Source organism: Pseudomonas sp. B21-054 (genome assembly GCF_026016345.1).
GTDB lineage: Bacteria > Pseudomonadota > Gammaproteobacteria > Pseudomonadales > Pseudomonadaceae > Aquipseudomonas.
In genome coordinates this window covers 4,975,950-5,204,931 of sequence record NZ_CP087204.1, presented here as the reverse complement: position 1 = coordinate 5,204,931, position 228,982 = coordinate 4,975,950, and the positions used below count along the sequence as shown (strand labels likewise).

The window sequence follows — 228,982 nt, the reverse complement described above, 5'->3', positions numbered from 1 at the left end:
TCTACCTGGGTGACAACCAGTTCATTCATTCCAGCAGCCGCCGCAGCGGTGGCGTGCGAATCGACAGCCTGGGCGACAGCTACTGGAACAAGACTTTCATCGAAGCCAAGCGCGCCCTCGCCATGGCACCGACTGTGGTCACTGCCCGCAAGTAAGCACACAGTTTGTAAGGCAAACTTAAAGTCTTACTTGAAGTTTGCCACATAGCCGCTAGAATCCTTGATCATTGATTGATGGCAATCCGCCTGCGTATTACGCAGGCGGATTTGTTTTCATGCCCACGGCAGAAAAGCCGCATCCAGATCAGGATTGTTCTGCATATGTCGACGTCGGCCCGCCTCGCTCTCATGTTCCTTGCCGCGCTGCTCAGCGCCTGCGCCAGCCGTACCCCGCCGCCAGCACCTGTGGTTCGGGCCCCGGTGGTCTTTGCCCCTTCGCAACCCTTTTCCCCGGCCGCCGAAGACGTCCTGTTCCGGGCGCTGGGCCTGGTGGGGACGCCATATCGCTGGGGCGGCAACACGCCGGATTCAGGTTTCGATTGCAGTGGCCTGATTGGCTATGTCTACCGCGATGCCGCCGGCATATCCCTGCCGCGTTCTACCCGCGAGATGATCGGCATGCGCGCCCCGGATGTCGGTAAGGAAGCCTTGCAGAGCGGTGACTTGATTTTCTTCGCCACTAACGGCGGCTCCCAAGTTAGCCATGCCGGGATCTATGTAGGCGAGGGCCGTTTCGTCCATGCGCCGGCCACCGGTGGCACGGTCAAGCTCGACAGCCTGTCCAAGGCCTATTGGCAGAAGGCTTACCTGGGCGCCAAGCGGGTGCTGCAGCCGGAACATCTGGCGCGTAATCCCTGATGCGAAGGTTCAGGCCCGCGCAAATCTGTGGCGAGGGGATTTATCCCCGTTGGGCTGCGCAGCAGCCCTAAAGCCTGAAATCCCTAGTTTTCAGGCCGATCGCATCCAAACCGCTATCTTAGGGGCTGCTTCGCAGCCCAGCGGGGATAAATCCCCTCGCCACAAGAGAGTGTGACCAGCACTATCTGGCAGACACCCGCCAAATCTTGTTCCCCACATCATCAGCCACCAACAACCCACCCTGTTTATCGATCACCACGCCCACCGGCCGGCCCAGGGCTTTTTCGTCGGCGTTCAGGAAGCCGGTGAGCACATCCACGGGTTGTCCCACCGGTTTGCCGCCGGTGAACGGTACAAAAATTACCTTATAACCACTGTGGGGCTTACGGTTCCAGGAGCCGTGCTGCCCGACGAAAGCTCCTTCGGTAAACGGCGCGGGCAAGCGGCTGCCTTCGGCGAAGGTCAGGCCCAGCGAGGCGGTGTGAGGGCCGACAGCGTAGTCCGGGGCGATGGCCTTGGCCACCAGGGCCGGGTTCTGCGGCTCGACCCGGACATCGACGTGCTGCCCGTAGTAGCTGTAGGGCCAGCCATAGAACGCGCCGTCCTTGACCGAAGTAATGTAGTCCGGCACCAGGTCGCTGCCGATCTCATCCCGTTCGTTCACTGCCGTCCATAGGGCGCCGCTGCGGGGTTCCCAGGCCAGGCCGTTGGGGTTGCGCAGGCCCGAGGCAAAGATACGGTGGCTACCGCTGGCGCGGTCCACTTCCCAGATGGCGGCGCGGCCCTCTTCGGCCTCCATGCCGTTTTCCGCGACGTTGCTGTTCGAGCCAGTGGTGACGTACAGCTTGCTGCCGTCGCGGCTGGCAATCACGTTCTTGGTCCAGTGATGGTTGAGCGTGCCGCCCGGCAAGTTGACGACCTTGGTTGGCTGCGCCTTGATCTGCGTGTCACCGTCCTTGTACGGGAAGCGGATCAGTCGGTCGGTGTCGGCCACATACAGGTCATTGCCCACCAAAGTCATGCCGAACGGTGAATTGAGATTTTCCAGGAACACCGTACGGGTTTCGGCGATGCCGTCGTGATTGGCGTCGCGCAACAGCGTGATGCGATTGGGGCTGGGCACGCCGGCACCGGCGCGGCCCATGACCTTTTTCATCACCCAGCCACGAATGCCCTTGCCATCGTCCGGCTTGGGCGGGGCGTTGGTTTCGGCCACCAGCACATCGCCGTTGGGCAACACGTAGAGCCAGCGCGGGTGATCCAGCCCTTCGGCGAACGCGCCCACCTGCAGGCCCTGGGCCGGGGTGGGCTTGGTGCCGTCCGGCCAGCCGATTGCTTCGGCGATGTTGACGGTAGGGACCAGGGTCTTGTTCGGTTCAGGCAGTTTCGGTGCAGGTCCGGTGCCGTCGGACACTTGCAGCGTGGAAGACTCGCCACAAGCGACAAGCCCGGCGGCAAGGGCGACGATCAGAAGGTGTGGTGGCTTGAGCATGCTGGCTTCCCTATGAGTGCATGTAGTTACTCATAGAGAAGCGTAGACGCGCGATGGTTCAACTGCGGGTAGGCCAGTCTGCCAGGCAAAACCTTGTGGGAGCGAGCTTGCTCGCGATGGCGGCGTGACAGTCAAGATTGATGTTGCCAGGTGCACCGCTCTCGCGAGCAAGCTCGCTCCCACAGTTCTTGAATGAGTCAGCCGTGGGTCTGTTTGAACAGCACGGCGATGCCGGGGTGATAGAAGCCGGCTTCATTACGCAACTTGCGGTAGGCGTAAGGAAAATACCAGGCCACGGCGCAGGTATTTTCCTTCTGCAGGTCGTCGATCATGTCCTGCAGTTCTTCGGGCGTAGCGCTCTGCTGGGCTTTTTGCGGCGAGACGAACAGGCAGCCCAGCTTCAGGTCGCTGGCGTAGCTGATGCGCTTGGCATCGCTGGTGGCTTCCGACAGCGGTTGGGTCAGGTTCAGGTTGTTGACCTTGGGCCAGCGTTGGGTGGCCTGGATGAAGGCGCGCTCCTCGGTACTGGCGATAAGCAGATCGGCGCAGACGTTGCGTTCGCCTTCTTCGTTCTGCTTGCGGGTCGGCGCGTTCTGCAGCGTGACCATCTCGGCCATCCAGGCGGCCGCCGACAGCAAGCTGAGGTTGGCTCGTTCATCGAACCAGTAAGGCGTGTCGTTATCTCCGCGCACGGCGTTGTAGCGGTCGATACAGTCAAACCAACGTTCCAGCACCGGGCGCAGGAACTCCAGTTTTGGATTGCTGATGATCATGCCTTGCATGTCTTGCCCTCTTGTTCTTGTGATATCGGGGTGTAATGTCGCTTTGATATCACTTCCCGTAGCGTGACACAAGATTGACGTCATTCCATTGATCCCGGCCAATAACCAGTGCTGGGCCCGTGGCGGCTTTAATTGACGCTCCACCCCCAACCCTCTAACCTTCGCCGCTTGTTTCAGGTGCTCTGTGACTTGAGTTCGACAGAGTGAAACAGGGAAGCCGGTGAGTGCACACGAACCCGGCGCTGCCCCCGCAACGGTAAATGAGTCAAGGTTGCCTACAGGCCACTGTGTCCATGGACATGGGAAGGCGCGCAACCCGGCATCGCGCCGCTCATGAGCCCGGAGACCGGCCTGATTCAACCAACGGCATCACGGTGGGCGATGCCAGGCTTGCTGCCGTCTTTTTTTGTGCCCCGCCCGCCGTTATCCAATCCCAACGGAGAGCTCCCCATGACCGACACCCCTGATCGCGACGAACGCCACTTGGCGCGCATGCTGCGCAAGAAAGCCGTGATCGACGAGCGCATCGCCAACTCGCCGAACGAGTGTGGCTTGCTGCTGGTGCTGACCGGCAACGGCAAGGGCAAGAGCAGCTCGGCGTTCGGTATGCTCGCCCGGGCCATGGGGCATGGCATGCAATGCGGCGTGGTGCAATTCATCAAGGGCCGCAACAGCACCGGCGAAGAATTGTTTTTCCGCCGCTTTCCGGAACAGGTGCGCTTTCACGTCATGGGCGAAGGCTTCACCTGGGAAACCCAGGACCGCCAGCGCGACATCGCCGCCGCCGAAGCCGCCTGGGCGGTATCGCGCCAATTACTCAGCGATCCCTCCATTGGCCTGGTGGTGCTCGATGAACTCAACATCGCCCTCAAGCACGGCTATCTCGACCTCGATCAGGTCCTCAGCGATCTGCAAGCACGCCCGCCGATGCAACACGTGGTGGTGACCGGTCGCGGCGCCAAGCCGGAAATGATCGAGCTGGCCGACACCGTCACCGAGATGGGCATGATCAAGCACGCGTTCCAGGCCGGTATCAAGGCGCAGAAAGGCGTCGAACTGTGAGCGACGCCGTCATGTCGTGCCGCCACTGCCCAGCGGTGTTGATCGCCGCCCCGGCCTCGGGGCAAGGCAAGACCACCGTTACCGCCGCCCTGGCCCGCTTGCATCGCAACCAGGGGCGCAAGGTGCGCGTCTTCAAGTGCGGCCCGGACTTCCTCGATCCGATGATCCTCGAGCGTGCCAGCGGCGCGCCGGTCTATCAGTTGGACATGTGGATGGTTGGCGAGCAGGAAAGTCGTCGGTTGTTGTGGGAAGCCGCCGCCGAAGCGGACCTGATCCTGATCGAAGGAGTGATGGGGTTGTTCGACGGCACTCCGTCCAGCGCTGACCTGGCCCGGCATTTTGGCGTGCCAGTGCTGGCGGTGATCGATGGCACGGCCATGGCCCAGACCTTCGGCGCCCTGGCCCTGGGCTTGGCGCGTTATCAGCCGGACTTGCCGTTCGCTGGCGTATTGGCTAACCGGGTAGGCACCTTGCGCCACGCGCAGTTGCTCGAAGGCAGCCTGACCGAAGGCCTGCGTTGGTATGGCGCGCTGTCCCGGGAAACCGGCATTGAATTACCCAGTCGCCACCTCGGGCTGGTCCAGGCCAGCGAGTTGAACGACCTCGACCTGCGCCTCGATGCGGCGGCCGAGGCCCTGGCTGGCAGTTGCGAAGTGGCACTGCCGCCAGCGGTCGAATTCGCCGCGCCCGAGGTGATCAATCCGCCGCCATGGCTCGACGGTGTGCGCATCGCCGTGGCTCGGGACGAAGCGTTTGCCTTCACCTATGGCGCGAGCCTGGATCTGCTGCGGGCCATGGGCGCGCAGTTGAGCTTTTTTTCGCCAATCCATGACACTGCGCTGCCCGAAGCGGACAGTCTTTACCTGCCCGGCGGTTATCCGGAGCTGCACCACGTAGCGCTGGCCCGGAACGCGCCGATGCTGGCGGCGATCCGAGCTCACCATGCAGCCGGTAAACCGTTGCTGGCCGAATGCGGTGGCATGCTGTATCTGCTGGATTCGTTGACCGACGTCGAGGGCACCCGCGCCGAACTGCTGGGCTTGCTGGCCGGTGAGGCGCAGATGCAAAAGCGCTTGGCGGCCCTGGCCCTGCAAGCGGTGGATTTGCCGGAAGGCACCCTGCGTGGGCACACCTATCATCATTCGCTGACCAGCACCGAGGTTGAGCCGATTGCCCGTGGCCATAGCCCTAATGGCGGACGCGGTGCGGAGGCGGTTTTCCGGCAAGGGCGAATGACGGCTTCTTATGTGCACTTTTATTTTCCGTCTAATCCCAGGGCGATTGCCGCGCTGTTTGCGCCTGATCTTGAGGCCGCCTTCGCGAGCAGGCTCGCTCCCACATTTGATCACCTAAACCCTGTGGGAGCGGGCTTGCTCGCGAAAAGACCATGACCGACAACGCCTTCCCCCAGGCCGAACGCGATGCGGTCTACCGCGCCATCGCCGAGCGCCGTGACATGCGCCACTTCAGCGGCGGCACGGTGGAACCGGCCTTGCTGCGCCGGCTGCTGGAAGCCGCGCACCAGGCACCCAGCGTGGGCCTGATGCAACCCTGGCGGTTTATCCGCATCAGCGATCGCGCCTTGCGCGGGAATATCCAGCAGTTGGTGGAAGAAGAACGCATCCGCACCGCCGAGGCCCTTGGCGAGCGCAGCGATGAATTCATGACGCTCAAGGTCGAAGGCATCAATGACTGCGCCGAAGTGCTGGTGGCGGCGTTGATGGAGGATCGCGAGCGGCACATCTTCGGCCGTCGGACCTTGCCGGAAATGGACCTGGCCTCACTGTCCTGCGCGATCCAGAACCTGTGGCTGGCCGCTCGCGTTGAAGGGCTGGGGATGGGCTGGGTGTCATTGTTCGAGCCCCAGGCCCTGGCCGATCTGCTGGGTCTACCCGCCAGTGCCAAGCCGCTGGCGATACTCTGCCTGGGCCCGGTCGAGGGGTTTTACCCGGCGCCGATGCTCGCCCTGGAAGGTTGGGCGCAGCCGCGTTCGCTGAATGAATTGCTCTATGAAAATCATTGGGGAGTGAGTCCATGAGCGTGGCGTTGCTCAGTGTCGCCGCAGTGGCACTGGATGCGCTGCTGGGCGAGCCCCGGCGCTGGCATCCGCTGGTGGCGTTCGGCGGTTTTGCCGAGCGGATCGAACAACGCTTCAACTCCGGTGGGCGCGGCTGGCGCAGCCATGGGGTGACGGCGTGGATCATCGTTGTACTGCCGCTGACCCTGCTGGCCACGGCCCTGTCTTGGGCGCCCATGGTTGGCTGGCTGGTGGATATCCTCGCGCTGTACTGCGCCCTCGGCCTGCGCAGCCTCGGGGAACATGTCGAGCCGGTGGCGCGGGCGCTGCGCAGTGGCGATCTGGACGAAGCGCGCCTGCGTGTCGGCTACCTGGTCAGCCGCGAGACTCGGGAACTCGACGAAACCGCCGTGGCCCGCGCCGCCACCGAGTCGGTGCTGGAGAACGGCAGCGATGCGGTGTTCGCCGCGCTGTTCTGGTTCGCCGTGGCCGGTGCGCCCGGTGTGGTGTTGTACCGCCTGAGCAATACCCTCGACGCCATGTGGGGCTATCGCAACGAGCGCTTCGAGCGCTTCGGCTGGGCGGCGGCAAGGATCGATGATGTGCTCAACTACATTCCCGCGCGCCTGGTGGCGTTGACCTACGCACTGCTCGGCAAGACCCGCCTGGCGCTCAAATGCTGGCGCACCCAGGGTCCGACCTGGGACAGCCCCAATGCCGGACCGGTCATGGCCGCCGGTGCCGGTGCGCTGGGCGTCGAGTTGGGCGGGGCGGCGGTTTATCACGGCGAATTGCACCAGCGTCCAGCCCTGGGCGAAGGCGTGCCAGCGAGCGCGGACTCCATTGATCGCGGCTGGCAATTGGTCCAGCGCGGCGTATGGTTATGGCTGCTGATTCTCTGCCTGGGAGCTGAGTTTTATGCTTGAGCACGGTGGACGCCTGCGTAACGCGGCCCGGCAATACGGGATCGCCGAGGGTGACTGGCTCGATTTGTCCAGCGGCCTCGCGCCCTGGCCGTTCGACGTCCCAGCGATTCCACTGCGGGCCTGGGCACGCCTGCCGGAAACCGATGACGGTTTGGAACAGGCCGCCTGCGACTATTACGGTGCGTTGGATGTGCTGCCGGTGGCCGGTTCGCAAATGGCCATCCAACTGTTGCCGCGCCTGCGTCGGGTCGGCAAGGTCGGCGTCTTGTCGCCGTGTTACGCCGAGCACGCCGAAGCCTGGCGCCGCGCCGGCTACATCGTGCGTGAAGTGCTGGAAGCGGAAGTGGATTTCTTCCTCGACAGCCTTGATGTGCTGGTGGTGGTCAACCCGAACAACCCCACGGGCCTGAGCCTGGATCCCGAGTGCTTGCTGGATTGGCACGCGCGCCTGGCTCAGCGCGGTGGCTGGCTGGTGGTGGATGAGGCGTTCATGGACATCACGCCGCACCTGAGCCTGGCGGCGCACGCCCATCAGGTCGGGCTGATCGTGCTGCGTTCGTTCGGCAAGTTCTTTGGCCTGGCCGGGGTGCGCCTGGGGTTTGTCTTGGCCGAGCGCCACCTGCTCAAGTTGCTTGCAGAGCAGGTCGGGCCATGGGCCGTCAGCGGACCGACCCGGGTGGTGGGCGAGGCGTGCCTGTTGGACACCGCTGCCCATGTCCGCCAGCGACAACGCTGCGAAGCCACCAGCCAACGCCTCGCGCTGATGCTCGAACGCCATGGCTTCACGCCCCAGGGTGGCTGCGGCTTGTTCCAATGGTTGGTCACCGAGCATGCCGTGGGCCTTCACGATTTCATGGCCCATCGCGGCATTCTCTTGCGGCTGTTCGTGAACACCAGCAGCCTGCGCTTCGGACTTCCGGCCGATGACGCCGAGTTCTTGCGTCTTGAACAGGCTTTCGAGGCCTACACCAAGGACATTCAATGACCACAGTGATGGTGCAGGGCACCACGTCCGATGCCGGCAAAAGTACCCTGGTCACCGCGTTGTGCCGCTGGGTCCGACGCCAGGGTGTCAGCGTGGCGCCGTTCAAGCCGCAGAACATGGCGCTCAACAGCGCCGTGACCGCTGACGGCGGCGAAATCGGCCGCGCCCAGGCGGTGCAGGCCCAGGCCGCCGGCCTCGAACCGCATACCGACATGAACCCGGTGCTGCTCAAGCCCAACAGCGACACGGGCGCCCAGGTGATCATCCAGGGGCGCGCCGTCACCACCATGAACGCCGTGGCCTATCACGATTACAAAGCCATCGCGATGCAAGCGGTGCTGGCTTCCCATGCCCGCTTGAGTGCGGCGTATCCGGTGGTGATGGTGGAGGGCGCGGGCTCGCCGGCGGAGATCAATCTGCGTGCCGGTGACATCGCCAACATGGGCTTTGCCGAGGCGGTGGACTGCCCGGTGCTGCTGATCGCCGATATCAATCGCGGCGGGGTCTTTGCCCATCTCGTCGGCACCCTGGAGCTGCTTTCGCCCAGCGAGCAGGCGCGGGTCAAGGGTTTCATCATCAATCGTTTTCGCGGCGACATCGCCTTGCTGCAACCGGGCCTGGATTGGCTGGAGGCGCGCACCGGCAAACCGGTGGTGGGCGTGTTGCCCTACGTGATGGACCTGCACCTGGAAGCCGAGGATGGCCTCGACCAGCGCCAGGCTGCCAAGGCCGAACAGGTGCTCAAGGTAGTGGTGCCGGTGTTGCCGCGCATCAGCAACCACACCGATTTCGATCCGCTGCGCCTGCATCCGCAGGTCGACCTGCAATTCATCGGCCCTGGCCAAGCCATCCCGCCGGCCGACCTGATCATCCTGCCCGGTTCGAAAAGCGTGCGCAGCGACCTGGCCTACCTGCGCACCAACGGCTGGGAAAGCGCCCTCCAACGGCACCTGCGCTACGGTGGCAAGCTGCTGGGCATCTGCGGCGGTTTGCAGATGCTCGGCCAGCACGTCCACGACCCGCTGGGGCTGGAAGGCGCGGCGGGCTCCAGCGCCGGGTTGGGCCTGCTGGCCTTTGAAACGACGCTGGAACACGAGAAACAACTGCGCAATGTCCGTGGGCGATTGGCTTTGGAAGAGGCTGAAGTCAGCGGTTATGAGATTCATGCGGGCGTGACCTCCGGCCCGGCCCTGGAACACGCGGCGGTGTACCTGGAAGACGGCCGTTGCGACGGTGCGCAAAGTCTTGATGGACAGATATTCGGCACCTATCTGCACGGGCTGTTCGAGTCTCCACAAGCCAGCAGTGCGTTGTTGCGTTGGGCCGGGTTGCAGGATGTGCAGGCGGTGGATTACCACGGCTTGCGCGAGCGGGACATCGAGCGGTTGGCGGATCTGGTGGAGCGGCATTTGGATACTGGGGTGTTGCGTGAACTCTGTGGGATTTGAGTGGCTATACCGGCCTCATCGCGAGCAAGCTCGCTCCCACAGTTGATCGACTGTGTACATAAATCCCCCTGTGGGAGCGAGCTTGCTCGCGATGGCGCCAGTCGCCACACCGCCAAATAAAGGTAATGACTCATGCTACAACTGATCCTCGGCGGCGCCCGCTCCGGCAAAAGCCGCCTGGCGGAAAAGCTCGCGGTCGAAACAGGCTTGCCAGTGACCTACATCGCCACCAGCCAATCCCTGGACGGTGAGATGAACGCACGAATCGCCCAGCACCGCGCCCGTCGTCCAGACGAATGGGCGCTGGTGGAAGAACCCTTGGCCCTGGCCCGGGTGCTGCGGGAAAACGCTGCCCCCGGACAATGCCTGCTGGTGGATTGCCTGACCCTGTGGCTGACCAACCTGCTGATGCTCGACGACTCCGAGCGGTTGAACGCAGAACGCGATGCACTGCTGGACTGCCTCGCCGCGCTGCCCGGGGAGATCATTTTTGTCAGCAACGAGACCGGAATGGGTGTCGTGCCGCTGGGCGAGTTGACTCGCCGTTATGTCGATGAAGCCGGTTGGCTGCATCAAGCCTTGGCCGAACGGTGTCAGCGCGTCGTGCTGACCGTCGCCGGCCTGCCCCTGACTCTCAAAGGTACTGCGTTATGAATCACCGTTGGTGGCTGGACCCGTGCAAGCCCCTCGATACCCAGGCCCTGGAACAGGCCGCGGCCCGTCAGCAACAACTGACCAAGCCGGCCGGCTCCCTGGGGCGGCTGGAGTCGGTGGCGGTGCAACTGGCGGGGCTGCAAGGGCAGGTCAAGCCGAGCCTGGATCACGTATGGATCGCGATTTTCGCTGGCGATCATGGCGTGGTGGCGGAGGGCGTATCGGCCTTTCCCCAGGAAGTGACCGGGCAGATGCTGCTCAACTTCGTCAGCGGCGGCGCGGCCATCAGCGTCCTGGCGCGGCAACTGGGTGCATCTCTGGAAGTGGTGGACCTGGGCACTGTGACGCCTGCGCTGGACCTGCCTGGCGTGCGGCATCTGCGCATCGGCCCCGGCACGGCGAATTTCGTTCACGGCCCGGCGATGACCGTGGCCCAGGGCGAGCAGGCCCTGCAAGCCGGCCGCGAGAGCATGCTGCGTGCTGTCGCGGCCGGGACGCACTTGTTCATCGGCGGCGAGATGGGCATCGGCAACACCACGGCGGCCAGCGCCCTGGCCTGTGCCTTGCTCGAATGCCCGGTGGCGCATCTGGTTGGCCCGGGCACCGGCCTGGACGCAGCGGGTGTCAGCCACAAGGCCCAAGTGATCGAACGGGCCCTGGCGCTGCACGCAGCCCAACGCAACGACCCGTTGCAGGCCCTGTTCAACCTCGGCGGTTTTGAAATCGCCGCGTTGGCCGGCGCTTACCTGGCCTGTGCCCAGCAGGGCGTCGCCGTGCTGGTGGACGGATTTATCTGCAGCGTTGCGGCCCTGGTGGCGGTGCGCCTCAATCCTGAATGCCGGCCATGGTTGCTGTTCGGCCATCGCGGCGCCGAGCCGGGCCATCGCCACGTGCTCGAAACCCTCGGCGCCGAACCGCTGCTGGAGCTCGGCCTGCGCCTGGGCGAGGGCAGTGGCGCGGCGCTGGCGGTGCCGCTGTTGCGCCTGGCCTGTGACCTTCACGGGCAAATGGCGACGTTTGCCGAAGCCGCCGTGGCGGATCGCCCGGCATGACCTTGCGCCTGGACCTGCTGCGTCACGGCGAAACCGAGCTGGGCGGCGGATTGCGCGGCAGCCTCGACGACGCCTTGACCGCCAAGGGCTGGGAACAGATGCACGCGGCTGTCATGAAGGGCGGGCCCTGGGATCGTCTGGTGAGTTCGCCGTTGCAGCGTTGTGCGCGTTTCGCCGAGCAACTTGGCGCCCGACTCGGCGTGCCGGTGCATTTGGACAAGGATCTGCAAGAGCTGCATTTCGGCGCTTGGGAAGGCCGCAGCGCGGCGGCGTTGATGGAGACTGACGCTGAAGCGCTGGGGCGGTTCTGGGCCGATCCTTACCGCTTTACCCCACCCGATGGCGAGCCGGTGCTGGAATTTTCCGGACGCGTTCTGACGGCGGTCGAGCGCCTGCATACTGCTTATGCAGGCCAGCGCGTGTTACTGGTCAGCCATGGCGGTGTGATGCGCTTGTTGCTGGCCCAGGCCCGGGGGCTGCCGCGGGAGCAGTTGCTCAATGTCGAAGTCGGCCATGGCGCGTTGTTTTCCCTGCGCGTGGCGTCCGGTCCAGTGCTGGAAGAGGCGGTTTGACCATGTTGCCGTTCTGGATCGCCCTGCAATTTCTCAGCAGCCTGCCGGTTCGCCTCCCGGGCATGCCCGAGCCTGAGCAACTGGGTCGTTCGCTGTTGTTCTATCCAATGGTGGGACTGCTGTTCGGTGGCTTGCTGTGGCTGCTCAATGCCGTGCTGCTCGGCGCGCCGCCGCTGCTGCACGCCGCGCTGTTGCTGACGGCGTGGGTGTTGCTCAGTGGCGGTCTGCACCTCGATGGCCTGGCCGACAGCGCCGATGCCTGGTTGGGTGGATTCGGCGACCGCGACCGCACACTGTTGATCATGAAGGATCCACGCAGCGGGCCAATCGCCGTGATCACCTTGGTGTTGGTGCTGTTGCTCAAATTCGCCGCGCTGCTGGCACTGATCGAGCAAGGGCAGACCTTGGTGTTGCTCATCGTCCCAGTGTTGGGGCGCGGCGCGTTGCTTGGGCTGTTCCTGACCACGCCTTACGTGCGTGCGGGTGGCTTGGGTCAGGCCCTCGCTGATCACTTGCCTCGGCGGGCGGGTTGGCAGGTGCTGCTGGCCTGTGCGTTGGGCTGTGTGCTGGTGGCGGGTTGGGCGGGGGTATGGATGCTGGTGGTGACAGCCTCGGTATTTATTTGGCTGCGACAGATGATGCTGCGTCGGCTGGGGGGCTGCACCGGGGATACGGCTGGGGCTTTGCTGGAGCTGCTGGAAATGGTGGTGTTGGTGGCGGTATTGATCTGAAATTGAACGCCTGCCTTGTGTTAGTTTTTTATATAAATTTGCATTCCCTTAATCGCGGGTATATACACGCACCATGCTTCCTTCCCAATGCTTGTGCATCAACCTGCGTCGTGCCGCGCGTGGCGTCAGCAGGTATTACGACGGCGCCCTCGACGGCTTCGGGATCAACGTTGCCCAGTATTCTTTGTTGAGCAATCTGGCGCGCCTGGACCAGCCGAGTATTTCTTCCCTGGCCGAGGCCATGGGCCTGGACCGCAGCACCCTGGGACGCAACCTGCGGGTGCTGGAAGGCGAGGGTCTGGTGGCATTGGCCGAGGGTGAAGACCTGCGCAACCGTATCGTTGTCCTGACCGACGCCGGGCATGCCCGGTTGGCGGCGGCGTTGCCGGCCTGGGAAGCGGCGCAACAACGATTGATCGAAAAACTGGGCGCCGAGAAGCGCACAGCGTTGCTAGCCTTGCTGGATGAACTGGCGTGAAGCCGGTTCGTCCGATGATAAGCGGGTATATACCCGCGAGCGGAGAATAAGAATGACATCGATGTGGCGTACTTGTGGTTGGGTCCTGGTGGGCAGCGCGCTGATCCTGGCGTTGTCCCTGGGCGTGCGGCATGGCTTCGGCCTGTTCCTGGCGCCCATGAGTGCCGAGTTCGGCTGGGGCCGTGAGGTGTTCGCCTTCGCCATCGCCTTGCAGAACCTGATCTGGGGCCTGGCGCAGCCGTTTACCGGCGCGCTGGCCGACCGCTTCGGTGCGGCGAAAGTGGTGCTGATCGGCGGTGTCCTCTACGCCATTGGCCTGGTGTTCATGGGCATGGCCGACTCGCCATGGTCGCTGTCGTTGAGCGCTGGTCTGTTGATTGGCATCGGCCTGTCGGGGACGTCGTTCTCGGTGATCCTCGGTGTGGTCGGGCGAGCCGTGCCGCCGGAAAAACGCAGCATGGGCATGGGCATCGCCAGTGCCGCCGGCTCCTTCGGCCAGTTCGCCATGTTGCCCGGCACGCTGGGGCTGATCGGCTGGCTCGGTTGGTCGGCGGCCTTGTTGGCGCTAGGACTGCTGGTAGCGTTGATCGTGCCGTTGGTGAGCATGCTCAAGGACGTGCCGGCGCCGCTGCTGGGCCATGAGCAAACCTTGTCCGAGGCGTTGCGCGAGGCGTGCAGCCATTCGGGGTTCTGGCTGCTGGCGATTGGTTTTTTTGTCTGCGGTTTCCAGGTGGTGTTCATCGGCGTGCATTTGCCGGCCTACCTGGTGGACCAACATCTGCCGGCCAGCGTCGGGACCACCGTGCTGGCCTTGGTCGGGCTCTTCAATATCTTCGGAACCTACACCGCCGGCTGGCTGGGCGGACGCATGTCCAAGCCTCGGCTGCTGACGGGGCTGTACCTGGTGCGAGCGGTGGTGATCGGCTTGTTCCTGTGGCTGCCGGTGACCACGACCACAGCCTATGCGTTCGGGATGGCCATGGGCTTCTTGTGGTTGTCCACTGTGCCCTTGACCAACGGCACCGTCGCGACCTTGTTCGGTGTGCGAAATCTCTCGATGCTCGGTGGGATCGTGTTCCTGTTCCATCAGTTGGGCTCGTTCCTGGGCGGTTGGCTGGGCGGGGTGGTGTATGACCGCACCGGCAGCTACGACCTGATCTGGCAGGTGTCGATCCTGCTCAGCTTGTTGGCCGCGGCATTGAACTGGCCGGTGCGGGAGCGTCCGGTGGCGCGCCTGCAAGCCCAGGCTGGTGCGGCATGAGTCGCGTCGGCCCGTGGTTGATTGCCGCCGGCGCCGGCCTGCTGCTGGCGTTCGCCTGGTGGGGCTGGCATCAGGGCGGGTTGGCCTTGATGCAACTAGGCATGGGCAACTGTTGAACGAATGGACGGCGTCGGGCCCTGCGGAGTAACGTCGTGGTCTGAGCTGCTTTCAAGGAGATTGCGACATGCTGATGCGCTGGTTTGCTGTTCCCGCTCTGTTGCTGGCCGTGGCCGGGCACGTATGGGCGGCCGATTGCCCGCCGTTGCTGGAAGGTTCGTTGCCCAAGCTGCGGGCCAAAGAGACCATCGACCTGTGCCAACGCTTCGCCGGCAAGCCGCTGGTGGTGGTCAACACCGCCAGCTTCTGTGGTTTCGCCCCGCAATTCAAAGGCCTCGAGGCGCTTAACCAGCGCTACAAGGAGCAAGGTCTGCAAGTGCTGGGCGTGCCCTCCAACGATTTCAAGCAGGAATCCAAGGACGGCGCGGAAACGGCCAAGGTCTGCTACGTCAATTACGGCGTGACCTTCACCATGACCGAACCGCAACCGGTGCGCGGGGCGGATGCCATTCCGTTGTTCAAGCACCTGGCCGAACAATCCGGCGCGCCGAAGTGGAATTTCTATAAATACGTCGTGGACCGCCAGGGCAAGGTGATTGCCAGTTTTTCCAGCCGGATCAAGCCCGATGATCCGGAGTTCATCAAGGCCGTAGAGGCGGCCATCGCTTCGAAACCCTGACCGCCAGCCACGAAAAAGCCCCGGCTCTTTGCAGAGTGCGGGGCTTTTTTCGTTACACGTTACATCAGAAGCGGTAGGTCGCACCGACGCCGAAACCGTTGGCGCTGTTTTCGTATTCGGCGTTGTAGGCCTGGCCCAGCGCATTGCGGCGGTTGACGTTGACTTTCTCTTCCTTGAGGTAGGAGTAAGCCACATCGATGGTCAGGTCGTCGGTCGGGCTCCAGCCGGCACCCAGGCTGAAAATGGTCCGGTCGCCGGTCGGGATGCGTGGCGAACGGTCGGTGTTGTTGGCTGGCGATTGGTCAAAGGACAGGCCGGTACGCAGCACCCACTGTTTGTTCAACTTGTAGGACGTGCCGATGGCGTAGGCCCAGGTGTCGTGCCAGTTCTGTTCTTCGGTGATGGTGCCGAAAAGGGTTGGGTTCAGGGCGCCACCGCCCGTTACGTCGTTATCCACGGTGATGTCTTTCAGGCGGCTCCAGCGGGTCCAGGTGCTGCCGGCGTAGACGGTCCAGGCATCATTGATTTGCTGGGTGACCGAGAAATCCACCGACTCAGGCGTCGTGATGTCCAGCGAAGCGTCGTAGCGTCCGCTACCCAACAGGAAGCCTGGGGTACCAGCACCCGGGCTCACCTCGGTGTGGCCTTCAAGCTTGTACTTGACCTTGGAGTGATAGGTCAGGCCGACGCGGGTGGTGTCGGTCGCCTGGACCAAAAGACCGACGTTATAGCCGTAGCCAATGTCGTCGCCCTTGATCTTCACGTTACCGTCGTTAGGCGAGAACGGTGTGGTCAGCGACGATTCCAGCGAACCAGAAATCCGGTTGATCGTCGGGCCAAAACCAATCGACACCTTGTCATTGAAGGCATAGCTGACGGTTGGCTGGAAGGTCACGACCTTCACTTCACTCTTGCTGCCGAAGTTACGGCCTTGGAAGCGGTTTTCGTAGTCGGTGATCAGGCCGAACGGTGCGTAGACACCCAGGCCGAAAGCCCATTGATCATCGATAGGCTTGACGTAGTAGCCCATCGGCACGCCCGTGAGCGGCACCATGTCGCCCTTGTTGGTACCGGATTGGGTGCCGCTGGCATCGTTGATATCGGTGGAGGCATCAATGGCGGCGAAACCACCGGTGACTTGCTGGCGCTTGAGGCGCGACATGCCGGCAGGGTTGCCAAATACAGTGCTTGCGTCGTCGGCAGAAGAAGAGCGACCCGCAAAACCAGTCCCCATGCCACTGATGCTTTGTTCATTCAAAGCAAAGCCACTGGCGAAAAGCTGAGTGGACGCCAAGGTCACGGCGAGTCCAAGGGTGGTTTTGAGTATTTTTTTCATTGTTAGAACTCCTGATGATCACCGGGGCGAAAATTACCAACATTTTCGTTCAAGCGCCATAGCCTGTTTTGCTTGATTTAGAGAGGTTTTGTAGGACAATCCGACCAAATTCGCGGCCGTTGTAGGAAGTTTCCAAATTTCCCGTCAGCAAGCAACCTGATTCAACGGTGAAACACAGTTTTGCCACGCGTAGGTAAAATCTCGCAAACGTCCTTGGGGGTGAAAGGTCTGGCGCCAGATCCGGGCCATGCCCAGCAGATCATCGGCTTCGGGAAGCGGGGTGTTCTGCTCTTCCACCAGCAGCCAGGCAATGGCCGTGGCGTAGCGCAGGTTGACGGTCAATTCCAGGTGCGGGCCGCTGAGAAAGGCGTGCTGGCTGGCCAGGCCTCGCACCAGGCTGGCACGCTCCGGGTCCAGCGCCAGGTAATGGTCCCAAAGTGCTTGGTGGCGCTGCTCGGGAATGCGATAGAGGCCATGCCCGCGACGGTCATGCAGGGCTGAACCCAGGGCCGATTGGCTGGCGGCAATGCCCAGCAGCAGGGATTCCGCCGTTGCACTGTGGCGCCCCAGGTAAAGGAGCGTCGGGCGGATCACATATCGACACAGTTCGCTGGCAGCGATACCCATAAAACCCTCGAAGTGTGAAAGGGCGGGACCTGAAGGGTGTGGGTTTGGCAGCAGTGGATCGGTTCAGGCCCGCCGGAAGCGGCTCATGCCACCTGACTTGAAGTGTAGTGTCATATTCCTGCTGTAAAGGACTGTTTTTAAAACATCTTCGGCGAACGGTTATAACCCTTATATCCCTCAGTGCTTAAGCCGTTTCGCTTTTTTGAGAAATTCCAGGCAATAAAAAGCCCCGCTTTTTGGGCGGGGCCTATGGGTTCTCAGCCTTTTCTGGCGTCTCAGGCAACCAGTGCCTGACGGGTACGCTCGATCACGGCCTGCAGCGGTTCGGCGCTGGAGTATTGATCGGGGTACAGGCGTTCGCTGTGACGTGCGATGCCGTGTTCGTTGACCAGGGTGAAGCTGAAGCAGCCTTTGCGAGCAGCCATGATCAGGCAGTTCATTGGGGCAAAAGCGTTGGTCAGGGTGCGGATAGCGTCCTGGGTATGGATTTGAGTCGACATGTTATGGGTGTTCCTACAAATGACACGGTTAAGAACCGTGCAACGTTAAAACGTTCCAGTAACGTCGACCACCATTGGTCGAACGAAGAACCCGACTGGAACAAAGCAGCCAGTTTGAGCGCTATAAAAAGTGCGCGCTTGGGCTGGCAGGTAGGTACTTAGGAGGGCAGGCAACACATCAAGGGCAAAGGTTCTGGGCCCGGGGTGAAGATCCTGATCAATTTGCAGGTTGGTTCGGTCAGAGTAATGAGCTTGGCAACACCCTTTGTATTGGATCAAAGGCTGTGTCGACGCAAGGGTTACCTGGAAACCATCGAGGGGGTCGGTCTCTTTTTATCGGTGAGGCTTCTCTTGAGGGAAGGCTGACCGCGGAGATGTGTTCGACCCGGAATTGACTTTCAGCTTGGTACTAACGCTGCGGATACTAACGGAACGAATGGCATAAGGGAAGGGCGTTGGTTAAAAAATATTCAAGCGGGCCACAAAAGATCCGAGTCATTGATCGTTCCCACGCTCTGCGTGGTAATGCATCCCGTGACGCTCTGCCTCACCTTGCGGAAGTGGAACGCGGAGCGTCCCTGGCAGCGTTCCCACGCAGGAGCGTGGGAACGCTCAGTCCGCGCTCGCCGGGCAGCCCACCAGGGTTATCCCCAGGTTCTGCTGCCAAACACACCAAAAAATCGCAGCCTTATAACCCGTTCGGGTGTTACTTGTGCACACTCAACACGAGCTTTGTCACCGAACTGTCATGTGCGAACAATCCGAGGTGGGTGCCTGTATCCAAAATTTAAGTCAATGAAAAACATCGCTTTTTTTTACTGGTGAAAAAATCGTCAGTTTGAGCGCAGGCCCCGTTCCACAGGGGTTGCGGCGAGTTCAGGGTGGGTTGTCCACTGAGTTATCCACAGCTTCTGTGGATTGTCCCAAGCGCTTGCTCTAGAACGGGCGTGCTGGTTTTTTTCGACTTTACCCGTGCGAAAAAAGGAGTAGAGTGGCGCGCCTTCCGATCTAGCCCACAGTGCGTTATGAAGTTTCGCTCAGTATCAAATCCTGTTACTTCCACACCCTCTGGTGTTACCCCACCCAAGCGCATGTCGATGCGTGTGGCCGAGTGGCTGCTCGACAGCCCGCGCCTGGGAGAAAGCGCCAGTGTCAAACATCTGGCCGGCCGTCTGCTCAAGCAACCGGCCCGTGAAGGCGTGGTGGCTGCGCAGAGTCGTCTCGGGCAGCTGATGTGCCGTGAATGCGGGAACGCGCGGGACCGGCGCATTGGCCACGACCTGCTGCGCCAAGCCGCCCGGGCTGGGGATCACCGCGCCCGCCTGGCACTGGGTGAAATCGAAGACTGAGCTGGGCAACCCCCGGCCGCTTGGTTAACCTTCGGGCTTTATTTCATCGGCAGGAATTGTCATGGCTATGGATTTGACCAGCCTGTTGTTGGGCTTGGCGGGCGCTGCGCTGCCGTTGCTCGCGCTGGCCTGGCACCTGCAACGCCAGGCCAGTGCCGCACAGACCGCACAGGCCCTGCTGGAAGAACGCTTGGCCACTGCCCACATGGCCCACGACGGTCTCAACGCCCAGCTCGATGCCTGTCGCGACGAAATCAGCGACTTGAGCCAGGCCAACGCCGCCAAGCAAGCCGAGCTTGCCGCCGCCTGTCGCGAAGTCGAGTTGTTGCAGATCGAGCGCGACAATGCCCGGGACGCGGCCCACGCCTGGAATCTGGAGCGTGCCGGCAAAGAAGCGGAGCTGCGGCGGCTCGATGCCCAGGCGGCTTCATTGCATGCCGAATTGCGCGAGCAACAGGAAAGCCATCAGCAACGGCTGGATGATCTGCAAGGTTCGCGCGATGAGCTGCGGGCACAATTCGCCGAGCTTGCAGGAAAAATCTTCGACGAGCGTGAGCAACGTTTCGCCGAGACCAGCCAGCAGCGCCTGGGCCAGTTGCTCGATCCGCTGAAGGAGCGCATCCAGTCCTTCGAAAAACGCGTCGAAGAAAGCTATCAGGCCGAGGCTCGGGAGCGCTTCTCCTTGGGCAAGGAGCTGGAACGGCTGCAGCAACTGAACCTGCGCCTGAGCGATGAGGCCACCAACCTCACCCGTGCCCTCAAAGGCCAGAAGACCCAAGGGAATTGGGGCGAGCTGATTCTGGAGCGGGTGCTCGAACACGCCGGCCTGGAGAAGGGCCGTGAGTATCAGACCCAGGTCAGCCTCAAGGGCCCGGACGGCGAGCGTTTCCAACCTGATGTGTTGATTTACCTGCCTGGCGACAAGCAAGTGGTGGTCGATTCCAAGGTCAGTCTCACGGCCTATCAGCAGTATGTAGCCGCCGAGGACGACGCCATTGGCCAGCACGCCCTCAAGCAACATGTGGCGTCGTTGAGAGCCCATGTCAAAGGCTTGGCCGGCAAGGATTACAAGCGCCTGGACGGTCTGCACAGCCTGGATTTCGTGTTGTTGTTCGTGCCGATCGAAGCGGCGTTTTCCGCCGCCCTCCAAGCCGAGCCGAACCTGTTCCAGGAGGCGTTTGACCGCAATATCGTGATTGTCAGTCCAACCACATTGCTGGCGACATTGCGGGTGATCGACAGCTTGTGGAAACAGGAGCGCCAAAGCCAGAACGCCCGGGAAATCGCCGAGCGGGCGGGGTGGCTGTATGACAAGTTCGTGCTGTTCATCCAGGACCTGGACGAGATCGGCGGTCGCCTGCAGCAATTGGACAAAGCCTACAGCGCAGCGCGGAACAAACTGACAGAAGGGCGCGGCAACCTGATCAGCCGCAGCGAACAGCTCAAGCTGCTCGGTGCCCGGGCGAGCAAGAGTTTGCCCGCCGATTTACTCGAACGCGCGATGACGGATGCGGATGGACTGCCTGAATTGCCTGAAGACACCGCAAAAACCCAGGACTGAAGCAGAACCCAAGCCTGAAGCAAAACCCTGTGGCGAGGGGATTTATCCCCGCTGGGTTGCGCAGCAACCCCAAGACCAAACACCACGGTGTGCCAGATGAACCGTGCTAGCCGGTTTGCGACTGCTGCGCAGCCGAACGGGGATAAATCCCCTCGCCACAGGTTCAGTGCCCGGCTGGGGAATTCCTGCGCCTACAACGGCAAATGCCGACTCAACAACGCCCGCAACGCCGCCGGCTTCACCGGTTTAGCCAGATAGTCCAGGCCCGCCGCATGCACCTGCGCCACCACCTCAGGCCGGCCGTCGGCGCTGATCACCACGCCCGGGATCGGTTCACCTATGTGCGTGCGCAGCCAGGCCATCAGTTCGGTGCCGGTCTCGCCATCGTCCAGATGAAAGTCCACCAAGGCCAGTTGTGGTCGCCCGCCCTGGGCGAGCCAACGCTCGCATTCTTCGCGGTTGCGCGCGGTCCATACCTGGCAACCCCAGCGTGTCAGCAGGCTGCTCATGCCGATCAGAATGCTCTCTTCGTTATCGACACACAGCACTTGCGCGCCGCTGGGTAAATGGCCATTGAGTTCGGCCACCGGGCCAGGCACCACTGCTTGTGTGCCGGCCAGCGGTACGCTGACGCTGAACACACTGCCGCGCCCCGGCCAGGAACGCACGCGCAAGGTATGGCCCAGCACTCGGCACAGCCCGTCGGCAATCGCCAGGCCCAGGCCGAGGCCTTTTTCCGCGCGGGTCTGGTGGCTGTCCAGGCGTTTGAATTCTTCGAAGATGACCTGCTGTTTGTCTTCGGCGATGCCCGGCCCGCGATCCCAGACTTCCAGGCACAACTCGCCGTTGCGGCGCCGTACACCCAGCAGCACCGGGCCTTTGGCATAGCGGAAGGCGTTAGTGAGGAAATTCTGCAGCACCCGCCGCAGCAACTTGATGTCGCTGTCGACCCGCAGTCGCGAGCTTCGTACCCGGAATTTCAGGCCTTGTTCCTGGGCCAACGCGGTGAACTCGGCGCCGAGGGTGCCAAACAGTTCGTTGAGGGCGAACGGCTTGCGATCGGGGTTGATCTTGCCGTTTTCCAGGCGGGAAATGTCCAGCAAATCAGTGATCAAGTCTTCGGCCGAACGCAGCGAGCTGTCCAGATGATGCACCAGTTGTCGGGCTTCTTCCGGCAAGCCTTCGTGTTGGTGGGACAGCGCGGCGGAGAACAGGCGCGCGGCGTTGAGCGGCTGCATCAGGTCATGGCTGACGGCCGTCAGGAAGCGTGTCTTGGATTGATAGGCCGCTTCGGCGGTGCTTTTGGCGTCGGTCAGCGCCAGGTTCAATTGCGACAATTCCCGGGTACGTTCGGCCACCCGTTGTTCCAGCCCTTCGTTGGCTTCGGTCAAGGCCTGTTCGGCCTCGCGGAAGGCGGTGATGTCGGTGAAGCTCATGACGAAACCGCCGCCGGGCATCGGGTTGCCGATCAGCTCGATGACCCGGCCGTTGGGGAACAGGCGTTCTGAGGTATGGGCGCGCCCCTGGCGCATCCAGTGCAGGCGCCGGGCGACATGCACTTCCGCCTCGCCCGGGCCGCAGAGGCCGCGTTCGGCGTTGTAGCGGATGATGTCGGCAATGGGTCGGCCGACGCTGATCAAGCCGTCCGGATACTTGAACAACTCCAGGTAACGACGGTTCCACGCCACCAGCCTGAGGGACTGGTCGACCACGCTGATGCCTTGGGTGATGTTCTCGATGGCGCCTTGCAGCAGGGCGCGGTTGAACTGCAATACTTCCGACGCTTCATCGGCGATCCGCACCACGTCTTCGAGCTGCATCTCCCGACCTTCAATCGCGGCTTTCACCACCGCCCGTGTCGAAGAGGCTCCCAATACACCGGCCAGCAGGCGTTCGGTGTGGGCGATCCATTCGCTATCGGCATTCTGGCTGGGATTGAAGCCTTTGCCCTGGCGGTAGGCAAAGCGGATAAAACTCTGGCGCGCCCGTTCCTCGCCGACGAAACGTGCGGCCAGTTGCAGCAGGTCTTCGATGTGCACCGCCAGCATCGAACGGGCACTGGGGCGGGCGCTGATTTCCTGGCCGATGAAGCGTCCGGCCTGCCAGTGTTCCGACACGCGGGTGCGCGACAGCATGGACACCCAGGCAAATAGAATGAAGTTACCGGCCAGGGACAGCACGACCCCTTGGGTCAGTGGGGTAATCGGCAGGTTCAAGGGGTTGCCGTGCAACCAGGCCAAGCCCGGGAAGCTGCTGAGCGACAAGCCCAGGCTGTGGGCGGCGATGGGCAGCACCAGGGTGTAGAACCACAGGAAAATGCCCGTGGCGAGACCGGCGAACACACCACGGCGGTTGGCCTGTTTCCAGTACAGCGCGCCCAACATGGCCGGCGCCAGCTGGGTCACGGCGGCGAAGGCGATCTGGCCGATGGTCGCCAGACTCGCCGTCGACCCCAACAGCCGGTAGCTGACATAGGCCAGCAGCAGGATCACCACGATGCTCACCCGCCGCACTGACAGCATCCACTGGCGGAACACTTCGAACGGCCGCTCGGCGTTGTTGCGGCGCAACAGCCAAGGCAACAACATGTCGTTGGAAACCATGGTGGACAGCGCCACGCTCGCCACGATCACCATCCCGGTGGCCGCTGAGGCACCGCCAATGAAGGCCAGCACCGCCAGGGCCGGGTGGGCCTGGGCCAGTGGCAGGCTGATGACGAACGAGTCCGGCAGCACAGAGCTTGGCAGCAGCATTTGCCCGGCGAGGGCGATGGGCACCACGAACAGCGCGGCCAGGGCCAGGTAGGCGGGGAACACCCATTTGGCCAGGCGCAAATCCTGGGGTTCGATGTTCTCCACCACGGTCACGTGAAACTGTCGCGGCAAACAGATGATCGCCATCATCGCCACCCCGGTCTGCACCACCATGGACGGCCAGTTGATGGTTTCTTTCCAGTATTGCTCCAGGCGCGGCGCGAGCATCGCCTGGTTGAACAGGTCGTCGAAGCCGTCATAGAGGCCGTACGTCACGAACGCGCCGACCGCGAGGAAGGCGAACAGCTTGACCAGGGATTCGAAGGCAATCGCCAGCACCATGCCCCGGTGGTGCTCGGTGGCGTCCAGGTTGCGCGTACCGAAGACGATGGTAAACAGCGCCAGGATCAGCGAGACGATCAGCGCGGTGTCCTGGGCACGGGTGCCCATGGCATCGGCGCCGGCGCCGATCAACAGGTTCACCCCGAGCACGATGCCCTTGAGCTGCAAGGCAATGTACGGCAGCACGCCCACCAAACAGATCAGCGCGACCACCACCGCCAGGGACTGGGACTTGCCGTAGCGGGCGGCGATGAAGTCGGCGATGGAGGTGATGTTCTCCTGCTTGCTGATCATCACCATTTTCTGCAGGACCCACGGCGCCAGCACCAGCAACAGGATCGGCCCGAGGTAGATCGGCAGGAACGACCAGAGTTGTTCGGCGGCCTGGCCCACGGCGCCAAAGAACGTCCAGCTGGTGCAGTACACCGCCAGCGACAGGCTGTAGACCCAGGCCCGCACCCGTGGCGGCAGCGGCGTGCTGCGCCGGTCGCCGTAGAAGGCGATGGCGAACATGATGGCCATATAGGCCAGGGCAACAACGGCGATCAGCCCGCTGGACAGCGACATGGAAACTCCCGAACAAAGACACCGGGGCGTGGGCCCGACAGGACAGTCTGGCATGCCCGCTCGGGTTCGTCAGTGTCGACCAAGGTCGAGGCACTGTCAGTTCCTACAGTTGTTGGGCAAAAAAAGCTGTGTTCTATTTGTTTCACTGTCTCCATTGCTTCCAATCAAATGGATGACAACTCAACCGTTGGACTCTAAGCGCGAGTCCGGAGCAGTGTTCGCAGGTTTGGCCCATCGTAGATGGGTAATCGCCGATAAGGCGGCGTTACTCATCATGGGGTGGGCCTGAGTTTTACTGGGTAGTTTCGCGCGCAGGCTGTGGGTCTAGAAGTCTTTCTTCGGAGAACTTTCGATGCCGCCGGATCTTCGCTCGTCTTCAGCTTCCCGGGCTCCGTGGGCGACAACCCTGATGTCGCAATTGAATCCCTCCGCAAGCGAAACAATCAATGCCATTGTTGCTCAGGCAGGCTCAATCCTGGAGCTCGCGCGTGAGCATCCCGAGCGTTGGATTGAGCAGGGCTTGCGCATCGGGCCGGCCCAGGAACTGCACGAGCGCGCAGTGAGCGCGGCGATATGGATGGCCCGCCAGTATCGCGAGCGCGAGCTTCGAGGGGCGGATCGCCAGACCTACGATGTGCGCCGCGGTTTTGCCTCGCTGACGGATGGGCCGCGTTATGACCGGGAGTTTGACGAAGACTGGTCGAACATGGCCCGTCCGAATGCCATCGAGGTAAGAACCTCACCGGTGGCCTACCTGGTCAGCCTTTACAGGAAGGCGCTCTCCTTGGAGGACTTTGGAGATGAGGGCAGCTTGTTTCGTCTGCAGGACAGGCGGCCGGATATTGCCGCCGCACTGATTGATTCCGCGGCGATGACACAGGAATGTTCGGTGCTATCGCTGTCGACGAAAATTCTGGAAGCGTCGCTTCTCAACGCTGGACGGCTATCGGATCCCGATACTGTCGAGGCGGACAGGGTCCTTGCGAGCGCGCGTTATCCGCTGACCATGCCGTACGAGCATTGGGTTGAGCAGCTTGGCGTGATCTTGTCGCTTTTTGACTCGTCCGTTTCAGTTTTTGGTGAACTGGCGCGCGCAACTGACCCCGAGTTTCATTATTTTGCCTTTTCGGGCATGCAGACCGATCGCGGCGACGATACGTTCCTTCTGAGCTTGCCAATCGGCCCGGCGCGCCGGGAACTTCTCTTGGAAGCGCTTTTCAACGGCGCCCGGCCAGGAAACGAAGAGGAGCTGGCGAATTTTTACTGGACGACCTATCGGGTCTATACCAGGGCGGCTTTAGAGGACAGCGCGGAATTTTGCACGCGCACTGGGATAAAGCGAGACGCGCTTCCCGGGTTGTTTGCCGTTAGGGAAGACGCACCGGTTTTGTCCAGGTATGCCTCTGCGGCGGCGGTTTCCCTTCAAGAGCCCGGTCCCCATGAGTTTGGCGCGGTTTACATCAATGGGGCGCAGCACCCCGCTATTGACCTGCTGGCAATGCATGACCCGCACACCTTTCGACAGGCCAGGGACACGGAAGCCGTCCCGGTCGATCCACCCGTCCAGTTGGCCAATCTGACCGATGAACGTGCGGACCGGATCCATCGGCTTATCCGGCTCAGCCGATGGCTCGGGACCTCTTTTCGAGAGATGGATCAACTGGTTGTCGCCGCCCATCACGCCGAGAAAAAAAATGGAGCGCCGCAAATTACGCGCAATACGCTGAAAGCCCTAGGGGTTTTCTGCGAGATGCGGCAGCGTTATGCGGTGACCGCAGAGGATTTTGCTGCCTGGCTCGATAAGGTATCGGTTGTTGGCGCTGGAGAGACGGCTGCCCAATACGACCGCATTTTTGTCAAGCATGGGCTTTTGGGGGAGCCCCTGGTCCTGGACGACTCGCCATTCAGCGCACGGATCGAAGACAACACGGATGAACACGGGCGGGAAACTGTCCAGGCGATTTGTGCGAGCCTTGGCCTGGATACGTCCGAGTTCACCTACATGGCGCGTGTTGTCGCCAATAGCTATGACCCGCCGGAACTCAAACGCAACCTGGAAATTTTGTCTTCCTTCTATCGCATTGTCAGTATCGCCCGCTATTTGGAAGTTCCGCCGACGGTGCTGATCGGGCTTGTGCAGACGCTCGGTCAATCGGGGCCGGTCTTGAAGCAAATTGCTGGCGTCCCTTCGGTGGATGCGCTGCCCACGCTGGGGGCAACGGATTTTTCCGCGGCGTTGATGGCGGTTGTCGATTGCGTGCGCTGGTGCCGGGACAAAGGCATCGATCTGGCGTGGTTTGTGCGGGCCATGCGCTCGAACACGACCGTTCCCGTGGCCAGTGACAGTGAACGGCAATTGGTCGCCAGTTTACATACCATGCTGGGGAGTCTGCGCATCACCCATGAAGTCCTGGAGCAAGCCGGTGTTCCCCCAGCGTTGAATACCGTGGCGACAGCCGTCGGCATTGATTGGGTGGCATTGCTGACGGACGTTATCGATGCCCAGGGCATTGTACTTGACGGCGTTTCGGGCTCGGACACGGATTACGCGGTGAGCGTTCGTAACATCGTTGCCGATGTGGTGGAGAGGATCGCCCAAGGGGAGGATTTAATCCACGTGGACGACCAGGGTGAGGCGGACACGCTTAAAAATACGGTTGTGGAATCCGTGACCGCGGTCATTCTCCGGATGCGGGCTTCGCAGCGGGCCCTGGTCGAAGAGCATCTGGCCACCTACCTGGCTATTTCGTCCGACCTTGTCCTGCCTCTTATCGAGTGGGCTGATCAGAGCGTCTACGATATTTTGCGTTGGGTGTGGGAGACAGAGGGCGTGGTGACCCCCGCTGAGTCATTGCGCTCGATGGCCTTGCAGTTCTTGAGCCCCTCCGATCCGGTTGCACGGCATTTTCGAGCCGCCGCCGGGCATCCGGTCGCGTTCCTCGTGGATGAGGACGACGACTTTGAAGATTGGAGCAATGTCGACGTCATGCTCCAGAAGTTGGGGAGCTTGCATCGCTTGGCCGATGTGGTTCGTCAGTTCGAGTTGGATGGCGAAATGCTGAGCCGCCATGCGGCCAGCAAGCGGCAATTGGAAGGTCGGCCCGACGCCCCCGATTCATTCGGATTTGCGCCAGGTCTGGATGCAACCGGCGCGATTGCGCTGACCACGCTGTATCACCTGCAAACCTATCGCGATGTCACGTCGCGAATGCAAGCTTCACCATCGGCATTGATGGACTACTTGTCCCTGGTCAACGATACCCAGGCCTTTGATCCTGATCTTATCGCCGAGAGCGAGGACTATGCCCGCCTGATGCAGGATGCGGCCGCCGTCAAGGTCGCGGAGATGTTGGGCGTCAGCGCGCGCGAAGTGCTGGAGGCCGCACGTTTTATTGCACCGACGGGGGTGATTACCCAGCTGAGCCAATTCAATGGCTTTATCCGAATGCTGGAAATGGCCCGTACGAGCCAACTCAGCATTCTGGCCTTGCATGAACTGGGCGGATTGCCGGTGTCCGCCAATACGGAAGACTATCGCAGCGCCGTGCAATACGCCCTCGGCAGTCTCTACGCCGGTCGGCTGCAACAGGGTGGTTCCGGCAGTGTTCCCGAGGTCGGCCAGGCGGCAACGAGCGAGGCTTCCGTCGACCAGACGCGCCTGGTGGCCAACGCGCTGAGCTTGGCCCCGGAAAAGGCGCAGGCGGTGTATCGCCTGCTGGTGCGGGATTTGAGCGGAAAACCGCTGGTCAATATCCGCGTGCGTTGGTCGCTGGCAGGCCCCGGGACCCTGGACACGGATATCTCGCACACGGATATCGACGGGGTGGTCGAGGTCACCTTGACATCAAGCGCCGAGATGGGCATCGCAACGGTTTTTGCAACCATCGGGCTCGATCAGCGCATTGCCATGCCCACGGTGACCATTGACTGCGACGAAGAAACGCTGAGCCTGCGTCAGCCGAAACCGGATGAGGACGTTGCGCCTAAATTGGCCGGTCGTCGTGAGTCTTTTGAATTGTCCGTCGTCTTGCGGGACGGTTATGGAAACTGGGGGCGCAGCAGGCGTGTGCGTTGGAGCGTGATCGAGGGGCCAGGCCAGTTCAAGAAGGATACGACGGTTGCCGATGAAAACGGGGTTGCCCGTGCCCAGTTGTTCAGTAACGAGGAGGGGGTGACGAAGGTCCGGGCAAGCCTTGGCGAAGGTCTGGAGCTTGAAGGTTTTGCGGCGTTTCGCTTCATCGATGCGCCCTTTATCGATAACAGCAGCTACAGGCTGCGCTTCAAGGGCCCGAATGTACTGGGGCTGGACGTCACAATCGCTTGCCGCGTTCTCTCACTGAGCGGCGCGGGCAAGCCAGGAGAGCAAATCGACTGGAGCGTGCAATTCGCTGATGAGTCGAACTATGCACCGGGCGAGCCGGTTGCTTCTGGTGTTGACGGATACGCGGTTCTCGAGCTGCCTTCGTCCGTGCTGAAGGAGGGCGCCATGACGGTCCGCGCGACGCTGTTGCCCTCAGAGGCAGGGGATGAGAGAGCAGAGTTTTTCGAACAGGTCATGATCATTCTGCCCGTGCCGAGGCTCGCCGCGGCGTCACCGGCCAACGTGTCGGTGATTGCGTTGGCCGGTGAGGTGGTGCATGTGCGGGTGCGGGTGGAAGCCGAGGTGGGGGCAGACTCCACGACGGTATTTCAGGGGGTTGGTGAGTACCCCGTGCAATGGGACATGGACGGTGGCGGGGACGGGAAAGGGACGCGGACCGATGCCGAAGGCATGACGGCTTTTGCCGTGCCGATTGATCGGGCTGGAGAATATACCCTGTCGGCCACGCTGGATGCCCCCTCGGGGCAGGCCGTGACCTTCACGGTGAATGTCCTGGCAGAGCCGGATTGGCGGTTCTTCCTGGCGCCGCTCGGGCAGGCGGCGAGCGAGGATGAGCAGGACTCGCTGACATTCATCGTTGGCAAGAAATACACATTGACCCTAGAGGATAAGTCCGACTCCAGTGATACGACGGGACGCGAGATTGCCCTGACCTGGAGTGGCGTCAACCCGGTCGGCCAGGGGCTGGTGGCCAATCCGAGTTTCTTGCAGATGCGTCGGCTTCCCGAGGGCGGACGCTTGAGCTGGCAGATCGAGTGCAGGCAACTGCCGGATCCCCGGGCGGTATTTTCGATTGGCGCGACACTGCAAGGCACCCGGTACAGCCAGATCCTGCGAACGAAAATCCAATCGGACGAGCCATTGTCCCGACGACCGCGACGTTGAGCCTCGCTGTCAGCGCAACCGTTTTTTACGTATTTCAGACGCACATCGATTCCTCAGCGCCGATGTCGGGGCCGCATAAAGGGATCTGCCATCAGGAATGAACTTCCAAGAGGCGTGGTCATGACCGATCTTACGACGAAGCTCGAAGTCTTGAGCAAGCAGCGCCAGGAAGCGCTGCTTGAATGTTATTTGGGCGCCGTGGCGGCCCGGGACGGCGATACGAACGTGCTGGCAAGTGCCGCTGATCTTGATGCCTATCACCTGTTCGATCACCATGTTGGCACGGCGCCGAAAACATCCGCCGTGGGCGAGATGATCGCCAGCTTGCAGCGCTATATCCACGGCATCTACTCCGGTGACGAGCCAGGTTTCGGGCAGGATTTCGATGAACGGGAAGTCGAGACCTGGCGCCAGTGGGAAAGCCGTTATGCGATCTGGGCTGGCGCGGAGAAACTGCAAAGTTATCCGGAAAACTATATCGATCCAGAACTGCGTATTGTCAAAACACAGTTTTATGAACAACTGGAAGGGGATCTTGCGCAAGGGCGCCTCAATACTGAACGTGCACAATCCTCCGTCCTCTCTTATCTCGAGAAATTCGAAGATGTGGCCGATATCGATGTGCTCAACGGTTATATCGACGGGCCTTTCGTTCTGTCCGATTCAACTGTTTATCAGGCTGACTATTATCTTCTCGGGCGCAAGCGCGCCGGTAACAAATATTATTGGCGCAAGGCCGCCATCGTTCTCGGCGAGGGGCAAACGCGCGTTTCCCCCAGTGCGTGGAGTGAATGGGAACCCATCGAGGCAGGGATTGGCGATGCAACGAATGTGCGCCTGACTTTCTTTGGCAACCGGCTTTATGTGTTCTGGGTGAGCAGGTCGTCCCTCAATGAAATCGGCGGGAGTGAGGGACTTAACTGGGACCTGTTTGATATTCGCTTCTCCTACCGCAGTTTGGGGGGCACCTGGTTCCCGCCCTTTACCGTTGACACGGTCATGCTCGAGCGCGAAAGCGTGGCCCCCAGCAAGCACTATCGGCGCGCACGCGCCGAAGATGGGCGCAATCGTCTTCTGGCGGTTGTTAGCGATAGTGGGATTACCAAAGAAGCGAAGCAGATGGTGCTTGGCGTTATCCTGTCGCCCACCGTTGGCGAAAGCACAACGTGCTATTACGCGTGGGATGAACTGCTGAACCGCATTGATCTCGTGGACAAAGAGCTTGCCCATATCGATCGCCTGCTTGAGCAATACTCGAAGGAGGAGCCGGATAAAGGTCCGTCTTACCTTCAACGCCGCTTACCGCTGTTGGGCGAAGACGGCGATTACAAGGGATGGGCAGTCGAGTCCATTCGAGTTAAAAGCAACGAACATCCGTCTGGACTCACGCGCTACCTACATCTAGGGGCGATGAATATCGCTGGAAAACAGCTCTTTATCACAGTGGGAAGCGTGCAGAAACTGCATGGGAAATGGATATCTCATTCACGCGCGCGCGTTCACTCATTTCTTGTTCCAAACTATCCCTTTATTGATATCGACATTAGTCTCCATGACCCGTCCCCTGTCGACGCCGGTCATTCCGCCTACTACACCATAGTGATTGATTTTTCGTCGGGTAAATATACATCCCCCGCACGGATCGAATTTTTAAACGAGCAGGGTGCGGCGGGCCACGTTGTGACGTTTGATGGGGGGCAGGCGATTGTCGCCACGACCATTCCAGCATTAAACAGTGACGGGAGTTACAGAGACATATTTCGGCAGATGGTCAATCTGTCGGATGACGACTACAGCATTCATGGAACTTGGCTGAAAATCACGAACAACAGCAATTCCAACTTTAAAATAAACAAGAAATTTTCTCGTCGTGGCACCCTGGCGGTGGTTCCATTCGCCATGCCCATTTGGGTGGGCGAAGACAAGGCGCCTGCCGGAGAGTTGCGGCAGTTTCAATTCAATGGCGCGGCGTTGCACTTGAACTTGATCCCCTTGACGGGCAATCCGCAAATCGTTGCTATCGGGTTGGGGGAGTATACAGACGGTACATGGAGCCAGGGCTATCAAGAGTACGAGGTCAGGTTGAAGGCGCCGCTGCTCAACGGACCGAGGCTCGTTTGGGGACCCGAAAGCGCTCAAGCCCAAGCCGGTCAGTTTCTCGATTTTGGGGTTGAGTTCGGTGCGGACAAAACCGTCGAAGCCATCCGCCTGAACACGACATTCGGTCGCGAACTGGTGGAGCGGGCGGCGCTCTCCATCGAAAACTTGCTCTCCTGGGACAGTCAGCACACCGAAGAACCGCCGCGCCCAGGGTCGGATAAGCCGGAATTTCTCGATTTCCATGGGGCGAACGGGCGCTACTTCTGGGAAATATTCTTCCATCTTCCGCATCTGATCGCGGTACGGTTGCGCCGCGAAATGAGCTACGAGGATGCGTTGGGGTGGTTGCACTATCTCTTCGACCCGTCTGCCAGGATCAATCCGGGACGGGTAGAAACCACCGCCTATTGGCGCTCGCGCCCGTTGTTGATGGAGGGCGACCCAAGCTTTGAAGTGGCCTCGCCCGCCGATCCGGATGCCATCGCCTACAGCAGCCCGATCCATTATCGCAAACGGATTTTTCGCGATTATGTCGAAACCCTGATCGAGTGGGGGGACTGGCTCTATAGACAACTCACGCGCGACAGCCTGACCGAAGCCAAAATGCTTTACCTGAGGGCGGCGCGCATGATGGGGCCGGCCCCTGACGTGCGCGGGGCCTCCAACTGGACACCAAAAACACTCAGTGAACTGGAAAGTGCTCGAAGTCTCGAGTGTTTCGATGCGCTCGCCCCATTGCTATCGGTCGATACACTGATCAATCTGCCGCTGAAATCCGGCCATGCACTGTTGGCGCCCTTGCTGGACCATCCAGACTTTCGGCCGGAAATCAACCGGGACCTACTGGATCTCTGGGAGACTTTGGAAGCACGCCTGCATAACCTGCGCCACTATCTGACCCTCGACGGCAAGCCCATCGACCTGCCGCTGTACGACACGCCCATCAACCCGAAGGACCTGATGCGGGCCCAGGCAGGTGGTGGCGGCTTCAACCTGCGGGACATCCTGACACCGCCGATCGTTCCGCCTTATCGCTTCATGGCCATCTTGCCCCGGGCGCAACAAGCGGTGCAGACCCTCTGCAGGTTTGGCGATCAACTCCGGCAATACATCGAACAGGCGGATCGCTGCGAACAGGAAACCCTGCAACAAGAACATCTGATCGAAATGGGGGACTTCAGCCGCGAGCTGCAAATCGAACTGATGCGTCATGCCGAAGCCATTTGGGTAGCCCTCGAAGCTTCCCGACAGGCGATCGTCCAGCGAGAAACCTATTACGAGGGGTTGATCCTGAATGATCTCAACAAGGACGAAATCGAGGTGGCCAAGAATATGAACCGTGCAAAAACAGGCGCCTTGACCTCGGGAATCGCCACCACTTTCGGGCACGCGGCGGAAACTTTTGCCAATATTGTCGGCGTGGCCACGGGGGGCATGAAATACGGCGGTCCGCACCATTCCATCGCAGCAGCAGCCAGTACCTACAGTCAAAGTGAATCGCTCTACAGCGGCCTGCATGATCGCTACGGTTCGCAACAGCGCTTGCGTCAAGAGTGGAACTTCCAGCACAAGGCAGCGACCGCCGAGCGAGGGGCGCTGGATCAGCAACTGCAAGCCCAGGCCATCCAGATCGGAGCGTCGGTGGTTTCGCTCAACCAGCAGGTTCGAGCCATTGAGCAAGCCAGGGAGATGTATGCGTTTCTCACCCAGACCCGCACCTCCCGGGCCTCGCTCTATCGCTGGATGCAAAGCAAGATGGCAACGCTTTATTTCCAGACCTACGATGCGGTAACTGCCCTGTGTTTGTCGGTACAAGCCTGTTGGCAATATGAAATCGGCGATTATGAAACCCACTTTATCCTGCCGGGGGCGTGGATCGACAGCCATCACGGCTTCACCGCCGGCGAGACCCTGACGCTGGGTCTGCTGCGCATGGAGTCGGCCTTTGTCCATCGCTATGAGCGGCGCCTGACCATCAGGAAACTGGTATCGCTGCGCAATTATTTCGAGCCAGAGGAGTGGTCCGATAAACTTCGGGCGCTCCAGAGTAGTGGAAAGCTGGACTTCAGCCTCGACAGCCGCTTCTACGACAGCGACTACCCCGGCCATTATCTGCGCCAGATCCGGCGTGTATCGGTCACGCTGCCGGCGCTGCTCGGCCCTTATCAAACGGTCAGCATGACGCTCACGCAGATCTCCAGCAAGCTGCTGATCAAACCCGATCTTGGTGGCGCTCGTCATCTCTACGACCCACGACACGCCGATGCCGATACCACTTACGTGCGCTACAACCTGCGGGCCCAGCCGCAAATCGCTGTGTCCGACGGACTCGACGATGACGGCACCGGCTCGCGTTTTACCTTCGACGAAGACCGCTACGCGTCTTTTGAACGAACCGGCGCGATCTCCTCATGGCAGATAGCTATTCCACGGACTCGCCCTGGCATGCAAGAGGAGCTTCTGGCATCACTGACCGACATCATCATTGATGTGGAATACACCGCTTTGGACGGCGGTAGGGACTTCGCCGAAAAGGTCGAAGGGCTTTTGAATGAGACAGGGTTTCGCCAGTAGGACGAGATATCGAGCAAGCCTCGTGAATACTGGACGCAGTCGCCCGGACCGACGTAGACACAACCTGTTCAGGGAGTGTGGACATGAACGTGCAAAGACGAATCAAACGGAACCTGTTGGGCGCGGCAGCCGACTTGCCTACGAGTACTTGGCCTCCTGAGTGGAAGAGACGCATGGGCAGCGGTTTCAGCGGTGCCGATCTCATTTATGTATCGAGCAACGACACCCAGCGCCGATATGTCTATCTCTATGGCGAAGCGGAAGCCGCCATCGAATTCGACCTGCCCATCGACCTGCGTCTGACGGCAGAGCCTGGGTATCAAGTCAGGTTCCTGTATCAGCCGACGCAGCAAGCGAGCGAAAATCCCAGGGTGGTAGCGTATTTCAACGCCGGGGCGCATTTCTGGACCCGTGAGTTGCAGACCAGCACTGTGAGCGCGGCTGCGGAGCCGCCGCGAGACTGGCTGATCTGCGATGACAAAATTGATCTGCGCGACGAAATCACGCAGCCCAGGGCGGCCTTGGCCTTTCAGTCCGGATTGTTCGATCCCGCTGCCGCTGCTGGCGATGCAACGAGCGAGCCCGAGCGTGATCAGCCCATCGCCCAAGAGCCGGCCTGGCCAGCCGGCCCGGGTGAGCTGCATTTTTCCGGCAAGGCCCTGGGCACGGAGATTTCTCCCGAGCTGGCCGAAGGCGTGTCGGTGTTCGTGCATCTCAAGCCGCTGGAGCTGAGCACCCATGAGCCCGCACCCGAATTTGATGGAGGCAGCGCCCGCTATTGGGTGGAAAAGGATGGCCGCACTTATATGCCGATCTGTCGCGGAGGTGGGGCGCATCATCTCACCCTGCCGGTGGCCGAAGACTGCGGATGGGCCGGCGGCGGGGTTTATACCGGCACTAGCGCCTATGCTTCCTTTACCGATCAGAACGAGGCCGGCCAGGCTGGGCTGCAAGTGTCACCGACGGACCCCGACGCGAATGACGACGCCCAGCCTATCGCCAAGACTTGGGAAATTCGCAGCGATGCCGATGACCTCAGCGTCAATGGCAGGACGGCCACCCTGCGCTTTGAAAGTGTCTATCATGCCGAGCCCCATGAGGCGTTGGCTTGCATCGTCGGGCCCTACAAGCTCGACATTACCGGCCATGGGCAACCCGACTATTGGCCAAGCGTCGAGGAAGAGGAAACCATCGATCTTCAGGTGACCGTTCATTACGCGGTCTCCGGCAATCCGGAAGCCGGTGTCGCCGTCGACTGGCGCCAGGAGGGCGACCTCCTGGAAACCCTGTTTACCGGCGGGGAGGGTTTGGCAGTGTTTGGCTACCAGCCAACCACCGATGCCACGGTCATTGCGGTGGTCGACAGCCCTTACAAGCTTGAAGCCGATACGCAAGCCTTTGCGGTCAAGACCATCCCGACCCGTAAATGGGCGCAGTTCGAACTCAGCGTTGGCGGAACGGAAATTTCACCTGAAGATAATTGGCGGATTCTACCCGGCCAGTCCTACCAATTGACCCTCAAACCACGCTCCGACAGCGTGCTGATCGGTCAGGATCTGGCGTTCAGCGTCGATCCCGCGCAAAAGCTTCAGCTCGAGCCGACGGGAGATCGTCCGCTGCCGTCGAACGGCCTCACCTGGAACATCACGACGGCGGAAGAGGACAATGGCGACTTTACACTGCGCCTCGACTGCATTCGTTTCAAACAGCCGTTGACATTGAATGGTAGTGTCAGCGAACTGCCCGCCTTGACCATCGACGAGGCCCCCGATGCCCAGCTCGATCCGCTTGCGGCGCTGGAAACGCTGACGGCGGTGGTCCCGCAATATGACGGCATGCACGGCACCGACAAGATTCGCGTCACCTGGACCGCGGCGACCGGCAGTCCGGCGGAGGGTTCGCATACCACGTCGCCGATTGAGGTGGGAACGATAGGGCGCAAGCCAATTGCGTTGCCGGTGTCGCTGGTCGCCTACAGTCTGGGCAAGTCGGTGACGGTCAGATACACCGTGACCCCTGGCGGTGGCAATGAATCGCCGCCATCGGCTTCGCTCAACCTGGCGGTGAAGACCCTCGCTCCCGGCGATCTACAGGCCGCCAAGCCGAAGATCAAGCAAGCCGAAAACGGCGGTGAAGGCAGCGAGCTGGATCTCAATGGCATTAGCGCCAATCTCACCTGCCGGATCGGCATCTGGCCGCTGATTGTGCCAGGCCAGGATCTATGGCTGCGCCTCAAGGGCACTAAAGCCGACGGGACGTCCCCCTACAACCTGAATATCTGGGCACCGCCGCCACGAGGGCCGTTCACCAGTCCGACTTGGACAGACCGAGGTTACTATGACGTCTCTGTCGCCTACAGCTATCTGAAAGAGCTGAAGGATGGCAGCACCCTGACGCTAGAGTTCAAGGTGGATTTCAGCAAGACCACCGACGAGGCCAATGCGCAGACCTTTCCGTTGCGCACTTATAGGGTCCGCGCGGCTATGGACCTGTCCGCCCCGAGGGTCAAGCAGGCCACCGGCACCGCGCCCAGCCAACAGTTGAATCCGGTGGCGGCCAAGGATGCCTTGACCGTGGTGATTCCGGAGTACGGCTTCCAACCCGGCGATCAGGTCCGCGTGACCTGGACCGGCACCGGGGGAGATGGCTCGCACACTACCCCGGCACAAGCGTTACCCACCAGCCGAGAGATTCCTGTTCCGGTGGAGGTGCTCGCCTACAACCTGGGCAAACCGGTTACGGTCACCTATACCGTGATTCGCAACGGTGAAAACCATGGTCCCTCAGCCGTACTCAACCTGGCGGTGCAAACCATCGCTTCCGGCGATCTACAGGCCGCCAGGCCGAAAATCAGGCAAGCCGAGAACGGCGGTGAAGGCACTGAGCTGGACCTCAATGGCGTTAGCGCCAATCTCATCTGCCGGATCGGCATCTGGCCGCTGATTGCGCCAGGCCAGGATCTATGGCTGCGCCTCAAGGGCACTAAAGCCGACGGGACGTCCCCCTATAACCTGAATATCTGGGCACCGCCGCCATGGGGGCCGGTCGCCAGTCCGGCTTGGACAGACCGAGGTTACTATGACGTCTCTGTCGCCTACAGCTATCTGAAAGAGCTGAAGGATGGCAGTACCCTGACGATAGAGTTCAAGGTGGATTTCAGCAAGACCACCAACGAGTCCAATGCGCAGACCTTTCCGTTGCGCACTTATAGGGTCCGCGCGGCTATGGACCTATCCGCCCCGAGGGTCAAGCAGGCCACCGGCACCGCGCCCAGCCAGCAATTGAATCCGGTGGCGGCCAAGGATGCCCTGACCGTAGTGATTCCGGAGTACGGCTTCCAACCCGGCGATCAGGTCCGCGTGACTTGGGCGGGCACCGCGGGAGATGGCTCGCACACGACCCCGGCACAAGCGCTACCCCCCAGCCGCGAGATTCCTGTTCCGGTCGAGGTGCTCGCCTACAACCTGGGCAAACCGGTCACGGTCACCTACACCGTGACTCGCAACGGCGAAACCTCTGATCCCTCAGCCGCACTCAACCTGGCGGTGCAAACCATCGCTTCCGGCGATCTACAGGCCGCCAGGCCGAAGATCAGGCAAGCCGAGAACGGCGGTGAAGGCAGCGAGCTGGACCTCAATAGCATTAGCGCCAATGTCACCTGCAGGGCGGGTGTCTGGCCGCTGATTGCGCCAGACCAGGACGTATGGCTGCGGCTAAAGGGTACGAAATTCGACGGGACTTCCCCCTATAGCCTGGATATCTGGGCGCCACCACCCCGGGGCCCGAGGACTAGTGAGGCCTGGATAAACCAAGGCTACTATGACGTCTCCGCCGCCTACAGTTATCTGAGAGAACTGAAGGATGGCAGTACCCTGACAATGGAGTTCAAGGCCGACTTCAGCAAGACTACCAATGAAGCCAATGCGCAGACCTTTCCGTTGCGTACCTATACCGTCAAACTGGAGCAGGTCATACCGACCCTTGAGAGCGTATCGGACGGTAATAAAGAGATTCTGGAGGGGGGCTTCGCCCTTAGCACGACGCTGCAACTGGCAGGGCGGGCGAACAAGGGGCAGAAAGTCGAGATCTTCGATGGCAGTGGAAGCGGTGCTGTTTCCAAGGGGGAGGTTACCGCCGATCGTCTGCTCGGTCTTTGGGCGCACGTTATAACCGTCGAAGAGGGACCCCGCCGCCTATACGCCAAGGCGCTCTATCCCGTCAGCCCGGTATTTTCAAATGTACGCAATTTCGTGGTCGTGACCCTGCCGACCATTGCCAGTCTCAAGGATGCCAACGATAAAGAAGTCCCGGCGGGCATGTTAGAACGCTTCACTGCCAGCACCCAGTTGAAACTGTCGGGTCAGGCGAGCAAGGGCCGGAACGTCGCGATTGTCGATGACTGGTACGAAAACGAAGTTCCCAAGGGCCAGGCGACAGCCAATCCACTAACCGGTACATGGGAATGCAATTTAACCGTCGCGGTTGGACAATACGCTTTTTTCGCCAAGGCGCTCTATCCCTTGGACGGCTATCCATCTCCATACTCAGGCGTGCGCCATGTCCATGTTGTGCCGCTGATAACCCCCACCCTTGACCATGTCAGAGACACTGATAATAAAGAGGTCCAAGATGGGGATAGCACCCTTAGCACGGAGCTGAGATTGTCCGGTAAAGCGAGCCGGGGACAGACAGTCGAGATATTCGACGGCAGCGGCGCCAGCGCGGTTTCCAAGGGGGAGGTTAAAAGTGAAATTCTCTTCGGCGCTTGGACACTTGTTATAACCGTCCCACTAGGCGACCGCCGCCTCTATGCCAAGTCGCTCTATCACAGTGGCGCTCCGGTATACTCAAACGTACGCAGGCTCACCGTCAGGCTTTGATGGACGCGACCAATGGACTGTTCACGCGAGACTGCCAGGTACGCAGCGACCTATAGAGCTATCGCGAGCACGCTCGCGATAGCGGCCTTACTGCCCCAACGCGATATCCACCAACCGATACAACTCCTCAACCTCCAGCGGCGCGGTGGCAAAGAGAATACGAAACACCGTCGGCGCCACCACGACATTGATCAGCCGCTCGATACCCGGGTTTGGCGCCTCGGGATAGCGATCCAGGATGATCTGCAACTGGGCGCTGAGGATGCCCACGCAATGCCCCGGCGTCGCGCAGGCCTGGATGTCGCGCATCATGTTGCGACCAGGCTCGGAACTCATTTCGTCCAGGTACTGTTCGGCCCAGGCCAGCAGGTCGCCGCGCAGGCTGCCGGTGTTGGCCGGTTCGCTGTCGGGGCGCATGCGGGCAATGGCGACGTCGGCCAGCAGCGCCGGCAAATCGCCCCAGCGCCGGTAGATCGTCGACGGGGTGACGCCCGCGCGCGCAGCAATTTGTGGCACGGTCAGGGTGGCGCGGTCCTGCTCCTGGAGCAGGGCGCGGACCGCCGAATGGATCGACTCTTGGACCCGGGCGCTTCGACCGCCCGGGCGTAAACCTTCTTTAATAGCCATGCATCGGACCTTAACACAAAGAATTTGCTTTAAGCACACATCGGTAGCACACTCCGCAAAAGCAAAAAATTAGCTTTTGCGTAGGCCTTCGTGGAGCGTGCCCATGTCTCGTCCAGCTTCGACCGGTGCCAGCCTGATATTCCTGGCGATCACCTTGCTCGGTTTTCTCGCCGCGTCCAGCGCGCCGACGCCGTTGTATCACCTCTATCAGGAACAATTGCAATTTTCCCCGGCGATTCTGACGCTGATTTTCGGGGTGTACGCCTTCAGTCTGTTGGCGGCTTTGCTGACCGTGGGTTCGCTGTCGGATTACCTGGGCCGCAAACCAGTGATCTTCGTCGCGCTGTTGCTCAATATGCTGGCGATGCTGCTGTTCATCAACGCCGACAGTGTCGCCTGGCTGGTCGGCGCCCGCTTGATTCAAGGTTTCGCCACGGGCATGGCCACCAGCGTGCTGGGCGCTGCGTTGCTGGATTTCGACCGTCGCCAAGGCCCGCTGATTACCAGTGTCGCGCCCTTGCTGGGCATGGCTGCTGGGGCGCTGGGTTGCGGCCTGCTGGCGGAGTTCGCGCCGCGGCCCTTGCAACTGACGTATTGGATTCTGCTGGGGTTGTTCCTGCTCCAGGCGCTTTATATCTGGCGCCTGGCGGAGAGCGTCAGCCCGCAACCCGGTGCCTGGCAGTCGTTGCGTCCGACCTTGCATGTCCCGGTCCAGGCGCGGCGCGCCTTGTGGTTGATCCTGCCCCTGAACCTGGCGGCCTGGGCGGTGGGCGGCTTTTATCTGTCCCTGGCGCCTTCGCTGGTGCGGGCCGCAACCGGATCGACGTCCAACCTGATTGGCGGCGCGCTGGTGGCGGTGTTGACGCTCACCGGCGCGCTGTCCATCTATACGCTGCGCAACCAGGGGGCAGACAAGATGCTGCGCCTGGCCGCCAGCCTATTGGTGATCGGCCTGGCGTTGGTGTTGCTCGCGGTACACGGCGGCAGCTTGCCGTTGTTTTTCGTCGGCACGCTGGTCACCGGCAGCGGCTTTGGCGCCGGGTTCCTCGGCGCATTGCGCAGCATCATGCCGCTGGCCTTGCCCCATGAACGGGCCGGTTTGATGTCGGCGTTCTATGTCCTCAGTTACCTGGCCTTCAGCCTGCCCTCGCTGTTGGCCGGGAACCTGACGCGGGTGTTCGGTTTGATTCCAACCACCGATGGCTATGGCGCGGTGCTGATCGTGTTGTCGGCTACTGCGTTGCTGGGTTTGTTGCGCCAGCCTGCAAAACCCCTAGGCGATGGACTTCGACCTTGAAAACGTTTGCATACTGACGCCGCTGTCGACTGATTTGCGCTAGCCTTGGCGCCTCAGCCTTCTTTCGGTCGATTGCTTTTGAAAATTATCCGCAGCAAATCCTTCACCGGCGACCGCGCCTGGGCGGCGCTGGACATCGCCAACATGAACGGCATCACCACGCGCCTGCACTGGACCGACCAGCCGTACAAATGGCACATCAATGACGGCCAGGAAGTCTTCGTGGTGCTCGATGGGCAAGTGCAGATGTGCTACCGGGAGGAGGGCGTCGAAAAATCAGCCCTGCTAGGTGTAGGGGATATTTTCTACGCATCGGTGGGCACCGAGCATGTGGCCAAACCGTTGGGCGAAGCGAGAATCCTGGTGATCGAGACCGAGGGCAGCGTCTGATCGTTATCTGCATAATCGATAACATATAGAGAGATTACCCGTTATATAGATATTCGATCCGGCTCTAGCATGGCTCCACCTCATCCGAGGACAGGAGTTCGCCATGACATGCTGCGCCGCCAAGACCCGCTTACGTCCACTGAGCCATTTGCCCAGGCCGTTGGAAGCCATTCGCCAATTCACGCCCAACTGGTTTGCCGTCGTCATGGGCACTGGTGTGCTGGCGCTGGCTTTGGCGCAATGGCCTGGGGAGGTGCCGGGCCTGCGCCTGCTGGGTGAAGGGTTATGGTTGTTCAACATGCTGTTGTTCGTGGTGTTCGCCGGCTTGTACACGGCCCGTTGGCTATTGTTCTTTGACGAGGCGCGGCGGATCTTCGGCCATTCAACGGTTTCGATGTTTTTCGGCACTATTCCCATGGGACTGGCGACGGTCATCAATGGCTTTCTGGTATTTGGGCTGCCGCGCTGGGGAAGTGGTGTGGTGCCGCTGGCCGAAGCCTTATGGTGGATCGACGTGGCCATGTCGCTGGCCTGCGGCGTGCTGATTCCGTTCCTGATGTTCACCCGTCAGGAACACCGGATCGACCAGATGACCGCTGTGTGGTTGCTGCCGGTGGTGGCTGCAGAAGTGGCAGCCGCCAGCGGTGGGCTGTTGGCACCGCATCTGGCGGACGTTCATTCGCAAATGATCATGCTGGTCACCAGCTACGTGCTCTGGGCCTTTTCCCTACCGGTCGCATTCAGCATCCTGACGATCCTGCTGTTGCGCATGGCCTTGCACAAATTACCCCACGAAAACATGGCCGCCTCGAGCTGGCTGGCCCTCGGCCCCATCGGCACCGGCGCCCTGGGCATGTTGTTGCTGGGCAGTGATGCGCCGCTGATTTTTGCTGCCAACGGCCTGCCGGGTGTAGGCGAAATCGCCGCTGGGTTGGGCCTGGTGGCCGGCATCACGCTGTGGGGGTTCGGGTTCTGGTGGATGCTGACGGCGCTGCTGATCACTGCGCGTTATTTACGCGCGGGCATCCCGTTCAATCTGGGCTGGTGGGGCTTCACCTTCCCCTTGGGCGTGTATGCGTTGACGACGCTGAAGCTGGCGGACCTGCTGAACCTGGATTTTTTCAGCGTGTTCGGGGGCGTGCTGGTGGCGCTGCTGGTGGTGATGTGGCTGATCGTCGGGCGGCGTACCCTCGCGGGGGCCTGGCACGGTGAGTTGTTTGTGTCGCCGTGCATTGCGGGGCTGGCGAAATAATCGTTAAAGACAGGTAATGTGTGGCCTGGATCGAAAAGCGTTCATTCCAATAAGCGTCCACGCCACTCAGGAACATGGAAGATGAGTCACCCTTCGCAGTTCACTTTGCTTCGCACGCGGCGTTTCCTGCCGTTCTTCATCACGCAGTCCCTTGGCGCGTTCAACGACAACATTTTCAAGCAGTCGCTGATCCTGGCCATCCTCTACAAGTTGACCATCGACGGTGATCGCTCGATCTGGGTCAACCTCTGCGCACTGTTGTTTATCCTGCCGTTCTTCCTGTTCTCGGCGTTGGCGGGGCAGTTCGGGGAAAAATTCGCCAAGGATGCGTTGATTCGCCTGATCAAGCTCGGCGAAATCGTCATCATGGCGGTCGGCGCGGTGGGCTTTGTGTTCGATCATTTATCGCTGATGCTGGTGGCGCTGTTTGCCATGGGCACCCATTCGGCGCTGTTCGGCCCGGTGAAGTATTCGATCCTGCCGCAGGCCTTGCGCGAGGATGAACTGGTCGGCGGCAACGGCCTGGTGGAGATGGGCACGTTCCTGGCGATTCTCGCCGGCACCATCGGCGCCGGGATCATGATGTCCTCGGCGCATTACGCCCCCGTGGTGTCGACTGCGATCATCGGCGTGGCCGTGCTCGGCTACCTGGCCAGCCGCAGCATCCCGCGCGCGGCGGCGGCCTCGCCGCAAATGCGCCTGAACTGGAACATCTTCAGCCAATCCTGGGCCACCCTGAAACTGGGCTTGGGGCAAACCCCGGCGGTGTCTCGCTCGATTGTCGGCAACTCTTGGTTCTGGTTCGTCGGAGCAATTTACCTGACGCAAATCCCGGCCTACGCCAAGGAGTGGATGCACGGCGACGAAACCGTGGTGACCCTGATCCTGACCGTATTCTCGGTGGGGATCGCCCTGGGCTCGATGCTCTGCGAGCGGCTTTCCGGGCGCAAAGTCGAGATCGGCCTGGTGCCGTTCGGCTCGTTCGGGTTGACGGTGTTCGGGCTGCTGTTGTGGTGGCATTCCGGTGGGATCCCCGACAGCGTCGAGGGTCACGGTTGGCTGGAAGTGCTCGGTTTCGGCCACGCCTGGCTGGTGCTGATCGACATCCTCGGCCTCGGCATCTTTGGCGGTTTCTACATCGTGCCGCTGTACGCCTTGATCCAGTCGCGCACCGTCGAAAACGAACGGGCACGGGTGATCGCCGCCAACAACATTCTCAACGCCTTGTTCATGGTGGTCTCGGCGCTGGTCTCCATCGTCTTGCTGAGCCTGGCCAAACTGTCGATCCCGCAACTGTTCCTGGTGGTGTCGCTGCTGAACATCGGCGTCAACGCCTACATCTTCAAAATCGTCCCCGAGTTCAGCATGCGTTTCATGATCTGGTTGCTGAGCCATTCCATGTACCGCGTGGAGCATCGCAACCTCGAGGCGATTCCCGATGAAGGCGCCGCGCTGTTGGTCTGCAATCACGTGTCCTTCGTCGATGCCTTGCTGATTGGCGGCGCGGTGCGTCGGCCGATTCGCTTCGTGATGTACTACAAGATCTACAACCTGCCGGTGCTGAACTTCATCTTCCGTACCGCCGGGACGATTCCGATTGCCGGGCGTCAGGAAGACATTCACATCTACGAAAAGGCCTTCACGCGAATCGCGCAATACCTGAAGGACGGTGAGCTGGTGTGCATCTTCCCGGAAGGAAAACTGACGGCTGACGGTGAGATCAATGAGTTCAAGAGCGGGCTGACGCGCATCCTCCAGGAAACCCCGGTGCCGGTGATTCCCCTGGCGTTGCAGGGCCTGTGGGGCAGTTTCTTCAGTCGCGATCCAAGCAAGGGGTTGTTCCGTCGGTTTTGGTCGCGGGTGACGTTGGTGGCGGGTTCGGCGGTGGCGGTAGAGGCGGCAACGCCTTCGAGTTTGCAGGCGTTGGTGGGAGATTTGCGCGGCACTGTCCGCTAGGACCGAAAAACTGTGGGAGCGAGCTTGCTCGCGAATGCAATCTGTCTGCTGGCGTTGATGTCACAGGCTGACCGCTATCGCGAGCAGGGTCGCTCCCACAGGTCGATCAGGCGCTGACCTTGAGTCCGATCAACCCCGTAACGATCAACGCCACACTGGCCAACCGAATCAGCGCCATCGACTCGCCAAACAAAATGATCCCGGCAATCACCGTGCCCACGGCACCGACCCCGGTCCAGATCGTATAGGCAGTGCCCAGGGGCAACTCCTTCATGGCAAGGCCGAGCAGGCCGAGGCTGATCGCCATGGCGGCAATTGTCAGTGCCGTGGGGAGAGGGCGGCTGAACCCGTCGGTGTACTTCAGGCCGACCGCCCAGCCAACTTCGAACAGGCCAGCAAAAAACAGAATGATCCAGGACATCAGGCACCTCATCGATGGATGGGGTCGTCCCCGGATTCAAGACTCAATCGAGTGGCGGGGTCGTCCCCGCAGTGGATGGATAGAGTGCCCATGATCGGGCACTCGATCAAGTCTGCCTCAGTCGGCGGTTTGCCGGGCGGCGAGAGTTTCGCGGTCCTGTTTTTCGCTCATGCGCCGGAAGTAGGTCGAGAGCAAAGCCCCGGAAATGTTGTGCCAGACGCTGAACAGCGCGCTGGGGACTGCCGCCAGCGGTGAGAAATGCGCGCTGGCCAGGGCCGCGCCCAAGCCGGAGTTCTGCATGCCGACTTCCAGGGCCAGGGATTTACGCTGGGCCAGCGGCAGCTTGAACAGGTGCCCGGTGAAGTAACCCAGCAAAAAGCCGAAGCTGTTGTGCAACATCACTACGGCCATGATCAGCAGGCCCGATTCGGCAATTTTCGCCTGGCTGGCGGCTACCACAGCGGTGACGATGATGACGATGCTCACCACCGACACCAACGGCAACACCTCCACGGCATGACGCACCTTGTCCCCCAGCAGCCGTTGCGCCACCACGCCCAGCACGATAGGCAGCAGCACCACTTGCAGAATCGACCAGAACAGCTCCATGAACGATACCGACAGCCACGCCGAGGCCAGCAGCCAGATCAGCGCCGGGGTCAACAGCGGCGCAAGCAGAGTGGTGACGGCGGCGATGGCCACCGACAGGGCCAGGTCGCCACGGGCCAGCCAGGTCATGACATTCGACGACGTGCCGCTCGGGCAGCAGCCCACCAGGATCACGCCGACGGCGATTTCCGGCGGCAGGTGGAACACCTGGCAGAGCAACCACGCCACCCCGGGCATGATCACGAAATGGGCAACCACGCCCAAGGCCACGCGCCAGGGATGGCGCGCGACTTCGGCGAAGTCATCGAGTTTTAGGGTCAGGCCCATGCCGAACATCACCAGGCCCAGCAGCGGCACGATGGCGCTTTTCAGGCCGATGAACCAGGTCGGTTGCACAAATGCCACGACAGCGAAAATCAGTACCCAGTAAGCGAAGGTATTGCCGACAAAGCGGCTCAATGCAGCCAATGCGCGCATGACCTGATCCTTATTTTTGAAAACACCATAAAAACCAATGTGGGAGCGGGCTTGCTCGCGATAGCGGTGGGTCAGGCACCGAAGTGTTGACTGGTATTGCGCCATCGCGAGCAAGCTCGCTCCCACAAGGTAAGCCGTTGCTTTTTAGATCCCCTGCGGCATCTCTTCCCCGCCCAACGCTTCAACCAACGCCGGCAGGAATTCGCCGAACGTCAGCATCATCAGGGTGAAGCTGGCGTCCAGTTGGCCGAGGGCCTCGTCGCCACCGTCCTGTTCCGCCTGGTCCTGCAGCAGGTCTTCGAACTTCAGGCGCTTGACCACCATCTTGTCGTCGAGCACGAAGGACAGCTTGTCCTGCCAGGCCAGCGACAGTTGCGTCACCACCTTGCCGGTGTTCAGGTGCAGCTGGATTTCGTCGCTGGTCAGGTCCTGGCGCTTGCAACGCACGATGCCGCCGTCTTCGTGGGTGTCGCGCAGTTCGCATTCGTCCAGCACGAAGAAATCGTCCGCGGCTTTCTGGGTCTTGACCCAGTCGGTCATGGTGGCGGTCGGGGCCATTTTCACCGTCAGAGGGCGCACCGGCAGCGTGCCGATGACTTCGCGCAGGGTCGACAGCAGGTCTTCGGCGCGTTTCGGGCTGGCGGAATTCACCAGGATCAGGCCCTGCTTCGGCGCGATGGCGGCGAAGGTGGACGAGCGACGAATGAAGGCCCGTGGCAGGAACGCCTGGATGATTTCATCCTTGAGCTGGTCCCGTTCCTTTTTATAGACCTTGCGCATTTGCTCGGCTTCGATCTCTTCGACCTTTTCCTTCAGGGCGTCGCGCACGACGCTGCCCGGCAGGATGCGTTCTTCCTTGCGAGCGGCAATCAGCAGGAAATCCTGGCTGACATGCACCAATGGCGCGTCTTCGCCTTTGCCAAACGGCGCGACGAAACCGTAAGTGGTCAACTCCTGGCTTGCACATGGACGCGCCAGTTTGGTGGCCAGTGCAGTTTCCAACGCCTCGGCATCAAAAGGCAGATCTTGGGTCAGGCGATAGATAAGCAGGTTTTTGAACCACATGGGGTGAGTCTCTCCTTTATACAAAGGGGGGCATTATTCTCTTCGCGGCGCCATAGGCCAACCCTTCGCTAAGCCTTTGGAAGGCCTGAAAAAATTAATTTAAAAAGTGCTTGCCAGCTTAGGGAGCGCTCCGTAGAATGCGCGCCACACCGAAAGCGAAGGGTGATTAGCTCAGCTGGGAGAGCGTCTGCCTTACAAGCAGAATGTCGGCGGTTCGATCCCGTCATCACCCACCATTCGTTTCAAGTGTTACGCGCAGCGGTAGTTCAGTCGGTTAGAATACCGGCCTGTCACGCCGGGGGTCGCGGGTTCGAGTCCCGTCCGCTGCGCCATATTCGGTTATCTGGAACACTGAACGCCAGGTGACCACGGAAAGCCCGCTAACGCGGGCTTTTTGCTGTTTGCAGTTAATGCGATGTGCGTCACTCAGGTTTTTTGCTGATTTTTTCCATTTAAATCAGCACGTTACGAAAAATTGTGAGAGAATGCGCCCCGCATCGAAAGTGAAGGGTGATTAGCTCAGCTGGGAGAGCGTCTGCCTTACAAGCAGAATGTCGGCGGTTCGATCCCGTCATCACCCACCAAACTTTCAATGTTACGCGCAGCGGTAGTTCAGTCGGTTAGAATACCGGCCTGTCACGCCGGGGGTCGCGGGTTCGAGTCCCGTCCGCTGCGCCATATTCGGTTTCCTGGTCCACTGAACGCCAGGTCACCTACAAAAAGCCCGCTCAATCGAGCGGGCTTTTTGCTGTCTGGGATTTGCCGGCTATCTACTGCTCGGCATTCCGGCTGTGACGGTAATCGCTGACCGCCTCATACACCGCTTTGCGCAAGCGATTGATGCCGCCGATGGGGCGATGGGCCTCGATGCCGAACCATGGGTTGAAGGACTGGTTGTCGCAAGCCAGGTTCAGCTTGGGCGTGTCGAAATCCTGGGCCGGTACCTTGATTTTCGCCACCGTCTCGAACGGAGCATCACTTTCTCGCCATTCAATGCTGGTGTCTTCGATTGGCATGTACTTGCTCGGATCCTGGCGCTGGATCTGCAGGACAAAACACGCTGGTACCCGGTCTGTGGATAACTGCTGATTCAGGGCACTGCGCAGGAAATTCGGCAAGTCCTGGTTTTGCGCCGGTAGGGTATAGGCCGGGCAGCTGTCCGGGTCCGGCGCCACGCGAAACTTGGCGTTGGCTTCACCGAACTTGTAGGGCGATACGGAAAAGTACGTGGTCTGGGTCGGACTGGCCGGTGGCGGTGAGAGGGTGGCCAGGGCGATGAACAAATGACGGATCTGCCAGCTGCGCGGGTCCAAGCTCGGAAAGAACGCCAGGGCTTTTTTGCCATCGGCCTGGGCCGCCACATTCTGACGGTACTCGGCGACATCACTGACAAAGAAGTTCGAGTGATTGAACATCACGAAATCCTGTTCGCCCTGTGATTGCCGATCAGCGAGCAGTTGCTTGCCCGGTACGTTCAGCAGCTTGATCGCCATCCCCCGTGCATCGCGCAGGCTGTCGAATTGCGGATAAGCGTTGCCGTTGGACAGGCGGATCGTTGCCTGCCAAGTCTTGCCCGGTTCGGCAAACACGCCTTGGCGCAACGGCGTCGGCAGGTCGCTTGGCACCTGGACCTCGGCCATGACGCAACCGTGGGCCTTGGCATGGGCGTCGCGCAGATAGCGCGTGCCTTCACGGTGCTGATCAACGATGCGGATCGCGGTCTGGATGATGTCCTGGGTCATGGCGGATTCACCGGGCGGTATCTGCTCTTTGTCCGACACCGCCCCGCTGTGTTGCCAGGCGAACCAGGCCGTGGCCAGCGCCCAGCCGAGCAGGCCGATGCCCAGCAGCCACAGGAGCGTCTTGCCCAAAAAGGCGCCGAGGCGCAGCCAGAGCGTGATCAGCATGGGAAAATCCTTTTGCCTGAGAAGGTCATCATTACAGTTGCGACTCCAGCGGCCCGCCAAGCACCTTGAGGTACTCCAGCAACGCCCAGCGTTCCTGCGGTTGCAGCAGGCGGCCAATCACACCGTTCCCCCGCTCACCGGCGCGGAATTCATGACCACTGTTGTGGTTGCCGGTGATTCGGGTATCGAAGAGGAAACCGTTGGTGAAGGCTTCGGTGCGATAACCCAGGTGGCGTGGGTCGTATTCGAAGCTGCCTTTATAGAAGGTGGTCGCCCGCTCGTCCTGGGGCGACAGCAGTTGATAGATCGTCGGCACCGAGCCGTTGTGCAGGAACGGTGGCGTGGCCCAGATGCCCGCCAGCGGCCGGGCCTTGTAGGCGCGCAGTTCACGTACGCCGATGGGCAAGCCGAAGCCGTCCAGGGCCGGGCGCTCGACCGGCGTGACCCCGGCGTCGCGGTAAGCGCGGTTTTCGACAAACGCGGTGACGTAGGCCAGGCCTTTGGCGACCGAGAGCTGGCTCATGTCCAGCGGCGCCGTCGGCGTTGGGTGCAGTTGCACGTCCAGTTTCGCCAGCTCGGCCGGATCCCACTGCAGGCTGGTCAGGTCGAAGCGGTGGTCGGCAATATTATTGGCGGTGCCCGGGTCGGTGCCTATCGCTTTCACTGGCAGCATGTGCAGTTGCTGGACCGGTCTGTCGGGCCCCTGAACCACTTTAGGCACATGACAACCGGCGCAGTTTTCCACGAACAGCGCCCGGCCCTTGGCAGCCATGGGCTTATCGATCGCGCCAAGCAGTGCCTCCGGCCACACGGGGGGCTTGAGCAGTTGCAGGGTCTCTTCGATCTTGTTCAGGTCGCGCACGCGCACGCTGGATGGGTATCGCGCATCGCCCTGCAACGGCTTGCCCTGGGCATCGAAGAAATTCAGCGTGGCACCCACGCCCAGCGCTTCGCCCACGTTGCGAGCCATGGGTTGCTGGGCCGAGCCGTTCCACTGCACCCAGTCGAACATCCATATGTCCCACAGCTGCGGGTAATCCACCGGTGCGTTGGCAACCCGGTAGTTTTCCGCCGAAATGGCATCGCCGAAGCTGGCATTGGCAATGCGGCCAAAGGCGTCGGTGCGGCCGGGGCCTTCTTCGGTGGGGTAGAGGCCGCGATGGGTGTCGTTCCAGGCCACCTGTATGAAGGTGTACAGGGAGGCCTTGAATTGCTCGCGCAATTCTTCATGACGGGCATCGTAATCCTTGCCCAGAACCTGGCGGGCAAAGCGTTCGAATTTCCAGGGGTTGTAGTAGGTGGAAGCCAGACTGGCGACCAGTGCTTGTCCGAAACTGCCACCGCGCAGTGTCGGAACACTGGAAGGCAGGACGTGCTGCGCCGAGCCGCCATCGATCCGTATGGCTTGGCCCTTGAAGCGCAATTCGCCGGTGTGACAGGCGGCGCAAGTAATATCCAGAAACTCATCGCTACTGCCCGAATTCTGATGCCGTGCGAACCCCACCGGTAAGTTACCGGGATTGTTCGGCGAGGCCTTTTGCGCGGGGTCGACCAGGAAGCCGAACCGCGCCAGATAGTCCGGCGAAGCAAAGCGTTGTTGCGAAAACGGTAATTCGAGTGCCGTGAACCAGTCGTAGCGCAGGCCTTTGACCTGGGTGCCTTGGGGCGTGAAGTAATACGTCTGGCGCTCGGCGGCGCTCCATTGATCCAGGTAATGCACCTGCTGGGCCGGTGTATAGAACGGCAGGCGGGGGTTGGCGACGTAATAAAGCACCACGGCCACGGCGACAACAAGCAGCGCGAGGAGCAGCAAGAGGATGCGAGAGAGAAGGCGCACGGTAACGTCCTTGTTTTTTTTGATATGTCCTTATGCCTCAGCGTCGCGCCACCGGCAAGTGGCCATTACCTGCGGGACGGTGGTCAGCGGCAATTTGTCTCTGTGCGTAACGGATGACAGAGGCTTCATCGGCCTAGGATTAAAAAGCGTTTGCGGGCGTGAACTTATCATCACTTTGCTGCTCACATGCCGGTAGCCATTGGTCGTGGCCGCCTGATAAGCTCGCGGCTTTATTCGATTGCCCTTTAGGCGCATGAACAAGGAAATAGCATGAAACAGCATCGGTTGGCGGCGGCGGTGGCCCTGGTTGGCCTGGTACTCGCGGGTTGCGACTCGCAGACCAGCGTGGAGCTGAAAACCCCGGCGCAGAAAGCTTCCTACGGTATTGGCCTGAACATGGGCAAGAGCCTGGCTCAGGAAGGCATGGATGACCTGGACTCCAAAGCAGTCGCCCAGGGCATCGAAGATGCCGTCGGCAAGAAAGAACAGAAGCTGAAAGACGAAGAGTTGGTCGAAGCCTTTGCCGCACTGCAAAAGCGTGCCGAAGAGCGCATGGCCAAGATGAGCGAAGAGTCGGCAGCCGCCGGCAAGAAATTCCTCGAAGAAAACGGCAAGAAAACCGGTGTGACCACCACCGCTTCCGGCCTGCAGTACGAAGTGGTCAAGAAAGCCGATGGCCCACAGCCTAAGCCGACCGACGTCGTGACTGTCCACTACACCGGCAAGCTGACCAACGGCACCGTGTTCGACAGCTCCGTTGAACGTGGCAGCCCGATCGATCTGCCGGTCAGCGGCGTGATCCCGGGTTGGGTCGAAGGCCTGCAACTGATGCACGTCGGCGAGAAGTACAAGCTGTACATCCCGAGCGACCTGGCCTACGGCGCCCAGAGCCCGAGCCCGGCCATCCCGGCCAACTCGGTCCTGGTGTTCGACCTGGAACTGCTGGCGATCAAGGATCCGGCGAAAGCAGACGCAGCCAAGTAACGGCATCTGCTATAACAACAACGCCTCGCTTATGCGGGGCGTTGTTGCATCCGGGGTTCGGTGAATAGCAAAAAAACCGAACGCCCAACGCAGGTGACAGTCATAGGCATAACAGGCGCTGTCCTAGACGCAGTCAGCCGGTCAAGTCAATGAAATATTGGGTTTTTTTATGTGAGTAAAAAACGCCCGATCTGAGTTGGGCCCTTATGAAACGAGGGCTTCAGCGCTGAAATGCAGCTCTGTTCACAAGGTTATCCACAATTTGTGTGGATAACATTTCAGTGGGAGAAAAAATGAAGGCCCCGTGGAATTTTGCGCGATTTCTGCCCTTGGCAGGGCGCTTGCTGGCCCGCGGACGATTGCCGACGTTGCTGTTTGCCGTCGCCAGCAAAAGTGCCCGGGAAGGTGGGCGGCTGGGTAAGCTCAAGGAAGACCTGCGCTTGCTGCAGGCGCTGTGCCTGGCTTACTGGCGTGGCGAATACCGGGCGGTCAGTGCCAAGTCGCTGCTTTCGATTGTGGCGGGGCTCATGTATTTCCTCAGCCCCCTGGATGCGATTCCCGATTTTCTGCCGATGTTCGGCATGTTCGACGATATCGCCGTCCTGGCCTGGGTCATGAAAAACCTCGACGGCGAACTCGAAGCCTTCCGTGCCTGGCGTTATCGGCAATCGCCCGAGCAGCTTGCCCGAGCCGAAAGACTTCCCGATACCCCGGAACAACTCCAACTCCAGGGTCAGAAAAAAACCTGATCCTGTGCCATTCCCCAGCAGAGATTCATAGCCCCGCGACCTTAGCTGCTATTAGGATTACACTTCTAAAGAAAAAAGCTGACTCGCTAAGTGTTGTTGTCCTACGGGGTAGACATGGATATCCAAATAATCACACGCGACGGTGAGCCCGAATACGCGGTTTTACCGTGGGATCAGTACCAGTCGTTGTTGAAGGCAGCAGGCATCGAACAAGCACCGTCGCGCGAGGCCACAGTCCGTCACGCGGCGGCACCCGGCCAGGTTCTTCCTGGCCTGGATCAATTACGCAGTTTGCGCGAAGGGAAGGGTATCGCCATCGAGGCGCTGGCCCGCACGGTAGGTATCAGTCCGTCTTATCTGGCCTTGATCGAAAGTGGCGAGCGTCAGCCCGACGCCGCGATTCGGCGCAGTCTGGCCTGGGAATTGACGGTTCCGGGTTGGAGGGATGAATCGTGAGCGTACGCATCAGTCGGCAGCATTGGGATGGGTTGTTGGGTGAATTGGACCAGGCGCGCCGCCAGCGCCATTTGTTGACTTATCGCGCTTTGCTGGAGCGCCTGCAGCTCCCCAGCCCGGCTATGCAAACCTTGACGGCGGCCCTTGAGCATTTGGCTGCGCTGGACGCCCGGGCTGAACAGCCGCTACGCAGTTCGTTGGTCATCAGCCAGGGCGCCAGTCGGTTGCCGCGCACCGGTTTCTTCGAATGCGTTGAACGCCTTGGCCGTTTTTCCGGGCCTTCCGATGGCGTGGCCGCCGCTTCCTGGCATGCCTCGGAAGTGGTCCGGGTATTCGAATACGAGTACCCCGAATCGGCGGAGGCCTGAGTGCTCTGGCGTATCAAGGCACGGGCCGGCTACTGGCTGGCGCGGCGGTTGTTCCATTGGTCATGGTTTGTCCGTCAGCCGCGTGGCTGGGCCTGGCTCGAGGGGCAGTTCTCACGGATGGCGAACCTGGGTGACGTTGGTGCGCAAAGTTTCTACGGGCATATCCTGACGTTTCGCGGCCATGGGCTGGGGGCTCGGGAAGAGGGGATTCGCCTGTTGCGGCTGGCGGCATTGGCCGGTGACGGCAAGGCGGCCTATCAGATCGGCGTGATCAGCCTCGCCGGTACGGCCAGCAAGGCGCCGGATCCGGTCGAAGCGGCACGCTGGTGGAGCTTGGCGGCGAAAGCCGGGCATCCTTTGGCCGAGATCAAGCTCAAAACCCTCGAGGACCCTCAGCCGTAACGTTATCCACAGGCTGTTTGGAAAACTGCCTTCCTCCCTAGCCAGTTGATTGTTTTTCATGCTGGGCGAATTTAGCGAATCGCCCTACATGCACCGTCTCCTTCTCTGACTTATTTCCCCTGTCATCCCCGGCAAAGTCTCGCGCTTCCTAAGCGCTGCGAGACGTCTGCCCATGTTCGACCGTTTTTTCCTGCCGGTCCTTGATCGAGCCAGGCCCTGATGGATCAGGTGAGCCGTATCGAGCAGGAACTCGATAGCTTAAAAGACACCCTTTGGCTTTACCGCGAGCAACTCGATCGCTGGTACAGCCGGGCGGCGGATCGGGCCAGCCAGGCGGCCGACCTGCCCGCGCTGATGGGCATGGAGCGCGTGATCCGCTTCGGTGATAGCAGCACCGCCGTCAGCACCGGCGATGATGACTTTCTCTCCACCGTCGTCCAGTGCCCCCAGGGTGGGGAGATGACGATCGAGAGCAAGTTCGAGTCGGTGTACGACATCCCGTTGGGCGACATCGTGGTGGATGTGGTGGCGGTGGGCAGCGGCGAGGTCACGCCGGTTACCCTGGATGCCCAGGGCCTGGGAACCTTCAAGGGCGAGGCAGGCAAGTCCTATCGGGTCCATGTCCAGGGCGAAGTATCCCCCAAACAAATCGCGACTCTGTTTTCTTCCTACGATGGCTTGAGCAACGAGCTGACAGACTGGTTGCGCGGCGAGTGGCAGGGCTTCAAGCCGCAGTGGTCACAGCAATCGTTGGCGACTTCGGCGGCCGCGGTCGGCAACGGCCTGCTGGCCGGCAGTTGGGCGGCGATCGAGGGCGTGTGGGACAGCATCAGCCTGCTTTCGGACATCCTCAAGGACCCCAATCAGTTTGTTGAGCGGTTGGGCGAGAGCGCTAAACAACTAGCGGAGCTGGCGGAGAAAACGCCATTGCTCATGGCCAAGCTGCAACTGCTGGCCAGCGACGAAGCGGCGTTGTGCTTGCTGGTGCGCACCGCCAGCCTCTGGCTGGAGATGCTGCCGCCCAGCGAGGTCGCTGGCGAAACCGCCGAAGCCTTATCGAGGGTGACGGTGCAGCTGTTGATCGACCTGTTGATCGGTGTAGTCCTGACCTTCGCCGGGGCGGGGGCCGGGATTGCTTATCTGTCGATGCGCCTGGCTAAGGTGGGTGCGCAACTGCTGGAGGCCGCGCAGCGTTTTATCCGTGGGATTTTCGCGGTGGTCAACGGCTTCATGACCTACGTGGACCGCTACAAGACCGTGGCGGCGCGGGGGATCGCGGCCGGGGTGAAAAAGGGTCGCATGCAGCTGCGCTGGGATGCGCAGCGCAACACCACGCTGAAAAAATACGAACCCCACGACGACGCCCCATCCCAATCAAAGAACCCCAACGGCGACAGCGCCGACACCGCGGCCCAGACCCAAACCAGCGGCTGCCCGGTGTCGATGGTCACCGGCGAGGAACTGCTGACCCTCGACGACGGCACCCTCGACGGACGCCTGCCATTCGTCTTCACCCGCCTGTACCGCACCAGTGCGGTGGACCTGGACGTCGGCCTCGGGCGCGGCTGGAGCCATGCCCTAGCGCAGCGCTTGCTGCTTGAAGGCGAGCAGGTCATTTGGATCGACCAGGAAAACCGCCGTACGACCTTTCCGCTGCCCAATGCCCAGCGCCCGGCAATCCACAACAGCCTGGCCCGCGCAGCGATTTACCTGGGGGCCGAGCCGGACGAACTGATCATCGCCCAGCCCGGCGAAAACGCACCTTTCCTACACTTTCGCGACGGTCATCTGACCGCCCTCAGCGACCGCTACGACAACCGCCTGACCCTGCAGCGCAACATCCACGGCGACATCTGCCGGCTGGACAACGGCGCCGGGCGTGCCCTGCGCTTGCGTTACGAGCAGCGCCACCTGATCGCCATCGACTACCAGAGCTTCCACCCGGCCCTGACCCTGGACGACGCCTGGCGCACCGAGCAAACGCTGGTTGCCTACCGCTATGACGCACGTTTCCGACTGATCGAAGCGACCAACGCCGCCGGGGAAAGCGAACGCTACGACTACGACGACCAGCACGTCATCCTCCAGCGGCAATTGGCCGGCGGCGCGAGTTTTTTCTGGGAGTGGCAAGGGGCCGGGCGGGTGGCTCGCTGCGTCCGGCATTGGGCTTCGTTTGCGCAGATGGACAGCCATTACAGCTGGGACGAGGACGGTAGCGTCACGGTCCAGCACCTCGATGGCAGCCAGGAGGTGTATGTCCACGACGACCGGGCGCGACTGGTGTGCCAGGTCGAGCCCGATGGCGGCGAGCACCTCAAGGCCTATGACGCCCAAGGCCGGCTGATCGCCGAGCAGGACCCGCTGGGGGCCGTCACCGAATACCGCTACGACGAAGCCGGCCGGCTGGTGGCGCTGATTCCACCCCTGGATGAGCCCACCTCCTACGAATACCGCAACGGTTTCCTACATACCCGTTGTCGCGGCAAAGCCGTCTGGACCTACCGGCGCAACGCCCAGGGTGACGTGACCGAGCGCATCGATCCGGATGGCCAGCGTACGGAATATGCCTACGACGACCAGGGGCAACTGCTGTCGGTGGATTACCCGGACGGCAGCGCACATCGCTTTACCTGGAATCGCCTGGGCCAGTTGACGGAAGAAACCCTGCCCGACGGCGGCCGCCGGTGTTTTTCCTACGACGCCCTGGGGCGTCTACTGACCCGCCAGGACGAATACGGCGCCCTCACGCATTACCAATGGGATGCCGTCGGCCGTCTGCTCCAGACCACCTTGCCGAGCGGGGCGACCCGGGCCTGGACCTACAACGCCTACGGCAAGGTCACCCGCGAGCGCGACGAGCAGGGCCGCGTCACCCGCTACGAATACGCCGACGACCTGCACCTGGTCAGCCGTCGCCTCAACCCCGACGGCACCGAGCTGAAGTACCGCTACGACTCGGCGCGGCTGTTGCTGACCGAGATCGAAAACGAATCCGGCGAAAAATATCAGCTGGACTACACCCCCAATGGATTGATCCGACAGCAGATCGGCTTCGACGGCCAACGCACCGCCTACGTCTACGACCTTAACGGCCACCTGCTGGAGAAAACCGAACACGGCGACGACGGCAGCCCACTCGTCACCGCCTACCAGCGCGACGCGGCCGGGCGACTGCTGCTCAAGACCTTGCCCGACGGCCAGGCGATCGAGTACCGCTACGACCGGCTCGGTCGGCTGGTCCACGTCAACGACGGCAGCGATCATCCGCTGGCCTTCGAGTACGACGCCCAGGACCGGCTGATCACCGAGCACCAGGGCTGGGGCACCCTGCGCTATGGCTACGACGCCTGCGGCCGGCTCAACCACCTGCGCCTGCCGGACCACAGCTCGCTCGACTACCACCACGCCCGGGGCGGCGTGCTGAGCGCGATTGACCTGAACGGCACACGCCTCACCGAGCATCAGTTTGACGGCGGTCGCGAACGACAGCGACAACAGGGCCTGCTGCGCAGCCACTACGACTACGACGAACAGGGCCGCCTCAAGGCCCAGACAGTGTGGCAGCACCAGCAACAACTGTTCTGGCGCGACTATGCCTACAGCGCCAAGGGCAACCTTGAGGCCCTTTCCGACAACCGCAACCGCCGCAGCTACCAATACGACCCGCTGGATCGCCTGGTCCGCATCGACTTTTCCCACAGCGAACCACCAGAACACTTCGCCCACGACCCGGCCGGCAACCTGCTGATGCTGGACCGCCCCGGCCCGACCACCGTCAAAGGCAACCGCCTGCTGATGCAGGGCGACCGCCACTACGACTACGACGCCTTCGGCAACCTGATCCGCGAACGCCGCGGCAAGGCCCACAGCCTCGTCAGCGAATACCGCTACGACAGCCAACACCGCCTGATCGGCGTCACCCAGCCGGACGGCCGCGAAGCGTCCTACCGCTACGACGCCTTCGGCCGACGCATCAGCAAGACCGTAGATGGCCTGACCACGAAATTTTTCTGGCAAGGCGACCAACTCGTCGCCGAAAGCAGCCCGCGTCACCACCGCAGCTACCTCTACGAACCGGGCACCTTCCGCCCACTGGCGATGCTCGACGGCAAAGGCCTGAACGCCTGCCCGTTCTACTACCACCTCGACCACCTGGGCACCCCCCAGGAACTGACCAACTACGGCGGCCAGATCGTCTGGTCGGCGCGCTACACCGGCTACGGCAAAACCACCGAACTGGTCCACGGCGGCGGCGAACAGCTGGAACAACCGCTGCGCTTCCAGGGCCAATACTTCGACCCGGAAAGCGGCCTGCACTACAACCGCCACCGCTACTACAATCCCGAAACCGGCCGCTATCTGACGCCTGACCCGAGCAAGCTGGCGGGTGGGCTCAATGGGTATCGCTACACCGTGAACCCGACGGGGTGGGTGGATCCGTTGGGGTTGGTGGATTGCCCGGGGAAGGGTGGGTGTCGGCCGGCGGTTGGGGAGCAGGATCCGGCGGGTAAGGTTGGGGTGGATGAGGGGACTCCGCCACCTCCGGCCCCACCAAAACCAGACAAATGGAGTCGGGAGCCTAAAAGTATCCAGGACCAAATGACATTACAGTCCGCAAAAGAACACAACGGAAATAGGATTATGAAAGGGCTTAAAGATCCGAACTTCAAAGGAATGGAGAAATGGGAACTAAAAACGAAGTCCAATAACGGAAACGACTCCGTAGTGCATTACGTTCGAGACCCAAGCACAAAAGAGTTAATGGATTTTAAATTCAAAAAGCATAGCTACGACAACATAAGGCCTTGGGGTAATGATCCATCGGTACCACCCGGAGACATTAAAAAATGAAAGTTAAATGCATAGTAAATAACTTAAGCAGCGACAAGCTCTCAGCACAAACACTCATACGCCTAAAACCTTACATCTCTCGCTCCGATGGCGAACTGAATTTGGAAATAGGCAAAGAGTATGTCGTCTACGGCATAGAATTCTGGGATAACTGCCCCTGGTTCTATCTCTGCCCCGACGACTACGATGAATACCCAATCCCCGTTGCCGCCGATTTTTTTGAGATCACTGACAAGCGCCTTTCAGCCCATTGGGAGCTTAATTTTAAAGAAACCAGTAATGGCGAAAATCAAACTCAACTGGTTTTTTTTGAATGGGCCACTGATGAGGTTTTTTATGAAAACCTAATCTCCGGCGACGATCAAGCTGAAGCTATTTTTGAAAAATATAGAAAAATCATGGAGGTAGAGTGACAGGTGTAGGTTGCAGATAGAAATCCAAGGCCCGCGTGGCAGCATCATCAAGTTTTGTATTACGAGCAGCCCTAAAGCAGCGAACTCAATCTTCCTGACACTCCGGGTTGTCTGGTTGGGGGCCGCTTCGCAGCCCAGCGGGGATAAATCCCCTCGCCACAGGGGTATCGCCAGGCGTTCGGGCCGTGGCGTGGATGCGAGCGGGGTAATCCACTCACATCAACAAACCCAACTCCACCACCGGCCCGCGCTCAACCAATCCATCAACCAGATACACACTCCCCCCAACAATCTCCTTCGCATGATGTTTCGCCTGCGAAGCCAGTTCCGCCAACTGGCTCGCATCCAATTCCCCACACGCCTCCGAGCGCAGATGCACCACCCCGATCGACAACGACAGCAACGCGAACTCCTGACGAACCCCTTGCCGATTCAGCGCGGTAAAACACCCCGCTTCCAGATGTTCAGGCCGGTAGAAGCGTCGGCAATGGGTCTGGAAGTCGCTCAGCAGTTGGTTCAGGCGCTTGCGCCAGTCGTCCGGGCCGAGGACCAGGAGGAAGTCGTCGCCGCCGATGTGGCCGACGAAGTCGCGGCTGGGGTCGATGCGTTCGTTCAGGCATTGGGCCAGGCACAGCAGGACTTCGTCGCCGCGGCCGTAGCCGTAGATGTCGTTGAAGGGTTTGAAGCTGTCGATGTCCACGTAGCAGATCATCGACTCCTGCCGCTGCTGCAGCAGGCGCGTGAGGCACTGCTGGATCGGTACGTTACCCGGTAGCAGCGTCAGTGGGTTAGCGTAGCGGGCCTGTTGGATTTTCAGTTCGGTGATGAGCTTGAGCACGTCGATCACCCGGCCCAGGCCCAGGTAGTTGCCGTTGAGAGTGATGATGAAGTCTTCTTCGATACGTTGCCGGGCGCGGCTGGTGATCAGGCGGCTGACTTGTTGCAGCGACTGGCTCAGTTCCACCGCGAGGAAGTCATCGCTCATCAGGCGGCTGATGGGTTTGCGGGCGAACAGGTCGGTGGCGAAGGGCTTGAGCAGGGCGTCCGAGAGTGAATGGCGATGGACGATGCCGCAGGGTTGCTCCTGATCGTCTAGCACTGCCAGGGAGTTGAGGTTGGCCTGGCGCCGAAACGCTTCCAGCACGGTGGCCGTCGGTGTGTTGTGGGCCACGGCCGGTTGTTCGTTGAGCAGCGCCCCGAGATCATTGACCTCCTCGGTCAGCGACACCGCGCCGCTGTCCTGCCGGGGCATCAGCGCCCTGGCGTCCCTGGACGGTTGCTCCTGGGGACGGGCGAGCAGGTAACCCTGGACCAGATCGACGCCCATTTCGATCAGCACCGTCAGCTCCTCCGGCAGTTCTATGCCTTCTGCGATGACCTGGGCCCGGGACGCCCGGGCGATTTTCAGGATCGAGCCGACGAATTCGCGCTTGAGCGCGTCCTGATGAATGCCGTCGATGAAATGTCGGTCGATCTTCACATAATCGGGCCGCAGCTCGGACCACAATCGCAGGCTCGAATAGCCGGCGCCAAGGTCATCCAGGGCAATGGAAAAACCCATGGCCCGATAGTGATGCAAAGCGGTTTGCAGGAGCTGGAAGTCATCGATGGGGGTTTGTTCGGTCAGTTCGATCACCACCTGGCTGGGCGGGATGCCGAAGTCCTGCAGCAGTTGCAGCGTGCGCCCGGTCTGGTGCGCCGACTCCAGCAGGGACTCGGGCGAGACGTTGAGAAACAGCTTGCCGGGCAGTTTTTGCTCGTTGAAGCGTTGGCAGGCACTGCGGCGGCAGGCCAGTTCCAGCTCACTGAGGCGTCCGGCCTGGCGGGCCACGGAGAGCAGGGCGATGGGGGAGTGCAGCGGGCTGTTGGACGGGCCGCGGGTCAAGGCCTCGTAGCCAACGATGCGCCGTTCAGAGAGGCAGATGATCGGCTGGAACAGACTGTGTAAACCGCTTTGAGCCAGGATCGAACTCAAGGCACTCAGCTGTTCTGTCGTCGTCATGGCAATCTCTGGCGATAAAAAAAGGACGGGGCGCGATCCCTTCAAGGGGGCGCCCGGTCCTGTATTTCACGACAGACTGATGTCAGTTTGATGACACTCCGGCGAGCATCACCATTAAATGGCCATCATCTCAGTGTTTGGCGACGGCCGTGTTGAGTTTCAGGTAATCCAGCAGGATCCGCCCGGTCTCGCTCAGGTAGGCATCGTCTTCCGGCTTGGTTTTTTCCGGCTCGGTGATCAGGTCTTCGTCTTCTTTCTTCAGCTCTTTGAGCGGCTCTTCGCCCTTGGCCTTGCGTCGCAGGTTTTCCATGGCCAGTTGCTTGCCTTCAATGTCGGCATGCTGGGCGCGGCGCTCGGCTTCGTTGAGCGTGACGGTTTTCTCCAGCATCAGCTTCTGCGCCAGGGCCAGTTTGTCACGGATGAAGACAAATTCCGCGTCCTGGGCTGTGCGCACATCATGCTCGGACTTGAGTTGGGCCAGGAAGGGCTTGAACGGATCCACGGCCGGTTTGATTGCCGGGCGGATGGTGTCCCACGGCATCGCTTCGGGCAGGGCGCTTTCGCCGATTTCCTTGGTGTCGATGATCGACGGGTAATCGATGTCAGGCAATACGCCTTGATGCTGGGTGCTCTGGCCGGAAACCCGGTAGAACTTCGCCAGGGTCAGCTTCAGTTCGCCATGGTTGAGCGGCTGGATGGTCTGCACGGTGCCTTTGCCGAAGGTCTGGCCGCCGATGATCAGTGCCCGGTGGTAGTCCTGCATGGCGCCGGCGAAAATCTCCGAGGCCGAAGCGGACAGGCGATTGACCAGCAAGGCCATCGGCCCCTTGTAGAACGCGCCCGGGTTTTCGTCTTCCAGCACGTCCACCCGGCCATCGGCGTTACGCACGAGCACGGTCGGGCCCTTGTCGATGAACAGACTGGTCAACTCGGTGGCTTCCTGCAGGGAGCCGCCGCCGTTGTTGCGCAAGTCGATGACGACGCCGTCGACTTTTTCCTTCTGTAACTCGGTCAGCAGTTTCTTGACGTCGCGGGTGGTGCTCTTGTAGTCCGGATCCCCGGCGCGGAACGCCTTGAAGTCCAGGTAGAAGGCCGGGATTTCGATGATGCCGAGCTTGTAGTCCTTGCCGTCCTGCTTGAGCTTGAGGACCGATTTCTTCGCCGCCTGCTCTTCCAGCTTCACCGCTTCACGGGTGATGGACACGACCTTGGTGGTCTGGTCGTTCGGCGCATTGCTGGCCGGGATGACCTCCAGGCGCACCACCGAGCCTTTCGGGCCACGGATCAGCTTGACCACTTCGTCCAGGCGCCAGCCGACCACATCGACCATTTCCTTGTCACCTTGGGCCACGCCGATGATCTTGTCCGCCGGACTGACCTGTTTGGTCTTGTCGGCAGGTCCTGCGGGCACCAGGCGCACGATTTTCACCTGGTCGTTGTCGCTCTGCAGCACCGCACCGATGCCTTCGAGGGACAGGCTCATGTTGATGTCGAAGTTTTCCGCGTTATCCGGCGACAGATAGTTGGTGTGCGGGTCATAGGACATGGCGAAGGTATTGATGTACGCCTGGAAGACGTCTTCGGCACGGGTCTGGTCCAGGCGGGCCAATTGGTTCTTGTAACGCTTGGTCAGGGTTTCCTGGATCTGCTTGGGTTCTTTGCCGGCGATCTTCATGCGCAGCACCTCGTCCTTGACGCGTTTGCGCCACAGGTCATCGAGTTCGGCCGTGCTTTTGAGCCAAGGAGCGTCCTTGCGATCGACCTGCAAGGTTTCCTTGGTATTGAAATCGATTTTGTCGACGCCCTTGTTCAGCTCGGCAAGGGCGTAATCCAGACGCGCTTTCACGCGGTCCAGGTAGCGCTTGTAGATGATGAACCCGGCGTTCAGGTCGCCGCTCTTGAGAAAATCGTCGAACTGGGTTTTCCATTTGTCGAATTCGGCGATGTCGCTGGCCAGGAAATAGCTGCGCGACGGATCAAGCAGCTTCAAGTAGCTGTCATAGATGATGACCGAACGCGCGTCATCGAGCGGCGGCTTGCTGTAGTGATGGCGCTTGAGCAACTCAACGACGTTAAGGCTGGCAATCACCTCGTCACGATCGGGCTGAAGCTTGTCCCAGCTGTTGGCTGCGAACGTATCGTTCGACAGCGGCAACAGACCGAGTCCAATGACAAGCGCGAGGGCGGTGCTGGGGAACAGGTGCTTCATGCTGATTCGACGCAGGGACAATTGATAACGCATATTAGGCCGTCTTTGAAGTCGCCGGTTCCATGTGGCCCGGGCGCATAATGCAAGAAAGCCCGGCGTTACAGCAGCGGGCCCAGTCGAGACTCACTATGGAGGCACCGTGAAAGCATTGCAAGGCGTTGAAGGCCAAGTGGTATGGGCTGATGAGCCAAGTCCGGCGTGTGATGTGGGGCAAGTTCGCATTCGTGTGGCGGCCGCCGGCCTGAATCGGGCCGATTTGTTACAAAAGGCCGGGCATTATCCGCCGCCGCCCGGTGCCAGTCAGGTGCTGGGTTTGGAGTGTTCCGGGGTGATCAGCGAAGTCGGGCCGGGCTCGTCCTGGCAGATGGGCGACCGCGTGTGCGCCTTGCTGGCCGGCGGCGGGATGGCCGAAGAAGTGGTGGTCGATGGCCGGCATGTCTTGCCGGTGCCCGAGGGGCTGTCGTTGGCCGAAGCGGCCGCGCTGCCGGAGGTCTACAGCACCGCATGGCTGAATTTGTTCCAACTTGCCGGGCTCAAGCCGGGTGAAAAAGTGTTGTTGCACGCCGGCGCCAGTGGCGTCGGCTCGGCCGCGATCCAGCTGTGCAAGGCGTTTGGCAACCCGTGCTGGGTCAGCGTTGGCTCGGCTGAACGGCTGTCCTATTGCGAGGCGTTGGGCGCCCAGGGCGGCGTGGTGCGCACCGACGATATGGAAAGCCTGAACGACCTAGGCCCCTTCGACGTGATCCTCGATCCGGTGGGCGCCAACTACGCCAAGCTCAACGTGAAACTTTTGTCAGTTGACGGGCGGTGGGTGTTGATCGGCCTGATGGGCGGGCGTTCGACCGACCTCGATCTGGCGCAGGTGCTGGGCAAGCGTATCCAATTGCTTGGCTCGACTTTGCGCAGCCGCGACGATCAGTTCAAGGCCGACCTGATCAGTGGGCTGGGGCAAGAGGTATGGCCGCTGTTTGCCGACAAACGCCTGAGCCCGCAGCTGGCCAAGACCTTTGCGATCAAGGATGCCGAAGCGGCGTTCGCGGAACTGGCGACTAATAAGGTATCAGGCAAGTTGGTGCTGGTGATTGATGAAAGCCTGAGCTGATTTTGCGCAGACCTGTGGGAGCGAGCTTGCTCGCGATAGCGGTATGACAGTCAATAAAGTTGTTGAGTGTGCGACCGCCATCGCGAGCAAGCTCGCTCCCACAGGCGTCTTTATTTGCAGGAACATTTGCGCACCGACATGACTGGCACCTCTGTCCGGCCACCATGGGCCAGCCGACCTTTGGTCGGCAGCGGGTATCCCATGTGCGCGCCCTGCTAGCGTTAATTAATGGAGGGATTGGGGTAACCGCAGCTTTCATTTCACCCGCCAGGTGAAGAGGTTGATCATGGCCATCGCCGAATGGCGCATGCAGGGCGTCGAATTCGTTGCCTGCAACTGTAATTGGGGCTGCCCCTGTCAATTCGATGCGCCACCGACCCGTGGCCACTGCCAGGCAGTAGCGTCGATGCGAGTGGAGCACGGGTATTTCAATCAGGTGGCGCTGGGAGGCTTGTGCTGGGCTGCCACCTTCGCTTGGCCGGGCGCCATCCATGAGGGCAACGGCAGTTGTCAGGTGTTCATCGATGAGCGCGCCGACGAGGCGCAACGCCAGGCCCTGTTGACCATCCTCTCTGGCCTGGAGAGCGACCCCGGGGCCAACGTGTTCCAGGTGTTCAGCAGCACCATGAGTGAAGCGTTCGAACCGCTGTTCGTGCCCATCACCCTGTCCATTGATGTCGATCAGCGCTTGGCGCACCTGGACATTCCAGGCGTGTTGCAGGCCAGCGGCGAGCCGATCCGCAGCCCCATCGACGGCTCACCTCATCGAGTCCGCCTGTCCCTGCCCAACGGCTTCGAGTTCCTTGAAGCCGAAGTCGCCAGCGGCAGCTACCAGACGCATTCAGCCCTCAAGCTGCAATCCCAGGGCAGTCATAGCCATCTCGCCCACGTGCACTTCACCGGCCATGGCATAGAGCCGTAATGGCAGAGCCTCAGGCGGCGATGCCGAGCAAGCGACTGACAGGCGAGCAGTTGCTGTTCCTGCTCTGCCTGCTCGCGCTGACGGTCCTGGCCTGGCTGATGCTGCTGCGCATGGCCCGCGACATGAGTGCGCCGGGTGGCATGGCCGATGCGGCAATGGCCGGTATGGTCATGCCCTGGAGCCTGGCCGATGCTCTGCTGATGTTCGTCATGTGGGTGGTGATGATGATCGGCATGATGCTGCCCAGCGCCGTGCCCATGCTGCTGATCTACCAGCAGATGCTGCGCAAGCGCATGCCGGCACCGCAGCGACACCTGGCCCTGCTGCTGTTTTGCAGCGCCTATGGCCTGGTCTGGGCCGGCTTCGCCCTGGGCGCCACGGCGCTGCAATGGGCGCTCGAGCGGCTCGCCCTGCTCAGTCCGGGGATGCACAGCAGCAGTACCGCGCTGGGTGCCGGCTTGCTGCTGGTCGCAGGCATCTATCAGTGGTCGCCCAGCAAGGCGGTCTGCCTTGAGCATTGTCGCGGGCCGCTGCATTTTCTTCTCAGCTACTGGCGCCCCGACGTGCTCGGCGGCTGGCGCATGGGCCTGGCCCATGGCGCTTACTGCCTGGGCTGCTGCTGGGCCCTGATGGGCCTGCTGTTCGTGGTCGGCGTGATGAACCTGCTCTGGGTGGCAGTGATCGGTGCCTTCATCCTGCTGGAGAAAAACCTGCCGCAGGGACTCTGGCTCAGTCGTACCTGCGGTGTGTTGTTGCTTGGCTGGAGCCTGTGGCTGCTGCTGGGCTAGCTGAACCCCGTTTCAGTCTGGCGAACGGGTACTGCTGGACTCATGATATTCTCGCGAGTTGAGATTGACCTTTCAGGGGCTGAGCAGTAGAGCCACTGAGGAGGGCGGTGAGCCTGGAAGGTTCACCGCAACCCTTGGATCAGCGTGTACCGTTGTCTGCTCTGCCAAGTGGAGGCAGCTACAAATCTTCACGATCAATATTTACTCTGAGTACCTGCGAGAACATCCGCTGCTCACTGCTGCCCGTGCGGACAACCGAGTAATTGATCAGCACCGTTTTTCCTTGATTTTCGGTTATCCAGGCGCTGGGGATATCAAATACATTGGCCTGGCCGGTGGTCACATCCTGTGTTTCAGTGTCGCGCGTTGTCACACCGACCCATCGAGCCCTGACGGTGTAACCCGTCTGACCACCATAGTCCACGGTCACTTTGGAGGCTGAATAACTCGGGGCGGGTAATGGATGAACGGCTTGCGGATCGATATGCAGTGTCAGCTTGTCTGACTCGATCGCCTCACCAATCCCTTTTTCCTTGACGGAATAGCCGACTTCGACAGAACGACCGATATTGTCGATGACTTCCAGGCGAGGTATAGGGATCAGTTTTTTTCCGGGGGGATCACCCACTTCGATAATGGGGCTGTTGTAGTTGACCCGACCCTGCCAGTGCACACTGATGGTATCGGTGGCATGCATGCCCGCGTAGTGAGGTACTTCAACATCCACATGAGAGTCGGTGTAGATGTCACTCATTTTCAGATGGTCGCCTGCTGCATTGTAGGTCTTGGGAACCTTGGGTTCGGTTTTGTCCGGTATTTCGGGAAGGACAGCTTGATCAACGTCTCGATATTCAAATGTGGCTAACTCTTGAAAGGAGTTCGGTAACGTGATTCTGATAATGGGTAAAGCAATACCCGTCAACTCATGAAAACGTCTCTGGTCATGTTGTACTGAGCTGATGCCTGTATCTTTCGTGTACATGAATGCCTGGATGGGGAGCTTGTCTGCACTGCCAGGGAGCCACGTCTCCAGCTTGGTATCGTTAGGCACCTCGAAAGCAATAGGAAAGACCAAGGGGCCGGTTAATAGAGCTTGGTGAAAAACGGCGGCGGTGGGGACCGTGGATGATTTGCTGACATCAAAACCACACCGTTTCGTGCCTTGGGGGTATCTCACGTAATGATCGCGCCATTGTTCGGCGGTATTTATGTTTTGCAAACCGCATGGCTCACTGACTGAAGGTGCATCTTTATGTGGCCCACAGCCTTTATTGGTACGGTGGTCCGATTGACCGTCGACAGGAAAAAAACACAAGATTTCTATCTTTAATTTATCGGGCGGGGTCTCCATGTAGGGGAAAAAGATATAACCCTTGTCATAGTCGAACGCCAGGCGTTTCATATTGAAGTCCGAGCGAATATACGAGAAGGAAGTTCCCCCTACGCGTATCGCCGTGTCGCTGGGGTCCCAGGCATCATAGGGTTTGTCTTCTGAATGGCTCGTGCCCCGCAGCAAAATACCCGAACATAAGAACGCCGGTCTCCTGGCCGAGCCGCAATCGGTACGGGTATCTTGATATCGTCGTTGCAGCTCAGCCGCTAATTCGGGGCCTTGAAGTTCCTGAACAGTGGCTGCTGTAGTGTTTTCAGGCGGCTCAGGATTATACAATCTGGTTGACTGAGCGTTATGTTCGGTGCAGCCCTGGAACAGAAGAATCAACACAAAAACACTGATTAGTTTGTTCACTTGCTCGTCCTCGATGTTGGTTTCAGAGCACGGATTTATTTATGGATTCTTATGGTCTGCGTAAAATATTCGTCGCTTGCTGCTGTTCTTGCGGATAATCGAATATTTTGGGTGTGCGCAGTTGCAGCAGTGTTTTGATAGACCGCCGTCAGGTCTCTGGCTGTTTTTCACCCTACGTCGAAGGTAGCGTTATTAACCAACTGATCATGACCTGACGTCTACTGTCAGAAATAACAGGTGTCATTGGTCGGATAAGGTATATGACCTGTCAACTCTGACAGTAGACGCCACGATGGGAGCCTCCCTAAATTTGGAGGCCTGGGTAGAAGGTTGTCACTCTGCTCATTCTCCACCCAACAGAAGAGGTGTCGTGATGGCTACTAGAGAGCTCCGCCTGTCCATGGCTGAAGTGGATACCAGCAATAAATCGCCCGAAGTTGTCGTCGAGTTCTACTTGGATGACGTGCACCAGTTCGCTACTTTTGTTTCTTCATCGGTTAAGAATGGCGCCTACGATACGGTTAACGTCAAGACCGATGCTGATGACGATGGCGACATGGACAAGCAGGACGAAACGATCCTTCTGGAACTTGCCAACGCTTTTTCCAGGTTCAAATGACGACAGCGTTGTCTGTTGATCTGCCCACACCGACCTGTGGGGAACGACATAGAGGTGAGGACTGTTTACAGGCAAGCCTTCTTCATTGAGCCAAAACAATGAAAAAACTGTCGATTCTCGCCTTTTTCATCGCGTTTTTGTTGGGATGTCATGCGCCTTCACGACTGTTGCATACGAACGATGCCGATGCATTGGGGGCGCAAACAGCAATCAACCTGACCACCCGTTATCATAAAAAAGTGATCGATTGCGGCCCTGCACGGCCGGCTTATTTATGCTCGGGCATCATGCTCAGAGGAACGGTTGCATCGGAATCTTTTTTCTTCTGGAACCCCAGTCCGCTGTCGGTCAGCAGTGGCGGCGTGTCCTTTTCGTTTCTACGAGAGGATGCGAAATACATTCGCCTGAGCTACGGCTATACAAGTGGTTTTATCTTCCAGCCCTATCTTGAGTCCGTACGGGCTGCCGTCCAGCCAGAAGTACTGTGTTCCTTTCCCGTGGACAGCTGGACGCTGGAGAGAGATGAGAAAGGTTGCGGGCAGTATCAGGCATTTCCTGGCAGTAGTCGGCAATGCCAGTCCCAGGGGATTACCACCGCTGCGCAATGGCTGGCGCACTATCAATCTGTTCCATCGGAACAACGCGCACGGCATCAATGTGGCTTCAATGTCAGCGAGGCGCTTGGTGGTACGGCGGCAAGCGCGTTCTATGCCAGTCTCCAAGCGCGAGCGCTGGGTAGCGATGATATGAGTATCGCTCCTGTTCAGAATGAACTGCGATTAGCCACCTGGGCTCAGGACATAGGTCGTGACTTGCCTGTCGAAGCACTTTTCTACACGCCCGGGGGACTAGCCGGTGCTCAGAATGACCAGCGAAACTTTTACCTGGAAACCGACAAGTGGGTTCCGATTATCGCCTTGACGCTGCCAGCGACCCCGACGGGGAACGCGACGTTCACCTATCGCAGTACCGATCAGGCGTTTTTCCCCGGGGGGCCGCTTTCAATCAGTCATACGCTGATGGCGCTGAATGGTTTCAGGATCTTCGCATCGTGGCCGCAGACAGGGGCCGATGCCATGGACAACGTGCTGACTCGCAGGGCTGTGGGGGGAGCACCGCCTTACCGCTATGTGTCCAGCAATCCCCAAGTTGCCTCGGTCACTCCCGGCGGTAAGGTGACAGGAATAAGGCGAGGCAACACGACTATTACCGTATCTGATTCCAGCACGCCGACACAGTCATTAACTTATTCAGCGCAGGTGAGTAATACCTGGCTGCTGGGCGTGGTGCAGCCAGGAACTTTCAGTGGCGTCGCGGACTTCCATCGCTGGTTGATCGCATCGGGAGGGTTCATTATCAACAGCAGCGGGCAGTTTCAGAACCTTGAGCGTCTGTATGCACAGCCTTTCCCACTTCCCCGTGGAAGATACTGGCTGGGCGAGCACGGCGGCGCCTGCCCGGCGGGTTATTACACTTACTACCATGCTGAACATACCAATGCGCTTGCTTGCGCCCTGCCTGGAGAGCCGAGCGTAACCGGTGCGCTGTATGTAATACCTCATTGATCTGTCGCTGTGTCTTTATGGCTGCCTATTTCCACTGGTGAATCGGCCATCCAGCTCGTTCCGCCTGTTCACGCAGCACCTGATCCGGGTTCACCACATGCGGATGATCCACCCGCAGCAACAACGGCAAATCATTGCGCGAATCGGAATAGAAACTCGCGCCTTCCAAATTCTCTTCCTCGGCATCCAACCAGTCCAGCAACCGCGCGATCTTGCCTTCGCGGTAGGTCAGGGTGCCGACGGTCTTGCCGCTGTACACCCCATGGGTCACTTCGAGTTCGATCGCCAGGATCTCATCGATGCCCAGGCGTTCGGCAATCGGTTTGACCAGGTGCGTGCCGGAGGCCGAGATCACCAGGATCCGGTCGCCGGCCTTGCGGTGTTCGGCGATGGTCTTGGTGGCGTCGCTGAAGATGATCGGTTCGATGAAGTCTTCCACCCATGGCGCCACCAGGTGTTCGATTTCTTCCGGGGTGCGGCCGATCATCGGCTCGAGGCTGAAGTCCATGTACTCCTCCATGCGTAGCTTGCCATGGCTGTAGGCGTCCATCAGCTCGTTGTTGCGCCGCATGAACGACTCGGGATCGACCCAGCCCAGGCGCCCCATCTGCTCGCTCCAGAGGGTGGCGCAATCGCCGTGGATCAGGGTTTCGTCCAGATCAAAAATTGCCAGGGCCATCAGCGCGTTTCCCTTTTCAATATCAGCTTCAAAATCAACAAAACCATCAGGCTACCTCACACAGCGCCGAAGGATCGATGGAAAGTGACAGGCGTGTGCCGTCGGGGTGCAGATCGGCCGCCGAGCGATTGAGCACATCCACCACCAACTCGACGCCGCGTGCCTCCACTCGGTAACGAATCACGTTGCCCAACAGGCTGTGGCTGCGGATCAGCGCATCGGCTTCGCCACCGCGACTCAGCTCGATGGCTTCCGGGCGAATGGCGATGCGGCCGTTCACCGGGCGTTGCAGCAGCCGGCTGGCACTGTCGGCGTCCAGCAGGTTGTAGTTGCCGATGAACCCGGCGGCAAAGACATCGACCGGTGCAGTGTAAAGGGTCTCGGCATCGCCGCTTTGTACGATCTTTCCTTGGTTCATCAGGAAAATCCGATCAGACATGGTCAGGGCTTCTTCCTGATCGTGTGTGACGAAGATCGTGGTCAGGCCCAGTTCGCGCTGGATCTGACGAATCTGTTCGCGCAGGTGCTTGCGAATCCGCGCATCCAGGGCCGAGAGCGGCTCGTCCAGCAACAGCAGGCGCGGCCGGGTCACCAGGGAGCGGGCGAGGGCCACGCGCTGGCATTGACCGCCAGAGAGTTGATGGGGGTAGCGAGCGGCAAAGTCATGCAGCTCCACTAGGCGCAAGATTTCCTGCACCCGCTTGCGGCTGTCCTCGGCCTCGATCTTTTGCATGCGCAGGCCGAAAGCAACGTTCTGCTCCACAGTCATGTTGGGGAACAGGGCATAGCTCTGGAAGACCATGCCGATCCCGCGCTTCTGCGGGCTCAGCGGGACGATGTCCTGGCCGTCCAGCAGGATCTGCCCGGCATCCACTGCGGTCAGGCCGGCAATGCAGCGCAGCAGCGTGGATTTGCCGCAACCGGAAGGGCCAAGCAGGGTGACGAATTCACCCTTGCGGATCTCGCAGTTGATGTCGCTGAACACCGGAGTGCCGGCGTAACTTTTTTGCAGGTGTTGGACGCTGACGTAGCTCATTGGCTTTTGTCCTTGTTCAAGATGTTGGCCGCCCAGGTCAGGACCAGTACGAAGAAGAAGTAGGAAATCACCAGCGCACTGGTGAAGTGGCCGCTGCTGTTGCGCATGTTGTTCAGGTAGACCTGTAGGGTTTCATAGCGCGTGCCGACGAGGATGTTGGCGAACACGAACTCGCCAAACAGGAACGAGAAGGACAGCAGCAGCGCCACCATCAAGCCCTTGCGCAGGTTCGGCAGCACCACCAGCACGGCGGCCTGGAAGGTGCTGGCGCCGAGCAGTTGGGCGGCGTCCATCAGGTCGCGCAGGTTGATGGCTTGCAGGTTGTTGGTGATCGCCCGGTACATGAACGGCAGGGCGACGGTGAAGTAGCAGCCGATCAGGATCCACGGCGTACCGACCATCGCCAGCGGGCCGGAGCCATAAAGTTGCAACAGCCCCACCGACGACACCACGGGCGGCACCGCGAACGGCAGGAGGATGAGGATGTTCATCAGTGCGTCGAGTTTGGGGAAGTGGTAGTGCACCACGAACAGCAGCGGCAGGATCAACACCACCGAGAGCACCAGCGCACCGACACAGACCAGCAACGATTGACCGAAGGCGTGGAGAAAGCGCGGATCGCTCCACAACTGCACATACCATTTGAAGGTGAAGCCGCTGGGTAGCACGGTGGCCGACCAACTGCTGGCGATGGAGTAGACCAGCGTGCCGGCCAGGGGCAGCAGCAGGATGGCGAACAGCAGGTACACCACCGCCCGATGATAGAGCCCGACGGAGCCCGGTTCAGCGCGAGACATGGTAGCTCCTCTTGAGCAGCAACTGATGGACGATGGTCACCACGGTCATCAACGCCACCAGCACCACGGCCAGGGCACTGGCCAGGTTCGGGTCGAGGGAAATGTCGCCGGAGACCATGGCGGCGATTCGGATCGGCAGCACGTTGAAGTTACCGGTGGTCAGCGCGTAGACCGTGGCATAGGCGCCGAGGGCGTTGGCCAGCAGGATCACGAAGGTGCCCAGCAGTGCCGGGGTCAGCACCGGCAAGCCGATGTGCCGCCAGAACTGCCAGCCGTTGGCGCCGAGCAACTCGGCGGATTCGCGCCAGTCTTCGCGCAGGGCGTCGAAGGCCGGGTAGAGCAGCAATACGCCGAGGGGAATCTGGAAGTAGGTGTAGAGAATGATCAGCCCGGTTTTCGAATACAGGTTGAAATCCTCGATGATCCCCGCCTGCTTGAGCATGATCGTGATGCTGCCGTTGAACCCCAGCAAGATGATGAAGGCGAAGGCCAGGGGCACGCCGGCGAAGTTGCTGGTCATGTTGGCGAAGGCGTTGACGAAGTTGCGCAGCCGCGAATCCACCCGGCGCAGGGAGTAGCTGCCGAGCACGGCGATGATGATGCCGAACACACTGGACCAGAAGCTGATCTCCAGGCTGTGCTGGATCGCTTGCAGGTAGAACTTGGAGCTGAAGATCTTGCTGAAGTTGGCCAGGCCCCAGCCGAACTCTTCTGATTCCAGGCTGTTGATCAACACCCAGAGCAGCGGGGCAATCTGGAACACGATGAAGAAAATCGCGAAGGGCACCAGGCACAACGCTGCCAGCCATTTGCCGCGCGTCATGGCGTTCACTTGAGTAACTCCTGGCAATAGGGTTTGTCGTGGTCGACGCCGAGCAATTGGCAAATCGTGCCGCACAGCTCGGTCTGCCTCGGTGCGGCAGCGGGATCGAAACTGAAGCTGTCACCCAGGACGAACAGCGGCACTTCCCGTTCTTCGGCCAGCAGGCCGTTGTGGGAGCGGTCGTTGTTCATGCCGTGGTCGGAGGTCACCAGCACCTGGTAACCGGCGTCGAGCCAGGCTTGCAGGTAGACCGCCAGGTTGATGTCGGCCGAGCGGGCACTGTTGCGGTATTGCGGGGTATCGAGGCCGTGCTTGTGGCCGGCGTCGTCGATATTCATCGGGTGCACCAGCAGGAAGTTCGGCAAGTAGCGTTGGCGCAGGTGTTCGGCGTCGGCGAACAGATGGGAATCGGGGTAATGGTCATTCCAGTAGAAATGCCCGTGCTGGATCGGCAGGTCGGGGTTGTCGGTATGACGGTCCCGGCCGGCGATGAACGGTGACACGTTGTAGAGCTCGCTGACCCAATGATACGCAGCGGCGGCGGTGCTCAAGCCGGCCTGGGTGGCGTAGTGGAAAATACTGCGCTGGTTCGACAGGCGCGTGACATTGTTGTGCACGATCCCGCTGTCGAGGGGCACGACGCCGGTGAGGATGCATTCATAGAGCGGACGGGACAGGGCCGGCAGTTCACATTCCAGTGTGTAGAGGGCTGCGCGTCCTGCGCCGACATAGGCCTGCAAATGTCCCATGGCATGCCGGGCGACTTCGTAGTTGAGGCCGTCGAGCACCACCAGGATGACGTTGTGCTTCATAGGGACCGGGACTCCGGGGTAGATACCAGAAAACTCGAATCAACGAAGGTCCCGTGTGGGAGCGGGCTTGCTCGCGAATGCGGTCTGTCAGCCAACATCAATGTTGAATGTCAGTCAGCATTCGCGAGCAAGCCCGCTCCCACAAGGGATTTGCATCGGATATTCGAACGGGCTAACTACCGCCTCACTGCATATTGATGATCACTTCTTCCTGCCATTTCTGCGGCAGTGCCTTGGAAGTCTTCTCCCACGCATCCGCATCCTTGATCGGAGTCACACCTTTGTACTGCTCGTTCGGCAGCAGCTTGGCCTTGACCTCTTCCGGCAGGGTCAGGTGCTCGGCGCGAATCGGCCGGGCGTTGCCCTTGGCCAGGTTGATCTGGCCGGCGTCGCTGAAGATGTACTCACGGGCCAGCTTGGCGGCGTTCGGGTGCTTGGCGTATTTGTTGATGATGGTGGTGTAGCCGGAGATCACCGAGCCGTCGGACGGAATCAACACGACGTAATCATCCGGGTTGGCCATCTTGGCCTTGTAGCTCAGGCCGTTGAAATCCCAGACCACGCCGACTTCGACTTCGCCTTTTTCCATGGTGGCGATGGTCGGGTTGGCCATGGAGATGCGCCCTTGCTTGGCAATTTCGGCGAACATCAACAGGGCCGGTTGCAGGTTCTTCTCGTCGCCACCGTTGGCCAGGGCGGCAGCCAGCACGCCGTTGGCGGCCTGGGCCGCGGTGCTCACGTCACCAATGGAGACTTTGTACTTACCGGTTTTCAGGTCAGCCCATTTGGTCGGTACTTCGGAGCCGTGCAGCAGCTTCTTGTTGACGATGAACGCGATGGTGCCGGTGTAGGCCAGCGCCCAGTTACCGTCCTTATCCTTGGCCCAGGCAGGCACTTGGTCCCAGGTGCTTGGCTTGTAGGGTTGCACCACGCCCTGCTTGACCGCGATCGGGCCGAAGGCCGCGCCGACGTCGCCGATGTCGGCGCTGGCGTTGTCTTTCTCGGCGGCGAACTTGGCGATTTCCTGGGCCGAGCTCATGTCGGTGTCCATGTGCTTCAAGCCGTAGAGCTTGGCCAGGTCGTCCCAGGTGCCTTTCCAGTTTGCCCAGTCATCGGGCATGCCGACGCTGTTGACGGCGCCTTCCGCTTTCGCAGCGGCTTCCAACGTTTTCAGATCGGTGTCAGCGGCCATGGCGGCTGTGCACATGGCAATGGTCGAGCCTAACAGTGATGCCAGGAAAAGCTGTTTCATCCGAAGCTCCTATGGGCGTTTTCAACGCTGCGATTGCGGTTGTGTTGGTCTAGGTCAGCAATACCTGAGCCAATGTAGGCGAGCCCTGTGACATTTTGATGTCGACGCCGGTGGGGGCGGAAAATGTCGGGCACGTACCGGTTGGCTGCGAATTAAGCGTAGACCATGGTTAAACGGCTGATCTGTAAGGACTTGGCCGTTAATTTGCAGGTCTGCCGGACAACCGTTCGGCGGGTCTGTCATCTGCCAGTCATGAGCAATGCCTAGGCTTGCAGGAACGAGAAGCGGATCGATGCGCCATCGATTTCGCCCTGAAACAGTGCTGGTCTAGTCCAGATAGGTAACGTTGATGCGCATCGAGACAACCAAGGCGGTGACAACCATCGGGCAAGTCCTGCAAGAGCAGCTCGACCATGGGCTGCTGGCGCCGGGCAGCAAGTTGCCAGCCGAGCGCAAGCTCAGTGAGCTGTTCGGCACCACTCGGATTACCGTGCGTGAGGCGTTGTTGCAGCTCGAAGCCCAGGGGCAGATCTATCGCGAGGAACGCCGGGGCTGGTTCGTTTCGCCGCCGCGCCTGGCCTATAACCTGATGCAGCGCAGCCATTTTCACGCCATGGTCGCGGCCCAGGGACGGGTACCTTCTACCCAAGTGATCTCGGCGCGCCTGCAACCGGCGTCGGCGGCGGTGTGTGCCTGGTTGCAACTGCCGGCGCTGTCCAGCGTGATCCAGATCTGTCGCGCGCGACGCATCGATGAGCGTCTGGTGCTGTACGTCGAGCACTACCTGAACCCGCAGTATTTTCCGGACATCCTCGAGTTCGACCTCAACCAGTCCATGACCGAACTGTATGCCCGCCACTACGACTTGCACTACGGTCGGGTGAAATTCGAGATCGTGCCCACGTCTCTCCAGCCGGAAGCCGCGGCGGCGCTGAAGGTCTCGGTGGGCAGCCCGGGGCTGAGGATTGCACGGGTCAACTATGACCAGCACCAGCGGCTGATCGACTGCGACCTGGAGTTCTGGCGACACGATGCGATTCACGTCGGGGTGGACGTGCCCGAGCAACCGCCCGCTGCGTGAGATGAACTCAGGCTGACTCGTTAAGCTTGGCCAGGATCTTGAGCAGCACCGTTGCGAGGATCAGCAGCATGCCGATCCACATGGCAAAGACCCCGACGTTCTTGTCACGGAAGTTGAAGCCAATGGCCAGCAGGATCATGCCAGCGATGATGGGTACCAGCATGGCGTTGAACGAAGACATGGAAATCATGGCGACAGCCTTGTCGGGGAGGATAAGGCCAGTCTAGTTGGGGTTTTGTCGGGTTGTGATGATGTGGGTCACATCACCCCCCCCAATCCAGAGGCGAACACTCTTGTGGCGAGGGGATTTATCCCCGCTGGGTTGCGCAGCAACCCCCTACGCCCTATCGGATAATCGCGCTGGTTGGTGGATTCTGGGACTGCTTCGCAGTCCAGCGGGGATAAATCCCCTCGCCACAAGTGTTCATCTGCCTTTGCTCCAAACCGGTCCAGCTGCGGCTAAGGCAACTCACGACAGGCATAGAACGCGCTCAACACCTTCACCAAATGCGCCAGGTCATGGCTGCCGCACAGCTCGCGGATCGAGTGCATGGCGAAGGTCGGCAGGCCGATGTCCACGGTGCGCACGCCCAGTTGGCTGGCGGTGATGGGGCCGATGGTCGAGCCGCAGCCCATGTCGCTGCGTACCACGAAGCTCTGCACTGGCACTTCTTCGGCCATGCACAGGTGACGGAAGAACCCGGCGGTCTCGCTGTTGGTGGCGTAGCGCTGGTTGCTGTTGACCTTGATCACCGGCCCGGCGTTGAGCTTGGGGCCGTGGTTGGCGTCATGTTTATCGGCATAGTTGGGGTGCACGCCGTGGGCGTTATCGGCAGAGACCAGCAGGGATTTCTGAATGGTCCGTACGAATTCTTCACCCTCCGGCAGCAGACGCCGCAAGGTCTGTTCAAGCATCGGGCCGTCGGCGCCGCAGGCCGAGCAGGAACCGACTTCTTCATGATCGTTGCACACGAGCACGCAGGTTTCCTCGGTGTCGGCGCTCAGCAAGGCTTGCAGGCCGGCGTAGCACGACAGCAGGTTGTCCAGGCGCGCGCCGGCAATGAAGTCGCCATGCAAGCCAATGATCGCGGCGCTTTGGGTGTCGTAGAAGCTCAGCTCATAGTCGAGCACCACGTCGGCGTTCAGGCCGTGTTCGCGGGCCAGTTGATCGGTGAGCACGGCGCGGAAGTCGACGCGTTCGTCACCGGCGAACTGGGCAAGGATCGGCGGCAGTTCATTCTGCGGGTTGATGGCCCAGCCCTGGTTGGCTTCGCGATTGAGGTGGATGGCCAGGTTCGGGATCGTGGCGATGGGGGCCTTGAAATCGATCAACTGGCTCTCGACCTTGCCGTCACGGCGGAAGGTCACGCGCCCGGCGAGGGACAGGTCGCGGTCGAACCACGGCGCCAGCAATGCGCCGCCGTAGACTTCCACGCCCAGTTGCCAGAAGCCGTGGCGTTGCAGTTCCGGCTGGGGCTTGACCCGCAGGCAGGGGCTGTCGGTGTGGGCGCCGACCAAGCGGATGCCATCGTGCAGCGGTGCGTTGCGGCCCAGCTTGAAGGCGATGATCGAGGAGTCGTTGCGCGTGACGTAATACCGGCCGTTGGCCTCGGTGGTCCAGGTCTCGCGTTCGTCAAGACGCTGATAACCCGCCGCTTCCAGGCGCTGGGCAAGGCTGGCGGTGGCATGAAAGGGGGTGGGGGAGGCCTTGAGGAAATCGATCAGGCCCTGGTTCAACTCTGCGCGCATAAATAGCTCCAGACAGCGATGGGCGGGAGTTTACCGTATTGGTGGTCGATGGGGAGGGTGGCCGGTGGTTGATATTGGCGTTGAATGCCCGCCGTTATCTTGAGCAGGCTGCATATTGGATCGCTGGCGTTCACAGGGCTTGTATTCACCCTGAGTCCTCCTGTGGGAGCGAGCAAGCTCGCTCCCACAGGAGTATCAGAACGGTGCAGGACACTCGAAGCGCAGGCGCTCGCCGCTTTGCGGGTGGGTGAAGCTGAGCATGCTGGCGTGCAGGCACAGGCGTGGCCAGGCGGCGAGGGCCTGCGGATGGGCGTAGAGCCCGTCGCCCAGCAGCGGGTGACCGATGGACAACATGTGTACGCGCAACTGGTGCGAGCGCCCGGTGATCGGTGTCAGTTCGACCCGGCACCAGTCGCCGCAACGCTCCAGCACACGCCAGAAGGTCAGGGCGTGTTTGCCGTGTTCATGGTCCACCACGTGGCGCGGTTTGGTCGGCGGGTCGTAGCGCAACGGCAGGTCGATGCTGCCGCTGTCCAGTGCCGGCTGGCCCCAGCACAACGCCGTGTAGGCCTTTTCGGTTTCTCGATCATGAAACTGCCGAGACAGTTCGCGATGCGTGTCCGGGTCACGGGCCAGCAGGATGATGCCGGAGGTTTCCCAGTCCAGTCGGTGCACGATTCGTGCTTCCGGATAGCCGTTTTCCTGCAGGCGGGTGATCAGGCAGTCTTTGTTGTCGTCGGCCCGGCCGGGCACGGACAGCAGCAGGGTCGGCTTGTCGACCACCAGGACGGCGGCGTCCTGATGGATGATGCGGATATTGGAGAGGGGCATTGAAACAGTCTCGTACAAACGCCAACGGCGGCTCGGGCGTTTCCCCCAGGTCCTCATGGGAGGAGGGGAAAGCGCCCGAGCCGCCGTGGCTCCCGCAGGATCTATCAGCGATCCGGCAGGGTGATATTGAGTTCCAGAATCGAGCAACTGCCCTGGCTTTCCAGTGCCACATGCACGTCATCGCTACCGATGTTGACGTACTTGCGGATCACTTCCACCAGTTCCTTCTGCAAGGCTGGCAGGTAGTCAGGGGTACTGCGTTGGCCGCGTTCGTGCGCCACGATGATCTGTAGACGCTCTTTCGCGACCGAGGCGGTACTGGGCTTTTTGTTGGCACGAAAGAAGTCAAAAAGGTTCATTACCTACCTCCAAACAGGCGCTCGAAGAAGCCTTTCTTCGTTACATCGAGGAAACGATGCTCCACGGTTTTGCCCAGCAGGCGATCGACCGCATCGCTGTACGCCTGGCCGGCGTCGCTCTGGTCGTCGAGGATCACCGGCACCCCGGAGTTGGAGGCCTTGAGTACCGCTTGGGATTCTGGAATCACACCCAGCAGGGTGACCGCGAGGATTTCCTTGACGTCTTCGACGCCGAGCATTTCGCCGTCGCTGACCCGTTGTGGGTTGTAGCGGGTCAGCAGCAGGTGTTCCTTGATCGGCTCTTCGCCTTGCTCGGCGCGACGGGATTTGCTCGCCAGCAGGCCCAGCATGCGGTCGGAGTCACGGACCGACGAGACTTCCGGGTTGGTCACGACAATCGCTTCATCGGCGAAGTACATGGCCAGGTGGGCACCCTTTTCGATACCGGCCGGGGAGTCGCAGACCACGAACTCGAAGTCCTCCTTGAGCTGCATCAGGACTTTTTCCACGCCTTCCTGGGTCAGCGCGTCTTTGTCGCGGGTCTGGCTGGCGGCCAGCACGTAGAGATTCTCAAGGCGCTTGTCCTTGATCAGGGCCTGCTGCAGGTTCGCTTCGCCGTTGACCACGTTGACGAAGTCATAGACCACGCGACGCTCGCAACCCATGATCAGGTCGAGGTTACGCAGGCCGACGTCGAAGTCGACGATGACTGTTTTGTGGCCGCGCAGAGCGAGGCCGGTACCGATAGCGGCGCTGGTGGTGGTCTTACCCACACCACCCTTGCCGGATGTAACCACGAGAATCTTGGCCAAGGTGTTTCACCCCTAAGGAAAAAGGACTTTGTCAGCCCCTGAAAAACATCTCTGGAAAACTGCTGCAATTGGACAGGCTTGGCTGGAATCGGATGTCGGGCGGGGTCTACCTCCGGTAAACACTGCCTGATCCTGTTTCCTACGTCGTTTAAGCCGTTTTCGCTACGTTTTAGAGATGCTTGGAAAATGCGGCAGTATCCGTTAAAGCCGAATGATGTTCAACACGTCGCCCGACAGGCTGACCTGGACGCCGGCCCCCCACAACGGGTCGCGCCGTAGATCCTCGGAGACCTTGTACTGCCCGGCGATGGAGACCAGTTCAGCGCTCAATTGCTGACAGAAGATCCTGGCTTTCGTATCACCCTTGACACCGGCCAGCGCACGACCGCGCATCGGACCGTATACATGGATGTTGCCATCGGCCAGAAGTTCCGCACCCGGGCTGACCGAGGACACGATGACCAAATCGCCACCCTGGGCATAAATCTGCTGCCCGCCGCGTACGGGCGAGGTGATGACGCGGGTGGGCTTGATGGTGGGCTCCGGTGGTTTTTCCGGGGCTTTCTTCGCTTCGACCGGGTTGAGTTCCAGCAGACGCTCCCGGGCACCGGACGGCGGCAGTACCGGAATGTCCACGGCGATGGCGGCGGCGATGTCTTCGATACGGTTGGCGCGGATCGCCAGGGTGCGCAGGCCATGCTGGCGGCAAACGCGCATCAGGCCCGGCAGGTCCACCGCGCCTTCGCCGGCCGGCAGCTTGTCCAGCGCCAGCACCAGCGGGGCATTGCTGAAGAAGTTCGGGGCCTGGGCGACTTTGGCCGCCAGCTGCCGGTCAAGGCTCTCCAGGTCGTTGCGGGCCAGTTCCAGCACCGTAATGGCGAGCATGCTGCCCTTCAGCTGGAACACGGGATCTTGGTCTAGCGGTTCGGTTTGGCTCATGGTCGGCGTACAACGGCTTGTCACTAAAAGTGCCGAGACTTATAACGAGAACGTCCGCCAGCCGCAACCCGGGTCGAACAATGTAGAATGCGCGGCCCATGCCTTTGTGGAAGCTTTAATGGATCGCCCGCGTTTACGAGCTGCTTTTTTTCATCCGCGTTTCTGGCTGCTGTGGTGCGGCCTGGGGCTGTTGTGGCTGATCGTTCAATTGCCTTATCCGCTGCTGCTGCGGGTAGGACGTGTACTGGGTGCGCTGATGTACCGGGTAGCAGGCGACCGACGGCGCATCGCCCGGCGCAACCTGGAACTGTGTTTTCCTGAAAAATCCCCTGCCGAGCGCAAGCGTTTGCTCAAGGAAAACTTTGCCTCCACCGGCATCGCCTTTTTCGAAATGGCCATGAGCTGGTGGTGGTCGCGGTCGCGCCTGGCGAAGCTGGCCCATGTCGAGGGATTGGAACATCTCAAGCAGGCCCAGCGCGAAGGCAAGGGCGTGATCTTGATGGCGTTGCATTTCACCACGCTGGAAATCGGCGCGGCGTTGCTTGGCCAGCAGCACACCATCGATGGCATGTACCGCGAGCACAAGAACCCGCTGTTCGACTTCATCCAGCGCCGCGGCCGCGAGCGGCACAACCTCGATTCCCTGGCGGTGGAGCGTGACGATGTGCGGGGCATGCTCAAGTTGCTGCGCGCCGGTCGGGCGATCTGGTATGCGCCGGATCAGGATTACGGCGCCAAGCAAAGCGTGTTTGTGCCATTGTTCGGTATCCAGGCTGCGACCGTTACCGCCACCAGCAAGTTCGCTCGCCTGGGCAAGGCGCTGGTCGTGCCCTTCGTCCAGGAGCGCCTGGCCGATGGCAGCGGCTATCGTCTGGTGATCCAGGCACCGCTGGAAGATTTCCCGGGCGAGACCGAGGAAGCCGATTGCATTCGTATCAATCAATGGGTAGAGCGGTCGGTGAGCGATTGCCCCGAGCAATACCTCTGGGCCCATCGGCGCTTCAAGAGCCGTCCACCGGGTGAGCCGAAGCTGTACGACAAACGCGGTTGAGTCCGTTTTTTTGAGACGCATCTTGAGCACGGAGTGTTGCGATGACCCCAGCTGAACCGGTTACAGGTTTGATTCTTTCCGGCGGCGGGGCTCGGGCGGCGTATCAAGTGGGGGTATTGGCGGCGATTGCCGAATTGCTGCCCGACGGGGCGCACAATCCATTTCCAGTGATCGTCGGCACTTCGGCCGGGGCGATCAACGCGGTCAGCCTGGCGAGCGGGGCGATGGACTTCAAGACCGCCATCGAACGCCTGACCGCCTTCTGGCAAGCGGTGCGCAGCCATCAAGTGATGCGCAGCGACTGGCGAGGCGTGCTGGCCCAGTCGACGCGCTTCATCACCCACAGCTTGCTGGGCCTGGGGGCCAAGTTGCCGGTGGCGCTGATCGACAGTTCGCCGTTGCGCGAACTGCTCGAAGCCCAGTTCCACGCCTCGGGTATCGAGCAGGCCATCGCTGAGCAGCAATTGCGGGCAGTGGCGGTGACGGCGTTCGGTTATGAATCCGGCCAGGCCGTGACGTTCTACCAGGGGCGCGGCACCATCGATGCCTGGCTGCGACACCGGCGTATTGGGGTGCCGACGCTGTTGTCGGTAGAGCATCTGTTGGCCAGCTCGGCGATTCCCTTGTTGTTCGCGCCGGTCAAGATCGGCCCGCAATACTTCGGTGATGGCGCCGTGCGTCAATCGGCGCCCATCAGCCCGGCCTTGCACCTGGGGGCCAATCGGGTGCTGGTCATTGGCGTCAGTGGCAACCCGCGCGGCGCGGGTGGCCAGGATCCGTTGGCGCGTATCTACACCGGACTGCAACCGACCCTGGCGCAGATCGGCGGCCATATGCTCAACAGCACGTTCATTGACAGCCTGGAAAGCGACATCGAGTTGCTTCAGCGCCTGAACGGCTTCAGTCACCTGTTGCCCGATGATGTACCGGCCCATGCCTTGGGGGCGGCGCCGGTGGAGGTGCTGGTGATTTCGCCCAGCCAGCCCATCGATGAAATCGCCGCTCGTCATCGCCAGGAATTGCCCCGCGCGCTGCGGGTATTTCTGCGTGGGCCGGGCGCGACCAAGACCAGCGGCGCCAGTGTGCTGAGTTACCTGCTGTTCGAGGCGGGGTATTGCAGCGAGCTGATCGAGTTGGGCCGCCAGGATGCGTTGGCACAGCGTGGGGAACTGAGTCGGTTCCTGGGGTTGTCCTGAGGGGTGAGTCCAACCCGAGCCCCTGTGGGAGCGGGCTTGCTCGCGAAGGCGGCTGCACATTCAATATCAGTGCAAGCTGATCCACCGCTTTCGCGAGCAAGCCCGCTCCCACAGGGGATTTGTGGCGGGCTCCAGGTTCGGGGTTAACCTGAGACTGAATCGGTCAGAAGTGATACTTGAGCAAGAAGCTGGTGTTGCTCTGGTTGGTCTTGAACCCTTCGCTGTCCTCGATCCCGTACTTGTTCTTCCAGTAGTCATACTCCACGCCCACATACAACTGCTTGGCGCCGAGTTTCAAGGCTTTGCCCAGGTCATATTTGATCTGCGGGTTGATGTGCAGGTTGGCGTGGTAGGTGCCCTTGGAATTGCTGTCGTTGTCCACTACCCAGTCGATGAAACCGTCGATCAGGAGGTCGGATGAACCCAGTGGAACGGTGTAGGCCCAGGCCGGGGTGATCTGCCAGACATTGTCGCCGGCGCGTGGGCCTTCGGTCTGGCGGTTGTAGAAGTTCAGCTGGAAGTAATCGAAGCCGGGAATGGCCAGGTCGAAGCCCGGGCCGATCAGGTAGGACTCGTTGTCGCCTTCGCCGAATTCATAGGTCATGGCCAGCAGCACGTCCTTGATCGGACCCAGTTCCAGCTTCTGGTCGAAGATCTTGCCGAACGACAGGCGCGGGCTGAACTCACCGTAGTAGGTGTTCGGGCCGGACTGGCTGTCGTCCTGGCCGTTGTAGAAGATCCGATCGAGGAAGAAGAAATTGTCCCCGTATTTCCAGGCGTCGGCGTGTTCGAAGGTCACAGTCTGCTGGATGCGTGGATTGACCTGGAAGTCCTTGCCATAGAGATAGGTCAGGCTGTTGTTCTGCCATTGGAACAGGTCATCTGCCATCGCCTGGCCCCCCGCCAGCAAGGATCCGGCGAGCATCAGGCTGGTGCGCGTACGTTTCATTCGGTTTGCTCCCAAAGGTAAGTGGTACCGCTTTTTTTTCAGATCAGCGCTCTGGTGCGGCGCTGTTTTCCGACGTAGAAAAACATCCGTTCGGTCAGCTTTTCGTTCGTGGCAGATGCTGATAGCAAGAGCTGCGCCAAGGCCGGAAAAAGCTCGTCCAGCTATTTGGAACAGTCGAAAATATTCCCCGTGATGCCGGGATAAGTTGGCGTGTCGGTCAGGATTCGATGGTTTTTACGATGCCTGGATGCGAACGGCCGCGCAGGATACGGGCTTGCCCTAACGGGCTAAAGTGCCCTGCAACGGCGCATTCGCGGCGAATTTGGGGCGCGGCTCAGTTGGTCCGCGCGCCTTGGTTGATCCATGCGCCGATCAGGTCACGTTCCTGCTGGGTCATCTGGGTGATGTTACCCAGGGGCATGATCTGGCTGGTCACGGCCTGGGCCTGGATGCGCGCGGCCTGTTGCTGGATCTGCTCTGGCGTATCGAACATCACCCCACCTGGCGCGGCGCTGAACAGCGGGCTGGTAGGCTTGGCCGAGTGGCAGACCGAGCAGCGTTCCTGGATCACGCTGTGGACCTTCTCGAACGACGGGCCTTGGGCGTTGGCGGCCTGGGTGGGCGCCGAAGCCGGTGCGGCAGGGGCCGTCGCCGGTTTTGCACCACCGCCCACTGCCGTTTCCGGCAACGGTTGGTACTCGATCACGCCGGGTGCCTTGGCCACGTCCGGTGCGCTGGGCATGGGTTTGGGACCCGTGACATAGGCCAGGCAGATCATCGCCAGGGCACCGACCGGCAGCGTCCAGGCAAACCGGTTGCTGTCATGGCGCGTGTTGAAGTAATGCCGCACCAACACCGCCGCCACGGCGATACCGGCCAGGATCAACCAGTTGTACGGGCTGCCGTAGGTGCTCGGGAAGTGGTTGCTGATCATGATGAACAGCACCGGCAGGGTGAAGTAGTTGTTGTGGCGCGAGCGCAGCAGGCCCTTGGCCGGCAACGCTGGATCGGGGGTGCGGTTCTCGGCGATGGCCGCGACCAGGGCACGTTGTGCCGGCATGATGATGCGGAACACGTTGCCGACCATGATCGTGCCGATGACCGCCCCGACATGCAGGTAGGCACCACGACCGCTGAACACCTTGCTGAACCCGTAGGCGGCGGCGATCAACAGTACGAACAGGATCAGGCCGAGCAGGGCAGGGTGCTTGCCCAAGGCCGAGTCGCACAGGAAGGAATAGACGAACCAGCCGACGAATAACGAGCCGATGCCCAGGGCGACGCCTTCGGGACCGCTCAGGCCGCTGCCAGGGGCCAACAGGTAGACGGTCGGGTTCCAATAGAACACTACGCACAGCAGGGCGATCCCCGACATCCAGGTGAAGTAGGCTTCCCACTTGAACCAGTGCAGGTTGTCCGGCATGGACGGTGGCGCGAGTTTGTATTTTTCCAGGTGGTAAATGCCGCCGCCGTGGATGGCCCACAGGTCACCGGCCAGACCGCTTCGGGGGTTGACGCGGTTGAGGTTGTTTTCCAGCCAGACGAAGTAAAACGACGCGCCGATCCAGGCCACGCCAGTGATCATATGAACCCAGCGCACGCTCAGGTTCAACCATTCCAGCATATGTGCTTCCACAGTCTTTACCTCTCGCCCGTCACGCTTGTCTGCGCGTGATCGGACCTTCTCTTATTGGTGGGGGGCGAGGATTAGAAATTCATCCTCTGGGAAAAAATGCTCATCGCAGTTGTTGCCTGTGCCACTGCGATCAACCACCAGGAAGTCATCCCGCTTTTCGATCGTCAGCACCGGGTGGTGCCAGACGCCGCGATGGTAATTAATGCCCTGCCTGCCGTTGGTGACGAAGGCGCGGACCAAGCCTGATACAGGTGCATCGCCAAGTGGCGCGACCACGATCAGAAAGGGGTTGCCGAGCAGCGGAATGAAGGCCTGGCTGCCCAGCGGATGGCGCTCCAGCATGCGTACGGTCAACGGCATGTCCAGCGCGTCGGCGCGGAAGATGCTGATGATCGCCTGGTCGTCCGGCGTAGCGGTTTGCACCGTCGCCAGGCGATGGAAGCGCATGGTCGAACCGTTGTTGATCATGAAGTGATCGCTGCCGTCGGTTTCGATCACGTCACCGAACGGGGCGAAGGCTTCTTTGGTCAACGGTTCGATCTTGAGTGTGCGCATGCTGGTCTTCTTATCCAAATTCTGTGTTGTTTGTTGTGCCGCCATCGCGAGCAAGCTCGCTCCCACAGGGGAATGCATTTCAAATGTGGGAGCGAGCTTGCTCGCGATTTGGGTTCACCCTTATTTCGATACCTTGCCCAACACCCGCAGACGACTCACGCCACCATCCGGGAATACATTCAGGCGGATATGGGTGATCGGCCCCAGGGCCTTGATCTGCTCGGCGAAGGTGTGTTCGGCGTGCATCTCCAGTTTCTGGCTCGGCAGCAGCTCGCGCCAGAACAGCGACTGGGTTTCGATCTGGCTGTCGGTGCCGCCCTTGACGAAGGCGCCCTGGATCGAGCAACTGTCCGGGTAGTTGCCCTTGAAGTGCAAGGTGTCGACGATGACTTGTTCAACGGAACCGGCATGGCCCAGGGCGACGATCACCCAGTCATTGCCCGGGGTACGCCGACGGGCGGTTTCCCAGCCATCGCCCATGTTCACGCCTCGGCCCGGGTTGAGGATGTTGCTCATGCGGCCAAAGTGCTCGTCGGAGCAGGCCAGGGCACGGCCTCCGTTGAGGGCGGCGGCCAGGTCGATCTGTTCGTTGTCGCCCACGGCCGACCAGTCGCGGTACGGAATGCCGTAGACCCGCAACCGGGCCACGCCGCCATCGGGGTAGATGTTGAAACGCAAGTGGCTGAAGGCCTGGTCGTTGCTGATTTCATGGTAGTGGTGGCTGTTGCCTTGCAACTCGACGGCCGAGAGCACTTCCGTCCACTGGGTGTTTTCGTCCGGCTCGCCTTCGCTCAGGAAGCAGGCCTCCAGAGAGGCCGATGGCGGGTAGTTACCGGTGAAGAATGAGGTGTCGATGTCCACGCCTTTGATCGAACCCGCCACACCCAGGCGGATCACCGCGCTGTCGTAGCCTTCGAAGCGCTTGCGCCGCGACTCCCAGCCGTCCATCCACTTGCCGTTGTCATCGAACACGCCCTCCTTCCACACGGCCGGGGTCGGCTGGAACAGACGGTTGGCGTCGGCGAACCAGTCATCGGTGACCGAGATGATCCGGGTGCCCAGGCGGGCGTCGGCCAGGTTGACGAATTTCTCGAAAGGTACGGCGTAAGCTTTCATTCTTCTTGTCTGCCTTTAAATAAGTTGGCTGGGGATGCTTGCAGGAGGCTGCTCGCTAAAGGGTCAGTAGTCGGAACAACGCGATCTTGTTGATCTCTGCCAGCGCGCATTTGAATTCGGTGTCTACCGAGTGATGGATGCGCGTTTCGAACGCCGCGAGGATCTGGTGCCGGTTGCTGCCTTTTACCGCCATGATGAAGGGAAACTTGAACTTGGCCTTGTAGGCGTCGTTCAGCTCGGTGAAGCGTTGAAACTCTTCGGCCGTGCATTGGTGAATACCGGCGCCGGCCTGTTCGTTCGTGCTGGCTTCGGTCAGTTGGCCCTGGACGGCGGCTTTGCCTGCCAGGTCCGGGTGAGCGTTGATCAGGGCCAGCTGGCTGGCGTGATCGGCGCTCAACAGGATATCGCTCATGCGCTGATGCAGGTTTTCGATCTGGTCGATCGACGGGTCCTGGCCCAGGTCGAAAGCCTTTTCGGCGACCCATGGCGAATGTTCGTAGATATCGGCGAAGGCGTTGACGAACGCTTCGCGGCCCAAGGCGGAAGGCTTGAGCGTCTGGAACGCAGTCATTTCGACGCTCCTGGTTTCACCGCTTCGGGGCAGGGGTGGGTCTGTTGCCAGTGGCGGGCGATGTCGACGCGACGGCTGAACCAGACGTGTTCATGGCCTTTGACGTATTCGAGGAAACGCTTGAGGGCGGCGAGACGGGCCGGGCGGCCGATCAGGCGGCAGTGCAAGCCGATGGACAGCATCTTCGGCGCCTCGGCACCTTCGGCGTACAGCACGTCGAATGCATCCTTGAGGTACTGGAAGAAGTCGTCGCCCTTGTTGAAACCCTGCACTTGGGTGAAGCGCATGTCGTTGGTGTCGAGGGTGTACGGGATCACCAAGTGCGGCTTGCCGTTGGGCGTGTTCGGTTCCCAGTAGGGCAGGTCGTCGTCGTAGGTGTCGCTGTCATAGAGAAAACCGCCTTCTTCCATCACCAGCCGACGGGTGTTGGGGCCGGTGCGGCCGGTGTACCAGCCCAGCGGGCGCTCGCCGGTGATTTCGGTCAGGATGCGGATCGCTTCGAGCATGTGCTCGTGCTCCTGGGCCTCATCCATGTATTGGTAGTCGATCCAGCGATAACCGTGGCTGCAGATTTCATGACCGGCGGCGACCATGGCACGGATCACGTCCGGATGGCGCTGGGCGGCCATGGCCACGGCGAAAATGGTCAGCGGAATATCGAATTCCTTGAACAACTTGAGGACCCGCCAGACACCGGCACGGCTGCCATACTCGTACAGCGATTCCATGCTCATGTTGCGCTCGCCCTGCAGCGGTTGCGCCGCGACCATTTCCGAGAGGAACGCTTCGGACTCCTTGTCACCGTGCAGGATGTTGCGCTCGCCGCCTTCCTCGTAATTGAGCACGAAGGACAGGGCGATGCGGGCATTGCCTGGCCACTGGGGATGGGGAGGGTTACTGCCGTAACCGATCAGGTCGCGTGGGTAGTCAGCGCTCACTGCAGTCTTCCTTCTTGTTCGAACCATGTAGGTGGCGCCCTGGCGATAAGTCACAGGCTGGCGTCACGACGATGGGATGATTGTATACAACTTTATGTGCGATTTGTAAGCCTGATTTTTTGCATTTTTCACTGCGACCTTGGGTTTGTCTACACTGCAAGAAACCTGCCCACCTGGTCAGTTAATCGCTGGAAGGATAGCGTATCTGCTGGTTTGCCTTCAGATTGGACAGGCACCCTGGTCGGAACAGGCGCGGGGCAAAATATCTGTTTTTTATTGTGTACAATTTTCTTTTAAAGTGTCTTAATTCGCTCATCGCCGTGGCGTTTCGTGCTCCGAAACAGTGCGGCCTGTCTTTCAACTGATTCAGGAGGCGTCGGGCCGGGCTGCCCAGCAGCGAGGCTCGCACAATCAATGGGACGTTTGACTACTCACGTTTTGGATGCCGCACACGGCTGCCCGGGCAGCTCGATCAAGATCGAGCTGTACCGCGTGGAAGGTTCGCAATTGCACCTGGTCGCCAACGCACAGACCAACAGCGATGGTCGTTGCGATGCGCCGTTGCTGCAAGGGGACGACTATCGGTCGGGGGTCTATCAACTGCAATTTCATGCCGGTGATTACTACCGCGCCCGTGGTGTGCAGCTGCCCGAGCCGGCGTTCCTGGATGTCGTGGTGCTGCGCTTCGGTATTTCGGCCGAGCAGGAGCATTACCACGTGCCCCTGCTGATTTCGCCCTACGCCTATTCAACCTATCGAGGCAGTTGATCCCCGGAGCAACTGCCTTGTCCTGGAAGCGACTGCGCATAGCGCTTCTTTGGTTTTCGCCCGCTCACACTGCGGGCTTTTTTTTGCGGCGTATTTACAGCCTGGAATAGTCATCCCGGATGATAAAGACGGTGTCTGGAATGCCTGGACGGATTTCGGTACCGCCTCTGAGCCAGATGATCTTGTTGGCAGCGTGGCCCTCCCTGACGACTTTCGCCGCGGCTTCGCCGATCTGGTTTTCCAAGAGCACGCCGGCTGTATTGGGATCCAGGTACGTTGGCAGGGAAATCTTTGGAATCCTGGTGCGATGCAGGCTTATGAAAAATACATAGTCATGCTCTGCTCGTTGGAATACCAACGCTGGAAAACTGTTGTAGGAGCTTGGCTCCATGACCGTGTAGCCATTACGAGTCAGAAGGGCGGTCATGAAGCGTTTGAACTCCACGGGTGTGTACGTCGTTTGGAAAAACAGCCACTGTCGCTGGAACCGCAGGGGATCAAAATCCAGCCGCTCCAACGTCCCCGTTGCGGATGGAATGGGCAGGGTTATCGAGCGGGCAGCCCCTCTGGAAGAGGACGTGGTAGGAAGCGTCGGCAACATCAAGAGCGGATCGGACCAGTGCGGATACGGCGCGAGGCCTGCGTTTTTCCAGCTGTTGAAAATCTGCCGCAGGGCAGTCAAACCCGCGGCATCGGCGAACGGTGAGTCATTGGCGAGTTCAAATTGCCTTCTTGCGATGTTTTCCAGGGTGGTTGTCGTGACATCTGGAAAACAATCCCTGACGTAAGCCGTCAGTGGTTTTTCAAAGGGAAGCCGGGTGTCAATTTCCCAATGGTTGTGCGGTGGGATTTGCACTGCGCCTCGGGGTTGCTCGTCTGGCGTATGCCTGAGGGTGGCTTCCAACAGATCAAAGTCATAGGTGGGATGGATGGGCGGTTGAATGTAAGTGATCGGGTGTTCGCGCGCGTCGCTGCGTGTCACCACCTTATAGTGAACGTTGTCCAGGGTGAGGAATCCGGACGCTATGAATCTTGGGTCAATCGCCCAGTTCTTATTGAATGCCGGGAGGCTTTGCCCAGGTGCTTCGCTTTGTGAAGTCGTGCGTGAGCGCTTGAGTGCAGTCACTTGCGATGCCTCATCATCCGACAGCCTGTGGGGCGTAGAAATAAGATCTGAATCACCCTCGTGCAACACCTCCGGGTGCGCAATCCGGCGCCATAGGTGGCTGCCTTCCACCTGCTCCAGGCGTGGTCCGGAGGCGACGAGTTCGATGCCTGATCGGGCCCTGTAGTTCTGTTCGGAATCGCGACCCAGCAGCACCGTTCCACCTTCTGAAAGATCGACGTAAGTGCGTGTCCTGAACGTCCGGATTCCAGAGGTTGGGTCTGGTTCCGATAGCATGGGCACCAGTTCGGGTGAAAGGTAATAGTTGTCCAGCGTTACCGAGAGGGGGGCATCACTGATGGAGGCCTGTGATGCCATATCGGATATCTGAATGGTCGGGCGCTGAGATTCCGGGGCTCCAGTGGGGCGTCCGGTTGGTGAGACGGCTGCCTGATCGGTCCCTTCTCCTCGCATGGGATTTCCGAGCATTGTTTCCAGTGGCGTATCGCGACTGGAGTGAGGTGTATCAGGGGACGACTTTGGAATATTGGGCCGGGTGTTTTGTCTTGGACTCATTGAAAATGCCTGTTCTTAAGTATTGATGCTTCATGTGGCCATGAAGCGGATGGCCTGTCGTATAGCTGACAGGCCTCGGGCTTAAGAATGTTCGTGGAAAACCAACAGGCAGGTGCACTACATATATATGGCGTCTGAAAAACCTTCGAAAAAGAGTTGTGAAGGCTATGTACGTTTGGAAGAGGCCTCACCCAATGAGAGCAACCAATTGAGTTGAGAAAGCCTTATGCCGAAGACCGCGCTCAGTGCTAGCGCTCGGGCAAACCTCACCGAGTGTTCCAATGTGAAGCTCTCCATTAATTCAGTGCACTTTGTGCGCAACAAACGAAGGGCGTCATCACTCATGGGTGGGGTCTGATTGAGGCCTTCGCGAGCCAGATCCTGATAGATCTTGAGAGCGTGCTCACACAGGTTTGTTTTTCTCAGGTTCGCCGCCTCTATGACTCGGGACTTATCTGTATCAAGGGTCCATTTGCGGGTTTTGAGGTGATAGCTCAAGGTGCCAGGGGACCCATCCTTGACGGCAAGGTGAAGCACCTTCAGTTCTTCGGATGCCAGGCTGGACAGTGCGCTGGGTAATGCTGCGCTGGGATCGGTGAGAGGGGCTAAATACCGGCCATCGAGCGCTTCTACATAAACTCGCTCAAACAGGCTGTCGACAGCATAAACAACACCTTGTGCCGTGATGACGCGTACCTGGTCGACAAGGTCTTCAGCTTCATAGACGGGAAGATGAATGATCGTTGCGCCGATCTGCAGCAGGTTGGAGGAAAGTTTTATCTCGACTTGACCGAGGTGCCTGGCGTCGAGCTCCCATATAGAGGCGTGGGGTAACTGGGGCTTGGCGCCGGCCAGCGCACCCGGCGTGGACAGGCGTAACGTCATGTCCGGGCTCAGGTGAACAAGGTAGGTGGAGCCTTCGCCAATCAGGACTTCGATGCCCGTCTGTTCCGTGGGTGATGTCAGCATGGCGCAGGTTGCCCTGTTACCCATGTAGTGGGGATTTTTGTCCAAGGGTTGTAGATAGGGGTAGTTCTTTTTCGTCGGCGTGAGTGACAGTGACGCTTCTGTTTTCCACTCCACCGGATCTTTGCCGATGAATGTTTCGTCCAGCAGCAGATCATAGTCGGGCGAGGGTTGGACCAGGCGGTAGCACGAGCCATCATTCATGATCAGAATAAAAGTATGGTGCGAACCCAACGCGGAAAATGCACGCCGTCCTGTCTTGGTGTTTTGCGCGCTGTAGCGTTCATCGGAACTTGCCAGGTTCTTCAAGACGACTCGGCGAACGCCAAAGTGTAAGGTCAGGCCACATTCGCCATATTTTATGGTGTCCCCTTCCTCTTCCTGAATGACGTGGGCGTTGTAATGAGCCTCGATACGTGTCAGTTCGGAATAGGTGTAGTCCAGGTGGAGAGTGGTGGAGAATTTGCTTTTTTGTTTGACCTTGAGTGTGGTGAGTTCATGAGTACGTGAAACATGAAAACTCGTGTCCTGGTCATGGGCGATTTGCTGCTCGCTTCGACCCTTCAGGATGGCCGGGTTTCGCGCTGTTCCTGGCTGTACCACCATTGCTTCAATGTCCAGTGGGCCGCTGTGCTCGATGGTGTCAGGCAAGTCGGGTACCAGATGGTAGCCATCCCGGGTGATGAACGTCAGCCTGTTGTTTTGTAAGCGCCTTGGATAATCAGTGTTTTCATAGACGTCCCTGATGGTGACTTTGCGCAACTCCCAGTCGCTTGCATCAAAGCATGACGTAATCACCAAATGATTTTCTTCAATTTGCCAGCACTCAATCAGGTCCGCTCTCCAGTCCAGTGCGATGACGCTGTTGCCTACGCCGTCTTCGCTGATGGAGACCGCGCCGGGTTTATGAGCGATGGCGTAGACATCATCGCCAGGCCCACCGTCTGCGTTGTGGTTGTTTCCATTCAGAAGAAAAATCCGGTCATTTCCCGCACCGGCCTCGATTGAATCATTGCCGCGGGACTTGATGATGTTTGGGCCGGCGGTACCCTTGATGACGTTGGCACCGCCCTCAGGGATTTCAACATTTTCAATGCCTTCAAGGACCGCATGGCGATAGTGTCCGCTCTCTGTGTCGTGACTGGCATGAGTGATGATGGACACTTGCCCGGCCTCCAGGTCGACCTGATAACCCAGGCGTGGCTCCTGACTATTGCGGGTGCGGCCCGATAAAACGAGCGTGTCATTGCCCAGGCCACCCACCAGGGTATTCGTCGAAAGGGTTTGGCTTCCACTGAGGGATTCTGCCGAGCCCTCGAAGATAAAAACGTCATCCTTCACGCCGCCGGTCAGTTTTTTAACACCCGCACCGTAGTGGAAGACATTTGGCTGGTTTTCAGCGCCTAGAACAGTGTCGTCGCCACCGCCGATATACCAATGGATGCCTTTATCTTGCGCCGACGTTTCAATGACTGCGCCGGGCGTCTGAGCAGTAACGCCATTACGCGCGTCGACCCGGTCGTCGCTGTCTTTGATCCTGGGACGCACTGTCGTCGCCTGGTATTTTTCTCCGGTCCACCAATTCCAAGTGGTGTACATCACCGGTTCGAGTTCTATGGTGAACGCACCGTTTACGATCGCCTCAGTGCTGTCTTTCAATGGGCCTTTGAGTAAGTACAAGGCGTTGGCCCGCAGCCGCTTGGTATGTTCGGCAGTCGCCTTGGCGATGGTGTAGCGATCCTGGATGTCTTTATCAGGGCTGATTGCCCAGAAGGCGAACCAACCGGTGCGCAGGCGCTCGTGTACGGTGAGTTCTATGTAGTCGTCGATTTCATCGACTTGACGAATCGCGCCCCAGATTTGTGATCCAACCACCAGGATAAGCCCCGCGGCAAGGCCCACCGGACCGGCCGAACTGAAACCTGCCAGTGCCGCTATACCGAGGGTCACGCTCATGGCCGCGCTGGTGACGCTCAAGGCGGCGCTGACGTAGTGATCGGTGGCTTCTTTGTCGGTGGCGCGGGCGGCGGCCTTGAAAGAGTCGACAGCGGCGATGATATCGAAAGGCAGTGTCAGTACGCTGGCAATCAGGCCGCTGCCACGGGCGAGCCTTATGGCGCAGCCTGTGTTGGCAAAATCCCTGAGGGAGCTCTGGCCGGCCTTGATCATCTGAGTGGCTTGTCGGGTCACCGCTGCCTCGACACCGATCGAGGCCATCTCGGCCGCCACGCCGGCCCCGTTGAAGACCGTCTGGTAAGCGTCCTTGTTCTGGATGGCGTCCTGCAGGCCTCGCAGACCGCTGTAGATGCCGAAGGCCTGGAGGCCGAGTCCGGTTGGGATGAGGAGGGTGCTTTTCCCTTGGCTCACCCAACTCATGGTTTGCGAGACCGCATGGAGGTTGAGTCTCTGGGCGGCGTTTAAAAGCTTTTCGAATGTGCTTCGATAACCGGTTGGTTCGGCCTGTGTATCAGGACTTCCCCTCAACAAGGGGCGCGCCGTGGGCGGACGTTGACTCGCTATTTCGAAAAGTAATGTGAGTAACCGATAGTCGTCCACGTCGGGGGTGAGCGTTATACGTGTTTCGATGGCAACCGCGCAGAACTGCAGGGAGTTCACAAAAAAACGATTGGGGATGCGGAAAAAAGTATTGTCCCCTGTCAGCGGTTGTCCATCGGTCGTTGCACCCAACGCATCCAGGGCTGAACGGGTCACCTTCACGGCGCCGATAGAGAGCGGGCCATAAAGTTTATCTACGATTTCGAGTTGGGCCTGCCGATGTTTGTGTTCCGCGCCGGGCAGCGTTTCATCGGCCGCCCGGAAGTCGAGTGTTTCGACCGTGTATTCATTGGCATGCAAGCCCAGGTCCGTAATGACTACGGCCTGGTCGTCAGAAACAGAGTCGGGATAAAAAACCTTGGCCATGGTGAACGTCCTTGTTCAACGATGATGTAAATGGCCCTCTATCTAAGGTGTTTTCCTGAAGGGTGTATATCGTTTGGTTGTTGCCGTGTTTTGCAAAAACCTGGCGTAACTAACGAAAGACTCAGTGACTGGACAGTAGAGAGGCTGCGCCCGCGCCGCCAAATAATCCGGCACTGATGCGGTTGAACCAACTCTGGCCTTTCCCCGTACGCAAATACCGCGCAGCACCGTGGGCACCGAGGCCGTAGGCCAGCTTGCACAGCAGGTCGAGCACGGTCCAGGTGGCGATCATGATCAACAGTTGCGGCAGGAACGCTTGCTCGGCGCTCAAGAACTGCGGCAGGAAAGCGGCAAAGAACAGGATGTCCTTCGGGTTGCTCGCGCCCAGCACGAACGCGCGGCCGAAGAGGGCGCGAAAGCGTGGGGTGGCAGCGGCCTGGGGCACTTCGGCGCCCTGGGAAGGTTGGCGCGACTGCTGCCAGCTCTGCCAGGCCAGGTAGAACAGGTACAACGCACCGATGATCTTCAGGGCGCTGAACAGCTGTTCCGAGGCCATCAACAACGCACCGAGTCCCAACGCCGACGCACTCAACAGGCAGATCGAGGCGATCACCCCGCCGAGGAACGCCGGGTACGAGCGACGCAGGCCATAGTTCAGGCTGTTGCCGATCATCAACAGCGACAGGGGCCCGGGGATGAGAATCACCACCAAGGCGGCGCCGCTGAACAACAGCCAGGTTTCCAGATTCATTGCGTTGCTCCTGATGTACAAAAGCCTCACCCAATGGATGAGGCGGGTGGATAGGTGTATCGCTTACAAGAAGATGAACTTGGCGATGAAGATCGCGCAGAGCACCCACAGGCTGACGGAGATTTCCTTGTGTTTACCGGTACCGGCCTTGAGCACCACATAGCTGATGAAACCCAGTGCGATACCGTCGGCGACCGAGAACGTCAGGGGCATCATGATGGCCGTGACGATGGCCGGGATGCTGTCGGTCGGTTCGTCCCACTCGATGTGGGCCATGCCGCCCATCATCAGCATGGCCACGTAGATCAACGCGCCGGCGGTGGCATAGGCCGGGATCATCCCGGCCAGCGGCGCGAAGAACATCGCGGCAATAAATAGCACACCGACGGTCACGGCGGTAAGCCCCGTCCGCCCGCCCGCCGCCACACCCGCGGCACTCTCCACGTAGCTGGTCACCGGTGGTACGCCGACCATGGCGCCGAACACGCTGGAGGCGCTGTCGGCTTTCAAGGCGCGGGACAGGTTCTCGATCTTGCCGTCGGCTTTCACCAGGCCGGCACGCTGGGCAACGCCCATCAGGGTGCCGGCGGTGTCGAACATGTGCACGAACAGGAAGGCCAACACCACGCTGATCATGCTGACGTTGAACACACCGGCCACGTCCATCGCCATCCAGGTCGGTGCCAGGCTCGGCGGTGTCGACATGACGCCGTTGTACTGCACCAACCCCAAGCCCCAACCGGCCAGGGTCACGACGATGATGCTGATCAGGATCGCGCCGAACACCCGATGATAACTGAGCACGGCGATCATCAGGAAGCACACCGCAGCCAGCAGCGGACCGGGCTCACGCAATGAGCCGAGCTTGATCAGGGTCGCGGGACTGTCCACGACGATCCCGGCGGTTTTCAGGCCGATCAGTCCAAGGAACAAACCGACCCCCGCGCCCATGGCGAACCGCAGGCTCACCGGAATGCTGTTGAGCAGCCACTCACGGACCCGCGACAGGGTCAGGAACATGAACAAGACGCCGGAAACGAACACCGCGCCCAACGCGGTTTCCCAGTTGTAGCCCATGGTGCCGACCACGGTGTAGGTGAAGAACGCGTTCAGGCCCATGCCTGGCGCCAGGCCCACCGGCCAGTTGGCGTACAGCCCCATCAACAGGCAACCCAGGGCGGCGGCGATGCAGGTGGCGACGAAGGCGGCGCCGTGGTCGATGCCGGCGTCGGCCATGATGTTGGGGTTGACGAAAATGATGTAGGCCATGGTGATGAAGGTCGTCAGGCCGGCAATCAGCTCGGTCTTCACCGTGGTGCCATGCACGCTGAGTTTGAACAGGCGTTCCAGCCAGCCACTGCGCAGTGGCGGCGAAAGGTCCAGCGTCTGGGCTTCGGGTTTGCGGCTTTCCACAGCGAGTACTCCTCAAGAGTTTTATTGTTATTTCCAGCTCCGCACCTTTCCTGAGGAGGGTGGCGAGGCTTTGAGGCGGTAAGGCTGGCGAAGTTTGTTGACTTGTTGGTCAGGAACTCGCACGAAGCGAATTATGCTTTTGTATACAAATAAAGCAAATAATGTTTTCTGTTTTGTCGACGAAATGTTTGGCAATAGGGATATATCGCCCTTGCGGGCGCTATCGCGAGCAAGCTCGCTCCCACAATGGGCTGTGGTGAAATGCAAGATGTGTGTCGGGCGACGTCCTCTGTGGGAGCGAGCTTGCTCGCGATAGCGTCGGACCAGACACCTTCAGTCGCCAGACTTGCCCAGCGCCAGATTCACCGCCAACCACCCACTCACCGCTTCCTCTCCAGCCTCGGCAAACACCCGCTCCAGCAACTTCACCTGCTCACGCCGCAACGCCTGCTCGAAGCGCTCGCCCTCGGCGGTCAGTTCCAGCAGCCGCTTACGCTTGTCCGTCTCGGACGCAACACTGTTCACCAGGTGCATTTCCATCAACTGCCGCAGAGGCATGTTCAGCGCTTGCTTGCTCACACCCAGAACCGCCAGCAACTCCTTCACGCTCAGGGACGGATAGCGGGCGATGAAAAAAACGATGCGCTGGTGCACCCGGCTCAAACCCCGGCGCTCGAGCATTTCATCGGCCTTGGCAGTGAACGCCTGGTAGCCGAAGAAGAACGCTTCCATGGCCATTTGTTGGGCGGTTGGGTTTTTAAGGTCAATCATATTGACGTATCCAGATGAGTCGGAGTAATTTCGGTCAACCAGTTTGACTCATTTTTCCAGCGACCCGCTACAGGTGACCCCATGGCTTTTTCCGAACGTGTCTCGCGCCTCAAAAGTTCTTTGATCCGAGAAATCCTCGCCGCGGCGCAGCGCCCGGAAGTGATGTCGTTCGCCGGCGGCCTGCCGGCCGAAGCCATGTTGCCGAAAGTGGACTGGGCGGCCATGCCGGTGTCCATGGGCCAATACGGCATGAGTGAAGGGGAGCCGGCCCTGCGCGAAGCCTTGGCGGCGCAGGCGCGCGCGTTGGGCCTGGCCTGTGAAGCGAGCCAAGTGCTGGTGGTCAGCGGCTCCCAGCAAACCCTCGACCTGGCGGCCAAGCTGCACATCGACGTCGGGACTGAAGTGATGCTGGAAGCGCCCACTTACCTGGCGGCGTTGCAGATTTTCCAGTTGTTTGGCGCCGATTGCATCACGGTGCCCCTGGAAGCCGATGGCCCGGACCTGAACCAGTTGCGAGCGCGGCTGGCGCGGCATCGGCCGGCGTTCATCTACCTGATTCCGACCTTCCAGAACCCCTCGGCGGTGCGCTACAGCGAGGCCAAGCGCGATGCGGTGGCGGCGCTGTTGGACGAGTTTGGCGTCACCCTGGTGGAAGACGAACCTTATCGTGAGCTGACCTTCGACGGCGGCAGCGCCACGCCGATTGTCAGTCGCTTGCGCAAGGCCAGTTGGATCTACACCGGCACGGTGTCGAAAACCCTGCTGCCAGGGCTGCGGGTGGGCTATTTGATCGCCAGTCCGGATCTGTTCCCGCATCTGCTGCGGCTCAAGCAGTCGGCGGACCTGCACACCAATCGCATTGGCCAATGGCAGGCCTTGCAATGGATCGGCACCGAGCAGTATCGCCATCATTTGAGTGAGTTGAGGGATTTCTACCGGGATCGCCGTGATCGCTTCCAGGCCGCGCTGGAGAAGCACTTTGCCGACCTCGCGGATTGGAACGTGCCTCAGGGCGGGCTGTTTTTCTGGCTGACCCTCAAGCAACCGCTGGACACCCGCACCTTGCTTGCCGCCGCACTGGCTGCCGACGTGGCGTTCATGCCGGGGGAGCCATTCTTCCCCGAGCCGGACATGCATCCGGGGCACCTGCGTTTGAATTTCAGCCACATCGACCCGGCGCGGCTGGATGAAGGGCTCAAGCGGTTGGCGGGGGTGGTGCGGGAGGCTCTGGCGGTAAAAGCGGCTTGATATCAGGAGGTTTGGCGGTGGTCTTGCGGGCCCTATCGCGAGCAAGCTCGCTCCCACAGGGGGCCGGTGTTGATTGAAAATCTGCAATCATCCACAAATCCACTGTGGGAGCGAGCTTGCTCGCGATGAGGCCAGTAGCCACAGTAGAAAATGGTCAGGCTGCAGAGAACCGCTTATCCAGATACTCAATGATCACCTTGGAGTCATACATCCAAGTGGTCTCACCATTTTCTTCAATACGCAGGCACGGTACTTTGATCTTGCCGCCTTGTTCCAGCAGCGTCTGGCGATCCTGCGCGTTGTTTTTCGCATCGCGCAGCGCCACCGGTACGTTGAGGCGACGCAAGGTGCGGCGGGTCTTCACGCAGAACGGGCAGGCATGGAACTGATAGAGCGTCAGGCTGCGGGCCGCTTGATCCACTTGCGATTGGGCTTCGGCCGGGCGCTGTTTCTTGCTTGGGCGAGTGATGAAGTCGATGAAGATGATGAGCTGGCCCAGGCCAACTCGAAGCGCTTTGACAATCACGGTATAAGCCTCGCAGCAGGGAAGAAGAGGGCGCGCAGCTTACCTGATTTTTCACGGGCGAAAAAAAACCGGCGATCAATGCCGGTTTTCTTCAAGCGACAGGTTACTTGATGAGGCTGAGGAATTCGCTGCGGGTGGCGGCGTTTTCCCGGAATTCGCCGAGCATCACCGAGGTGATCATCGAGGAGTTCTGCTTTTCCACACCGCGCATCATCATGCACATGTGCTTGGCCTCGATCACCACCGCCACGCCCAGGGCACCGGTCACTTGCTGGACCGCGTCGGCGATCTGGCGGCTGAGGTTTTCCTGGATCTGCAGGCGACGGGCGTACATGTCGACGATGCGGGCGACTTTCGACAGCCCCAGCACCTTGCCGCTCGGGATATAGGCCACATGGGCCTTGCCGATGAAAGGCAGCAAATGGTGCTCGCACAACGAGTACAACTCGATGTCCTTGACCAGCACCATCTCGCTGTTGTCGGAGCTGAACAAGGCACCGTTGGTGACTTCTTCCAGCGTCTGTTCATAACCACGGCAGAGGTACTGCATGGCCTTGGCAGCGCGCTTGGGCGTGTCGAGCAGGCCCTCGCGGGAAACGTCCTCGCCCAATTGGCCGAGAATCGCGGTGTAATTCTGTTCCAGAGACATGAAACTACCTGTGGGATTTTACGCAAAGGGCAAGGGTACGGTGGCGGACACGGCGCTGCAAGCTCGGCAATCAGGGCGTTACTCGTCGCGGCCTTCCATCATGGTGCGCTTGAGCATCACGTACACCGCCCCGGCTCCGCCGTGTTTCGCCTGGCAAGAGGTGAAGCCCAGCACTTGCGGGTGCTGGCGCAACCAGGTGTTGACGTGGCTCTTGATCATCGGGCGCTTGCCGTCCAGGCGCACGGCTTTGCCGTGGGTGACGCGCACGCAGCGGATTTCGAATTTCGTGGCCTCGGCCAGGAATGCCCAAAGGGTTTCCCGGGCCTTTTCGACGGTCATGCCGTGCAGGTCCAGGCTGCCTTCGAAGGGGATCTGGCCGACCTTCAGCTTGCGCATCTGGCTTTCCTGGACACCGTCGCGCGCCCACATCAACTCGTCTTCCGGTCCTACATCGATCACGAACTGATCGGACAGACCGTCGACGGTCGTGGCATCGGTACGCACGGTGGCGGCCTGGCGCAGCTTGGCGATCTGTGCGCGATCGGCCTTGGGTTTGCCGGTCTCGGCACGATCGTGTTTGATCGGTTTTACGCCCTGGGTCGCACTTTTGAACAGGGAAAAGTCGTCGTCTTGCATGTCAGCCTCCGCGAAGGCCGGCCAGTTTACCCAACTCCTGGCGGATCAGGCGCGACAAAACGTCGGATGGCGGGTCAGTCGTGCTTTTTCATCAGGTGCGGAGCCATGGCCAGCTCCAGGGATTGGCGGGCGCGACGGCGGCAACGGCGCCAGAGCCAGACGCCCAGCAGCAAGACGAGAAGACCTACCGCCAGGATCACCGCCGAACCGAGCGGGGTGGCGTTCAGGTCGCCCAGCGCGGGTGGGCGTCCCAGCAGGCTGGCGGCACCGGCCATCGCCAGCAATACACCGAGCGTTGCCAGGAGCGCAGCGATCGCCGCGCCGAAACGAAAACGCCAGTTGCTCGGGCCTTTGGGCCGCAAGCGACGTGCGTCAAAACCATCGGATAACTTCATTCCGACCTTCCTCAATGGGTATCGGCCCTTCGACCGGAAGATGTTCGGGTTGTTCCTGACCCTACGGCAAATGCGGCAAATGAGAGGCTTTTGCGGATGAGCGGCGCCGCGGCCGCTCATCCAGGGGATGTCAGGTGAAGTCGCGGGTCAGGGCCAAGGTGGCGAAGTTGTCCGCCATGATCGCCATTTCGGTCTGGTGCACGTGTTCGGCGCTGAGGACGCCGCCCTTGTGCGGCAGGTCGCGGGTGGCGCAGGCGTCTTCCACCAGGGTACAGCGAAAGCCCAGGTTCTTGGCGGCGCGCACGGTGGTGCTGACGCTGGAGTGGCTCATGAATCCACAGACGATCAGGTCCAGGGGGCCGAGGTCTTCCAGGCGTTTTTTCAACTCGGTGCCGTGGAATGCACTGGGCAGCAGCTTTTCGATCACGGTTTCGTCGCCCTGGGGCTCGAGGCCCGGAATGAATTCCCCGCGTTCGCCCTGTGGATCGAACAGCCCGCCATGGGTGCCCAGGTGGCGCACATGCACGATCGGCCGGTTGGCGGCACGGGCCGCGCCGAGCAATTGCTTGATGTTCGCGACGGCCGCATCCATGCCACTCAAGGCCAGGGGCCCGGCGAGGTATTCTTTCTGGGCATCGATGATGATCAACGTCGCTTGGCTCAGATTGGCCGCCGCGTAACCACGGCCGCTGAGTTGAAACATCGTTTTTGGAACGGACATTCTGGGGCTCCTTCGGGTGGGGCTTTTGCGACATTGTCCTCTGGCTGAGCGGTTCTGTGAATCGCTTCCATCACAAGGGCCGCCGTTGCTGGCCTACAGCCTTGTCAAGATGCTCATCTTGTTCAATGGTCTGCGTAAAAAACGGATAAATCCTACGCTTGGTCCGGCGTTTTTCTTTCGGTTTTGGGGCCTGTTTTGGTGGGGCGGCGTTTGGCTGGTAGACTCGCCAGTCGTTTTTTCTGGAGTTTGCCGCCGTGATCACTTCCCGCCTTCGTACCGTGCGCGACCATATCCGTTGGGCCGTCAGCCGTTTCCACGGGGAGGATCTGTTTTTCGGGCATGGCACCGACAATGCGTGGGACGAAGCTCGCCAGCTGGTGTTGGGTGCATTGCATTTGCCATGGGAAATTGCTGATAGCTACCTGGATTGCCGTCTCGAAGACGAAGAGCTGGTGCATGTACAGCGCTTGCTGCGCCGGCGCATCGCGGAACGCATTCCAGCGGCCTATCTGCTGGGTGAAGCCTGGTTTTGCGGGATGTCGTTCATTGTCGACGAGCGCGTGCTTATCCCGCGTTCGCCCATCGGTGAGCTGATCGAAAAGCGTTTTGAGCCTTGGCTGGGCCAGGAACCTGTACGGATTCTCGACCTCTGCACCGGCTCCGGCTGCATCGGCATCGCCTGCGCCTATGAATTCCCGGAGGCCGAAGTGGTGCTGGCCGACCTGTCGTTCGAGGCGCTGGAAGTGGCCAACCAGAACATCGAGCGTCACGGTGTCGACGAGCGTGTGTTCACCGTTCAGGGCGATGGTTTCGAGGGGTTGCCTGGGCAACGTTTCGACCTGATCGTGTCGAACCCGCCCTACGTCGATGCGGAAGATTTCGCCGACATGCCGCAGGAGTACCAGCATGAGCCAGAGCTGGGCCTGGCCTGTGGCGATGATGGCTTGAACCTGGTCCGTCGGATGCTGGCCGAGGCGGCCGATCATCTGACCGAGAAGGGTTTGTTGATCGTCGAGGTGGGCAACAGCCAGGTTCACGTCGAGGCGCTGTACCCGGAAGTCGATTTCGCCTGGCTGGATTTCGAGCGCGGCGGGCATGGGGTATTCATGCTCAGCGCCGAGCAGTGCCGCCAGCATCAGGGGGTGTTTGCTTCGCGGGTTTGATCCGAATGGGCTGATGGGCACACCTCAGCCTGGATACACAATCTGTGGGAGCGAGCTTGCTCGCGATAGCGTCAAATCAGCAGCATTGAAGTTGACTGACCCACCGCCATCGCGAGCAAGCTCGCTCCCACAGGGTTACTCACGCGCTATTGAGTTCAATGCCGCGTCGCAATCCAGATCAGCAACCCCGCCTGGAACATGGCGAAGGCCACCAGACACGTGATGGTGAAGCGCAGGCCGGCGTCTTCGCGCTTGAACTTGGTGACCTTTTCTTCCTGCTTCTTGAGTTTGACTTCCTGTTCCGCCAGGTTCTGCTCGGCTTGTTGCAGCATCTGCGCGGCTTCGAGGATTTCAACGAACTGCAGTTTTTCGGTGTTCCAGTCCCCCAGCAGATCGCCAACGTGGGTGGGCTTGACGCTGCCTTTGAGGTGCTGGGCGTCGGCGTAGACCACCTCGAAGCCGTGGGCCTTCATGAAATGGTCGCGGCGCAGGCGGGTGTCTTCGTTCAGCGCATCTTTATTGTTCAGATCGGCACCGTCCACCCGGTAACTGGACCAGCGCTTCTTGGCCCAGGTAATGCCTTGGGCGGCCAGGAAACGACCGATGCCACGGTTCATCGGCTCGACTTGCAGGCTGTCCGGAGAAAAATACAGGCGTTTTTCGACGTGATCGGCCCAGACGTCCAGGTGATTCTGTTCCTTGCGCACTCGCTGGCCCGGCAGATGAATGCTCATGCGCAGCAAACTGCGTTCTTTGCTGTGGCGCTCGGCATAGCTGAATTCGACAAACCGTAGCGGCCGCACACCCGTGGCACGGTCGGTCTTGAGCGGTGCCAGGCGAAGCATCTTGTGATGCTCGGCCTGCACATCCGCCCAAGGCTGCTCCACTGCTGGAGCGGTGGGCGTTTCGTCGGCGGTGACGGGTGAAGTTTCAGTTTCAGTCATAACGGCAAAATCCTGTCCAGGCCGGCCCTCGGCAGCCATTGCGCTGTCCGACACCGGGTTATCGGCCGTTTTTGCCGGGACTGGAGGGCCAGTTGCCACTAAAACCGCTTAATGGGCGGCTAACGCGCCAATAAAACTCAGGATATGCGCGCCGAGTTCGGCGGCCAGGGGCAGGTTGGGATCCTTGTAGGAGGCCAATTGCCGTTTCACGTCGTTGGGCACGATGCGCATGACGTGGTTCATGCCTTCGATCAGCGCCAGTTCGGCGTCGGGCTTGGCGGCTTTCAATTGCCTGGCGTCATCGACACTGACCTGGATGTCGTGGCTGCCCTGGATGATCAAGGCCGGCATACTCAGCGCCGCGAACGCCTGGGCCGGGTCCTGGCGGAACAGCGAGATCAGGTAAGGCTGCACGCTGGGGCGGAATATGACTTGCAGTGGCGCTGGCACGTTCTCGTCGAGCCGCCCGGCCTTGAGGCTGTCGAGCAGCTCATTGCTGCGCAACATCAGCGGCGGTGGCAAGCGGCTGCTCAACTGTTGGCGCAGGACCTGGTCGATTGGCCGGGCGCTGCCGGACACCGAAATCACTGCGACGGCGTTGGCCTGGGGGGCGGCCAGGCTGGCGATCAACGCGCCTTCGCTGTGCCCCAGGATGACCAGGGGCCCCAGCCGCGGGTCGGCGGCGAGCTTGTGGCTCCAGGCCACGGCATCCGCCACGTAGGCCTCGACGCTCAGGTTGCGTTCGTCCGGGGTCGCCGCGAGACTGGCGGCCACCCCGCGTTTGTCATAGCGCACGCTGGCGATGTTGTGCTTGGCCAGTACCCAGGCCAGGCGCTTGAGGCTGTCGTTGCGTCCGCCTTCGGGGTTGTTTCCGTCGCGATCCGTAGGACCAGACCCGGAAATGATCAGGACAACCGGCACCGGCGTGTCGGACTTGGGCAGCAACAGCGAGCCGAAAAGCTCACCGCTGCCCGTATCGAGGCTGATGGGGCGTTGCAAGACGGTGGCCTGGACCACGCCGGAAAGCAGGCCAGTAAACAGGGTAAGGCTCAAGGCAAGCACTCTTAACATCATCACGCCATTAGTTGCGAAGGTGCCGGTTGGACTGGCGGGCACCGATAAGGTTCGAGGATGAACTACTCGGGGAGCCTGCGTATACTGGCGCCCATTACGAATCCAAGGTTGAGTCTCTCAGCGATTTCACGGAGCACCCTGCATGTCCGGCAATACCTACGGCAAGCTGTTCAGCGTTACCACCGCAGGCGAAAGCCATGGCCCGGCGTTGGTCGCCATTGTCGACGGCTGCCCGCCCGGCCTGGAGATTTCCCTGGACGATCTGCAGCGTGACCTGGACCGCCGCAAGCCCGGCACCAGCCGCCACACCACCCAGCGCCAGGAAGCCGATGAAGTCGAAATCCTCTCCGGCGTGTTCGAAGGGCGCACCACTGGCTGCGCCATCGGCCTGCTGATCCGCAACACCGACCAGAAGTCCAAGGACTACTCGGCCATCAAGGACCTGTTCCGCCCGGCCCACGCCGACTACACCTACCACCACAAATACGGTGAGCGCGACTACCGTGGCGGCGGTCGCAGTTCGGCCCGGGAAACCGCCATGCGCGTGGCGGCCGGGGCGATTGCCAAGAAGTACCTGGCCAGCCAGGGCATCGTGATTCGTGGCTACATGAGTCAGTTGGGCCCCATCGAAATCCCGTTCAAGACCTGGGACTCGGTGGAGCAGAACGCCTTTTTCTGCCCCGATCCAGACAAGGTGCCGGAACTCGAGGCCTACATGGATCAACTGCGCCGTGACCAGGATTCGGTCGGCGCGAAGATCACCGTGGTGGCCGAAGGCGTGATGCCAGGCCTGGGCGAGCCGATCTTCGACCGCCTCGATGCCGAGCTGGCCCACGCGCTGATGAGCATCAACGCCGTGAAGGGCGTGGAGATCGGCGCCGGTTTTGCCTGTGTCGCCCAGCGTGGCACCGAACACCGTGATGAACTGACCCCGCAAGGTTTCCTGAGCAATAACGCCGGCGGCATCCTCGGCGGTATTTCTTCGGGCCAGCCTATTGTCGCGCACCTGGCCTTGAAGCCGACCTCCAGCATCACCACGCCGGGCCGTTCCATCGATGTCCATGGCAACCCGGTGGAAGTCATCACCAAGGGCCGTCACGATCCATGCGTGGGCATCCGGGCCACGCCCATCGCCGAGGCGATGATGGCGATCGTGCTGATGGATCATCTGTTGCGTCATCGCGGCCAGAACGCCGACGTGCGGGTCAGCACCCCGGTGCTGGGCCAGCTTTGATGGTTGGCCAGCCGACCGCCGTGGCCTGACGACCATGGCGGCATTGCCGTACTGGCGGCTCTCCAGTTTCTACCTGTTCTATTTCGCGCTGCTCGGTTCGACGGCGCCGTTCCTGGCGCTGTATTTCGATCACCTGGGGTTCAACGCGGCGCGCATCGGCGAGCTGGTGGCGATTCCCATGCTGATGCGCTGCGTGGCGCCGAACATCTGGGGCTGGCTGGGGGATTACACCGGCCAGCGCCTGGCGATCGTGCGGTTTGGTGCGATCTGCACGCTGCTGACCTTCTCGCTGATCTTCATCGATAAAAGCTACGCCTGGCTGGCGATGGTCATGGCGCTGCACGCGTTCTTCTGGCACGCGGTACTGCCGCAGTTCGAAGTCATCACCCTGGCCCACTTGAGCGGGCAAGCCTCGCGCTACAGCCAGGTTCGCTTGTGGGGTTCCATTGGCTTCATCATCACCGTGGTGTTGCTGGGCCGGCTGTTCGAGTGGCTGAGCCTGGACATTTATCCGTTGGCGTTGGTGCTGATCATGGCCGGGATCGTGTTCGCCAGTTTCTGGGTGCCCAACGCCCAGCCAGTGCAGGGGCCACGGGTGGCGGGGGACGGCTTTTTGCGGCAACTGCGCAACCCTGGCGTGCTGGCGTTCTACACGTGCGTGGGGCTGATGCAGGTGAGTCATGGCCCGTATTACACCTTCCTGACGTTGCACCTCGAGCACCTGGGCTACAGCCGCGGGTTGATCGGGCTGCTCTGGGCCGTCGGCGTGGTGGCCGAAGTGTTGATCTTCCTGCTGATGAGCCGGATCCTCGCGCGGTTTTCCGTGCGCCGGGTACTGCTGGTGAGTTTCCTCCTGGCGGCACTGCGCTGGCTGCTGCTGGGCTCATTGGCTGAGTTTCTCTGGGTGCTGCTGTTTGCCCAGGTGTTGCACGCGGCGACCTTCGGCAGCTTTCACGCCGCTGCCATTCATTTCGTGCAACGTAGCTTCGGTCCCCGCCAGCAAGGCCAGGGCCAGGCGATGTACGCGGCGCTGGCCGGCACGGGCGGGGCCTTGGGCGCGTTGTACTCCGGCTACAGTTGGAATGCCCTGGGCGCCACGTGGACGTTCAGCATCGCCAGCCTCGCAGCCTTCGCTGCAGCCGTTATCATTGCCACACGTATGCAAGAGGACAGGCCATGAGCCTTACCCGTGAACAGCTCGCCCGGGACATCATCGACGCCGGGCGTTTTTTGTATGGCCGCGGCTGGTCCCCGGCCACCAGCAGCAACTATTCGACCCGGCTTGCCCCTGACCAGGCCTTGCTGACCGTATCCGGCAAGCACAAGGGCCAACTGGGCCTGGACGATGTGCTGGCCACCGACCTGGACGGCAACAGCCTGGAACCGGGCAAGAAGCCGTCCGCCGAAACCCTGCTGCATACCCAGCTGTATCGCTGGCGGCCGCAGATCGGTGCCGTGCTGCACACCCATTCGGTGAATGCCACGGTGTTGTCGCGCCTGACCGTCGAAGCCTTCATCGACTTCGAAGACTACGAACTGCAAAAGGCCTTCAGCGGTATTTCGACTCACGAATCCCGGGTCCGCGTGCCGATTTTCGACAATGACCAGGACATCGCACGCTTGGCCGCCAAAGTGCAGCCCTGGCTCGAGGCACACCCCGATTGCGTCGGCTACCTTATTCGCGGTCACGGCCTGTATACCTGGGGGCCGGGCATGAACGATGCACTGCGCCAGATCGAAGCGTTCGAGTTCCTGTTCGAGTGTGAACTCAAGACCCGCGCACTCCTGAACCGTTAATTTGCTGGAGCCATAGCCATGAGCAGCCTGTCCGTCTACCACGTCTCAAGCCCTGACATCCCGAACAAGGTGCTGACCCATTTCGAAGACATCGCCTCGACCCTGGCCGAAAAAGGCGTGCATTTCGACCGTTGGGAGGCCGCGGCGAAAATCCAGCCCGGCGCCAGCCAGGACGAGGTCATCGCCGCCTACCAGAGCCAGATCGACCGCTTGATGACCGAGCGCGGCTATGTCACGGTCGATGTCATCAGCCTCAACAGCGATCACCCGCAAAAAGCCGAGCTGCGCGCCAAGTTCCTCGACGAGCATCGCCATGGCGAAGACGAAGTGCGATTTTTCGTCGCCGGTCGCGGCCTGTTTACCCTGCACCTCGACGATTACGTCTACGCCGTGCTGTGCGAAAAGAACGACCTGATCTCGGTACCCGCCGGCACGCCCCACTGGTTCGACATGGGCGAGCATCCGCATTTCGTGGCCATCCGCCTGTTCAACAACCCGGAAGGCTGGGTCGCGAAGTTCACCGGCGATGACATCGCCAGCCGCTTCCCGCGCCTGGAGGATTGAGCCCATGCCGATCAAAGCCATCCTCACCGACATCGAAGGCACCACCAGTGCGGTTAGTTTCGTGTTTGATGTGCTGTTTCCCTATGCCGCCAGGCATTTGCCGGATTTCGTCCTGCAGAACGCCGAACGCGCCGACGTGGCCGAGCAACTGGCCGCTGTGCGCCAGGACAGTGGAGAGCCGGACGCGGACGTCGAGCGTGTCATCGCGATCCTGTTGGGCTGGATCGCCGAGGACCGCAAGGCCACGCCGCTCAAGGCGTTGCAGGGGATGGTCTGGGAGCAGGGGTATCAGGCCGGGACGTTGAAAGGCCACGTTTACCCCGACGCGGTGCAGGCGCTCCAGCGCTGGCACCAGGAAGGTTTCCGGCTGTTCGTTTATTCCTCGGGCTCGATCCAGGCACAGAAGCTGATATTCGGTTGTTCCGAGGCCGGCGACCTGTCGCCGTTGTTCAGCGGGTACTTTGACACCACGTCGGGGCCCAAGCGGGACGTGCAGTCCTACCAGCGCATCAGCGAGGCGGTGGGCGTTGCAGCAGGGGAGATTCTGTTTCTGTCCGACATTGTCCAGGAGCTGGACGCGGCCCGCGACGCGGGCATGGCAACTTGCGGCTTGGCCCGGGAGGGCGGTGAGTTGGCGGGGCATGTCACCGTGGACAGTTTTGCGCGGATCGATCCTTCCAGTTTTTAATGCCCGCAGGCAACAAAAATGCAATGTGGGAGCGGGCTTGCTCGCGAATGCGGTGTGTCAGTCGACAAGCATGTAGCTGATACACCGCATTCGCGAGCAAGCCCGCTCCCACAGAAGGTTCAGGCGCTGTGATAGGTCGGCAGAGCAAAACGATGTTGGCTCTGCAGCAGCGTGATCTGTGGCAGTTCGCTGGCCTGTTCAGCCAGGTCGCGACGGATGGCGCTGATGACCCAGGACAATTGATCCCCGGCGTGCAACTGCGCATAGGAAATCGAGCGCTTCAACTGTTTGCCTTCGCTATTGCGCAATGTCAGCAGGATGCCGCCATCCGGGCGAGCCTGTGTGGTCACTTCGTAATTGGAAAACAGGGACGAAAATTTTTCTTGAATCATGTTCATATTTGACTGCTCCATGGTTTTGATGGCAAACCGTGGAGGGGTAGTTGCAGTGTCTGTGCCAGCCTTGGATAGCAATTAAAACCCTTAAAAAACAATAAGTTAGTAATTTACTGTTTTTTTGCTTTCGTGCATCTTGCATGAATGGCCATCGTGCATCCTGCATTTTGCGTGGTCTGGCGATTTTATTTGGAACCAATTGATCTTCTGGGGCTCACGTTTCGCCCGTCCTGGGCTGCGGATACAAAACATTGCAAAAACCGCGTGTACAGCGCCGGAATCGCTGGCGTACTTTCGCTCCACCATCACCTCCAACCCGATAACAAGAACCCAGGCCCACAAGGTCAAACGGGGAAGATCACCATGAGTCGTACACCCAGCGACGCCATTACCTGGGGCATGATGCTGCGCAAGCTGCCCACCCTTGCCAAAGCCGTTCCCCGGATCATCAAGGGCATGAAGCTCGCCAACGTCCAGGACCCGGCCCAGCCCTGCGGCCTGGGTTGGTGTTTCGAGCAGGCCACGTACCGCAATCCACGGGGCCCTGCCTTGCTGTGTGGCGATGCGGTATGGAGTTATGCACAGGTCAACGAGCAGGCCAATCGCATTGCCCACTGCTTGTTGGCGCAGGGCATCGGCAAAGGCGACTGCATCGCGATTTTCATCGAGAACCGTCCACAGTTGTTGATCACCGTGTTGGCGGTGGCGAAGGTCGGCGCGGTCAGCGCCATGCTCAACACCTCGCAGGTGGGCGATGCACTGGTGCACAGCCTGGCGCTGGTGGCGCCGGTCGCCGTGGTGGTGGGGGATGAACGGGTCGCGGCTTTTAACGACGTGCGCGGCCGCACCGCACTGCCGAGCGCTCGAACCTGGTGGGTAGCCGATCAGGACAGCGTCGATGCCCCACCCGGTTTCGTCGACCTGTTCAGTCGCAGCAACGATTACCCGGGCGATAACCCGGCCAGCAGCCAACAGGTCTTCTTCAACGATCCGTGCCTGTACCTCTACACCTCGGGCACCACCGGGCTGCCCAAGGCCGGGGTATTTCGCCATGGACGCTGGATGCGTACCTCCACCAGTTTTGGCCTGATCGCCCTGGACATGCAGCCCGATGACGTCGTGTATTGCACCTTGCCGCTGTACCACGCCACGGGCCTGTGCGTGTGCTGGGGCGCGGCGATCTGTGGCGCATCGGGGTTTGCGATCCGGCGCAAGTTCAGCGCCAGTCAGTTCTGGAGCGACGTGCGCCGTTACCGGGCGACCACCCTGGGTTATGTCGGTGAGTTGTGCCGTTATCTGGTCGACCAACCCGCCAGCACCGAAGACCGCCACCATGGCGTGAAGAAGATGATCGGCAACGGCCTGCGTCCGGGAGCCTGGTCGGCGTTCAAGACACGCTTCGGCATCGACCACATCTGCGAGCTGTACGCGGCCAGCGACGGCAATATCGGCTTCACCAACGTCCTGAATTTCGACAACACCGTCGGGTTTTCCCTGATGGGCTGGGAACTGGTGCAGTACGACCATGACAGCGGAGCGCCGCTGCGCAACCTGCAAGGGCGGATGCAAAAAGTGCCGAAGGGCGAACCGGGCCTGCTGTTGGCGCGGATCGACGACAAGGCGCCGTTGGACGGTTACACCGATCCGGCCAAGACCGAAAAAACCATCTATCGGGATGCCTTCGTCCTGGGCGATCGCTATTTCAACACCGGTGACCTGCTGCGCAATATTGGTTTTGGCCATGGGCAGTTCGTCGATCGCCTCGGCGACACTTACCGCTGGAAGGGCGAAAACGTCTCCACCACGGAAGTCGAGAACGTGCTGCTGCAACACCCGCAGGTGTCCGAGGCGGTGGCCTATGGTGTGGAGATCAATGGTACCAACGGCCGCGCCGGCATGGCGGCGATCACCCCGGCGGAATCCCTGGCGATGCTGGATTTCAGTGAGTTGTTGCAATTCCTGCAATGCAAACTGCCGGCCTATGCGGTGCCGTTGTTCCTGCGCATCAAAGTGAAAATGGACACCACCGGTACCTTCAAATATCAGAAAACCCGCCTCAAGGCCGAGGCTTTCGATCCTTGTGTCATGGGTGATGAGCCGGTCTTCGCCTGGCTACCGGGCACCCAAACCTACGTGCGGGTCGACCGGCAACTGGCGACGCAGATCCGGGGCGGGCAGTACCGCTATTGATTCTGGCTATGGGCAGTGCGGAGAAAAAAGGGATGACAGGCACCGAGTCCCTCGGGAAACTAGCCGCTTTGCAAAGACTTGAGTGGAGTTTCCCATGTCCGATACAAGCCGCCAGATGACCCCGGAAGAGGCTGCGGAGTTTGCCGAGCAGGTGTTCAACGTCGCGCGCCAGGGCGACGCCGCCATGATGGCCGCCTTGCTGAGCAAAGGCCTGCCACCGAACCTGCGTAATCACAAGGGCGACACCTTGCTGATGTTGGCCGCGTACCACGGGCATGTGGAGACCGTGAAAGTGCTGCTGGAACACAAGGCCGATCCGGAAGTGCGCAACGACAACGGCCAGAGCCCGATTGCCGGCGCGGCGTTCAAGGGCGACCTGGCGGTGGTCACGGCGTTGGTGGAGGGCGGTGCGCAGGTGGAAGGTTCCTCCTTCGATGGCCGCACCGCGCTGATGATGGCCGCGATGTTCAACCGGGTGGCAATCGTCGATTACCTGATCAGCCAAGGCGCCGACCCGAAAGCCAAGGATGCCAATGGCGTCTCGGCCCTGGATGCGGCCAAGACCATGGGGGCGGTGGATACCACGGCGCAGTTGGAGAAGTTGTTGGGTTGAGCGGTCAGGCAAGGTGCCTGACTCGGGCAATGTGAATGCGCTATCCTGCGCGCCCTCAAAACCCCATTCACCACAGGATCCACCCCATGAAAGCCGCTCTCGTCGAACTCATCAGCAAAATCAGCTCCGGCTGCCTGGGCGATGAGGACATTGCGAAAATCGCTGACGAAGCGGCCCAGGCCTACGCCGATCCGGCGGCCTTCCTGGCGGCCAACCCCGATATCAACTACGACGACACCTTCCCGATTCCACTGGGCGAATGGGTGGTGGTGGGTAGCCTGCCGGACACCGTGCTGTTCCAGGCGGACACCTACGTCGATCTGTTCGAACAGATCGTTGCCTCGTTCGGTCCTGGCGTGGCGTTCAATCTCAAGCCCAAGCAACTGGCGAAAACCGAAGCCCTCACGGCGCTCAACCGCATCCAGATCCAGATGGGCAGCCTGAACAAGGAAAACGGCGGCTACGTGCTGATGAACTTCAGCCAGTTGCTCGACGATGAATTGCAGATGGTGTTGGTGTACGGCAACGATGTGCCGCGGGTCCTGGCGCTGTGTGCTGAAGTCGATATTGCCGCCGCGCCGTCCCTGGAAGCCCTCAAGGTCGCCGTCCACGTCTGAAGCAATAAAACGGAACCCTCGCTGGCGGCCCGCTATCCTAAGAGTGCCTACCACCATTTGGGAGCGACACCATGGGTTCTACCTTCAACGGCCTGATCGGCCTGATCATCCTGGCGCTCGATATCTGGGCGATCATCAATGTGCTCAAGAGCGGCGCTGAAACCGGGATGAAAATCCTGTGGGTGCTGCTGATCATTCTGTTGCCAGTGTTGGGCCTGATCATCTGGGCGATTGCCGGGCCGCGAGGCAATGTGCGGATTTGACCGCTCCATGAAAATGCCCGATCGCCTTGAGCGACCGGGCATTTTTTATGCGTGGGGTTTCAGGCCGTGGCCAGGGACAGCTTGCGCGAGGCACTCAAGAAGCGCAGCAAGGCCAACAGTGGGAAGGCGCTGCCGATGATCACCACCCACAACCAGCCGCCGTGTTCGTACACTGCGCTGGCAATCGATGAGCCGAACGCTCCACCGACGAAGATGCTGGTCATGTACAGCGCGTTCAGCCGGCTGCGACTCTTGGCATCGAGGGCATAGATGGTGCGCTGGCCCAGGACCATGTTCATCTGCACACAGAAATCCAGGACCACGCCGGTCACAGCCAGGCCGATGACGCTGTAGAGCGGGTGAATGAAGGCCGGCAGGAAACTCAGGCTGGCAAACACCATGGCCAGCAGCGAGGCCATCCGGGTATGGCCGGCGTCCGCCAGGCGACCGGCGATGGGCGCGGCGATGGCACCGATGGCTCCGACCAGGGCGAACAGGGCGATTTCAGTCTGGGACAAACCATGGTTGCGTGACAGCTCCAGCGGCACGGCGGTCCAGAACAGGCTGAACGTGGCGAACATACAGGCCTGATAAAAGGCCCGTTGACGCAGTTGCGGTTGCTGACGCAGCAGGGTGCCGAGCGAGCCCAGCAGTTGGCCATAGGAGGCGCTGTGGTCGGGTTGGCGCTTGGGCACGGTCAGCGCCAGGACGATGCTGATCACGGCCATCAACGCAGCGGCGATCATGAACATCGCCCGCCAGCCGAAGTGGTCAGCCACGACGCTTGAGATCGGCCGAGCCAGCAGGATCCCCAACAGCAGGCCGCCCATGATCCCGCCGACGACCCGCCCGCGGGAGGCCTCCGGCGCCAGGTGCGCAGCCAGGGGAATCAGCACTTGCACCGACACCGAACTGAAACCCACCAGCAACGAAACCAGCAGGAACACGTTGGGTTGATCGGTGAACGCCGCCCCCAGCAAACTGGCAATCGCCACCACGGTAGTGAGGATCATCAGGCGGCGGTTTTCCAGCAAGTCACCCAGCGGTACCAGGAAAAACAGGCCCAGGGCATAACCGATCTGGGTCAACGAAACGATCAGGCTGGCCGTGGTGCTGCTGAGGCCGACGTCGGGGGCGATCAGTTCGATGATGGGTTGGGCGTAGTAGATGTTGGCGACGATGGCGCCGCAGCAGAAGGCGAACAGCAGGACCATGCCTCGGGTCAGGCTTGTGCCGGCGGACACGGCAGCGGGGTGGGCACTCATGGCAATCTCATCAGTAGCTGGAATGGATGGCGTGAGGCTAAAGAGTTGCGGGGCTCAGGAACAGGCTCTGTAGCTGATATTAGACATGCTTGTTGTTGATGATGGACTCATCGGGAGCGCGCTGGCGCTGTCTTTGTGGCGAGGGGATAAATCCCCTCGCCACAGGACCGCGCATGGCTCATTTCTTTCTTACTGCACGCTGTAGATCTGGTCGAAAATCCCACCATCATTGAAGTGAGTCTTCTGCACCGTGCGCCAGTCGCCAAAGGTCTTTTCCACTGAGAGGAAATCCACTTTCGGGAAGCGGTCGGTGTACTTGGCCAGTACGGCGGGGTCCCGTGGGCGCAGGTAGTTGGCGGCGGCGATTTCCTGGCCTTCGGGCGACCACAGGTATTTGAGGTACGCCTCGGCGGCTTCGCGGGAGCCTTTTTTCTCGACCACTTTGTCGACCACGCTCACCGGTGGCTCGGCTTCGGCGGAGACGCTCGGGTAGACCACTTCGAACTGATCGCGGCCAAACTCGCGGGCGATCATCTCGGCTTCGTTTTCAAAGGTCACCAGCACATCGCCGATCTGGTTGGTCATGAAGGTGGTCGTTGCGGCGCGGCCACCGGTATCCAGTACGGGGGCCTGCTTGAACAGCTTGCCGACGAAGTCCTTGGCCTTGGTTTCGTCACCGCCATTCTTCAGCACATAACCCCAGGCTGACAGGTAGGTGTAGCGGCCGTTGCCGGAGGTTTTCGGGTTGGGCACGATCACTTGCACGCCATCCTTGAGCAGGTCCGGCCAGTCTTTCAGCGCCTTGGGGTTGCCCTTGCGCACGATAAACACCGTGGCCGAGGTGAACGGTGCGCTGTTGTTCGGCAGGCGGGTGACCCAGTTCTCGGGTACCAGTTTGCCGTTGTCCGCCAGGGCGTTGATGTCGGTGGCCATGTTCATGGTGATGACATCCGCCGGCAGCCCGTCGATCACCGAGCGCGCCTGCTTGCTGGAACCGCCGAAGGACATCTGCACGACGATTTTTTCGTTGTGTTCGGCCTGCCAGTGCTTCTGGAAGGCCGCGTTGTAGTCTTTGTAGAAATCGCGCATCACGTCGTAGGAGACGTTGAGCAGGGTCGGGGCGGCCTGGGCCAGGCTACCGAAGGCCAGGCCTGCGGCGAGAAGTGAGGCGCCAAAGAAGTTCTTCACGGCGAATTCCTTTTTATTTGGACGGGGATACGGACAATTGGCTGGCACACTAATGGCAAGCTTATAGACCTTCAAGCATTAAAAAGTACTTTGCTTATTCCAATTTCTTAAACAACGCATTGCCGCAACGGGAGCAAAAAGCCGCCCCGTGTTCGTGGCTGTTTTTACTGCACACCGGGCAATCGTGCTTGAGTTGATCACCGCGCATCGCGGTGGCCAGTTCAGCGGTGAAAATACCCGTGGGCACGGCGATGATCGAGTAGCCCGTGATCATCACCAGCGACGAAACCACCTGGCCCAGTGGCGTCTTGGGCACGATATCGCCGAAGCCCACGGTGGTGAGTGTGACGATAGCCCAATAGATGCCCTTGGGAATGCTGGTGAAACCATTGCCCGGGCCTTCGATGACATACATCAACGTGCCGAACACCGTCACCAGGGTCGATACGCTGACCAGGAACACGATGATCTTTTGCTTGCTCCCCCGCAGCGCTGCCATCAGGTAGTTGGCCTGCTTGAGGTAAGGGCTGAGCTTGAGCACCCGGAAAATCCGCAGCATACGGATGATTCGGATGATCAGCAGGTACTGGGCGTCGCTGTAGTACAGCGCCAGGATGCCCGGCACGATCGCCAGCAGGTCCACCAGGCCGTAGAAGCTGAAGGCATAGCGCAACGGCTTGGGTGAGCAGTACAGGCGCAGGCCATATTCGACAATGAAAATGCCGGTGAAACCCCATTCGATGGCAGCCAGCAGGGTGGCGTAGTTTTTGTGCACGCTGTCGATGCTGTCGAGCATCACGATCACCAGGCTGGCGAGAATGATCAACAACAGGATGCTGTCAAAGCGCCGGCCGGCGGCGGTGTCGCTCTGGAAAATCAAGACGTAGAGACGTTCACGCCAGTTGTTGCTGCTGTCCATAATCTTCGCCTGAACCAGGAATCAGCGAAGCCTAGGGTGATTGTCCCGCCGAGCGCAAGGCGCAGCGTCGAGGCTGGCCTGGATAGGCCAGCAGGGCAGGGTGAACGAAGCGGTTAATGGTCGAGGCCCAGGGCGAGGGTGATCCTCGCCCGCACGTTGTGCCGGGAGGCATTCGCCCTGATGAAAAACCAGAGTGAATACTTACCGAAAGGCATCTAAAGGCTGGGAGGTATCAGTGATCGCGAATCGAAAAATTGGCCATGTGTTCCAGCCCCTTGATCAGCGCCGAATGGTCCCAGTTACTACCGCCAATGGCTGCGCAGGTGCTGAATACTTGTTGGGCGTTGGCGGTGTTGGGCAGGTTGATGTTCAGTTCCTTGGCGCCTTGCAGGGCCAGGTTCAGGTCCTTCTGGTGCAGGCTGATGCGAAAGCCCGGGTCGAAGGTGCCCTTGATCATGCGTTCGCCATGCACTTCGAGGATCTTCGACGATGCGAAACCGCCCATCAGTGCTTCACGAACCTTGGCCGGGTCGGCACCGTTTTTTGCGGCGAACAACAGGGCTTCGGCCACGGCCTGGATGTTCAGGGCGACGATGATCTGGTTGGCGACCTTGGCGGTCTGGCCATCGCCATTACCGCCCACCAGGGTGATGTTCTTGCCCATGGCCTGGAACAGCGGCAGGGCGCGCTCGAAGGCGGCGCTGTCGCCACCGACCATGATGCTCAGGGTCGCGGCCTTGGCGCCGACTTCACCGCCGGAGACCGGCGCGTCCAGGTACTGCGCGCCTGTTTCATTGATCTTCGCCGCGAACGCCTTGGTGGCGGTGGGGGAGATCGAACTCATGTCGATCACCACCTTGCCCGCGCCGACGCCGGTTGCCACGCCATCGGCGCGGAACAGCACGTCATCGACCTGCGGGGTGTCCGGGACCATGACGATGATGAACTCGGCCTCCTGGGCCACTTCCTTCGGGTTGGCCAACACCACCGCGCCACCGGCCAACAGGTCGGCCGGGGCGGCGTCGTGGTGCTGGGACAGGAACAGGCTGTGCCCGGCCTTTTGCAGGTTCAGTGCCATGGGGTGACCCATGATGCCGGTGCCGATGAATCCGATTTTAGCCATGGAAAAATCCTCTTGTTGTTATGACTGCTTCGAGCAAATGAGGGAGTGCTTTTCTGTGGGAGCGAGCTTGCTCGCGATGACGGTGTGTCAGCCAAAAAATGTGTGACCGGACTGACGCCATCGCGAGCAAGCTCGCTCCCACAGGGGAAATTGCGTCAGATCGCGTTATGGGTTTTCAACCACCCCAATCCCGCTTCGGTGCTGGTCAGCGGCTTGTATTCGCAGCCGACCCAACCCTGGTAGCCGATGCGGTCCAGGTGTTCGAACAGGAAGCGATAGTTGATCTCCCCCGTGCCCGGCTCGTTGCGCCCCGGGTTGTCCGCCAGTTGCACATGGTTGATCTCGCCCAGGTGCGCCGACAGGGTGCGGGCCAGGTCACCTTCCATGATTTGCATGTGGTAGATGTCGTATTGCAGGAACAGGTTGGCGCTGCCTACCTGCTCGCGAATCGACAGGGCCTGGGCGGTGTTGTTCAGGTAGAAGCCGGGAATGTCGCGGGTATTGATGGCTTCCATCACCAGCTTGATGCCTTTGCCTTGCAGCCTCTCGGCGGCGTACTTCAGGTTGGCGACGAAGGTTTTCTCCACCAGGGTTTCACTGCAGTTGCGCGGACGAATCCCGGACAGGCAGTTGACCTGGGTGTTGCCCAGCACCTGGGCGTAGGCGATGGCCAGGTCGACGCCGGCGCGGAACTCCTCGACCCGGTCCGGCAGGCAGGCGATGCCACGCTCGCCCTTGGCCCAGTCGCCGGCCGGCAGATTGAACAGCACCTGGGTCAGGCCGTTGGCGTCGAGCAAGGCCTTGAGTTCGGCTGAGTTGTAGTCGTAGGGGAACAGGTATTCGACACCCCCGAAACCGGCCTTGGCGGCCGCTTCGAAACGGGCGAGGAAATCCAGCTCGGTGAACAGCATGGACAGGTTGGCGGCGAAACGCGGCATGGTGGTTTCCTATCAATATTTGGAAGGCCCCTTGTGGGAGCGAGCTTGCTCGCGATGACGGCAGTACAGTCACCATCACCGGCACTGACCCATCGCTATCGCGAGCAAGCTCGCTCCCACAGGACGTCAGCAGTCAATCGAGCAACGAAATCGCGGTCGGCGCATCGTTGCCCACCAGCGCCAGATCCTCGAATTCGTTGACGGCGTTGATCTCGGTGCCCATGGAGATGTTGGTCACCCGCTCCAGGATGATCTCGACGATCACCGGCACCTTGAACTCCTCGATCATCGCCTGGGCCTGGCGCAACGCCGGCTGGATAGCGGACGGTTCGAACACCCGCAGTGCCTTGCAGCCCAGGCCCTCGGCCACGGCGATGTGGTCCACGCCGTAACCGTTGAGCTCCGGCGCGTTGAGGTTGTCGAAGGACAACTGCACGCAGTAATCCATGTCGAACCCGCGCTGGGCCTGGCGGATCAGCCCCAGGTAAGAGTTGTTCACCACCACATGGATGTATGGCAGCTTGAACTGCGCACCCACCGCCAGTTCTTCGATCATGAACTGGAAGTCATAGTCGCCCGACAACGCCACGACCTTGCGGCTCGGATCGGCCTTGACCACCCCCAGCGCCGCCGGGATGGTCCAGCCCAAGGGGCCGGCCTGGCCGCAGTTGATCCAGTGGCGCGGTTTGTAGACGTGCAGGAACTGCGCCCCGGCGATCTGCGACAGGCCGATGGTGCTGACATAGCAGGTGTCCTTGCCGAACACCTGGTTCATTTCTTCATACACGCGTTGCGGCTTGACCGGCACGTTGTCGAAGTGGGTCTTGCGCTGCAGACTGGCCTTGCGCTGCTGGCAGTCCTGCAACCAGGCGCTGCGGTTCTTCAGCTTACCGGCGGCTTGCCATTCACGGGCCACTTCGATGAACACGGTCAGGGCCGAAGCGGCGTCGGAAACGATGCCCAGGTCGGGGGTGAACACGCGGCCGATCTGGGTCGGTTCGATGTCCACATGAATGAACGTGCGGCCTTCGGTGTAGACCTCCACCGAACCGGTGTGCCGGTTGGCCCACCGGTTGCCGATACCCAGCACCACGTCCGACTTGAGCAGCGTGGCGTTGCCATAGCGGTGGGAGGTTTGCAGGCCGACCATGCCGACCATCAGCGGATGATCGTCCGGGATCGTGCCCCAGCCCATTAGTGTGGGGATCACCGGGATACCGGTGAGCTCGGCGAACTCCACCAGCAGATCGCTGGCGTCGGCGTTGATGATGCCGCCGCCGGCCACCAGCAAGGGACGTTCCGCCTGATTGAGCATGGCCAGGGCTTTCTCGATCTGCACGCGATTCGCCGCGGGTTTGGCCAGCGGCAATGGCTGGTAGGCCTCGATGTCGAACTCGATCTCGGCCATCTGCACATCGAAGGGTAGGTCGATCAGCACCGGGCCTGGCCGGCCGGAGCGCATCTCAAAGAACGCTTTCTGAAACGCGTAGGGCACCTGGCCCGGCTCCAGGACGGTGGTCGCCCATTTGGTCACCGGTTTGACGATGCTGGTGATATCCACCGCCTGGAAATCTTCCTTGTGCAGACGGGCGCGGGGCGCTTGGCCGGTGATGCACAGGATCGGGATCGAGTCGGCCGAGGCACTGTAGAGCCCGGTGACCATGTCGGTGCCGGCCGGTCCCGAGGTGCCAATACACACGCCGATGTTGCCAGCCTTGGTGCGGGTGTAGCCCTCGGCCATGTGCGAGGCACCTTCAACGTGGCGAGCGAGGACGTGATCGATGCCACCCACCTTCTGCAAAGCCGAGTACAGCGGGTTGATCGCAGCACCCGGGATGCCGAAGGCGGTGTCCACGCCTTCACGACGCATCACCAGGACGGCGGCTTCGATTGCTCTCATTTTGCTCATTGTTTTGTGCCTCTTGCGTTTTGTAATTGTATACAAGTTGCTTTGCGCAGAGTTTATTCACGGCTTAGGGCGCAGGTCAATCCCTTTCCTCAAGCGCCTGTTTCATTCGTCGGAAGGCCATGGATGCTAGGGATTTGTACAATTAAAGGTGATTTGTGAAAATTATTGTATACATAAAATATCGTATTTGTGTTCTATTTGTTGTGTTCGATTTCTGAAAAATAAAACCCGGAAGGCTCTCCCATCCACAAAAAAGGACAGCACCCTATGAGCGCTCTAACCTTGAATATCGCCGTCAACCTGGCGGGACACGCCCTTGCCACGGGCCGTGAACTCAACGCGGCACCGCTGACCGTCGCGGTTCTCGACAGCGGCGGACACCTGATTGCGCTGCAGCGCGAAGACGGCGCCAGCCTGCTGCGCCCACACATCGCCATTGGCAAAGCCTGGGGCGCCATCGCCCTGGGCAAAGGTTCACGCTTGCTTGCCCAGGATGCCCAGCAGCGCCCGGCCTTCTATGCGGCGTTGAATAGCTGGGGCCAAGGCAGCGTTGTACCGGTGCCGGGTGGGGTGTTGATCAGGGATCAAGACGGAAGGGTGCTGGGGGCGATCGGTGTCAGTGGTGATGTTTCGGATGTGGATGAGCAGGTGGCGGTCAGGGCGGTGGAGGCGCTGCAGTTGAGGGCAGATGTGGGGGTGGTTGCTTGATTTTGTGGTGAATGGACTGGCGCCATCGCGAGCAAGCTCGCTCCCACAGGGTGTGATGCTGGACACATAATGTCTTAACACCGTAAATCCAGTGTGGGAGCGAGCTTGCTCGCGATGACGATCTGTCAGACACATCCAGCCAAGAGTCAGCCCCGGCATTCGAGAATCAACTGGCCTAGCCTTTGATGACCTGATCATTGGAGAGGCGAAGGAATGCTTGATCTACCTGCTTCACATCGCCTGCGCATTGGCCGCTATGGCGAGTTGAACCGAATCTATTTACTGACCACCAACACAATTGACCGAATACCGGTTTTTCAGGATTTCGCCTTAGGCAGGTTGGTTGTTGATCAATTTCGATATGCCCAGGATATGAGGTGGGCAAAATCACTGGCCTGGGTGGTTATGCCCGATCATTTTCATTGGCTCATCGAACTGCAACAGAGCTCACTCAATAAGCTGATGCAAAAAACCAAATCCTTGAGCACTCGGGCAGTGAACTTATCCACAGGACGCCGAGGTAGTTTGTGGCAGCAAGGATACCATGACCGAGCGTTGCGACGGGAGGAGGGCTTGGTCAGGCTCGCTCGTTATGTTGTCGCCAACCCACTGCGGGCAGGTTTAGTGAAGCGACTTGGTGACTATCCGCTGTGGGATGCCATCTGGGTTCGATCTGAAGTCGAGGTGCATTCATCGCGAGCAAGCTCGCTCCCACACGGGATCTCGGCCGTTCGCGAAATCTAAGTACACTGCAGATCCTGTGGGAGCGAGCTTGCTCGCGATGAAGGCGATTCGGTCTTCAGTCCGGCTCACACCCCTTCAACACCAACCGAATAATCGTCTGTGCCGCCGCTTCATAGTCGGCTTCATCCAGCTTCGCCTTGCCGGTCACGGCGGAGATTTGCCAGTCGAAGTCGGCGTAGGTTTGTGTGGCGGCCCAGATGCTGAACATCAGGTGGTTGGGGTCGATGGGGGCGATTTGGCCGCGGTCGATCCAGGTCTGGATGCAGTCGATGTTGTGCCGGGCCTGGGCGTTGAGTTGTTCCACCAGGTCGGGGCTCAGGTGGGGGGCGCCGTGCATGATTTCGCTGGCGAAGACTTTCGAGGCGAAGGGCAGGTCGCGGGAGATGCGAATTTTGGAACGGATGTAGTGGCTCAACACTTCACCCGGCACCCCGTCGGCATTGAAGGGCGTCGAGGCCTGGAGGATGGGTTCGATGATGCTTTCCAGGACCTCTCGATAGAGGTTTTCCTTGGATTTGAAGTAGTAATAGACGTTGGGTTTGGGCAAGCCCGCCTTGGTCGCGATGTCGCTGGTTTTGGTCGCGGCGAAGCCCTTGTCGGCAAATTCTTCGCTGGCGGCACGCAGGATCAATGCTTTGTTGCGCTCGCGGATAGTGCTCATAAACCCAGGGGTTCCTTGCCTGTTCTGGCGGTGGCGCATGGTAGCACCGGCCTCGCGCGGCGCTCAAGAATGCCCCATGGCCGTGCTGCTCGCGGTATGCTGCACAGCATTATTTGTTCAAGGAGCCTTCCATGGCAGGAAGCAGTTTGCTGGTACTGATCGACGACATCGCCACCGTTCTCGACGATGTGGCGTTGATGACCAAGATGGCCGCCAAGAAAACCGCCGGCGTGCTCGGTGATGACCTGGCGCTCAACGCGCAGCAAGTCTCGGGTGTGCGTGCCGAACGGGAGCTGCCGGTGGTCTGGGCGGTGGCCAAGGGTTCGTTTATCAACAAGTTGATCCTGGTGCCGTCAGCGCTGGCCATCAGCGCCTTCGTGCCCTGGCTGGTGACGCCGCTGTTGATGGTGGGGGGCGCCTACCTGTGTTTCGAAGGCTTCGAAAAACTCGCCCACAAGTTCCTCCACAGTCCGGCCGAAGATCAGGCCGAACATGCGCAACTGGTCGAGGCTGTCGCCGATCCGGCGGTTGATCTGGTGGCCTTTGAAAAGGACAAGATCAAAGGTGCGGTACGCACCGACTTCATTCTGTCGGCCGAAATCATTGCCATCACCCTCGGCACCGTCGCCGATGCACCACTGACCCAACAGGTGATCGTGCTCTCGGGCATCGCGATTGTCATGACCGTTGGCGTCTATGGGCTGGTGGCGGGGATCGTCAAGCTCGATGACCTGGGACTCTGGCTGACACAAAAGCCAGGACGAGTCGCCAAAAGCATCGGCGGCGCGATCCTGCGTGCCGCACCCTACATGATGAAAAGCCTGTCGGTGATCGGCACCGCGGCCATGTTCCTGGTGGGCGGCGGCATCCTCACCCATGGCGTGCCGGTGGTGCATCACTGGATCGAAGGCGTGACGGCCAGTGCCGGTGGTGCCGGGTTTATCGTGCCAATGTTGCTTAACGCGGTGGCCGGGATCGTCGCGGGTGCCGTGGTGTTGGCGGGGGTGATGATTGTCGGCAAGGTCTGGAAAGCACTGAAAGGCTGAAGCTGACAACCGTTAACTGCTCCCGACCTCGGGTCGGGGCCAGCTAATAGATTTGGAACAAATCAATGATCGAAACCTTTCAATTGCTGGCGCTGTATGTGCTTTCCATCGGTGTGTTCTGCCTGGTTGCCGGGCGCTTCCCTTTGCTGGCCCCTGAAGCACAACACCGGGTCTCATCGTTGGACGGTCTGCGTGGAGTCCTTGCAACAGCGGTGATGGTTCACCACTTCGCCATCACCTTTGTGTGGCACAGCACCGGAACCTGGCAAGTCACTGAGAGCCGCGTCATCAACAATATGGGGGCCGTATCGGTGTCCTTGTTCTTTATGATCACGGGCTACCTTTTTACGCAAAAAGTGATCAGAGGACAGCCCAAGTGGGGCTCGCTGCTTTCCTCTCGGTTGCGCCGCATCTTCCCAATGTACATCGCGTCTGTTCTCTTGGTTGCCGCTATCAGTTTCTACCAGACAAGGGGCGAACTAAGCCCTGTGCTTGATAATTTTGCCGCGTTCGGTAGCTGGTTAATCTTCCTGGGAGGACCGATCAATGGGTTTCCAGACAGCAAACTGGTCAACGCTTCTGTGCAATGGACACTGATGTATGAGGCGCTTTTCTATCTCTCACTCCCGCTTATGTATGGCCTGTTCCGTCGCCGGCTGCCGATCCTCGCCTTGGTGATTTCCATCGGCGCAATTGCGATCTTATGGTCGGAGTATCACCACGTATTTCACAAGCGGTACGTCAAGCTGTTTCTGGTGGGGATGGCTGTTGCCTTTCTTGAGCCTCGACTGCGCAAGACGTCGATTAACTTTTCAAATCTCTGGTGCTGCCTCATTGCTGCCGGGGTCCTGCTCGCGAGTCTGAATATGCGCTCATACTCAACGGCGCAGATGTTGATTCTCGGTATCCCGTTTGGGCTATTCGTTCTAGGCAACAGCCTGCACGGGCTCCTGGAGAACAAGGGGTTAAAGGTCCTCGGGGAAGCGAGCTTCAGTATCTATCTGCTGCACGGTATCGTGATCTACAGCGCGTTCAGTCTGCTGAAGATATACAATTTTACAGATGGCGCGTTCGCAGACTATGCATGGTATTTGCCGCTGATCATTCTAACAGTGAGCACGGTGAGCGTTTTGACCTACTGGTCAATCGAGCGACCATTTATCATTGCGCCCCGCAGGCGGCTTGATAAGACAGTCGGAGAAATATGATTAGAAATGATTGCCAAAGGCTTTCTGAGCCATCTGATCAGTGTGGACTCTGCGTGGCTAACATCCGCCGTTCAGTTACAAGATTCTGAAAGGCACCGCTATCTTTAGCTCTTTTTACGAGAACGACATGGTCTATCTGTCTCCTGGCATCACATCGAAAAAGCTCCTGATCGTTTGTCGGGACGTCGGCGGTTATGTAAAGCGGCTTAGCGATTACTTAGCCAAAACCAATGAGGTCACTTTCGTTGATCTTTCCGCACAGCGTGACGAGTTCCAGTTTCTCCCTGGAAAGCTGCGGCGATGGCTGAAGAAATTCCTGACAGTTCGTGCAGCGCGTCACCAGATTCAAAAGGCCGGGAAAGTCGACTCTGTACTCATCATCAATCCCGCACAAATCGACATCACTCTTGTCGATCAGGCAATGATTGCGGCACAACAGAGCATCGCGTTCCTGTCTGACGGCGTTGCAAGACTTGCCATGCCGGTTGCTCAGTTGGCCCGTTTCGACAAGGTCTACACTTTCGACGATGCAGACGCTCGAGAATACGGATTTCGGAAGCTCAACAACTACATTTACGAGCTCAACACAGAGCTTGAAACCACGCGTGAGTACAAAGCGTTTGTGGTGATGGCGGGCAAGAATCGCATTGACGTGCTGGGCAAGATTGCAGCGGAGTTTGATCGTCTTGGCCACACGAATTATAAGTTCCTGGTACAAAGCAAGGTGGTCGAAAACGCCAGTCCCGCGATCACTTTTTTCAGGGAAAGAATGTCGCTCGATGAAGTTGGCGACCTGATTAGACGCTCGGAAATCCTGATCGATATCGTCCGGCCGGGTCATGCAGGCTTGAGCTTTCGCTTCTTCGACGCTTTGTTCTACCGGAAGAAGATCATCACCAACAATCCGTCGGTAATGAATTACGATTTTTATGATGCGCGAAACATCCTGGTCATTGACAGTGACTGCCCTGTTATCCCGCCGTCATTTCTCGTTGAGGAGTACATCGATCCGCCTGCGGATGTGGTCCAGAAGTACAGCATGAGTAGCTGGGCTAGCGAAGTGTTTGCTCCACTTGCCGATGATCCGCGATAGGGCCTGCTGCGCCAAAATGCATAGCCCTGTACTGTAAAAAGCCCTCCGTCATCGAACATGCCGGGGGGCTTTCTGTTTATGGGACGCCAGGCAGGTGGAGTCAGTTACTAAGCACATCCGCACAAGGCGCAACTGCACTCTTGCGTGGGATTACTCGGCTATCTGCAACTTGCGCGACTCGGTGTACACGTAGCGCACCTTTTCATACTCGAACGGCGTGTTCAGCTGGCCGTAGCGGAAACTGGTCTGGTAGCGCTTGTCCACGCCGCGCAGGAGCAGCAGTTCCGGGTGGTTGGCGCTGACTTCGGCGACGTTGAGGAAGTTGATCGCCGATTCAGCCGTGTAGTCCACCAGCAAGCCTGACGTATCGCGCAGGTTCGAGGGGCCGAAGATCGGCAGTACGAAGTACGCACCGCCGGGGACGCCGTAGAAGCCCAGGGTCTGGCCGAAATCTTCGCTCTGGCGCGGCAGGCCCATGGCTGTGGCCGGGTCCCACAGGCCGGCGATGCCGACGGTGGTGTTGAGCAACAGCCGCGCCGTGGTTTCCATCGAACGCTTGCCCTTGAATTGCAGCAGGCTGTTCATCAGGTTCGGCACATCCCCAAGGTTATTGAAGAAGTTGCTCACTCCGGTGCGCACGAAGCTTGGGGTGATGTATTGGTAGCCATCAACGACGGGCAGGAACACCCATTGGTCGAAGCGGTAGTTGAAGTGGTAGACGCGGCGGTTCCAGGACTCCAGCGGGTCATAGACGTTCAGGGCATTGAGGGTCGAGCGCTCGAACTCGCGCTGGTCCAGCCCCGGGTTGAACTTGAGCTTGCTCAACGGCTCCTTGAAGCCGTCGGAATCCACCACCACAGGCGCATTGGCCTTGCTGTTATCGGCATGGACCATGCCAGCACTCATTAACGCAGCGATAAGCAGGAGATATTTAGCCACGGAAGAACTCCAGCATGGCGTCGCTGTTGACGCGGTAATTGATGTTGCCGCAGTGACCGCCCAATGGATAAACCGTCAAGCGGTCGCCAAAGGTCTTGCGCAGGAAGCCCAGGTCGCCCGGGCCGAGGATGACGTCGTCGGCGTTGTGCATGACGGAGATTTTCGGGCTGTCGTGCAGGTAATCCTTGAGCGCATACAGGCTGACCTGGTCGACCAGTTGCAACAGACTGCCGCCGTCGGTGCGCGCACGCCACATCGGGATCACCTGCTCGGTGAGGTAGCAGTCGAAATCGCATTGCAGCGCACGCTTGAGAAACGGCGTCAGGCTGGTGCTTTCGGTGATCGGGAATTTGGGCGGGATGATCAGGCCGCGACGGTTGATCAGGTCCGAGGTGAACGCAATGTCGGCCGCCGAGAAACGGAACGAGGTGCCGATCAGCATGGCCATCTGCTCGTTGCTCAGGTGTTGCTTGGACTGCTGGAAGTCATAGAGCAGGGCATCGTTGAGGTCGATGTAGCCTTTTTGCTGGAAGTAACGGGTCAGCTTGTTCAGCACCAATTCGTAGAACGTGGTGGTGTTGTTGATGCCCTTGACCTCGGTCTGGACCAGTTTGTCCAGGTTGGTGATCGAGGTGTAGAGGTTCACCGGCGGATTCAGCAACAGCACTTTCTTGAAATTGAAGCTGCGCCGGGTCTCGTCCAGATGCGCGACGAAAGCCGCGTCCAGGGCGCCGAGGCTGTAGCCGGTGAGGTAATACTCGGTCACCGGCAGCTTGGGGTTCTGCGCGCGTACGGCCTGCATCACCCGGTACATGTCTTCGGCGTCTTCCTTGCTGATGCCCGGAGTGGCAAAGCGTGAGGCGGCGCTCATGAAGTCGAAGCTGGTGGGCGACGACAGCTGCACCACATGGTAGCCGGCCTTGTAATAGAGCCGCTTGAGGTATTCATTGATGCTACTGTCAAAGCGCGCCCCGGTGCCGGCGATCAGGAAAATCAGCGGCGCGGGTTTGTCCTGGGTCGCCATGCGGTAGGTGAGGCTCTTCACCGGCCAGAAGTTGTCCGGCAGGATGAACTCGCGTTCCGGGCGCAGGGTCAGGCTGTGATCCGACTGGTTGATGTCCTCGATCAGCGGCAGCTCCGGGCGCAGGTCCGGTGGCGTGGTGGCAATGGTCGCCTCGAAAGGGTTGGTCAAGGGATAGCCATAGCTGGCGGCATCAATATCTGCCGCCAGCGCGGACGCACTCAGGATAAGGCCACCGATGAGGGCAGCGAAGCGCAAGGAACGGAGCATGACGAGATCCCTAAGAGGAAGGTGCCGAATGAGGTTCGCAGGCTATGACCACTGGAGTGGAGCCAAGTGCCATGACGGACGCAAAACAGGCGCGGACGTGGCGCGATAGTAGCGGGACGATACACGGTCGTGGTGGGTTGCGCCTAGTTATCTGATGTCTTCCTTGATTCAGGCACACCAAGGGTTAGCCGGGATTTGTGGCGAAAACAGCCGAAATGGTCTACTGGCTTTCTGATGTCGTTTCTCGTTGCATCGGCGTCGCTGCCAGAGCAGGTTCCAGATCGGCGCAGGTTGATGATCGACGGGTCGGTACTCCACTGACGTTCGAGCCGGTTTGCAAGCGAGCGTGATGGGGGCGCTGTCCACCATAACAATACGTTGACGCCGCTCGGCATCCGCCGGGCGCAGCACTTTCGGGGAAGTAACGATGAAGATGCGACGACTCTTGGGCGCAGGTGCCGCACTGGTACTGGCCATCAGCTCTACACTGGCCAGCGCCGAAACCAAAACCCTGAGCATCGGTTACGTTGATGGTTGGTCCGACAGTGTCGCGACCACCCATGTGGCGGCCGAAGTGATCAAGCAAAAGCTGGGCTATGACGTGAAGCTGCAAGCGGTCGCGACCGGGATCATGTGGCAGGGCGTGGCCACCGGCAAGCTCGACGCGATGCTCTCGGCCTGGCTGCCGGTGACTCACGGTGACTATTGGACCAAGAACAAGGATCAGGTGGTCGATTACGGTCCGAACTTCAAAGATGCAAAAATCGGCCTGATTGTGCCGGAGTACGTCAAGGCCAAGTCGCTCGAGGATCTGAAGACCGACGACTCCTTCAAGAAACGCATCGTCGGCATTGACGCCGGTTCAGGCGTGATGCTCAAGACCGAACAGGCTATCAAGGATTACGACCTGACCGGCTATCAACTCAAGGCCAGTTCCGGCGCCGGCATGATTGCCGAGCTGACCCGTGCCGAGAAGAAAAACGAATCCATCGCGGTCACCGGTTGGGTGCCGCACTGGATGTTCGCCAAGTGGAAACTGCGCTTCCTGGAAGACCCGAAAGGCGTCTACGGCGCGGCTGAGACTGTAAACAGCATCGGCAGCAAGGAACTGGGCACCAAGGCCCCGGAAGTGGCCGAGTTCCTGAAGAAGTTCCAATGGGCTTCGAAAGACGAAATCGGCGAAGTCATGCTGGCGATCCAAGAGGGCGCCAAGCCAGACGCCGCTGCCAAGGACTGGGTTGCCAAGCACCCTGACCGCGTAAAAGAGTGGACCGGCAAGTAATCAACCTGGTTTAGCTGGCTCGCAAAACCGCATGACGTTGTGTCATGCGGTTTTTTTGTGCCTGTCATTTTTGGATTTGCGCCGGTCCCCTGTGGGAGCTTGCTCGCGATAGCGATGTGTCTGCTTGCATCCATGTTGAATGTGGCGCCGTCATCGCGAGCAAGCTCGCTCCCACCGGGGGCAACTGCTGGAATTTGGCTAGAAACTGGCAAAACCGTCATGTCGTTCTAATACTAAGGTCGTCTGGAACCTGGCCTTGAGCCGCATAGAGTAGAGTTGTTCCAACTTAAATCTGTGCTGCGAGGATAAAAACAATGAACGACAGCATTTACCTCTCGATTCAAAACAGCCCGCGCTTCAAGGAGCTGGTGAGAAAAAGGGAAAAGTTCGCCTGGATTCTCTCGGCGATCATGCTTGGGTTGTATTCCGGCTTCATTCTTCTGATCGCCTACGGGCCACATATTCTCGGGGCCAAGATCACGCCTGAGTCCACCATCACCTGGGGTATTCCCATCGGTGTCGGCCTGATTCTCTCGGCCTTCATCTTGACTGGCATCTACGTACAGCGCGCCAACGGCGAGTTTGACGACCTGAACAATGCGATTCTCAAGGAGGCTCAGCAATGATCCGGCGTCTACTGGCTCTATTGAGCATCGCAGCGTTCGCACCGGGCGCCTGGGCGGCTGAAGCGCTGGCCGGTGCCGTGCAGAAGCAACCTCTCAACGTCGCGGCTATCTTGATGTTCGTGGCCTTCGTTGGCGCGACCCTGTACATCACGTACTGGGCATCCAAGAAAAACAACTCGGCGGCTGACTACTATGCGGCCGGCGGCAAGATCACCGGCTTCCAGAACGGCTTGGCAATCGCTGGCGACTACATGTCGGCGGCGTCTTTCCTGGGCATTTCCGCGCTGGTGTTCACCTCCGGTTACGACGGTCTGATCTATTCCATCGGCTTCCTGGTGGGCTGGCCGATCATTCTGTTCCTGATCGCCGAGCGCCTGCGTAATTTGGGTAAATATACCTTTGCCGACGTGGCGTCCTATCGCCTCGGGCAAACCCAGATCCGCAGTCTGTCCGCCTGCGGTTCGCTGGTGGTGGTAGCGTTCTACCTGATCGCGCAAATGGTCGGTGCCGGCAAGCTGATCCAGCTGCTGTTCGGCCTGGACTACCACGTTGCGGTGATCCTGGTGGGTATCCTGATGTGCCTCTACGTGTTGTTCGGCGGCATGCTGGCCACCACTTGGGTGCAGATCATCAAGGCGGTGCTGTTGCTGTCGGGTGCGTCGTTCATGGCCCTGATGGTGATGAAGCACGTCAACTTCGACTTCAACATGCTGTTCGCCGAAGCGGTCAAGGTTCACCCTAAAGGCGAGGCGATCATGAGCCCCGGCGGTCTGGTGAAGGATCCGATCTCGGCCTTCTCCCTCGGCCTGGCGCTGATGTTCGGTACCGCTGGCCTGCCGCACATCCTGATGCGCTTCTTCACCGTGAGCGACGCCAAGGAAGCGCGCAAGAGCGTGCTGTATGCCACCGGCTTCATTGGTTACTTCTACATCCTGACCTTCATCATCGGCTTCGGCGCGATTCTGCTGGTCAGCACCAACCCGGCCTTCAAGGACGCGGCAGGTGCCTTGCTCGGCGGTAACAACATGGCGGCGGTGCACCTGGCCAACGCCGTGGGCGGCAGCATCTTCCTCGGCTTCATCTCGGCGGTAGCCTTTGCCACCATCCTGGCGGTAGTGGCGGGCCTGACCCTGGCCGGTGCCTCGGCGGTGTCCCACGACCTGTATGCCAGCGTGATCAGGAAAGGCAGGGTCAACGAGAAGGATGAGATCCGCGTCTCGAAAATCACCACCATCGCCCTGGCGGTGCTGGCGATCACCCTGGGGATCCTGTTCGAGAAGCAGAACATTGCGTTCATGGTGGGCCTGGCGTTCTCCATCGCGGCGAGCTGCAACTTCCCGGTACTGCTGCTTTCGATGTACTGGAAGAAGCTGACCACCCGTGGCGCCATGATCGGCGGCTGGCTGGGCCTGGTCAGTGCCGTGGGCCTGATGGTGCTCGGTCCGACCATCTGGGTGCAGATCATGGGTCACGAGAAGGCGATCTTCCCGTATGAATACCCAGCGCTGTTCTCGATGGCCATTGCCTTCGTCGGCATCTGGTTCTTCTCCATCACCGACAAATCGCCTGAAGGCGCCAACGAGCGGGCGCTGTTCTTCCCGCAGTTCGTGCGTTCGCAGACTGGCCTGGGGGCGAGCGGGGCGGTTAACCATTGATGTAGCGATAAGTGCTTGAAGAAATACCCCGGTCGAGAGGCCGGGGTATTTTTTTTGTGCCAGATTCAAGGTTGGCAGGTCTGCCGTCATCGCGAGCAAGCTCGCTCCCACAGGAGATTTGCGTCGTACACAGATCCAGTGTGGGAGCGGGCTTGCTCGCGAAAGCGTCAGGCCAGTCACTGCGGATATCAAAGAGGGCCCAAACAAAACAGCCCCCGCCCTTATATAAGAAGCGGGGGCTGTTTCGGTGCGGCTTGAGACCTTGTTACCAGGCAGGTCTTACTTGCGGTCTTCCAGCTTGGTGATGTCACGCGACTCGTAGCCGGTGTACAGCTGGCGTGGACGGCCAATCTTGTACGGGCTGGAGAGCATTTCTTTCCAGTGGGAGATCCAGCCCACGGTCCGCGCCAGGGCGAAGATCACGGTAAACATGCTGGTTGGAATGCCGATCGCCTTGAGGATGATCCCCGAGTAGAAGTCGACGTTCGGGTACAGCGAGCGCTCGATGAAGTACGGGTCGGTCAGGGCGATCTCTTCCAGGCGCATGGCCAGTTCGAGTTGCGGATCGTTCTTGATCCCCAGTTCCTTGAGCACTTCATCGCAGGTCTGCTTCATCACGGTGGCGCGCGGGTCGCGGTTCTTGTAGACCCGGTGACCGAAGCCCATCAGCTTGAACGGATCGTTCTTGTCCTTGGCCTTGGCGATGAACTTGTCGATGTTCGAGACATCGCCGATTTCATCGAGCATGGTCAGTACCGCTTCGTTGGCACCGCCGTGGGCCGGGCCCCAGAGCGCAGCGATACCGGCGGCGATACAGGCGAACGGGTTGGCACCCGAGGAACCTGCCAGGCGCACGGTGGACGTGGAGGCGTTCTGCTCGTGGTCGGCATGGAGGATGAAGATCCGGTCCATGGCCTTGGCGAGCACCGGGCTGATCGGTTTGATCTCGCACGGGGTGTTGAACATCATATGCAGGAAGTTCTCTGCATAGGTCAGGTCGTTGCGCGGGTACATCATGGGCTGGCCCATGGAGTACTTGTAGACCATGGCTGCCAGGGTTGGCATCTTCGCCACCAGGCGGATCGCGGAGATTTCGCGATGCTGGGGGTTATTGATGTCCAGGGAGTCGTGGTAGAAGGCCGAGAGAGCGCCGACAACGCCGCACATGACGGCCATCGGGTGGGCATCGCGACGGAAGCCGTTGAAGAAGGTCTTCAACTGTTCGTGAACCATGGTGTGGTTCTTCACGGTGCTGACGAACTGGGCCTTTTGTTCTGCGGTTGGCAGCTCGCCGTTGAGCAGCAGGTAGCAGGTTTCCAGGTAGTCCGATTTTTCAGCCAGTTGCTCGATCGGGTAGCCGCGGTGCAGCAGGATGCCGTTGTCGCCGTCGATATAGGTGATTTTCGACTCGCACGAAGCGGTCGACATGAAACCTGGGTCAAAGGTGAAACGGCCCGTGGCCGTCAGGCCCCGTACGTCGATTACATCGGGACCAACGGTGCCGGTTAAAATGGGCAGCTCGACGGGGGCTGCGCCCTCGATGATCAACTGCGCTTTTTTGTCAGCCATGTGGCCTCCTATTAATGCTTGGAATCATCAGACAGACCCCCCACGCAGGGCCCGCACCACTATAGTGAGATAAATCCGAATGTCAATTTGCCTAAAGTCTTGCTCCAGAAGGCTTTAACCGGACTTTTTCCGCGAAATTACCTGCCGTTTACGCCTTTTGCCGACTATGTGCAATGCGCTATTAGGGGAAGGTGAACGCGTTGTCATTAGTAGCCTAACTGTCTATACTCGGCCACCGACCGCCAGGGGCTTTTGGGCCTGCTTTCTTGGGGGTCGTCACTCCCTGGGTGGTGAGTACCTGACCAGTGCGCGCCCCAACAACTTTGCCCTGATTGTTAGGGGCTCTTCAGTGTGAAAAAAAGCCGTGAAAAGCCAACGACCTGTAAACCTAGACCTAAGGACCATCAAACTCCCAGTCACTGCTTACACGTCCATTCTTCACCGAATTTCCGGTGTCATTCTCTTCGTCAGCCTGGCCATCATGCTTTATGCATTGGACAAGTCGCTCGACTCGGAAGAAGGCTTCGGTCAGGTGAAAGCGTGTCTGACCAGTCCGCTAGCCAAGCTAGTGATTTGGGGCATCCTGTCCGCCTTGCTGTATCACTTGGTTGCCGGCGTGCGCCACTTGATCATGGACATGGGCATCGGTGAGACGCTGGAAGGCGGCAAGCTGGGCTCGAAAATCATTATCGCCGTGTCTGCGGTGTTGATCGTTCTGGCAGGAGTCTGGATATGGTAACCAACGTCACGAACCTCTCGCGTTCGGGCCTCTATGACTGGATGGCGCAGCGTGTGTCTGCAGTCGTTCTCGCGGCTTACTTCATTTTCCTGATCGGATATGTCGTGGCAAACCCCGGCCTTGGCTATGCCCAATGGCACGAACTGTTCGCAAACAACGGGATGCGTATCTTCAGTCTGCTGGCGCTTGTCGCACTGGGCGCTCACGCCTGGGTCGGCATGTGGACCATCGCGACCGACTACCTGACGCCAATGGCGTTCGGCAAATCGGCGACTGCCGTACGTTTCCTCTTCCAGGCCGTATGCGGTGTCGCGATGTTCGCGTACTTCGTCTGGGGTGTGCAGATTCTTTGGGGTATCTGATTCATGGCTAACATTCCTACGATTTCTTTCGACGCCATCATCATTGGTGGTGGCGGTGCCGGCATGCGCGCAGCGCTGCAACTGGCACAGGGCGGTCACAAGACTGCCGTGATCACCAAGGTTTTCCCGACCCGTTCGCACACGGTGTCCGCCCAGGGTGGCATCACCTGCGCCATCGCTTCGGCCGACCCGAACGATGACTGGCGCTGGCACATGTACGATACCGTCAAGGGTTCCGACTACATCGGTGACCAGGACGCTATCGAGTACATGTGTCAGGAAGGCCCGGCCGCCGTATTCGAGCTGGACCACATGGGCCTGCCGTTCTCGCGTACCGAAACCGGCCGTATCTATCAGCGTCCGTTCGGTGGCCAGTCCAAGGACTACGGCAAGGGCGGCCAGGCGGCGCGTACTTGCGCGGCGTCCGACCGTACCGGTCACGCCCTGCTGCACACCCTTTATCAGGGCAACCTGAAGGCTGGCACCACGTTCCTGAACGAGTACTACGCCGTTGACCTGGTGAAGAACCAGGACGGCGCCTTCGTCGGTGTGATCGCGATCTGCATCGAAACCGGCGAGACCACCTACATCCGCGCCAAGGCCACCGTGCTGGCGACCGGCGGTGCTGGCCGTATCTACGCCTCCACCACCAACGCCCTGATCAACACCGGTGACGGCGTTGGCATGGCCCTGCGTGCTGGCGTGCCGGTACAAGACATCGAAATGTGGCAGTTCCACCCGACCGGCATCGCCGGCGCCGGTGTACTGGTCACCGAAGGTTGCCGCGGTGAAGGCGGTTACCTGATCAACAAGCACGGCGAGCGTTTCATGGAACGTTATGCGCCGAACGCCAAGGACCTTGCCGGTCGTGACGTTGTGGCCCGTTCGATGGTCAAGGAAATCATCGCCGGTAACGGCTGTGGCCCGAATGGCGACCACGTGATGCTCAAGCTCGACCACCTCGGCGAGGAAGTGCTGCACAGCCGCCTGCCAGGCATCTGCGAGCTGTCGAAGACCTTCGCCCACGTTGACCCGGTCGTCGCGCCGGTTCCGGTCGTTCCAACCTGCCACTATATGATGGGCGGCGTTGCCACCAACATTCACGGTCAGGCGATCACCCAGAACGCCGAAGGCGTGGACGAAATCATCCCTGGTTTGTTCGCAGTGGGTGAAGTGGCGTGCGTATCGGTTCACGGTGCCAACCGCCTGGGCGGCAACTCGCTGCTCGACCTGGTGGTCTTCGGCCGCGCTGCCGGCCTGCACCTGGAGAAGGCGCTGAGCGACGGTATCGAATACGACGATGCCACCGATGCCAACATCGAAGCTGCCCTGGCGCGTCTGTCCGCTCTGAACGCGCGTACCGAAGGCGAAGACGTCGCTACCCTGCGTCGCGAGCTGCAAAACTGCATGCAGAACTACTTCGGTGTATTCCGTACTGGCGAATACATGCAGAAGGGTATCGCCCAGTTGGCTCAATTGCGTGAACGAATTGCCAACGTGAAGATCAACGATAAGTCGCAGGCGTTCAACACTGCACGTATCGAAGCGCTGGAACTGCAGAACCTGCTGGAAGTGGCCGAAGCCACCGCCATCGCGGCTGAAGTGCGTAAAGAGTCCCGTGGTGCCCATGCCCGCGAAGACTACGAAGACCGTGACGACGAAAACTGGTTGTGCCACACCTTGTTCTTCCCGGGTGAAAAACGCGTCGCCAAGCGTGCGGTGAACTTCTCGCCGAAGACCGTTCCGACGTTCGAACCCAAGATCCGGACTTACTAAGGGTGGCCGCCATGTTGCAAGTCAGTGTTTATCGCTACAACCCTGATCAGGACGCTGCGCCGTTCATGCAGGATTTCCAGGTCGATACCGGTGGTAAAGACTTGATGGTGCTGGACGTGCTGGCCCTGATCAAAGAACAGGACGAAGGTTTTTCCTACCGTCGCTCCTGCCGCGAGGGCGTTTGTGGCTCCGACGGCATGAACATCAACGGCAAGAACGGCCTGGCCTGCATCACGCCGCTGTCCGCCGTGGTCAAGGGCAACAAGCTGATCGTACGTCCGCTGCCAGGTTTGCCGGTTATCCGTGACCTGGTCGTCGATATGAGCATCTTCTACAAGCAATACGAGAAGGTGAAGCCATACCTGCAGAACGACACGCCGGCTCCGGCCATCGAGCGTCTGCAGTCCCCGGAAGAGCGTGAAAAGCTCGACGGTCTGTACGAGTGCATCCTGTGCGCCTGCTGCTCGACCTCGTGCCCATCCTTCTGGTGGAACCCGGACAAATTCCTGGGCCCGGCCGCCCTGCTGCAAGCGTATCGCTTCCTGGCAGACAGCCGTGACACCAAGACGTCCGAGCGTCTGGCGGCACTGGATGACCCGTTCAGCGTATTCCGCTGCCGCGGGATCATGAACTGCGTCAACGTCTGCCCGAAAGGCCTGAACCCGACTAAGGCCATCGGTCACGTGCGTAACATGCTGCTGCAGAGCGGCGTGTGATTCAGCTGCTGTACCCGTAGGACTGCTGTACCCGTAAAGGCCAGGGCGCGGGCTTCAACCCGCGTCGTGGCTATAACCAGAACAGCCGCTCACAAAGCGGCAGTTCTTACTTTGAAGAAATGAGACAAGCAGGGGCATCCGGGCTGGTACCCGGACTATCAGCGTGATCCTAAGTGGCTTGTTTTAGTCGCTGCACTCGGACTTCTGCAAGTTTGCTCGGTGTTTTCGCCGGTGGTGTTCCCCTAATCGAGGGTGACCAAGCATGCAAGAAAGCGTGATGCAGCGCATGTGGAACAGTGCCCACCTCTCCGGTGGTAACGCTGCCTATGTGGAAGAGCTCTACGAGCTCTACCTGCACGACCCTAACGCTGTGCCAGAAGAATGGCGCACCTACTTTCAGAAGTTGCCGGCTGACGGTAACTCTGCCACTGATGTTTCGCACTCGACAATTCGCGATCATTTCGTGCTGCTGGCAAAGAACCAGCGCCGCGCTCAACCGGTGTCTGCCGGCAGCGTGAGCAGCGAGCACGAGAAGAAGCAAGTTGAAGTGCTGCGATTGATCCAGGCCTACCGGATGCGCGGCCACCAGGCAGCCCAGCTTGACCCGCTGGGGCTGTGGCAGCGTCCTGCACCTGCAGACCTGTCGATCACTCACTACGGCTTGACCAATGCCGATCTTGATACGACCTTCCGTGCCGGCGACCTGTTCATCGGCAAAGAGGAAGCGAGCCTACGCGAAATTCACGAAGCGTTGCAGCAGACATATTGCCGCACCATTGGCGCTGAGTTCACGCATATCACCGATTCCGAGCAACGCCAGTGGTTCCAGCAGCGTCTGGAAAGCGTTCGTGGCCGTCCGACGTACTCCGCCGAGATCAAGAGCCACTTGCTCGAGCGCGTTACCGCCGGTGAAGGCCTGGAGAAATACCTGGGCACCAAATACCCAGGCACCAAGCGTTTCGGCCTGGAAGGCGGCGAAAGCCTGATTCCTATGCTCGACGAGTTGATCCAGCGTTCGGGTTCCTACGGCACCAAGGAAGTCGTCATCGGCATGGCCCACCGTGGTCGCCTGAACGTACTGGTCAACACCTTCGGCAAGAACCCGCGCGAGCTGTTCGACGAGTTCGAAGGCAAGAAGAAGGTCGAGCTGGGCTCCGGTGACGTGAAATACCACCAGGGTTTCTCGTCCAACGTGATGACCACAGGTGGCGAAGTCCACTTGGCCATGGCTTTCAACCCGTCCCACCTGGAAATCGTTTCCCCGGTGGTCGAGGGTTCGGTCCGTGCCCGCCAGGATCGCCGCAACGATCCGACCGGTGAGAAGGTGCTGCCGATCTCCATCCACGGTGACGCGGCGTTCGCCGGTCAAGGCGTGGTCATGGAAACCTTCCAGATGTCGCAGACCCGCGGTTTCAAGACCGGCGGCACCGTGCACATCGTGATCAACAACCAGGTCGGTTTCACCATCAGCAACCCGGAAGACTCGCGTTCCACCGAGTACGCGACCGACGTTGCGAAAATGATCCAGGCGCCGATTCTCCATGTGAATGGCGATGACCCGGAAGCCGTGCTGTTCGTGACCCAGTTGGCCATCGACTACCGCATGCAGTACAAGCGTGACGTGGTGATCGACCTGGTCTGCTACCGTCGTCGCGGCCACAACGAGGCCGACGAGCCAAGCGGCACCCAGCCCCTGATGTACCAGCAGATCGCCAAGCAGCGCACCACCCGTGAGCTGTATGCCGAGCGCCTGACCCAAGGCGGCGTACTGGATGCAGGGCGCGTACAGGAAAAAGTCGATGAATATCGCAATGCCCTGGACAACGGCCTGCACGTGGTAAAAAGCCTGGTCAAGGAGCCGAACAAAGAGCTGTTCGTGGACTGGCGTCCGTATCTGGGCCATGCCTGGACCGCGCGTCACGACACGCGTTTCGACCTCAAGACCTTGCAGGAACTGTCCGCCAAGCTGCTGGAAATCCCGGAAGGCTTCGTGGTCCAGCGCCAGGTCGCGAAGATCTACGAAGACCGCCAGAAGATGCAAGCCGGCGGCCTGCCGATCAACTGGGGCTACGCTGAAACCATGGCGTACGCGACCCTGGCGTTCGAAGGTCACCCGATCCGCATCACCGGCCAGGACGTGGGCCGCGGCACTTTCTCGCACCGCCATGCGGCGCTGCACAACCAGAAAGACGCCAGCACCTACATCCCGCTGCAACACCTGTACAAGGGCCAGCCACGTTTCGACCTGTACGATTCGCTGCTGTCCGAGGAAGCCGTCCTGGCGTTCGAATATGGCTACTCCACCACCGAGCCGAATGCGCTGGTGATCTGGGAAGCCCAGTTCGGCGACTTCGCCAACGGTGCCCAGGTGGTTGTCGACCAGTTCATCACCAGCGGCGAGCACAAGTGGGGCCGTCTCTGCGGTCTGACCATGCTGCTGCCACACGGTTATGAAGGGCAGGGGCCGGAGCACTCTTCGGCACGTCTGGAGCGCTACCTGCAATTGTGCGCCGAGCACAACGTCCAGGTGTGTGTACCAACGACCCCGGCACAGATCTACCACCTGCTGCGTCGTCAGGTCATCCGTCCGCTGCGCAAGCCGCTGATCGTGCTGACACCGAAGTCGCTGCTGCGTCACAAGCTGGCGATCTCCACGCTCGAGGATCTGGCCGAAGGCTCGTTCCAGACCGTTATTTCGGAAATCGACACGCTGGACGCGGCGAAGGTGACTCGCCTGATCCTGTGCAGCGGCAAGGTCTACTACGACCTGCTGGAAAAACGTCGTGCCGAAGGCCGCGAAGACATCGCCATCGTGCGTATCGAGCAGCTTTACCCGTTCCCGGAAGAAGACCTGATGGAGGCCATCGCGCCTTACACCAACCTCACTCACGTGGTGTGGTGTCAGGAAGAACCGATGAACCAGGGCGCGTGGTACAGCAGCCAGCATCACCTGCGTCGCAGCATCGGCAACCATAACAAGGCCCTGGGCCTTGAGTATGCTGGTCGTGATGCGTCCGCTGCACCTGCGTGTGGTTATGCGTCGATGCACGCCGAGCAGCAGGAAAAACTGCTGCAAGATGCTTTCACTGTTTAAGCCTTCGTGCTGACTGAAACCGAATTTTAAGGACCCACAGATAATGGCTATCGAAATCAAAGCCCCGTCATTCCCGGAATCGGTTGCCGATGGCACCGTTGCCACCTGGCACAAGAAACCAGGCGAAGCTGTAAAGCGTGACGACCTGATCGTCGACATCGAGACCGACAAAGTCGTTCTGGAAGTGTTGGCCGAAGCTGACGGCGTGCTCGGCGCAATCGTTGCCGAAGAGGGCGCTACCGTCCTGTCGAACCAGGTACTGGGCTCGATCGAAGAGGGCGGCGCTGCCGCCGCTCCGGCCGCCGCTGCTGCGCCTGCCGCTGGCCAGGCCGCAGCGCCTGCTGCCGATGGCGAAGACGATCCAGTCGCTGCCCCGGCCGCGCGCAAGATCGCCGAAGAGAACGGCATCAACATCGCCTCCGTTGCCGGCACCGGCAAGGGTGGTCGCGTAACCAAGGAAGACGTAGTTGCCGCCGTTGCCGCCAAGAAGGCCGCTCCAGCCGCTGCCCCGTCCAAGCCTGCCGCGCCTGCCGCTGCCGCGCCGGTGTTCGCTGCCGGTGATCGTGTTGAAAAACGCGTTCCGATGACCCGCCTGCGGGCCAAGGTTGCCGAGCGTCTGGTCGAAGCCCAGTCGAACATGGCGATGCTGACCACTTTCAACGAAGTCGACATGACCGAAGTCATGGCCCTGCGTTCGAAGTACAAGGATCTGTTCGAGAAGTCCCACAACGGCGTACGCCTGGGCTTCATGTCGTTCTTCGTCAAGGCAGCCACCGAAGCGCTGAAACGCTTCCCGGCCGTCAACGCGTCGATCGACGGTTCCGACATCGTCTACCACGGCTACGCCGACATCGGTGTCGCGGTGTCCAGCGACCGTGGCCTGGTGGTTCCGGTCCTGCGTAACGCCGAACTGATGAGCCTGGCCGAAATCGAAGGCGGCATCGCCACCTTCGGCAAGAAGGCCCGTGACGGCAAGCTGTCCATCGAAGAGATGACCGGCGGTACGTTCACCATCACCAACGGTGGTACATTCGGTTCGATGATGTCGACCCCGATCGTCAACCCGCCACAAGCGGCGATCCTGGGCATGCACAACATCCTGCAGCGTCCGATGGCGATCAACGGTCAAGTCGTTATCCGTCCGATGATGTACCTGGCGCTGTCCTACGATCACCGCCTGATCGACGGTAAGGAAGCCGTGACTTTCCTGGTCACCATCAAGAACCTGCTTGAAGATCCGGCTCGTCTGCTGCTGGATATCTGATTTTCGCCGCGAGGGCCGGTCTGTCGACCGGCCTCTTGCTGAAACAACCGGTTTCGTCCCTCGACGGTCATCACAAGTGATCGTCCGGTTTGATTCGAAAAGGAATGACTCATGACTCAGAAATTCGACGTGGTAGTGATTGGTGCGGGCCCTGGCGGCTACGTAGCGGCTATCAAGGCTGCGCAACTTGGCCTTAGCACTGCCTGCATCGAGAAATACACCGATGGCGAGGGCAAACTGGCCCTGGGCGGTACCTGCCTGAACGTCGGTTGCATTCCATCCAAGGCGCTGCTGGACAGCTCCTGGAAGTACAAGGAAGCGAAAGAAAGCTTCAACGTCCACGGTATCTCCACCGGCGAAGTCAAGATGGACGTCGCAGCGATGGTTGGCCGCAAGGCTGGCATCGTCAAGAACCTGACCAGCGGTGTTGCCACCCTGTTCAAGGCTAACGGTGTGACCTCGATCCAGGGCCACGGCAAGCTGCTGGCCGGCAAGAAAGTCGAAGTCACCAAGCCGGACGGTTCGGTTGAAGTGATCGAAGCCGAGAACGTGATCCTGGCTCCAGGCTCGCGTCCGATCGATATTCCACCGGCTCCGGTCGATCAGAACGTGATCGTCGATTCGACGGGCGCCCTGGAATTCCAGACCGTGCCAAAACGCCTGGGCGTGATCGGCGCTGGTGTGATCGGCCTCGAGCTGGGTTCGGTATGGTCGCGCCTGGGTGCGCAAGTGACCGTCCTGGAAGCCCTCGACACCTTCCTGATGGCCGCTGATACCGCGGTTTCCAAGGAAGCGCTGAAAACCCTGACCAAGCAAGGCCTGGACATCAAGCTGGGCGCTCGCGTGACCGGTTCCAAGGTCAATGGCGAAGAAGTCTTGGTGAACTACACCGACGCCAACGGCGAACAGACCATCACTTTCGACAAGCTGATCGTTGCGGTCGGCCGCCGTCCGGTGACCACCGACCTGCTGGCTGCCGACAGCGGCGTAGTGATCGACGAACGTGGTTTCATCCACGTCGATGACCAGTGCGCTACCGCCGTTCCGGGCGTCTTCGCCATCGGTGACGTGGTGCGCGGCATGATGCTGGCGCACAAGGCGTCCGAGGAAGGCATCATGGTCGTCGAGCGCATCAAGGGCCACAAAGCCCAGATGAACTATGACCTGATCCCATCGGTTATCTACACCCACCCGGAAATCGCATGGGTTGGCAAGACCGAACAGGCCTTGAAAGCCGAAGGCGTTGAAGTTAACGTCGGCACCTTCCCGTTCGCTGCCAGTGGCCGTGCCATGGCAGCCAACGATACCGGTGGTTTCGTGAAAGTCATCGCCGATGCCAAGACGGATCGCGTATTGGGCGTTCACGTGATTGGCCCAAGCGCTGCCGAGCTGGTACAGCAAGGCGCGATCGGCATGGAATTCGGCACCAGCGCTGAAGACCTGGGCATGATGGTCTTCTCCCATCCGACCCTGTCTGAAGCCTTGCACGAAGCGGCCCTGGCCGTAAATGGCGGCGCCATCCACGTGGCCAACCGCAAGAAGCGTTAATAGACAATAAGAAACCACGGCGGTATGGCCCGTCGTGAGCCTTGCGAGCAAGACTCACCGCGGAATATCCGCTGGACGCAGCCTTGCGTAGCTGCACCGGTTGACCGGAAAGCTACGCAAGCAGCAGTCACAGGTGGTGCGGCACCAAAACGGTGCAGCACCGAATGCGCAGTACCTAACGAAGACGGTAATAAGCATGAATCTTCACGAGTATCAGGGTAAGCAGCTGTTCGCTGAGTACGGCCTGCCAGTATCCACCGGCTACGCGGTAGACACCCCGGAAGCGGCAGCAGAAGCTTGCGACAAAATCGGCGGCAGCGAATGGGTTGTCAAAGCCCAGGTTCACGCCGGTGGTCGCGGTAAAGCGGGCGGCGTCAAGCTGGTTCGCAGCAAAGAAGACGCCAAAGCCTTCGCACAGCAGTGGCTGGGCAAGCGTCTGGTGACTTACCAGACTGACGCCAACGGTCAGCCAGTCACCAAGATCCTGGTTGAATCGTGCACTGATATCGCTAAAGAGCTGTACCTGGGCGCGGTCGTTGACCGTTCGAGCCGCCGTATCGTGTTCATGGCTTCCACCGAAGGTGGCGTGGACATCGAGAAAATCGCTCACGATACCCCTGAGAAAATCCTCAAGGCCACCATCGATCCACTGGTTGGCGCGCAGCCATTCCAGGGCCGCGAGCTGGCATTCCAGCTGGGCCTGGAAGGCAAGCAGGTCACTCAATTCGCCAAGATCTTCGTAGGTCTGGCCAAGCTTTTCCAGGACCACGACCTGGCACTGCTGGAAGTGAACCCGCTGGTGATCAAGGCCGACGGCGACCTGCACTGCCTCGATGCCAAAATCAACATCGACGCCAACGCCATGTACCGTCAGCCTAAGCTGAAGACTTTCCACGATCCGTCGCAAGACGATCCGCGCGAAGCGCACGCTGCCAAGTTCGAGCTGAACTACGTAGCCCTGGAAGGCAACATCGGCTGCATGGTCAACGGTGCCGGCCTGGCCATGGGTACCATGGACATCGTCAACCTGCATGGCGGCAAGCCAGCCAACTTCCTCGACGTGGGCGGCGGTGCTACCAAGGAACGCGTGACCGAAGCGTTCAAGATCATCCTGTCCGACACCAACGTCGCCGCAGTACTGGTCAACATCTTCGGCGGCATCGTTCGTTGCGACATGATTGCCGAAGGCATCATCGGCGCCGTGAAAGAAGTCGGCGTGAAAATCCCGGTTGTTGTTCGCCTTGAAGGCAACAACGCTGAGCTGGGCGCTAAAGTACTGGCAGAAAGCGGTTTGAACATCATCGCTGCTACCAGCCTGACCGACGCTGCTCAACAAGTCGTTAAAGCTGCGGAGGGCAAATAATGAGCGTCCTGATCAATAAAGACACCAAGGTTATCTGCCAGGGTATTACCGGTTCGCAAGGTAGCTTCCACACCCAGCAAGCCCTCGAATACGGCACCAAGATGGTTGGCGGCGTAACGCCAGGCAAAGGCGGCACCGAGCACCTGGGCCTGCCCGTGTTCAACACCGTGAAAGACGCTGTAGCTGCCACTGGCGCCACCGCCAGCGTGATCTACGTTCCGGCTCCTTTCTGCAAGGACTCCATCCTTGAAGCAGCGTTCGGCGGCATCAAGCTGATCGTCTGCATCACCGAAGGCATCCCGACCATCGACATGCTGGAAGCCAAGGTCAAGTGCGACGAGCTGGGTATCACCCTGATCGGCCCTAACTGCCCAGGCGTGATCACTCCAGGCGAATGCAAGATCGGCATCATGCCAGGTCACATTCACTTGCCAGGCAAGGTCGGTATCGTTTCCCGTTCCGGCACCCTGACTTATGAAGCCGTGAAGCAGACCACTGACGCCGGTTTCGGTCAGTCGACTTGCGTCGGCATCGGCGGTGACCCGATCCCGGGTTCGAACTTCATCGACATCCTGAAGCTGTTCCAGGAAGACCCGAAGACCGAAGCGATCGTGATGATCGGTGAGATCGGCGGTTCGGCTGAAGAAGAAGCGGCTGCCTACATCAAGGCCAACGTGACCAAGCCGGTTGTTTCCTACATCGCCGGTGTGACTGCTCCTCCGGGCAAGCGCATGGGCCATGCTGGCGCAATCATCTCTGGCGGCAAGGGCACTGCAGACGAGAAATTCGCTGCACTGCAAGACGCAGGCGTGAAAACCGTGCGTTCGCTGGCAGACATCGGCAAGGCCCTGGCCGAGCTGACTGGCTGGGAAATGAAGAAGTAAGCTTCGGCTGACCTTTTCGTTCCAGTAGCAAAGGCCACCTTCGGGTGGCCTTTGTCGTTTCTGGGGCTGTGGCGTCAGGGAGGGCCTCATCGCGAGCAAGCTCGCTCCCACAGTCGAGCGCATTTCATTGTGGGAGCGAGCTTGCTCGCGATGACGGAATGACAGTCCGCCAACCATTTACATGCAAAAACGCGACACGGGGACGTCGCGCATCGGATAGTTCGCCCCTTTACAGTGCGTTTTATCGCCAAATTCGTTAGGCTAGCAGCCATTTTTGCGACCGCTGCCCACAAGGAAGCGACGCGCTAAACGGGTCGGTCTGATACGGATCGGCAGCATTTCCCTCTACCCTCGGGGAAATCCCTCTCTAAATTCCGATTCAGTAGTGTGGTTTCCTTAATGAAAGTGTTGAAAGGCCAGGACATCCTGGCGCTTGGTTTCATGACATTTGCCCTGTTCGTCGGGGCCGGCAACATCATCTTCCCGCCTATCGTTGGTTTGCAGTCCGGGCCTCATGTCTGGATGGCGGCGCTTGGCTTCCTGATCACGGCGGTGGGCTTGCCGGTCATCACGGTCGTTGCGTTGGCCAAGGTCGGTGGCGCGATGGACGCCTTGAGCAGCCCCATCGGCAAGGTCGCCGGCGGGTTGCTGGCGGCGGTGTGCTACCTGGCCGTCGGCCCGTTGTTCGCCACGCCACGTACCGCCACCGTCTCGTTTGAAGTCGGCCTGGCGCCGTTGACCGGTGAAAGCCCGCTGGCGTTGTTTCTCTACAGCGCCGTGTATTTCCTGTTGGTGTTCTTCATCTCGCTCTATCCGGGCCGCCTGCTGGACACCGTCGGCCGCTTTCTCGCGCCGCTGAAAATCATCGCCCTGGCCGTGCTGGGTATCGCCGCGTTTGCCTTGCCCGCCGGCGATATCGGCGTAGCGACCCCCGAGTACGTTGCGGCGCCGTTTTCCCAAGGTTTCATCAATGGTTACCTGACCATGGATACCCTGGGTGCACTGGTGTTCGGCATCGTCATCGTCAACGCGATCCGTTCCCGAGGCGTCGAGTCGCCCGCCTTGATCACCCGCTACGCCATCATCGCCGGGCTGATCGCCGGAGTGGGCCTGGCGTTGGTCTACGTCAGTCTGTTCCGCCTCGGTTCCGGCAGCCATGAAGTGGCTGCGGGGGCGACCAACGGTGCCGCTGTGCTGCATGCCTACGTGCAACACACGTTCGGTAGCCTGGGCAGCGGTTTCCTCGCCGTATTGATCTCCCTGGCGTGCCTGGTCACCGCGGTCGGCCTGACCTGCGCCTGCGCCGAGTACTTCAGTCGTGTCCTGCCGCTGTCCTACAAGACCCTGGTGGTGATCCTGGCGGGTTTTTCGCTGTTGGTGTCCAACCTGGGCCTGACCAAGCTGATCGCGTTCTCGATTCCGGTCCTGACCGCGATCTATCCGCCGTGCATCGCCCTGGTGGCCCTGAGTTTCTGCAAGGACTTCTGGCATGAGCAGGGGCGCATTGTCGGCCCGGTGATGCTGGTGTCGTTCCTGTTTGGCCTGATCGATGCGCTCAAAGGCGCCGGGTTGGCGGACTGGATGCCGACGCAGCTGGCCCACCTGCCGCTGAGCGAGCAAGGCCTGGCCTGGCTGGTGCCTTCGGTGATGACCCTGGTGGTTGCCGTGGTGTGTGATCGTCTGCTGGGCAAGCGCAGCGAGGCATTGGCTTAAACAGCTTCAGGCAGACTCACCGGCCACAATCGAAATGCCCCGTATCAATCGATACGGGGCATTTTTTTTGAGTGCGGTGTCTTTTTTCGTGGGCTAACGTCGAAGCAGTGTCTTGAAAGGCGTACACAGCGCCTGTGGGAGCGAGCTTGCTCGCGATGGCGTCGGATCAGTCAGCATCAACGGGTCTGATGGACCGCCATCGCGAGCAAGCTCGCTCCCACAGGTCGGCATTTCAAGGCTCGTCTGGCTTTAGACGTCATGTTTTTAGACATACAGGAAATCGAATGTCATTCATCCAAGCCAACCTGATCCATCTGCTTGCCGCTGCCTGGTTCATCATCTGCTGGGGCGGATACACCCGTTATGCCACCTGGAAGGCCCGCGACACGGCCTGCCTGGCCAGCGTGATGCACCTGTACCGCGAGGACTGGATGCGTCGCATGCTGTTGCGTGAAAACCGCATCGCCGATGCCAGCGTGATCGGTAATCTGGAGCGCAACGCCTCATTCTTCGCCTCCAGCACGCTGATCATCCTGGCCGGTATCCTGACGGTGCTTGGGGCGTCTGATCGGGCGGTATCGTTGCTGGCCGACCTGCCGATGGTGCAGCAAGCCTCCCAAGGCATGGCGGAAGTCAAGTTGCTGTGCCTGGCGCTGGTGTTCGTGTATGCGTTCTTCACATTCAGCTGGTGCATGCGCCAATACAACTTCGCGGCGGTGCTGGTGGGATCAGCGCCGATGATCGGCGAGCGTCATGTCTCCGAGCAGGAGCGCAAGGCCTTTGCACTAAGGGCGGCGCGGGTGATCTCCATGGCCGCCAACCAGTTCAACTTCGGCCTGCGTTCTTATTATTTCGGCATGACCATGTTGGCGTGGTTCGTCAGTCCCTGGTTATTCATGTTGATGAGTGCCGGCGTGGTGTTTGTGTTGTACCAGCGGGAGTTTCATTCCGACGTGCTGGATGTCATGGTCTATACCCCTACGGAGGCACCATCGCCTGAAGTTGGCAAGGAAGCTGTTTGATCGATCGGCTAAATCGCAGGCAAAAGAAAACCCGCATCAGGCGGGTTTTCTTTTTTCGCTAAAACCGTATCAGTTGGTTTTAGCTGGGGTAGCGGGGGCTTCCTGCTTAGCGGCTTCGTTCGCTTCAGCCTGCTTTTTGGCGGCTTCGGCGTTTTCTTTCGCCGCGTCGTTCACTTTATCCTGTGCTTTGTTCATGTCTTGCTGAGCTTGCTCAGCGTGTTGGTTGGCATCTTGAGCTTTGTCCTCGGATTTTTTATCGCAGGCAGCGAGACCGAGGGAGGCGGCCAACATCAAGGCAATAGCAAAAGTCTTACGCATGGGGTGTTTCTCCTTATGGAAATAACTACTGGCCTTTTGAACGCCGCCCCTCAGATTAAGTTCCTGCTGCATTACAGATATATAACCTTGCACAGCGATGGAACTTTGTGAGAAGTGCCGGTTGTCAGGTTTCATCATTAACTGGAGTGTTAATCGAATGGCCGAAGACCCCGTTTTTGAGCGCGCGACACGCTTTTTGTCCGCACTGAGACATTGCCAGGTACTGGGCCTGAAGCTGCACAGCGCCAGTCGCGAAGGATTGACTGTGATTTTGCCTTACAGCCCCGGGATCGTCGGTAACCCCCTTACAGGGATTATCCACGGCGGGGCGCTGACCTCATTGATGGACACCGCGTGCGGCATGTCGACCTTGTGCGTGCTGCCGCAGTTCGAGGTCTGTCCGACCCTGGACTTGCGTATCGACTACATGCACGCCGCCGAGCCCCACAAGGACATCTACGGCTTCGCTCAATGCTACCGGGTCACCCCGGACGTGATCTTCAGCCGGGGTTTTGCCTGGCAGGACGACCCCGAGCAACCCATTGCCCATGTGGTGGGCACCTTCATGCGCCTGGGTGACCACGCCAGAGGGTTCAAGAGGGGCGGTCCAGCGGCCGCCGTAGACCAACCATGAGCGATGTCACCGAGGAACAACTGCGCCAGGCCTGCGCGCGGGGCGACTACACGCTGTTGCTGGCCTCGATCCCCTATGCGCAACTGATTGGCGTCGAGTGCTCGGGCCAAGGCGATGAATTGCTGTTCCGGCTTCCGGCCAACAAGGACAACATTGGTAACCCTTTACTGCCGGCGATCCACGGCGGGGTCATTGCCGGGTTCATGGAGCTGTCGGCTGCCGTTTATCTGCTGATCACCACCGGCGCGCCGGGCGTGCCAAAAATCATCGACTTCTCCCTGGATTACCTGCGCGCCGGGCAGTTTCGCGACACCTACGCCAAGTGCCAGGTCTGGCGTCAGGGGCGGCGAGTGGCCAACGTGGCGATCACCGCCTGGCAGGACACCGAAGCCGAGCCCATCGCCACCGCCCGGGCGCATTTCAAGATCCCGGAGCCCTCAAAACCCGATCGCCCTTGAAATCATCACCGTTGCCCCCACCTTGAGGACATCCCGCCGCCAATCTCAGCGAGGCGGACACCACCATCCACTTGGAGTTTGATGACCATGAGCGTGGAAACTCAAAAGGAAACCCTGGGCTTCCAGACCGAGGTGAAGCAACTGCTGCACCTGATGATTCACTCGCTGTATTCGAATAAGGAAATTTTCCTTCGCGAGCTGATTTCGAACGCCTCTGACGCTGTCGACAAGTTACGTTTCGAAGCCCTTTCCAAGCCTGAACTGCTGGAAGGCGGCGCTGAGCTGAAAATCCGTGTGAGCTTCGACAAGGACGCGAAAACCGTCACCCTCGAAGACAACGGTATCGGCATGAGCCGCGAAGAGGTGATCACGCACCTGGGCACCATCGCCAAGTCTGGCACCGCCGACTTCATGAAAAACCTGTCCGGCGACCAGAAGAAAGATTCCCACCTGATCGGTCAGTTCGGCGTCGGTTTCTATTCCGCGTTCATCGTGGCCGACCAGGTCGAAGTGTTCAGCCGCCGTGCCGGCCTCGCTGCGAGCGAAGGCGTGCACTGGTCGTCCAAGGGCGAAGGCGAGTTTGAAGTCGCCACCGTCGACAAGGCTGATCGCGGCACCCGCATCGTGCTGCACCTCAAGTCCGGCGAAGACGAGTTCGCCGATGGCTGGCGCCTGCGCAACATCATCAAGAAGTACTCCGACCACATCGCGCTGCCTATCGAGCTGCCGAAGGAAGTCACCGCTGCCGAAGGCGAAGAAAAGCCTGAAGTGGAATGGGAAACCGTCAACCGCGCCAGTGCCCTGTGGACCCGTCCGCGCACCGAAGTGAAAGACGAGGAATACCAGGAGTTCTACAAGCACATCGCCCACGACTACGAGAACCCGCTGAGCTGGAGCCATAACAAGGTCGAAGGCAAGCTGGAATACAACTCGCTGCTGTACGTGCCGGCCCGTGCGCCGTTCGACCTGTACCAGCGCGAAGCGCCACGCGGGCTGAAGCTGTATGTGCAGCGTGTGTTCGTGATGGACCAGGCCGAGTCGTTCCTGCCGCTGTACCTGCGTTTCATCAAGGGTGTGGTGGATTCCAACGATCTGTCGCTGAACGTGTCGCGGGAAATCCTGCAGAAAGATCCGATCATCGACTCCATGAAGTCGGCGCTGACCAAGCGTGTACTGGACATGCTGGAAAAACTGGCGAAGAACGAGCCCGAGCAGTACAAGAGCTTCTGGAAGAACTTCGGTCAGGTGATGAAAGAAGGTCCGGCCGAGGACTTCGCCAACAAAGAGAAGATCGCCGGCCTGTTGCGCTTTGCCTCGACCCAGGGTGACGATGGCGAGCAGATCGTTGGCCTGGCCGATTACCTGGCCCGTGCCAAGGAAGGTCAGGACAAGATTTACTACCTGACCGGTGAAACTTATGCACAGGTCAAGAACAGCCCGCACCTGGAAGTCTTCCGCAAGAAAGGCATCGAAGTGCTGCTGCTGACCGATCGCATCGACGAGTGGCTGATGAGCTACCTCAACGAGTTCGACGGCAAGAGCTTTGTCGACGTGGCCCGTGGTGACCTGGACCTTGGCAACCTGGATTCGGAAGAAGACAAGAAAGCTGCCGAGGAAGTCGCCAAGAGCAAGGAAGGTCTGGTCGAGCGGATCAAGACCGCCCTGGGCGATGCTGTCAGTGAAGTGCGCGTCTCGCACCGTCTGACCGACTCTCCGGCGATCCTGGCCATTGGCGAGCAGGACCTCGGTCTGCAGATGCGCCAGATCCTCGAGGCCAGTGGCCAGAAGGTCCCGGATTCCAAGCCGATCTTCGAGTTCAACCCGGCCCATCCGCTGGTGGAAAAGCTCGACAACGAGCAGAGCGAAGAGCGTTTCGGCGACCTGTCGCACATCCTGTTCGACCAGGCAGCCCTGGCGGCAGGCGACAGCCTGAAAGATCCAGCGGCCTACGTACGCCGCTTGAACAAGCTGCTGGTTGAACTGTCAGCTTAATCAAGTGAGAAAAAACCCGCTTCGGCGGGTTTTTTCATTTCTGGTGTTCCATTTAAAGAAGAGTCCGTCATGAGTCAGATTACGGTTCGTTCGCTGGTCTATCAGATTGAAGGTCAAACCTATGAAGGTCGCTTGGCGTTCGACGTTCACCAGCAGGGTCCACGCCCGGGTCTGTTGATGGCGCCGAATTGGATGGGCGTCGGGGCTGGTGCCGAGGATATTGCCAAGACGGTGGCGGCCAACGGCTACGTCGTATTGATTGCCGACCTGTACGGGCAGACGGTGCGTCCGACCAACGCCGACGAGGCGGGGGCGGCGATGATGCCTCTCAAGAACGACCGGGCCCTGTTGCGCAAGCGCATGCAGGCGGCGCTCGAGCAACTGCAAAACCAGGGTGAAGCGCAGGTCGATGCTTCCAGGCTGGCCACGTTCGGCTTTTGCTTCGGTGGCTGCTGCGCCCTGGAATTGGCCCGTGCCGGCGCACCGCTGAAGGCCGCGATTTCATTCCATGGCACCTTGGATACGCCGAACCCGGCGGATGCGCAGAACATCCAGGGTTCGGTGTTGGTGATGCACGGTGCCTCGGATCCGCTGGTGCCTAAGGAACAACTACCCGCCTTCGAAGACGAAATGAACGCCGCCGGGGTGGACTGGCAACTGCTCAGCTACGGTGGCGCGGTGCACTCGTTCACCGACCCGCAGGCCAATGTGCCGGGCAAGATGATGTACAACGCCAAGGTCGCCGGACGGGCGTTCAGGTCGATGCATAACTTGCTGGATGAAGTGTTCAAGGGCTGACGTCGGGTTCTGGATCTGGTGCTCTTGTTGTCCGACATAAAGCCAGCGCGAGCAAGCTCGCTCCCACAATGATCCGCTGTGAACGCACATTCTGTGATCACTCAAATCCAATGTGGGAGCGAGCTTGCTCGCGATGGCGGTCTGACAAGCAATCCTGAAATCAGGGCAACTCGATCCGCTCGCTTTCCCCCGGCACGGTCGGCCAGTCCCTAGCCGCCCAGCGTTGGCGGGCTTCATCTATCCGGGCCGGATCACTGGAGACGAAGTTCCAGTTCATCCGCCGCGGCCCATCCAGCGGTGCGCCGCCGAACAGCACGGCATGGCAGTCACTGTCCGCAAACAGCGCCATCTCTTTCCCGACCGGCAGTATCACCAGCGAATGAGGTTCCACCGGCTCGCCCTCCAGCAGCGCCTCGCCGCTCAAGACATACAGGGCCCGCTCTTCATGCTCGGTGGGAATCAGTAAGGTCGTCGCGGTTTGCAGGTTCAGTTCGGCATAAAGCGTAGGAGACAACACCGGTACCGGCGATTCCAGGCAAAAGCCTGACCCGGCGATCATCCGGATACTGACGCCCAGGTTGTCGCTGACGGGCAGGCTGTGTGCCGGATGATGGCTGTAGTGCCCTGGCCCTTCTTCGTGGGACTTGGGCGAGGCCAGCCAGACTTGCAAGCCGTGCATGACGAAATCGCTCCCCAGCAGTGATTCGGGGGTGCGCTCGACATGGGCAATGGCGCTGCCGGCGGTCATCCAGCTGACGTCCCCGGCATCCACCACCTGATCGGAACCCAGGCTGTCCTTGTGCTGGAGTTTTCCCTCGAACAGGTAGGTGAGGGTGGATAGCCCGATGTGGGGATGCTGACGGATGTTCATGCCTCTACCGGGCGCGTAGGAGGTTTGCAGCATGTGGTCGAAAAACACGAAAGGTCCGACACTGCGACACTTGGCGGACGGCAACGGGCGAAGAATCGGTTGGCCTTCAACATCTTCTGCGCGGGGGCGGACGATCAGGGGCGTGGTCATGGTGTCTTCCAGGTTGAACAATGGATGCAGAAAAGCATAACTCGCCGCCGCCAGTGCGGCACAGGCGGCTTGAACCCTGACGGGACGAGCAGGGTCTATGCTGCTCATGACCTCTGGAGGCTGCCTGTGCCCTTGTCCCGTCTGATCTTCGCCTGGCTGCTGGCTGTTTCGAGCAGCAGCGCCATGGCCCGCGAATACGCCTACAGCGATGCGCACTTGCATTACGTCGATTTCTTCCAGGAAACCGCCGGCATGCCGAAGCTGCTCCAGGCGATGACGGACAATCGCATCGAGCATGTGATGATTTCCGGCATTCCGGTGGCCAAGAAATGGCATGAGGACGAGCCCAAGCGTCCACGTTACTACGCCGGTGACGATGCGGACGCCTATTGGTACAGCGCCACCGATGTGATTGTCGCTGCCGCGGTGAGCAAGCTGACCGTCGAGCAACGCCAACGCTTCCATCCTTTCCTGTCGGGCTTCAATCCCAACGACAAGAACTCCGCCGCTCACATCCAGCGCATGCTCGATCTGTACCCGGGGCTGTGGCAAGGCATCGGCGAGGTATTCACCCGCCACGATGACCTCACGGCGTTGACCTCCGGTGATACCCCGAGGGCCAATAACGAAGCCATGACGCGGATCTATCACCTGGCGGCCGAGAACGATCTGCCGGTGATGTTGCATTCCAACATCACTTCCAAGCGTGAGAAAAATCCGCTGTACCTGGCAGAAATGGAGGAGCCCCTGCGTAATCATCCGCACACGCGGTTCATCTGGGCCCACGCCGGCACCAGCATGGAAATCCATCGCCACCAGACCCAGCTGGATTTTCTGTTGCCGACCCTGACCCGGATGCTCGAGTCCTACCCCAACCTTTATGTAGACCTGTCTTGGAGCCTGCTCACGCCGTACTTGCTGGACGAGGCGGGCAAGCCCCGGCCGGAGTGGGTGCGGCTGGTAGAGCGCTTTCCGGAGCGCTTCATGGTGGGATCGGATGTGGTAGGGCGTTTCAACAAGCTCGGTAAGGAATTGCACAGCTTCGATCCGTTCCTGGATGCCTTGCCGGAAGACGTGGCCAGGAAGGTGGCGCGGGATAACTTTTTGGCGGTGTTGCCGCGTTCAGTTCCTAGATAGAAAGTACCTTGTGGCGAGGGGATTTATCCCCGCTGGGCTGCGCAGCAGGTCCAAAACTTCGACGGTTATCGGTCTGACACACTGAGATATCAGATTTGGGCCCGCTTCGCGCGCCAACGGGGATAAATCCCCTCGCCACAGAGGATTCCTGGTGTGTGGGCGAATGCCTGTCTGTCATCAGTCTGTCACTACGGCGTCATACCCTCGCGCTCATCTCAATCAAGGAGCGCACTATGCACCTCACCCGTTCAAGCGCATTGGTCGCGCTGTTGTTGACCTGCGGTCTGGCACAGGCAGAAGTTCGTGTCGAAGGCCCGGTGGAATACGGCGTTTTTGACGGCCCGCAAGCCGAGCTGCAGTCGGGGGAGCGGGTCCTGCGTCGCAGCAACGAGCAGATCCGCCAGACCGAAAGCGTACCGGCGAAACTGGGCACCAAGTTCGGCATGCGCTACCAGTTGGCGGGCAAGGTCGCGGATGACCAGCCGTTGACCCTGTTGTACTTCACGCCTGGCATCCGCACTCCTGACGGCGTGCGCCACGATAAATTCGAAGTCATCCAGAAACTGGTGCCCGGCGCGCCCCAGGACGTCATGGCCTACGAGTTCACCGAAAGCCACGAAGTGGTGCCGGGGGAGTGGCGGTTCATGGTGTTCCAGGGCGATCGGCTGCTGACGCAGCAACGGTTTGTGGTGCGCTGAATTTCATCCCACTGTAGATCTCATGTGGGAGCGGGCTTGCTCGCGAATGCGCAGTGTCAGACGGTATATTCGTCTGCTGACACACCGCATTCGCGAGCAAGCCCGCTCCCACAGGACCCTGTAGTGGATTGGCAGGCAAAAAAAACGCCCCGAACCAGTCGGGGCGTTTTTGTGTGCGGCGTAGCGGTGGGGCTTACTTGCCCTGCCAGCGCTTCAATACCAGGGTGGCGTTGGTGCCACCGAAGCCGAAGCTGTTGCTCATCACGGTGTTGATGGTGGCGTCTTCGCGAGTCTTGGTCAGGATTGGCATGTCGGCCACTTCCGGATCCAGTTCGTCGATGTTGGCCGAACCTGCCATGAAGTTGCCTTCCATCATCAGCATGCAGTAGATCGCTTCGTGAACGCCGGCGGCGCCCAGGGAGTGACCCGACAAGCTCTTGGTGGAGCTGATGGCCGGGGCCTTGTCGCCGAAGACTTCACGCACACCTTTCATTTCCATCACGTCACCGACCGGGGTCGAGGTGCCGTGGGTGTTCAGGTAGTCGATCGGTGCATCAACGGTGGACATGGCCATCTGCATGCAGCGGATGGCACCTTCGCCGCTTGGGGCGACCATGTCATAGCCATCGGAAGTGGCGCCATAACCGACGATTTCCGCGTAGATTTTCGCGCCGCGGGCCAGAGCGTGCTCCAGCTCCTCGACCACCACCATGCCGCCGCCGCCGGCGATGACGAAACCGTCCCGTTTGGCGTCGTAGGCGCGGGAGGCCTTTTCCGGGGTTTCGTTGTATTGGCTGGACAGGGCGCCCATGGCGTCGAACAGGAACGACTGGCTCCAATGTTCTTCTTCACCGCCGCCGGCGAATACGATGTCCTGCTTGCCCATCTGGATCTGTTCCATGGCGTTGCCGATGCAGTGAGCACTGGTGGCGCAGGCGGAGGAGATCGAGTAGTTGATGCCCTTGATCTTGAATGGAGTAGCCAGGCAGGCCGAAACGGTGCTGCCCATGGTCCGCGTGACGCGGTACGGGCCAACGCGCTTGACGCCTTTTTCGCGCAGGGTGTCCAGCGCTTCCATCTGGTTCAGCGTCGAGGCGCCACCGGAACCGGCGATCAGGCCGGTACGCACATTGGACACTTGCTCTTCGGTCAGGCCGGAGTCAGCGATGGCGTCCTTCATGGCCAGGTAGGCGTAAGCCGCCGCGTGGCCGACGAAACGGTAGATCTTGCGATCGATCAGCTCTTCGAGGGGAAGGTCAATGGAGCCGGAAACCTGGCTACGCAGACCCATTTCAGCATATTCCGGGTTGAACCGGATGCCAGGGCGACTTGCACGCAGGTTAGCGGAGACGGTCTCTTTGTCATTGCCCAGGCACGAAACGATGCCCAGACCAGTGATAACGACGCGGCGCATGCGGATAACCCTTAGAAGTTGTCAGTGGAGGTGAAAACGCCGACCCGAAGGCCTTCGGCGGTATAGATCTCGCGACCGTCCACGGCCACCGAACCATCGGCAATGGCCATGTTCAGCTTGCCCTTGAGGACGCGTTTGATATGAATGTTATAGGTGATTTTCTTGGCGGTCGGCAGGACCTGACCAAAGAACTTCACTTCGCCTGAACCCAGGGCGCGACCGCGACCCGGCAGGCCCTGCCAGCCGAGGAAGAAACCGACCAGTTGCCACATGGCATCCAGGCCCAGGCAGCCCGGCATCACCGGATCACCCTCGAAGTGGCAGGCGAAGAACCACAGGTCCGGATTGATATCCAGCTCGGCGACCAATTCACCTTTGCCGTACTTGCCACCCTCTTCGCTGATATGGGTGATGCGATCCACCATCAGCATGTTCGGGGCGGGCAGTTGCGCGTTACCAGGGCCGAACAGCTCACCGCGACTGCAGCGCAGCAGGTCTTCCCGAGTAAAGGCGTTTTGTTTGGTCATGCGAGCTCCTCAATAGTCCCATGCGGCAGGGTGGGGCAAATCTTCCCGGCCGATCGAAGCGTTCATGCCTCGAATCGACAGCCTACTCATAGACTATTGCGTTGTAGTGAAAGTCACAGCACACGGGAAATGAATGTACACCTGTGCACTGAAATTTTTATTCAAGCCCCAATCGAGGCTTGTTCGGGTGCCTAAGACTGCCGCACTTTCGCCTTTCACGCCAGTCACACAGGCTACTAATGCACCCAACGCTGCAGAATTTGCTGCAGGTCAACGCGTTTGAACGGCTTGGCCAGGTAATCGTTCATACCCGCCGCCAGGCAGGCTTCGCGGTCGCCCTGCAAGGCATTGGCGGTGAGGGCGATGATCGGCACCTCGCTGCAGCCGGGTAACCGGCGGATCTGCCGCGTGGCTTCGTAGCCGTCGATAATGGGCAGTCGGCAATCCATGAGGATCGCTTCGAAAATCAGGCTTTCGGCGCTGCGTACGGCCTGGGCACCGTCGACCGCGACGCTGACCGTGAAGCCCAGACTGCGCAGCATGGCTTCGATCACCGTCTGGTTCACCGGGTTGTCTTCGACCAACAACACGTTACGGCCTTCGCCATCACCGCTGCCGCTCGACAGGCGCGGCGCCAGGGGCGGTGGGATCTGCCGCGAGCGGGCCAGCGGAATCTCAAGGGTGAACACCGAGCCCAGGCCTTCTTCACTCTGGGCTCGCAGCGTGCCGCCCATGCGTTCGGCCAGGGTGCGGGCGATTGGCAGGCCCAGGCCGGTGCCGCCGTAACGCCGGGAAATCGAGCTGTCGGCTTGCTGGAAGGCGTCGAACATGCGCTCCAGGCTCTCAGTCGGAATGCCTATGCCGCTGTCCCGCACCGTGCAGGTGAACCACAACAGTTCGTGATCCAGGGCCTGCCATTGGCACTGCACGGTGACCTGACCTTGCTCGGTGAATTTCAGCGCGTTGCCGATCAGGTTCACCAGGATCTGCCGGATTCGCGTCGGATCGCCTTGGACCTGCAAGGCTTGCATGTCGTCGGGGATCAACAGCTCCAGGCCCAGTTTGCGTTGCGCGGCGCTGTGCTGGAACGACTGGGCGCAACTGCCCACCAATTCCGCCAGATTGAACGAGATGTGTTCCAGCTCCAGGGCCGAGCGCTCGATGCGCGAAAAGTCGAGGATGTCGTTGATCACCTTCAGCAGGTGTTCGGTGGATTCGGACGCCAGCGCCGTGTACTCATGCTGCTCGTCGGTCATCCGGGTGGTTTCCAGCAGTTGCAGCATGCCCAGTACACCGTTCATGGGCGTGCGCAGTTCATGGCTCATCATCGCCAGGAACTCAGACTTGGCGCTGTTGGCCTTTTCCGCTTCCTCCCGGGTCTTGATCAGTTGCTCCATGGCCTGGTGTTGTTCGCGGCTGGCTTGCTCGAGCCCGTCGGCCAGGTTGTTGATGTGCCGCGATAACGCGCCCAGTTCACCGTCGTCAACGATGGGCAGCGGCGTGCTGTAGTCGCCTTGCTGGATCGCTTTGACCGCGTTGCCGATATCGCGGATCGGACGGGACAGGTTCGATGCCAGGCGGCGCGCCACGAGAAAGGTAAACAACAGGGCGAACAGCGCCAGGATGGCGGCCTTGAACAGGATTTCCTGCTGCCGCTGGCTGAAGGCGTCACTGGACATGCCAACGATCACGCGGCCCAGGTAATCTTCACCGGGGGCTTCAGTGGAAGCGCTGTCGCCTTGCAGAAAATCATTGTTCAGGGCAATGCGTTGCAGGCGAACCGGGGCCTGGAACACTTCGACCTGCTGAGAGTGGTCGTCGGTTGATTCGGATTGCTCGACGTACACCAGCACCCGGTTCGTGCTGTCCTGAATCTCCAGGAAGCGCACGTGGGGCGTCGCCAGGGTCGCGGTGAGCAGGCTTTCCAGCACCTCTTTGTTGCCAGAAATCACTCCGTATTCAGTGGCGGGAGCCAGTTGGTTGGCGATCAGCTGGCCGGTGTGATTGAGTTCCTGGCGCAAGTCCTGGATCCGCACGAAGGTGAAGAAGCTGATCAACAGCACGGTCAGCAACAACGCCGGGCCGAGGGCGATGAGCTGGGTGCGGGTATTGATGTCCCAACGGCGACGCAAGGTCATGGGCGGTGTTCTCCTTCGGCCAATGTCGCAGCGACGGATTCGGCGTCAATCGGTTCGATCCCCAGTGAGCGGGTGACTTGTCGGTTGCTCAGGACTTTGAAACGGGCCGGGTACAAAGTGCGCGGCCAGGTGGCGGCGGGGCGGTCGAGCAGTTCGTCGAGAATCGCCAGCCAGTCGTCCTGGTCGCTGTAGGTGCTGGCCAGGCTGCCGGCCTTGACGAATGCGGCGCTCGGCCCGATCAGCGCACGTTGCCGGGCGTAGCTGCTGAGCAAGAGGTTTTTCACGGTCTTGGGGTTGTACAGGTCGGGGTCGTCGAGGCCCAACAGCACATCGCTCTGGTCCAGCAGGTTTCGCAGCGGGCGGCTGTCGCTGGTGTCGTTCCAGCGTTCGGTGACGATTTCCAGATCCAGGGGGGCGGCGGCCTGGCGCAGGTCCCTGAGCAGGAACTCGCTGTGCTTGTCGAACAGCACGCCGACCCGTCGCGCTTGTGGCAGGACTGTGCGGATCAGCCGCAGTTGCCGCGCCATCGGCGGGTCGCTCCACAGCAGGCTCAGGTGATCCGGCGTTGCCTCGCCCAGGCGATCCCGGGCTTGCTGGCGGCTGATGCGCAGCACCAGCGTGGCCGGCCCACGGCTGTCTTGCAGGCGCCAGTCGAGGCTGGGCAGGTCAAGCAGGACCAGACGGACATTGCCCGGCAATTTGTCCGGCGTCGGCAGGCCCGCCAGCCGGGTGAACCGCACATTGTCCTCGGGACGCAGGGCCTTGAGGGCCTGGGTGAAGGACTGCACGCCGGGACTGTCCTCGACACCGGTCAACAGAATCTCGGCGGCGCGGGCCTCGATCGTCGTCAGCAAGCCGGCAAACATCAGGCATAGCGCCAGCGTCAGGCGGCCAAGAAATGGCGTCGTGCGTGGTTGGCCCCGGGCCATTTAGAAGGACAACTCCGCGCTGAAATACAGGACATGACGGGAGTCGTAGCGGTTGTCGACGAAGGTGGTGGGCTGATTGTCGAGGCGTTGTTGCAGGACGCCCGCCAGCTCCAGGCTGGCCTTGCCCAGCGGGATGCGCCGGGCGAGGCGGGTGTCGACCCGTTCGAAGCGATAACCGTTGAGCGCATCGGCGGCGTAATAGAAGACCGCGCTGTTCCAGCCCTGGCCCCAATCCCGCAGCCAACCGGCCGAGCCGCTGCTACGGGCGGTCAGTTGTTCATCGAGAGGATTGCTGGCCTGGGCATCGACGTAGGCGTAGGTCAGGCGCAGGCGGTCGGCGCTGGTCATTCGCCAGTCGACCTGGGTTTCGGCCCCGGAGAATTGTGATTCGTTGCTGTTGCTGGCGATGTACTGATTGTTGCGCAGCGGTTCGCTGATCATGCCGGTGATTTCGTCATGGAACAGCTTCACATCGACCGTCAGGCCCAGCTCCATGAAATAACCGTTGTAGCCCAGTTCCCTGGAGCGCATGTGCTCCTGTTCCAGGTTCCCCGGGCCACGGGTCTGGACAAAGTAACGGGCGCTGCTCTGGCCGAAGGCGGTGGGCTGCAGGTTGGTGACCTGGTAGCTCCAGTTGACATTGTTCTCGAACATGTCCGGGGAGCGCACGGCTTCGGAGTACACCGCCCGCAGGCCATGGCGCGGGGTGATCAGGTAGTTGACCGCCACCCGTGGGGTCAGCGAGCTTCCGGTCAGGCGGGTGTCTTCGAACATCGCGCCGCCCTGCAACAGCCAGTGCTCGGTGGCCCGCCATTCGAGCTGGCCGAACAGGCGCCAGGTGGTGTCGTCCAGGGTGCCGTTGAAGTACGTCTCCGAGTCGGCCCGGTCGTAGCGATAGTTGGCCCCGGTGACCAGGCGCAGGCTGTCGGACAGGCTCAGGGTGTCCTGGATCTCCAGGTCGTAGCGCGATTCCCGGGCGCTCTGGTCGATATCGCCACACAGGGTTTGCGAGGCGCCGTTGCGCCACTGGTCGAGCACCTGGTTGGCCAACGCCTGCTCCTGTGGCGTGCCGGGTGGCGCGCCGGTGCTGGTGTAGTTGGGAATGTTGCGCGCCAGCTTCTCGGCATAGTTGGGGTTGAGCTGCCACAGGTCGGTCAGTTGCGGGCTGAAGGACACCTCGGCATCACAGGCGCGCCAGGTTTGCTGGCGATCCCAGTGTTGGATCGAGCCTTGTACATAAAGGCTGTGATCGGGGTCCAGGTCCAGGTTCCAGCGCAGCGAACCGGCGTAGTCCTTGGCGATGACGTCGGAGTTATCCCCAGCGGCTGTAATCCCGGCAAACACCGGATGATAGGTATAGGGCCGCTGGTTGGTCCCGTCCTTGGCGTTCAATTGCCAGTCGATGCTCTGCTGCTCGTTCAGCGTCTGGCTGACGGACAGGTTGAAGCGGTTCAGGCGACGGCTGTCGCGGTAATCGGCGTCGTTGCGGTCGCTGTCAAAGCCATCGTCTTCCTGGCCAGACAGCGACAACCGCAGGTCGCCGCCCTCCCAACCGCTGCCCTGGCTGGCGTACCAGTCGCTGATGCCGCGCTGGCCCCGGGTGATTTTCAGCCGGGTGCCGTGGCTGTCGGCGGGGGCGCGGGTGATGATATTGACCACCGCCATCAGCGCATTGGCGCCGTAGCTGACGGTGTTGGGCCCACGGAAGACTTCGATCCGGTCGATGTCTTCCAGGGCCACCGGAATATCGCTCCAGTCCACCGTGGCCAGGCCGGCGCGGTATACCGAGCGGCCATCGATCAGTACCTGCATGCGTCGGGCTTCGCTGGCGTTGGTGCCGTGGTAGTTCACGGCGGCCTGGTTGCCGCTGATATTGCCGACCATCATGCCCGGCACCAGGCGCAGCAGTTCGCTGATGTCCCGGGCGCCGCTGGCCTTGATCAATTCGCTGTCGACCACGGTCATGCTGCCCGGCACCGCCGCCGGCGATTGCTTCAGGCGCGTGGCCGTCAGCACTTGGGGCAGGGGCTGGCTGTCCACGAACAAATCGTCAGCCAGCACTGGCGGGCTGATGATCAGCGCCAGTAGCAGTGACGAACCTGAACGGGAAGGGCCAACGAACACGGCACAGCCTTCGATAACGAAAGAATGGCGGGCATGTTAACTGAGCTGAACGACTTTTCCATTCACGTTGACAGCATTTTCCTAGGAATTAATGGTCAGCTTCCTACGGCTGGCGGTAATTGTTGCCGGGGCTGGTCGCCATCCGGCCGCTCCGTATAATGCCCCGCATTGCCACTTGGTATGGATGAACGGATTGCATATGACTGAACAGCGCCCGATTGCGGTCCTGGGAGGCGGGAGTTTCGGCACCGCCGTGGCCAACCTGCTGGCCGAGAATGGTCACCCGGTACGCCAATGGATGCGTGACCCTGAACAGGCCGAGGCCATCCGGGTCAACCGTGAGAACCCGCGCTACCTCAAGGGCATCAAGATCCGCCCGGAAGTGGAGCCGGTCACCGACTTGCAGGCGACCCTGCAGGGCAGCGATCTGTTTTTCGTCGCCTTGCCGTCCAGTGCCTTGCGCTCGGTATTGGCAGCCCATGCCGAATGTTTGAGCGGCAAGCTGCTGGTGAGCCTGACCAAGGGCATCGAAGCCCAGACCTTCAAACTGATGAGCGAGATTCTCGAAGAAATCGCCCCCAAGGCTCGAATCGGTGTGATTTCCGGTCCGAACCTGGCGCGGGAGATCGCCGAGCACGCCTTGACCGCCACGGTGGTCGCCAGTGAAGACGAAGAACTGTGCCAGCGGGTCCAGGCGGCGCTCCATGGCCGTACCTTTCGGGTCTATGCCAGTGCCGACCGTTTTGGTGTGGAGTTGGGCGGGGCGCTGAAGAATGTCTATGCAATCATTGCCGGTATGGCAGTGGCGCTGGGCATGGGGGAAAACACCAAGAGTATGCTGATCACCCGGGCACTGGCGGAAATGACTCGCTTTGCCGTCAGCCAGGGGGCCAATCCGATGACCTTCCTGGGGTTGGCCGGGGTGGGCGACCTGATCGTCACGTGTTCCTCGCCCAAGAGCCGCAACTACCAGGTCGGTTTTGCCCTCGGCCAGGGCCTGAGCCTGGACGAGGCGGTGTCGCGCCTGGGCGAAGTGGCCGAAGGGGTCAACACCCTCAAGGTGCTCAAGGCCAAGTCCCAGGAGGCCGGCGTGTACATGCCGCTGGTCGCCGGGCTGCATGCGATCCTGTTCGAGGGGCGCACGCTGGAACAGGTGATCGAACTGTTGATGCGTGGCGAACCGAAGACCGACGTCGATTTCATTTCCACCAGCGGTTTCAACTGAACCGCTATTGACCGCAAGCAGGAGCGAACCATGAACGATCCGAAAGGGCAGCCTCAATACGAATCCATCCTGCTGCGCGTGCTGTGGATGGTGATTTATCTGCTGGTCTGGCAGGTGGCGCAATTCATCCTGGGCGCCGTGGTGCTGGTGCAACTGATCTATCGGCTGATCTACGGCGCACCCAGTGCCAGCCTGATGAATTTCGGCGATAGCCTGAGCCAGTTCCTGGCCCAGATCGGCCGGTTCGGCACCTTCCACAGCGACCAGAAACCCTGGCCGTTCGCTGACTGGCCGGCCCCGCGCACGCCGGAAGGAGAAGCGCCTCACGTTGTGGCGCCCGCCCCACACCCTGTCCGGGACGAGGAACCGAAGCTATGAAATTGTGGATATTGCGTCATGGTGAAGCCGAGCCGCACGGCACTCGTCCAGACCCCGAGCGGGCACTGACCGTCCACGGTCGCGAAGAAGTGTTGCGCAGTGCCGCACAGCTGATCGGCCAGCCGCTGACCGCCATTTATGCCAGTCCTTACCTGCGCGCCCAGCAGACGGCACAGCTGGTGCGCGAAGCCCTGGGTTTCGAGCCGGAGTTGAAAACGGTCGATTGGCTGACGCCGGATACCCGGCCGCAAACCGTCCTGGACCATCTCGATGATCCGGACGATGTGCTGCTGGTCAGCCATAACCCGTTGGTGGGCAGCCTGCTGGGCTTGCTGCAACACGGTCATCTGCAACAACCCGAGCAAGTGCAGACGGCTGGCCTGGCTGAGCTGGACGGTGAGCTGCCATTGGCCGGGGCAATGACGCTCAAGGCTATCAAGCACCCATAGGCAGGCTGGCAGCCGGGTTGAGCCCAATAAAAACCGCAAAGGAACGACAACGATGAGTCTGTGGCGCACCACCCCCAACATCGAGCAATTGAATGCCTCCGGTAAAAACACCATCGCCGAAGTGCTGGACATTCGTTTCGAGTCGTTCGACGACGAGTCCCTGACCGCCAGCATGGTCGTCGACCACCGCACTCACCAGCCGTTCGGCCTGCTGCATGGCGGTGCGTCGGTGGTGTTGGCTGAAACGGTCGGGTCCATGGCCGCCTATCTGTGCGTGGACGCCAGCAAGTTCTATTGCGTGGGCCTGGAAATCAATGCCAACCACTTGCGCGGCGTGCGCAGTGGGCGGGTGACGGCCACGGCCCGAATGGTTCACCTGGGTCGCACCACTCAGGTCTGGGATATTCGCCTGACCAATGACGATGGCAAGGTCAACTGTGTGTCGCGCCTGACCATGGCGGTGGTGCCGCTGGGTGAGCAACCGCCGGGGCGGTGAAAGCCAAGGTGGATGCGATCTCCTGTGGCGAGGGGATTTATCCCCGTTGGGCTGCGAAGCAGCCCTGAAATCAGCCAACTCGGTGCATCAGACTGATCGAGTAGACCGGTTTGGGGGCGCTTCGCACCCCAGCGGGGATAAATCCCCTCGCCACAGAGGCCAGTGCTCACAGTTCCATAACCCCATAGCCCAAGCCCGACTGTCATCATTCCTGGCAGTTACGGTCATTGCCGCACCGTCGGGTTCTGCGGACAATCGCTCCCAGTTCCCCCAATGGATCGGCCGTCATGTCGCAACAGGTGTTTTTCGCCCACGCCAATGGTTTTCCCTCGGCCACCTACGGCAAGTTGTTCGCCGCGTTGGCGCCGCAGTACAAGGTCGCGCACTTGGAATTGCACGGGCATGACCCGCGTTTCCCGGTGGATGATAACTGGCACAACCTGGTGGACGAACTCATCCATCATCTGGAACAGCAGCCGGAACCGGTGTGGGGCGTCGGCCATTCCCTGGGCGGCGTCCTGCACTTGCACGCGGCGTTGCGTTGCCCACAGTTGTACCGGGGCGTGGTCATGCTCGACTCGCCGGTGCTGACCCGCGCCGACCGATGGGTGATCCTGGCCGCCAAGCGCCTGGGCTTCATCGACCGCCTGACGCCAGCCGGCCGGACGCTGGGGCGGCGCGAGGAGTTCGCCGACCTGGAGTCGGCCCGGCAGTATTTTGCTGGCAAGACCCTGTTCCGCGGTTTCGATCCGGAATGCTTCGATGCCTATCTGCAGCATGGCCTGCAGCAAGTCGGCGACCGCTTGCGGCTGCGCTTCGACCCGGCCACGGAAATCAGCATCTATCGCGGCGTGCCGCACACCAGTCCGGGGCGGGCCCGTACGCTCCAAGTGCCGCTGGCGGTGGTGCGTGGCCGGCAGAGTCGCGTGGTGATGCGTCATCACGCCCGTTCGGTGGGGCGCATGCCCCATGGCGAATCCCTGAGCATGCCCGGCGGCCATATGTTCCCCCTGGAACGTCCTCAAGACACGGCCAACCTGCTCAAGGACCTGTTCCGGCGCTGGGAAGGGCGCAGCGCATGAGTACAGTCGAAGAAGTCCGCCTGAGCCTGCCCCACATTGAACTGGCGGCCCATCTGTTCGGGCCGGAGGAGGGCCGTCCGGTGATCGCCTTGCACGGCTGGCTGGACAACGCCAACAGCTTCGCGCGACTGGCCCCTCGGTTGGAGGGGCTGCGGGTGATTGCCCTGGACATGGCCGGGCACGGTCATTCCGGGCATCGGCCGCCCGGCGCCGGCTACGCGCTGTGGGACTATGCCCATGATGTGCTGCAGGTCGCCGAACAATTGGGCCTGGAGCGTTTCGCCCTGTTGGGGCATTCCATGGGCGCCATCGTCTCGCTGGTGCTGGCCGGCGCCTTGCCGGAACGGGTGACGCACCTGGGGTTGATCGATGGGGTCATTCCTCCCACAGCCAAAGGCGATAACGCGGCCGAACGCATGGGCATGGCCTTGCAAGCCCAGTTGGACTTGCAGCAAAAACGCAAGCCCGTCTACAAAACCCTCGACCGCGCCATCGAAGCCCGCATGAAGGGCTTGGTGGCGGTCAGTCGCGAGGCCGCCGAGTTGCTGGCCCAGCGCGGCTTGATGCCGGTTCCCGGGGGCTATACCTGGCGCACCGACAACCGCCTGACCCTGCCGTCGCCGCTGCGCCTGACCGATGAACAGGCGATGGCGTTCGTGGCGCGGGTCGGTTGTCCTGCCCATCTGGTGGTGGCGGCCGACGGCATGCTCGCCCAACACCCTGAGTTGCTGGAGCGTCTACCCTTCAGCCATGAGCAGTTGCCCGGTGGGCATCATTTGCACCTGAACGACGAGGTCGGCGCCGCGCTTGTAGCAGACTGTTTCAATCGGTTCTTCACCGTTTCTTGACTTGCGCCGGGCAACTGTCGAGGCTGGGCGGGTTGAAAGGGAGACAACCATGACAGATCTCTGTTTACCCGCCTCGCGGCGCATCGACGACGCCCGTTTCGTCCAAGAAACCCAGGCCAAGCCGATCCGATGAAATTATCCGTTCATTCACTCGCCCTGCTGGCGCTGGCTTGCGTCAGCCCGGCGTCGTTCGCCGTCGATGTGCCCGGCAGTCATGATCTGGAGCGCGTGCCACGCATGCCCGATGCGCAGATCGTCGATTACCGCCAAACCAGCGACCTGGAACGCGTCTACCCCATGGGCTCGATCCGCAGGATCAGCGGCCAGTTACGCTTCGACGGCCAGGTCGATGCCCGTGGCAACGTTACATCGGTCACTTACGAACTGCCGCCAGAACATTCCGCTAACCAGGCCTTTACCTTGGCTCGCGAAGCACTGCAGAAACAGGGTGCCGAGCTGTTGTTCTGGTGCCAGGCCCGCGATTGCGGCGAGAGCAGCCTGTGGGCCAACGAAGTATTCGGCAATGCCAAGCTCTACGGTGCCGATAATGGACAGGCCTACTTGCTGCTACGGCTGGCGCCACCGGCGGATAACACCCTGATCGCGCTGTACGGCATCACGCGCGGCAACCGCAAGGCCTACCTGCATGTCGAGCAGTTCGAGTCGAGCGCGGCGCTGGGCGATGTGCTGCCGACTTCGGCCACGCTGCTGCGCCAGCTCAAGGACACCGGCGCGCTCGACTTGCCGCGTCTTGCCGGTGAGCCGGACGACACCTGGTTACGCCTGCTGTCCCGGGCGCTGAACCTGGATACCGGCCTTCGGGTCAGTATCGCCGGCCCCGAGGCCGAGGCCTGGCGTCAGGCCTTGATTGACCAGGGCGTCCGAGCGGCGCGGATGGAGGCGGCCAGTGGCGATGCGGCGGGCCTGCACCTTGAGTTGCTGCGATAAGCTGTTTCAGGTGGCGGCTCTGACGCCGTTGCCCTGGCTTTGTCCATTTTTCGAGACCCTACATGCTCAATAACGATCGGCTGTTGGTGCAGATCCTGCTCCTGGTGTTGTTCGGCGCAAGCCTCTGGGTGATGGCGCCGTTCTGGTCGGCGCTGTTCTGGGGCGCGGTGCTGGCGTTCGCCAGTTGGCCGCTGATGCGCCTGCTGACCCGCTGGGTCAATGGACGTGAATCCCTGGCCGCGGCGCTGCTGACGGTGGGCTGGATGCTGCTGGTGGCAGTGCCGCTGGTATGGCTCGGTTTCAACCTGGCCGACCATGTGCGCGATGCCACGGCGTTCATCAAGGACGCCCAGGTCGACGGTCTACCCGAAGCCCCGACCTGGCTGGCCGGCGTACCCTTGGTGGGTGGACGGCTGGTGGGCATCTGGAACAGCATTGACCAGCAGGGCGCCGCGATGATGGTGTCCGCCCGGCCTTACCTGGGGCAAATCGGCAACTGGCTGTTGGCCCGTAGCGCGCAGATCGGCGGCGGTATTCTCGAGCTGACCCTGAGTATCGTGTTCGTGTTCTTTTTCTATCGGGACGGTCCGCGATTGGCGGTGTTCGTCCACGGGTTGCTGGAGCGCCTGATCGGTGATCGTGCCGGTTACTACATCGAGTTGGTGGCCGGTACGGTGCAGCGAGTGGTCAACGGCGTGATCGGCACTGCGGCGGCCCAGGCCGTGCTGGCGTTGATCGGTTTCCTGATTGCCGGGGTGCCGGGTGCGCTGGTGCTGGGCATCGTCACTTTCCTGCTCAGCCTGATTCCCATGGGCCCGCCGCTGGTGTGGATCCCTGCCACAGCCTGGTTGGCGTGGAAGGGGGAATACGGGATGGCGGTGTTCCTGGGGATCTGGGGCACCTTCATCATCAGCGGCGTGGACAACGTGCTCAAACCCTACCTGATCAGCCGAGGTGGAAACCTGCCGTTGGTGATTGTGTTGCTGGGGGTGTTTGGCGGGTTGATCGCCTTCGGTTTCATCGGGCTGTTCATCGGCCCGACGTTGTTGGCGGTGGCGTATAGCTTGCTGACGGATTGGAGCAAGAGTCAGGCAAAGTAATCCCAGGCACAAGGGGGATCATCGACCCATCAGTCGCGAACCTGGCTCCCGAAGAGCCAGGTGTACGGGTGAGTCAGGTCGCTACGTTCAGGTGCTTGCCCACGGTGGCAACGTTATCCAGCGAATATTGCCGGCTGAGGTTGGCGATCATTCTGTTCAGCGCCTCGCTGACGTTGGCCTGATCGGTGGAACTGTCGCTGCTGCGACCGGCCTGCAGGGCGCTGGTCAGTTCGCTGGCGGTGACGGAGCCGTCGCCATCGGTATCGAGCTGGCTGAACAACTCTTCGCTGGAGGCTTGTTGGGGGGGAGTTGGCGGCGGGGCGAGGCTGGCGGCCAGTTCGTCGAGGCTGACGGTACTGTCTTCATTCTTGTCCAGGGCCGAGAACACTTGCTGGCTGTCGACACTGCTGCCGGCACTGGTCAGGCCACTGCTCAATTCGTCGCTGCTGACGGTGCCATCTTCGTCGGTGTCCAGGGCGCTGAGCAGTGCATCGGCCAGTTCGGTATCCGGCGCCTGGTCCCGTGGCAGTGGAGGTGGCGGGGCCATCGCGGCCATTTCCTCGCCGCTCAGGTCACCGCTGCCGTCACTGTCCAGATCGTCAAAATTGTCGCTCAGGCTAACTAGGATGCCGTCGTCGCTTTTCTGCGACAGGGCGGAGCTCAACTCGTCCTGATCGACCGAGCCGTCGGCGTTGCTGTCGAGCTTGCTGAGCAGCTCCTTCTGAAACTGCTGGATGCGGGCACTGTTGCTCGTGGTACTGCTGGTGCTGGTATAGGTCGGGTAACTGCTGACGCTACCGATCATGGGCGCTCTCCTTGGACTGGAATAGCCGGTGGGTCCACCGGCTTATGCAGCCTCAGCGGGGCAGTTGTCGTGGGTGTGTGGAGTTTGTACCTGCGGTTGTACAAGACCGCTAGGACACGCTGGCCCCTGTGGGAGGTGTGTTCTCAGGCGCGAGGCAGGCTGATCACCGCCGTCAATCCACCCCCGGGCGTTTCTTCCAGGCTCAACTGCCCGCCCAGGCGTTCGGTGGCTTCCCGGGCGATGGTCATGCCCAGGCCGACGCCGCCGGAGTTGCGATTGCGCGAGCCTTCCAGGCGGAAAAAGGGCTCGAACACCGCCTCGCGCTTGTCCGCCGCAATACCGGGGCCGTGGTCGATGACCCGGATCAATACCTGGTGTTGCTGGTCTTGCAGGGCAATCAAGGCATGGCCGGCGTAGCGCAGGGCGTTGTCGATGAGGTTGTTGAGGCACGAGCGCAGTGCCATGGGTTGCACCTGCAGTGGGGCGCAGGAGCCGCTGACCTGCACATCGGCGCCCTGGTCCTGGGCGTTTTCGCTCAATGATTCCACCAAGGCCTGCACGTCCATCCACTGCAACGCCTCGCTGGTGCGCTGTTCATGCAGGTAGGTAAGGGTGGCATCGAGCATGCCGATCATATCGTCCAGGTCCTGGCGCATCTGGCCTTGCAGCTTGATGTCATCGATCTGTTCCAGGCGCAACTTGAGCCGCGAAAGGGGCGTGCGCAGGTCATGGGACACCGCGCCGAGCATGCGTGAGCGTTGCTGCACCTGCTCGCGAATCCGTTGCTGCATCAGGTTGAACGTATGGGCCGCTTGTCGCGCCTCCCTAGGGCCGTTTTCATCCAGTGGCGGGCTGTCGAGGTTTTCGCTCAAGCGCTCGGCGGCGTCGCTCAGGCGCTGGATCGGTCGGGTCAGCAGTTTGGCGCCGTACCAGGCGGCGGCGATCAACAGCACGAACTGAAATGTCAGCGGCACTACCGGACCGCCGAACCAGGGGCGCGGAGGGCGGTTTGGGGGTGGGCCAAAGGGCGGCGGTGCTTCACCCTGCCGGGAAAATTCCGGCGGTGGCCCGGGAGGTGGTGGCTGGTCGTAGTGAAAAAACCAGGCAAAGGCCAACAGATGTGCCAGGACGATCGCCAACAACAGCACGCCAAACAGGCGGCCGAACAGGGAGTCGAGGCGCAGTTGCATCAGCCAATGTCCCGGGCATCGAACAGATAGCCTTCACCGCGTACGGTCTTGATCAGGTGCGGTGCCTTCGGGTCGTCACCCAGTTTCTGGCGCAGACGCGAGACCAGCAGATCGATGCTGCGGTCGAACGCCTCGATGGAGCGCCCCCGGGCGGCGTCCAGCAGTTGTTCGCGGCTGAGCACCCGGCGCGGTCGTTCGATGAAGACCCACAACAGGCGGAACTCGGCGTTGGACAGCGGCACCACCAATCCGTCGGCGGAGATCAGTTGGCGTAGTACGCTGTTGAGCCGCCAGTTGTCGAAGCGAACATTGGCCCGCTGCTCGGTACGGTCGTCACGCACCCGGCGCAGGATCGTCTGGATCCGCGCCACCAGTTCCCTGGGTTCGAAAGGCTTGGCCATGTAGTCGTCGGCCCCCAGCTCCAGGCCGATGATACGGTCGGTGGGTTCGCACCGGGCGGTGAGCATCAGGATCGGGATGTCCGATTCGGCGCGCAGCCAGCGACACAGTTGCAAGCCGTCTTCGCCCGGCAGCATCAGGTCGAGCACGACCACGTCGAAATGCTCGGCCTGCATCGCCTGGCGCATGGTCGCGCCATCGGTCACGCCGCTGGCGCGTATGCTGAAACGGGCCAGGTAATCGATCAGCAGCTCGCGGATCGGCACATCGTCGTCGACGATCAGTGCGCGGGTGGTCCAGCGCTTGTCATCATCGGGCGCTTTTCGATCGTCAGAATTGGCAACAGGGGTGTTCTGCATGGATGCATCATCTGCCAGGTAGGCTGCCAACCGCAAAGAAGGCGGCGAGGTTGAGGCTTCAGCATAGGCTTGGTGCCGCGAGGCGTGAAGCGCTGAAAGGACGGGTTGCGGCGGCGGACGGTAGCGTGCCCGCGTGTTGCCGGCATGTCATGAGTGTATCGGCTTCGACACAATGGACGGCATCGTCCATGCTGCCCTGGACGCGATGAGGATTTACCGATCATCGGGTCCCGCACGGGCGCTGGTTCCGCTACAATGCGCGCCGATTTCGACTTGCCTGAGAGCCCGCTCATGTCCGCCTGCCAGACGCCCATTATCGTCGCCCTGGATTTCCCTACCCGTGACGCCGCCTTGAAGCTGGCCGACCAGTTGGACCCCAAGCTCTGCCGGGTCAAAGTCGGCAAGGAACTGTTCACCAGCTGCGCTTCGGAGATCGTTAGTACCTTGCGAGACAAGGGTTTCGAGGTGTTCCTGGACCTGAAGTTCCATGATATCCCCAACACCACTGCCATGGCCGTCAAGGCTGCCGCGGAGATGGGCGTGTGGATGGTCAACGTGCATTGCTCCGGCGGCCTGCGCATGATGGCGGCCTGCCGTGAAGTGCTGGATCAGCGCAGTGGCCCGCAACCCTTGCTGATCGGCGTGACCGTGCTGACCAGCATGGAGCGCGAGGACCTGGCCGGGATCGGCCTGGACATCGAGCCCCAGGAGCAGGTGCTGCGGTTGGCGGCGCTGGCGCAGAAGGCCGGCCTGGACGGTCTGGTCTGTTCGGCCCTGGAGGCTAGCGCGCTGAAAGCGGCGCACCCGTCGCTGCAACTGGTGACCCCGGGCATTCGTCCAGCGGGCAGCGCCCAGGACGACCAGCGGCGCATCCTCACCCCGCGCCAGGCGCTGGACGCCGGTTCCGATTACCTGGTGATCGGCCGTCCGATCAGCCAGGCAGCTGATCCGGCCAAGGCGCTGGCGGCGGTCGTGGCTGAACTGGCCTGACCCAACCCTGAAGGGCCCTTGTGGGAGCGAGCTTGCTCGCGATAGCGGTATGTCGGTCGATAGCAATGTTGACTGACAGGGCCTCATCGCGAGCAAGCTCGCTCCCACAATTATTTTGGGGTCAGACCTTGAGCACGAGCTTCCCGAAGTTCTCCCCGCTGAACAATTTGGTCAGTGTCTCGGGGAACGTCTCCAGCCCTTCGACGATGTCTTCCTTGCTCTTGAGCTGCCCCTTGGCCATCCAGCCGGCCATTTCCTGCCCAGCGGCGGCGAACTGCGCGGCATAGTCCATGACCACGAAACCTTCCATGCGGGCCCGGTTGACCAGCAGCGACAAGTAGTTGGCGGGGCCTTTCACCGCTTCCTTGTTGTTGTATTGGCTGATGGCGCCGCAGATCACCACACGGGCCTTGAGGTTCAAGCGACTGAGCACGGCATCCAGGATGTCGCCGCCGACGTTATCGAAATACACATCCACGCCTTTGGGGCATTCGCGCTTGAGGCCGGCATGGACGTCTTCGCTCTTGTAGTCGATAGCGCCGTCGAAGCCCAATTCATCGATCAGGAACTTGCACTTGTCGGCGCCGCCGGCAATGCCCACCACGCGACAGCCTTTGATCTTGGCGATCTGCCCGGCAATACTGCCCACCGCGCCGGCGGCTCCCGACAGCACCACGGTCTCGCCGGCCTTGGGCGCGCCCACATCCAGCAGGGCGAAATAGGCGGTCATGCCGGTCATGCCCAGCGCGGACAAATAACGTGGTAGCGGCGCCAGCTTCGGATCGACCTTGTAGAAACCCCTTGGCTCGCCGAGGAAATAATCCTGCACGCCCAACGCACCGTTGACGTAGTCCCCCACCGCAAACCCTGGATTGTTCGAGGCGATCACCTGGCCGACACCCAGCGCTCGCATCACCTCGCCGAGGCCGACCGGCGGGATATAGGACTTGCCTTCGTTCATCCAGCCGCGCATGGCCGGGTCCAGGGACAGGTATTCGTTCTTTACCAGGATCTGACCGGCTGCCGGCTCGCCGACCGGTACTTGCTGATAGGTGAAGGTTTCGCGGGTCGCGGCGCCCACCGGGCGTTTGGCGAGCAGGAACTGGCGATTGGTCTGGGCAGTCATGGCTGGCACTCAAGATGAATGAAGCCTTGTTGATAGACCTTCGAAACGTTTGTCGCAAGGTTTGCTGATACAGCGAATGCACTTCGATCCAACACAGTGATAGTTCAGCTACGGGTCTTATCACTGGCGCCCATGAATGTTCAAACGGCAATTGGATAGTGCTGCCGCGCCATCGGGACCTGTGACTAGACTGGCGTCATCCCCCCGCATTCTTCGAGGAATTGACAATGAGCATGACGTTTTCCGGACAGGTCGCCGTGGTGACGGGCGCAGCCGCGGGCATAGGCCGCGCCACGGCCCAGGCATTCGCAGCGGAAGGCCTGCAAGTGGTGGTGGCCGACCTGGACGTGGCGGGCGGCGAGGGCACGGTGCGGTTGATTCGTGAGGCGGGTGGCGAGGCGGTGTTCGTGCGCTGCGACGTGACCCTGGAAAGCGACGTGCAGAATTTGATGAACGAGGTGGTCAAGACCTACGGTCGCCTCGATTATGCCTTCAACAACGCTGGGATCGAGATCGAGAAGGGCAAGCTGGCCGACGGGACCCTCGATGAGTTTGACGCGATCATGGGCGTCAATGTGAAGGGCGTCTGGCTGTGCATGAAATACCAACTGCCCTTGCTGCTGGCCCAGGGCGGTGGCGCTATCGTCAATACAGCTTCGGTGGCCGGCCTGGGGGCGGCGCCGAAGATGAGCATCTACGCAGCCTCCAAGCACGCCGTGATCGGCCTGACCAAGTCGGCGGCCATCGAATACGCCAAGAAAAAAATCCGTGTGAATGCGGTTTGTCCGGCGGTGATCGACACCGACATGTTCCGTCGGGCTTATGAGGCGGACCCGAAAAAAGGCGAGTTCGCCAACGCCATGCACCCGGTGGGGCGTATCGGCAAGGTCGAGGAAATCGCCAGCGCGGTGCTGTATTTGTGCAGCGATGGCGCGGCCTTCACCACGGGCCATTCCCTGGCGGTGGACGGTGGCGTCACGGCGTTCTGAGGACAGGTGGCTCAGCTTGCTTGTAGGAAAAAGCCCGCACTGGTTGCGGGCTTTTTCTTGGGCAGTGAGAACCGCCTTGGATCAGGCGATCAATGTGTTTCAAAGAGTGAGAATCAGCGGTTTTGACGATGATGTCGTACATCGTCTGGCAGTGGCCTGTGCTTAACTGTTTCCAGAAAGAAAACAAACGCTTAGGAGCTTGGTTACTCATGGAATTGAGAATCGACCGACAGGCCCTGGTGCCCGTCGTGCAGCAAATTGTCGACGCGCTGACGGGCTGGATCCGGCAGGATGCGGTGCAACCGGGAACCCGGCTGCCATCCATCCGGCAATTGGCACGGGAGAATCTGCTCAGTCAGTCCAGTGTCAATGAAGCGTGCGAACGCCTGGTGGCCCAAGGGCTATTGGCGTCCCGTCATGGCTCACGCTTTTTTGTCGCCCCTTCACCTTCGTCCAGGCACGAGTCCATCGACGAAAACCGCTCGCCAGACACGCTGCCCGTCCACGGGCATTTAATCGACAGCTCGCAATGGGCGTTGAAGTTGGGGTGTGGCGGGCTCCCCGAAAGCTGGCGTGAAAGCGATGATTTGGGTTACGCGATCCGTCAGGTCACCCGCACCGATATGGTGGGGCTGTTCAACTACAGTACGCCGTTGGGGTTGCCGGCCCTGCGTGAACAACTGTCCCGTCGCCTGAAGCGGTTCAATATCGACGCCGACAAGAATCTGATCCTGACCACGACCGGCGCCACCCATGGGCTGGATCTGATCGTACGGACATTGTTGCAGCCGGGATGCTGCGTCGTGGTGGAGAGCCCCGGTTATTCGAAGCTGTTCGACCTGCTCAGGTTGCATAAAATCGACATGCTCGAACTGCCCAGGACTCCGCGCGGCCCGGACCTCGATGCGCTGCAGCGTCTCCTGGCGACTCACCGGCCCAGTGCCTTGTTCGTCAACAGCGCCTGCCACAACCCCACCGGCAGCAGCCTGGCGCCGGCCGTGGCCCAGCAGTTGCTGCAACTGACGAAAACACACGCCATGCTGGTGATCGAAGACGATGTCTATGCCGATTTCCAGAGCTCGGCGCGGACCCGGCTGGCAGCGCTGGATGCCGACGTGGTCTACGTGGGCAGCTTCTCGAAAACCCTGAGCAGTTCGTTACGGGTGGGCTTTGTGACGGCCGGACCGTCTGTGGTTGCGCGCCTGAGCGAGGTCAAGGGCATTACCAGTATGGGCGGTTCGCGTTTCTGTGAGTCGGTGATTGCCAGCCTTCTGGCCAATGGTGCTTATCGCAAACTGGTGCAACGTCAGCGGCAACGCCTCAATGGTGATATGACAGCTGTGTTGCAGATGCTTGAAGATGCCGACTGGGAAGTCTTTGGAAAACCAGCGGGAGGACTGTTTATCTGGGCACGTCCACCCATATGTGACTACGCTGCATTACAACGCTTGGCCAAGCGGTTCGGCGTGCAGCTGTCTTCGCGTACAGCGTTCAGCCCTTCGGGCGCCAACAGTGAATGGTTGCGGATCAACGTGGCCTATGCCTTGGACCCCAGGGCGCAAGCTTTTTTCCGAGCCTCTGCTCTGGATCGACCTTGAGTGTCCTGAAAACGACGCGGCTGTAGCTTTTTGCCATTATTCCGACGCCGGCATCTTGTGCTGCGGGGCGTCTCGTTGCGAATCTGCATCAACACACACTGGCAGAGGACTGAGCGCAATGATTTCGGCCGTGCAAGGAAGTTTTGCCAACCTGGGTATGGCAAAGAAACTGGGTATCGGGTTCGTCCTGGTGTTGCTGCTCACCGCTGTGGTCGCGGCCATCGGCGTCTGGTCCCTGCAGACCATCAGCCACCGCTTTGAGGGACTCAAGCAAATGTCCTCCCTTAACAGCGAGCTGCTCAAGGTCCGGCTGCTCGAGCAGGAATACGCCTTGCGTTCCGACCCTAAAACGGCCGATGCCTTGCGCCAGGGCGTCGACGGGCTGGTTGCCCAGGCCAACGAGCTCAAGGCGCAGAAGGCGGCCAATGTCCCGGTGATGAACGACGTGGAGCAGGCGCTGGCGGCTTATCGCAAGGCGTTCGACGAGTTCGTCGGGTTGAGCCAGAGCAAGGATCTGGCGCTGGAAATGGCCAGTTGGTCGGTGTCCAGTGTCGCCAATAACCTGGATGTGCTGCAGTCAGGGCTGGCGGATGATGGTGCCTACAGCTTGAAAGAGTCCCAAGGCAAGGAGGGCGCCGAGTTCATCGAACAGGCCAACCAGATCAGCGAAGTATCACGGTTGATGCTACAGGCCATGAACGAAGCGCGGGTCCGTCTGGACCAGAGCCGCAAGGGCAGTGCAGACGCGGGGCAAGGCACTATTGAACAGGCCGAGCAGGCCATGACACAGGCCGAAGCGCTCAAGACCACCGTCAAGGACCCGGGTTACCAGACCGTGCTTAACGAAGTGGCTGGGCACATCGCCGGGTTCAATCAGCAACTGGCCGAATACACTGACCTCTTGGCCAAGGAAAAAGTCGTCTACCAACAACTGCACGAGCGTGCCGCCCAAGTGGTGGAGCGGGTTGACCAAGCCTATGTGGCCGAAGACGGTGCGATGCGGACCGAGTTGAAAAAGAACTCCCTGCTGATCATCGGTTCGTCGGCCCTGGCGCTGCTGGTGGGGCTGATTGCGGCCTGGGTCATTACCCGGCTGATCGTTGCACCGCTGCGCAGCGTGATTCGCGTCGCGCAACAGATCGCGTCGGGCGACCTGAGCGCAACGGTTGAAGTGACGCGCCGGGACGAAATTGGTCAGTTGATGTTGGCCATGCAACAGATGGGGGCAGGCCTGAGCGGTATTGTCAGCGGCTTGCAGGCAGGGATCGAACAGTTGGCCAATTCGGCCCAATCGCTCTCGGCCGTGACTGAGCAGACGAACCTGGAGGTCAGCAGCCAGAAAGAGGAAACCGAGCAGGTTGCCACGGCCATGAACCAGATGACCGCCACCGTGCACGACGTGGCACGCAATGCTGAAGAAGCGGCCCAAGCGGCCCAGACCGCCGACGATAAAGTCGAGAGTGGCCAGCAGGTGGTGCGTCAGAGCATGGTGCGCATCGAGCAACTGGCCGATTCGGCCACGTCCGCCAGTAACAGCATCGAAAGCCTCAGCGCCGAGATCCAGAACATCGGCACTGTGCTGAGTGTGATCAAGAGTGTGGCCGAGCAAACCAACTTGCTGGCGCTCAATGCCGCTATCGAGGCCGCTCGGGCCGGAGAGCAGGGCCGCGGCTTTGCGGTGGTGGCTGATGAAGTGCGGGCCTTGGCCAGGCGCACGCAGCAGTCCACCGAGGAAATCGAGCGGTTGGTCAGCGCCTTGCGCTCAGCGGCCCAGACCTCCGTGCAGCAGATCCAGAGCAGTGGCGAACTGGTGAAAATGGCGGTCAGCGATGCACTGCAGACCGAAAGCGCCCTGGGCAGCATTGCGGCGGCGGTGTCGTTGATTCAACAGATGAACCAGCAGATTGCGGCAGCAGCCGAGCAGCAAAGTTCGGTCGCCGAAGAGATCAACCGCAGCGTCACCAGCATTCGGGCCAGTGCCGACCAATCCTCCCTGGCAATGCGGGGTAACGCCGCGTCCAGCATAGAGCTGGCGCAGTTGGGCGTTAAGCTGAAGGGGATGGTGGGGCATTTCAGGTTGTGAGCGGACAATGGGGATAGCTGTGGCGAGGGGATTTATCCCCGCTGGGCTGCGCAGCAGCCCCCGGGCAATCTCCGATACATCGAGCTATCCGCTTCAGGGCCGCTGCGCGGCCCAGCGGGAATAACCCCCCTCGCCACAATCAGGTCAGGCTTGATATCCCGACCAGAATCTCAGTCGTAGACCTTCTTCTTCTTCCAGTCCGCGTCCGCTTCGACTTCCTTGAGCCCCTCGGTCAACTGGTTGACTTCGCCTTCCACGGGTTGGGTCTTGGCCAGGACCATGGAATTGGCGCGATCCAGGAGTTTCTCCAGGTAGGCCAGTTGTTCGGCGTAGACCTGCGGCTCCTGCTGTTTGCGCAGGTACTGCACGCCGCGTTCGAACGCCAGGCGGGCCTGCCCCGGTTGTTCTTGCTGCAAGGCTTGTTGGCCGAGGTTGTTGAAGAACTCGATGTGCAGCAGGACCAGGATATGCCGCACTTCGCGGATCCAGCGCTTGGCTTCATTGGCCGGCAGAAAACCGTCTTGAGCGGCGCGGGTGATCTGGCCGTGCAAGGCCTCGAGTAGAAACCGTACGTCCTTGGCCTTGGCTTCGGTCTGGATCGGTGCCGGCGGATTGTTCACCGGGATCGATTCGCCCTGGGCGGCCAATGCGTTCAGTTCATCAAGGCGCACCTTGACCGCGGTATTGGTTTTTTCCAGATTCAACAAACGCTGGCAAACGTTCAGCTCAAGGCGCGTCATCAGTAACTTCAGGGCCGGGGTCATCAACTGGCCGGGGAAAGTTTCGGTGATTTCGCCACAACGACGCAGGCGGTCGTTGAGTTCAACCTTGGTGCGGGCCTTTTCCAGCTTGTTGTTTTCCACCACATGGTTCATGTAGCCAATGGCGATCAACAGTGCGATCCCGGCTACGACGAGCAGGGTGATCATGAGTGGTGTCACCGGTAAGACCTCTTTAATGGGATGCGCATATGATGAGTGTAGTGGCTTGGCTTTTAAGCGCATAGGCCCGTGCGACGACATTAGACGGGCGTCGTGCTGCTTATATGAACCGCGACGGAGGTGGGTGCACATTGCCACTATTTGCTTGGCGCGACTATAACGTCTTGGCGGGCGGCAGAATATAGGCGTCAGGGATCGGACGGGCAAAATCTGCGAAAGGACCCGAAACCGGGCGAAGTCATTGATTTAAATAAATTTATATCTGGGGGTTGACGACCCCCCAATCCATCCATAGAATGCGCGCCACTTACAGCGTAAAGCACTCAGCTAAACGCCATTAAGTAGTGAATGTTGTACGTGTGTCCCCTTCGTCTAGTGGCCTAGGACACCGCCCTTTCACGGCGGTAACAGGGGTTCGAGTCCCCTAGGGGACGCCAATGCGGGAATAGCTCAGTTGGTAGAGCACGACCTTGCCAAGGTCGGGGTCGCGAGTTCGAGTCTCGTTTCCCGCTCCAATTTTAAACAGCGTTGCTTTCGGGCAAGGCTGAGTGAAACCAGAGCCGATATCTTCGGATACGGATCTGGGCACTGGAACACACACCATGTGTTCCGGGCAGCGTGTCCCCTTCGTCTAGTGGCCTAGGACACCGCCCTTTCACGGCGGTAACAGGGGTTCGAGTCCCCTAGGGGACGCCATTTGCGGGAATAGCTCAGTTGGTAGAGCACGACCTTGCCAAGGTCGGGGTCGCGAGTTCGAGTCTCGTTTCCCGCTCCAAATTCAAAAAAACGCCGCTCATTGAGCGGCGTTTTTTTATGCCTGTGAAAAAGCCTCTCAATTCTCGGGGCTGCGCCGACTCCCAGCGCCTTCAACGAATAATTTGCAGGGATCATTGTGGTCTGACGGGCAGGGGGGTGTTGCACCTTAATAATGAAGGAATAGTGGGGTTACTTCATGCAAAACAGCCGGAAAAACAGTTCGGAAGATTAATAATTAATTTCTAAAAAATTGCACTTCTCCTAACCTTCCAGTACCCATTTTGGAGAAGCATTTATGTTGATTTTCGTTAAATCGATGGTCATTGGGCTTTGCATTGCTGCCCCTGTGGGGCCTATTGGGCTGCTGTGTATACAGAGGAGTCTCATGCTTGGCTGGAGGGCCGGTTTCGCGACCGGGTTGGGGGCCGCTACCGCCGATTCGATCTATGGATTTGTAGGGGCCTTGGGTATCACCGCGATCATTGCGACGCTCATTAGCTTCAAACCCTGGCTGTGTATTTTTGGCGGAATGTTCCTCGCCTACATTGGTTATCAAACAATACGATTAAAGGGCAATACAACTGCCATGGCGGGTGAGCGCGCCAATATGTTCAAAGCCTACTCGACCACGCTGTTTTTGACCCTGTCGAACCCAATGACTATTTTGTCGTTTATAGCGATATTTGCCGCGCTGAGTGATGGGATGGTCAGTGATCAAAACAGTCAACACTCGGTGCTGCCGATGGTAACCGGTATATTTCTGGGCTCGGCTGTCTGGTGGCTGGGATTGAGCGGGTTTTCTTCCTTTTTCAAGGCCAGGATTGCCCAATCAAAGCTTAAATTGATCAACTACCTTTCTGGGGCAACCATTACCCTTCTAGGGGCCTACCAGGTAGCTACCGGCGTCATGCTGGCTACCGGGACCTGAGGGAGGGGCGCTTAAGGGTCTGTATCAGTCCCCTGCGGCACCGCGAGGGGACATCTGCCGTATTCTCGACTCAACATAGGCCCTGAAACGGCCTATTGCCTGCGTGATTTCTGCTGCTGCCGCATTACTGAACGACAACCTGACCTGAGTAACAGCTTCGTTCGTCAGTGAAAATAAGGAAGTTGGAAATACAATGACGTTGAAATGCTTCGCGCATTCGCACATCTCAGAGTGCCCAAAGACGAAAGGCAGGGACACATTGATGAAGAAACCGCCCGCCGGATGGTTCCAGGTGACTGTTCCAGGGGTGTCGACCCTGGACGGGAATTCACGCTCAAGGCATTCAATCATGTGGTCTCTTTTCTTTGCGTAAGACAACACCCTGGATCGGTTCAGGCCTTTCAATGAGTGATTGTTTTCGAGCAGTAACCCTCCTACAACCGCTTGGCACAGGGCCGGGGTATTGACCGTGATCAGACTTTTGGCCTTACACAACCTGGCGCTGAAGGGCATAACCCCTGTGCCTTCTGGAGCGACCACGTAGCCCATACGCAAGCCCGGAAAAATTGACTTTGAAAACGAACCAAGCAGGAACACCCGACTGCTGTCCATCGACTTCATCGACGCAATCTCGTCTCCCTCGTATCTGAAGTAGCGGTAGGCAGTGTCTTCCAGGATGAAAAAATTCATTTCGTGGGCTAAGGAAAGCATTGCCCTCCTGCTGTGATAGGAAAGGCTGTCAGCGGTAGGATTACTAAAATCAGGAATCGCATACAGTGCCCTTATTTTTTTCCCTCTGGATTCCAGATCTTCAGCGATTCTGCGCAGGGCGACGGGATCGAGAAAGGTCTCCATTGGAACGGGTAGCATTTTTATGCCCAGCAGTTTTGCAATACCCGTGATCCCGGAAAACACCGGATCTGGCACGAGTAAAATGCCGCCTCCTTCAAAAATGGCTAAGAGCGTCAAGGTACAAGCCTCCTGAAAGCCCATGCACACCACAATACTTTCAGGGTTGAAAACGTTTATTCCTTCATCCACCTGCAGATAATCAGCAATTATTTCGTTGATGATTCCGGAGGTTTTCCCATATTGGCATAGGCGTGTCGCGAGTGAATGTTCAGTGCTGGCAACGTGAACCCTGTAGCGGGCCAATCCCTTGTCAATAAGCGAGGGGTCGCACTGCTCATCATCAGGCCGTCCGGAAGCCAGGGATATCGCCGTCGGGTTCTCTTGGGCAATAGAATTCAGAAGATGGATAACGTTCAGAATAGGGTCTTCGAATACTGTGTTTTCGAATGCGCTGGACAATTTCACTTCTCCATAAAAAAGCAACGAGCCTTCGCAGGCTCGTTGCTCATGATTAACAGCCGCTATGCAGGATTGAGAGAACTTGTTTGACCCACCTTGTTTTCCATGGCTTCGAAGGCTTGCAGCAGATCCTCTTTTAGATCCTCGAGTTCCTCCAAGCCAAAGCACAATCGAACCAAACCTTTTCCAATGCCCATGTCCGCTTTTTCCTGATCCGTCATCGAGGCATGGCTGCCACTAAAAGGCTGTGCAACCATCGATGTAACGCAGGCCATTCCGGTGCCTGTGCCAAACCATTTGAGCGCGCTGGTGAACGTTTTGTAAAAGGGGACCAGGTCGGGCCGAATATCAACAAACACAATGCCGCCATAGCCGGTCAATTGTTTGCCATCGACACGTGGGTAATAGACATGTTGGATAAAAGGCAGTTCTCGCAGGTAGTTGAGCATGCTCAAGGTCGTATGGCTGTGCTTCTCCATGCGCAGGTTGAACGTCTGCATGCTTCTGCGAAGCAGCCATGCGCTATGGGGGGTTAATATCGAGCCGGAATAAAAGCGACCTTCGAGGAGACGGTTATAGATCAGCTCATTGTTGACAAGCACCAAGCCGCCCATGACATCGCTATGCCCGGAAAAGTATTTCGTTGCACTGTACAGTGAAATGTCGGCGCCAAAGTCCAGCGGCTTCTGATAGATCGGAGTGGCCCAGGTGTTATCGACGACCACCAGGGCCTGTGGGTTGTTTTGTTTAACGGCCTTGCTGACCGCATGAATATCGATGTCTTTCAGGAATGGATTGGTCGGTGTTTCGAAGATGACCATGTCCACGTTCGTCGGCAACGCTTTCAAGCCCTCTTCTGTGGTGAGGTCCAGGATCGTTAGCTGGGCACCGATACGTGCCGCATACCTCTGAAACAACTTATAGGAGCAGCCATAGATGAATGTGTTGATCACCAGTGAGCCGCCCGGTTTCAGCAGCTCTAAGACCATGTAGATGGCACTCATCCCGGTGCTGTAGGCCAAGGCGTATTGGCTGCCTTCCAGAGCCGCGACAACCTGTTCCAATTCCGTCACATTGGGATTGGCCTTCCTTGAGTAGAAGAACGCCGAGTCTGCACTGAAAGCACTGCACTGATAAATAGGTGTTACGGAGGGATGAGCCTCTCGATCATCGACCTTAATATGAAGTATTTCAGTAGACACATTCATGACTGGCTGACCATTTTGATGACCTGCTCATACATGTTCTGCTTGCCCTCATAACCAATGGTCGGGGTAATGTCATTCTGCGAGATACCAATTTCTTCAATCGACTCGGTTGGGAAGTGGGCCCTGTCGAATACTTCATGAAGGTTAGAGTTCACCCCCTTGGGAAGCCAGACCTCAGGGCCTGATTCATCGATGCGGGCCTTGGCGATAATGAATCGATAGCTTTCATGGGCTCGCAATGTCAGTGATTTCCAACCGCTGTTGTGCCCATCGGTATAATTGCGCCGCAGATAGACTGTCTGTTCGAAGTCTTCGGTATTCAACACTTGGGCGTGCAGCGATACGATATCCCCGTGCCACTCGAATTTTCTCTTTTCGTAATCAGTCAATGCCTCCTCCCGCAGCTCAACAGCGCTGTTCGCTGCGGGGTCACCCAGCAATTTGAAGTGCGCATCATGCCCGCACCGAGAGCAGCAACCTTTGTTGTCCAGCCCGATGATTTCAGCGTTCAAGCCGTAGCGAGTGACGAGCAGGGCGTTACAGTTGTTGCAGCTGGTATTGGTGCCCTCGACATCATTCACGTTACCCAAGTAGACGTGCTCGACGCCCATGCTCCGGGCAACATCTCGAGCCTTCAGGAGCCGGTCCACAGGGGTTCGGATGCTGTTGCTCATTTTGTAATCGGGGTGAAACCGTACGAAGTGCAGGGGGACGTTCGGACCCAGTTCATCCAGTACCCACTGGCTGATTTTCCTGGCGGTGTCTTCATCGTCACTGATGTCAGTCACCATCAAGGTACTGACTTCAACGTATTTGCCGGCGTCGTAGACCTTCTTGATGCCGGCCAGGACTGGCTCTACCCAGCCCGTTGTGACTTTTCGGTAGTATTCGGGGGAAATGGATTTGAGCGAAATCGAGAAAATATCAATGACCGGCAATAATTCATCAATGGCTTCTTCACTGATAAAAAAGGCTGATTTATAGAGGTTGATCAAGCCCGCTTCCTTGGCCAGCTTTGCCGTGTCGAGGATGAATTCATGCCAGACCACAGGATCGTTATACGTCCAGGAAATGACGCGTATTCCATGCTTGAGCGCGGTTTCCACAACCTGCTCGGGGGTATAGTAGTAAACGTCTTTATCGGTTACATACTTGGCCTGCGAGGTCTTCCAGTTGTGGCAATAGCCGCAGTTGAGCATGCAGCCGATGTTGCCCAGGGAAAGGATTCGTTCTCCAGGCGCAAAGTGGAAGACTGCCTCGGTTTCGATCGTCTCTTCGGTGCTGTGAACGCCTTTCCCGTAGTTCAATGTAACGAGTCGTCCCCCTCGGTTTCCGCGCACTTTGCAAAAGCCTACCTTGCCCTCCTGTATGACACAGTTTCGCGGGGAAAGATGGCACTTTACGACGCCCCCGGGGAGTATTTCTTCCAGTTTTGCGGGGCTGCTTTCCAAGGTCCAGTTTTTATTTTTTGTAGTGTCCATCTCTCACTCCTCATCACGGAAGTTGCTATCAGTATCATCGGTTAAAAAAGTCGAGGCGAAACAATTCCACCGCCACAAGTGACCGTCAGCCTGTTGTTTATTAGTAAGCAGACGAAGCGCGGATCAATCCGTAATTCTTAAGCGACAAGCGCCGGGTGTTGACAGTCATGAAGGGTTGGATAAGAGGGCCGATCACCAATAAGAATGCAATCGTGCCCACGCCGAAGGGACCGCCTAAAAGCCAGCCGGTCGAAAAAATGCCGATTTCAATGATCATCTTGGCTTTGGTGAATGACCAGCCCCATTTGGAGACCATGGTCAGTACCACCAAGTCCATGATCCTGATGCCGATGCCGCTCATGATAATCAAAGCGGATGAATAGGCGCATAATATTAGCCCTGTTGCCAATAATGTGTACTCATTCATTCTGAGGGTCAAATATTCTCCAAGCCCCAGGGCGGACCAGAGATCAATCAGCAGGCCTGTCAGCGTGGTTGTAATAAATGGACTGATCGGAGGGTATTTTTTGTTCCAGAGCATCCACCATGTTAGAAAAAACAGGGACACGATAGCCGAACACATGCCCATTCCGAGCATAAGTATTTTATCTATCGAGATGATCAGGACATCTAAAGGATCGGTTCCCAGTTGACTGATGATGAAGCATTTGGCACCCACCGAAAAACAGCAGACGCCCACCAGGTACATCAGCATCTGATCTCTCTTGAAGCTACGAAGATCTAGGACTTGCGTTCCAATATGCCGGGTTAATAAGTAATACTTTTTCCCACACTTTGTTTTTTCATCTTCCATGCGAACACCATCCCTGGAGAGAAATATTTTATTATGCAGTGCGTCATGCTAAAGAGGAGGGCTATTGATTGCCCGGATTCTTTTTAGGCTTTTCAGGCAGGAAATAGACTAGCACTCTGCTTTATTTTGGTGCATGCTTTTTTTAATGAAAAACACGAGCTTTTCATTAAATTTTATACTTTTTACCGGGGGAGACGCACATGGATCGTATAGACGTAAAAATCCTGGGAAAGGTACAGGACTGTGGCCGCATTTCGATCACCGAGCTTTCCAAGCACGCGGGTCTTTCTATTCCTGCCACTACGGACAGGTTGCGAAAGCTGGAGGACGCCGGGGTTATCAAGGGTTATAGCGCTCAGTTAGATCCAACCAAACTGGGGTACGGCATATCTGCCGTCGTCGGCATCACCACCCTCAAGCCGGCGAAGTCCAAACTAATAGCGACGCTCACCGACATCCCTGAAGTCGTCGAGTGCTTGCACATCACGGGTAACGACTCCTACCTGATCAGGATCTATGCGAAGTCGATGGCAGAGATCGAAAATATCATTGCGAACATCAACGCGTATGGTGAGACGCGTACCAGCATTGTTCTGTCAGTCCCTATCGAGAGAAGAAATCTCGCTCCGTGAGCGCGTGCGTTGCGCACCGACTACGTTCTTTCTGAAAAGAGTTTCAACCTTCCAGGCTGTGCACCAGGCTTTCCAGCGCGTCTACCGCCATGTCATCCAGCGTTCTCGTGGGGCTGGCGCTGCGCGTGGGGTATGCCGAGCGGTACTCACTGGGCGTGCAGCTGGCGTATTGCTTGAAGGCCCGGGCGAAGTAGGACGGGTCCTTGAAGCCGGCCTCATAACCGATACTGGTGATGGGCATCTGGCTGTTGTCGAGCAGTTCCTTGGCGAAACTCATGCGTTTGTTCAGTACGTAGTCGGTGAAGCCGAGCCCATTGGCTTCCTTGAACAGACGACTGAAACGAAACGTCGTCATGCCGCAACGCTTCGCCAGATCTCTCTGGTCAATGCTCTCGCGAAAATGCTGGTCGATGTACAGCATGATATGGCTCAAGGCCTGGTGTTTCTGGTGCCCGGAGGTCAGGCGGATGCTGTCTGGCAGGGTTGGGGCGTGGTCGATCTGCGGAGTCTTGCGCTGGCCGTTGGCATGACGGCGCAGTTCACACAATTGCACCACGGCGGTCAGGTAGCGTTTCCTTTCGGAGGCAGGCAGGGGCAGCACCATGTACTCCCAGACACTGGAGCGCATGGCCCAGACCGCCAGCTCTTCGGAATGCTGCACAGTGAACATGGTGATGGGAATGGCCGGGAGGGTGCGCTTGATGTCCAACAGTCGCCGTAGACCCGCAGTATCGGGGCGATCGAAATGGACGCAGATCATGTCGACCTGTTCCCCACTGGGTAACAGGGCATTTTTTGCCAGCGTGCAGTCGCAGGTGTCCTGAAACTGGCTAATGAGTTCCTGGGTGGAGCGATCATGGGTCAGATCGAACCACAATAACTTTGGCCTTCCAGTCAGATTCAGCACCATAGGACGACTACTCGGTGGTTCCTGCTGCCCTTTAGCTAAGCAGTATTGCCAATGTGCCACTATCTCGCCGAATAAATTCGTCTAAAAAAACGATTCGTTAGCGCCATCTCCTCATGGGGCCGGTTTGAGGCCCGGGAATAGCCACCCAGGCCCTGCGCAAAAAAATCCTAGCGATGTGCAAAATCCTCCTAACGGCTTTGCCCACCCCCTGACTAGGGTTGCATCAGGCAGTTCGCAATGCACTGCCCCTGAGAAAACAACCCCGATGAGGTGTGCGAAATGACTCTTCAAACAATCAAGGCTTCGGTACTGAAGTTCGCCAAAGATGAAGATGGCCTGACCATTGTGGAATACGCAGTGGCCGGCGGGTTGATTACGGTCTTGGTGGCCGCTGCGTTTGTACTTCTGGGCGGTGCCGTGAATACCAAGATCCGCGCGCTGTGCCAGGCCGTCAACGGCAACGTTGCTTGCTGATAGCGGCAACTTGCAGCGAAGGGGGCACGGTAACTTTCAAGGAATAACGCTTGCGACTCTTTTGCGGTGAGTACAACGAATAAATCAAATGGACTTTGCGCTGTCCCCTCCCATCAGGTTTCTAGCAGTACTTCTTATCAGCGTGAGGTTCATGAAATGACTTTCCAGACAATAAGAACTTCGATCCGCCAGTTCGCCAAAGATGAAGACGGCCTGACCATTGTGGAATACGCGGTGGCGGGTGGCTTGATCACGGTATTGGTGGCAGCGGCCTTCGTCCTTCTGGGCGGTGCTGTGAATACCCAGATCCGGGCACTGTGCCAGGCCGTGAACGGCAACGTCGCCTGCTAACGATAATCACCCTAGGGAGACGCATCATGTCCATGGAATTGCTGGTGTCGACGGTACTGCTGCTAGGACTGCTGGGTGTGGCGGTGGTGAGCGATCTGCTTCGCCACCGCATCCCCAACACGCTGGTCCTGTTGGGCCTTGCCCTGGGATTGGCCGGCCAGGTGTACGCTGGTGGGATCGGCGGCTTGGGCGACAGTCTGCTGGGCATGTTGATCTGTTTCGGGCTGTTCCTGCCCATGTACGCAGTCGGTGGCATGGCCGCCGGTGACGTCAAGTTGATGACCATGGTCGGCAGCTTCCTGCCTTTTCATTACGCACTGTGGGCGGCGCTGTTCAGCCTGATCGCCGGCGGTGTGTGCGGTTTCCTGATCGTCCTGGCCCGCGGCCAACTGCTCCAGACCCTGGCGCGCTACTGGCTGATTGTCCGAGCCCAGGCTTATCTGGCGCCCACTTCGGATGAAGTGGCCGGCAAGCCCTTTCCTTATTCGATTGCGATCCTGATCGGTACTTTGAACAGCGTTTACTGGCAACTGGTTGCCGGCGGCTGGGGAGTCTAGTCATGCACGTCATCAACGATAGCGATGCCTACCCCAGCGAACGGGAAGCGGTACAACGCCTGGCGCCTCAGCCGTGCACCATTGGCGACACCGGCCTGACTGACAGTTTCCTGGGTGAGCTGGTGTGCAAGCATCTGCACGACGCCGGGGTGCTGGACATGTCGCGGCTGGTGGAGCGCCTGGCTCTGACCGGCGCGGTACTGGAAGAAGTCCTGGCGTTCCTGCGCAAGGACGGTCGCGTCGAAGTGCTGGGCCAGTTGGGGCAAACGGGCGGGCAGACGCTGCGTTATGGCCTGACCGAACGCGGTCGCAGTTCGGCCCGCGATGCCCTGGCCCGCAGCGGCTATATCGGCGCGGCACCGTTTCCGGTGAGCACCTATCGCTCGCTGATCAAGATCCAGACCATTCACCACGGTCGTATCACCGCCAAGGACATGAACCAGGCCTTGGCCGGCCTGGTGCTGAGCCAAGGCATGCTCGACCAGCTGGGCGTCGCCTTGAACTCCGGTCGGGCGATCATGATCTACGGCCCGGCGGGCACGGGCAAAACCTATGTCAGCAGCCGATTGATCCGGCTGTTCGCCGAGGCCATCTGGGTGCCCCATGCCATCGTCATCAACGAGTCGGTGATCGAGATCTACGATCCGCAGGTGCACCAGCGCCTGGATGACAACGGTCAATCGAACAACCTGATGCTCAACGAAGGCATCGACCGCCGGCTGCTGTGCTGCAAACGCCCGATCGTGATTACCGGCGGCGAGCTGAGCATGGAACAGTTGGACGTGCGCTACGACCCGTTCACCCGGCAATACCAGGCGGCGTTGCAGCTCAAGGCCAGCAACGGCCTGTTCATCATCGATGACATGGGCCGCCAGCGCATGGCCCCGGCCGAATTGCTCAATCGCTGGATCGTGCCCATGGAGGAGAAGCGCGACTTCATCAACCTGGGCGGCGGCCGGCATTGCGAGTTGCCGTTCGACTTGGTGCTGGTGTTTTCCACCAACCTCAATCCCCTCGAACTGGCCGACGAGGCCTTCCTGCGGCGCATTGGCTACAAAGTGCAGTTCGGCTACCTCAAGCCCGAAGAGTACGAACGCATCTGGCGCCAGGAATGCGAACGCCTGGGGATTCCCTATGACCCGCTGCTGGTGCGCCATGTCCTGCAGCGGCTGTACGCAGGCGAAGGCATGCCGCTGGTGCCTTGCCATCCACGAGACCTGTTGAACATGGCGCTTGACCGCCAGCGTTACCTGGGTGGTTCCGGGCCCCTGTCGCCGCAAGAGCTGGAATGGGCCTGGCACAACTACTTCGTTCAGCTCGACTTCCTTTGATCTGGAGATACCGACATGAGCTCTCGTACGCTTCCCCTGATAGGCGTTTCCCTGGTAATGGGCCTTGGTGCCGCATGGATGGCTGACTCCTGGCTGAGCGCACGACTCAACGCGTCCCCCGATGATCATTTGCGAAGCGTGGTGGTCGCCACGGTGGAAATCCCCTTCGGGCAAATGGTCGAGGCCCAGCAGGTCACGACCGTGCGCATGCCGATGGACACGATCCCGGACGACGCCTTCGATTCCAGCGAGCAGGCTGTAGGCAAGATCGCCACCTTCGACATTCTGCGCGGCGATATCGTGCGTGGCGCGCGTTTGAGCGAGCATTTGGGCGGCAGTACCTTGGCCTCGCTGATCGCACCGGACAAACGGGCCATATCGGTGCGTGTGGATGACGTGGTCGGCGTGGGTGGCTTCCTCTTGCCGGGCAACCGGGTCGATGTATTGGCGACCAAGACCACCAGCGCCGGCAGCAACAGCGCGACCTCCCGGACGATCCTGGAAAACCTGCGAGTCCTGGCGGTGGACCAGACGGCGGGCACCGACAAGACCCAGCCGGTGGTGGTGCGGGCCGTGACCCTGGAAATGTCGGCCACCGAAGCCGAAGCGCTGGTCACTGCGCAAACCGAGGGCAAGCTGCAACTGGCGCTGCGCAACCCCTTGAACCTGGAAAAGAAGGCCGTGGCCGTTGCTCCGCCAGCCCCTGCACCGGTCATGGCGATGGCGGCCGCCCCAGTGCCAAAACCTGTGGTGCAGCGCAGTGCCAAGCCGCAAGGCGGGGCGATCACGCTGATCCGCGGAGTTGAAAGCAGTGTGATCAATGTCCGCTGAGTGACGCCCCCATGCCAGGCCCGCCCGGGCCGTGGCGATACCGATCCTCAAACGTTGTAATGAGGGCTCGATGATGAATGCCAATATCCGGCGCCAGGGAGGGGCGGTGAGTGTACTGATGGTGATCGCGCTGGTAGCGATTTCCATGATGGCGGCCTTGGCCCTGGATGGCGGGCACATGCTGCTGAACAAGACGCGCCTGCAAAATGCGGTGGATGCCGCGGCCCTGGGTGGCGCCAAGACCCTGAGCCAGGTGAGTGGCGGCATCAACATGGCCAGCACCACCCGCGCGGCGGCCCTGGACACGCTGAACAGAAATGCCAACGCCTTAGGCAACACCGAGCTGGCCACCGCGGTCGCCGGCAATCCGGGGGCGTTTGCCGTGGTGGAACTGTCCAGCAGCGTCTATGGCCCGTTCTCCTATCCCGGGCCTACCGATGCCAAATACGTACGGGTGTCGGTGGCCAGTTATCAATTGAACGGTTTTTTCTGGAGCTTCGTGCAAACGATGGGCAGTGCCGGGCTCGGCAACAAGCGTGTGGCGGCGATTGCCACCGCAGGGCCCAGCCCCACCTCGCCTTGTGACCTGGCGCCGTTGATGGTCTGTGGCGATCCCACTCAATACAACCCGGCCGCCGGCAACTTCTGGGGGTATCAGTTTGGCGATCTGGAAGTCTTGAAAACGGCGGCGGGGAACACATCGCCCATCGGCCCGGGCAACTTCCAATTGCTGGATTTCGGCTCGGGCGGCAGCGCTGTCCGGGAGGATCTGGCCGGTGGTGGCTCGGTTTGTCGCAGTGTCGGGGACAACGTCCAGACTGCGCCCGGTAATAAGGCCGGTCCTACTTCCCAAGGCTTGAACACGCGCTTCGGTATCTACAACGGCCCCGTCAGTTCTTCGGACTACCCGCCGGACCTGGTCACGGCCTCAGGCACCCCGGCGATCACCTACAACGATGCGCTCTCCCAGGCCCAATACAAAGGCCAGCCCATTACCTCGAGCAACGGCGATCTCTCGTCGAGTGGCGAGGCGATACAGGACTACAACGACTGGCGGGCCAAGGTCGCCGCCTGTGTGGCGGGGGGCGCCAGCGGTTGTGAAAGCAACGGGGTTTTCGAGCGCCGGATGTTGAAAATCGTGATCGGTGATTGCGCCGGGAAACTGAGCGGCTCGACCTCGATTCCAGTCTTGGGGTTCGGCTGCTATTTCGTCGTGCAGCCGGTGGACGGCGGTGGTTCGGAGTCCATTATCTTCGGCCAGTTCGTCCAGGAGTGCGAAGGCGACAACGTACCCGGTCCTACGCCATCCACCGATTCCGGCCCGCAGATCATCCAGCTCTACAAAACCTATCTCAACGACAGCGGCACGCCGAGCACCGACTCGTAGGAGGCGTCATGGGACTTTCTCATTTCAAACCAGCACAAGCCCAGCAAGGCGTGGCGCTGGTGGAGTTCACCCTGGTGCTGCCGTTGCTGCTGTTGTTGCTGCTGGCCTTCGGCGAGTTCGGCCGCATGCTCTACCAGTACAACGTGCTGTTGCAGGCCAGTCGCGATGCCGACCGTTTCGTCGCCAGCCAGGCGTGGAATACCACCCTGGGCGGCATCACGCTGAACAACACGTTGCTGACCCAGACAAAAAACGTCGCGGTGTATGGCGTGCCCAGTGCTACCGGCACCGCCGTGGTGTCAGGGTTGACCACGGCTCACGTTCAGGTCGCCGCCGAGGGCATCGATCATGTGCGCGTCACCATTACCTACCCCTTCTGTCCGGTGATCGGTGCGGGTAACTGCACAGGTTCGATTCCAGGGTTTTTCGGCAATGCCATTCCGCTGGGGATCCAGTTGGTCGCAACCACTGTCATGAGGGCGCTGTGATGAATCACAAACACATGCGCGGCACTTACATTGTGGAGTTTTCCTTCGTGGGCTTGCTGGTGTTCATCCTGCTGTTCGGCGTGGTGGAAATGGGCCGGTTGTACTTCACGGTCAACGCGCTGGATGAAGCGGCGCGCCGTGGAGTCCGGCTGGCGGCGGTGTGCAATATCAGCGACCCGGTGGTGTTGCGCCGGGCCATCTTCAACGCCGCGACGGACGCCGGCACCAGCCAACTGATCACCAACCTGGCGACCTCGAACCTGGCGCTGACCTACCTGGATGTCAACGGAGCCGTCGTGGCGAACCCCGCCGACACCTCCGGCGCCAACGGTTTCCGTGCCATTCGCTACGTTCGCTTGAGCGTGCAGAACTTCGTTTTCAACCTGTTCATTCCCGGCTTAGGCGTGCCCATTACCTTGCCCGCGTTCAGGGCAACCTTGCCACGCGAAAGCCTTGGGCGTCATTCCGATTCCGGGGAGATCACACCATGCTGAATACCAGGGAAACTCCGCTCTCGACCGCTACCGGCAAAGCCGGGCTGCGGATACTGATCAGCAGCCGCGACGCCACGTCCCTGCGCGACCTGCAATGCGTCTGCCAGCGCATGCCTGGCCTTGAGGTGAGCACGCGCCTGGTGAGCAACGGGCATGTCGATCCGCTCTACGGCCTGGACCGCATGCCCGACCTGCTGCTGTTGCGAGTCAGCCATCTGTGGCGCGAAGAGCTGTCGGCGTTGCTGCAACGCCCGGCCCATGAACGCCCGCCGATGCTGGTGTGCGGTCCCTTGGGTGAGCAGGAAGGCATGCGCCTGGCGATGCAGGCCGGCGCTCGGGACGTGTTGCCCGAACCCATCGCCGATACAGAATTGGTGGCCGCCCTGAATCGCCTGGTGACGGAAGTCCGTCTCGGCAACGGTAACGAAGGGAAGCTGATCGCGGTGATCAGCGCCAAGGGTGGTTCCGGCGGAACCCTGGTGGCGTGCAACCTGGCCCAGCAGCTCAGCGCCCGGGCAGGCAATACGTTGCTGCTGGACATGGACCTGCAATTTGGCAGCGTGACCCATTATCTGGACGTGGCGCAGTCCCACAGTCATCTGGAAGTGCTGCAACAGGTCGACGACATGGACAGCGTCGCGCTGCGGGGCTTTTGCAGCCACTTCAGCCCGACCCTGCATGTGCTCGGTGGCCGGGCCGGCGAGTTGTGCCTGCCCCAGGACGCCCAACCCGAACAGCTCGATGCCCTGTTGCAACTGGCCCGCACCAGTTATGACTGGGTGGTGGTGGACCTGCCGCGGCAGATCGACCACCTCACCGGCTCGGTGTTGGAACAAGTGGACCGGGTATACGTGGTGGTGCAACAGAGCGTCAGCCACTTGCGCGACGCCAGCGCCCTGGTGCGGATTCTTCGCGAGGACCTGGGCGTGCGCGGGGACCAATTGCAGATCGTGATCAATCGCTATGACAAAAACGCCGCCGTCAGCCTCAAGGACATCGGCGAGGCCCTGCGTTGCGCGAACCTGTCGAAATTGCCCAATGACTTCAACCTGGTCAGCCAGAGTCAGAACACTGGCGTGCCGTTGGGGCTGCATGCGCCGAAGGCGGCGATCACCGCCGCCCTGCGCGATTTGACCGAAGACCTCGTCGGTCACCAGATGGCCACAGACAAGGGCCTGCTTAAACGTGCCTTCAACCGTTTTTTCGGGGGATGACCCATGATCAGCGACTTTCGTAACCGCTTGCGCAAGCAGCCCGCCAAACCTGGCACTTCAGCAGGTGCCCAGCCCGGCGACGGCCTGCCGGACCCAACAGACGCGTTGATGGCCTGGGAGCAGGCCATCCCGGACGTGCTATACGAAACCCGCAGCCAGGTCACGCCGGTGGAGGCTGAGTGGCGGGAAAAAATCTACCAGCAACTGCTCAAGGTCATGGACCTGTCGTTGCTCGATACCCTGGAACAAGTCGAGGCCGCGCGACAGATACGCGAGATTTGCCAGCGTCTGCTCGAGGAACATTCGGCGCCAGTGAGTACCGTCAGCCGGCAACTGATCATCAAGCAGATCACCGATGAAGTGCTCGGCCTCGGGCCACTGGAACCGCTGCTGGCGGACCATAGCGTCTCCGACATCCTGGTCAACGGTTTTGCCTCGGTGTATGTCGAGCGTTTCGGCAAACTGCAAAGGACCGACGTGCGCTTTCGTGATGATCAGCATCTGCTGAACATCATCGACCGTATCGTCTCCAGCCTGGGGCGGCGTATCGACGAGTCCTCGCCGTTGGTGGATGCCCGGCTCAAGGATGGCTCGCGGGTCAACGCGATCATTCCGCCGTTGGCCATCGACGGCCCGAGCATGTCGATCCGGCGCTTCGCGGTGGACCTGCTCAACACTGACAGCCTGATTCAAGTGGGCACCATGACCCCGGCTATTGCCTTGTTGCTCAAGGCCATCGTCCGTGGCCGCCTGAACGTGCTGATCTCTGGCGGGACCGGTAGCGGCAAGACCACCATGCTCAACGTACTGTCCAGTTTCATCCCCCACAACGAACGCATCGTCACCATCGAGGATTCGGCCGAGCTGCAACTGCAGCAGCCCCATGTGGTACGCCTGGAAACCCGGCCGTCGAACATCGAGGGGCGCGGCGAGGTGAGCCAGCGGGAATTGGTGCGCAACAGCTTGCGGATGCGTCCGGACCGCATTGTCATCGGCGAGGTGCGTGGCGCCGAGGCGATGGACATGCTTACGGCGATGAACACCGGCCACGACGGTTCGCTGACCACCATTCACGCCAACACCGCACGGGACGCATTGGGTCGAATCGAGAACATGGTGTCGATGACCGGCGCGACTTTTCCCATCAAGGCCATGCGTCAACAAATTGCCTCGGCCATCGATGTGGTGATCCAGCTGGAGCGTCAAGAAGACGGCAAGCGACGGGTGGTCAGCATGCAAGAGATCAACGGGATGGAAGGGGAGATCATCACCATGACCGAAATCTTCTCCTTTTCGCGCCAGGGCATCGGTGAGCACGGTGAGGTACTGGGCGACTATCGGCCCAGTGGCATGATCCCGGCATTCCGCGATGTGCTGGCCAAGCGCGGCATCGAGTTGCCGCTGACCCTGTTCCGTCCTGAGTGGATGGAGGCTCGGCAGTCATGAACAACATCCCTGGTGAATTCATTCTGATTTTCCTCGCCATGGTGTTCATTGCGGTGTTCCTTTTGTCCCAGGGCGTGGTGGTGCCGGTGTTCGGCGAGGCCGGCAAAATGCGCAAGCGCATCCGTGGGCGCCTGCATGTGCTGGAGAAAGCCAACCATTTGCCCAACATGCAAACCGTGTTGCGGCAGAAGTACCTGACGCGCCTGTCGCCCTTGGAGGCCAGGCTTGAACAGCTGCCGTTCATGGCCAACCTGACACAGCTGATCGAGCAGGCCGGCCACGAATACCGGGCCTATCGGGTGATGCTGCTGGGGCTGGTCCTGGGCGTGGCGTCCGGTGCCTTGGTGCTGATGGTTTCGCCGGTCTGGTGGCTGGCGCTGCTGGCGACGTTTGCGCTGACCTGGCTGCCGGTGCTGAAAATCATGCGTGATCGCAGCAAGCGTTTCGCTGCGTTCGAGGAAGGTTTGCCGGATGCGCTGGACGCCATGTGCCGGGCCCTGCGCGCCGGCCACCCGTTCAACGAAACCCTGCGTCTGGTCGCCGAGGAGCACAAGGGGCCGGTCGCCCAGGAATTCGGCATGACCTTTTCCGACATCAACTATGGCAACGACGTGCGCCGGGCCATGCTCGGCCTGCTGGAACGCATGCCGAGCATGACGGTGATGATGCTGGTGACTTCGATCCTCATCCACCGCGAGACCGGCGGCAACCTCACCGAGGTACTGGAACGCCTGAGTCGCTTGATTCGTGGGCGTTTTCGTTTCCAGCGCAAGATCAGGACGCTGTCGGCTGAAGGACGCATGTCGGCCTGGGTGCTGGTGGCGATCCCCTTCGTGCTGGCGATCGCCATCGTGCTCACCAGCCCCAGCTACATGCCGGTGCTGATCAATGACCCTATAGGGCACAAGCTGATCATCGGCGCGTTCTGCGCCATGTTGATCGGGATTTTCTGGATAAGAAAGATCATCCGGATCCAGGTTTAAGCGCTGTTGCGCCGAGAGGTTTCAGTCATGGACTTTTTGCTCGGATTGTTGAGTCGGTTTACCGGTAACGAAGAACTGGCACGCCTGTTATTCATCGCCGCGATTGGTCTCAGCACGGTGCTGGCGGCCGTCGCGCTGCTGCTATTGATGCTGGGCCTGCAGGATCCGGTGCAGCGGCGCCTGGCGCTGATCAAGCGCGGTTACGCTGGAAGCACGACGGGACAGGAGGCGCCGGGTAACCTGCAGCTCTTGCTGGAACGGATCGGCCAACGCTTTGCTTCGACCGACCAGGCCCACACGTCCGCGACCCAGACCTTGCTCACCCACGCCGGTTACCGTTCTGCCTCGGCGGTGCAGATGTATTGGGCGGTGCGCCTGATGCTGCCGCTGTTGCTGGTCGGCATTGCGTTGTTGCTGCTGCCGATGGTCAAGGTTTCAGTGGCTATCGGTCTGCTGGCGGTGACTCTCATCGCGGGCATCGGCTGGTTGCTGCCGGCGATCTACGTCGGCAAACGCAAGCAGGCACGGCAGGGCCGGTTGCGTGCCGCGTTCCCGGATGCGTTGGACCTGATGGTGGTCTGCGTCGAGTCGGGCCTGGCCCTGCCCACGACGATAGAGCGGGTGGCTGAAGAAATGTCGGTCAGCCAGGTCGAACTGGCCGAGGAACTGGCGCTGGTCAATGCGCAGATTCGCGCGGGCATCACCAGCACCGAGGCGCTTAAACAACTGGCCGTGCGCACCGGGCTGGAGGATATCCAGGGCCTGGTCAGCCTGTTGGCGCAGAGCATTCGTTTCGGCACCAGCGTGGCCGACACCCTGCGGATCTACGCCGATGAGTTTCGTGACCGGCGTACCCAGGCCGCGGAAGAAATGGGTGCCAAGATCGGCACCAAGCTGATCTTCCCGTTGATCTTCTGCCTGTGGCCGAGCTTCTTCCTGGTCGCTATCGGCCCGGCCATGATCGGCGTGTTCAGGGCCTTCGGGAATATGTAGACCTCCCGTGCCCTGCCGCAAGTCCATTGTGGGAGCGAGCTTGCTCGCGATAGTGGTTTGACAGTCCATGAATGTGTTGGCTGTCAGTCCGCCTTCGCGAGCAAGCTCGCTCCCACAAGTGATCTGGGGTGTTCATGAGTCTTGTGCTCAGCACCGGCCCATTGTGGGAGCGAGCTTGCTCGCGATAGCGGTGGTTCAGTCAATGAAGGTGTTGGCTGTCAGTCCGCCTTCGCGAGCAAGCCCGCTCCCACAAGTGATCTGGGGTGTTCATGAGTCTTGTGCTCAGCACCGGCCCATTGTGGGAGCGAGCTTGCTCGCGATAGCGGTGGTTCGGTCAATGAAGATGTTGGCTGTCAGTCTGCCTTCGCGAGCAAGCCCGCTCCCACAAGTGATCTGGGGTGTTCATGAGTCTAGTGTTCAGCACCGGCCCATTGTGGGAGCGAGCTTGCTCGCGATAGCGGTGGGTCAGTCGATGAAGGTGTTGGCTGTTAGTCCGCCATCGCGAGCAGGCTCGCTCCCACAAGTGATCCTGGGTGTTCATGAGTCTTGTGTTCAGCGCCGGCCCATTGTGGGAGCGAGATTGCTCGCGATAGCGGTGGGTCAGTAATGAAAGTGGTTGAATGTCAGTTCGCGATCGCGAGCAAGCTCGCTCCCACAGGTTTACTCCTGTCTGCCGACCGTTCAAACCAAAAGACCACAGCCTCCGGGAGTGCCTACATCGAATCGAATGCAGGCACTCCCGGAGGCTGTGGTCTTTCGTTTGCCGTGTTTCATTTGCTGCTGGTGATCTCTCCACCCGAGTCTTGGTCAAAGAACTCCGGGATCGGATAGTTGAAGCTGTTGAGCCAGCGCTGCATGGCCATCTCGCGTTCGGCGGCCGAGGCGGTTTGCAGGTTGGTGGAGGCCACCACGCCGCGGATCTGCAGTTGCATCCAGCCCTCGGTGCCTTGTTGAGCGGCCGAAGAGGGGCCTGGCTCAATCGCCCAGGTGGTGGTGGACAGGCACATCATGCACACGATAATCAGTTGTTTGGCTTTCATCTCTCGGACTCCTCGTAACGCTCTACTTGACCGCGCCGGTTGAGGCATCGACGATCTCGGTGGGGCGGTTGGCGGGTGACGTCATTGTGTTGGTGGCCGACCCCCTGATTTTTTCCGCACGGGCTTGGGCATCTGCCACTTGTTGGGGGCTCAGCTTGGCCATGTTCGCGAGCTCGGCGGCCTGCTTCCAGTTGTCCTGGTAGATCAGCAGGGTCACCATGTTGAGCGCGGCCAGTGTGTCTGACTGCTGAAGCTCCATGGCGGTCATGAACTCGAAGCGGGCTTCTGAAATGCGTCGTTGATTGAGGTAGACGACCCCCAGATCATTGCGGATCTTGCCTTCGGTCGGGGCCATTTTCGCTGCGCGTTCGAGGTATTGCATCGCGGCCGCATTGTCATTTTTGGCGGCCGCTAACTGACCAAGGCCATGTTCACCATCAGCGGCCAGGCACGTCCCTAGCAGGCTTTTGTACAACGGTTCGGCTTCGTTGCGCCCCATCAGGCGCAGCACCCGAGCCTTACGCAGGCGGACCTGGACCAGATCCTCGGGCAAGCGTTCGAGGTTCGCCAGGCTGGCGTACAAACGGCCCTCGTTGGCCATGTCTTCAGCCATGTTCAGGGCCAGTTCCTGGTCGGATCCGGGCTTGGCACAATCGGCCGTGCGTGACGCCACCACGCTGTTGCTGGCACAGCCGACAAGCATCAAGCTCGCCGCTATTGCGATCACTGCTTTCATTGAATGCCCCTTGGCAACCCGTTGGAGATCGGATGCCTTGCCCATCAGGTGCCGGCTCATTGGGAAAGCCCGCTGCGGTTGTCGAACTCGCCATGTTCGAGGAAGTACATGCGGTAGAAATTCGGGTCGTAATTGCGCAGTTGTTCGCCCGGTAAGCTCGGCAGTTGCGCATTGGCCGCCAACGGTTGGACCAGGTGCGGCGTGACGATCATCAGCAGCTCGCGCTCTTCGCGATTGATGGAGTTGTCGCGAAAGAACGCGCCGAGAATCGGTACATCGCCCAGCCCCGGAAACTTGTTCACCTGGGAGCTGTTGCGTGTGCTGATCAGGCCGCTGATGACGAAGCTCTCGCCATCGGCCAGGGCGATACTGGTATCGGTGCGACGCACGGTGAGCGCCGGAACCAGTGTTCCGGCGATGTTCACGGCGTTGGTGAAATCCAGCTCGCTGACTTCCGGCGCGACCTTCAGCATGATTTGGTTCTTGCCGATGACGGTCGGTGTCAGGGTCAGGCGGATACCGAACTCCTTGTACTCGATGGACACGTTGTCGCTGCCGGCACTGGGCACCGGGATCGGCACTTCGCCGCCGGCCAGGAAGCTAGCGCTCTGCCCGCTGAGGGCCACCAGGCTCGGCCGCGCCAGGGTATAGGCGAAGCCGCTTCCTTCCAGTGCGTTGATCATCAACAGGGTCTTACCGGTGGCAAAAGACAGGTTGAACATGTCGTTATTGACCGGCAATGAAGGCCGGACAATGCCGCCGATGGTGGGCAAGGTCCTCGGCGAGCCGAACAGGAAATTGCCACGGGTGCCGAAAATCGACGTCGAGGCTTCCTTGAGTTTGGTCCGGCTGACTTCAACGAAACGGATTTCGGTCTGCACCTGGGCGAGCAGCATCGGGTCTTCGGAAGGGAGACTCGCTGCACTGGTCAGCGCCTCAGTGGCCCGGCCTTTGACAAAAATCATGCTCTGGCGAGGTATCTTCGAACAATCCGTCCAAACCATCAGGCTGGTGGCGCCGGGCATCAGGCCCGTAAGGATGAAGGCATCGCTGCCACTGGGTTGCACGTCGGCAATTTTCGGGTCGCCTACCGCCAACTTCGTCACGGGGGCGAGAATGCGCAGTTCGTTCTGAAGCCCTTGGCCGACCTCGAAGGTTGCCGGCAAACTGTCCAGTTGTGAACAGTTCGCCGCTGCGGCCTGAGCCGCCTCCAGGCCAAGGCCTATCCAGAACAGGCCATGAATGAATTGTTTTAATACGGGCACGGTACGATGGGTCATGAAGTGATCCTCGATAGAGAGGCCATCCTTAGGCTTAACCAGTGCCACGGATCACTTAAGAGGCCCGGGCTGCCCCTTCTATTTCACTCAGCCCTTCAGCGGTCCGGGCACAGGCCTCGTTGCTATAAGCAAATGGGCGCATGACGCCGGCCTGACCGAACGGCAGGCAGCTTACGAAAAGCTTTGTGAGAACCGGAATATCCGGGTTGTCGAGCAAGTTGACCGATGTTGATCGGGTCGTTTGAGGAGCGGCTTACCTGTCTCCGTACTCGCTTCTTTTTGAAGGTAGTTCAAGCATGGCAAAGCGCCACGCCTAAAATTAAAAAAACGCCTAAAAAGTGACGGAAGGAAAATTTTAGGTTGGATGGCCGTCAATAAATTGTCTTTTGCGCATTTTTGGTTGACCAATTTCAAGTCGCGGCAGGGTTCATCAACAGATAAACGCTCAGCGTGAGCCGTGTTCCTGTCCGCAGCGTGTCAGTCCACGTGGTAGTGAACCGACAACATTCCTTTTTTCTGAGAAAGTGAGGCGATAGTAACCGTGCCCAGTTCCTGTAGGCATCGCACGTGAGTGCCGCCGCAGCCATAGGCGGCCAGCTCACCGAAACCGACTTCTCGCGTGCCTTCGCGCAACGCGACAAGGCGAGGCAGATCCTCGGCAATCCATTGATCGATGCCTTGCTGGATGATTGATCTGTCCAGTTCCTGAGGATCTTCCCCAGGTTGAAATTGCACACGGCTTTCGCCAGGCCAATGATGAGCCTTGATCGGCTTCCAGCCGCGGGTTTCGGCAAAATGACCGATCAGATGCCCGGCTGAGTGCAGGCGTGAATTCAATCGTCTCCGTTGCTCATCCACACAAATCGAGGTCATGCCCAGGGCCACTGGGCTGTCGACGTAATGAATGATCTGTGATCCATCCTGGACAACGCGCAGGACCTGGCTTTCACCGATCCATCCGGTGTCGCAGGGCTGACCTCCGCCTTGAGGATGGAACAGAGTGTCACGCAGGACCACGGCAAATTCATTCTCCCGGGGGCTGCAATCCAGGACTTCCACATTGGCCTTGAGGTCATCGCTATGGAAAAAGAGGCGAAGGGTCACCTTCCATGTCCTTATCAGAATTTCGTGGCGGGATTATAGAGTGTGCTGAAATTGGTGATAATCCATTCAAATTTCAAAGGACTGTTGCGCCATGAGCATAAATCTACCGCTTCCGTTGCTCGCCGAAATGGCCATTTTCGTCAAGGTCGTGGAAACCGGGAGCTTCTCCGAGGCGGCCCGCCAGTCAGGCTCGTCGCCCTCGGCTGTGAGCCGCAGTATTTCGCGCCTGGAGAAAGCCCTGGCGACCCGATTGTTGCAGCGCACCACCCGTAAATTGCGTTTGAGCGATGGCGGGGAGGAGGTGTTCAAACGATGCCAGGAGATGGTCGCGGCTGCCCGCTCAGTGATGGAAATCAGCGGTCAGTTCACCCAGCAAGCCGAGGGGCGGATTCGGGTCAGCGTGCCCAAGGCGGTGGGGCGCTTTGTAGTCCATCCCCACATGCCGGAATTCTTGCGGCGTTACCCCAACATCGATGTGGAGTTGCTGCTGGAAGATCGGCAGGTCGACCTGATCGACGATCACGTCGACCTGGCCATCCGGATCACCGACCAACCGCCGGCCGGGCTGGTGGGGCGTCAGCTGTTGACCATTGATCACCTGCTCTGCGCCACGCCACAGTACCTGGCTGAGCACGGCGTTCCCAAGCATCCCCATGATTTGCTGGAGCACAGCTGTATCTATCTGGGGGAAAACCCAAGCGACGCTCGCTGGAAATTCAAGAAAGGCACCAAGTCTGTCACCGTCGGTGTGCGCGGACGCTATGCGGCCAATCACACGGGCGTGCGGCTGGGGGCGGTTTTGCAGCACATCGGCATTGGCAGCTTGCCGTACTTCACGGCTCGTTATGCGCTGGAGCAGGGGTTGATCGTGCAGGTGTTGGCCGATTGGACGTTCATGGCTTCCTACCATGGCGGTTTGTGGCTGCTGCACTCACCGACGCGTTACCTGCCACCGAAATTGCGGGTGTTCATTGACTATCTGGTGGAGTGTCTGGAGAAAGAGCCGACCTTGCACACAATGGGCGGGGAGAGTCGTACCCGTAAGGACGCGGCGCACTATGAGCTGCCAGAGAGTGATGGGTTGTTTTGACGGGCCTCATCGCGAGCAAGCTCGCTCCCACCCTGGGTCGATGGCGAGCACACATTCTACATTCACAGCAGTTAACCTGTGGGAGCGAGCTTGCTCGCGATGAGGCCCGTCCAGGCAGCGCACTTGGGCAACGGCAGTAAAAAAAGGCCCGCAGGGGTTAACCGTGCGGGCCTTTTGAACTGCTGAATGCTATCAGTGCTTGCTGTCTTGATCCGACATCGCCAGCAACTGTTTTTCCTGGTTCCAGTCGAAGGGTTCGTCGTTTTGTTCGGCCTCGAAACGACGTTCTTCCAAGGCCTGGTACAGGGCGATTTCTTCGTCGGGCATGTAGTGCAGGCAGTCGCCGGCGAAGTACCAGAGCAGGTCGCGCGGCACCAGGTGGGCGATCTGTGGGTAACGGACAATCACCTGGCACAAGAGGTCCTGGCCCAGGTATTGGCTTTCGATCGGGTCAACGGGCAGTTGCGCGCGCAATTCGTCGAAGCGCTCCAGAAACAGGGCATGGCTTTCTTCAGGGACCTGTTCGGCCTCACCTACGGCGACCAGGATGCTGCGCAAGTGGTCAAGCAAGACAAGGTGATCGGCAACGACATTGGACACGAGATAAGTCCTCAAGAGTAAAACGGGCGCAGGAGTATAAAGCCCCTGCGCCTGCATTTACATGGTTGAGCGTACATCTTCGCCCGGATCAGCGGACTTTAGCTTCGGCGAGCGTCAGTTCCTCTTTATCGAAATCATCCACATCGATGACCTTGCGCCGCGCCGCTTCGGCCGCGTGCAGGGTCTGGGCTTCACCGGCCTGCAGCACACCGGCTTCGAGGGCTGCGTCGATGAGGTGTTCGCCCGGAGCCGGGTTGAGCTGGCCTTGCTTGAACGCGGTGTGCAGTTTCTTGTGCAGCGGATGAGCGGCGGCCAGCAGGTCGCAGGCGTGTTGCAGCGCGCCCACCGGATCGTCGCTCGATTGCGGGCGATAGCAGCCCTGTAGCAACTCTTCGAGGGTCGGATCGCCCTTGGCTCGGCCGATCACGGCCGCCACTTCGGCATCCAGCCTGTCGCTCGGGCCCTTGTGGCGACGGCCGAAGGGGAACACCACCAAGCGCAACAGGCAACCCAGCACCCGATTCGGGAAGTTGCGCAGCAATTCGTCCAGTGCGCGCTCCGACTGACCCAGGCTTTCTTCCATGGCCCAGGTGAACAGCGGCGCCATATGATCCGGCGAGTCGAGGTCGTGGTAACGCTTGAGCGCTGCGCTGGACAGGTACAGATTGGACAATACATCGCCCAGGCGCGCCGACAGGCGCTCGCGGCGTTTGAGCTCACCACCCAGCAGCATCATGCTCAAGTCCGCCAGCAAGGCGAACGCCGCCGCCTGCCGGTTGAGGGCGCGGAAATAACCCTGGCTCAAGGCGTTGCCAGGCGTTTTTTCAAAGTGCCCCAGGCCCAGGTTCAGCACCAAGGTGCTGGCGGCATTGCTGACGGCAAAACCAATGTGCTTGAGCAACAGCCCATCGAACTCGATCAGCGCCTGGTCCTTGTCTTCACGGGTGGCCAGGGCCATTTCCTTGAGCACGAACGGATGGCAGCGGATCGCGCCCTGGCCGAAGATCATCAAGTTGCGAGACAGGATGTTCGCGCCTTCAACGGTGATGAAGATCGGTGCGCCTTGCCAGCTGCGTCCCAGGTAATTGTTCGGGCCCATGATGATGCCCTTGCCGCCGTGCACGTCCATGGCATGGCTGATGCACTCGCGGCCACGTTCGGTCAGGTGGTACTTGAGGATCGCCGACAGGACCGAGGGTTTTTCCCCCAGGTCCACCGCGTTGGCGGTCAGCATGCGTGCGGCGTCCATCATCCAGGCGTTGCCACCGATACGCGCCAGCGCTTCCTGGATGCCTTCGAAGGCCGACAACGGCACGTTGAACTGTTCTCGTACCTGGGCGTACTGGCCGGTCACCAGGCTGGTGAACTTCGCCGCACCGGTGCCGACCGCTGGCAGGGAGATCGAGCGCCCGACCGACAGGCAGTTCATCAGCATCATCCAGCCCTTGCCGAGCATCGCCTGGCCGCCGATGAGGAAGTCCAGCGGGATAAACACGTCCTTGCCCCAGTTCGGCCCGTTCATGAAAGCAGCGCCAAGGGGCAGGTGACGACGGCCGATATGCACGCCGGGGGTATCGGTGGGAATCAGGGCGAGGCTGATGCCCAGGTCTTCCTCGTCACCCAGCAGATGGTCGGGGTCATAGGCCTTGAAGGCCAGGCCGAGAAGCGTGGCCACCGGTCCGAGGGTGATGTAGCGTTTTTCCCAGTTCAGGCGCAGGCCCAGGGTTTCCTGGCCTTCCCATTCACCCTTGCAGATGATGCCGGTGTCGGGCATCGCTCCGGCGTCGGAGCCGGCCAGCGGCCCGGTCAGGGCGAAGCAGGGAATATCGTCGCCACGGGCCAGTCGTGGCAGGTAATGGTCGCGTTGTTCGTCGGTGCCGTAGTGCAGCAACAATTCCGCGGGCCCGAGGGAGTTGGGGACCATCACGGTGGACGCCAGGTCGCCACTGCGAGTGGCCAGTTTCATCGCCACCTGGGAGTGGGCGTAGGCGGAAAAACCTTTACCACCGTATTCCTTCGGAATGATCAGCGCGAAGAAACCGTGTTCCTTGATATGGGCCCAGGCTTCAGGCGGCAGGTCCATGGCTTGGCCGATCTGCCAGTCGCTGACCATGGCGCAAAGCGCTTCGGTCGGGCCATCGAGGAACGCCTGTTCTTCGTCGGTCAGTTGTACCTTGGGGTAGGCCAGCAGCATGTCCCAATCCGGGCGGCCGCTGAACAGCTCGCCATCCCACCACACCGTACCGGCGTCGATAGCGTCGCGTTCGGTCTGGGACATGGGCGGCAGGGTTTCCTGGAACCAGTCGAACATCGGCGCACTGAAATACTTGCGACGCAGGTCTGGCAGCAACAGGGGGGCCGCAACGGCCGCGAGCACAACCCAGAGGATCAGCATCAGCCAGCCGGGGGCCTGGCTGAAAATGCCCATGGCCAGCAGGTAGATCGCGACGATACCCAGCTCGGGCAGCGGGGCAGTGCGCCGATGCGCCAACCAGGCTATCCCGACAACCAGGACCAGTATCCACAACAACAGCATATGTAATCCTCCGTGAACCAAGGCAAAACCGACCCTCAGAGCTTAGACGGCATCTGCAAAACCGGCGGTCAGCGCGATGTGATTGATTTCGTGGGAAACCCGGGATGCATGGCGCCAGTCTGGTTGGCAACAGCCGTGGGAAATCGTTCGTTAACAAGGTGAGAAAACGCCATTGTTTGGCGCAAATGCCGTTATTGCCGAGCCAGCGCCGTAGATAGACTCAGCACTTTGCGAACCGATGCCTGTGGCGGCATGCAGGGCGATTTGAGTCGCGGCTGATCCGGCGTATGCTGCTGCGGCATTTTATCCATCGAGGACGCCGTGATGCTGAAGATCTGGGGCCGGAAAAATTCATCGAACGTGCGCAAGGCGCTGTGGTGTGCCGAAGAACTGGGGCTGGCCTATGAGGCCATTGACGCCGGTGGCGCATTCGGCGTGGTGGACACCCCCGAATACCGTGCGAAGAACCCCAACGGCCGCGTGCCGATGATCGAAGATGACGGCTTCGTGCTCTGGGAGTCCAACACCATCGTGCGTTACCTGGCCGCCCGCCATGCAGCGGGTTCGCCGTGGTATCCCGCTGACGTACAGGCACGGGCCAAGGCTGAAAAATGGATGGACTGGACCACCTCCAGTTTTGCCGGACCGTTTCGCACCGTGTTCTGGGGCGTCTTGCGCACCCCGGCCGAGCAGCAGGATTGGGTGGCCATCAAGGCGGCGATCAAAGAGTGCGAGCACTTGCTGGCGATGGTGGAGCAGACCTTGAGCGAACAGCCCTACCTCTCGGGCGATGAAATCGGCATGGGCGACATTCCCTTGGGCAGTTTCATTTATGCCTGGTCAGAGATGCCTATCGAGCGCGCTGCGTTGCCTCACGTGCAGGCCTGGTACGCGCGTTTGCAACAGCGCCCGGCTTACCGTAAGGCCGTCATGACCGCGTTGACTTAATACTTACTATCGACACGCGTGACTGTACTTGTGCGGCGACGCCACGCACCATTGCCTTCATGCGCCGTGGTTGCATTACTCGTCGCCCGCCCTTATTTCATTCTTTCTTCCCTTCTTGGTGCGTAAATCCGATATGAGTTCCGCTCTGTCCATCCGGCAGTTAACCAAAACCTACGGCAACGGTTTCCAGGCCCTGAGTGGTATCGATCTGGACGTCGCCGAAGGTGACTTCTTCGCCTTGCTCGGCCCCAACGGCGCCGGCAAATCCACCACCATCGGTATTCTTTCCACCCTGGTGAACAAAACCAGCGGCACGGTGAATATCTTCGGCCATGACCTGGACCGCGAACCCGCCGCGCTCAAGCGCTGCATCGGCGTGGTGCCCCAGGAGTTCAACTTCAACCAGTTCGAAAAAACCTTCGACATCGTCGTGACCCAGGCCGGTTACTACGGCATCCCGCCGAAGATCGCCAACGAGCGCGCCGAGCAATACCTGACTCAGTTGGGGTTGTGGGACAAGCGTGACGTGCCGTCCCGTTCCTTGTCCGGCGGCATGAAGCGGCGACTGATGATTGCCCGCGCACTGGTGCACGAGCCGCGTCTGTTGATCCTCGACGAACCGACCGCGGGCGTGGACATCGAGCTGCGCCGTTCGATGTGGACCTTCCTGACCGAGCTGAACCAGAAAGGCATCACGATCATCCTCACCACGCATTACCTGGAAGAGGCCGAGCAGCTGTGCCGCAACATCGGCATCATCGACCATGGCACCATCGTCGAGAACACCAGCATGCGGCAGTTGCTCAGCCAACTGCATGTAGAAACCTTTCTGCTGGACCTGAAAAGCGATCTGCAGGTCGCGCCGCAGCTCATTGGCTATCCGGCCCGACTGGTGGACAACCACACCTTGGAAGTCCAGGTGGATAAAGCCGTGGGTATCACCGGGCTGTTCAGCCAACTGGCGCTGCAAAACATCGAAGTACTGAGCCTGCGCAACAAAACCAATCGCCTCGAGGAGTTGTTCGTGTCCCTGGTGGAGAAAAACCTGGCGAAGGTGGCTGTATGAGTTCCGAACTGCGCCCCAACCTCATCGCCCTCAATACCATCGTTTACCGTGAAGTCCGGCGCTTCATGCGGATCTGGCCACAGACCCTGCTGCCGCCGGCCATCACCATGGTTTTGTACTTCGTGATCTTCGGCAACCTGATCGGCCGGCAGATCGGCGACATGGGGGGCTTCACGTACATGGACTACATCGTGCCGGGGCTGATCATGATGTCGGTGATCACCAATGCCTACGGCAACGTGGTGTCTAGCTTCTTCGGCGCCAAGTTCCAGCGTTCGATCGAAGAGTTGATGGTCTCGCCGGTTTCGCCCCATACCATCCTGATCGGCTACGCCTTGGGTGGCGTATTGCGCGGTTTGGCGGTGGGCTTGATCGTGACCTTGCTGTCGCTGTTCTTCACCGATTTGCAGGTGCATCACTTGGGAGTGACGATATTGGTGGTGGTGCTCACGGCGACGATCTTTTCGCTGCTGGGGTTTATCAATGCCGTGTTTGCGCGCAACTTCGATGACATCTCCATTATCCCGACGTTCGTGCTGACGCCGCTGACCTATCTGGGCGGGGTGTTCTACTCGATCTCGTTGCTGCCACCGTTTTGGCAGACTGTGTCGCTGGCTAATCCGGTGCTGCACATGGTTAACGCTTTTCGCTACGGCATCCTTGGGGTTTCGGACATCAGGATCAGTATTGCGATTACCTTCATGGTGGTGGCGACCTTGGTGCTTTATGTGGGGTGTGCGCGGTTGTTGGTGAGTGGGCGGGGGATGCGGACTTAAGCGAGTGGTGGCGGGTATATAGACTGTGTGTATATCCGTTTTTTTGGTAACGGCTACTGGCGGTTCCGCCCTTATGTATGGACTCGCCTCCACTGTCACCCGCTTTTCAACACTGCGACCCGGCTGCATCTATGTATAAGGCCTATCGAGGAAGCCGTCTTCGACTTCTGGCCAACATTGGTTGAGCTCGCGGTATGCCGATTACGTTCAGGCCTCGAAGGCCGGTAAGGGCGCAGGCATCAATCCGCGACGGTCTGACCTGGGGTCAATGTTTTCTAGCAGGGGCTGGAGCGCTTTTACGCCCCGGTGGCAGAACTCTGTTGATCAGTAACTTGTCGCAGCCGGCCGGCCTTAGGCCGGTTGGCTGCGATAAGTCTGGTCATTCTGTAGCAGCACCCAGATGATTCGTAGGTTGCGATTCGCCAGTCGTACCGCCGCCTCCTTACGTCCTAGGCGACTCAACCAGCGATGCAAGCGCCGATCGTCGGGCTGCTCAGAATCAGGACGTAGGTGCCTCAATACGGCATGAGCCCCCTGAACCATCAGGCTGCGTATGTAACCATCGCCTCTTTTACTCATTCGGCCCAAGTGAACCTTTTGCCCGCTGCTGTTCTGATCAGGCACCATGCCAAAGTAGGCGGCAAACTGGCGTGCATCGGCAAAACGTTCGGGTTCGGTCTGCTTGGCTAGCATCGCTGTGGCGATGATCGGACCGACACCGCGTACCGTCATTAACCGTCTGGCTGTTTGATCCTGGTTCGCAGCGATCTCCAAGCGACCGGTCAATATGTTGATCCGCTCGCCTAACTGGCGCCATTCGCCCAGCAACTCGTCGATGAGTTCGCGCAACATGTCTGGCAGTGGTTGGGTAGCATCCTCCAGCACCCGAGGTAGGGTTTGACTGATAGCAACATCACCTTGTGCCAAGGCAAAACCGTGCTCCATCAATAGCCCACGCATCTGGTTACTCGTAGCTGTACGCCGACGCACATAACCCTGCCGGGCACGGTGCAATGCCTGCATGGCCAGTGCTGCAGTACTTTTGATGGGCACCGCCGCAATCTTGCTGTCCCGTCCCGCACGTAAAATAGCCAGCGCATCGTTGCGATCATTTTTTGCACCGCTGCGGTGGTTAGCCACCAGTTGCGCCGGAAGAACTCGTGCCAGATTGCCTTGCGCCTGTAACTGTCGTGCCCATGCTTGAGCACCTGGGCCGGTTTCCACCAGCACAACAATGCTTGGCGACAATTGGCGCAAGAAGGTGTGGAAGGCCTCACGCGACTTGATGCGCTCTTCATAGAGCACTCGGCCAAGGGCGTCTTCGCCTGCGACTTGAAATACCTGCTTGGCAAGATCAATCGCCACTGTCGTACAGGCCGACAGATCGATTGAAGACAGGGACTGTTTAAGCGTCGTATTCTTTTTCATGGACTCGCCCTCGCTGTCGTTGGCTTCTTAGACTGCCACCGCGGCGCATTGACGCCTCGGCGAGGGCGAGTCCATCCAATTACGGCCAGCCCTTTCAAGGTCTTTGATAAAATCCCCCAAAACCAGTCAGGGTGACGAAAGCAGTGTGGGCAGAAGTTCTAGCGCGGTTTGAGAAAAAAACACCGGCCAGTGTCATGACCAGAGTGATATTGGAACAAGCTGTTCCTGCTGAATGGGTCGATCAGGTGTTTGAAGAGCACCGTCAACGGCAGTACCCACGTGAGCTTTTGTTTTCAACCATCGTTGAACTGATGTCCCTTGTTTCATTGGGCTTGCGACCTTCGCTGCATGCCGCCGCGCGGCAGATGGAGGATCTTCCTGTCAGCTTGGCGGCGCTGTATGACAAAGTCAGCCGCACAGAGCCTGCGCTACTGCGCGCCCTGGTCACCGGCAGCGCAGAGCGCTTGGTACCAACGATAAAAGAACTGGGGCACTCAGCTATTTTGCCTGGCTGGCAACTACGGGTCGTTGACGGTAACCACCTGCCTTCCAGCGAAAAGCGTCTGGGCGCTTTGCGCCGTGAACGGGGCGCCGCCCGGCCTGGTTTTTCCGTTGTGGTTTACGACCCCGATCTGGACCAGGTCGTTGATCTTCAGCCTTGTGAAGATGCTTATGCCAGCGAGCGCGTCAGCGTGCTGCCCTTGCTGGAAAAGGCCTGTGCGGGACAACTGTGGATGGCCGATCGACTCTACTGCACGCTCCCGGTCATGGAGGCCTGCGAAGATACCGGGGCCTCGTTCATCATTCGCGAACAGAGCAAACATCCACGCCTGCTTAAGGAAAGCGACTGGCAGGTGCCTGTCGCGGTCGCGGCAGGCAGCGTGCGCGAGCAAACCATCGAAGTAAAAGGTGGACGCCAGTGGCGGCGAGTCGAACTGAACCTGCAAAATCCCACCGAATCCGGCGACATCAAGCTGCTGTTCTGGAGCAACTTGCCAGACTCTATCAGTGCTGAGCAAATCGCCGATTTGTATCGCCGTCGCTGGAGCATCGAAGGGATGTTCCAGCGCCTGGAAGCGGTGTTGGACAGTGAAATCGAATCCTTGGGCAACCCTAAAGCAGCCCTGCTGGGATTTGCGTCGGCCGTGTTGGCTTACAACGTTCTGGCCGTGCTCAAACGCAGCGTTGAGCAGGCGCATCGCCAGACCCTGCCCGACGATTGGGAAGCATCGATTTTTCACCTAACGGTACAGGTACGCAGCGGTTACGAGGGGATGCAAATAGCCTTGCCAGAATATCTATGCATCCCGATCCCCGCTGCAGGACTGACTCAGTACCTGCTTGCACTCGCTCGAAATATCCAGCCCAAAGCGGTCGCCAAGAGCAAGCGAGGCCCGAAAGTGCCCAAGGCAAAGGAGTGGCTTGAAGGCAAAGCCGCGAATGCCCATGTGTCAACGGATCGGGTGCTCAAGGCAGCTAAAGCCAAAAGACCTTGAAAGGGCTGGCCCTTACGGCGGGTCACTTTCGAAAATCCGGAAGCCGGCCCAGGCGAAAGTAACCAAAGCGCTTTGCCCCACCACTCGGTGCCTCGCCTAGGCTCGGCATGCCCGAACGCAGGCATTGCTCCGTGGGCCCACTGCGCAATACCTGCGTTCGGCCAGCGTGGTTAATGGGGCGTCGAGATCAAGATCAAGATCTAAAGCAAAGCAAGAGCGGGGGGTATATCCAGCATCTGTGTGGCTGGACCACCGCTATCGCGAGCAAGCTCGCTCCCACATGGAGTGGCGGGTGTTCACAGCATCTGCACACGACACAAAAAACCTGTGGGAGCGAGCTTGCTCGCGATGGCGTCGGCACAGCCAACATCACCACAAACTGACCTTCCGCTTTCGCGAGCAAGCCCGCTCCCACAGGAGGAACGCGTTCATCCCAAATCAGGTCGGCTATAAGGCCGCCTCGCTTTAGCTTTTGATTTTGATCTGGGGCGCCCCATTAACCACGCTGGCTGAACGAAGGTATTGCGCAGTGGGCAACCCGGCATGGATGCCGGGTTAGCCGCGCTGGGCCATGGATGGCCCTTCGCGGCGGCCCACGGAGCAATGCCTTCGTTCAGGCATGCCGAGCCCTAGCGAGGCACCGAGTGGTGGGGCAAGAGCGTTTGCGCTTCTCAAAAGTGAGCCGCCGTAAGGGCGGAACCGCCAGTAGCCGTTACCACAGCAACGGATATACACACAAAACCCCTCACATCCGACTTTTCTTACGCCGCTTCCACTGCCGAGTCACCCACCAACGCCAATAGCTCATGGTGACGAAGTAGGCGAGTGCACCCAGCACCAGGCCGGTCACCACCGAACCCAACAGAAACGGTTGCCACAAAGTGGCCAGCTGGCCGCTGATCCATTCCCAAGTCAGTTCCTCAGGCAACGTGCGGGGCGGTACATCCATCAGCCAGGCGCCGGTCTGATAGGTGCAGAAAAATACCGCCGGCATGGTGATCGGATTGGTCAGCCAGACCAGGCTCACTGCGATCGGTATATTGCCGCGCACCGTGATAGCCAGCGCTGCGGCCAGTAACATCTGCAAAGGGATCGGCAGGAAAGCGGCAAACAGACCGACAGCCATCGCCCGTGCCACGGAATGACGATTGAGGTGCCAAAGGTTGGGATCGTGCAAAAGGGTGCCGAGAAAGCGTAAGGATTTATGTTCCCGAATGCTCTCTGGGTCAGGCATGTAACGTTTGAATAGGCGCCGGGGCATAAGGCTTCTCGGTCGGTTCAAAGCAATAAAGCCGCAAGTATGTCCGGATTCTACGGCTGACAGATTCAGACTTTGTGACAATTGATAACGCCCGCGGTGCCCCTGACCGGCTATGCCTGAAGAGGGGACTCTCAAGGACGGGGTTATGCGCACAGGATTCGTCGCGCTTGCACTGGGGCTGTTGGCCCCGGTTTTTTTACCGGCACTGCCGCCGTTGTGGCTGATTGCAGCCATGCCGGTGTTCGCGCTGATGGTTTTGCCGTTTCGAACCTATCCGCTGGGTTTTTTCCTGTTCGGATTGGCTTGGGCTTGTCTGTCGGCGCAGTTTGCGCTGGACGACCGATTACCCGCCACGCTGGACGGAGAAACCCGCTGGGTCGAAGGCCGCGTCGTCGGCTTGCCGCAGTACAGCGACGGCGTGGTGCGTTTCGAACTGGCCGATGCCCAGTCACGGCGTACCCGGCTGCCAACCTCGATGCGCCTGGCCTGGTTTGGCGGTCCGCCCGTCAGCAGCGGCGAGCGATGGCGATTGGCAGTGAAACTCAAACGGCCCGCCGGGCTGCTGAACCCACACGGTTTTGACTATGAAGCCTGGCTGTTGAGTCGAGGCATCGGGGCGACTGGCACGGTCAAGGACGGCCGTCGCCTCCTGCCCGCCCAGGGCGCGTGGCGCGACGGCGTGCGACAGGCGCTGGCCCAGGTCGATGCCCAGGGGCGTTCCGGTGCGTTGGCGGCTTTGGTACTTGGCGACGGCAGTGGGTTGAGCCGCGATGACTGGCAAGTGCTGCAAGACACGGGAACCGTCCATTTGCTGGTGATTTCCGGGCAGCACATCGGCCTGCTCGCCGGGCTGGTGTACCTGCTTGTGGCCGGTGCAGCACGCTATGGCGTGTGGCCGGCGCGTCTGCCGTGGTTGCCCTGGGCCTGCGCGCTGGCCTTCAGCGCGGCCCTGGGCTACGGCTTGCTGGCCGGCTTCGAGGTGCCGGTGCGGCGGGCCTGCACGATGATCGGCCTGGTGCTGCTGTGGCGCTGGCGCTTCAAACATCCGGACCCTTGGTGGGCCTGGCTGCTGGCCTTTAATGGCGTGCTGCTGTTCGATCCGCTGGCCAGCCTGAGACCAGGATTCTGGCTGTCGTTTGCGGCGGTGGCGATACTGATGTTCACCTTTGGCGGTCGCCTGGGTCCCTGGCGCTGGTGGCAGACCTGGACCCGTGCCCAATGGCTGGTTGCGGTCGGCCTGTGTCCGTTGCTATTGATATTGGGCTTGCCGGTCAGCCTCAGCGGCCCCCTGGTGAACTTGCTGGCAGTGCCTTGGATCAGCCTGTTGGTGTTGCCATCGGCGCTGCTCGGCACGGCGTTGTTGCCGGTGCCATTCATTGGTGAGGGGCTGCTGTGGATGGCGGGCGGCTTGCTCGATTTGTTGTTCGAAGGGCTGGCATGGGTTGCCGGGCGAATGCCGGCGTGGATGCCTGCTTCGGTCCCGCTCTGGGCCTGGGGCATCGCCGCCCTCGGTGCTTTTTTACTGCTGTTGCCCAAGGGCCTGCCGCTGCGGGTGCTGGGGTGGCCGATGCTGCTGTTGATGGTTTTCCCGCCGCGAGAAAGCGTGCCGCCAGGCCATGCCGAAATCTGGCACCTGGACGTAGGCCAAGGGCTTGCGGTGCTCGTGCGTACCCGTCGCCATACTCTGCTCTACGATGCCGGGCCGCGCTTTGGTGAGGCTGACGCGGGCGAGCGTGTCGTGCTGCCCACCTTGCGCAAGCTGGGGGTGCAGGCCCTGGATTTGATGCTGCTCAGCCATGCCGATGCCGACCACGCTGGCGGTGCCCGCGCCGTGCGTAACGGCCTGTCAACGACGCGCGTGATCAGCGGAGATCCTGCCGCGCTGCCTGATGAACTGCAGGCGGGAGCCTGCGACAGCGGCGAGCGATGGGAGTGGGACGGGGTCAGGTTCGAACTCTGGCAATGGTCCGCAGCCCTGGAAAGCAACCAGAAGTCCTGCGTCTTGCTGGTGGAGGCCGGCGGTGAACGCCTGCTGCTGACTGGCGATATCGATACCCATGCTGAACGCGCCTTGCTCGATGGGCCCCTGGCGGTACCGATCCAATGGTTGGCCGCTGCGCATCATGGCAGCCGCAGCTCCTCGTCGATGGCGCTGTTGTCGCGCTTGAAACCTCATTCGGTGTTGATTTCCCGGGGACAAGGCAACGCGTTTGGTCATCCGCATCCCCGGGTGGTCGCTCGCTACCGACGGCTGGGGATGGCGATTTACGACAGCGCCGAACAGGGCGCCATTCGTCTGCAACTGGGCGCCCATGAACCTCCTTTCACCGAGGCCGGGCAACGACGCTATTGGCGCAGTCCGCCGTCTGCGGGGCTAAAGGCCGGACATTGACGCAGGTCACCTTGCGCGACGGACTTATCGGCAGGTCGGGCCTCCAAGGCGTGTCTGTATGATAAAGTGGCGCACTTTTTCGAGGGGGCTGTCACTGTGTGGGAATTGGTCAAATCCGGCGGCTGGATGATGTTGCCGATCATTCTGAGCTCCATCGCGGCACTGGGCATCGTTGCCGAACGCCTCTGGACCCTGCGGGCCAGCCGCGTGACCCCGGAGCATTTGCTCGGGCAGGTGTGGGTCTGGATCAAGGACAAACAACTGAACAAGGACAAGCTCAAGGAACTACGGGCCAGTTCGCCCCTGGGCGAAGTCCTGGCTGCAGGCCTGGCGAACTCCAAGCATGGTCGCGAGATCATGAAGGAGTGCATCGAAGAGGCCGCCGCCCGGGTCATCCATGAACTGGAGCGCTACATCAACACCCTGGGCACCATCGCCGCCATGTCCCCGCTGCTGGGGCTGTTGGGTACGGTGCTGGGTATGATCGACATTTTCAGCGCGTTCACCGGCTCCGGCATGACTACCAACGCCGCAGTGCTGGCGGGGGGGATTTCCAAAGCCTTGATCACCACCGCTGCCGGCCTGATGGTGGGTATCCCGGCGGTGTTCTTCCATCGGTTCCTGCAACGCCGCGTCGACGAGCTTGTGGTGGGTATGGAGCAGGAAGCCATCAAGTTGGTGGAGGTGGTGCAAGGTGATCGTGACGTGGACCTGGCCGGGGGCAAGCAGTGAAATTCCGCCGCAAACCCCGGGAAAACATCGAGATCAACCTCGCGTCGTTGATCGACGTGGTGTTCATCCTGCTGCTGTTTTTTGTCGTGACCACCACGTTCACCCGGGAAACCCAGCTCAAGGTCGAATTGCCGCAAGCCGTCAGTGGCTCGCCAGCTGAAGACCAGCAACTGAAAAACCTGGAAATCACCATCAGCGCCGAAGGTGCGTTCTCGGTGAACAACCAACTGCTGCCCAAGAGTGACCTGGCGAGCCTGATCGAGGCCCTGCAGAAGGAGTCCGGCGGCGACACCAACCTGCCGCTGTCCATCAGTGCCGATGGCAAGACCCCTCATCAATCGGTCATCACCGCCATGGACGCCGCCGGCAAGCTCGGTTTCAGCCATTTGCGCATGACCACGGTCGAGGCGGCGCCCGCACCCTGATGGCCATGTCCGATCGTTTGCTTGCCGCGTGGTACGAAGGTCATCCGGCCCTGACGTTGTTGCGGCCACTGGAATGGCTGTATCGGCGGGTGGTGGTGGGCAGGCGGGAGCGATTCCTGGCCGGCGAGGGGGAGATCTATCAGCCCCCCGTGCCGCTGATCGTAGTCGGCAATATCACGGTCGGCGGCACCGGCAAGACGCCGTTGATCCTGTGGATGATCCAGCACTGCCAGCGCAGAGGCCTGCGGGTCGGTGTGGTCAGTCGGGGCTATGGCGCCAAGCCGCCACAACTGCCATGGCAGGTCGAGGCCGAGCAGGGCGCCGACGTTGCGGGCGACGAGCCGCTGCTGATTGTCCAGCGCACCGGCGTGCCGCTGATGATCGATCCTGATCGCAGCCGTGCGGTCCGGGCACTGCTGGAAACCGAGGCGCTGGACCTGATCCTGTCTGATGACGGCATGCAGCATTACCGTCTGGCCCGGGACCTTGAGCTGGTGCTGATCGACAACGCCCGTGGCCTGGGTAACCGACGCTGCCTGCCCGCCGGTCCGTTGCGCGAGCCGGTCGAGCGCCTGCAATCGGTCGACGCCGTGCTGTACAACGGTGCCAGTGCCGACCGCGAAGACGGCTTCGCTTTCGAGTTGCGCCCCACCGAACTGGTGAACCTGGCCAGCGGCGAACGACGGCCCCTCGACCATTTTCCAGCCGGCCAGGCCTTGCACGCGGTGGCTGGCATCGGCAATCCCCAGCGTTTCTTCAAGACCCTCGAAACGCTACACTGGCGGCCAATACCGCACGGGTTTGCCGACCATGCCGAATACAGCGCCCAGGCGTTGAATTTCACGCCTTCGTTGCCGGTGGTCATGACGGAAAAGGACGCCGTCAAATGCCGTGCCTTCGCCGCACCCGACTGGTGGTACCTGGCGGTAGACGCCGCGCCATCGCCGGCCTTCGCGGACTGGTTCGATACGCAGTTGATGCGCCTGTTGCCGGATCGGCTTTTGCCTTAAAACCTTTTATCCAGGGGAGTTCCATGGACACCAAATTGCTCGACATTCTGGCCTGCCCAGTCTGCAAAGGCCCGCTCAAGCTCAGCGCCGACAAGAGCGAACTGATCAGTAAGGGCGCCGGCCTGGCCTATCCGATTCGTGATGGCATCCCGGTAATGCTCGAAAGCGAAGCCCGTACCCTGACCACCGATGAGCGCCTGGATAAATGACTACAGCCTTTACCGTCGTCATCCCCTCGCGCTTCGCCTCGACACGCCTGCCCGGCAAACCGTTGCTGTTGATCGCTGGCAAGCCGATGATCCAGCACGTGTGGGAACAGGCCTGCAAAAGCAGCGCTCAGCGTGTGGTGGTGGCGACGGACGATGCGCGCATCGTGGAGGCCTGCAAAGGCTTTGGCGCCGAGGTAGTCCTGACCCGCGAGGACCACAATTCCGGCACTGACCGCCTGGCGGAGGTCGCCGAGAAACTCGGCCTGGCACCTGACGCCATCGTGGTCAATGTGCAGGGCGATGAACCGTTGATCCCGCCCAGCGTGATCGATCAGGTCGCGGCGAACCTGGCGGCCCATGTCGAGGCACGCATGGCCACCCTGGCCGAACCGATCAAGGATGTGCAGACCCTGTTCAACCCTAGCGTGGTCAAGGTGGTCAGCGACCTCAACGGCCTGGCGCTGACCTTCAGCCGTGCGACATTGCCCTGGGCCCGGGATGCGTTCGCGCAAAACCAGGACGTGATGCCGGAAGGCGTGCCGTACCGCCGCCACATCGGCATCTATGCCTACCGCGCCGGTTTCCTCCAGGACTTCGTTGCATGGGGCCCATGCTGGCTGGAAAACACCGAGTCCCTGGAGCAACTGCGTGCCCTGTGGCATGGCGTGCGAATTCATGTCGCCGATGCGCTGATTGCCCCGCCAACGGGTGTCGATACCGCTGAAGACCTCGAGCGCGTTCGTCGCCTGCTGGAGGCCTGATGCGGGTTCTGTTCGTCTGCCTCGGCAATATCTGCCGTTCGCCCACCGCCGAAGGCATCTTGCGCCACAAGCTGCGCGAGGCTGGGCTGGGCGGGCAGGTGGAAGTCGCTTCCGCCGGCACCGGTGACTGGCATGTGGGCAAGGCCCCGGACAAGCGCAGCCAGGCGGCGGCCCTGAAACGGGGCTACGACTTGTCGGCCCAGCGCGCGCAACAGGTGACCCGCGCCGACTTCGCCGCCTACGACCTGATTCTGGCAATGGACAGCAGCAACTTGCGCCACCTTAAGGCCCTGCAACCGGCCAACGGCAGGGCCGAGCTGGACCTGTTCCTGCGGCGCTACGAGGCTGAACTCGATGACGTGCCGGACCCGTACTACGACGGCGAGCAGGGCTTCGAGCAGGTGTTGGACTTGATCGAGCGGGCCACGGATCGCCTGGTGATCGAATTAAAGGGGCGCTTATGACCCTGCAGATACAGGCGGGCGTCAGCCTCAAGCCCTTCAACAGTTTTGGCGTGGACGTGACGGCTCGGTTGTTCGCCGAAGCCCACAGCGATGATGATGTTCGCGAGGCGCTGGCCTATGCCTCCGGACATGAGGTGCCGCTGCTGGTGATCGGCGGCGGCAGCAACCTGTTGCTGACCGACGACATCGATGCGCTGGTGCTGCGCATGGCGAGCAAAGGGGTTCGCCTGCTCAGCGATGATGGCGAACGGGTGGTGGTCGAAGCCGAAGCAGGGGAGCCGTGGCACCCCTTCGTCCAGCACACGTTGGCGCAAGGTTGGTCGGGGTTGGAGAACCTCAGCCTGATTCCCGGAACCGTCGGGGCGGCACCGATGCAAAACATCGGCGCCTACGGTGTCGAGATCAAGGACGTCTTCGCTGGCCTCACCGCCCTGGATCGCCAAACCGGCGGGCTGCGCGATTTCACCCTCGAAGAATGCCGTTTCGCCTACCGCGACAGTCTGTTCAAGCAGCAGGCGGGGCGCTGGCTGATCCTGCGGGTGCGTTTTGCCCTCAGTCGCGCCGCGCATCTGCACCTGGAGTACGGCCCGGTCCGCCAACGGTTGACCGAGCAGGGCATCGAGCAGGCGACGCCTACCGATGTCAGTCGGGCCATTTGCAGCATTCGCAGCGAAAAACTTCCAGACCCGGCCGTGTTGGGCAATGCCGGCAGTTTTTTCAAGAATCCGCTGGTGCCGGCCTCGCACGTGGCGCAACTCAAAGTGCAGTACCCGGACCTGGTGGCTTATCCACAGCCCGAAGGGCAGATGAAAGTCGCCGCCGGCTGGCTGATCGAACGGGCCGGCTGGAAGGGTTTCCGCGAAGGTGACGCTGGGGTGCACACGTTGCAGGCGCTGGTGCTGGTCAACTATGGCAATGCCACTGGCCTGCAACTGTTGGACCTGGCCCGGCGCATCCAGAAAGACATCGCCGAACGTTTCCAGGTCGAGCTGGAAATGGAACCCAATCGGTACTGAAGCGCGCTTTCGCAACCCTCTGAAAAACGCCCTGCACACCCTGTAAACGATCATTCGTGCAGGATTGTGCAGGGCGTTTTGCTTGATCCTGGGTTAATTTAGCTCGCTAACGATGTCACCATTGGCATCTTGAAGGCCCGGTGCAGACGCCTGCGTGCGCATGCATAAGAGAGCCCGATCAGCCTGAGCCAGTCTGCGACAACCGAACCGTGAACCAAACGGCAGATTGCTCGACCCCATAACTCGAACCACTATGCGGGCGTGCCCATGATTACCCTGAAACTCAATGGAAAAGATCATCAACTGGATGTGACCGAGGACATGCCGCTGCTGTGGGCTATCCGGGATGTGGCCGGTTACAACGGCACTAAATTCGGCTGCGGCATGGGCCTGTGCGGCGCGTGCACTATTCACATCGACGGGGCCCCGGCGCGCAGCTGCATTACGCCGATCGGCTCAGTGAAAGGGCAGGACATCAGCACCATCGACGCGCTGCATACCGACCCCGTCGGGCAAGTCGTCCAGAAGGCCTGGCTCGATAGCGCAGTGGCCCAGTGTGGTTACTGCCAGGGCGGGCAAATCATGTCCGCGACCGCCTTGCTCAAGACCAACCCCAACCCGAGCGATGAGCAGATTGAAGAAGCCATGGTCGGTAACCTCTGCCGCTGTGGCACCTATAACCGGATCAAGACCGCGATCCGCCAGGCCTCCACTCACCTGAAGGAGGCCAAGGCATGAGCCGTTTGCCCAATGATTTTGTGCTGAGTAACCTCAGCCGTCGTGGCTTCCTCAAAGGCGCCAGCGCCACCGGTGTGCTGGTGCTGGCTGCCAGCTGGGGCCTGCAGGATGCCTTTGCCGAGGAAAAGAAATACGGCGCCGAGGGCATGCCCCATGGCGCGATCGATGACCCGAAGGTGTACGTGAGTATCGCCGCCGATGGCAGTGTGACGGTGATCTGCAACCGTTCGGAAATGGGCCAGGGTGTACGTACCAGCCTGAGCATGGTGGTGGCCGATGAATTGGACGCCGATTGGGCCAGGGTCTTGGTCAAGCAGGCCCCGGCCGATGAAGCGCGTTTTGGCAACCAGGACACCGACGGTTCGCGCAGCATGCGTCACTGGTACGAGCCGATGCGCCGTTGCGGTGCCGCTGCCCGGACCATGCTGGAACAAGCCGCCGCCGCGCAGTGGAACGTCCCGGTGGGTGAGTGCCGTGCGCAATTGCACAAAGTGCTGCACCAGCCTTCCGGCCGCGAATTGGGCTATGGCGAATTGGCTGCCGCCGCCAGTGCCTTGCCGGTGCCGGCCCGCGACAGCCTGCGTCTCAAGCAGCCATCCGAGTTCCGCTACATTGGCAAGGAAGCGAGCCGGGCCATCGATGGCGAAGACATCGTCAATGGCCGCGCCGTGTACGGTGCCGATGTGCATTTCGACGGCATGCTTTACGCCGTTATCGCCCGTCCGCCGGTCTATGGCGGCAAGGTCAAGACCGTGGACAGCAGCGCGGCGCTGAAAGTACCGGGCGTGGTCAAGGTGGTGCAGATCGAAGGGCGTCCGCTGCCCTCGGAATTCCAACCCCTGGGCGGTGTGGCGGTGCTGGCGAAAAACACTTGGGCGGCGATCAAAGGCCGCGAAGCGCTGAAAATCGAATGGGATGACGGCCCGAATGCCGGTTATGACTCCATTGCCTATCGCAAGGAACTGGAAGCGGCCGCCCTCAAGCCCGGAAAAGTCGTGCGCAGCAGCGGTGACCTCGACGATGCGCTGGCCAAGGCTGATTCGACGTTGGAGGCGTCGTACTATTTGCCGCACCTGTCCCAGTCCCCTATGGAGCCGATGGTTGCCGTTGCCCGGTTCAAGGACGGTCAATGCGAGGCTTGGGCGCCGAGCCAGGCGCCGCAGGTGACCCGTGAACGTGTCGCCGAACGCCTGGGTATTGCTTTCGAGAAGGTCACGGTGAACATCACGTTGCTGGGCGGCGGTTTCGGACGCAAGTCAAAACCTGACTTTGTCGTCGAAGCGGCCGTCCTCGCCAAGGAGTTTCCCGGCCAGGCAGTACGGGTGCAATGGACCCGCGAGGACGACATTCATCACTCGTATTTCCACACTGTATCGGCCGAATACCTGAAGGCTGGCCTGAACCAGGACGGTATGCCGTCCGGTTGGCTGCACCGCACCGTAGCCCCGAGCATCACCGCATTGTTTGCACCGGGCATGACTCACGAGGCGCCGTTCGAAATAGGCATGGGCGTGACCAACATGGCCTACGCCATTCCCAACCTGCGCCTGGAAAACCCCGAAGCGGTGGCTCATGCCCGGGTGGGCTGGTATCGCTCGGTGTCGAACATTCCTCACGGCTTCGCAATCCAGAGCTTCATTGACGAGCTGGCCCACAAAGCCGGTCAGGATCCGCTGAAGTACCAGCTCAAATTGCTCGGACCGGACCGTAAGATCGATCCGCGTACCTTGAGCGAAGAATGGAACTACGGCGAATCCCCCGAGCGTTACCCGATTGATACGGCGCGGATCCGCACGGTGCTGGAAACCGCCGCGAAGGCCGCCGGTTGGGGCCGGGAACTGCCCAAGGGGCGTGGCCTGGGGCTGGCGGTGCACTACAGCTTCGTCACCTACGTGGCGGCGGTGCTCGAGGTGGAGGTCAAGGACGATGGCACGGTGATCGTGCACAAGGCGGACATTGCCGTGGACTGCGGCCCGCAGATCAACCCTGAGCGTATCCGCTCGCAATTCGAAGGCGCCTGCGTCATGGGCCTGGGCAATGCCATGGTGGGTGAAATCAGCTTCAAGGATGGCAAGGTGCAGCAGGACAATTTCCACATGTACGAAGTGGCGCGCATGTCCCTGGCGCCCAAGGAAGTGGCGGTGCATTTGGTCACTCCGCCGGGGGAGGTGCCGTTGGGCGGTGTCGGCGAGCCGGGCGTGCCGCCGATTGCGCCGGCCCTGTGCAACGCGATTTTCGCTGCCACCGGTCAGCGCATTCGCAGCCTGCCGGTGCGTTATCAGCTGCAAGGCTGGCAACAGGCCAAAGCCTGATGGACAGCGTTGATCTGAACGTCTTGCGCAGCGTGCTTCAATGGCGCCGCGCCGGGCAGCGGGTGGTGTTGTTCACCGTGGTCCAGACCTGGGGCACTGCACCGAGGCCGCCGGGGGCAATGCTGGCCCTGCGCGAAGATGGCGTGGTGATTGGCTCGGTGTCGGGCGGTTGTGTCGAGGATGACTTGATCGCCCGGCTGCACGACGGTCGCATTCCGGCGGATGGACCACCGGTGCAACTGATCATCTATGGCGTGACCCGTGAGGAGGCGGCGCGCTTCGGCCTGCCGTGCGGCGGCACCTTGCGTCTGACCGAAGAGCGGGTTGGCGATCCACAGTGGGTGGCTGAGCTGTTGGAGCGCTGCGAAGCCCACGAGATTGTTGCCCGTGAACTGACGGTTGGCACGGGGCAGGTGGTGCTGACAGCGGCCAGTAAAACCGACGCCTTGGTGTTCGATGGCCACGTCCTGCGGGCCATCTACGGCCCGCGTTGGCGGCTTTTGTTGATCGGTGCCGGGCAACTGTCGCGTTACGTGGCGGAAATGGCCCGGCTGCTGGACTTTGAAGTGCTGATCTGCGATCCACGCAAAGAGTTTGTCTACGGTTGGGAGGAGCAGCATGGCCGGTTCGTCTCGGGTATGCCCGACGAAGCGGTGCTGAGTATCCAGCCCGACGAGCGCACCGCCATCGTGGCCCTGACCCATGATCCACGCCTGGATGACATGGCGCTGCTGACCGCCCTGGATTCCAAGGCGTTCTATGTCGGCGCCCTGGGTTCGCGGGTCAACAGCCAGAAACGCCGGGACAACCTGGCTCAGCTAGGCTTGTCAGCACAGGCTATCGAGCGGCTGCATGGGCCGATCGGCCTGTACATCGGCAGTCACACGCCTGCGGAAATCGCTTTGTCGCTGCTGGCCGAAATCGTGGCGATCAAAAATGGCGTGGAACTGCGTCAGAAAAAGCCGCTGTAAGCCGAAGGTGAGGAGGGCGTATGAGTGGGTCGATAGGCGTGATCATTCTCGCGGCCGGATCGGGCAGCCGTTTCCGTCAGGTAGCAGGTGCCGATAAGGATAAGTTGCTGGCCGATTGCACCGGGCGCGACGGTACCGTCCGCTCGGTGATCGAGCAGGTGCTGGTGAATTTGCCTGCCTCCCTGGAAAAGCGCGTCTTGGTGACGAGCCGGGATCGTCCGCAAGTCATCCGCATGGCCCAAGCCTACGGCTGCGATTTCTTGGAGCTGGATTCGCCCGGTTTGGGGGACAGCATCGCGGCCGGTGTCCAAGCCTGCCCGGACCTTGCTGGGTGGTTGATGGTACTGGGTGATATGCCGTTCATTCTGCCGTCGAGCATCGAGCAGGTGGTGGCGGGGATTCGCGAGGATGGCATCAGCGTGCCGGTCCTGGCCGGTGAGTACGGGCATCCGGTTGGATTCGGTCGTGAGTTTGGGCCGAAACTGATGGCGTTGACCGGCGATCGGGGGGCCAAGGTATTGTTTGCCGGGGCGCAAGTGGTCGAAGTGCCGGTGGACGACCCTGGCGTGACGTGGGATGTCGATGTGCCAGAGGCACTGGCCTTCAAATAACAGGCGACGCAGAACCCGGTGGGAGCGAGCTTGCTCGCGAAAGCGGTCTGACTTCGGCATTGAGGCAAACTGACCCGGCGCCATCGCGAGCAAGCTCGCTCCCGCATTGGATCTTCAGTGGGCATAAGTCTGGTGTCTGGTCCCAGTCCCGCTGTGGATAAGTCTGAAGGCATAAAAAAGCCCCGACTGGGGTTACCAGGCGGGGCTTTTTACTGGGCGGTGGAATCAGGCGTGAGGTTTAGGCTCGTGCTCTTTTTCCAGGGCTTCAGTGTGACGCGGCGCGATTTCTTCAGCGGTGTGCTGAGGTTCGTCGAACGTCGGAGCCGACTCAACCGGGGTTTCGGCGACCGGGGCAGGGGCTGCCTCGGCGACTTCTTCCACGACTGGCGCAGGCTCGGCAACAGGCGCTTGAGCGGCGGCAGCGGCAGCTTGTTCGGCTTCCTTCTGCAGACGCTCGGCTTCACGCTTGCGACGGCGCACTTCGCGCGGATCGTTCGGCGCACGGCCGTTCGCGGTCAGGGCGCTGGCAGGTGCAGGCTCTTCCACCGGGGCAGGGGCTTCGACAACCACCGGTGCCTCGACTACTGGAGCAGGCTCGACCACTTCGGGCTCGACCGCTTTCACAGGCTCTGGTGCTGGCTCAGGCTCGACAACAGGTGCCGGTGCGGCTGGCTCGGCGGTCCAGTTGAACGCAGTCTGCTCTTCGCGGGCAGGCTCTGGCGCCTTTTCCTCAGCCGGTGCTTCGACGACCGGTTCGGCAGCAACGACTGGGGCCTCGACGACCGGTGCAGGCTCGGCGGCGACTTCAGCTTCAGGCTGGACGTCATGGGCCGGTGCGAGTTCCACTTCTGGCGAGGCGGTGGCTTCTACCGGGGTAGTGGCTTCGACCACAGGCGCTTCAACCGGCGTGCTTTCCACCGCAGCGGTGGCACGTTCGGCTTGTTCGTGAGCCTGGGCTTCAGCCGGGGCGCTGATTGCGCTGCTGGCAACGGCCGCAGTCACGGCCAGGCCTGCAGCCAAGTCTGCAGCACTTGGTGCTTCAGCGTTCTCGGTGGACTCGGACTCTTCCGAACCTTCGATCACGTTGCCGTTGGCATCGCGCTGACGCTCACGACGGTTGCTGCGACGACGCTGGCCACGGGAGCGGCGGCGTGGACGATCGCCTTCGGCGTTGTCCTGACCGTCTTCCTGCAGTTGCTCTTCGGTGTTCAGCACTTCTTCTTCGCTGGCAGCGGCGGCGGCCTGCTCGGCGCGTGGCTGACGCTCTTCACGTGGCGGACGCGGTGCGCGCTCTTCACGAGGCTGGCGGGCCGGACGCTCTTCAGCGGTGGCGGCGGCAACGGCCGGAGCGGCATCCAGAGGCTCGCGCAGTTCGCGAACACGTTCTTCACGCTCGCCACGTGGCTTGCGATCTTCACGAGGGGCGCGTGGTTGACGCTCTTCACGCGGCGGACGCGGTGCGCGTTCCTCGCGGGCTACGGCTGGCGCTTCTTCACGGGCTTCACGAGGCTGGCGCTCTTCACGCGGCTCACGTGGCGCGCGTTCTTCACGCGGTGCACGTTCTTCCCGTGGCTTGCGTTCTTCATCACGGCGACCGTTACGGTTGCGGGTCTGCTGGCGACCGTTGCGGCGCTCCTCGTTGCGGGCAGGACGCTCGGTAGCGGCTGGCTTGGCGACAACGGCAGGCGCTGCTGGCTCTTCCTTGGTGGCGAACAGGCTGACCAGGGACTTCACCAGGCCTTTGAACAGGCTTGGTTCTGGTGCGGCAGCTGGTGCGGCAACCGGAGCGGCCACTTCGGTAGGGACCGGAGCGTTGGCGCGGGCCGGGGCCGTCTTGACCGCTGCTTCCTGGCGAACCAGGGTACGGGTGGCGGCGGCAGCTGGCTGGACTTCTTCCACTTCGGCAGCGGCCGCAGCGATCTCGTAGCTGGACTGGTTGGTGTGGGCTTCCGGGCTGTCATCGCGCAGGCGCTGCACTTCGAAGTGCGGCGTCTCGAGGTGGTCGTTCGGCAGGATGACGATACGGGCCCGGGTGCGCAGTTCTATCTTGGTGATCGAGTTGCGTTTTTCGTTGAGCAGGAACGCGGCCACTGGGATCGGCACTTGCGCGCGAACTTCGGCGGTGCGGTCTTTCAGGGCTTCTTCTTCGATCAGGCGCAGGATCGCCAGGGACAGCGACTCGACGTCACGAATGATGCCGGTGCCGTTGCAACGCGGGCAGACGATGCCGCTGCTCTCGCCCAGGGACGGACGCAGGCGCTGACGGGACATTTCCAGCAGGCCGAAGCGCGAGATGCGACCGACCTGTACGCGAGCGCGGTCGGCTTCCAGGCATTCGCGGACTTTTTCTTCCACGGCGCGCTGGTTCTTGGCCGGGGTCATGTCGATGAAGTCGATCACGATCAGGCCGCCGATGTCACGCAGGCGCAACTGACGGGCGATTTCTTCGGCCGCTTCAAGGTTGGTCTGCAGGGCGGTTTCTTCGATGTCGCTGCCTTTGGTGGCGCGCGCCGAGTTGATGTCGATGGACACCAGGGCTTCGGTCGGGTCGATGACGATGGAGCCGCCGGACGGCAGTTCGACGACGCGCTGGAAGGCGGTCTCGATCTGGCTTTCGATCTGGAAACGGTTGAACAGCGGAACGCTGTCTTCGTAGAGCTTGATCTTGCTGGCGTACTGCGGCATCACCTGGCGAATGAAGGTCAGGGCTTCGTCCTGGGCCTCGACGCTGTCGATCAGCACTTCGCCGATGTCCTGGCGCAGGTAATCGCGGATGGCGCGGATGATCACGTTGCTTTCCTGGTAGATCAGGAACGGCGCGGAGCGATCCAGCGAGGCTTCTTTGATGGCGGTCCACAGTTGCAGCAGGTAGTCGAGGTCCCACTGCATTTCTTCGCTGCTGCGGCCAAGGCCGGCCGTGCGAACGATCAGGCCCATGTCAGCCGGTGCAACCAGGCCGTTCAGGGCTTCACGCAGTTCGTTGCGCTCTTCGCCTTCGATGCGGCGGGAGATGCCGCCGGCACGCGGGTTGTTCGGCATCAGGACCAGGTAACGGCCGGCCAGGCTGATGAAGGTGGTCAGGGCTGCACCCTTGTTGCCACGTTCTTCTTTTTCGACCTGGACGATGACTTCCTGGCCTTCGCTCAGGACGTCCTTGATGTTGACGCGGCCTTCAGGGGACTTCTTGAAGTACTCGCGGGAGATTTCTTTGAGGGGCAGGAAGCCGTGGCGCTCGGAGCCGAAATCGACAAAGGCAGCCTCAAGGCTTGGTTCGATGCGAGTAATCCGGCCTTTATAGATGTTGGCCTTTTTCTGCTCGCGTGCACCGGATTCGATATCCAGGTCGTAGAGGCGCTGGCCGTCTACCAGTGCAACACGCAACTCTTCGGGTTGAGTTGCGTTAATCAGCATTCTTTTCATGTAGTACCGTCGGTTTCCGGGCTGCCGGAAACGGCGTT

The 228,982-nt window shown here is 60.3% G+C and carries 200 protein-coding genes, 8 tRNA genes, 2 pseudogenes and 1 riboswitch (1 of these 211 running past the window's edge); of the genes and pseudogenes, 128 read left to right on the top strand and 82 right to left on the bottom strand.

The window, feature by feature from the left end:
- Both LOY70_RS22520 and LOY70_RS22515 read left to right on the top strand, forming a co-directional pair.
- A protein-coding gene (locus LOY70_RS22520; protein WP_123346216.1) for a C40 family peptidase crosses the window boundary here: on the top strand, positions 1-155 show its 3' end. 472 nt of this gene lie to the left of the window's left edge; 155 of the gene's 627 nt are visible here — the last part of the coding sequence; its start codon lies off the left edge, out of view; it ends in the stop codon at positions 153-155.
- Between the two features lie 165 nt (positions 156-320).
- On the top strand, positions 321-857 hold the full coding sequence (locus LOY70_RS22515; protein WP_123346214.1) for a C40 family peptidase: 537 nt from the start codon (positions 321-323) through the stop codon (positions 855-857).
- A gap of 181 nt (positions 858-1,038) precedes the next feature.
- Here the strand turns inward: LOY70_RS22515 and LOY70_RS22510 are convergent, their stop codons facing one another.
- Both LOY70_RS22510 and LOY70_RS22505 read right to left on the bottom strand, forming a co-directional pair.
- Positions 1,039-2,349: a PQQ-dependent sugar dehydrogenase gene (locus tag LOY70_RS22510; protein WP_265029380.1), complete on the bottom strand. Its 1,311-nt coding sequence runs from the start codon at positions 2,347-2,349 to the stop codon at positions 1,039-1,041.
- 197 nt (positions 2,350-2,546) lie between these two features.
- A complete protein-coding gene (locus tag LOY70_RS22505) occupies positions 2,547-3,131 on the bottom strand; it encodes a hypothetical protein (protein WP_265029379.1) in 585 nt (194 codons plus the stop codon).
- Positions 3,132-3,289: 158 nt separating this feature from the next.
- A riboswitch (cobalamin riboswitch) is annotated at positions 3,290-3,501 on the top strand.
- 80 nt (positions 3,502-3,581) lie between these two features.
- Here LOY70_RS22505 and cobO point away from each other — a divergent pair.
- From cobO to LOY70_RS22440, 13 genes are all read left to right on the top strand, one after another.
- A complete protein-coding gene (cobO, locus tag LOY70_RS22500; RefSeq protein ID WP_265029378.1) occupies positions 3,582-4,193 on the top strand; it encodes a cob(I)yrinic acid a,c-diamide adenosyltransferase in 612 nt (203 codons plus the stop codon).
- Between the two features lie 11 nt (positions 4,194-4,204).
- Positions 4,205-5,584, top strand: coding sequence for a cobyrinate a,c-diamide synthase (locus tag LOY70_RS22495; RefSeq protein WP_265038151.1), 1,380 nt, complete (start codon positions 4,205-4,207; stop codon positions 5,582-5,584).
- The gene (bluB, locus tag LOY70_RS22490; RefSeq protein ID WP_265029377.1) at positions 5,581-6,231 is read left to right on the top strand and encodes a 5,6-dimethylbenzimidazole synthase; all 651 of its coding nucleotides are present in this window, start codon (positions 5,581-5,583) and stop codon (positions 6,229-6,231) included. Before LOY70_RS22495 ends, bluB begins: the two co-directional genes overlap by 4 nt.
- Positions 6,228-7,136 (top strand): adenosylcobinamide-phosphate synthase CbiB, encoded by a 909-nt coding sequence (cbiB, locus tag LOY70_RS22485; protein WP_265029376.1) that lies wholly within the window; start codon positions 6,228-6,230, stop codon positions 7,134-7,136. Before bluB ends, cbiB begins: the two co-directional genes overlap by 4 nt.
- A complete protein-coding gene (gene cobD / locus LOY70_RS22480) occupies positions 7,129-8,121 on the top strand; it encodes a threonine-phosphate decarboxylase CobD (protein ID WP_265029375.1) in 993 nt (330 codons plus the stop codon). Before cbiB ends, cobD begins: the two co-directional genes overlap by 8 nt.
- On the top strand, positions 8,118-9,569 hold the full coding sequence (locus tag LOY70_RS22475; RefSeq protein WP_265029374.1) for a cobyric acid synthase: 1,452 nt from the start codon (positions 8,118-8,120) through the stop codon (positions 9,567-9,569). Before cobD ends, LOY70_RS22475 begins: the two co-directional genes overlap by 4 nt.
- A 132-nt stretch (positions 9,570-9,701) precedes the next feature.
- Positions 9,702-10,223 (top strand): bifunctional adenosylcobinamide kinase/adenosylcobinamide-phosphate guanylyltransferase, encoded by a 522-nt coding sequence (gene cobU / locus LOY70_RS22470; protein WP_265029373.1) that lies wholly within the window; start codon positions 9,702-9,704, stop codon positions 10,221-10,223.
- Entirely contained in the window at positions 10,220-11,275 is a 1,056-nt protein-coding gene (gene cobT, locus LOY70_RS22465) for a nicotinate-nucleotide--dimethylbenzimidazole phosphoribosyltransferase (RefSeq protein WP_265029372.1), read from the top strand. Before cobU ends, cobT begins: the two co-directional genes overlap by 4 nt.
- Positions 11,272-11,847 (top strand): alpha-ribazole phosphatase family protein, encoded by a 576-nt coding sequence (cobC, locus tag LOY70_RS22460; RefSeq protein ID WP_265029371.1) that lies wholly within the window; start codon positions 11,272-11,274, stop codon positions 11,845-11,847. Before cobT ends, cobC begins: the two co-directional genes overlap by 4 nt.
- Before the next feature lie 2 nt (positions 11,848-11,849).
- The gene (locus tag LOY70_RS22455; RefSeq protein WP_265029370.1) at positions 11,850-12,578 is read left to right on the top strand and encodes an adenosylcobinamide-GDP ribazoletransferase; all 729 of its coding nucleotides are present in this window, start codon (positions 11,850-11,852) and stop codon (positions 12,576-12,578) included.
- A 73-nt stretch (positions 12,579-12,651) separates the two neighbouring features.
- Positions 12,652-13,056 carry a MarR family winged helix-turn-helix transcriptional regulator gene (locus tag LOY70_RS22450; RefSeq protein ID WP_123346187.1) on the top strand — a complete coding sequence of 135 codons (405 nt, stop codon included), beginning with the start codon at positions 12,652-12,654 and terminating at the stop codon, positions 13,054-13,056.
- Between the two features lie 52 nt (positions 13,057-13,108).
- Positions 13,109-14,317 (top strand): MFS transporter, encoded by a 1,209-nt coding sequence (locus tag LOY70_RS22445; protein WP_265029369.1) that lies wholly within the window; start codon positions 13,109-13,111, stop codon positions 14,315-14,317.
- A gap of 184 nt (positions 14,318-14,501) precedes the next feature.
- Entirely contained in the window at positions 14,502-15,053 is a 552-nt protein-coding gene (locus LOY70_RS22440) for a glutathione peroxidase (protein ID WP_265029368.1), read from the top strand.
- A gap of 64 nt (positions 15,054-15,117) precedes the next feature.
- Here LOY70_RS22440 and LOY70_RS22435 read toward each other — a convergent pair whose 3' ends face one another.
- The 3 genes from LOY70_RS22435 to LOY70_RS22425 form a co-directional block, all read right to left on the bottom strand.
- On the bottom strand, positions 15,118-16,389 hold the full coding sequence (locus LOY70_RS22435) for an OmpP1/FadL family transporter (protein ID WP_265029367.1): 1,272 nt from the start codon (positions 16,387-16,389) through the stop codon (positions 15,118-15,120).
- Between the two features lie 144 nt (positions 16,390-16,533).
- On the bottom strand, positions 16,534-17,016 hold the full coding sequence (locus tag LOY70_RS22430; protein ID WP_123346178.1) for a hypothetical protein: 483 nt from the start codon (positions 17,014-17,016) through the stop codon (positions 16,534-16,536).
- A 275-nt stretch (positions 17,017-17,291) separates the two neighbouring features.
- Positions 17,292-17,516 carry a hypothetical protein gene (locus tag LOY70_RS22425; protein WP_007898912.1) on the bottom strand — a complete coding sequence of 75 codons (225 nt, stop codon included), beginning with the start codon at positions 17,514-17,516 and terminating at the stop codon, positions 17,292-17,294.
- A gap of 1,025 nt (positions 17,517-18,541) precedes the next feature.
- On the opposite strand from LOY70_RS22425, the gene LOY70_RS22420 reads away from it, so the two are divergent.
- Together LOY70_RS22420 and rmuC are read left to right on the top strand one after the other, a co-directional pair.
- A complete protein-coding gene (locus LOY70_RS22420; protein WP_265029366.1) occupies positions 18,542-18,865 on the top strand; it encodes a sel1 repeat family protein in 324 nt (107 codons plus the stop codon).
- Between the two features lie 175 nt (positions 18,866-19,040).
- Entirely contained in the window at positions 19,041-20,426 is a 1,386-nt protein-coding gene (gene rmuC / locus LOY70_RS22415; RefSeq protein WP_265038149.1) for a DNA recombination protein RmuC, read from the top strand.
- Between the two features lie 191 nt (positions 20,427-20,617).
- Here the strand turns inward: rmuC and LOY70_RS22410 are convergent, their stop codons facing one another.
- Positions 20,618-24,088, bottom strand: coding sequence for a PAS domain-containing hybrid sensor histidine kinase/response regulator (locus tag LOY70_RS22410; RefSeq protein ID WP_265029365.1), 3,471 nt, complete (start codon positions 24,086-24,088; stop codon positions 20,618-20,620).
- A 409-nt stretch (positions 24,089-24,497) separates the two neighbouring features.
- On the opposite strand from LOY70_RS22410, the gene LOY70_RS22405 reads away from it, so the two are divergent.
- The 3 genes from LOY70_RS22405 (at position 24,498) to LOY70_RS22395 (ending at position 38,908) form a co-directional block, all read left to right on the top strand.
- A complete protein-coding gene (locus LOY70_RS22405; protein WP_265029364.1) occupies positions 24,498-29,354 on the top strand; it encodes a Tc toxin subunit A in 4,857 nt (1,618 codons plus the stop codon).
- Between the two features lie 120 nt (positions 29,355-29,474).
- Positions 29,475-34,028, top strand: coding sequence for a neuraminidase-like domain-containing protein (locus LOY70_RS22400; protein ID WP_265029363.1), 4,554 nt, complete (start codon positions 29,475-29,477; stop codon positions 34,026-34,028).
- 173 nt (positions 34,029-34,201) lie between these two features.
- The gene (locus tag LOY70_RS22395; protein WP_265029362.1) at positions 34,202-38,908 is read left to right on the top strand and encodes a hypothetical protein; all 4,707 of its coding nucleotides are present in this window, start codon (positions 34,202-34,204) and stop codon (positions 38,906-38,908) included.
- A gap of 87 nt (positions 38,909-38,995) precedes the next feature.
- Here LOY70_RS22395 and LOY70_RS22390 read toward each other — a convergent pair whose 3' ends face one another.
- Complete coding sequence (locus tag LOY70_RS22390; protein WP_025215020.1) at positions 38,996-39,535, bottom strand: TetR/AcrR family transcriptional regulator; 540 nt, start codon at positions 39,533-39,535, stop codon at positions 38,996-38,998.
- Positions 39,536-39,638: 103 nt separating this feature from the next.
- Between LOY70_RS22390 and LOY70_RS22385 the strand changes: the two genes are divergently transcribed.
- The 4 genes from LOY70_RS22385 to LOY70_RS22370 all read left to right on the top strand — a co-directional run bounded on the left by LOY70_RS22385 (position 39,639) and on the right by LOY70_RS22370 (position 44,430).
- On the top strand, positions 39,639-40,832 hold the full coding sequence (locus LOY70_RS22385; protein WP_025215019.1) for an MFS transporter: 1,194 nt from the start codon (positions 39,639-39,641) through the stop codon (positions 40,830-40,832).
- A 78-nt stretch (positions 40,833-40,910) separates the two neighbouring features.
- A complete protein-coding gene (locus tag LOY70_RS22380; protein WP_185046015.1) occupies positions 40,911-41,222 on the top strand; it encodes a cupin in 312 nt (103 codons plus the stop codon).
- Between the two features lie 103 nt (positions 41,223-41,325).
- Positions 41,326-42,474: a TDT family transporter gene (locus LOY70_RS22375; protein WP_265029361.1), complete on the top strand. Its 1,149-nt coding sequence runs from the start codon at positions 41,326-41,328 to the stop codon at positions 42,472-42,474.
- Between the two features lie 81 nt (positions 42,475-42,555).
- Complete coding sequence (locus LOY70_RS22370; RefSeq protein ID WP_123346158.1) at positions 42,556-44,430, top strand: MFS transporter; 1,875 nt, start codon at positions 42,556-42,558, stop codon at positions 44,428-44,430.
- A gap of 106 nt (positions 44,431-44,536) precedes the next feature.
- Here LOY70_RS22370 and sugE read toward each other — a convergent pair whose 3' ends face one another.
- The 3 genes from sugE to rdgC form a co-directional block, all read right to left on the bottom strand.
- A complete protein-coding gene (gene sugE, locus LOY70_RS22365; RefSeq protein WP_265029360.1) occupies positions 44,537-44,851 on the bottom strand; it encodes a quaternary ammonium compound efflux SMR transporter SugE in 315 nt (104 codons plus the stop codon).
- Between the two features lie 117 nt (positions 44,852-44,968).
- Positions 44,969-45,937: a bile acid:sodium symporter family protein gene (locus LOY70_RS22360; protein ID WP_265029359.1), complete on the bottom strand. Its 969-nt coding sequence runs from the start codon at positions 45,935-45,937 to the stop codon at positions 44,969-44,971.
- Between the two features lie 144 nt (positions 45,938-46,081).
- Entirely contained in the window at positions 46,082-47,002 is a 921-nt protein-coding gene (gene rdgC / locus LOY70_RS22355; RefSeq protein WP_265029358.1) for a recombination-associated protein RdgC, read from the bottom strand.
- A 160-nt stretch (positions 47,003-47,162) separates the two neighbouring features.
- Here rdgC and LOY70_RS22350 point away from each other — a divergent pair.
- From LOY70_RS22350 to LOY70_RS22335, 4 genes are all read left to right on the top strand, one after another.
- Positions 47,163-47,238, top strand: a tRNA-Val gene (locus LOY70_RS22350).
- A gap of 19 nt (positions 47,239-47,257) precedes the next feature.
- Positions 47,258-47,334 (top strand) — tRNA-Asp (locus tag LOY70_RS22345).
- Between the two features lie 176 nt (positions 47,335-47,510).
- Positions 47,511-47,586, top strand: a tRNA-Val gene (locus tag LOY70_RS22340).
- Between the two features lie 17 nt (positions 47,587-47,603).
- A tRNA-Asp gene (locus LOY70_RS22335) sits at positions 47,604-47,680 on the top strand.
- Positions 47,681-47,772: 92 nt separating this feature from the next.
- Here the strand turns inward: LOY70_RS22335 and LOY70_RS22330 are convergent.
- On the bottom strand, positions 47,773-48,909 hold the full coding sequence (locus LOY70_RS22330) for a catalase family protein (protein ID WP_265029357.1): 1,137 nt from the start codon (positions 48,907-48,909) through the stop codon (positions 47,773-47,775).
- Between the two features lie 31 nt (positions 48,910-48,940).
- The gene (locus LOY70_RS22325) at positions 48,941-50,746 is read right to left on the bottom strand and encodes a cytochrome c (RefSeq protein ID WP_265029356.1); all 1,806 of its coding nucleotides are present in this window, start codon (positions 50,744-50,746) and stop codon (positions 48,941-48,943) included.
- A 270-nt stretch (positions 50,747-51,016) separates the two neighbouring features.
- On the opposite strand from LOY70_RS22325, the gene LOY70_RS22320 reads away from it, so the two are divergent.
- The 7 genes from LOY70_RS22320 to LOY70_RS22290 all read left to right on the top strand — a co-directional run bounded on the left by LOY70_RS22320 (position 51,017) and on the right by LOY70_RS22290 (position 58,969).
- Positions 51,017-51,730, top strand: a complete 714-nt coding sequence (locus LOY70_RS22320) for an FKBP-type peptidyl-prolyl cis-trans isomerase (RefSeq protein ID WP_025215010.1) — start codon at positions 51,017-51,019, stop codon at positions 51,728-51,730.
- Positions 51,731-52,023: 293 nt separating this feature from the next.
- Entirely contained in the window at positions 52,024-52,479 is a 456-nt protein-coding gene (locus LOY70_RS22315) for a YkvA family protein (protein ID WP_265029355.1), read from the top strand.
- 114 nt (positions 52,480-52,593) lie between these two features.
- Positions 52,594-52,935 carry a helix-turn-helix domain-containing protein gene (locus LOY70_RS22310; protein WP_025215008.1) on the top strand — a complete coding sequence of 114 codons (342 nt, stop codon included), beginning with the start codon at positions 52,594-52,596 and terminating at the stop codon, positions 52,933-52,935.
- Positions 52,932-53,303 (top strand): hypothetical protein, encoded by a 372-nt coding sequence (locus LOY70_RS22305; protein WP_003179080.1) that lies wholly within the window; start codon positions 52,932-52,934, stop codon positions 53,301-53,303. Before LOY70_RS22310 ends, LOY70_RS22305 begins: the two co-directional genes overlap by 4 nt.
- Entirely contained in the window at positions 53,304-53,705 is a 402-nt protein-coding gene (locus tag LOY70_RS22300; protein WP_265029354.1) for a sel1 repeat family protein, read from the top strand. It abuts the gene before it with no gap.
- A 219-nt stretch (positions 53,706-53,924) separates the two neighbouring features.
- Positions 53,925-58,556, top strand: coding sequence for an RHS repeat protein (locus LOY70_RS22295; protein ID WP_265029353.1), 4,632 nt, complete (start codon positions 53,925-53,927; stop codon positions 58,554-58,556).
- Positions 58,553-58,969 (top strand): hypothetical protein, encoded by a 417-nt coding sequence (locus tag LOY70_RS22290; protein ID WP_025215004.1) that lies wholly within the window; start codon positions 58,553-58,555, stop codon positions 58,967-58,969. Before LOY70_RS22295 ends, LOY70_RS22290 begins: the two co-directional genes overlap by 4 nt.
- Before the next feature lie 214 nt (positions 58,970-59,183).
- On the opposite strand, the gene LOY70_RS22285 is transcribed toward LOY70_RS22290, so the two are convergent.
- Both LOY70_RS22285 and LOY70_RS22280 read right to left on the bottom strand, forming a co-directional pair.
- Positions 59,184-60,971, bottom strand: a complete 1,788-nt coding sequence (locus tag LOY70_RS22285) for a bifunctional diguanylate cyclase/phosphodiesterase (protein WP_265029352.1) — start codon at positions 60,969-60,971, stop codon at positions 59,184-59,186.
- Positions 60,972-61,101: 130 nt separating this feature from the next.
- A complete protein-coding gene (locus tag LOY70_RS22280; protein ID WP_265038147.1) occupies positions 61,102-63,180 on the bottom strand; it encodes a carboxy terminal-processing peptidase in 2,079 nt (692 codons plus the stop codon).
- Positions 63,181-63,319: 139 nt separating this feature from the next.
- Here LOY70_RS22280 and LOY70_RS22275 point away from each other — a divergent pair, with 139 nt between their 5' ends.
- The 3 genes from LOY70_RS22275 (at position 63,320) to LOY70_RS22265 (ending at position 65,992) form a co-directional block, all read left to right on the top strand.
- A complete protein-coding gene (locus LOY70_RS22275) occupies positions 63,320-64,282 on the top strand; it encodes a zinc-binding dehydrogenase (RefSeq protein WP_265029351.1) in 963 nt (320 codons plus the stop codon).
- 286 nt (positions 64,283-64,568) lie between these two features.
- Complete coding sequence (locus LOY70_RS22270) at positions 64,569-65,204, top strand: DUF1326 domain-containing protein (RefSeq protein WP_060741104.1); 636 nt, start codon at positions 64,569-64,571, stop codon at positions 65,202-65,204.
- Entirely contained in the window at positions 65,204-65,992 is a 789-nt protein-coding gene (locus tag LOY70_RS22265; RefSeq protein WP_265029350.1) for a DUF2182 domain-containing protein, read from the top strand. The genes LOY70_RS22270 and LOY70_RS22265 overlap by 1 nt, the downstream gene beginning before the upstream one ends.
- A 178-nt stretch (positions 65,993-66,170) precedes the next feature.
- Here the strand turns inward: LOY70_RS22265 and LOY70_RS22260 are convergent, their stop codons facing one another.
- A complete protein-coding gene (locus tag LOY70_RS22260; RefSeq protein ID WP_265029349.1) occupies positions 66,171-67,739 on the bottom strand; it encodes a hypothetical protein in 1,569 nt (522 codons plus the stop codon).
- Between the two features lie 373 nt (positions 67,740-68,112).
- On the opposite strand from LOY70_RS22260, the gene LOY70_RS22255 reads away from it, so the two are divergent.
- Positions 68,113-68,358 carry a hypothetical protein gene (locus tag LOY70_RS22255; protein WP_265029348.1) on the top strand — a complete coding sequence of 82 codons (246 nt, stop codon included), beginning with the start codon at positions 68,113-68,115 and terminating at the stop codon, positions 68,356-68,358.
- A gap of 98 nt (positions 68,359-68,456) precedes the next feature.
- Entirely contained in the window at positions 68,457-69,923 is a 1,467-nt protein-coding gene (locus LOY70_RS22250; protein ID WP_265029347.1) for an Ig-like domain-containing protein, read from the top strand.
- Positions 69,924-69,948: 25 nt separating this feature from the next.
- Here LOY70_RS22250 and LOY70_RS22245 read toward each other — a convergent pair whose 3' ends face one another.
- From LOY70_RS22245 to LOY70_RS22220, 6 genes are all read right to left on the bottom strand, one after another.
- The gene (locus LOY70_RS22245) at positions 69,949-70,602 is read right to left on the bottom strand and encodes an HAD family hydrolase (protein WP_265029346.1); all 654 of its coding nucleotides are present in this window, start codon (positions 70,600-70,602) and stop codon (positions 69,949-69,951) included.
- A 46-nt stretch (positions 70,603-70,648) separates the two neighbouring features.
- Positions 70,649-71,638 carry an ABC transporter ATP-binding protein gene (locus LOY70_RS22240; RefSeq protein WP_265029345.1) on the bottom strand — a complete coding sequence of 330 codons (990 nt, stop codon included), beginning with the start codon at positions 71,636-71,638 and terminating at the stop codon, positions 70,649-70,651.
- Complete coding sequence (locus LOY70_RS22235; protein WP_265029344.1) at positions 71,635-72,435, bottom strand: ABC transporter permease; 801 nt, start codon at positions 72,433-72,435, stop codon at positions 71,635-71,637. Before LOY70_RS22235 ends, LOY70_RS22240 begins: the two co-directional genes overlap by 4 nt.
- On the bottom strand, positions 72,422-73,258 hold the full coding sequence (locus LOY70_RS22230; RefSeq protein WP_265038145.1) for an ABC transporter permease: 837 nt from the start codon (positions 73,256-73,258) through the stop codon (positions 72,422-72,424). The genes LOY70_RS22235 and LOY70_RS22230 overlap by 14 nt, the downstream gene beginning before the upstream one ends.
- Positions 73,259-73,263: 5 nt before the next feature.
- On the bottom strand, positions 73,264-74,070 hold the full coding sequence (locus LOY70_RS22225; protein ID WP_265029343.1) for an alkaline phosphatase family protein: 807 nt from the start codon (positions 74,068-74,070) through the stop codon (positions 73,264-73,266).
- Between the two features lie 184 nt (positions 74,071-74,254).
- Positions 74,255-75,322: an ABC transporter substrate-binding protein gene (locus tag LOY70_RS22220; RefSeq protein ID WP_025214994.1), complete on the bottom strand. Its 1,068-nt coding sequence runs from the start codon at positions 75,320-75,322 to the stop codon at positions 74,255-74,257.
- Positions 75,323-75,671: 349 nt separating this feature from the next.
- Here LOY70_RS22220 and LOY70_RS22215 point away from each other — a divergent pair, with 349 nt between their 5' ends.
- Positions 75,672-76,403, top strand: a complete 732-nt coding sequence (locus tag LOY70_RS22215; RefSeq protein WP_265029342.1) for a UTRA domain-containing protein — start codon at positions 75,672-75,674, stop codon at positions 76,401-76,403.
- A 7-nt stretch (positions 76,404-76,410) separates the two neighbouring features.
- On the opposite strand, the gene LOY70_RS22210 is transcribed toward LOY70_RS22215, so the two are convergent.
- The 6 genes from LOY70_RS22210 to minC form a co-directional block, all read right to left on the bottom strand.
- Positions 76,411-76,593: a hypothetical protein gene (locus LOY70_RS22210; RefSeq protein ID WP_265029341.1), complete on the bottom strand. Its 183-nt coding sequence runs from the start codon at positions 76,591-76,593 to the stop codon at positions 76,411-76,413.
- Between the two features lie 269 nt (positions 76,594-76,862).
- On the bottom strand, positions 76,863-78,152 hold the full coding sequence (locus LOY70_RS22205) for a M18 family aminopeptidase (RefSeq protein ID WP_265029340.1): 1,290 nt from the start codon (positions 78,150-78,152) through the stop codon (positions 76,863-76,865).
- A gap of 195 nt (positions 78,153-78,347) precedes the next feature.
- On the bottom strand, positions 78,348-78,983 hold the full coding sequence (locus LOY70_RS22200) for an RluA family pseudouridine synthase (RefSeq protein ID WP_025214990.1): 636 nt from the start codon (positions 78,981-78,983) through the stop codon (positions 78,348-78,350).
- Between the two features lie 104 nt (positions 78,984-79,087).
- Positions 79,088-79,342: a cell division topological specificity factor MinE gene (minE, locus tag LOY70_RS22195; RefSeq protein WP_003179111.1), complete on the bottom strand. Its 255-nt coding sequence runs from the start codon at positions 79,340-79,342 to the stop codon at positions 79,088-79,090.
- Positions 79,342-80,154: a septum site-determining protein MinD gene (gene minD, locus LOY70_RS22190; RefSeq protein WP_025214989.1), complete on the bottom strand. Its 813-nt coding sequence runs from the start codon at positions 80,152-80,154 to the stop codon at positions 79,342-79,344. Before minD ends, minE begins: the two co-directional genes overlap by 1 nt.
- Before the next feature lie 201 nt (positions 80,155-80,355).
- Entirely contained in the window at positions 80,356-81,093 is a 738-nt protein-coding gene (gene minC / locus LOY70_RS22185) for a septum site-determining protein MinC (protein ID WP_265029339.1), read from the bottom strand.
- A 118-nt stretch (positions 81,094-81,211) separates the two neighbouring features.
- Between minC and LOY70_RS22180 the strand changes: the two genes are divergently transcribed.
- Both LOY70_RS22180 and LOY70_RS22175 read left to right on the top strand, forming a co-directional pair.
- A complete protein-coding gene (locus LOY70_RS22180) occupies positions 81,212-82,144 on the top strand; it encodes a lipid A biosynthesis lauroyl acyltransferase (RefSeq protein ID WP_265029338.1) in 933 nt (310 codons plus the stop codon).
- Between the two features lie 41 nt (positions 82,145-82,185).
- Positions 82,186-83,340 (top strand): patatin-like phospholipase family protein, encoded by a 1,155-nt coding sequence (locus LOY70_RS22175; RefSeq protein WP_265029337.1) that lies wholly within the window; start codon positions 82,186-82,188, stop codon positions 83,338-83,340.
- Positions 83,341-83,503: 163 nt separating this feature from the next.
- Here the strand turns inward: LOY70_RS22175 and LOY70_RS22170 are convergent, their stop codons facing one another.
- The 6 genes from LOY70_RS22170 to puuE all read right to left on the bottom strand — a co-directional run bounded on the left by LOY70_RS22170 (position 83,504) and on the right by puuE (position 89,105).
- The gene (locus tag LOY70_RS22170) at positions 83,504-84,289 is read right to left on the bottom strand and encodes an outer membrane protein OmpK (RefSeq protein WP_265029336.1); all 786 of its coding nucleotides are present in this window, start codon (positions 84,287-84,289) and stop codon (positions 83,504-83,506) included.
- 334 nt (positions 84,290-84,623) lie between these two features.
- Positions 84,624-85,925: a urate hydroxylase PuuD gene (locus LOY70_RS22165; protein ID WP_265029335.1), complete on the bottom strand. Its 1,302-nt coding sequence runs from the start codon at positions 85,923-85,925 to the stop codon at positions 84,624-84,626.
- 51 nt (positions 85,926-85,976) lie between these two features.
- The gene (locus tag LOY70_RS22160) at positions 85,977-86,480 is read right to left on the bottom strand and encodes an ureidoglycolate lyase (RefSeq protein WP_265029334.1); all 504 of its coding nucleotides are present in this window, start codon (positions 86,478-86,480) and stop codon (positions 85,977-85,979) included.
- A 120-nt stretch (positions 86,481-86,600) separates the two neighbouring features.
- Positions 86,601-87,596, bottom strand: a complete 996-nt coding sequence (alc, locus tag LOY70_RS22155) for an allantoicase (protein ID WP_265029333.1) — start codon at positions 87,594-87,596, stop codon at positions 86,601-86,603.
- Positions 87,597-87,651: 55 nt separating this feature from the next.
- On the bottom strand, positions 87,652-88,167 hold the full coding sequence (gene uraD, locus LOY70_RS22150) for a 2-oxo-4-hydroxy-4-carboxy-5-ureidoimidazoline decarboxylase (protein ID WP_265029332.1): 516 nt from the start codon (positions 88,165-88,167) through the stop codon (positions 87,652-87,654).
- Complete coding sequence (gene puuE, locus LOY70_RS22145) at positions 88,164-89,105, bottom strand: allantoinase PuuE (RefSeq protein WP_265029331.1); 942 nt, start codon at positions 89,103-89,105, stop codon at positions 88,164-88,166. Before puuE ends, uraD begins: the two co-directional genes overlap by 4 nt.
- A 414-nt stretch (positions 89,106-89,519) precedes the next feature.
- Between puuE and uraH the strand changes: the two genes are divergently transcribed.
- Positions 89,520-89,873, top strand: a complete 354-nt coding sequence (uraH, locus tag LOY70_RS22140; protein ID WP_123415862.1) for a hydroxyisourate hydrolase — start codon at positions 89,520-89,522, stop codon at positions 89,871-89,873.
- A gap of 94 nt (positions 89,874-89,967) precedes the next feature.
- Here uraH and LOY70_RS22135 read toward each other — a convergent pair whose 3' ends face one another.
- From LOY70_RS22135 to LOY70_RS22115, 5 genes are all read right to left on the bottom strand, one after another.
- Positions 89,968-91,356, bottom strand: a complete 1,389-nt coding sequence (locus LOY70_RS22135; RefSeq protein WP_265029330.1) for a hypothetical protein — start codon at positions 91,354-91,356, stop codon at positions 89,968-89,970.
- A 363-nt stretch (positions 91,357-91,719) separates the two neighbouring features.
- The gene (locus tag LOY70_RS22130) at positions 91,720-95,442 is read right to left on the bottom strand and encodes a calcium-binding protein (protein ID WP_265029329.1); all 3,723 of its coding nucleotides are present in this window, start codon (positions 95,440-95,442) and stop codon (positions 91,720-91,722) included.
- Between the two features lie 121 nt (positions 95,443-95,563).
- Positions 95,564-96,193: a LysE family translocator gene (locus LOY70_RS22125; RefSeq protein ID WP_265029328.1), complete on the bottom strand. Its 630-nt coding sequence runs from the start codon at positions 96,191-96,193 to the stop codon at positions 95,564-95,566.
- A 63-nt stretch (positions 96,194-96,256) separates the two neighbouring features.
- Entirely contained in the window at positions 96,257-97,606 is a 1,350-nt protein-coding gene (locus LOY70_RS22120) for an NCS2 family permease (RefSeq protein WP_265029327.1), read from the bottom strand.
- A 333-nt stretch (positions 97,607-97,939) separates the two neighbouring features.
- On the bottom strand, positions 97,940-98,377 hold the full coding sequence (locus tag LOY70_RS22115) for a MarR family winged helix-turn-helix transcriptional regulator (protein ID WP_265029326.1): 438 nt from the start codon (positions 98,375-98,377) through the stop codon (positions 97,940-97,942).
- 81 nt (positions 98,378-98,458) lie between these two features.
- Here LOY70_RS22115 and LOY70_RS22110 point away from each other — a divergent pair, with 81 nt between their 5' ends.
- Complete coding sequence (locus LOY70_RS22110; protein WP_265029325.1) at positions 98,459-99,625, top strand: PLP-dependent aminotransferase family protein; 1,167 nt, start codon at positions 98,459-98,461, stop codon at positions 99,623-99,625.
- Positions 99,626-99,779: 154 nt separating this feature from the next.
- On the opposite strand, the gene LOY70_RS22105 is transcribed toward LOY70_RS22110, so the two are convergent.
- The 5 genes from LOY70_RS22105 to LOY70_RS22085 form a co-directional block, all read right to left on the bottom strand.
- Positions 99,780-100,151, bottom strand: a complete 372-nt coding sequence (locus tag LOY70_RS22105; protein ID WP_123415868.1) for a glutathione S-transferase N-terminal domain-containing protein — start codon at positions 100,149-100,151, stop codon at positions 99,780-99,782.
- A 103-nt stretch (positions 100,152-100,254) separates the two neighbouring features.
- Positions 100,255-100,800, bottom strand: a complete 546-nt coding sequence (folE, locus tag LOY70_RS22100; protein WP_003204506.1) for a GTP cyclohydrolase I FolE — start codon at positions 100,798-100,800, stop codon at positions 100,255-100,257.
- A 78-nt stretch (positions 100,801-100,878) separates the two neighbouring features.
- Positions 100,879-101,436 (bottom strand): Smr/MutS family protein, encoded by a 558-nt coding sequence (locus tag LOY70_RS22095; protein ID WP_123346090.1) that lies wholly within the window; start codon positions 101,434-101,436, stop codon positions 100,879-100,881.
- Between the two features lie 74 nt (positions 101,437-101,510).
- Entirely contained in the window at positions 101,511-101,831 is a 321-nt protein-coding gene (locus LOY70_RS22090) for a hypothetical protein (protein WP_123346089.1), read from the bottom strand.
- 130 nt (positions 101,832-101,961) lie between these two features.
- Positions 101,962-102,552, bottom strand: coding sequence for a cysteine hydrolase family protein (locus LOY70_RS22085; protein ID WP_265029324.1), 591 nt, complete (start codon positions 102,550-102,552; stop codon positions 101,962-101,964).
- Positions 102,553-102,806: 254 nt separating this feature from the next.
- Here LOY70_RS22085 and prmB point away from each other — a divergent pair, with 254 nt between their 5' ends.
- Positions 102,807-103,715 (top strand): 50S ribosomal protein L3 N(5)-glutamine methyltransferase, encoded by a 909-nt coding sequence (gene prmB, locus LOY70_RS22080; protein ID WP_265029323.1) that lies wholly within the window; start codon positions 102,807-102,809, stop codon positions 103,713-103,715.
- Positions 103,716-103,870: 155 nt separating this feature from the next.
- On the opposite strand, the gene LOY70_RS22075 is transcribed toward prmB, so the two are convergent.
- Entirely contained in the window at positions 103,871-104,659 is a 789-nt protein-coding gene (locus LOY70_RS22075) for a hypothetical protein (protein WP_123415870.1), read from the bottom strand.
- Between the two features lie 108 nt (positions 104,660-104,767).
- Positions 104,768-105,733, bottom strand: coding sequence for an alpha/beta hydrolase (locus LOY70_RS22070; protein ID WP_265038144.1), 966 nt, complete (start codon positions 105,731-105,733; stop codon positions 104,768-104,770).
- A gap of 142 nt (positions 105,734-105,875) precedes the next feature.
- On the opposite strand from LOY70_RS22070, the gene aroC reads away from it, so the two are divergent.
- Genes aroC through mtnC form a run of 5 tightly spaced genes read left to right on the top strand, consistent with a single transcriptional unit; the run spans position 105,876 to position 110,016 of the window.
- Entirely contained in the window at positions 105,876-106,967 is a 1,092-nt protein-coding gene (gene aroC / locus LOY70_RS22065; protein ID WP_025214966.1) for a chorismate synthase, read from the top strand.
- A 34-nt stretch (positions 106,968-107,001) separates the two neighbouring features.
- Positions 107,002-108,147, top strand: coding sequence for an MFS transporter (locus LOY70_RS22060; RefSeq protein WP_265029322.1), 1,146 nt, complete (start codon positions 107,002-107,004; stop codon positions 108,145-108,147).
- Entirely contained in the window at positions 108,144-108,764 is a 621-nt protein-coding gene (locus LOY70_RS22055; protein ID WP_265029321.1) for a methylthioribulose 1-phosphate dehydratase, read from the top strand. Before LOY70_RS22060 ends, LOY70_RS22055 begins: the two co-directional genes overlap by 4 nt.
- Positions 108,765-108,782: 18 nt before the next feature.
- Positions 108,783-109,328, top strand: a complete 546-nt coding sequence (locus tag LOY70_RS22050) for a 1,2-dihydroxy-3-keto-5-methylthiopentene dioxygenase (protein WP_025214963.1) — start codon at positions 108,783-108,785, stop codon at positions 109,326-109,328.
- 4 nt (positions 109,329-109,332) lie between these two features.
- Complete coding sequence (gene mtnC, locus LOY70_RS22045; protein ID WP_265029320.1) at positions 109,333-110,016, top strand: acireductone synthase; 684 nt, start codon at positions 109,333-109,335, stop codon at positions 110,014-110,016.
- A gap of 119 nt (positions 110,017-110,135) precedes the next feature.
- On the opposite strand, the gene LOY70_RS22040 is transcribed toward mtnC, so the two are convergent.
- Positions 110,136-110,414: a DUF3509 domain-containing protein gene (locus LOY70_RS22040; RefSeq protein ID WP_025214961.1), complete on the bottom strand. Its 279-nt coding sequence runs from the start codon at positions 110,412-110,414 to the stop codon at positions 110,136-110,138.
- A 360-nt stretch (positions 110,415-110,774) separates the two neighbouring features.
- Between LOY70_RS22040 and LOY70_RS22035 the strand changes: the two genes are divergently transcribed.
- From LOY70_RS22035 to LOY70_RS22020, 4 genes are all read left to right on the top strand, one after another.
- Positions 110,775-112,601, top strand: a complete 1,827-nt coding sequence (locus tag LOY70_RS22035; RefSeq protein WP_265029319.1) for a long-chain-acyl-CoA synthetase — start codon at positions 110,775-110,777, stop codon at positions 112,599-112,601.
- A gap of 94 nt (positions 112,602-112,695) precedes the next feature.
- On the top strand, positions 112,696-113,214 hold the full coding sequence (locus LOY70_RS22030; RefSeq protein WP_265029318.1) for an ankyrin repeat domain-containing protein: 519 nt from the start codon (positions 112,696-112,698) through the stop codon (positions 113,212-113,214).
- Between the two features lie 86 nt (positions 113,215-113,300).
- Complete coding sequence (locus LOY70_RS22025) at positions 113,301-113,831, top strand: hypothetical protein (RefSeq protein ID WP_265029317.1); 531 nt, start codon at positions 113,301-113,303, stop codon at positions 113,829-113,831.
- A 71-nt stretch (positions 113,832-113,902) separates the two neighbouring features.
- Positions 113,903-114,094 (top strand): PLDc N-terminal domain-containing protein, encoded by a 192-nt coding sequence (locus tag LOY70_RS22020; RefSeq protein ID WP_003223221.1) that lies wholly within the window; start codon positions 113,903-113,905, stop codon positions 114,092-114,094.
- A gap of 59 nt (positions 114,095-114,153) precedes the next feature.
- Here the strand turns inward: LOY70_RS22020 and LOY70_RS22015 are convergent, their stop codons facing one another.
- The 6 genes from LOY70_RS22015 to gcl form a co-directional block, all read right to left on the bottom strand.
- Positions 114,154-115,359, bottom strand: coding sequence for an MFS transporter (locus LOY70_RS22015; protein ID WP_265029316.1), 1,206 nt, complete (start codon positions 115,357-115,359; stop codon positions 114,154-114,156).
- A 189-nt stretch (positions 115,360-115,548) separates the two neighbouring features.
- Positions 115,549-116,547 (bottom strand): sulfate ABC transporter substrate-binding protein, encoded by a 999-nt coding sequence (locus LOY70_RS22010; RefSeq protein ID WP_265029315.1) that lies wholly within the window; start codon positions 116,545-116,547, stop codon positions 115,549-115,551.
- Positions 116,548-116,641: 94 nt separating this feature from the next.
- Positions 116,642-117,466 carry an ion transporter gene (locus LOY70_RS22005; protein WP_265029314.1) on the bottom strand — a complete coding sequence of 275 codons (825 nt, stop codon included), beginning with the start codon at positions 117,464-117,466 and terminating at the stop codon, positions 116,642-116,644.
- 232 nt (positions 117,467-117,698) lie between these two features.
- Entirely contained in the window at positions 117,699-118,589 is an 891-nt protein-coding gene (locus LOY70_RS22000; protein ID WP_265029313.1) for a 2-hydroxy-3-oxopropionate reductase, read from the bottom strand.
- Positions 118,590-118,744: 155 nt separating this feature from the next.
- Positions 118,745-119,527, bottom strand: a complete 783-nt coding sequence (gene hyi, locus LOY70_RS21995; protein ID WP_123415883.1) for a hydroxypyruvate isomerase — start codon at positions 119,525-119,527, stop codon at positions 118,745-118,747.
- A gap of 133 nt (positions 119,528-119,660) precedes the next feature.
- The gene (gene gcl, locus LOY70_RS21990) at positions 119,661-121,436 is read right to left on the bottom strand and encodes a glyoxylate carboligase (RefSeq protein WP_265029312.1); all 1,776 of its coding nucleotides are present in this window, start codon (positions 121,434-121,436) and stop codon (positions 119,661-119,663) included.
- Between the two features lie 267 nt (positions 121,437-121,703).
- Between gcl and LOY70_RS21985 the strand changes: the two genes are divergently transcribed.
- Positions 121,704-122,144, top strand: a complete 441-nt coding sequence (locus LOY70_RS21985; RefSeq protein WP_265029311.1) for a GlcG/HbpS family heme-binding protein — start codon at positions 121,704-121,706, stop codon at positions 122,142-122,144.
- 213 nt (positions 122,145-122,357) lie between these two features.
- Positions 122,358-122,813: pseudogene (locus LOY70_RS21980) on the top strand (REP-associated tyrosine transposase); the annotation flags it as partial.
- A 130-nt stretch (positions 122,814-122,943) separates the two neighbouring features.
- Here LOY70_RS21980 and LOY70_RS21975 read toward each other — a convergent pair.
- The gene (locus LOY70_RS21975) at positions 122,944-123,549 is read right to left on the bottom strand and encodes a TetR/AcrR family transcriptional regulator (protein ID WP_123346048.1); all 606 of its coding nucleotides are present in this window, start codon (positions 123,547-123,549) and stop codon (positions 122,944-122,946) included.
- Between the two features lie 131 nt (positions 123,550-123,680).
- Between LOY70_RS21975 and LOY70_RS21970 the strand changes: the two genes are divergently transcribed.
- The 3 genes from LOY70_RS21970 (at position 123,681) to LOY70_RS21960 (ending at position 126,896) form a co-directional block, all read left to right on the top strand.
- Positions 123,681-124,595: a DUF808 domain-containing protein gene (locus tag LOY70_RS21970; protein WP_265029310.1), complete on the top strand. Its 915-nt coding sequence runs from the start codon at positions 123,681-123,683 to the stop codon at positions 124,593-124,595.
- 65 nt (positions 124,596-124,660) lie between these two features.
- On the top strand, positions 124,661-125,803 hold the full coding sequence (locus LOY70_RS21965) for an acyltransferase family protein (RefSeq protein ID WP_265029309.1): 1,143 nt from the start codon (positions 124,661-124,663) through the stop codon (positions 125,801-125,803).
- A gap of 127 nt (positions 125,804-125,930) precedes the next feature.
- On the top strand, positions 125,931-126,896 hold the full coding sequence (locus LOY70_RS21960; RefSeq protein ID WP_265029308.1) for a hypothetical protein: 966 nt from the start codon (positions 125,931-125,933) through the stop codon (positions 126,894-126,896).
- A gap of 150 nt (positions 126,897-127,046) precedes the next feature.
- On the opposite strand, the gene LOY70_RS21955 is transcribed toward LOY70_RS21960, so the two are convergent.
- A complete protein-coding gene (locus LOY70_RS21955; protein WP_025214947.1) occupies positions 127,047-127,835 on the bottom strand; it encodes a VacJ family lipoprotein in 789 nt (262 codons plus the stop codon).
- Complete coding sequence (locus tag LOY70_RS21950) at positions 127,828-129,126, bottom strand: serine/threonine protein kinase (protein WP_123346040.1); 1,299 nt, start codon at positions 129,124-129,126, stop codon at positions 127,828-127,830. The genes LOY70_RS21955 and LOY70_RS21950 overlap by 8 nt, the downstream gene beginning before the upstream one ends.
- 427 nt (positions 129,127-129,553) lie before the next feature.
- On the opposite strand from LOY70_RS21950, the gene LOY70_RS21945 reads away from it, so the two are divergent.
- The 3 genes from LOY70_RS21945 to LOY70_RS21935 all read left to right on the top strand — a co-directional run bounded on the left by LOY70_RS21945 (position 129,554) and on the right by LOY70_RS21935 (position 132,689).
- On the top strand, positions 129,554-130,408 hold the full coding sequence (locus LOY70_RS21945; RefSeq protein WP_072406463.1) for a glycine betaine ABC transporter substrate-binding protein: 855 nt from the start codon (positions 129,554-129,556) through the stop codon (positions 130,406-130,408).
- Between the two features lie 314 nt (positions 130,409-130,722).
- Positions 130,723-131,034, top strand: a complete 312-nt coding sequence (locus LOY70_RS21940; protein WP_265029307.1) for a DUF485 domain-containing protein — start codon at positions 130,723-130,725, stop codon at positions 131,032-131,034.
- Positions 131,031-132,689: a cation acetate symporter gene (locus tag LOY70_RS21935; RefSeq protein WP_265029306.1), complete on the top strand. Its 1,659-nt coding sequence runs from the start codon at positions 131,031-131,033 to the stop codon at positions 132,687-132,689. Before LOY70_RS21940 ends, LOY70_RS21935 begins: the two co-directional genes overlap by 4 nt.
- Positions 132,690-132,968: 279 nt before the next feature.
- On the opposite strand, the gene gltA is transcribed toward LOY70_RS21935, so the two are convergent.
- Positions 132,969-134,258, bottom strand: coding sequence for a citrate synthase (gene gltA, locus LOY70_RS21930; RefSeq protein ID WP_003172803.1), 1,290 nt, complete (start codon positions 134,256-134,258; stop codon positions 132,969-132,971).
- 364 nt (positions 134,259-134,622) lie between these two features.
- Between gltA and sdhC the strand changes: the two genes are divergently transcribed.
- From sdhC to LOY70_RS21875, 11 genes are all read left to right on the top strand, one after another.
- Entirely contained in the window at positions 134,623-134,997 is a 375-nt protein-coding gene (gene sdhC / locus LOY70_RS21925; RefSeq protein WP_003179220.1) for a succinate dehydrogenase, cytochrome b556 subunit, read from the top strand.
- The gene (sdhD, locus tag LOY70_RS21920; RefSeq protein ID WP_123346036.1) at positions 134,991-135,359 is read left to right on the top strand and encodes a succinate dehydrogenase, hydrophobic membrane anchor protein; all 369 of its coding nucleotides are present in this window, start codon (positions 134,991-134,993) and stop codon (positions 135,357-135,359) included. Before sdhC ends, sdhD begins: the two co-directional genes overlap by 7 nt.
- A gap of 3 nt (positions 135,360-135,362) precedes the next feature.
- On the top strand, positions 135,363-137,135 hold the full coding sequence (gene sdhA, locus LOY70_RS21915) for a succinate dehydrogenase flavoprotein subunit (protein ID WP_265029305.1): 1,773 nt from the start codon (positions 135,363-135,365) through the stop codon (positions 137,133-137,135).
- 11 nt (positions 137,136-137,146) lie between these two features.
- The gene (locus LOY70_RS21910) at positions 137,147-137,851 is read left to right on the top strand and encodes a succinate dehydrogenase iron-sulfur subunit (protein ID WP_018610098.1); all 705 of its coding nucleotides are present in this window, start codon (positions 137,147-137,149) and stop codon (positions 137,849-137,851) included.
- Between the two features lie 262 nt (positions 137,852-138,113).
- Positions 138,114-140,945: a 2-oxoglutarate dehydrogenase E1 component gene (locus tag LOY70_RS21905; RefSeq protein WP_265029304.1), complete on the top strand. Its 2,832-nt coding sequence runs from the start codon at positions 138,114-138,116 to the stop codon at positions 140,943-140,945.
- A 43-nt stretch (positions 140,946-140,988) separates the two neighbouring features.
- Positions 140,989-142,209, top strand: a complete 1,221-nt coding sequence (odhB, locus tag LOY70_RS21900; RefSeq protein WP_265029303.1) for a 2-oxoglutarate dehydrogenase complex dihydrolipoyllysine-residue succinyltransferase — start codon at positions 140,989-140,991, stop codon at positions 142,207-142,209.
- A gap of 111 nt (positions 142,210-142,320) precedes the next feature.
- Positions 142,321-143,757 (top strand): dihydrolipoyl dehydrogenase, encoded by a 1,437-nt coding sequence (lpdA, locus tag LOY70_RS21895; RefSeq protein WP_265029302.1) that lies wholly within the window; start codon positions 142,321-142,323, stop codon positions 143,755-143,757.
- A gap of 196 nt (positions 143,758-143,953) precedes the next feature.
- Positions 143,954-145,120 carry an ADP-forming succinate--CoA ligase subunit beta gene (gene sucC, locus LOY70_RS21890; RefSeq protein WP_003179235.1) on the top strand — a complete coding sequence of 389 codons (1,167 nt, stop codon included), beginning with the start codon at positions 143,954-143,956 and terminating at the stop codon, positions 145,118-145,120.
- Positions 145,120-146,004, top strand: coding sequence for a succinate--CoA ligase subunit alpha (gene sucD / locus LOY70_RS21885; RefSeq protein ID WP_014339581.1), 885 nt, complete (start codon positions 145,120-145,122; stop codon positions 146,002-146,004). The genes sucC and sucD overlap by 1 nt, the downstream gene beginning before the upstream one ends.
- A gap of 399 nt (positions 146,005-146,403) precedes the next feature.
- Complete coding sequence (brnQ, locus tag LOY70_RS21880; protein WP_123346025.1) at positions 146,404-147,717, top strand: branched-chain amino acid transport system II carrier protein; 1,314 nt, start codon at positions 146,404-146,406, stop codon at positions 147,715-147,717.
- Between the two features lie 284 nt (positions 147,718-148,001).
- Positions 148,002-148,739 (top strand): DUF599 domain-containing protein, encoded by a 738-nt coding sequence (locus LOY70_RS21875; protein WP_025214935.1) that lies wholly within the window; start codon positions 148,002-148,004, stop codon positions 148,737-148,739.
- Positions 148,740-148,808: 69 nt separating this feature from the next.
- Here the strand turns inward: LOY70_RS21875 and LOY70_RS21870 are convergent, their stop codons facing one another.
- Positions 148,809-149,057, bottom strand: a complete 249-nt coding sequence (locus LOY70_RS21870) for a hypothetical protein (protein ID WP_123346023.1) — start codon at positions 149,055-149,057, stop codon at positions 148,809-148,811.
- 157 nt (positions 149,058-149,214) lie between these two features.
- Here LOY70_RS21870 and LOY70_RS21865 point away from each other — a divergent pair, with 157 nt between their 5' ends.
- The 4 genes from LOY70_RS21865 (at position 149,215) to LOY70_RS21850 (ending at position 152,939) form a co-directional block, all read left to right on the top strand.
- A complete protein-coding gene (locus LOY70_RS21865; RefSeq protein ID WP_265029301.1) occupies positions 149,215-149,691 on the top strand; it encodes a PaaI family thioesterase in 477 nt (158 codons plus the stop codon).
- Positions 149,688-150,149 carry a PaaI family thioesterase gene (locus LOY70_RS21860; protein ID WP_265029300.1) on the top strand — a complete coding sequence of 154 codons (462 nt, stop codon included), beginning with the start codon at positions 149,688-149,690 and terminating at the stop codon, positions 150,147-150,149. Before LOY70_RS21865 ends, LOY70_RS21860 begins: the two co-directional genes overlap by 4 nt.
- A gap of 87 nt (positions 150,150-150,236) precedes the next feature.
- Positions 150,237-152,141 (top strand): molecular chaperone HtpG, encoded by a 1,905-nt coding sequence (gene htpG / locus LOY70_RS21855; protein WP_060743152.1) that lies wholly within the window; start codon positions 150,237-150,239, stop codon positions 152,139-152,141.
- Between the two features lie 69 nt (positions 152,142-152,210).
- Positions 152,211-152,939 carry a dienelactone hydrolase family protein gene (locus LOY70_RS21850; RefSeq protein ID WP_265029299.1) on the top strand — a complete coding sequence of 243 codons (729 nt, stop codon included), beginning with the start codon at positions 152,211-152,213 and terminating at the stop codon, positions 152,937-152,939.
- A gap of 160 nt (positions 152,940-153,099) precedes the next feature.
- Here LOY70_RS21850 and LOY70_RS21845 read toward each other — a convergent pair whose 3' ends face one another.
- Positions 153,100-153,960 (bottom strand): pirin family protein, encoded by an 861-nt coding sequence (locus tag LOY70_RS21845; protein ID WP_265029298.1) that lies wholly within the window; start codon positions 153,958-153,960, stop codon positions 153,100-153,102.
- Between the two features lie 120 nt (positions 153,961-154,080).
- Between LOY70_RS21845 and LOY70_RS21840 the strand changes: the two genes are divergently transcribed.
- Together LOY70_RS21840 and LOY70_RS21835 are read left to right on the top strand one after the other, a co-directional pair.
- Positions 154,081-155,097 (top strand): amidohydrolase family protein, encoded by a 1,017-nt coding sequence (locus LOY70_RS21840; protein WP_265038143.1) that lies wholly within the window; start codon positions 154,081-154,083, stop codon positions 155,095-155,097.
- Between the two features lie 233 nt (positions 155,098-155,330).
- Positions 155,331-155,795 carry a DUF3859 domain-containing protein gene (locus LOY70_RS21835; protein ID WP_025214927.1) on the top strand — a complete coding sequence of 155 codons (465 nt, stop codon included), beginning with the start codon at positions 155,331-155,333 and terminating at the stop codon, positions 155,793-155,795.
- A 193-nt stretch (positions 155,796-155,988) separates the two neighbouring features.
- Here the strand turns inward: LOY70_RS21835 and fabB are convergent, their stop codons facing one another.
- The 5 genes from fabB to LOY70_RS21810 all read right to left on the bottom strand — a co-directional run bounded on the left by fabB (position 155,989) and on the right by LOY70_RS21810 (position 162,927).
- Positions 155,989-157,209 (bottom strand): beta-ketoacyl-ACP synthase I, encoded by a 1,221-nt coding sequence (gene fabB, locus LOY70_RS21830; protein WP_123346012.1) that lies wholly within the window; start codon positions 157,207-157,209, stop codon positions 155,989-155,991.
- 11 nt (positions 157,210-157,220) lie between these two features.
- Entirely contained in the window at positions 157,221-157,736 is a 516-nt protein-coding gene (gene fabA, locus LOY70_RS21825; RefSeq protein WP_123346011.1) for a 3-hydroxyacyl-[acyl-carrier-protein] dehydratase FabA, read from the bottom strand.
- A gap of 236 nt (positions 157,737-157,972) precedes the next feature.
- Complete coding sequence (locus LOY70_RS21820) at positions 157,973-159,874, bottom strand: ATP-binding protein (protein WP_265029297.1); 1,902 nt, start codon at positions 159,872-159,874, stop codon at positions 157,973-157,975.
- On the bottom strand, positions 159,871-160,803 hold the full coding sequence (locus LOY70_RS21815) for an ABC transporter substrate-binding protein (protein ID WP_265029296.1): 933 nt from the start codon (positions 160,801-160,803) through the stop codon (positions 159,871-159,873). Before LOY70_RS21815 ends, LOY70_RS21820 begins: the two co-directional genes overlap by 4 nt.
- Positions 160,804-162,927, bottom strand: coding sequence for a TonB-dependent receptor plug domain-containing protein (locus tag LOY70_RS21810; protein WP_265029295.1), 2,124 nt, complete (start codon positions 162,925-162,927; stop codon positions 160,804-160,806).
- 199 nt (positions 162,928-163,126) lie between these two features.
- Here LOY70_RS21810 and LOY70_RS21805 point away from each other — a divergent pair, with 199 nt between their 5' ends.
- The 8 genes from LOY70_RS21805 to LOY70_RS21770 all read left to right on the top strand — a co-directional run bounded on the left by LOY70_RS21805 (position 163,127) and on the right by LOY70_RS21770 (position 169,453).
- Complete coding sequence (locus LOY70_RS21805; protein WP_123346001.1) at positions 163,127-164,152, top strand: NAD(P)H-dependent glycerol-3-phosphate dehydrogenase; 1,026 nt, start codon at positions 163,127-163,129, stop codon at positions 164,150-164,152.
- Positions 164,153-164,182: 30 nt separating this feature from the next.
- A complete protein-coding gene (locus tag LOY70_RS21800) occupies positions 164,183-164,530 on the top strand; it encodes a DUF4389 domain-containing protein (RefSeq protein ID WP_025214921.1) in 348 nt (115 codons plus the stop codon).
- The gene (gene sixA / locus LOY70_RS21795; RefSeq protein ID WP_123345996.1) at positions 164,527-164,979 is read left to right on the top strand and encodes a phosphohistidine phosphatase SixA; all 453 of its coding nucleotides are present in this window, start codon (positions 164,527-164,529) and stop codon (positions 164,977-164,979) included. Before LOY70_RS21800 ends, sixA begins: the two co-directional genes overlap by 4 nt.
- 52 nt (positions 164,980-165,031) lie before the next feature.
- A complete protein-coding gene (locus LOY70_RS21790) occupies positions 165,032-165,475 on the top strand; it encodes a hotdog fold thioesterase (RefSeq protein ID WP_123415910.1) in 444 nt (147 codons plus the stop codon).
- A 287-nt stretch (positions 165,476-165,762) separates the two neighbouring features.
- Positions 165,763-166,557 carry an alpha/beta fold hydrolase gene (locus LOY70_RS21785; RefSeq protein ID WP_265029294.1) on the top strand — a complete coding sequence of 265 codons (795 nt, stop codon included), beginning with the start codon at positions 165,763-165,765 and terminating at the stop codon, positions 166,555-166,557.
- Positions 166,554-167,405: an alpha/beta hydrolase gene (locus LOY70_RS21780; RefSeq protein WP_265029293.1), complete on the top strand. Its 852-nt coding sequence runs from the start codon at positions 166,554-166,556 to the stop codon at positions 167,403-167,405. Before LOY70_RS21785 ends, LOY70_RS21780 begins: the two co-directional genes overlap by 4 nt.
- Before the next feature lie 129 nt (positions 167,406-167,534).
- Complete coding sequence (locus LOY70_RS21775) at positions 167,535-168,353, top strand: DUF4892 domain-containing protein (RefSeq protein ID WP_025214916.1); 819 nt, start codon at positions 167,535-167,537, stop codon at positions 168,351-168,353.
- Positions 168,354-168,415: 62 nt separating this feature from the next.
- Positions 168,416-169,453 carry an AI-2E family transporter gene (locus tag LOY70_RS21770; protein WP_123415914.1) on the top strand — a complete coding sequence of 346 codons (1,038 nt, stop codon included), beginning with the start codon at positions 168,416-168,418 and terminating at the stop codon, positions 169,451-169,453.
- A gap of 73 nt (positions 169,454-169,526) precedes the next feature.
- Here the strand turns inward: LOY70_RS21770 and xopAW are convergent, their stop codons facing one another.
- From xopAW to LOY70_RS21755, 3 genes are all read right to left on the bottom strand, one after another.
- Positions 169,527-170,258 (bottom strand): XopAW family type III secretion system calcium-binding effector, encoded by a 732-nt coding sequence (gene xopAW, locus LOY70_RS21765; RefSeq protein ID WP_265029292.1) that lies wholly within the window; start codon positions 170,256-170,258, stop codon positions 169,527-169,529.
- Between the two features lie 143 nt (positions 170,259-170,401).
- Positions 170,402-171,448, bottom strand: a complete 1,047-nt coding sequence (locus LOY70_RS21760; protein WP_265029291.1) for a sensor histidine kinase — start codon at positions 171,446-171,448, stop codon at positions 170,402-170,404.
- Positions 171,448-172,206: a response regulator gene (locus LOY70_RS21755; protein ID WP_265029290.1), complete on the bottom strand. Its 759-nt coding sequence runs from the start codon at positions 172,204-172,206 to the stop codon at positions 171,448-171,450. The genes LOY70_RS21760 and LOY70_RS21755 overlap by 1 nt, the downstream gene beginning before the upstream one ends.
- 291 nt (positions 172,207-172,497) lie before the next feature.
- Between LOY70_RS21755 and pyrF the strand changes: the two genes are divergently transcribed.
- Entirely contained in the window at positions 172,498-173,196 is a 699-nt protein-coding gene (pyrF, locus tag LOY70_RS21750) for an orotidine-5'-phosphate decarboxylase (RefSeq protein WP_185046011.1), read from the top strand.
- Between the two features lie 121 nt (positions 173,197-173,317).
- Here the strand turns inward: pyrF and LOY70_RS21745 are convergent, their stop codons facing one another.
- Positions 173,318-174,322 carry an NADP-dependent oxidoreductase gene (locus LOY70_RS21745; RefSeq protein WP_025214910.1) on the bottom strand — a complete coding sequence of 335 codons (1,005 nt, stop codon included), beginning with the start codon at positions 174,320-174,322 and terminating at the stop codon, positions 173,318-173,320.
- Between the two features lie 227 nt (positions 174,323-174,549).
- On the opposite strand from LOY70_RS21745, the gene LOY70_RS21740 reads away from it, so the two are divergent.
- The 4 genes and pseudogenes from LOY70_RS21740 (at position 174,550) to LOY70_RS30250 (ending at position 178,992) form a co-directional block, all read left to right on the top strand.
- Positions 174,550-175,311, top strand: a complete 762-nt coding sequence (locus tag LOY70_RS21740) for an SDR family oxidoreductase (protein WP_265029289.1) — start codon at positions 174,550-174,552, stop codon at positions 175,309-175,311.
- 209 nt (positions 175,312-175,520) lie between these two features.
- Entirely contained in the window at positions 175,521-176,909 is a 1,389-nt protein-coding gene (locus LOY70_RS21735) for a PLP-dependent aminotransferase family protein (protein ID WP_265029288.1), read from the top strand.
- Positions 176,851-178,131: pseudogene (locus tag LOY70_RS30255) on the top strand (HAMP domain-containing protein); the annotation flags it as partial. The gene LOY70_RS21735 and the pseudogene LOY70_RS30255, both read left to right, overlap by 59 nt.
- Entirely contained in the window at positions 178,111-178,992 is an 882-nt protein-coding gene (locus LOY70_RS30250) for a methyl-accepting chemotaxis protein (protein WP_409201647.1), read from the top strand. The pseudogene LOY70_RS30255 and the gene LOY70_RS30250, both read left to right, overlap by 21 nt.
- Before the next feature lie 170 nt (positions 178,993-179,162).
- Here LOY70_RS30250 and LOY70_RS21725 read toward each other — a convergent pair whose 3' ends face one another.
- On the bottom strand, positions 179,163-179,921 hold the full coding sequence (locus LOY70_RS21725) for a hypothetical protein (RefSeq protein ID WP_123345976.1): 759 nt from the start codon (positions 179,919-179,921) through the stop codon (positions 179,163-179,165).
- A 373-nt stretch (positions 179,922-180,294) separates the two neighbouring features.
- On the opposite strand from LOY70_RS21725, the gene LOY70_RS21720 reads away from it, so the two are divergent.
- The 5 genes from LOY70_RS21720 to LOY70_RS21700 all read left to right on the top strand — a co-directional run bounded on the left by LOY70_RS21720 (position 180,295) and on the right by LOY70_RS21700 (position 181,617).
- Positions 180,295-180,370, top strand: a tRNA-Glu gene (locus LOY70_RS21720).
- Between the two features lie 2 nt (positions 180,371-180,372).
- Positions 180,373-180,448 (top strand) — tRNA-Gly (locus LOY70_RS21715).
- Between the two features lie 105 nt (positions 180,449-180,553).
- A tRNA-Glu gene (locus LOY70_RS21710) sits at positions 180,554-180,629 on the top strand.
- A gap of 3 nt (positions 180,630-180,632) precedes the next feature.
- A tRNA-Gly gene (locus LOY70_RS21705) sits at positions 180,633-180,708 on the top strand.
- A 276-nt stretch (positions 180,709-180,984) separates the two neighbouring features.
- The gene (locus tag LOY70_RS21700; RefSeq protein ID WP_265029286.1) at positions 180,985-181,617 is read left to right on the top strand and encodes a LysE family translocator; all 633 of its coding nucleotides are present in this window, start codon (positions 180,985-180,987) and stop codon (positions 181,615-181,617) included.
- Between the two features lie 24 nt (positions 181,618-181,641).
- Here the strand turns inward: LOY70_RS21700 and LOY70_RS21695 are convergent, their stop codons facing one another.
- The 4 genes from LOY70_RS21695 to LOY70_RS21680 form a co-directional block, all read right to left on the bottom strand.
- On the bottom strand, positions 181,642-182,928 hold the full coding sequence (locus tag LOY70_RS21695; RefSeq protein WP_265029285.1) for a PLP-dependent aminotransferase family protein: 1,287 nt from the start codon (positions 182,926-182,928) through the stop codon (positions 181,642-181,644).
- Positions 182,929-182,990: 62 nt separating this feature from the next.
- Positions 182,991-184,136: a trans-sulfuration enzyme family protein gene (locus tag LOY70_RS21690; RefSeq protein ID WP_265029284.1), complete on the bottom strand. Its 1,146-nt coding sequence runs from the start codon at positions 184,134-184,136 to the stop codon at positions 182,991-182,993.
- Complete coding sequence (amrS, locus tag LOY70_RS21685; RefSeq protein WP_265029283.1) at positions 184,133-185,617, bottom strand: AmmeMemoRadiSam system radical SAM enzyme; 1,485 nt, start codon at positions 185,615-185,617, stop codon at positions 184,133-184,135. Before amrS ends, LOY70_RS21690 begins: the two co-directional genes overlap by 4 nt.
- A gap of 100 nt (positions 185,618-185,717) precedes the next feature.
- Positions 185,718-186,431, bottom strand: a complete 714-nt coding sequence (locus LOY70_RS21680) for a YczE/YyaS/YitT family protein (RefSeq protein WP_265029282.1) — start codon at positions 186,429-186,431, stop codon at positions 185,718-185,720.
- A 200-nt stretch (positions 186,432-186,631) separates the two neighbouring features.
- Here LOY70_RS21680 and LOY70_RS21675 point away from each other — a divergent pair, with 200 nt between their 5' ends.
- Complete coding sequence (locus LOY70_RS21675; RefSeq protein ID WP_123345963.1) at positions 186,632-187,063, top strand: Lrp/AsnC family transcriptional regulator; 432 nt, start codon at positions 186,632-186,634, stop codon at positions 187,061-187,063.
- Between the two features lie 43 nt (positions 187,064-187,106).
- On the opposite strand, the gene LOY70_RS21670 is transcribed toward LOY70_RS21675, so the two are convergent.
- On the bottom strand, positions 187,107-187,973 hold the full coding sequence (locus LOY70_RS21670; protein ID WP_265029281.1) for a DNA-binding response regulator: 867 nt from the start codon (positions 187,971-187,973) through the stop codon (positions 187,107-187,109).
- 279 nt (positions 187,974-188,252) lie between these two features.
- On the opposite strand from LOY70_RS21670, the gene LOY70_RS21665 reads away from it, so the two are divergent.
- The 12 genes from LOY70_RS21665 (at position 188,253) to LOY70_RS21610 (ending at position 198,522) form a co-directional block, all read left to right on the top strand.
- A complete protein-coding gene (locus LOY70_RS21665) occupies positions 188,253-188,447 on the top strand; it encodes a Flp family type IVb pilin (RefSeq protein ID WP_008070254.1) in 195 nt (64 codons plus the stop codon).
- 156 nt (positions 188,448-188,603) lie between these two features.
- Positions 188,604-188,798 (top strand): Flp family type IVb pilin, encoded by a 195-nt coding sequence (locus LOY70_RS21660; protein WP_265029280.1) that lies wholly within the window; start codon positions 188,604-188,606, stop codon positions 188,796-188,798.
- A 26-nt stretch (positions 188,799-188,824) separates the two neighbouring features.
- The gene (locus LOY70_RS21655; protein WP_265029279.1) at positions 188,825-189,355 is read left to right on the top strand and encodes a prepilin peptidase; all 531 of its coding nucleotides are present in this window, start codon (positions 188,825-188,827) and stop codon (positions 189,353-189,355) included.
- A 2-nt stretch (positions 189,356-189,357) separates the two neighbouring features.
- A complete protein-coding gene (locus tag LOY70_RS21650) occupies positions 189,358-190,686 on the top strand; it encodes an AAA family ATPase (protein ID WP_265029278.1) in 1,329 nt (442 codons plus the stop codon).
- 15 nt (positions 190,687-190,701) lie between these two features.
- The gene (gene cpaB / locus LOY70_RS21645) at positions 190,702-191,517 is read left to right on the top strand and encodes a Flp pilus assembly protein CpaB (protein ID WP_265029277.1); all 816 of its coding nucleotides are present in this window, start codon (positions 190,702-190,704) and stop codon (positions 191,515-191,517) included.
- Positions 191,518-191,587: 70 nt separating this feature from the next.
- On the top strand, positions 191,588-192,904 hold the full coding sequence (locus LOY70_RS21640; RefSeq protein ID WP_265029276.1) for a TadE/TadG family type IV pilus assembly protein: 1,317 nt from the start codon (positions 191,588-191,590) through the stop codon (positions 192,902-192,904).
- An 8-nt stretch (positions 192,905-192,912) separates the two neighbouring features.
- The gene (locus LOY70_RS21635) at positions 192,913-193,392 is read left to right on the top strand and encodes a TadE/TadG family type IV pilus assembly protein (RefSeq protein WP_063324887.1); all 480 of its coding nucleotides are present in this window, start codon (positions 192,913-192,915) and stop codon (positions 193,390-193,392) included.
- On the top strand, positions 193,392-193,886 hold the full coding sequence (locus LOY70_RS21630; RefSeq protein WP_265029275.1) for a TadE/TadG family type IV pilus assembly protein: 495 nt from the start codon (positions 193,392-193,394) through the stop codon (positions 193,884-193,886). Before LOY70_RS21635 ends, LOY70_RS21630 begins: the two co-directional genes overlap by 1 nt.
- Positions 193,880-195,100, top strand: a complete 1,221-nt coding sequence (locus tag LOY70_RS21625; RefSeq protein WP_265029274.1) for an AAA family ATPase — start codon at positions 193,880-193,882, stop codon at positions 195,098-195,100. Before LOY70_RS21630 ends, LOY70_RS21625 begins: the two co-directional genes overlap by 7 nt.
- Before the next feature lie 3 nt (positions 195,101-195,103).
- Positions 195,104-196,546: a CpaF family protein gene (locus tag LOY70_RS21620; RefSeq protein ID WP_265029273.1), complete on the top strand. Its 1,443-nt coding sequence runs from the start codon at positions 195,104-195,106 to the stop codon at positions 196,544-196,546.
- Positions 196,543-197,529, top strand: coding sequence for a type II secretion system F family protein (locus tag LOY70_RS21615; RefSeq protein WP_123415931.1), 987 nt, complete (start codon positions 196,543-196,545; stop codon positions 197,527-197,529). The genes LOY70_RS21620 and LOY70_RS21615 overlap by 4 nt, the downstream gene beginning before the upstream one ends.
- A gap of 27 nt (positions 197,530-197,556) precedes the next feature.
- Positions 197,557-198,522: a type II secretion system F family protein gene (locus LOY70_RS21610; protein ID WP_063324892.1), complete on the top strand. Its 966-nt coding sequence runs from the start codon at positions 197,557-197,559 to the stop codon at positions 198,520-198,522.
- Positions 198,523-199,292: 770 nt separating this feature from the next.
- On the opposite strand, the gene LOY70_RS21605 is transcribed toward LOY70_RS21610, so the two are convergent.
- The 4 genes from LOY70_RS21605 to LOY70_RS21590 all read right to left on the bottom strand — a co-directional run bounded on the left by LOY70_RS21605 (position 199,293) and on the right by LOY70_RS21590 (position 202,682).
- Positions 199,293-199,562 carry a DUF3613 domain-containing protein gene (locus LOY70_RS21605; RefSeq protein ID WP_265029272.1) on the bottom strand — a complete coding sequence of 90 codons (270 nt, stop codon included), beginning with the start codon at positions 199,560-199,562 and terminating at the stop codon, positions 199,293-199,295.
- Between the two features lie 22 nt (positions 199,563-199,584).
- Positions 199,585-200,298, bottom strand: a complete 714-nt coding sequence (locus LOY70_RS21600; RefSeq protein WP_265029271.1) for a tetratricopeptide repeat protein — start codon at positions 200,296-200,298, stop codon at positions 199,585-199,587.
- A gap of 56 nt (positions 200,299-200,354) precedes the next feature.
- Entirely contained in the window at positions 200,355-201,578 is a 1,224-nt protein-coding gene (locus LOY70_RS21595; RefSeq protein ID WP_265029270.1) for a type II and III secretion system protein family protein, read from the bottom strand.
- Positions 201,579-202,055: 477 nt separating this feature from the next.
- Positions 202,056-202,682 carry an alanyl-tRNA editing protein gene (locus LOY70_RS21590; RefSeq protein WP_265029269.1) on the bottom strand — a complete coding sequence of 209 codons (627 nt, stop codon included), beginning with the start codon at positions 202,680-202,682 and terminating at the stop codon, positions 202,056-202,058.
- Between the two features lie 91 nt (positions 202,683-202,773).
- Here LOY70_RS21590 and LOY70_RS21585 point away from each other — a divergent pair, with 91 nt between their 5' ends.
- Positions 202,774-203,772 carry a LysR family transcriptional regulator gene (locus LOY70_RS21585; RefSeq protein ID WP_265029268.1) on the top strand — a complete coding sequence of 333 codons (999 nt, stop codon included), beginning with the start codon at positions 202,774-202,776 and terminating at the stop codon, positions 203,770-203,772.
- A gap of 192 nt (positions 203,773-203,964) precedes the next feature.
- Here LOY70_RS21585 and LOY70_RS21580 read toward each other — a convergent pair whose 3' ends face one another.
- The gene (locus LOY70_RS21580; protein WP_003204309.1) at positions 203,965-204,372 is read right to left on the bottom strand and encodes a PA2817 family protein; all 408 of its coding nucleotides are present in this window, start codon (positions 204,370-204,372) and stop codon (positions 203,965-203,967) included.
- An 88-nt stretch (positions 204,373-204,460) separates the two neighbouring features.
- Positions 204,461-206,908 carry an acyl-CoA dehydrogenase gene (locus LOY70_RS21575; protein ID WP_265029267.1) on the bottom strand — a complete coding sequence of 816 codons (2,448 nt, stop codon included), beginning with the start codon at positions 206,906-206,908 and terminating at the stop codon, positions 204,461-204,463.
- Between the two features lie 324 nt (positions 206,909-207,232).
- Between LOY70_RS21575 and LOY70_RS21570 the strand changes: the two genes are divergently transcribed.
- From LOY70_RS21570 to LOY70_RS21560, 3 genes are all read left to right on the top strand, one after another.
- Positions 207,233-207,856 carry a glutathione S-transferase family protein gene (locus LOY70_RS21570; protein ID WP_265029266.1) on the top strand — a complete coding sequence of 208 codons (624 nt, stop codon included), beginning with the start codon at positions 207,233-207,235 and terminating at the stop codon, positions 207,854-207,856.
- 133 nt (positions 207,857-207,989) lie between these two features.
- On the top strand, positions 207,990-208,922 hold the full coding sequence (locus tag LOY70_RS21565) for an ABC transporter ATP-binding protein (protein WP_123345951.1): 933 nt from the start codon (positions 207,990-207,992) through the stop codon (positions 208,920-208,922).
- Complete coding sequence (locus LOY70_RS21560) at positions 208,919-209,698, top strand: ABC transporter permease (RefSeq protein ID WP_265029265.1); 780 nt, start codon at positions 208,919-208,921, stop codon at positions 209,696-209,698. Before LOY70_RS21565 ends, LOY70_RS21560 begins: the two co-directional genes overlap by 4 nt.
- 351 nt (positions 209,699-210,049) lie before the next feature.
- Here the strand turns inward: LOY70_RS21560 and LOY70_RS21555 are convergent, their stop codons facing one another.
- Positions 210,050-211,081: an IS110 family transposase gene (locus LOY70_RS21555; RefSeq protein WP_265038044.1), complete on the bottom strand. Its 1,032-nt coding sequence runs from the start codon at positions 211,079-211,081 to the stop codon at positions 210,050-210,052.
- 239 nt (positions 211,082-211,320) lie between these two features.
- Between LOY70_RS21555 and LOY70_RS21550 the strand changes: the two genes are divergently transcribed.
- The gene (locus LOY70_RS21550) at positions 211,321-212,622 is read left to right on the top strand and encodes an IS4 family transposase (protein ID WP_265037986.1); all 1,302 of its coding nucleotides are present in this window, start codon (positions 211,321-211,323) and stop codon (positions 212,620-212,622) included.
- A 745-nt stretch (positions 212,623-213,367) separates the two neighbouring features.
- On the opposite strand, the gene LOY70_RS21545 is transcribed toward LOY70_RS21550, so the two are convergent.
- On the bottom strand, positions 213,368-213,883 hold the full coding sequence (locus LOY70_RS21545) for a DUF2062 domain-containing protein (protein ID WP_025214877.1): 516 nt from the start codon (positions 213,881-213,883) through the stop codon (positions 213,368-213,370).
- Positions 213,884-214,028: 145 nt separating this feature from the next.
- On the opposite strand from LOY70_RS21545, the gene LOY70_RS21540 reads away from it, so the two are divergent.
- The 12 genes from LOY70_RS21540 to LOY70_RS21485 all read left to right on the top strand — a co-directional run bounded on the left by LOY70_RS21540 (position 214,029) and on the right by LOY70_RS21485 (position 225,524).
- A complete protein-coding gene (locus tag LOY70_RS21540; RefSeq protein WP_265029264.1) occupies positions 214,029-216,275 on the top strand; it encodes a DNA internalization-related competence protein ComEC/Rec2 in 2,247 nt (748 codons plus the stop codon).
- Between the two features lie 96 nt (positions 216,276-216,371).
- Positions 216,372-217,007, top strand: coding sequence for a MotA/TolQ/ExbB proton channel family protein (locus LOY70_RS21535; protein WP_170842311.1), 636 nt, complete (start codon positions 216,372-216,374; stop codon positions 217,005-217,007).
- The gene (locus tag LOY70_RS21530; protein WP_013694002.1) at positions 217,004-217,432 is read left to right on the top strand and encodes an ExbD/TolR family protein; all 429 of its coding nucleotides are present in this window, start codon (positions 217,004-217,006) and stop codon (positions 217,430-217,432) included. Before LOY70_RS21535 ends, LOY70_RS21530 begins: the two co-directional genes overlap by 4 nt.
- Positions 217,432-218,442, top strand: coding sequence for a tetraacyldisaccharide 4'-kinase (gene lpxK / locus LOY70_RS21525; protein WP_265029263.1), 1,011 nt, complete (start codon positions 217,432-217,434; stop codon positions 218,440-218,442). Before LOY70_RS21530 ends, lpxK begins: the two co-directional genes overlap by 1 nt.
- Before the next feature lie 23 nt (positions 218,443-218,465).
- Positions 218,466-218,651 (top strand): Trm112 family protein, encoded by a 186-nt coding sequence (locus LOY70_RS21520; protein ID WP_265029262.1) that lies wholly within the window; start codon positions 218,466-218,468, stop codon positions 218,649-218,651.
- A complete protein-coding gene (kdsB, locus tag LOY70_RS21515; RefSeq protein ID WP_265029261.1) occupies positions 218,648-219,412 on the top strand; it encodes a 3-deoxy-manno-octulosonate cytidylyltransferase in 765 nt (254 codons plus the stop codon). The genes LOY70_RS21520 and kdsB overlap by 4 nt, the downstream gene beginning before the upstream one ends.
- Positions 219,412-219,876, top strand: coding sequence for a low molecular weight protein-tyrosine-phosphatase (locus LOY70_RS21510; protein WP_265029260.1), 465 nt, complete (start codon positions 219,412-219,414; stop codon positions 219,874-219,876). Before kdsB ends, LOY70_RS21510 begins: the two co-directional genes overlap by 1 nt.
- On the top strand, positions 219,873-220,892 hold the full coding sequence (gene murB / locus LOY70_RS21505) for a UDP-N-acetylmuramate dehydrogenase (protein WP_265029259.1): 1,020 nt from the start codon (positions 219,873-219,875) through the stop codon (positions 220,890-220,892). The genes LOY70_RS21510 and murB overlap by 4 nt, the downstream gene beginning before the upstream one ends.
- Positions 220,893-221,159: 267 nt before the next feature.
- Positions 221,160-221,630 (top strand): (2Fe-2S)-binding protein, encoded by a 471-nt coding sequence (locus LOY70_RS21500; protein ID WP_025214869.1) that lies wholly within the window; start codon positions 221,160-221,162, stop codon positions 221,628-221,630.
- On the top strand, positions 221,627-223,942 hold the full coding sequence (locus LOY70_RS21495) for a xanthine dehydrogenase family protein molybdopterin-binding subunit (RefSeq protein WP_265029258.1): 2,316 nt from the start codon (positions 221,627-221,629) through the stop codon (positions 223,940-223,942). The genes LOY70_RS21500 and LOY70_RS21495 overlap by 4 nt, the downstream gene beginning before the upstream one ends.
- Positions 223,942-224,913 (top strand): XdhC family protein, encoded by a 972-nt coding sequence (locus LOY70_RS21490; protein ID WP_265029257.1) that lies wholly within the window; start codon positions 223,942-223,944, stop codon positions 224,911-224,913. The genes LOY70_RS21495 and LOY70_RS21490 overlap by 1 nt, the downstream gene beginning before the upstream one ends.
- 20 nt (positions 224,914-224,933) lie before the next feature.
- Positions 224,934-225,524 carry an NTP transferase domain-containing protein gene (locus tag LOY70_RS21485; protein WP_265029256.1) on the top strand — a complete coding sequence of 197 codons (591 nt, stop codon included), beginning with the start codon at positions 224,934-224,936 and terminating at the stop codon, positions 225,522-225,524.
- Between the two features lie 225 nt (positions 225,525-225,749).
- Here the strand turns inward: LOY70_RS21485 and rne are convergent, their stop codons facing one another.
- A complete protein-coding gene (gene rne, locus LOY70_RS21480) occupies positions 225,750-228,944 on the bottom strand; it encodes a ribonuclease E (protein ID WP_413776612.1) in 3,195 nt (1,064 codons plus the stop codon).
- Between the last annotated feature and the right edge of the window lie 38 nt (positions 228,945-228,982).

What these genes read in the sequence shown, in the direction of transcription:
- LOY70_RS22515 (WP_123346214.1), top strand. Translation starts at nt 321, where the DNA reads ATGTCGACGTCGGCCCGCCTCGCTCTCATGTTCCTTGCCGCGCTGCTC.
- LOY70_RS22510 (WP_265029380.1), bottom strand. Translation starts at nt 2,349, where the DNA reads ATGCTCAAGCCACCACACCTTCTGATCGTCGCCCTTGCCGCCGGGCTT.
- LOY70_RS22505 (WP_265029379.1), bottom strand. Translation starts at nt 3,131, where the DNA reads ATGCAAGGCATGATCATCAGCAATCCAAAACTGGAGTTCCTGCGCCCG.
- cobO (WP_265029378.1), top strand. Translation starts at nt 3,582, where the DNA reads ATGACCGACACCCCTGATCGCGACGAACGCCACTTGGCGCGCATGCTG.
- LOY70_RS22495 (WP_265038151.1), top strand. Translation starts at nt 4,205, where the DNA reads ATGTCGTGCCGCCACTGCCCAGCGGTGTTGATCGCCGCCCCGGCCTCG.
- bluB (WP_265029377.1), top strand. Translation starts at nt 5,581, where the DNA reads ATGACCGACAACGCCTTCCCCCAGGCCGAACGCGATGCGGTCTACCGC.
- cbiB (WP_265029376.1), top strand. Translation starts at nt 6,228, where the DNA reads ATGAGCGTGGCGTTGCTCAGTGTCGCCGCAGTGGCACTGGATGCGCTG.
- cobD (WP_265029375.1), top strand. Translation starts at nt 7,129, where the DNA reads ATGCTTGAGCACGGTGGACGCCTGCGTAACGCGGCCCGGCAATACGGG.
- LOY70_RS22475 (WP_265029374.1), top strand. Translation starts at nt 8,118, where the DNA reads ATGACCACAGTGATGGTGCAGGGCACCACGTCCGATGCCGGCAAAAGT.
- cobU (WP_265029373.1), top strand. Translation starts at nt 9,702, where the DNA reads ATGCTACAACTGATCCTCGGCGGCGCCCGCTCCGGCAAAAGCCGCCTG.
- cobT (WP_265029372.1), top strand. Translation starts at nt 10,220, where the DNA reads ATGAATCACCGTTGGTGGCTGGACCCGTGCAAGCCCCTCGATACCCAG.
- cobC (WP_265029371.1), top strand. Translation starts at nt 11,272, where the DNA reads ATGACCTTGCGCCTGGACCTGCTGCGTCACGGCGAAACCGAGCTGGGC.
- LOY70_RS22455 (WP_265029370.1), top strand. Translation starts at nt 11,850, where the DNA reads ATGTTGCCGTTCTGGATCGCCCTGCAATTTCTCAGCAGCCTGCCGGTT.
- LOY70_RS22450 (WP_123346187.1), top strand. Translation starts at nt 12,652, where the DNA reads ATGCTTCCTTCCCAATGCTTGTGCATCAACCTGCGTCGTGCCGCGCGT.
- LOY70_RS22445 (WP_265029369.1), top strand. Translation starts at nt 13,109, where the DNA reads ATGACATCGATGTGGCGTACTTGTGGTTGGGTCCTGGTGGGCAGCGCG.
- LOY70_RS22440 (WP_265029368.1), top strand. Translation starts at nt 14,502, where the DNA reads ATGCTGATGCGCTGGTTTGCTGTTCCCGCTCTGTTGCTGGCCGTGGCC.
- LOY70_RS22435 (WP_265029367.1), bottom strand. Translation starts at nt 16,389, where the DNA reads ATGAAAAAAATACTCAAAACCACCCTTGGACTCGCCGTGACCTTGGCG.
- LOY70_RS22430 (WP_123346178.1), bottom strand. Translation starts at nt 17,016, where the DNA reads ATGGGTATCGCTGCCAGCGAACTGTGTCGATATGTGATCCGCCCGACG.
- LOY70_RS22425 (WP_007898912.1), bottom strand. Translation starts at nt 17,516, where the DNA reads ATGTCGACTCAAATCCATACCCAGGACGCTATCCGCACCCTGACCAAC.
- LOY70_RS22420 (WP_265029366.1), top strand. Translation starts at nt 18,542, where the DNA reads ATGAAGTTTCGCTCAGTATCAAATCCTGTTACTTCCACACCCTCTGGT.
- LOY70_RS22410 (WP_265029365.1), bottom strand. Translation starts at nt 24,088, where the DNA reads ATGTCGCTGTCCAGCGGGCTGATCGCCGTTGTTGCCCTGGCCTATATG.
- LOY70_RS22405 (WP_265029364.1), top strand. Translation starts at nt 24,498, where the DNA reads ATGTCGCAATTGAATCCCTCCGCAAGCGAAACAATCAATGCCATTGTT.
- LOY70_RS22400 (WP_265029363.1), top strand. Translation starts at nt 29,475, where the DNA reads ATGACCGATCTTACGACGAAGCTCGAAGTCTTGAGCAAGCAGCGCCAG.
- LOY70_RS22395 (WP_265029362.1), top strand. Translation starts at nt 34,202, where the DNA reads ATGGGCAGCGGTTTCAGCGGTGCCGATCTCATTTATGTATCGAGCAAC.
- LOY70_RS22390 (WP_025215020.1), bottom strand. Translation starts at nt 39,535, where the DNA reads ATGGCTATTAAAGAAGGTTTACGCCCGGGCGGTCGAAGCGCCCGGGTC.
- LOY70_RS22385 (WP_025215019.1), top strand. Translation starts at nt 39,639, where the DNA reads ATGTCTCGTCCAGCTTCGACCGGTGCCAGCCTGATATTCCTGGCGATC.
- LOY70_RS22375 (WP_265029361.1), top strand. Translation starts at nt 41,326, where the DNA reads ATGACATGCTGCGCCGCCAAGACCCGCTTACGTCCACTGAGCCATTTG.
- LOY70_RS22370 (WP_123346158.1), top strand. Translation starts at nt 42,556, where the DNA reads ATGAGTCACCCTTCGCAGTTCACTTTGCTTCGCACGCGGCGTTTCCTG.
- sugE (WP_265029360.1), bottom strand. Translation starts at nt 44,851, where the DNA reads ATGTCCTGGATCATTCTGTTTTTTGCTGGCCTGTTCGAAGTTGGCTGG.
- LOY70_RS22360 (WP_265029359.1), bottom strand. Translation starts at nt 45,937, where the DNA reads ATGCGCGCATTGGCTGCATTGAGCCGCTTTGTCGGCAATACCTTCGCT.
- rdgC (WP_265029358.1), bottom strand. Translation starts at nt 47,002, where the DNA reads ATGTGGTTCAAAAACCTGCTTATCTATCGCCTGACCCAAGATCTGCCT.
- LOY70_RS22330 (WP_265029357.1), bottom strand. Translation starts at nt 48,909, where the DNA reads ATGCTGATCACGCTCTGGCTGCGCCTCGGCGCCTTTTTGGGCAAGACG.
- LOY70_RS22320 (WP_025215010.1), top strand. Translation starts at nt 51,017, where the DNA reads ATGAAACAGCATCGGTTGGCGGCGGCGGTGGCCCTGGTTGGCCTGGTA.
- LOY70_RS22315 (WP_265029355.1), top strand. Translation starts at nt 52,024, where the DNA reads ATGAAGGCCCCGTGGAATTTTGCGCGATTTCTGCCCTTGGCAGGGCGC.
- LOY70_RS22310 (WP_025215008.1), top strand. Translation starts at nt 52,594, where the DNA reads ATGGATATCCAAATAATCACACGCGACGGTGAGCCCGAATACGCGGTT.
- LOY70_RS22295 (WP_265029353.1), top strand. Translation starts at nt 53,925, where the DNA reads ATGGATCAGGTGAGCCGTATCGAGCAGGAACTCGATAGCTTAAAAGAC.
- LOY70_RS22290 (WP_025215004.1), top strand. Translation starts at nt 58,553, where the DNA reads ATGAAAGTTAAATGCATAGTAAATAACTTAAGCAGCGACAAGCTCTCA.
- LOY70_RS22285 (WP_265029352.1), bottom strand. Translation starts at nt 60,971, where the DNA reads ATGACGACGACAGAACAGCTGAGTGCCTTGAGTTCGATCCTGGCTCAA.
- LOY70_RS22280 (WP_265038147.1), bottom strand. Translation starts at nt 63,180, where the DNA reads ATGAAGCACCTGTTCCCCAGCACCGCCCTCGCGCTTGTCATTGGACTC.
- LOY70_RS22270 (WP_060741104.1), top strand. Translation starts at nt 64,569, where the DNA reads ATGGCCATCGCCGAATGGCGCATGCAGGGCGTCGAATTCGTTGCCTGC.
- LOY70_RS22265 (WP_265029350.1), top strand. Translation starts at nt 65,204, where the DNA reads ATGGCAGAGCCTCAGGCGGCGATGCCGAGCAAGCGACTGACAGGCGAG.
- LOY70_RS22255 (WP_265029348.1), top strand. Translation starts at nt 68,113, where the DNA reads ATGGCTACTAGAGAGCTCCGCCTGTCCATGGCTGAAGTGGATACCAGC.
- LOY70_RS22250 (WP_265029347.1), top strand. Translation starts at nt 68,457, where the DNA reads ATGAAAAAACTGTCGATTCTCGCCTTTTTCATCGCGTTTTTGTTGGGA.
- LOY70_RS22245 (WP_265029346.1), bottom strand. Translation starts at nt 70,602, where the DNA reads ATGGCCCTGGCAATTTTTGATCTGGACGAAACCCTGATCCACGGCGAT.
- LOY70_RS22240 (WP_265029345.1), bottom strand. Translation starts at nt 71,638, where the DNA reads ATGAGCTACGTCAGCGTCCAACACCTGCAAAAAAGTTACGCCGGCACT.
- LOY70_RS22235 (WP_265029344.1), bottom strand. Translation starts at nt 72,435, where the DNA reads ATGTCTCGCGCTGAACCGGGCTCCGTCGGGCTCTATCATCGGGCGGTG.
- LOY70_RS22230 (WP_265038145.1), bottom strand. Translation starts at nt 73,258, where the DNA reads ATGACGCGCGGCAAATGGCTGGCAGCGTTGTGCCTGGTGCCCTTCGCG.
- LOY70_RS22225 (WP_265029343.1), bottom strand. Translation starts at nt 74,070, where the DNA reads ATGAAGCACAACGTCATCCTGGTGGTGCTCGACGGCCTCAACTACGAA.
- LOY70_RS22220 (WP_025214994.1), bottom strand. Translation starts at nt 75,322, where the DNA reads ATGAAACAGCTTTTCCTGGCATCACTGTTAGGCTCGACCATTGCCATG.
- LOY70_RS22215 (WP_265029342.1), top strand. Translation starts at nt 75,672, where the DNA reads ATGCGCATCGAGACAACCAAGGCGGTGACAACCATCGGGCAAGTCCTG.
- LOY70_RS22210 (WP_265029341.1), bottom strand. Translation starts at nt 76,593, where the DNA reads ATGATTTCCATGTCTTCGTTCAACGCCATGCTGGTACCCATCATCGCT.
- LOY70_RS22205 (WP_265029340.1), bottom strand. Translation starts at nt 78,152, where the DNA reads ATGCGCGCAGAGTTGAACCAGGGCCTGATCGATTTCCTCAAGGCCTCC.
- LOY70_RS22200 (WP_025214990.1), bottom strand. Translation starts at nt 78,983, where the DNA reads ATGCCCCTCTCCAATATCCGCATCATCCATCAGGACGCCGCCGTCCTG.
- minE (WP_003179111.1), bottom strand. Translation starts at nt 79,342, where the DNA reads ATGAACCTTTTTGACTTCTTTCGTGCCAACAAAAAGCCCAGTACCGCC.
- minC (WP_265029339.1), bottom strand. Translation starts at nt 81,093, where the DNA reads ATGAGCCAAACCGAACCGCTAGACCAAGATCCCGTGTTCCAGCTGAAG.
- LOY70_RS22180 (WP_265029338.1), top strand. Translation starts at nt 81,212, where the DNA reads ATGGATCGCCCGCGTTTACGAGCTGCTTTTTTTCATCCGCGTTTCTGG.
- LOY70_RS22175 (WP_265029337.1), top strand. Translation starts at nt 82,186, where the DNA reads ATGACCCCAGCTGAACCGGTTACAGGTTTGATTCTTTCCGGCGGCGGG.
- LOY70_RS22170 (WP_265029336.1), bottom strand. Translation starts at nt 84,289, where the DNA reads ATGAAACGTACGCGCACCAGCCTGATGCTCGCCGGATCCTTGCTGGCG.
- LOY70_RS22160 (WP_265029334.1), bottom strand. Translation starts at nt 86,480, where the DNA reads ATGCGCACACTCAAGATCGAACCGTTGACCAAAGAAGCCTTCGCCCCG.
- alc (WP_265029333.1), bottom strand. Translation starts at nt 87,596, where the DNA reads ATGAAAGCTTACGCCGTACCTTTCGAGAAATTCGTCAACCTGGCCGAC.
- uraD (WP_265029332.1), bottom strand. Translation starts at nt 88,167, where the DNA reads ATGACTGCGTTCCAGACGCTCAAGCCTTCCGCCTTGGGCCGCGAAGCG.
- uraH (WP_123415862.1), top strand. Translation starts at nt 89,520, where the DNA reads ATGGGACGTTTGACTACTCACGTTTTGGATGCCGCACACGGCTGCCCG.
- LOY70_RS22135 (WP_265029330.1), bottom strand. Translation starts at nt 91,356, where the DNA reads ATGGCATCACAGGCCTCCATCAGTGATGCCCCCCTCTCGGTAACGCTG.
- LOY70_RS22130 (WP_265029329.1), bottom strand. Translation starts at nt 95,442, where the DNA reads ATGGCCAAGGTTTTTTATCCCGACTCTGTTTCTGACGACCAGGCCGTA.
- LOY70_RS22125 (WP_265029328.1), bottom strand. Translation starts at nt 96,193, where the DNA reads ATGAATCTGGAAACCTGGCTGTTGTTCAGCGGCGCCGCCTTGGTGGTG.
- LOY70_RS22115 (WP_265029326.1), bottom strand. Translation starts at nt 98,377, where the DNA reads ATGATTGACCTTAAAAACCCAACCGCCCAACAAATGGCCATGGAAGCG.
- LOY70_RS22110 (WP_265029325.1), top strand. Translation starts at nt 98,459, where the DNA reads ATGGCTTTTTCCGAACGTGTCTCGCGCCTCAAAAGTTCTTTGATCCGA.
- folE (WP_003204506.1), bottom strand. Translation starts at nt 100,800, where the DNA reads ATGTCTCTGGAACAGAATTACACCGCGATTCTCGGCCAATTGGGCGAG.
- LOY70_RS22095 (WP_123346090.1), bottom strand. Translation starts at nt 101,436, where the DNA reads ATGCAAGACGACGACTTTTCCCTGTTCAAAAGTGCGACCCAGGGCGTA.
- LOY70_RS22090 (WP_123346089.1), bottom strand. Translation starts at nt 101,831, where the DNA reads ATGAAGTTATCCGATGGTTTTGACGCACGTCGCTTGCGGCCCAAAGGC.
- LOY70_RS22085 (WP_265029324.1), bottom strand. Translation starts at nt 102,552, where the DNA reads ATGTCCGTTCCAAAAACGATGTTTCAACTCAGCGGCCGTGGTTACGCG.
- LOY70_RS22075 (WP_123415870.1), bottom strand. Translation starts at nt 104,659, where the DNA reads ATGACTGAAACTGAAACTTCACCCGTCACCGCCGACGAAACGCCCACC.
- LOY70_RS22070 (WP_265038144.1), bottom strand. Translation starts at nt 105,733, where the DNA reads ATGATGTTAAGAGTGCTTGCCTTGAGCCTTACCCTGTTTACTGGCCTG.
- aroC (WP_025214966.1), top strand. Translation starts at nt 105,876, where the DNA reads ATGTCCGGCAATACCTACGGCAAGCTGTTCAGCGTTACCACCGCAGGC.
- LOY70_RS22060 (WP_265029322.1), top strand. Translation starts at nt 107,002, where the DNA reads ATGGCGGCATTGCCGTACTGGCGGCTCTCCAGTTTCTACCTGTTCTAT.
- LOY70_RS22055 (WP_265029321.1), top strand. Translation starts at nt 108,144, where the DNA reads ATGAGCCTTACCCGTGAACAGCTCGCCCGGGACATCATCGACGCCGGG.
- LOY70_RS22050 (WP_025214963.1), top strand. Translation starts at nt 108,783, where the DNA reads ATGAGCAGCCTGTCCGTCTACCACGTCTCAAGCCCTGACATCCCGAAC.
- mtnC (WP_265029320.1), top strand. Translation starts at nt 109,333, where the DNA reads ATGCCGATCAAAGCCATCCTCACCGACATCGAAGGCACCACCAGTGCG.
- LOY70_RS22040 (WP_025214961.1), bottom strand. Translation starts at nt 110,414, where the DNA reads ATGAACATGATTCAAGAAAAATTTTCGTCCCTGTTTTCCAATTACGAA.
- LOY70_RS22035 (WP_265029319.1), top strand. Translation starts at nt 110,775, where the DNA reads ATGAGTCGTACACCCAGCGACGCCATTACCTGGGGCATGATGCTGCGC.
- LOY70_RS22030 (WP_265029318.1), top strand. Translation starts at nt 112,696, where the DNA reads ATGTCCGATACAAGCCGCCAGATGACCCCGGAAGAGGCTGCGGAGTTT.
- LOY70_RS22025 (WP_265029317.1), top strand. Translation starts at nt 113,301, where the DNA reads ATGAAAGCCGCTCTCGTCGAACTCATCAGCAAAATCAGCTCCGGCTGC.
- LOY70_RS22020 (WP_003223221.1), top strand. Translation starts at nt 113,903, where the DNA reads ATGGGTTCTACCTTCAACGGCCTGATCGGCCTGATCATCCTGGCGCTC.
- LOY70_RS22015 (WP_265029316.1), bottom strand. Translation starts at nt 115,359, where the DNA reads ATGAGTGCCCACCCCGCTGCCGTGTCCGCCGGCACAAGCCTGACCCGA.
- LOY70_RS22005 (WP_265029314.1), bottom strand. Translation starts at nt 117,466, where the DNA reads ATGGACAGCAGCAACAACTGGCGTGAACGTCTCTACGTCTTGATTTTC.
- LOY70_RS22000 (WP_265029313.1), bottom strand. Translation starts at nt 118,589, where the DNA reads ATGGCTAAAATCGGATTCATCGGCACCGGCATCATGGGTCACCCCATG.
- hyi (WP_123415883.1), bottom strand. Translation starts at nt 119,527, where the DNA reads ATGCCGCGTTTCGCCGCCAACCTGTCCATGCTGTTCACCGAGCTGGAT.
- gcl (WP_265029312.1), bottom strand. Translation starts at nt 121,436, where the DNA reads ATGAGCAAAATGAGAGCAATCGAAGCCGCCGTCCTGGTGATGCGTCGT.
- LOY70_RS21985 (WP_265029311.1), top strand. Translation starts at nt 121,704, where the DNA reads ATGAGCGCTCTAACCTTGAATATCGCCGTCAACCTGGCGGGACACGCC.
- LOY70_RS21975 (WP_123346048.1), bottom strand. Translation starts at nt 123,549, where the DNA reads ATGAGCACTATCCGCGAGCGCAACAAAGCATTGATCCTGCGTGCCGCC.
- LOY70_RS21970 (WP_265029310.1), top strand. Translation starts at nt 123,681, where the DNA reads ATGGCAGGAAGCAGTTTGCTGGTACTGATCGACGACATCGCCACCGTT.
- LOY70_RS21965 (WP_265029309.1), top strand. Translation starts at nt 124,661, where the DNA reads ATGATCGAAACCTTTCAATTGCTGGCGCTGTATGTGCTTTCCATCGGT.
- LOY70_RS21960 (WP_265029308.1), top strand. Translation starts at nt 125,931, where the DNA reads ATGGTCTATCTGTCTCCTGGCATCACATCGAAAAAGCTCCTGATCGTT.
- LOY70_RS21950 (WP_123346040.1), bottom strand. Translation starts at nt 129,126, where the DNA reads ATGCTCCGTTCCTTGCGCTTCGCTGCCCTCATCGGTGGCCTTATCCTG.
- LOY70_RS21945 (WP_072406463.1), top strand. Translation starts at nt 129,554, where the DNA reads ATGAAGATGCGACGACTCTTGGGCGCAGGTGCCGCACTGGTACTGGCC.
- LOY70_RS21940 (WP_265029307.1), top strand. Translation starts at nt 130,723, where the DNA reads ATGAACGACAGCATTTACCTCTCGATTCAAAACAGCCCGCGCTTCAAG.
- LOY70_RS21935 (WP_265029306.1), top strand. Translation starts at nt 131,031, where the DNA reads ATGATCCGGCGTCTACTGGCTCTATTGAGCATCGCAGCGTTCGCACCG.
- gltA (WP_003172803.1), bottom strand. Translation starts at nt 134,258, where the DNA reads ATGGCTGACAAAAAAGCGCAGTTGATCATCGAGGGCGCAGCCCCCGTC.
- sdhD (WP_123346036.1), top strand. Translation starts at nt 134,991, where the DNA reads ATGGTAACCAACGTCACGAACCTCTCGCGTTCGGGCCTCTATGACTGG.
- sdhA (WP_265029305.1), top strand. Translation starts at nt 135,363, where the DNA reads ATGGCTAACATTCCTACGATTTCTTTCGACGCCATCATCATTGGTGGT.
- LOY70_RS21910 (WP_018610098.1), top strand. Translation starts at nt 137,147, where the DNA reads ATGTTGCAAGTCAGTGTTTATCGCTACAACCCTGATCAGGACGCTGCG.
- LOY70_RS21905 (WP_265029304.1), top strand. Translation starts at nt 138,114, where the DNA reads ATGCAAGAAAGCGTGATGCAGCGCATGTGGAACAGTGCCCACCTCTCC.
- odhB (WP_265029303.1), top strand. Translation starts at nt 140,989, where the DNA reads ATGGCTATCGAAATCAAAGCCCCGTCATTCCCGGAATCGGTTGCCGAT.
- lpdA (WP_265029302.1), top strand. Translation starts at nt 142,321, where the DNA reads ATGACTCAGAAATTCGACGTGGTAGTGATTGGTGCGGGCCCTGGCGGC.
- sucC (WP_003179235.1), top strand. Translation starts at nt 143,954, where the DNA reads ATGAATCTTCACGAGTATCAGGGTAAGCAGCTGTTCGCTGAGTACGGC.
- sucD (WP_014339581.1), top strand. Translation starts at nt 145,120, where the DNA reads ATGAGCGTCCTGATCAATAAAGACACCAAGGTTATCTGCCAGGGTATT.
- brnQ (WP_123346025.1), top strand. Translation starts at nt 146,404, where the DNA reads ATGAAAGTGTTGAAAGGCCAGGACATCCTGGCGCTTGGTTTCATGACA.
- LOY70_RS21875 (WP_025214935.1), top strand. Translation starts at nt 148,002, where the DNA reads ATGTCATTCATCCAAGCCAACCTGATCCATCTGCTTGCCGCTGCCTGG.
- LOY70_RS21870 (WP_123346023.1), bottom strand. Translation starts at nt 149,057, where the DNA reads ATGCGTAAGACTTTTGCTATTGCCTTGATGTTGGCCGCCTCCCTCGGT.
- LOY70_RS21865 (WP_265029301.1), top strand. Translation starts at nt 149,215, where the DNA reads ATGGCCGAAGACCCCGTTTTTGAGCGCGCGACACGCTTTTTGTCCGCA.
- LOY70_RS21860 (WP_265029300.1), top strand. Translation starts at nt 149,688, where the DNA reads ATGAGCGATGTCACCGAGGAACAACTGCGCCAGGCCTGCGCGCGGGGC.
- htpG (WP_060743152.1), top strand. Translation starts at nt 150,237, where the DNA reads ATGAGCGTGGAAACTCAAAAGGAAACCCTGGGCTTCCAGACCGAGGTG.
- LOY70_RS21850 (WP_265029299.1), top strand. Translation starts at nt 152,211, where the DNA reads ATGAGTCAGATTACGGTTCGTTCGCTGGTCTATCAGATTGAAGGTCAA.
- LOY70_RS21845 (WP_265029298.1), bottom strand. Translation starts at nt 153,960, where the DNA reads ATGACCACGCCCCTGATCGTCCGCCCCCGCGCAGAAGATGTTGAAGGC.
- LOY70_RS21835 (WP_025214927.1), top strand. Translation starts at nt 155,331, where the DNA reads ATGCACCTCACCCGTTCAAGCGCATTGGTCGCGCTGTTGTTGACCTGC.
- fabB (WP_123346012.1), bottom strand. Translation starts at nt 157,209, where the DNA reads ATGCGCCGCGTCGTTATCACTGGTCTGGGCATCGTTTCGTGCCTGGGC.
- fabA (WP_123346011.1), bottom strand. Translation starts at nt 157,736, where the DNA reads ATGACCAAACAAAACGCCTTTACTCGGGAAGACCTGCTGCGCTGCAGT.
- LOY70_RS21820 (WP_265029297.1), bottom strand. Translation starts at nt 159,874, where the DNA reads ATGACCTTGCGTCGCCGTTGGGACATCAATACCCGCACCCAGCTCATC.
- LOY70_RS21815 (WP_265029296.1), bottom strand. Translation starts at nt 160,803, where the DNA reads ATGGCCCGGGGCCAACCACGCACGACGCCATTTCTTGGCCGCCTGACG.
- LOY70_RS21805 (WP_123346001.1), top strand. Translation starts at nt 163,127, where the DNA reads ATGACTGAACAGCGCCCGATTGCGGTCCTGGGAGGCGGGAGTTTCGGC.
- LOY70_RS21800 (WP_025214921.1), top strand. Translation starts at nt 164,183, where the DNA reads ATGAACGATCCGAAAGGGCAGCCTCAATACGAATCCATCCTGCTGCGC.
- sixA (WP_123345996.1), top strand. Translation starts at nt 164,527, where the DNA reads ATGAAATTGTGGATATTGCGTCATGGTGAAGCCGAGCCGCACGGCACT.
- LOY70_RS21790 (WP_123415910.1), top strand. Translation starts at nt 165,032, where the DNA reads ATGAGTCTGTGGCGCACCACCCCCAACATCGAGCAATTGAATGCCTCC.
- LOY70_RS21785 (WP_265029294.1), top strand. Translation starts at nt 165,763, where the DNA reads ATGTCGCAACAGGTGTTTTTCGCCCACGCCAATGGTTTTCCCTCGGCC.
- LOY70_RS21780 (WP_265029293.1), top strand. Translation starts at nt 166,554, where the DNA reads ATGAGTACAGTCGAAGAAGTCCGCCTGAGCCTGCCCCACATTGAACTG.
- LOY70_RS21775 (WP_025214916.1), top strand. Translation starts at nt 167,535, where the DNA reads ATGAAATTATCCGTTCATTCACTCGCCCTGCTGGCGCTGGCTTGCGTC.
- LOY70_RS21770 (WP_123415914.1), top strand. Translation starts at nt 168,416, where the DNA reads ATGCTCAATAACGATCGGCTGTTGGTGCAGATCCTGCTCCTGGTGTTG.
- xopAW (WP_265029292.1), bottom strand. Translation starts at nt 170,258, where the DNA reads ATGATCGGTAGCGTCAGCAGTTACCCGACCTATACCAGCACCAGCAGT.
- LOY70_RS21760 (WP_265029291.1), bottom strand. Translation starts at nt 171,448, where the DNA reads ATGCAACTGCGCCTCGACTCCCTGTTCGGCCGCCTGTTTGGCGTGCTG.
- LOY70_RS21755 (WP_265029290.1), bottom strand. Translation starts at nt 172,206, where the DNA reads ATGCAGAACACCCCTGTTGCCAATTCTGACGATCGAAAAGCGCCCGAT.
- pyrF (WP_185046011.1), top strand. Translation starts at nt 172,498, where the DNA reads ATGTCCGCCTGCCAGACGCCCATTATCGTCGCCCTGGATTTCCCTACC.
- LOY70_RS21745 (WP_025214910.1), bottom strand. Translation starts at nt 174,322, where the DNA reads ATGACTGCCCAGACCAATCGCCAGTTCCTGCTCGCCAAACGCCCGGTG.
- LOY70_RS21740 (WP_265029289.1), top strand. Translation starts at nt 174,550, where the DNA reads ATGAGCATGACGTTTTCCGGACAGGTCGCCGTGGTGACGGGCGCAGCC.
- LOY70_RS21735 (WP_265029288.1), top strand. Translation starts at nt 175,521, where the DNA reads ATGGAATTGAGAATCGACCGACAGGCCCTGGTGCCCGTCGTGCAGCAA.
- LOY70_RS30250 (WP_409201647.1), top strand. Translation starts at nt 178,111, where the DNA reads ATGTTGGCCATGCAACAGATGGGGGCAGGCCTGAGCGGTATTGTCAGC.
- LOY70_RS21725 (WP_123345976.1), bottom strand. Translation starts at nt 179,921, where the DNA reads ATGATCACCCTGCTCGTCGTAGCCGGGATCGCACTGTTGATCGCCATT.
- LOY70_RS21700 (WP_265029286.1), top strand. Translation starts at nt 180,985, where the DNA reads ATGTTGATTTTCGTTAAATCGATGGTCATTGGGCTTTGCATTGCTGCC.
- LOY70_RS21690 (WP_265029284.1), bottom strand. Translation starts at nt 184,136, where the DNA reads ATGAATGTGTCTACTGAAATACTTCATATTAAGGTCGATGATCGAGAG.
- amrS (WP_265029283.1), bottom strand. Translation starts at nt 185,617, where the DNA reads ATGGACACTACAAAAAATAAAAACTGGACCTTGGAAAGCAGCCCCGCA.
- LOY70_RS21680 (WP_265029282.1), bottom strand. Translation starts at nt 186,431, where the DNA reads ATGGAAGATGAAAAAACAAAGTGTGGGAAAAAGTATTACTTATTAACC.
- LOY70_RS21675 (WP_123345963.1), top strand. Translation starts at nt 186,632, where the DNA reads ATGGATCGTATAGACGTAAAAATCCTGGGAAAGGTACAGGACTGTGGC.
- LOY70_RS21670 (WP_265029281.1), bottom strand. Translation starts at nt 187,973, where the DNA reads ATGGTGCTGAATCTGACTGGAAGGCCAAAGTTATTGTGGTTCGATCTG.
- LOY70_RS21665 (WP_008070254.1), top strand. Translation starts at nt 188,253, where the DNA reads ATGACTCTTCAAACAATCAAGGCTTCGGTACTGAAGTTCGCCAAAGAT.
- LOY70_RS21660 (WP_265029280.1), top strand. Translation starts at nt 188,604, where the DNA reads ATGACTTTCCAGACAATAAGAACTTCGATCCGCCAGTTCGCCAAAGAT.
- LOY70_RS21655 (WP_265029279.1), top strand. Translation starts at nt 188,825, where the DNA reads ATGTCCATGGAATTGCTGGTGTCGACGGTACTGCTGCTAGGACTGCTG.
- LOY70_RS21650 (WP_265029278.1), top strand. Translation starts at nt 189,358, where the DNA reads ATGCACGTCATCAACGATAGCGATGCCTACCCCAGCGAACGGGAAGCG.
- cpaB (WP_265029277.1), top strand. Translation starts at nt 190,702, where the DNA reads ATGAGCTCTCGTACGCTTCCCCTGATAGGCGTTTCCCTGGTAATGGGC.
- LOY70_RS21640 (WP_265029276.1), top strand. Translation starts at nt 191,588, where the DNA reads ATGATGAATGCCAATATCCGGCGCCAGGGAGGGGCGGTGAGTGTACTG.
- LOY70_RS21635 (WP_063324887.1), top strand. Translation starts at nt 192,913, where the DNA reads ATGGGACTTTCTCATTTCAAACCAGCACAAGCCCAGCAAGGCGTGGCG.
- LOY70_RS21630 (WP_265029275.1), top strand. Translation starts at nt 193,392, where the DNA reads ATGAATCACAAACACATGCGCGGCACTTACATTGTGGAGTTTTCCTTC.
- LOY70_RS21625 (WP_265029274.1), top strand. Translation starts at nt 193,880, where the DNA reads ATGCTGAATACCAGGGAAACTCCGCTCTCGACCGCTACCGGCAAAGCC.
- LOY70_RS21620 (WP_265029273.1), top strand. Translation starts at nt 195,104, where the DNA reads ATGATCAGCGACTTTCGTAACCGCTTGCGCAAGCAGCCCGCCAAACCT.
- LOY70_RS21615 (WP_123415931.1), top strand. Translation starts at nt 196,543, where the DNA reads ATGAACAACATCCCTGGTGAATTCATTCTGATTTTCCTCGCCATGGTG.
- LOY70_RS21610 (WP_063324892.1), top strand. Translation starts at nt 197,557, where the DNA reads ATGGACTTTTTGCTCGGATTGTTGAGTCGGTTTACCGGTAACGAAGAA.
- LOY70_RS21605 (WP_265029272.1), bottom strand. Translation starts at nt 199,562, where the DNA reads ATGAAAGCCAAACAACTGATTATCGTGTGCATGATGTGCCTGTCCACC.
- LOY70_RS21600 (WP_265029271.1), bottom strand. Translation starts at nt 200,298, where the DNA reads ATGAAAGCAGTGATCGCAATAGCGGCGAGCTTGATGCTTGTCGGCTGT.
- LOY70_RS21595 (WP_265029270.1), bottom strand. Translation starts at nt 201,578, where the DNA reads ATGACCCATCGTACCGTGCCCGTATTAAAACAATTCATTCATGGCCTG.
- LOY70_RS21585 (WP_265029268.1), top strand. Translation starts at nt 202,774, where the DNA reads ATGAGCATAAATCTACCGCTTCCGTTGCTCGCCGAAATGGCCATTTTC.
- LOY70_RS21575 (WP_265029267.1), bottom strand. Translation starts at nt 206,908, where the DNA reads ATGCTGTTGTTGTGGATACTGGTCCTGGTTGTCGGGATAGCCTGGTTG.
- LOY70_RS21570 (WP_265029266.1), top strand. Translation starts at nt 207,233, where the DNA reads ATGCTGAAGATCTGGGGCCGGAAAAATTCATCGAACGTGCGCAAGGCG.
- LOY70_RS21565 (WP_123345951.1), top strand. Translation starts at nt 207,990, where the DNA reads ATGAGTTCCGCTCTGTCCATCCGGCAGTTAACCAAAACCTACGGCAAC.
- LOY70_RS21560 (WP_265029265.1), top strand. Translation starts at nt 208,919, where the DNA reads ATGAGTTCCGAACTGCGCCCCAACCTCATCGCCCTCAATACCATCGTT.
- LOY70_RS21550 (WP_265037986.1), top strand. Translation starts at nt 211,321, where the DNA reads ATGACCAGAGTGATATTGGAACAAGCTGTTCCTGCTGAATGGGTCGAT.
- LOY70_RS21545 (WP_025214877.1), bottom strand. Translation starts at nt 213,883, where the DNA reads ATGCCCCGGCGCCTATTCAAACGTTACATGCCTGACCCAGAGAGCATT.
- LOY70_RS21540 (WP_265029264.1), top strand. Translation starts at nt 214,029, where the DNA reads ATGCGCACAGGATTCGTCGCGCTTGCACTGGGGCTGTTGGCCCCGGTT.
- lpxK (WP_265029263.1), top strand. Translation starts at nt 217,432, where the DNA reads ATGGCCATGTCCGATCGTTTGCTTGCCGCGTGGTACGAAGGTCATCCG.
- LOY70_RS21520 (WP_265029262.1), top strand. Translation starts at nt 218,466, where the DNA reads ATGGACACCAAATTGCTCGACATTCTGGCCTGCCCAGTCTGCAAAGGC.
- kdsB (WP_265029261.1), top strand. Translation starts at nt 218,648, where the DNA reads ATGACTACAGCCTTTACCGTCGTCATCCCCTCGCGCTTCGCCTCGACA.
- LOY70_RS21510 (WP_265029260.1), top strand. Translation starts at nt 219,412, where the DNA reads ATGCGGGTTCTGTTCGTCTGCCTCGGCAATATCTGCCGTTCGCCCACC.
- murB (WP_265029259.1), top strand. Translation starts at nt 219,873, where the DNA reads ATGACCCTGCAGATACAGGCGGGCGTCAGCCTCAAGCCCTTCAACAGT.
- LOY70_RS21500 (WP_025214869.1), top strand. Translation starts at nt 221,160, where the DNA reads ATGATTACCCTGAAACTCAATGGAAAAGATCATCAACTGGATGTGACC.
- LOY70_RS21495 (WP_265029258.1), top strand. Translation starts at nt 221,627, where the DNA reads ATGAGCCGTTTGCCCAATGATTTTGTGCTGAGTAACCTCAGCCGTCGT.
- LOY70_RS21490 (WP_265029257.1), top strand. Translation starts at nt 223,942, where the DNA reads ATGGACAGCGTTGATCTGAACGTCTTGCGCAGCGTGCTTCAATGGCGC.
- LOY70_RS21485 (WP_265029256.1), top strand. Translation starts at nt 224,934, where the DNA reads ATGAGTGGGTCGATAGGCGTGATCATTCTCGCGGCCGGATCGGGCAGC.
- rne (WP_413776612.1), bottom strand. Translation starts at nt 228,944, where the DNA reads ATGAAAAGAATGCTGATTAACGCAACTCAACCCGAAGAGTTGCGTGTT.